Annotated in this window: 178 protein-coding genes, 2 tRNA genes and 2 pseudogenes (2 of these 182 cut by a window edge); 102 read left to right on the top strand and 80 right to left on the bottom strand. The window is 37.5% G+C overall.

The window, feature by feature from the left end; all coding sequences use genetic code 11:
- Nucleotides 1-1,027 carry the 3' portion of a polyribonucleotide nucleotidyltransferase gene (pnp, locus tag WCP78_RS01785; protein ID WP_336278799.1) on the top strand. It extends 1,175 nt beyond the left edge of the window, so only the last 1,027 of its 2,202 coding nucleotides appear in the window; the start codon falls outside the window, past its left edge; it ends in the stop codon at nt 1,025-1,027.
- 73 nt (nt 1,028-1,100) lie between these two features.
- Nucleotides 1,101-2,090, top strand: a complete 990-nt coding sequence (locus WCP78_RS01780) for a class I SAM-dependent methyltransferase (RefSeq protein WP_336279111.1) — start codon at nt 1,101-1,103, stop codon at nt 2,088-2,090.
- A 22-nt stretch (nt 2,091-2,112) separates the two neighbouring features.
- Here the strand turns inward: WCP78_RS01780 and hslU are convergent, their stop codons facing one another.
- Together hslU and hslV are read right to left on the bottom strand one after the other, a co-directional pair.
- Nucleotides 2,113-3,423 (bottom strand): ATP-dependent protease ATPase subunit HslU, encoded by a 1,311-nt coding sequence (gene hslU, locus WCP78_RS01775; RefSeq protein ID WP_336278798.1) that lies wholly within the window; start codon nt 3,421-3,423, stop codon nt 2,113-2,115.
- Nucleotides 3,424-4,005 (bottom strand): ATP-dependent protease subunit HslV, encoded by a 582-nt coding sequence (hslV, locus tag WCP78_RS01770; RefSeq protein WP_336278797.1) that lies wholly within the window; start codon nt 4,003-4,005, stop codon nt 3,424-3,426. It abuts the gene before it with no gap.
- Nucleotides 4,006-4,207: 202 nt separating this feature from the next.
- On the opposite strand from hslV, the gene WCP78_RS01765 reads away from it, so the two are divergent.
- From WCP78_RS01765 to WCP78_RS01745, 5 genes are all read left to right on the top strand, one after another.
- On the top strand, nt 4,208-5,197 hold the full coding sequence (locus WCP78_RS01765) for an asparaginase (protein WP_336278796.1): 990 nt from the start codon (nt 4,208-4,210) through the stop codon (nt 5,195-5,197).
- A 101-nt stretch (nt 5,198-5,298) separates the two neighbouring features.
- A complete protein-coding gene (coaA, locus tag WCP78_RS01760; protein WP_336278795.1) occupies nt 5,299-6,288 on the top strand; it encodes a type I pantothenate kinase in 990 nt (329 codons plus the stop codon).
- Nucleotides 6,289-6,301: 13 nt separating this feature from the next.
- Nucleotides 6,302-7,675 carry a leucyl aminopeptidase family protein gene (locus WCP78_RS01755; protein WP_336278794.1) on the top strand — a complete coding sequence of 458 codons (1,374 nt, stop codon included), beginning with the start codon at nt 6,302-6,304 and terminating at the stop codon, nt 7,673-7,675.
- A gap of 153 nt (nt 7,676-7,828) precedes the next feature.
- Complete coding sequence (locus WCP78_RS01750) at nt 7,829-8,692, top strand: C40 family peptidase (RefSeq protein ID WP_336278793.1); 864 nt, start codon at nt 7,829-7,831, stop codon at nt 8,690-8,692.
- A gap of 531 nt (nt 8,693-9,223) precedes the next feature.
- Nucleotides 9,224-9,784, top strand: coding sequence for an SH3 domain-containing protein (locus WCP78_RS01745; protein WP_336278792.1), 561 nt, complete (start codon nt 9,224-9,226; stop codon nt 9,782-9,784).
- A gap of 55 nt (nt 9,785-9,839) precedes the next feature.
- Here the strand turns inward: WCP78_RS01745 and irrA are convergent, their stop codons facing one another.
- Nucleotides 9,840-10,340, bottom strand: a complete 501-nt coding sequence (irrA, locus tag WCP78_RS01740) for an iron response transcriptional regulator IrrA (RefSeq protein WP_336278791.1) — start codon at nt 10,338-10,340, stop codon at nt 9,840-9,842.
- 233 nt (nt 10,341-10,573) lie between these two features.
- On the opposite strand from irrA, the gene fabA reads away from it, so the two are divergent.
- The 3 genes from fabA to fabI are packed head-to-tail and all read left to right on the top strand — an operon-like array spanning nt 10,574 to nt 13,230.
- The gene (gene fabA, locus WCP78_RS01735; protein ID WP_336278790.1) at nt 10,574-11,083 is read left to right on the top strand and encodes a 3-hydroxyacyl-[acyl-carrier-protein] dehydratase FabA; all 510 of its coding nucleotides are present in this window, start codon (nt 10,574-10,576) and stop codon (nt 11,081-11,083) included.
- Nucleotides 11,084-11,140: 57 nt separating this feature from the next.
- Entirely contained in the window at nt 11,141-12,361 is a 1,221-nt protein-coding gene (fabB, locus tag WCP78_RS01730; protein WP_336278789.1) for a beta-ketoacyl-ACP synthase I, read from the top strand.
- Nucleotides 12,362-12,411: 50 nt separating this feature from the next.
- Nucleotides 12,412-13,230: an enoyl-ACP reductase FabI gene (gene fabI, locus WCP78_RS01725; RefSeq protein ID WP_336278788.1), complete on the top strand. Its 819-nt coding sequence runs from the start codon at nt 12,412-12,414 to the stop codon at nt 13,228-13,230.
- A 293-nt stretch (nt 13,231-13,523) separates the two neighbouring features.
- Here fabI and gpsA read toward each other — a convergent pair whose 3' ends face one another.
- The 11 genes from gpsA to acnA all read right to left on the bottom strand — a co-directional run bounded on the left by gpsA (nt 13,524) and on the right by acnA (nt 28,097).
- The gene (gpsA, locus tag WCP78_RS01720; RefSeq protein WP_336278787.1) at nt 13,524-14,546 is read right to left on the bottom strand and encodes an NAD(P)H-dependent glycerol-3-phosphate dehydrogenase; all 1,023 of its coding nucleotides are present in this window, start codon (nt 14,544-14,546) and stop codon (nt 13,524-13,526) included.
- Between the two features lie 831 nt (nt 14,547-15,377).
- The gene (cyoD, locus tag WCP78_RS01715) at nt 15,378-15,809 is read right to left on the bottom strand and encodes a cytochrome o ubiquinol oxidase subunit IV (protein ID WP_336278786.1); all 432 of its coding nucleotides are present in this window, start codon (nt 15,807-15,809) and stop codon (nt 15,378-15,380) included.
- Nucleotides 15,809-16,474, bottom strand: a complete 666-nt coding sequence (locus WCP78_RS01710) for a cytochrome (ubi)quinol oxidase subunit III (protein ID WP_336278785.1) — start codon at nt 16,472-16,474, stop codon at nt 15,809-15,811. Before WCP78_RS01710 ends, cyoD begins: the two co-directional genes overlap by 1 nt.
- Entirely contained in the window at nt 16,471-18,489 is a 2,019-nt protein-coding gene (gene cyoB / locus WCP78_RS01705; protein ID WP_336278784.1) for a cytochrome o ubiquinol oxidase subunit I, read from the bottom strand. Before cyoB ends, WCP78_RS01710 begins: the two co-directional genes overlap by 4 nt.
- A 75-nt stretch (nt 18,490-18,564) precedes the next feature.
- Nucleotides 18,565-19,536 carry a ubiquinol oxidase subunit II gene (gene cyoA, locus WCP78_RS01700; protein WP_336278783.1) on the bottom strand — a complete coding sequence of 324 codons (972 nt, stop codon included), beginning with the start codon at nt 19,534-19,536 and terminating at the stop codon, nt 18,565-18,567.
- Between the two features lie 115 nt (nt 19,537-19,651).
- Nucleotides 19,652-20,110, bottom strand: a complete 459-nt coding sequence (gene aroQ / locus WCP78_RS01695) for a type II 3-dehydroquinate dehydratase (RefSeq protein WP_336278782.1) — start codon at nt 20,108-20,110, stop codon at nt 19,652-19,654.
- 51 nt (nt 20,111-20,161) lie between these two features.
- Nucleotides 20,162-21,295 (bottom strand): DNA replication/repair protein RecF, encoded by a 1,134-nt coding sequence (gene recF / locus WCP78_RS01690; protein ID WP_336278781.1) that lies wholly within the window; start codon nt 21,293-21,295, stop codon nt 20,162-20,164.
- Between the two features lie 20 nt (nt 21,296-21,315).
- Nucleotides 21,316-22,437, bottom strand: coding sequence for a DNA polymerase III subunit beta (gene dnaN, locus WCP78_RS01685; protein WP_336278780.1), 1,122 nt, complete (start codon nt 22,435-22,437; stop codon nt 21,316-21,318).
- Nucleotides 22,438-22,630: 193 nt separating this feature from the next.
- Nucleotides 22,631-24,220, bottom strand: coding sequence for a chromosomal replication initiator protein DnaA (dnaA, locus tag WCP78_RS01680; RefSeq protein WP_336278779.1), 1,590 nt, complete (start codon nt 24,218-24,220; stop codon nt 22,631-22,633).
- A gap of 703 nt (nt 24,221-24,923) precedes the next feature.
- On the bottom strand, nt 24,924-25,190 hold the full coding sequence (gene rpsT / locus WCP78_RS01675; protein ID WP_336278778.1) for a 30S ribosomal protein S20: 267 nt from the start codon (nt 25,188-25,190) through the stop codon (nt 24,924-24,926).
- Nucleotides 25,191-25,409: 219 nt separating this feature from the next.
- The gene (gene acnA, locus WCP78_RS01670) at nt 25,410-28,097 is read right to left on the bottom strand and encodes an aconitate hydratase AcnA (protein WP_336278777.1); all 2,688 of its coding nucleotides are present in this window, start codon (nt 28,095-28,097) and stop codon (nt 25,410-25,412) included.
- Nucleotides 28,098-28,398: 301 nt separating this feature from the next.
- On the opposite strand from acnA, the gene ccmA reads away from it, so the two are divergent.
- From ccmA to WCP78_RS01645, 5 genes are read left to right on the top strand one after another with little or no spacing between them, the layout of a single operon-like run.
- Complete coding sequence (ccmA, locus tag WCP78_RS01665) at nt 28,399-29,043, top strand: heme ABC exporter ATP-binding protein CcmA (protein WP_336278776.1); 645 nt, start codon at nt 28,399-28,401, stop codon at nt 29,041-29,043.
- Entirely contained in the window at nt 29,021-29,686 is a 666-nt protein-coding gene (gene ccmB, locus WCP78_RS01660) for a heme exporter protein CcmB (protein WP_336278775.1), read from the top strand. Before ccmA ends, ccmB begins: the two co-directional genes overlap by 23 nt.
- A 36-nt stretch (nt 29,687-29,722) precedes the next feature.
- Complete coding sequence (locus WCP78_RS01655; protein ID WP_336278774.1) at nt 29,723-30,478, top strand: heme ABC transporter permease; 756 nt, start codon at nt 29,723-29,725, stop codon at nt 30,476-30,478.
- A gap of 12 nt (nt 30,479-30,490) precedes the next feature.
- On the top strand, nt 30,491-30,742 hold the full coding sequence (locus tag WCP78_RS01650) for a hypothetical protein (protein ID WP_336278773.1): 252 nt from the start codon (nt 30,491-30,493) through the stop codon (nt 30,740-30,742).
- On the top strand, nt 30,717-31,331 hold the full coding sequence (locus WCP78_RS01645) for a DsbE family thiol:disulfide interchange protein (protein WP_336278772.1): 615 nt from the start codon (nt 30,717-30,719) through the stop codon (nt 31,329-31,331). The genes WCP78_RS01650 and WCP78_RS01645 overlap by 26 nt, the downstream gene beginning before the upstream one ends.
- A gap of 132 nt (nt 31,332-31,463) precedes the next feature.
- On the opposite strand, the gene WCP78_RS01640 is transcribed toward WCP78_RS01645, so the two are convergent.
- Complete coding sequence (locus WCP78_RS01640; protein WP_336278771.1) at nt 31,464-31,997, bottom strand: GcrA family cell cycle regulator; 534 nt, start codon at nt 31,995-31,997, stop codon at nt 31,464-31,466.
- A 450-nt stretch (nt 31,998-32,447) separates the two neighbouring features.
- On the opposite strand from WCP78_RS01640, the gene WCP78_RS01635 reads away from it, so the two are divergent.
- Complete coding sequence (locus tag WCP78_RS01635) at nt 32,448-33,656, top strand: aspartate aminotransferase family protein (RefSeq protein WP_336278770.1); 1,209 nt, start codon at nt 32,448-32,450, stop codon at nt 33,654-33,656.
- A 996-nt stretch (nt 33,657-34,652) separates the two neighbouring features.
- Nucleotides 34,653-35,660, top strand: coding sequence for an Hsp33 family molecular chaperone (locus WCP78_RS01630; protein WP_336278769.1), 1,008 nt, complete (start codon nt 34,653-34,655; stop codon nt 35,658-35,660).
- 427 nt (nt 35,661-36,087) lie between these two features.
- Here the strand turns inward: WCP78_RS01630 and WCP78_RS01625 are convergent, their stop codons facing one another.
- Together WCP78_RS01625 and WCP78_RS01620 are read right to left on the bottom strand one after the other, a co-directional pair.
- Entirely contained in the window at nt 36,088-36,678 is a 591-nt protein-coding gene (locus WCP78_RS01625; RefSeq protein WP_336278768.1) for a Smr/MutS family protein, read from the bottom strand.
- 49 nt (nt 36,679-36,727) lie between these two features.
- Nucleotides 36,728-37,420 (bottom strand): Tim44/TimA family putative adaptor protein, encoded by a 693-nt coding sequence (locus WCP78_RS01620; protein ID WP_336278767.1) that lies wholly within the window; start codon nt 37,418-37,420, stop codon nt 36,728-36,730.
- Between the two features lie 174 nt (nt 37,421-37,594).
- Here WCP78_RS01620 and WCP78_RS01615 point away from each other — a divergent pair, with 174 nt between their 5' ends.
- Both WCP78_RS01615 and secB read left to right on the top strand, forming a co-directional pair.
- Complete coding sequence (locus WCP78_RS01615) at nt 37,595-38,101, top strand: FxsA family protein (protein WP_336278766.1); 507 nt, start codon at nt 37,595-37,597, stop codon at nt 38,099-38,101.
- A 140-nt stretch (nt 38,102-38,241) separates the two neighbouring features.
- Nucleotides 38,242-38,718, top strand: coding sequence for a protein-export chaperone SecB (secB, locus tag WCP78_RS01610; protein ID WP_336278765.1), 477 nt, complete (start codon nt 38,242-38,244; stop codon nt 38,716-38,718).
- 35 nt (nt 38,719-38,753) lie between these two features.
- Here secB and WCP78_RS01605 read toward each other — a convergent pair whose 3' ends face one another.
- Nucleotides 38,754-41,054, bottom strand: coding sequence for an NADP-dependent malic enzyme (locus WCP78_RS01605; protein ID WP_336278764.1), 2,301 nt, complete (start codon nt 41,052-41,054; stop codon nt 38,754-38,756).
- Nucleotides 41,055-41,256: 202 nt separating this feature from the next.
- On the opposite strand from WCP78_RS01605, the gene mutS reads away from it, so the two are divergent.
- Nucleotides 41,257-44,001: a DNA mismatch repair protein MutS gene (mutS, locus tag WCP78_RS01600; protein ID WP_336278763.1), complete on the top strand. Its 2,745-nt coding sequence runs from the start codon at nt 41,257-41,259 to the stop codon at nt 43,999-44,001.
- A gap of 322 nt (nt 44,002-44,323) precedes the next feature.
- Here mutS and ilvD read toward each other — a convergent pair whose 3' ends face one another.
- From ilvD to WCP78_RS01585, 3 genes are all read right to left on the bottom strand, one after another.
- On the bottom strand, nt 44,324-46,165 hold the full coding sequence (gene ilvD / locus WCP78_RS01595) for a dihydroxy-acid dehydratase (protein WP_336278762.1): 1,842 nt from the start codon (nt 46,163-46,165) through the stop codon (nt 44,324-44,326).
- Between the two features lie 374 nt (nt 46,166-46,539).
- A tRNA-Ala gene (locus tag WCP78_RS01590) sits at nt 46,540-46,615 on the bottom strand.
- A 114-nt stretch (nt 46,616-46,729) separates the two neighbouring features.
- A complete protein-coding gene (locus WCP78_RS01585; RefSeq protein ID WP_336278761.1) occupies nt 46,730-47,107 on the bottom strand; it encodes a TIGR02300 family protein in 378 nt (125 codons plus the stop codon).
- 189 nt (nt 47,108-47,296) lie between these two features.
- On the opposite strand from WCP78_RS01585, the gene aroA reads away from it, so the two are divergent.
- From aroA to pncB, 5 genes are all read left to right on the top strand, one after another.
- Nucleotides 47,297-48,625 carry a 3-phosphoshikimate 1-carboxyvinyltransferase gene (gene aroA / locus WCP78_RS01580; RefSeq protein ID WP_336278760.1) on the top strand — a complete coding sequence of 443 codons (1,329 nt, stop codon included), beginning with the start codon at nt 47,297-47,299 and terminating at the stop codon, nt 48,623-48,625.
- Nucleotides 48,622-49,269 carry a (d)CMP kinase gene (gene cmk, locus WCP78_RS01575; RefSeq protein WP_336278759.1) on the top strand — a complete coding sequence of 216 codons (648 nt, stop codon included), beginning with the start codon at nt 48,622-48,624 and terminating at the stop codon, nt 49,267-49,269. Before aroA ends, cmk begins: the two co-directional genes overlap by 4 nt.
- 133 nt (nt 49,270-49,402) lie before the next feature.
- Nucleotides 49,403-51,103 (top strand): 30S ribosomal protein S1, encoded by a 1,701-nt coding sequence (rpsA, locus tag WCP78_RS01570; protein WP_336278758.1) that lies wholly within the window; start codon nt 49,403-49,405, stop codon nt 51,101-51,103.
- A 196-nt stretch (nt 51,104-51,299) separates the two neighbouring features.
- Nucleotides 51,300-59,894, top strand: a complete 8,595-nt coding sequence (locus WCP78_RS01565) for a glycoside hydrolase family 94 protein (protein WP_336278757.1) — start codon at nt 51,300-51,302, stop codon at nt 59,892-59,894.
- Between the two features lie 117 nt (nt 59,895-60,011).
- Nucleotides 60,012-61,316 (top strand): nicotinate phosphoribosyltransferase, encoded by a 1,305-nt coding sequence (gene pncB, locus WCP78_RS01560; protein ID WP_336278756.1) that lies wholly within the window; start codon nt 60,012-60,014, stop codon nt 61,314-61,316.
- A 957-nt stretch (nt 61,317-62,273) separates the two neighbouring features.
- Here pncB and WCP78_RS01555 read toward each other — a convergent pair.
- The 9 genes from WCP78_RS01555 to nth form a co-directional block, all read right to left on the bottom strand.
- A complete protein-coding gene (locus WCP78_RS01555; RefSeq protein ID WP_336278755.1) occupies nt 62,274-63,179 on the bottom strand; it encodes a metal ABC transporter permease in 906 nt (301 codons plus the stop codon).
- 5 nt (nt 63,180-63,184) lie between these two features.
- Nucleotides 63,185-64,039 (bottom strand): metal ABC transporter permease, encoded by an 855-nt coding sequence (locus WCP78_RS01550; RefSeq protein WP_336278754.1) that lies wholly within the window; start codon nt 64,037-64,039, stop codon nt 63,185-63,187.
- Nucleotides 64,036-64,866, bottom strand: coding sequence for a manganese/iron ABC transporter ATP-binding protein (locus tag WCP78_RS01545; RefSeq protein ID WP_336278753.1), 831 nt, complete (start codon nt 64,864-64,866; stop codon nt 64,036-64,038). The genes WCP78_RS01550 and WCP78_RS01545 overlap by 4 nt, the downstream gene beginning before the upstream one ends.
- Entirely contained in the window at nt 64,863-65,771 is a 909-nt protein-coding gene (locus tag WCP78_RS01540; protein ID WP_336278752.1) for a metal ABC transporter substrate-binding protein, read from the bottom strand. The genes WCP78_RS01545 and WCP78_RS01540 overlap by 4 nt, the downstream gene beginning before the upstream one ends.
- Nucleotides 65,772-66,041: 270 nt before the next feature.
- Nucleotides 66,042-68,456, bottom strand: a complete 2,415-nt coding sequence (gene pheT, locus WCP78_RS01535; RefSeq protein ID WP_336278751.1) for a phenylalanine--tRNA ligase subunit beta — start codon at nt 68,454-68,456, stop codon at nt 66,042-66,044.
- A gap of 31 nt (nt 68,457-68,487) precedes the next feature.
- Nucleotides 68,488-69,573 (bottom strand): phenylalanine--tRNA ligase subunit alpha, encoded by a 1,086-nt coding sequence (gene pheS, locus WCP78_RS01530; RefSeq protein ID WP_336278750.1) that lies wholly within the window; start codon nt 69,571-69,573, stop codon nt 68,488-68,490.
- Between the two features lie 91 nt (nt 69,574-69,664).
- Nucleotides 69,665-70,066: a 50S ribosomal protein L20 gene (gene rplT, locus WCP78_RS01525; RefSeq protein WP_336278749.1), complete on the bottom strand. Its 402-nt coding sequence runs from the start codon at nt 70,064-70,066 to the stop codon at nt 69,665-69,667.
- Nucleotides 70,067-70,100: 34 nt separating this feature from the next.
- Complete coding sequence (rpmI, locus tag WCP78_RS01520; RefSeq protein WP_336278748.1) at nt 70,101-70,304, bottom strand: 50S ribosomal protein L35; 204 nt, start codon at nt 70,302-70,304, stop codon at nt 70,101-70,103.
- 138 nt (nt 70,305-70,442) lie between these two features.
- Nucleotides 70,443-71,183 (bottom strand): endonuclease III, encoded by a 741-nt coding sequence (nth, locus tag WCP78_RS01515; RefSeq protein WP_336278747.1) that lies wholly within the window; start codon nt 71,181-71,183, stop codon nt 70,443-70,445.
- A gap of 114 nt (nt 71,184-71,297) precedes the next feature.
- Here nth and WCP78_RS01510 point away from each other — a divergent pair, with 114 nt between their 5' ends.
- Both WCP78_RS01510 and WCP78_RS01505 read left to right on the top strand, forming a co-directional pair.
- Nucleotides 71,298-71,723 carry an Hsp20 family protein gene (locus WCP78_RS01510; RefSeq protein WP_336278746.1) on the top strand — a complete coding sequence of 142 codons (426 nt, stop codon included), beginning with the start codon at nt 71,298-71,300 and terminating at the stop codon, nt 71,721-71,723.
- A 49-nt stretch (nt 71,724-71,772) separates the two neighbouring features.
- Nucleotides 71,773-72,027: a BQ00720 family protein gene (locus tag WCP78_RS01505; RefSeq protein WP_336278745.1), complete on the top strand. Its 255-nt coding sequence runs from the start codon at nt 71,773-71,775 to the stop codon at nt 72,025-72,027.
- Nucleotides 72,028-72,313: 286 nt separating this feature from the next.
- On the opposite strand, the gene WCP78_RS01500 is transcribed toward WCP78_RS01505, so the two are convergent.
- A complete protein-coding gene (locus WCP78_RS01500; RefSeq protein ID WP_336278744.1) occupies nt 72,314-72,901 on the bottom strand; it encodes a transglycosylase SLT domain-containing protein in 588 nt (195 codons plus the stop codon).
- Between the two features lie 107 nt (nt 72,902-73,008).
- The gene (locus WCP78_RS01495) at nt 73,009-74,187 is read right to left on the bottom strand and encodes a DNA recombination protein RmuC (RefSeq protein WP_336278743.1); all 1,179 of its coding nucleotides are present in this window, start codon (nt 74,185-74,187) and stop codon (nt 73,009-73,011) included.
- Nucleotides 74,188-74,277: 90 nt separating this feature from the next.
- Between WCP78_RS01495 and def the strand changes: the two genes are divergently transcribed.
- The 3 genes from def to truA are packed head-to-tail and all read left to right on the top strand — an operon-like array spanning nt 74,278 to nt 76,497.
- Nucleotides 74,278-74,823 (top strand): peptide deformylase, encoded by a 546-nt coding sequence (def, locus tag WCP78_RS01490; protein WP_336278742.1) that lies wholly within the window; start codon nt 74,278-74,280, stop codon nt 74,821-74,823.
- Nucleotides 74,823-75,752 carry a methionyl-tRNA formyltransferase gene (gene fmt, locus WCP78_RS01485; protein ID WP_336278741.1) on the top strand — a complete coding sequence of 310 codons (930 nt, stop codon included), beginning with the start codon at nt 74,823-74,825 and terminating at the stop codon, nt 75,750-75,752. The genes def and fmt overlap by 1 nt, the downstream gene beginning before the upstream one ends.
- A 1-nt stretch (nt 75,753) precedes the next feature.
- Nucleotides 75,754-76,497 carry a tRNA pseudouridine(38-40) synthase TruA gene (gene truA, locus WCP78_RS01480; protein WP_336278740.1) on the top strand — a complete coding sequence of 248 codons (744 nt, stop codon included), beginning with the start codon at nt 75,754-75,756 and terminating at the stop codon, nt 76,495-76,497.
- 28 nt (nt 76,498-76,525) lie between these two features.
- Here the strand turns inward: truA and WCP78_RS01475 are convergent, their stop codons facing one another.
- Complete coding sequence (locus WCP78_RS01475) at nt 76,526-77,305, bottom strand: LOG family protein (protein WP_336278739.1); 780 nt, start codon at nt 77,303-77,305, stop codon at nt 76,526-76,528.
- Between the two features lie 209 nt (nt 77,306-77,514).
- On the opposite strand from WCP78_RS01475, the gene dapD reads away from it, so the two are divergent.
- Complete coding sequence (gene dapD, locus WCP78_RS01470; protein ID WP_336278738.1) at nt 77,515-78,363, top strand: 2,3,4,5-tetrahydropyridine-2,6-dicarboxylate N-succinyltransferase; 849 nt, start codon at nt 77,515-77,517, stop codon at nt 78,361-78,363.
- An 84-nt stretch (nt 78,364-78,447) separates the two neighbouring features.
- Here the strand turns inward: dapD and lepA are convergent, their stop codons facing one another.
- From lepA to dnaK, 5 genes are all read right to left on the bottom strand, one after another.
- Nucleotides 78,448-80,253, bottom strand: a complete 1,806-nt coding sequence (gene lepA / locus WCP78_RS01465; RefSeq protein ID WP_336279110.1) for a translation elongation factor 4 — start codon at nt 80,251-80,253, stop codon at nt 78,448-78,450.
- 563 nt (nt 80,254-80,816) lie between these two features.
- Complete coding sequence (locus tag WCP78_RS01460) at nt 80,817-81,713, bottom strand: DMT family transporter (RefSeq protein WP_336278737.1); 897 nt, start codon at nt 81,711-81,713, stop codon at nt 80,817-80,819.
- Between the two features lie 56 nt (nt 81,714-81,769).
- A complete protein-coding gene (gene argB, locus WCP78_RS01455) occupies nt 81,770-82,675 on the bottom strand; it encodes an acetylglutamate kinase (RefSeq protein ID WP_336278736.1) in 906 nt (301 codons plus the stop codon).
- 542 nt (nt 82,676-83,217) lie between these two features.
- A complete protein-coding gene (dnaJ, locus tag WCP78_RS01450; RefSeq protein ID WP_336279109.1) occupies nt 83,218-84,360 on the bottom strand; it encodes a molecular chaperone DnaJ in 1,143 nt (380 codons plus the stop codon).
- 157 nt (nt 84,361-84,517) lie between these two features.
- Nucleotides 84,518-86,407, bottom strand: a complete 1,890-nt coding sequence (gene dnaK / locus WCP78_RS01445) for a molecular chaperone DnaK (RefSeq protein WP_336278735.1) — start codon at nt 86,405-86,407, stop codon at nt 84,518-84,520.
- Between the two features lie 810 nt (nt 86,408-87,217).
- Between dnaK and WCP78_RS01440 the strand changes: the two genes are divergently transcribed.
- The 7 genes and pseudogenes from WCP78_RS01440 (at nt 87,218) to thpR (ending at nt 93,391) form a co-directional block, all read left to right on the top strand.
- The gene (locus WCP78_RS01440; protein WP_336278734.1) at nt 87,218-87,772 is read left to right on the top strand and encodes a copper chaperone PCu(A)C; all 555 of its coding nucleotides are present in this window, start codon (nt 87,218-87,220) and stop codon (nt 87,770-87,772) included.
- A gap of 857 nt (nt 87,773-88,629) precedes the next feature.
- Nucleotides 88,630-89,352 carry a response regulator transcription factor gene (locus WCP78_RS01435; protein WP_336278733.1) on the top strand — a complete coding sequence of 241 codons (723 nt, stop codon included), beginning with the start codon at nt 88,630-88,632 and terminating at the stop codon, nt 89,350-89,352.
- Nucleotides 89,353-89,391: 39 nt separating this feature from the next.
- On the top strand, nt 89,392-91,182 hold the full coding sequence (locus WCP78_RS01430; protein ID WP_336278732.1) for a sensor histidine kinase: 1,791 nt from the start codon (nt 89,392-89,394) through the stop codon (nt 91,180-91,182).
- Between the two features lie 91 nt (nt 91,183-91,273).
- Nucleotides 91,274-91,630: pseudogene (locus WCP78_RS01425) on the top strand (hypothetical protein).
- A 156-nt stretch (nt 91,631-91,786) separates the two neighbouring features.
- Nucleotides 91,787-92,135 (top strand): annotated as a pseudogene (locus WCP78_RS01420) (PTS sugar transporter subunit IIA).
- A 10-nt stretch (nt 92,136-92,145) separates the two neighbouring features.
- Nucleotides 92,146-92,427, top strand: a complete 282-nt coding sequence (locus WCP78_RS01415; RefSeq protein WP_442895294.1) for an HPr family phosphocarrier protein — start codon at nt 92,146-92,148, stop codon at nt 92,425-92,427.
- A 424-nt stretch (nt 92,428-92,851) separates the two neighbouring features.
- A complete protein-coding gene (gene thpR, locus WCP78_RS01410) occupies nt 92,852-93,391 on the top strand; it encodes an RNA 2',3'-cyclic phosphodiesterase (RefSeq protein ID WP_336278731.1) in 540 nt (179 codons plus the stop codon).
- Between the two features lie 112 nt (nt 93,392-93,503).
- On the opposite strand, the gene grpE is transcribed toward thpR, so the two are convergent.
- On the bottom strand, nt 93,504-94,166 hold the full coding sequence (gene grpE / locus WCP78_RS01405) for a nucleotide exchange factor GrpE (protein WP_336278730.1): 663 nt from the start codon (nt 94,164-94,166) through the stop codon (nt 93,504-93,506).
- Between the two features lie 126 nt (nt 94,167-94,292).
- Complete coding sequence (gene hrcA / locus WCP78_RS01400; protein ID WP_336279108.1) at nt 94,293-95,363, bottom strand: heat-inducible transcriptional repressor HrcA; 1,071 nt, start codon at nt 95,361-95,363, stop codon at nt 94,293-94,295.
- 317 nt (nt 95,364-95,680) lie between these two features.
- Between hrcA and rdgB the strand changes: the two genes are divergently transcribed.
- Together rdgB and hemW are read left to right on the top strand one after the other, a co-directional pair.
- Nucleotides 95,681-96,325, top strand: coding sequence for an RdgB/HAM1 family non-canonical purine NTP pyrophosphatase (gene rdgB / locus WCP78_RS01395; protein WP_336278729.1), 645 nt, complete (start codon nt 95,681-95,683; stop codon nt 96,323-96,325).
- Nucleotides 96,325-97,524, top strand: coding sequence for a radical SAM family heme chaperone HemW (hemW, locus tag WCP78_RS01390; RefSeq protein WP_336278728.1), 1,200 nt, complete (start codon nt 96,325-96,327; stop codon nt 97,522-97,524). The genes rdgB and hemW overlap by 1 nt, the downstream gene beginning before the upstream one ends.
- Nucleotides 97,525-97,562: 38 nt before the next feature.
- On the opposite strand, the gene dapE is transcribed toward hemW, so the two are convergent.
- The 4 genes from dapE to WCP78_RS01370 all read right to left on the bottom strand — a co-directional run bounded on the left by dapE (nt 97,563) and on the right by WCP78_RS01370 (nt 101,911).
- Entirely contained in the window at nt 97,563-98,741 is a 1,179-nt protein-coding gene (gene dapE, locus WCP78_RS01385; protein ID WP_336278727.1) for a succinyl-diaminopimelate desuccinylase, read from the bottom strand.
- 214 nt (nt 98,742-98,955) lie between these two features.
- A complete protein-coding gene (locus WCP78_RS01380) occupies nt 98,956-99,702 on the bottom strand; it encodes a M48 family metallopeptidase (RefSeq protein WP_336278726.1) in 747 nt (248 codons plus the stop codon).
- A 34-nt stretch (nt 99,703-99,736) separates the two neighbouring features.
- Nucleotides 99,737-100,516, bottom strand: coding sequence for an alpha/beta hydrolase (locus WCP78_RS01375; protein WP_336278725.1), 780 nt, complete (start codon nt 100,514-100,516; stop codon nt 99,737-99,739).
- 606 nt (nt 100,517-101,122) lie between these two features.
- Entirely contained in the window at nt 101,123-101,911 is a 789-nt protein-coding gene (locus WCP78_RS01370; RefSeq protein WP_336278724.1) for an alpha/beta hydrolase, read from the bottom strand.
- A 170-nt stretch (nt 101,912-102,081) separates the two neighbouring features.
- Here WCP78_RS01370 and infC point away from each other — a divergent pair, with 170 nt between their 5' ends.
- Nucleotides 102,082-102,600, top strand: a complete 519-nt coding sequence (infC, locus tag WCP78_RS01365; protein WP_336278723.1) for a translation initiation factor IF-3 — start codon at nt 102,082-102,084, stop codon at nt 102,598-102,600.
- Nucleotides 102,601-102,837: 237 nt separating this feature from the next.
- Nucleotides 102,838-104,607: an ABC transporter ATP-binding protein gene (locus WCP78_RS01360; protein ID WP_336278722.1), complete on the top strand. Its 1,770-nt coding sequence runs from the start codon at nt 102,838-102,840 to the stop codon at nt 104,605-104,607.
- Between the two features lie 10 nt (nt 104,608-104,617).
- Here WCP78_RS01360 and WCP78_RS01355 read toward each other — a convergent pair whose 3' ends face one another.
- Both WCP78_RS01355 and WCP78_RS01350 read right to left on the bottom strand, forming a co-directional pair.
- Nucleotides 104,618-109,261, bottom strand: a complete 4,644-nt coding sequence (locus WCP78_RS01355; RefSeq protein WP_336278721.1) for a translocation/assembly module TamB domain-containing protein — start codon at nt 109,259-109,261, stop codon at nt 104,618-104,620.
- The gene (locus tag WCP78_RS01350; protein ID WP_336278720.1) at nt 109,261-111,219 is read right to left on the bottom strand and encodes an autotransporter assembly complex protein TamA; all 1,959 of its coding nucleotides are present in this window, start codon (nt 111,217-111,219) and stop codon (nt 109,261-109,263) included. The genes WCP78_RS01355 and WCP78_RS01350 overlap by 1 nt, the downstream gene beginning before the upstream one ends.
- A gap of 402 nt (nt 111,220-111,621) precedes the next feature.
- Between WCP78_RS01350 and WCP78_RS01345 the strand changes: the two genes are divergently transcribed.
- On the top strand, nt 111,622-113,154 hold the full coding sequence (locus tag WCP78_RS01345) for a YifB family Mg chelatase-like AAA ATPase (RefSeq protein WP_336278719.1): 1,533 nt from the start codon (nt 111,622-111,624) through the stop codon (nt 113,152-113,154).
- A gap of 9 nt (nt 113,155-113,163) precedes the next feature.
- Here WCP78_RS01345 and WCP78_RS01340 read toward each other — a convergent pair whose 3' ends face one another.
- Entirely contained in the window at nt 113,164-114,027 is an 864-nt protein-coding gene (locus WCP78_RS01340; RefSeq protein WP_336278718.1) for an ABC transporter substrate-binding protein, read from the bottom strand.
- A gap of 696 nt (nt 114,028-114,723) precedes the next feature.
- Here WCP78_RS01340 and gyrB point away from each other — a divergent pair.
- The 13 genes from gyrB (at nt 114,724) to trxA (ending at nt 137,979) form a co-directional block, all read left to right on the top strand.
- Nucleotides 114,724-117,156: a DNA topoisomerase (ATP-hydrolyzing) subunit B gene (gyrB, locus tag WCP78_RS01335; protein WP_336278717.1), complete on the top strand. Its 2,433-nt coding sequence runs from the start codon at nt 114,724-114,726 to the stop codon at nt 117,154-117,156.
- A 114-nt stretch (nt 117,157-117,270) separates the two neighbouring features.
- Nucleotides 117,271-118,053 carry a bifunctional demethylmenaquinone methyltransferase/2-methoxy-6-polyprenyl-1,4-benzoquinol methylase UbiE gene (ubiE, locus tag WCP78_RS01330; RefSeq protein WP_336278716.1) on the top strand — a complete coding sequence of 261 codons (783 nt, stop codon included), beginning with the start codon at nt 117,271-117,273 and terminating at the stop codon, nt 118,051-118,053.
- A gap of 2 nt (nt 118,054-118,055) precedes the next feature.
- Nucleotides 118,056-119,642 carry a 2-polyprenylphenol 6-hydroxylase gene (gene ubiB / locus WCP78_RS01325; protein ID WP_336278715.1) on the top strand — a complete coding sequence of 529 codons (1,587 nt, stop codon included), beginning with the start codon at nt 118,056-118,058 and terminating at the stop codon, nt 119,640-119,642.
- A 72-nt stretch (nt 119,643-119,714) separates the two neighbouring features.
- The gene (gene coaBC / locus WCP78_RS01320; protein ID WP_336278714.1) at nt 119,715-121,130 is read left to right on the top strand and encodes a bifunctional phosphopantothenoylcysteine decarboxylase/phosphopantothenate--cysteine ligase CoaBC; all 1,416 of its coding nucleotides are present in this window, start codon (nt 119,715-119,717) and stop codon (nt 121,128-121,130) included.
- 471 nt (nt 121,131-121,601) lie between these two features.
- Nucleotides 121,602-122,522: an acetyl-CoA carboxylase, carboxyltransferase subunit beta gene (gene accD, locus WCP78_RS01315; RefSeq protein ID WP_336278713.1), complete on the top strand. Its 921-nt coding sequence runs from the start codon at nt 121,602-121,604 to the stop codon at nt 122,520-122,522.
- Between the two features lie 3 nt (nt 122,523-122,525).
- Complete coding sequence (locus tag WCP78_RS01310; protein ID WP_336278712.1) at nt 122,526-123,845, top strand: bifunctional folylpolyglutamate synthase/dihydrofolate synthase; 1,320 nt, start codon at nt 122,526-122,528, stop codon at nt 123,843-123,845.
- 43 nt (nt 123,846-123,888) lie between these two features.
- Nucleotides 123,889-124,887 (top strand): complex I NDUFA9 subunit family protein, encoded by a 999-nt coding sequence (locus WCP78_RS01305; RefSeq protein WP_336278711.1) that lies wholly within the window; start codon nt 123,889-123,891, stop codon nt 124,885-124,887.
- 353 nt (nt 124,888-125,240) lie between these two features.
- Nucleotides 125,241-126,638 carry an adenosylhomocysteinase gene (gene ahcY, locus WCP78_RS01300; protein ID WP_336278710.1) on the top strand — a complete coding sequence of 466 codons (1,398 nt, stop codon included), beginning with the start codon at nt 125,241-125,243 and terminating at the stop codon, nt 126,636-126,638.
- A 34-nt stretch (nt 126,639-126,672) separates the two neighbouring features.
- Entirely contained in the window at nt 126,673-129,141 is a 2,469-nt protein-coding gene (locus WCP78_RS01295) for a sensor histidine kinase (RefSeq protein WP_336278709.1), read from the top strand.
- A gap of 48 nt (nt 129,142-129,189) precedes the next feature.
- Complete coding sequence (gene tsaE / locus WCP78_RS01290) at nt 129,190-130,680, top strand: tRNA (adenosine(37)-N6)-threonylcarbamoyltransferase complex ATPase subunit type 1 TsaE (protein ID WP_336278708.1); 1,491 nt, start codon at nt 129,190-129,192, stop codon at nt 130,678-130,680.
- A gap of 272 nt (nt 130,681-130,952) precedes the next feature.
- Nucleotides 130,953-134,069 (top strand): double-strand break repair protein AddB, encoded by a 3,117-nt coding sequence (gene addB / locus WCP78_RS01285; protein WP_336278707.1) that lies wholly within the window; start codon nt 130,953-130,955, stop codon nt 134,067-134,069.
- A 2-nt stretch (nt 134,070-134,071) separates the two neighbouring features.
- The gene (addA, locus tag WCP78_RS01280; protein WP_336278706.1) at nt 134,072-137,548 is read left to right on the top strand and encodes a double-strand break repair helicase AddA; all 3,477 of its coding nucleotides are present in this window, start codon (nt 134,072-134,074) and stop codon (nt 137,546-137,548) included.
- Nucleotides 137,549-137,655: 107 nt separating this feature from the next.
- A complete protein-coding gene (gene trxA, locus WCP78_RS01275; RefSeq protein WP_336278705.1) occupies nt 137,656-137,979 on the top strand; it encodes a thioredoxin in 324 nt (107 codons plus the stop codon).
- A gap of 87 nt (nt 137,980-138,066) precedes the next feature.
- Here trxA and WCP78_RS01270 read toward each other — a convergent pair whose 3' ends face one another.
- The 8 genes from WCP78_RS01270 to WCP78_RS01235 form a co-directional block, all read right to left on the bottom strand.
- The gene (locus tag WCP78_RS01270) at nt 138,067-139,644 is read right to left on the bottom strand and encodes a peptide chain release factor 3 (RefSeq protein WP_336278704.1); all 1,578 of its coding nucleotides are present in this window, start codon (nt 139,642-139,644) and stop codon (nt 138,067-138,069) included.
- Nucleotides 139,644-141,305, bottom strand: a complete 1,662-nt coding sequence (locus tag WCP78_RS01265; protein ID WP_336279107.1) for a lysine--tRNA ligase — start codon at nt 141,303-141,305, stop codon at nt 139,644-139,646. The genes WCP78_RS01270 and WCP78_RS01265 overlap by 1 nt, the downstream gene beginning before the upstream one ends.
- Nucleotides 141,306-142,321: 1,016 nt before the next feature.
- Nucleotides 142,322-143,551 (bottom strand): dual-specificity RNA methyltransferase RlmN, encoded by a 1,230-nt coding sequence (gene rlmN, locus WCP78_RS01260; RefSeq protein WP_336278703.1) that lies wholly within the window; start codon nt 143,549-143,551, stop codon nt 142,322-142,324.
- Nucleotides 143,552-143,595: 44 nt separating this feature from the next.
- Complete coding sequence (locus tag WCP78_RS01255; protein ID WP_336278702.1) at nt 143,596-144,099, bottom strand: invasion associated locus B family protein; 504 nt, start codon at nt 144,097-144,099, stop codon at nt 143,596-143,598.
- A 953-nt stretch (nt 144,100-145,052) separates the two neighbouring features.
- Nucleotides 145,053-145,517 carry a PTS IIA-like nitrogen regulatory protein PtsN gene (gene ptsN / locus WCP78_RS01250; RefSeq protein ID WP_336278701.1) on the bottom strand — a complete coding sequence of 155 codons (465 nt, stop codon included), beginning with the start codon at nt 145,515-145,517 and terminating at the stop codon, nt 145,053-145,055.
- A 1,053-nt stretch (nt 145,518-146,570) separates the two neighbouring features.
- A complete protein-coding gene (gene lptB, locus WCP78_RS01245; protein ID WP_336278700.1) occupies nt 146,571-147,365 on the bottom strand; it encodes an LPS export ABC transporter ATP-binding protein in 795 nt (264 codons plus the stop codon).
- A 6-nt stretch (nt 147,366-147,371) separates the two neighbouring features.
- On the bottom strand, nt 147,372-147,977 hold the full coding sequence (locus WCP78_RS01240; RefSeq protein ID WP_336278699.1) for an LptA/OstA family protein: 606 nt from the start codon (nt 147,975-147,977) through the stop codon (nt 147,372-147,374).
- Nucleotides 147,978-148,052: 75 nt separating this feature from the next.
- Nucleotides 148,053-148,697, bottom strand: coding sequence for an LPS export ABC transporter periplasmic protein LptC (locus tag WCP78_RS01235; RefSeq protein WP_336278698.1), 645 nt, complete (start codon nt 148,695-148,697; stop codon nt 148,053-148,055).
- A gap of 189 nt (nt 148,698-148,886) precedes the next feature.
- Between WCP78_RS01235 and ihfB the strand changes: the two genes are divergently transcribed.
- The 7 genes from ihfB (at nt 148,887) to WCP78_RS01200 (ending at nt 154,289) form a co-directional block, all read left to right on the top strand.
- Nucleotides 148,887-149,165, top strand: coding sequence for an integration host factor subunit beta (gene ihfB, locus WCP78_RS01230; RefSeq protein WP_336278697.1), 279 nt, complete (start codon nt 148,887-148,889; stop codon nt 149,163-149,165).
- Nucleotides 149,166-149,173: 8 nt separating this feature from the next.
- A complete protein-coding gene (locus WCP78_RS01225; protein WP_336278696.1) occupies nt 149,174-149,470 on the top strand; it encodes a LapA family protein in 297 nt (98 codons plus the stop codon).
- 164 nt (nt 149,471-149,634) lie between these two features.
- Entirely contained in the window at nt 149,635-150,567 is a 933-nt protein-coding gene (locus tag WCP78_RS01220) for a class I SAM-dependent methyltransferase (RefSeq protein WP_336278695.1), read from the top strand.
- 1 nt (nt 150,568) lies between these two features.
- On the top strand, nt 150,569-151,405 hold the full coding sequence (locus WCP78_RS01215; RefSeq protein WP_336279106.1) for a TrmH family RNA methyltransferase: 837 nt from the start codon (nt 150,569-150,571) through the stop codon (nt 151,403-151,405).
- Between the two features lie 9 nt (nt 151,406-151,414).
- Complete coding sequence (gene lspA / locus WCP78_RS01210) at nt 151,415-151,921, top strand: signal peptidase II (protein ID WP_336278694.1); 507 nt, start codon at nt 151,415-151,417, stop codon at nt 151,919-151,921.
- A 593-nt stretch (nt 151,922-152,514) separates the two neighbouring features.
- Nucleotides 152,515-153,288 carry a Bax inhibitor-1/YccA family protein gene (locus tag WCP78_RS01205; protein ID WP_336278693.1) on the top strand — a complete coding sequence of 258 codons (774 nt, stop codon included), beginning with the start codon at nt 152,515-152,517 and terminating at the stop codon, nt 153,286-153,288.
- 128 nt (nt 153,289-153,416) lie between these two features.
- Nucleotides 153,417-154,289: an endonuclease/exonuclease/phosphatase family protein gene (locus WCP78_RS01200; protein WP_336278692.1), complete on the top strand. Its 873-nt coding sequence runs from the start codon at nt 153,417-153,419 to the stop codon at nt 154,287-154,289.
- Here WCP78_RS01200 and polA read toward each other — a convergent pair.
- From polA to WCP78_RS01170, 6 genes are all read right to left on the bottom strand, one after another.
- On the bottom strand, nt 154,286-157,195 hold the full coding sequence (gene polA / locus WCP78_RS01195; RefSeq protein ID WP_336278691.1) for a DNA polymerase I: 2,910 nt from the start codon (nt 157,193-157,195) through the stop codon (nt 154,286-154,288). The genes WCP78_RS01200 and polA overlap by 4 nt on opposite strands.
- 306 nt (nt 157,196-157,501) lie before the next feature.
- Nucleotides 157,502-158,212, bottom strand: coding sequence for a DNA polymerase III subunit epsilon (gene dnaQ, locus WCP78_RS01190; RefSeq protein WP_336278690.1), 711 nt, complete (start codon nt 158,210-158,212; stop codon nt 157,502-157,504).
- A 3-nt stretch (nt 158,213-158,215) separates the two neighbouring features.
- On the bottom strand, nt 158,216-158,803 hold the full coding sequence (gene coaE, locus WCP78_RS01185) for a dephospho-CoA kinase (RefSeq protein ID WP_336278689.1): 588 nt from the start codon (nt 158,801-158,803) through the stop codon (nt 158,216-158,218).
- The gene (locus WCP78_RS01180) at nt 158,800-159,681 is read right to left on the bottom strand and encodes a shikimate dehydrogenase (RefSeq protein ID WP_336278688.1); all 882 of its coding nucleotides are present in this window, start codon (nt 159,679-159,681) and stop codon (nt 158,800-158,802) included. Before WCP78_RS01180 ends, coaE begins: the two co-directional genes overlap by 4 nt.
- The gene (locus tag WCP78_RS01175; protein ID WP_336279105.1) at nt 159,674-160,270 is read right to left on the bottom strand and encodes a Maf family nucleotide pyrophosphatase; all 597 of its coding nucleotides are present in this window, start codon (nt 160,268-160,270) and stop codon (nt 159,674-159,676) included. Before WCP78_RS01175 ends, WCP78_RS01180 begins: the two co-directional genes overlap by 8 nt.
- 14 nt (nt 160,271-160,284) lie before the next feature.
- Nucleotides 160,285-161,109 carry a pyruvate, water dikinase regulatory protein gene (locus WCP78_RS01170; protein WP_336278687.1) on the bottom strand — a complete coding sequence of 275 codons (825 nt, stop codon included), beginning with the start codon at nt 161,107-161,109 and terminating at the stop codon, nt 160,285-160,287.
- 486 nt (nt 161,110-161,595) lie between these two features.
- Here WCP78_RS01170 and rho point away from each other — a divergent pair, with 486 nt between their 5' ends.
- Genes rho through WCP78_RS01140 form a run of 6 tightly spaced genes read left to right on the top strand, consistent with a single transcriptional unit; the run spans nt 161,596 to nt 168,494 of the window.
- Entirely contained in the window at nt 161,596-162,861 is a 1,266-nt protein-coding gene (gene rho, locus WCP78_RS01165; protein ID WP_336278686.1) for a transcription termination factor Rho, read from the top strand.
- 31 nt (nt 162,862-162,892) lie between these two features.
- Entirely contained in the window at nt 162,893-164,197 is a 1,305-nt protein-coding gene (gene mnmE, locus WCP78_RS01160; RefSeq protein WP_336278685.1) for a tRNA uridine-5-carboxymethylaminomethyl(34) synthesis GTPase MnmE, read from the top strand.
- A 41-nt stretch (nt 164,198-164,238) separates the two neighbouring features.
- On the top strand, nt 164,239-166,107 hold the full coding sequence (gene mnmG, locus WCP78_RS01155; RefSeq protein ID WP_336278684.1) for a tRNA uridine-5-carboxymethylaminomethyl(34) synthesis enzyme MnmG: 1,869 nt from the start codon (nt 164,239-164,241) through the stop codon (nt 166,105-166,107).
- Nucleotides 166,107-166,754: a 16S rRNA (guanine(527)-N(7))-methyltransferase RsmG gene (rsmG, locus tag WCP78_RS01150; RefSeq protein WP_336278683.1), complete on the top strand. Its 648-nt coding sequence runs from the start codon at nt 166,107-166,109 to the stop codon at nt 166,752-166,754. The genes mnmG and rsmG overlap by 1 nt, the downstream gene beginning before the upstream one ends.
- 6 nt (nt 166,755-166,760) lie before the next feature.
- Nucleotides 166,761-167,558 (top strand): ParA family protein, encoded by a 798-nt coding sequence (locus tag WCP78_RS01145; protein WP_336278682.1) that lies wholly within the window; start codon nt 166,761-166,763, stop codon nt 167,556-167,558.
- Between the two features lie 30 nt (nt 167,559-167,588).
- Nucleotides 167,589-168,494 (top strand): ParB/RepB/Spo0J family partition protein, encoded by a 906-nt coding sequence (locus tag WCP78_RS01140; RefSeq protein WP_336278681.1) that lies wholly within the window; start codon nt 167,589-167,591, stop codon nt 168,492-168,494.
- A gap of 356 nt (nt 168,495-168,850) precedes the next feature.
- Here the strand turns inward: WCP78_RS01140 and gloB are convergent, their stop codons facing one another.
- The 5 genes from gloB to dapF all read right to left on the bottom strand — a co-directional run bounded on the left by gloB (nt 168,851) and on the right by dapF (nt 173,744).
- On the bottom strand, nt 168,851-169,612 hold the full coding sequence (gloB, locus tag WCP78_RS01135; protein ID WP_336278680.1) for a hydroxyacylglutathione hydrolase: 762 nt from the start codon (nt 169,610-169,612) through the stop codon (nt 168,851-168,853).
- A 67-nt stretch (nt 169,613-169,679) separates the two neighbouring features.
- A complete protein-coding gene (locus WCP78_RS01130) occupies nt 169,680-170,369 on the bottom strand; it encodes a septation protein A (RefSeq protein ID WP_336278679.1) in 690 nt (229 codons plus the stop codon).
- Nucleotides 170,366-171,595 (bottom strand): signal recognition particle-docking protein FtsY, encoded by a 1,230-nt coding sequence (ftsY, locus tag WCP78_RS01125; protein WP_336278678.1) that lies wholly within the window; start codon nt 171,593-171,595, stop codon nt 170,366-170,368. The genes WCP78_RS01130 and ftsY overlap by 4 nt, the downstream gene beginning before the upstream one ends.
- 14 nt (nt 171,596-171,609) lie before the next feature.
- Complete coding sequence (gene mtaB / locus WCP78_RS01120) at nt 171,610-172,893, bottom strand: tRNA (N(6)-L-threonylcarbamoyladenosine(37)-C(2))-methylthiotransferase MtaB (protein WP_336278677.1); 1,284 nt, start codon at nt 172,891-172,893, stop codon at nt 171,610-171,612.
- A complete protein-coding gene (gene dapF, locus WCP78_RS01115; RefSeq protein WP_336278676.1) occupies nt 172,893-173,744 on the bottom strand; it encodes a diaminopimelate epimerase in 852 nt (283 codons plus the stop codon). Before dapF ends, mtaB begins: the two co-directional genes overlap by 1 nt.
- 228 nt (nt 173,745-173,972) lie before the next feature.
- On the opposite strand from dapF, the gene WCP78_RS01110 reads away from it, so the two are divergent.
- The 8 genes from WCP78_RS01110 to lpdA all read left to right on the top strand — a co-directional run bounded on the left by WCP78_RS01110 (nt 173,973) and on the right by lpdA (nt 185,129).
- A complete protein-coding gene (locus tag WCP78_RS01110; protein WP_336278675.1) occupies nt 173,973-174,518 on the top strand; it encodes an AprI/Inh family metalloprotease inhibitor in 546 nt (181 codons plus the stop codon).
- 90 nt (nt 174,519-174,608) lie between these two features.
- Complete coding sequence (zapE, locus tag WCP78_RS01105) at nt 174,609-175,781, top strand: cell division protein ZapE (protein WP_336278674.1); 1,173 nt, start codon at nt 174,609-174,611, stop codon at nt 175,779-175,781.
- Between the two features lie 324 nt (nt 175,782-176,105).
- The gene (mdh, locus tag WCP78_RS01100) at nt 176,106-177,068 is read left to right on the top strand and encodes a malate dehydrogenase (RefSeq protein ID WP_336278673.1); all 963 of its coding nucleotides are present in this window, start codon (nt 176,106-176,108) and stop codon (nt 177,066-177,068) included.
- Nucleotides 177,069-177,163: 95 nt separating this feature from the next.
- Complete coding sequence (sucC, locus tag WCP78_RS01095) at nt 177,164-178,360, top strand: ADP-forming succinate--CoA ligase subunit beta (protein ID WP_336278672.1); 1,197 nt, start codon at nt 177,164-177,166, stop codon at nt 178,358-178,360.
- 3 nt (nt 178,361-178,363) lie between these two features.
- Nucleotides 178,364-179,266, top strand: a complete 903-nt coding sequence (gene sucD / locus WCP78_RS01090; RefSeq protein ID WP_336278671.1) for a succinate--CoA ligase subunit alpha — start codon at nt 178,364-178,366, stop codon at nt 179,264-179,266.
- A gap of 159 nt (nt 179,267-179,425) precedes the next feature.
- Nucleotides 179,426-182,425 (top strand): 2-oxoglutarate dehydrogenase E1 component, encoded by a 3,000-nt coding sequence (locus WCP78_RS01085; protein ID WP_336278670.1) that lies wholly within the window; start codon nt 179,426-179,428, stop codon nt 182,423-182,425.
- A 32-nt stretch (nt 182,426-182,457) separates the two neighbouring features.
- Entirely contained in the window at nt 182,458-183,690 is a 1,233-nt protein-coding gene (odhB, locus tag WCP78_RS01080) for a 2-oxoglutarate dehydrogenase complex dihydrolipoyllysine-residue succinyltransferase (RefSeq protein WP_336278669.1), read from the top strand.
- 32 nt (nt 183,691-183,722) lie between these two features.
- Nucleotides 183,723-185,129, top strand: a complete 1,407-nt coding sequence (gene lpdA, locus WCP78_RS01075; protein WP_336278668.1) for a dihydrolipoyl dehydrogenase — start codon at nt 183,723-183,725, stop codon at nt 185,127-185,129.
- A gap of 133 nt (nt 185,130-185,262) precedes the next feature.
- On the opposite strand, the gene WCP78_RS01070 is transcribed toward lpdA, so the two are convergent.
- Nucleotides 185,263-186,501 (bottom strand): saccharopine dehydrogenase family protein, encoded by a 1,239-nt coding sequence (locus WCP78_RS01070; RefSeq protein ID WP_336278667.1) that lies wholly within the window; start codon nt 186,499-186,501, stop codon nt 185,263-185,265.
- 59 nt (nt 186,502-186,560) lie between these two features.
- Nucleotides 186,561-187,658 (bottom strand): carboxynorspermidine decarboxylase, encoded by a 1,098-nt coding sequence (locus WCP78_RS01065; RefSeq protein ID WP_336278666.1) that lies wholly within the window; start codon nt 187,656-187,658, stop codon nt 186,561-186,563.
- 169 nt (nt 187,659-187,827) lie between these two features.
- Between WCP78_RS01065 and WCP78_RS01060 the strand changes: the two genes are divergently transcribed.
- From WCP78_RS01060 to mnhG, 7 genes are all read left to right on the top strand, one after another.
- Entirely contained in the window at nt 187,828-188,322 is a 495-nt protein-coding gene (locus tag WCP78_RS01060) for a BA14K family protein (RefSeq protein ID WP_336278665.1), read from the top strand.
- A gap of 196 nt (nt 188,323-188,518) precedes the next feature.
- Entirely contained in the window at nt 188,519-191,440 is a 2,922-nt protein-coding gene (locus tag WCP78_RS01055) for a monovalent cation/H+ antiporter subunit A (RefSeq protein ID WP_336278664.1), read from the top strand.
- On the top strand, nt 191,440-191,781 hold the full coding sequence (locus tag WCP78_RS01050) for a Na+/H+ antiporter subunit C (RefSeq protein WP_336278663.1): 342 nt from the start codon (nt 191,440-191,442) through the stop codon (nt 191,779-191,781). The genes WCP78_RS01055 and WCP78_RS01050 overlap by 1 nt, the downstream gene beginning before the upstream one ends.
- Nucleotides 191,781-193,397, top strand: coding sequence for a monovalent cation/H+ antiporter subunit D (locus WCP78_RS01045; protein WP_336278662.1), 1,617 nt, complete (start codon nt 191,781-191,783; stop codon nt 193,395-193,397). The genes WCP78_RS01050 and WCP78_RS01045 overlap by 1 nt, the downstream gene beginning before the upstream one ends.
- On the top strand, nt 193,397-193,879 hold the full coding sequence (locus WCP78_RS01040) for a Na+/H+ antiporter subunit E (RefSeq protein ID WP_336279104.1): 483 nt from the start codon (nt 193,397-193,399) through the stop codon (nt 193,877-193,879). Before WCP78_RS01045 ends, WCP78_RS01040 begins: the two co-directional genes overlap by 1 nt.
- Nucleotides 193,879-194,160 carry a K+/H+ antiporter subunit F gene (locus WCP78_RS01035; RefSeq protein WP_336278661.1) on the top strand — a complete coding sequence of 94 codons (282 nt, stop codon included), beginning with the start codon at nt 193,879-193,881 and terminating at the stop codon, nt 194,158-194,160. The genes WCP78_RS01040 and WCP78_RS01035 overlap by 1 nt, the downstream gene beginning before the upstream one ends.
- On the top strand, nt 194,157-194,567 hold the full coding sequence (gene mnhG / locus WCP78_RS01030; RefSeq protein ID WP_336278660.1) for a monovalent cation/H(+) antiporter subunit G: 411 nt from the start codon (nt 194,157-194,159) through the stop codon (nt 194,565-194,567). Before WCP78_RS01035 ends, mnhG begins: the two co-directional genes overlap by 4 nt.
- A 13-nt stretch (nt 194,568-194,580) precedes the next feature.
- On the opposite strand, the gene WCP78_RS01025 is transcribed toward mnhG, so the two are convergent.
- From WCP78_RS01025 to WCP78_RS01010, 4 genes are all read right to left on the bottom strand, one after another.
- On the bottom strand, nt 194,581-194,979 hold the full coding sequence (locus WCP78_RS01025; RefSeq protein ID WP_336278659.1) for an MliC family protein: 399 nt from the start codon (nt 194,977-194,979) through the stop codon (nt 194,581-194,583).
- 16 nt (nt 194,980-194,995) lie between these two features.
- A complete protein-coding gene (locus WCP78_RS01020; RefSeq protein ID WP_336278658.1) occupies nt 194,996-195,391 on the bottom strand; it encodes an MliC family protein in 396 nt (131 codons plus the stop codon).
- 406 nt (nt 195,392-195,797) lie between these two features.
- A complete protein-coding gene (gene aroB, locus WCP78_RS01015) occupies nt 195,798-196,931 on the bottom strand; it encodes a 3-dehydroquinate synthase (RefSeq protein ID WP_336278657.1) in 1,134 nt (377 codons plus the stop codon).
- Complete coding sequence (locus tag WCP78_RS01010) at nt 196,921-197,541, bottom strand: shikimate kinase (RefSeq protein ID WP_336278656.1); 621 nt, start codon at nt 197,539-197,541, stop codon at nt 196,921-196,923. The genes aroB and WCP78_RS01010 overlap by 11 nt, the downstream gene beginning before the upstream one ends.
- Before the next feature lie 255 nt (nt 197,542-197,796).
- Between WCP78_RS01010 and WCP78_RS01005 the strand changes: the two genes are divergently transcribed.
- The 3 genes from WCP78_RS01005 to WCP78_RS00995 all read left to right on the top strand — a co-directional run bounded on the left by WCP78_RS01005 (nt 197,797) and on the right by WCP78_RS00995 (nt 200,552).
- Nucleotides 197,797-198,735, top strand: a complete 939-nt coding sequence (locus WCP78_RS01005) for a site-specific tyrosine recombinase XerD (RefSeq protein ID WP_336278655.1) — start codon at nt 197,797-197,799, stop codon at nt 198,733-198,735.
- A gap of 73 nt (nt 198,736-198,808) precedes the next feature.
- Nucleotides 198,809-199,765: an acetyl-CoA carboxylase carboxyltransferase subunit alpha gene (locus WCP78_RS01000; protein ID WP_336278654.1), complete on the top strand. Its 957-nt coding sequence runs from the start codon at nt 198,809-198,811 to the stop codon at nt 199,763-199,765.
- A 37-nt stretch (nt 199,766-199,802) separates the two neighbouring features.
- Nucleotides 199,803-200,552 (top strand): L,D-transpeptidase family protein, encoded by a 750-nt coding sequence (locus WCP78_RS00995; protein ID WP_336278653.1) that lies wholly within the window; start codon nt 199,803-199,805, stop codon nt 200,550-200,552.
- Nucleotides 200,553-201,781: 1,229 nt separating this feature from the next.
- On the opposite strand, the gene WCP78_RS00990 is transcribed toward WCP78_RS00995, so the two are convergent.
- A complete protein-coding gene (locus tag WCP78_RS00990; protein WP_336278652.1) occupies nt 201,782-202,843 on the bottom strand; it encodes a D-alanyl-D-alanine carboxypeptidase family protein in 1,062 nt (353 codons plus the stop codon).
- A 105-nt stretch (nt 202,844-202,948) separates the two neighbouring features.
- Nucleotides 202,949-203,749, bottom strand: coding sequence for a lysophospholipid acyltransferase family protein (locus WCP78_RS00985; RefSeq protein ID WP_336278651.1), 801 nt, complete (start codon nt 203,747-203,749; stop codon nt 202,949-202,951).
- Between the two features lie 104 nt (nt 203,750-203,853).
- On the opposite strand from WCP78_RS00985, the gene thiD reads away from it, so the two are divergent.
- Both thiD and WCP78_RS00975 read left to right on the top strand, forming a co-directional pair.
- On the top strand, nt 203,854-204,717 hold the full coding sequence (gene thiD, locus WCP78_RS00980; RefSeq protein WP_336278650.1) for a bifunctional hydroxymethylpyrimidine kinase/phosphomethylpyrimidine kinase: 864 nt from the start codon (nt 203,854-203,856) through the stop codon (nt 204,715-204,717).
- 558 nt (nt 204,718-205,275) lie between these two features.
- Nucleotides 205,276-205,452 (top strand): hypothetical protein, encoded by a 177-nt coding sequence (locus WCP78_RS00975; protein ID WP_336278649.1) that lies wholly within the window; start codon nt 205,276-205,278, stop codon nt 205,450-205,452.
- A gap of 1,261 nt (nt 205,453-206,713) precedes the next feature.
- Here WCP78_RS00975 and WCP78_RS00970 read toward each other — a convergent pair.
- Nucleotides 206,714-206,788: transfer RNA gene (locus WCP78_RS00970), tRNA-Gly, on the bottom strand.
- Between the two features lie 780 nt (nt 206,789-207,568).
- Here WCP78_RS00970 and holA point away from each other — a divergent pair.
- From holA to WCP78_RS00950, 4 genes are all read left to right on the top strand, one after another.
- The gene (gene holA / locus WCP78_RS00965; protein ID WP_336278648.1) at nt 207,569-208,612 is read left to right on the top strand and encodes a DNA polymerase III subunit delta; all 1,044 of its coding nucleotides are present in this window, start codon (nt 207,569-207,571) and stop codon (nt 208,610-208,612) included.
- Nucleotides 208,613-209,181: 569 nt separating this feature from the next.
- On the top strand, nt 209,182-210,114 hold the full coding sequence (locus WCP78_RS00960) for a prephenate/arogenate dehydrogenase family protein (RefSeq protein WP_336278647.1): 933 nt from the start codon (nt 209,182-209,184) through the stop codon (nt 210,112-210,114).
- Between the two features lie 354 nt (nt 210,115-210,468).
- On the top strand, nt 210,469-211,323 hold the full coding sequence (locus WCP78_RS00955) for a YihY/virulence factor BrkB family protein (RefSeq protein ID WP_336278646.1): 855 nt from the start codon (nt 210,469-210,471) through the stop codon (nt 211,321-211,323).
- Between the two features lie 170 nt (nt 211,324-211,493).
- On the top strand, nt 211,494-211,721 hold the full coding sequence (locus WCP78_RS00950) for a hypothetical protein (protein ID WP_336278645.1): 228 nt from the start codon (nt 211,494-211,496) through the stop codon (nt 211,719-211,721).
- A gap of 84 nt (nt 211,722-211,805) precedes the next feature.
- Here WCP78_RS00950 and WCP78_RS00945 read toward each other — a convergent pair whose 3' ends face one another.
- Nucleotides 211,806-212,507, bottom strand: a complete 702-nt coding sequence (locus tag WCP78_RS00945; RefSeq protein WP_336279103.1) for a TlpA disulfide reductase family protein — start codon at nt 212,505-212,507, stop codon at nt 211,806-211,808.
- Between the two features lie 332 nt (nt 212,508-212,839).
- Between WCP78_RS00945 and lptM the strand changes: the two genes are divergently transcribed.
- The 4 genes from lptM to WCP78_RS00925 all read left to right on the top strand — a co-directional run bounded on the left by lptM (nt 212,840) and on the right by WCP78_RS00925 (nt 217,810).
- Nucleotides 212,840-213,019 carry an LPS translocon maturation chaperone LptM gene (gene lptM / locus WCP78_RS00940; RefSeq protein WP_336278644.1) on the top strand — a complete coding sequence of 60 codons (180 nt, stop codon included), beginning with the start codon at nt 212,840-212,842 and terminating at the stop codon, nt 213,017-213,019.
- An 8-nt stretch (nt 213,020-213,027) separates the two neighbouring features.
- On the top strand, nt 213,028-214,302 hold the full coding sequence (lysA, locus tag WCP78_RS00935) for a diaminopimelate decarboxylase (protein ID WP_336278643.1): 1,275 nt from the start codon (nt 213,028-213,030) through the stop codon (nt 214,300-214,302).
- Nucleotides 214,303-214,418: 116 nt separating this feature from the next.
- Nucleotides 214,419-216,833 carry a TIGR02302 family protein gene (locus WCP78_RS00930; protein ID WP_336278642.1) on the top strand — a complete coding sequence of 805 codons (2,415 nt, stop codon included), beginning with the start codon at nt 214,419-214,421 and terminating at the stop codon, nt 216,831-216,833.
- A gap of 260 nt (nt 216,834-217,093) precedes the next feature.
- Nucleotides 217,094-217,810, top strand: a complete 717-nt coding sequence (locus tag WCP78_RS00925; RefSeq protein WP_336278641.1) for a class I SAM-dependent methyltransferase — start codon at nt 217,094-217,096, stop codon at nt 217,808-217,810.
- Nucleotides 217,811-217,878: 68 nt separating this feature from the next.
- On the opposite strand, the gene WCP78_RS00920 is transcribed toward WCP78_RS00925, so the two are convergent.
- Nucleotides 217,879-218,562 (bottom strand): response regulator transcription factor, encoded by a 684-nt coding sequence (locus WCP78_RS00920; protein ID WP_336278640.1) that lies wholly within the window; start codon nt 218,560-218,562, stop codon nt 217,879-217,881.
- A 72-nt stretch (nt 218,563-218,634) separates the two neighbouring features.
- Between WCP78_RS00920 and WCP78_RS00915 the strand changes: the two genes are divergently transcribed.
- Nucleotides 218,635-219,198 carry a L,D-transpeptidase family protein gene (locus WCP78_RS00915; protein WP_336278639.1) on the top strand — a complete coding sequence of 188 codons (564 nt, stop codon included), beginning with the start codon at nt 218,635-218,637 and terminating at the stop codon, nt 219,196-219,198.
- On the opposite strand, the gene WCP78_RS00910 is transcribed toward WCP78_RS00915, so the two are convergent.
- Together WCP78_RS00910 and tsaD are read right to left on the bottom strand one after the other, a co-directional pair.
- Entirely contained in the window at nt 219,190-219,624 is a 435-nt protein-coding gene (locus WCP78_RS00910; protein ID WP_336278638.1) for an EVE domain-containing protein, read from the bottom strand. The two genes, WCP78_RS00915 and WCP78_RS00910, sit on opposite strands and share 9 nt — an antisense overlap.
- A 464-nt stretch (nt 219,625-220,088) precedes the next feature.
- Nucleotides 220,089-221,183, bottom strand: a complete 1,095-nt coding sequence (gene tsaD, locus WCP78_RS00905) for a tRNA (adenosine(37)-N6)-threonylcarbamoyltransferase complex transferase subunit TsaD (protein ID WP_336278637.1) — start codon at nt 221,181-221,183, stop codon at nt 220,089-220,091.
- A gap of 373 nt (nt 221,184-221,556) precedes the next feature.
- Here tsaD and WCP78_RS00900 point away from each other — a divergent pair, with 373 nt between their 5' ends.
- From WCP78_RS00900 to WCP78_RS00885, 4 genes are all read left to right on the top strand, one after another.
- Nucleotides 221,557-222,747: a COG4223 family protein gene (locus WCP78_RS00900; protein ID WP_336278636.1), complete on the top strand. Its 1,191-nt coding sequence runs from the start codon at nt 221,557-221,559 to the stop codon at nt 222,745-222,747.
- A 13-nt stretch (nt 222,748-222,760) separates the two neighbouring features.
- Nucleotides 222,761-224,320, top strand: coding sequence for a heme biosynthesis protein HemY (locus WCP78_RS00895; RefSeq protein WP_336278635.1), 1,560 nt, complete (start codon nt 222,761-222,763; stop codon nt 224,318-224,320).
- 96 nt (nt 224,321-224,416) lie between these two features.
- Nucleotides 224,417-225,160 carry a glutamine amidotransferase gene (locus WCP78_RS00890; RefSeq protein ID WP_336278634.1) on the top strand — a complete coding sequence of 248 codons (744 nt, stop codon included), beginning with the start codon at nt 224,417-224,419 and terminating at the stop codon, nt 225,158-225,160.
- Between the two features lie 217 nt (nt 225,161-225,377).
- Nucleotides 225,378-226,373, top strand: coding sequence for a DUF2125 domain-containing protein (locus tag WCP78_RS00885; protein ID WP_336278633.1), 996 nt, complete (start codon nt 225,378-225,380; stop codon nt 226,371-226,373).
- On the opposite strand, the gene WCP78_RS00880 is transcribed toward WCP78_RS00885, so the two are convergent.
- Nucleotides 226,370-230,686 carry the 3' portion of an NAD-glutamate dehydrogenase gene (locus WCP78_RS00880; protein WP_336278632.1) on the bottom strand. The gene runs 393 nt beyond the window's last position, so 4,317 of the gene's 4,710 nt are visible here — the last part of the coding sequence; the start codon falls outside the window, past its right edge; the stop codon is at nt 226,370-226,372. The genes WCP78_RS00885 and WCP78_RS00880 overlap by 4 nt on opposite strands.

The raw sequence follows: 230,686 nt of genomic DNA, 5'->3' as shown, positions 1-230,686 counted from the left end.
AGGACGGATTGGTTCCCCCGGCCGTCGCGAAATTGGGCATGGAAAACTAGCGTGGCGTGCTATTCATCCCATGTTACCAACTAAGGAATCTTTTCCTTATACCATTCGTGCTGTTTCAGAAATCACTGAATCAAACGGATCATCTTCAATGGCAACGGTTTGTGGAACTTCACTTGCACTAATGGATGCTGGTGTTCCCTTAATGCGTCCCGTTGCAGGTATTGCCATGGGTTTGATTAAAGAAGGCGAGCGCTTTGCTATTTTGTCTGATATTTTAGGTGATGAAGATCACCTTGGGGATATGGATTTTAAAGTAGCAGGTACTGAAAATGGTATTACTGCTTTACAAATGGATATAAAAATTGATGGTATTACCAAAGAGATTATGAAAATCGCACTTGAGCAAGCCAGAGAAGGTCGGATTCATATCCTTAATGAAATGGCCAAAGCTTTAACCAGTGCACGTAATGAACTTAGCGAGTTTTCTCCACGAATCGAAATTATGAACATTTCTGTTGATAAAATCCGAGATGTTATTGGCTCTGGTGGAAAGGTGATCCGAGAAATTGTGGAACAAACTGGCGCTAAGATTAATGTCGAAGATAATGGAACAATTAAAATAGCTTCTACTGATGCTAAAACTATCAAGGCTGCAAAACAGTGGATCCACTCAATTGTTGATGAACCTGAGGTTGGTACAATTTATCAAGGAACCGTTGTCAAAACGGCAGAATTTGGTGCCTTTGTAAACTTTTTTGGATCACGTGATGGACTCGTTCATATTTCTCAGCTTGCATCAGAACGCGTTGCTAAAACAACTGATATCGTTAAAGAAGGCGATAAGGTTTGGGTTAAATTAATGGACTTTGATGAACGTGGTAAAATACGATTATCAATGAAAATGGTTAATCAGCAAACTGGTGAAGAAATTATTGATGATGATTCTATAAAGGCAGAAAAAGAAAGTAGTACTGATGAGAAAAATAAATCTGAAAATAAACGCCGTCGCAAGAAAAAAGAAGAGTAATTTTTCTCGCTTATCATGAAATAAAATGCCATCCCAATACTCGGAATGGCATTTTTATTTGAAAGATCTCTATGTGTTATTGTTTTTACCTTTTAAAAATCATGACATTCCCATTCCAAGTCAAAGCCAATGTTGGCTAGGTGTTGGTTTAACAGAACTACCTACCTCAGAATGGATTGAAAATTTAAAAATTATAACACCTTGGCGGCCAGACTTTCTAAAATTTACCAATGCTAAATTTTGCTGTTCCCCTCGAATAAACAAAACTGTCTATGACGGTGCGTTTTTAAACTTAAGCAAATATCGTGGTTTCAATCAAAATTATTTTCTTGATTTATTAGAATGCGTTAAACCTGGTGGATGGATTATTGTTGGTGGACATAAAACTTCTGGCGCTGCCTCAATGATGAAATGGGTCAAAACAATTGTTTCCGTGACCGGTAAATTATCCAAAAATCATGGCTTAACATTCTGGCTCCAAGTTCCACAACAAATACCAAGTATTACACATTTACGCTCACCACCACTTTATTTTGAAAATAAATTTCAAACTACTTCTGGTATGTTTTCACACGGTCGTATTGATCCAGGATCTGCTGCGCTTGCTGTATATATGCCCAAAATTATTTCTGGAAAAACTGCTGATTTTGGTGCCGGCTGGGGTTTTCTTTCTCACACAGCTCTTGAAAAAAGTGAAAAACTAACAACTCTTGATCTCTATGAAGCTGACTATAACTCTCTAGAAGCAGCAAAACAGCACCTGAAACAGATAAAAACTTCCCTTCCGATTCATTTTTATTGGCATGATATTGAGCGTGAGCCCATCACAGATATATATGATACGATCATTTCAAACCCACCTTTTCACACACCACAAACTGAAGATATTTCATTAGGCCAACATTTTATTATAAATGCTGCAAAGTCTTTAAAGATAGGTGGTAGTTTGCTTCTTGTTGCTAACCGCCACCTACCCTATGAGACATTATTAAAGAGCATTTTCTCTACAGTATTGATACATCAAGATACCCCTGGCTTCAAAATTATTGAAGCACGCCGATAATAAACAAAAATAAGCAATGCCTCTAAAGAATGAAACGTGAAAGATCTACATCAGCAGCGAGATCACCTATAGATTGTCTGACATAAGCTGCATCAACTTTAAATGAAGTCCCGGCTTTATCAGGGGCAGTAAAAGAAATTTCATCCAAAACGCGCTCCATCACCGTTTGCAAACGACGTGCCCCTATATTTTCAATCCTTGCATTTAAATCTACAGCAATATCTGCTAAAGCATCAATTGCATCATCCGTAATCTCTAAATGAACCTCTTCTGTTGCCATTAAAGCAATATATTGCTTAATCAGACTGGCTTCAGGTTCGGTCAAAATGCGACGTAAATCTTCTCTTGTTAATGCATTTAGCTCTACACGGATGGGCAAACGACCTTGCAACTCTGGTAATAAATCAGATGGCTTAGAGACATGAAATGCACCTGAAGCAATAAAAAGAATGTGATCGGTCTTGATTTGTCCATATTTTGTAGCAATCGTTGTTCCTTCAACCAAAGGCAAAAGATCTCGTTGAACTCCCTCACGCGACACAGCAGCACCTGAACCACCATCACGGGTTGCAATTTTATCAATTTCATCAATAAAAACAATTCCATCATTTTCAGCAACACGCAGTGCTTCTTGAATAATTTGATCCTGGTCAAGTAGCTTTTCAGATTCATCATCAATGAGTGGCTTAAAAGCATCTTTTACTGTCGTTTTGCGAATCTTCGTACGGTTACTCATTTTGCAAAAAATATCTGATAAATTCATAATTCCCATTTGTGCACCGGGCATACCGGGAATATCAAAAGTTGAAGCGCTATTGCTGCTATTATCAGCCACTTCAATTTCAATCTCTTTATCATCCAATTCACCTTCGCGTAATTTTTTGCGAAAATTATCACGGGTAGCGGGACTCGCTGTCTTACCTACAAGAGCATCTAAAACACGTTCTTCAGCATTAATATGAGCCTTTGCTTTTACTTCGTCCCGTTTTTTTTCACGTACAAGAGAAATTGCGATTTCAACAAGATCACGAATAATTTGCTCAACATCACGTCCTACGTAACCAACTTCAGTAAATTTAGTAGCTTCTACTTTAACAAAAGGTGCTCCAGCAAGTTTTGCTAATCGACGTGCTATGCCCGTTTTACCAACACCTGTTGGCCCTATCATCAAAATATTTTTTGGCATAACCTCTTCACGCATAGGAGCATCAAGTTGCTGCCTACGCCACCGATTACGCAATGCAATAGCAACAGAACGTTTAGCATCGTTTTGACCAATAATAAAACGATCGAGTTCAGAAACAGTTTCGCGAGGGGAAAATACAACACACATTCAAATAGCTTTCTCTAAAGAAGGTAACTCTGCATCCAATGTTTCAATCGTTAAATGATCATTGGTATAAACACAAATTTTGGCGGCAATATCCATAGCTTTACGGGCAATAACTTCTGCATCCAGATCCATATCCATGAGTACCCGTGCAGCTGAAAGGGCAAAATTACCTCCAGAACCAATTGCCATAATGCCATCTTCTGGTTCTAATACGTCTCCAAGACCCGTTAAAGCCAAAGTTACTTTCTTATCGGCTACGAGCATCATTGCCTCAAGACGACGTAAATAGCGGTCTGTTCGCCAGTCTTTTGCAAGTTCTACACATGCACGCATAAGCTGATCAGGGTATTGTTCAAGCTTTGTTTCCAATCTTTCCAACAGTGTGAAAGCATCTGCTGTAGCACCTGCAAAACCAGCTATAACCATCCCGCTCTTCCCAAGACGACGCACTTTACGTGCATTGCCTTTCATAATTGTTTGTCCAAGTGAGACCTGACCATCACCAGCCATCACTACCTTGCAGCCCTTTCGTACAGTAATAATAGTCGTACCATACATTATGTCAGGCTTATGTTCTGCCATAAGAAAACTCCTTAATATTGATTTCTCTTTATCAAACATAAAATCCAATCATCATTGCCTTTATTTAAGAACATATACAACAAAACACAACGATTAAGCGTAACTCAATTTGTGGGAATAAAAAAAAATGATATCATTGTTGTCAATGTAAATTATTGCTAAATAACTTTTGTAAACAATTTGCGTCTTTAAAGGAAAAATTATGAAAAGAATAGCAATAGGAACGCTAGGAGGCACAATTGCAATGGCTGCTGATAGTTTTAGCCAAATGCAACCAACTTTAACATCAGATATACTTGTAAACAATGTTCCTGGCTTAAATAATGTTGCTGATATTCATGCACAAACATTAACACAATTACCAAGTGGATCTTTATCTTTTAAAATTCTTTTCGAAATAATACATTGGGCAACAGAACAAATAAAAGCTGGCGCAGAAGGTATTGTTTTAACCCAAGGTACTGACACACTCGAAGAAACAGCTTTCTTTCTTTCCCTTTACTGGGATAAAGCTGAACCTCTTGTTATAACTGGCGCTATGCGTTTACCCCATGAAGCAGGTGCTGATGGATCTGCTAATATTTTGGCAGCAACCCGCGTCGCTGCTGATCCACAAAGTCGAAACAAGGGTGTTTTAGCTGTAATAAATGATACGATTCACTCGCCTTATTGGATCAAAAAAAGCCATACAACTAAAATTGAAACATTTCAGTCAGAATCGGTGGGCACTTTAGGGGCAATTTTAGAGGGGAAACCGATTTATTTTAATAACCAAAACTTTTTTCCTACAACTTTCGAACTCCCCAAAAACGATCATCACCAAGTCGCTCTTCTATATTCCTCTTTATCCTCTGATACACGATTATTGCAATTTTGCCTTGAAAGTGGATATTATGCAGGTCTTGTTATTGCTGGTTTTGGTGCAGGACACTGCAGTTTTCAGTCAGCAGACATAGTGAGACAATACGCGCAAAAAATACCGATCGTTATAGCTACCCGTTGCCATAATGGCTCAACAACTCGTAGAACCTATGGTTATAAAGGCTCAGAAACCGATATGCTTGCTTCTGGTGCCCTTATGTCTGGTTATTTATCAGCCATAAAAGCACGTTTGCTTCTATGGGCTTTTTTGGCACAAGAACTATCATTGTCACAGATCAGTACACGCTGGAATGAATGGACAATGAGCTAGCCTCAGATTATTTTACCTCAAATAAAATAAAATTCATTTAAATAAGTAAACAAGCTGCCTTTTATCCTATTCCTAAAAAATCTAACCAACGAATAATTGATATGACTATATCAAAAATTGATCAAGAAAATAATCTGGTAAAATCCACTTCTGATCGGTATTCACCCTATACTGTCTTTACCGCACAGGAATGGTATCAGTTTCGAGCAGATACACCACTCACTTTAACTTTTGATGAAATTAAACGCTTACGTTCAATTAATGATCCGATTGATCTTGATGAAGTACAGCGCATTTACCTTTCCTTATCACGCTTATTGTCATGCCATGTTGAAGCAGAACAGGAGCTTTTTCAAAAACGTCAGCAATTTTTACATCAAGAAGGTACGAAAAAAACTCCATTTATCATTGGAATTGCCGGCTCTGTCGCAGTAGGGAAATCAACCACAGCTCGTATTCTTCAAGAACTCTTGAAACGTTGGAAACCCAACCTTAAAGTGGATCTGATTACAACTGATGGTTTTCTCTATCCTAACTCTGTCTTAAAGCAAAAAAATCGTATGGATCGTAAAGGATTTCCTGATTCTTATGATATTAAACGATTATTGCGCTTTCTTTCTGCTATCAAAGCTGGTATTGGAAATATAAGGGCTCCGCTTTATTCGCATACAATTTATGATGTTTTGGAAAATCAAAGTATTATTATTGACCGTCCTGATATTTTAATTGTTGAAGGTATTAATGTGCTACAAGTTAGTGATCTTCCTAAAGATGGAAAGATTATCCCCTTTGTTTCAGATTTTTTTGATTTCTCAATCTATGTAGATGCTGAGACAGAAGTCATTCGTTGCTGGTACTTGGAGCGTTTCAGGCGTTTGCGTAAAACAGCTTTTCAAAATCCTGAGTCCTATTTCCATCGTTATGCTCTACTTAATGAAAAAGATGCTTTAAAAATTGCTGATAACCTTTGGAAAACGATTAATTTAAAAAATTTACAAGAAAATATATTACCAACCCGACCACGATCTAATCTCATTCTACGAAAGGGAAAAAATCATTTGGTTGAATATGTCGCTCTTAGACGATTATAAGGATTCTTTAAATATGCATTCACATCACATTAATTTCACTTCAACACGTGCCGATAATAGTTGTCCCATCTTCTTAGTAAGTCCAACAAGTCTTGCTGATTTACCACTTGATGTATCAACAAAAACTTGGATAAAAGTTAATGACTTTACTGGAAAAGCTGGACAAATATTGTTTGTTCCAAACGGAACAGGTCATTTAGAGAAAGTTTTATTCGGACTCGGTAATGGTGATGAATCCTTTATCACAGGACTTCTGGCTAAAAGTCTTCCTGCTGGAAATTGGCATTTAGAAGGAATTGCTTCCCATGAAATAAATACTTACCTCGGATTAGCATTCGGAAGCTATCAATTTAATCGTTACCATCAAAACCCTTCTGTAAAATCATTATCGATTCATGTTAACGATACAATTGACTTTAATGAACTTCGACGAATTTATGAATCTGTCTTTTTCGTCCGTGACCTTATCAATACACCTGCAAATGATATGAGCCCCGATGTTATCGAAAAAACAGCACGCCAAATTGGAGAATCTTACAGTGCTCAAGTTAGCAGCATTTGTGGAGATGAATTGTTAACACATAACTTCCCAATGATTCATGCCGTAGGACGAGCTAGCAGCACTGCTCCACGACTGATTGATTTACAATGGGGACAAGAAAGTCATCCTAAAATAACGCTAGTCGGGAAAGGGGTAACCTTCGATACTGGAGGGCTGGATATTAAATCAGCCAATAATATGTTGTTAATGAAAAAGGACATGGGAGGTAGTGCACATGTTTTAGGATTAGCCAAACTTATTATGGATGCTAAATTACCCTTCCGTTTGCGCGTTTTGATTCCCGCAGTTGAAAATGCAGTTTCTGGTAACGCTTACCGACCAGGCGATATTCTTAAGAGTCGTAAAGGTTTAAATGTTGAAATTGGCAATACAGATGCTGAAGGAAGACTCATTCTTGCTGATGCTCTTACCTATGGTGATGAAGAAAGCCCACAATTCATGCTGTGCATGGCTACTTTAACAGGGGCAGCTTACGTAGCTTTAGGTCCAGATCTTCCAGCATTTTATTGTAATAATACAACATGGGCACAGCAAATTTTTCAATCTGCCCATTCAGTTTCTGATCCTGTCTGGCAAATGCCACTTTGGAAACCATATCAAAAAACATTATCTTCATCAATCGCGGATATTAACAATACGACAGAGAGTAACTTTGCTGGTTCTATAGCTGCCGCCTTATTCCTTAACTCTTTTGTTGAGAAATCTGAACACTTTGCCCACTTTGATCTTTATGGGTGGGTTAAAAAAGAAAAACCAGGCTATCCTGTTGGTGGATCTGCACAAGCTATTCGTGCTCTTTACAATCTTTTTAAAAATCAATCTTGACACAAAATATCCATAAAGATTGACAATTTTAGGGATTCACAAGACAGCTGTTGAGTATATTATTTTAGTTCAATCCTTTATCCGAGGGTAAAGGATTTTACTAAAGTGGTTTTATGAGCTTTTAAATATGCAGAACCCTAAAAGAGATCATAAATGGTTTATAAAGATTCAAGATTGCATGCATTTAGAAATAATCTAGCGGATATACGTCTTGCAACGGAAATTATGATTCCGCACTCTGTCCAAGGTGAAAAAAAACGTGTTAATATACCTGTCGCTGGACTGTTTAAAGAAGACAGCAAAGAAAGCGAAAGACAAACGGAATGCTTATTGGGAGAAGAGCTCCTAATTTTTGAGCAAGGAAACATTATGTCATGGGGGCAGTCGCTTAAAGATGGTTATGTAGGTTATATTGATACAGAAGCTCTTTGTACACAAACCATAAAACAAACACACATCGTTTCAGTGCCACGCACTTTTCAATATTTAAAAGCCGATTTGCGCGGACCCATGGAATATCCTTTATCCATGGGAAGTAAAATAACTGTTGTTGATGAAATAAAAACCCGAGATACAATGTATTCTATACTTGAAAACGGAAAAGCTGTTCTCACTCGCCATCTCATCCCTATTGGATGCATGTATAAGGATTACGTCACCGTTGCAGAAACTTTTATCCATACACCTTATCTCTGGGGTGGTGTTAGCGGTTTTGGAATTGACTGCTCAGGATTAGTTCAACTTTCCATGATGATGACTGGTCAAATGGTTTTACGTGATACCGACATGCAAGAACAATCTATAGGAAAACTACTCACAGACAGTGATAAACTTCAACGAGGTGATTTGATTTTCTGGAAAGGTCACGTTGCTATTATGGTTGACCATGAAAAAATCATCCACGCAAACGGTTTTTCTATGGATGTTATGATAGAGCCACTGGAAAAAGCAATTACGCGTATTGCTAAAAAACATGGCTACCCCATAGCAAAACGCAGACCAATTCAAGAAGCATGATACCGCTTATACACAATACATTTAAATACCATTTTTATAGCAGAGGGTATATAAAAATAAGCGCATTTTTATGAAATTATTTCGAAAGATAAATAACAAAAATTACTACGAGCATCTATATTCTTCCATTGATTTGTTTTAAATGGTTAAAAATAATGTGGACTGTAACTGTTGCAAATTTCATATGGAATAAAGAAGCGGATTCTTCTTTATAAATATTTATATCGCATAAAGTTAACTATTTTGTCTTTTCCTTAAAATATTCTTATCAAACTTGAACTTATTTATATTTGTGAAAACTAATCAACCAACCATTAAAATATCGCGATACAGATACACTCTGTAAATCAAACAATTACGAACGAGAATTTTAAATTTTTATCTTATTTAATCTCATTATCTTTGTAATAATTTCGTCATTGTTTAGATCTCTTTAACTAGCTATATGCCATAGTTTTACTCAGTTTTCGATCCTGTCCTCCAAATCTTAGGTTGCCAATATATAGAAACGAAGAAGCAAGGGATTTAAGTGTGCAATACTCTAGATGGTTTCGATTTTTAGTGTCTACATCATGTATTTTAATGGTGGGTGTACTTTTATTTGATTTTCCTAATTTTTTGCATGCACAAACACTTAATCATGATTTAGGATCAAGTGGTTTACCTCTTCCACGATTTGCATCGATTAAACCTACCCGTGTTAATGTACGTGTTGGGCCAGGAAGTAATTATTCTATCGTTTTTACCTACCAAAAGAAGGGTTTACCTATTGAAATCATCCAAGAATATGGTCAATGGCGCAAAATTCGCGATTCTGAGGGTGATGAAGGATGGGTTTATCAATCATTGTTATCAGGCAAGCGGACTGCTATAACTGTACCATGGCAAAAAGATAAAACAAAAAGACTGATGCTGCGCGAAAATCCCGCAGACAATGCAACACTTGTAGCAGAAGTAGAACCTAATGTTATCGGTCATATCCGCCAATGTGACGGACATTGGTGCGAGCTAAATATCCATAATACCCGTGGATGGCTTCATCAAGCACAACTGTGGGGAATCTACCCTGATGAAAAAATCAAAAACTGGTAGACTTTCAAAACCACTATTTAATTTTATCCCCCGTGAACTCATCTGATTCTTATGATCAAGCTTGATTCTTTGTTTTTAATCGAACTATTAAATCAACGTGCGAAATTTCCATACCTTCCGGTGGTTGAGGTAGGTTTGTAATAATAGGAGATTTTTCCAAATCGCAAGGAATATCAAGAATACGATTCTCACCCTCGATATAAAAATGATAATGATCAGAAGTATTGGTATCAAACCAAGTTTTCGAACCTTCTACGGCAATAATTCGTAGTAATCCTGCTTCCGTAAATTGATGAAGTGTATTATAAACAGTTGCTAAAGAAACAGGGACGCCTAATTGTACTGCTTCTTCATACAGCTCTTCAGCAGCAATATGACGGTTACCTTGAGAAAAAATCATATTCGCAAGTTCTAATCGCTGACGTGTCGGTCGTAAACCATTCTGACGTAAACGTTTTTCTAATACAGATACAGAGTGATAACTCACAACCTCTCTACAATCTTCCACAGATCGTTCCTCTTCATTCAATTCTAAATCGTCTACGTTCACTGACATGTTACAAATTACACCACATTTTTTCAAATGAGATTTAAATTACATAAAACAAAAATGGTATACGTTATAATCTTTTTACTCTATTTTAAATAATCGTCTACGTAGAATACATAAAAAAGGGGGTTTGTCATTAAAAATGATATAAAATCATTTCCATCTCCTTAAAATTTGCTCTAAAAGTAAGTTTGGGAAAAGCGCAGAAGTGAAAACATATGCAAATAAATGGAGTAACAATGGCTGAACAAAAGTCTCGCTACACTTATGAAGAGCTTTTAAGCTGCGCTCGCGGCGAAATGTTTGGTAAAGGTAATGCGCAATTGCCTGCACCGCCGATGTTAATGATTCATCGAATCACCCAAATTAGTGAAACTGGCGGTGAATACAATAAAGGAATGGTTCGTGCTGAATTTGATATTATTCCAGACCTATGGTTCTTCGATTGTCACTTTATAAGCGATCCCGTCATGCCAGGATGCCTTGGTTTGGATGGCATGTGGCAATTAACAGGTTTTTTTCTCGGTTGGTTAGGCGAACAAGGCAAAGGAAGAGCTATATCAACAGGTGAAGTAAAATTGTCAGGTATGGTAACACCGCAAACTAAACTTCTTGAATATGGGATAGATTTTAAGCGTATTCGACGTGGAAATTTAGTCTTGGGAATAGCAGATGGATGGGTCAAAGCAGATGGAGAAACCATCTATAAAGCTAATGATTTACGCGTTGCTTTATTCAAAGAAGACTGAATATTATTTCCATCAGAAGAAATATTTTGTTATTCTGTATGAAACAAGGAGGTATGAATGCGTCGAGTTGTTATAACAGGAATGGGAATTGTTTCCGCGATTGGAAATAACCCTCAAGCCGTTTTAACCAGCTTACGTGAGGCAAAATCTGGTATTTCTTACGCATCACAATATGCTGAGTTAGGTTTTCGCAGTAAAGTTTATGGCAAACCTGATATTAACATAGAGGAATTGATTGATCGACGCGCTTTACGTTTTCATGGACGTGGAACAGCTTGGAATCATATCGCTATGGATCAGGCAATTACTGATGCAGGGTTAGAACCTCATGAAATATCGAATGAGCACACAGGTATTATTATGGGATCTGGAGGAGCTTCAACTCAATCAATCGTTGAAGCTGCTAATATTACGCGCCAAAAAGGCCCAAAGCGTATCGGCCCTTTTGTTGTACCTAAAGCGATGAGTTCTACAGCATCTGCAACACTCGCAACTTTCTTTAAAATTAAGGGAGTGAACTATTCAATCTCTTCTGCCTGCGCCACATCCAATCATTGTATCGGAAATGCTTATGAGACAATACAATATGGCAAACAAGATCGTATCTTCGCTGGTGGTTGCGAAGATTTAGACTGGACGTTATCTGCTTTATTCGATGCTATGGGCGCTATGTCGAGCAAATATAATGACGTACCAGAAAAAGCTTCACGTGCCTACGATATTAATCGTGATGGGTTTGTTATTGCTGGTGGAGCCGGTGTTTTGGTTCTTGAAGAGTTAGAGCTTGCTAAAGCACGTGGCGCAAAAATTTATGGAGAAATTATCGGTTATGGTGCTACATCCGATGGATATGACATGGTTGCTCCATCTGGTGAAGGAGCCGAGCGATGCATGCGTATGGCACTTAAAAATGTGAATAATAAAATCGATTATATCAACCCTCATGCAACTGCAACACCTGTTGGTGATCCCCCTGAAATAGAAGCAATCCGTCGTATCTTTGGAGCTGGTGATAAATGCCCTCCTATTTCCGCTACTAAATCTTTAACAGGACATTCTTTAGGTGCCGCAGGTGTTCAAGAAGCAATTTATACGTTACTAATGATGAATCATAACTTCATTTGCGAAAGTGCTCATATAGAAAAGCTTGATCCAGCCTTTGCTGATATGCCAATTGTTCGTGAACGTTATGATAATAAAGAACTTCATACTGTATTATCAAATACATTTGGGTTTGGCGGGACGAATGCAACGCTCGTTTTCCAACGCTATACATAAGTGGGAATTCTTAGCTGACTTTTAAATAGTATGGTCTTACGGAGAATAATATGAAAAGTTTGATGGAGGGCAAACGTGGTCTTATTATGGGAGTCGCAAACGACCATTCGATTGCGTGGGGTATTGCATGTCAACTTGCAGAAGCAGGAGCTGAGTTAGCGTTGACTTACCAAGGAGATGCTTTCGGAAAACGTGTACAACCACTAGCAAAAAAGATTGGTTGCAAATTATTATTTGAATGTGATGTTGAAAAAACTGAAGATGTCGATCGTGTTTTTGAACACCTTGAAAAAGAATGGAAAACTGTTGATTTTATTGTACATGCCATTGGTTTTTCAGATAAAGCACAACTCAAAGGACGTTACGTCGATGTCACAACACGAGAAAATTTTAATCGTACAATGGTCATTTCAGCCTACTCCTTCACTGAAATTGCTCAACGAGCTAGTAAGCTCATGCCTCATGGTGGTGCACTTTTAACATTAACTTATGGAGCTTCACAGAAAGTTGTTCCTAATTACAATGTTATGGGTGTTGCTAAAGCTGCTTTAGAAGCTATGGTACGCTATTTAGCTGCAGATTTTGGTATACAAAATATTCGTGTTAATGCAATTTCAGCCGGTCCTGTTCGAACCTTAGCTGGCAATGGTATCTCAGCTGCACGAATTATCTTTTCTCATCAACGCCGCAATGCACCATTGCGCCGAACTGTGAGCATTAATGAAATTGGAAAAGCCGCTCTTTATTTGCTCTCTGATTTATCGTCAGGTGTTACTGGTGAAATTCATTATGTTGATTCAGGTTATAATGTTATGGCTATGCCAATACTCGAAGATTTAAAGAAAATTGAAGACGCTCAAGAAGAATGATATCAATAATCATTTTTAATAGCCAAAATTATCATTTGTTTATCGCTTTATAGATAGATTTTTAATGCTTAAAATTCTAACGTAGATGATATATCTCATGGAAAGGGATTTATTGGTAAAATATGTATCTTTAAAATAACTACGATTTTTCTAAGTCATACTGTATCAAAAGTTCATATGAATTTACAAAATTTCTAAAGGTAGTATGGTTGTTTTGATTAAAATAATAGCCGCAATTTTTTATATAAGACTTCTGTGATAATATAGTTCTTTCTTTCATACATTTAGGTAACTTAAAGTCCTACTGTATCATGCATTTCATCTTTTAATGTACGGCTCAGTAGTGTATTAGCTGCTTCAAATACACTTTTACTACAATATAGGATTTGATAAATTTGCTCTGTAATTGGCATTTCTACTCCAAGACGCTGTGCCAATCTATATACTTCACTGGTACTGAAGCAGCCTTCAACAACCTGACCAATCTGCTTTTGTGCTTCTTCTATCTTCATTCCTTGACCAAGCAATATTCCAAAACGACGATTACGAGATTGATTATCAGTACATGTCAAAACCAAATCACCTAATCCTGCCATTCCCATAAATGTGAAAGGCTCGGCACCCATGGTAACGCCTAAACGACTAATTTCAGCTAACCCTCGTGTAATTAAAGCTATTCGAGTATTTGCTCCAAAGCCCATGCCATCTGATATTCCCACGCCAATAGCAATGACATTTTTAACTGCTCCACCTAATTGAACACCAATCATATCCGAATTTTTATAAACTCTAAAATTTTTGTCACAATGGAAAAGTTTCTGTAGCTCTTCGCTAAATTCAGCATCAGAAGCTGCTACCGTAATTACAGTAGGAAAACCCATTGCCAATTCTTTAGCAAAAGTTGGTCCAGAAAAGACAGCTAAAGGAATTTTATCTCCTAAAATTTCACGAGCAACGTCTTGTAATAAGCGTCCTGTACCAGGTTCCAAACCTTTCGTTGCCCAAATAATGCGTGAATGTTGATTTAAGTAAGGTTGAATATTACACAACACCTGACGAAATGCATGGCTTGGAACAGCAATTAATATATTGCGACTCTCTGTTATTGCAGTCTCAAGAGACGCTTCAGGTGAGACATTGTCAGGAAATTTAATATCTGGTAAAAATGTCTGATTACAGCGATGTTTCTGCAATTCTTTTATATGTTCAGGATTATATCCCCAAAGCAAAACACGGTGGTTATTACGTGCAAGCGCGATAGCCAATGCTGTCCCATAAGAACCAGCACCAATAACTGTCATCAAAGCAGAATTCATTAAGTTTCCTGATCACTTGTTGGAATTTTTAATTTTAGTTTGGTATATTATTGTGGCAAATACCTAAAAATTAAATACTCTCATAAATCACTGAAGCTGAAATACTATCTTCTTCATGATATTTGTGTTGATCTGTAAAAGCATGATTGCTTCTAGATCTATAAGTAACTATTGGCTTTGAATCAAAATTACAACTTCATTTAATATCTCTCAAACCCATAACTTTTTTTCTTTTAAACCATACTTGCTAAATAGTTCAGAAAATTTGGATGTCTTGCTCCCATTTGTTGAAAAATAACTTCAAACTTCTCTTTGCCTTCTCAGTTTTTCTATATTAAGGTTCTTCTTGATCAAAAATATGAGACTCATTGCACGATAAAACATCAATTAACAGTAATTTTCCTTCTCCACCAAATGAGTTATGCTTACTTGTATGATATTTTAAGCACAGAAATTAAGCTGCGAAAAGCAATAACTACTGATTAAAAAAATCCGCGCAAAATTTATATATTGAGTATTAGATCATCGATGTGTATCCTTCTACACTTGATGGAATGGTGCCCTAAGCGTGAATCCTAGATATATCTCAATGCACATTTGATTTCCATTTCAGAGCTGCAGGATAAGCAGAAATCTAAACACTAAATAAGTTTAATCACTTTATTTTCTTGTTGTAATAATTTCTAACATTCAATCCGTTTATCTAACCAAACTAACCAAAAACCCCTCTACAAAATCTAATCCATGTTCCTTTCCACAATACAAAACTGATCATTCCTGATCTTGATAGAATAACATTGATTGTATATTGCCGTTTTAATATTCTGCACTTCATTGCTGTTCATAAAAAGATGAAGAATGTTCTGGCTTCTCTTTATTTGTCACAGTTTCTTCCAGTGACGTCATATTGGTATCTGGCTCAATAACACGTCCTGAGCCACCCATCATATTATAATTTAAGTGAGAAATAGCCCACCAAGTTCCACCTATAATAATGAAAACGCACATTACCGTAAACCATAAAGTTGCCAAATTCCACTTGGCATCTGGACCAGAATTCAAATGCAAAAAGAAAACAATCTGTACAGTAATCTGAATAAGCGCCATTCCAATAAGGTAAATGACTTTCGTACTAACTGCCCAACTATCCAGCAACCCATACATTACAGGAATAAAGGAGCCTAAAGTAAATAAAACAGCCAAAACAAAACCTACAAAATAGGAACCAACACTTGGGGGATGTGTCTCATCATGCGAACTCATTATAATGCTCCTAATAGGTAAACCATAGTAAAAACACCAATCCAAACGATATCAAGCAAATGCCAAAAAATTGAAAGACACGTTAATCGTGTCTTGTTATCTTGATCCAAACCACAACGACGCAAATGAAAAAACATGACAATCATCCAGAGTAGACCAACACTCACATGAAGGCCATGGGTGCCAACTAAAGCAAAAAATGCTGACCAATAAGCAGATAAAACCTCTCTCCCAAAAAATTTCACACCTGTTACAGGGTCGAGACCAGCATAAGCACTAGGCTCGAAATAAAAGACTTCATTCAAAAGTTCATGAAATTCATAAATTTCCATTCCAACAAAGCATAATCCAAGCACAAAAGTAACTGCCATCCATAAACGAACACCAGCGAGGTTATTCTTATGAGCTTGTATCATCACAAATCCATAAGTAATTGATGAAAGTAACAAAATAGCCGTTTCAACTAAAACAAAGTTTAAATTGATAAATTCATTGCCAGTTTTCCCACCACCATAAGAAGCAGAAAACACAGCAAAACTTGAAAAAAGCGTCGAGAACAGGATCAAATCTGAAAGAATATAGACCCAAAACCCAAATATCATGACCGAACTATTATCATGATGATGCTCATCTATATCAGCGCTATTTGTTGCAACCACATTCATGATTTTGCTCCTTGTTCTTTAAGAACAGCTGTAAAGATATCTTCCGTCTTCTGCACCTCTTCAGATGAAATGTAGTACCCATGATGATCACCCGTTAACGAATGACAGATGATCGTCGCAATAAAACCAACTAATCCAACCGCAACAAGCCACCAAATATGCCAAACAAGAGCAAAACCAACAATTAATGAAAAGAAACCTGCAATAACTCCAGCGGAAGTATTTGACGGCATATGAATTTTTTCGAATCCACTAATCGGACGTTCATAGCCATTTTTTTTCATTTCCCAATAAGCATCCTCAGTCTTCACTTGCGGAATAACAGCAAAATTATATGAGGGAGGAGGTGAAGAGATAGACCATTCGAGTGTACGTGCATCACCCCAAGAATCATTCAACGTTACCGGCAAACGCCCTTTGTGTTTAATGCCATACCAAACAGCCAAAACAACTTGCAAGACAAAGCAAAGAATACCAAGCAGAATAATACAAGCACCTATTGCAGCAACAATAAACATAGGCTGCCAACTAGGCTCAATATAATGTTGAAGCCGGCGCGTTGCACCCATTAAGCCAAGCGTATAAACTGGGAAAAAAGCAAGGTAAAAACCAACAAACCAGCACCAGAAGGACGCAATTCCTAATATGCGATTTGGTTTTAAGCCGAAGGCCTTTGGAAACCAAAACGCCAATCCAGCCAAATAAGCAAAAATAACACCTCCAATAATTGTATGATGGAAGTGAGCAATTAAAAACAAAGAATTATGAAACTGCCAATCAGCAGGAACAATCGCCATCAAAACGCCTGTCAATCCTCCACCAACGAACGTGAATACCATTCCCATGCACCAAAGCATTGGAGGTTCAAAGCGAATTCGACCTTTGTACATGGTCAACAGCCAGTTAAAGACTTTAACACCTGTCGGAACTGCAATAATCATTGTTGCAATACCAAAGAAGGTATTCACAGCTTCTCCACCACCCATTGTGAAAAAATGGTGTCCCCAAACAAGAAGTGAAAGAATCAAAATAACTAAAATTGCCCATATCATTGAAGAATAACCAAAGAGTCTTTTTGAAGAAAAGGTTGGTACGATCTCAGAAACAATCCCAAAAGCAGGAACGACCAAAACATAAACCTCAGGATGACCAAAAATCCAAACATAGTTAATCCATACCATTGGATTACCACCAGCAGAGTTAGTAAAAAAATTCATGCCTAAATAACGGTCACCTGCTAATAATGCAAATGCAACTGCTAAAACAGGATAAATGATTAGGATAAGAACATTACTGACAAAAGCAGACCAACAGAAAACGGGCATTTTCATCATCGTCATTCCAGGAGCGCGCATTTTAATGATTGTCGCAATAAAATTAATTGCTCCCATTGTTGTCGCAATACCAGAAAGCTGTAGTGACCATAGATAATAATCCACCCCTGTATCTGGACTATTTTGTAATTCTGAGAAAGGTGGATACATCAACCAGCCACCACGACCAAAATTCCCAATACCAAGCGATACATTAATTAATATCGCAGCAGCAGCAGTAATCCAAAACCCTAGATTATTCGCAAATGGAAATGCAACATCACGAGCTCCAATCTGAAGCGGTACGAGATAATTGAAAAGACCAAACAAAATCGGTGTAGCCATAAAGAAAATCATAATAACACCATGAGCCGAAAAAATTTGATCGAAATGCTCAGGTGGTAAATAACCCGCTGTCTCGCTCCCCAATGCCAAAGCCTGGTGTGTTCGCATCATAATCGCATCAGCAAAGCCACGAAAAAGCATGATAAGTCCAAGAATAATATACATAATGCCGATACGTTTATGATCAACCGTCGTAATCCAATTGCGCCAAAGGCTCCCCCACCAGCCCAATACGGTTAAAGCAATGGCAGTAACTAAACCGCCTACAACAATTGTAATACATGTATAAAGAACGATCGGCTCGTGTGTCAGTGCATGAAAAGCGCCGGCCGCAGGATCTGTAAGTCTTCCAAACATTTCTCACCCTATATCAAATGAACTTCAGTTTAAAAGAAACCTTCTAAAAAGAGGTTGTTTCTAGATTGACAATTTCTAAATAACACCTGGATCAAAAACAGAACAAAGCGCACCCCAAAGTGTCTGAGCAGCAGCACGCTTCATCAAGTTCTCATTGCATACCGTATTATCATCAACACATCGATTAACAACCCGATAATAAAGCCGCTCCTCAACAGGCGCAAAATAACGCACTTTAGCATCTTTCTCTTTTGCAGCAATATCACCCATAATAGGAGAAATGGCAAGCTGACGATAAGATAAACGATCAAGTTTTTTGCCATTTTTTCGAACCTTAGCAACCCAATCATCAAAATCCTTTAAAGATACAGAATGCCATTGGAAACGCATGTGCGCAAAGCCATCACCACTATAATTTGCTGAGCTTCCATTAAATATTCCCTGCTCATCAGCTACTAAATGCAACTTAGCATTCATCTGCGGCATAGCATAAAGAACTGTCCCAAGTTTTGGTACCCAAAATGCATTAACAGAACTCTCTGATGTTACCTGTAACAACACTTGACGACCCTTTGGTGCATAAATTTCATTAATCGATGCAATACCATACTCAGGATAAATAAATAGCCACTTCCAGTCTAAAGCAATAGCATCTACTTGTAATGGCTTCTTCTCACCCACAACACTCACTGGCAAAGAATTGGAAGGTTCAAGCTGATAAGTATAGTAGGCTGTCAATAAACCTAAAACCGTCACGATAATAATCGGGATACCCCACATAAAAGCTTCAATTTTATTTGAGTGCCCCCAATCAGGTAAATAATCTTCTGTCGTATTCGATGCACGATATTTGATAGCTAGAACGACCACTGCAACCATAACTGGAATTACGACGCACAACATAACAACAACACACGTAACAATGAGAATGAGCTGTTGACGTGCAACATAACCCGATGGTTGAAGAACATCAATTTTACACCCAGATAAAAGCAACGCAATTCCCAAAATCACGAGCATATTTACCCATTTAACAAAGTCTCTCATTCTACATGCCCCATCACATTGTAAGCCGCTATAGGAAACGACAACACCTTCTAGGTATGCTTACCCATTTTAAAAGAATTATCAAGTAAATTCAAATTTCCTCACTGATATTAGATTATTTCTGTTTTCCTACATCAAAATTAAGTCGTTCAGCAATATATTCAAGCGCAAACCAATATCCATCACGACCACACCCAACAATAACCGCATCTACACCCGCAGAAATATAGGATTGATGACGAAAATTTTCACGCTGATAAATATTGGATAAATGAACTTCTACTACAGGTCCTGTAAATATTTTTAACGCATCAAGAATTGCTACAGATGTATGGCTATATGCAGCTGGATTGATAACCAATCCATTACTCACCCCGACAGCTTCTTGTATCCACTCGACAAGTTGTCCCTCATAATTACTTTGACGAAAATGCACTAGCATACCAAGTTTTTCTGCGCGCTTTCTGCAAAACTGTTCAATATCTTCCAAAGTGTTAGTGCCATAAACTTCTGGTTCACGTCTGCCAAGAAAATTTAAATTAGGGCCATTTAAAACCGTTATAATCGTAGACATAGTAAACCTCTTCTTCTCGATTATTGTCTTCTAAAAAACTTCTAGCAGGTTTTACTGTAATAAAGCACCAGATTTAATCTCAAAAAACTCTGCTCGTCCTTTTAAGGCATCAAATAAAAGTCGATCTGTTCCTGTCATAAATGTTTGTCCACCTAAATCATCCAGAATATCAAATAAAGCAGCACGCCGATGAGAATCAAAGTGGGCAGCTATCTCATCAAGAAGAAGAATGGGAGCTCTATCCGACATCATGCCTGCTAAACGCGCATGACACAAAACCAAACCGGTCAGCAAAGCTTTCTGTTCACCTGTTGAACAAGATATTGCAGCCATATTTTTATCTGCATAAAAAACTTGTAAATCTGTGCGATGTGGTCCTTCTAATGTTCGACCTGCAGCTCGATCTATTGCGCGGTTACGCCGCAACCGATCATAAAATTGCTCTTCAACTTCAACCGCTGACACTGTACTGAGAGCTGTTTCCAAAAAACCATCAGTTTGCAAAAAAGCTCGTGGGAAAGGTGAATGAACTAATGTTTGTGCGAACATATCATTCAAAAGTCTAATAACATCAATACGTGCTGCAGCAATAGCTGTTGCCAATTCTGCCATCTGCATTTCTAGAGCATCAAACCAAGCGCGATCTTCGTTTCCATCCGAAAATAGACGATTACGTGCACGCATAGCTCTATCATAATCGGCTATACGACGACCATGTGAAGGATCAATAGCTAAAACCATACGATCTAAAAAACGGCGGCGCTCGAGTGCAGAACCCGTAAAAAGCCCATCCATAGAAGGAGTCAGTATACTAATATGACAATAATCCGCTAAGCAGTCCCCTGTCTCATTTATACCATTAATATGTATTTTTCGACTATTATCGCCAATCTCTAAAGCTGTACCAATATTTACTTCACCATAAAGATCACATTGAAGACGAGCAAACACAACAAACCCTGCACCTCCACCATCCGCAAAGCTGATATCAGAATAAGCTGCACGCCGTAAACCACGACCAGGAGAAAGAAAAGACAACGCCTCTAAAAGATTAGTTTTACCAGCACCGTTATGACCCGTAAACACTACATGCTGACCAGAAAAATGAATATTAAAGGAAGAATAATTGCGATAACGTACTAACCTTAGCTGCCTCACTGCCACTTTGTGCACACGACCCGCCATGCACTGCAAAACAACCGCCCCTAAACACGAATGGGCATCAGCACATAAAGCGCATCAGCATTATCATTATCACGAATCAGAGCTGGTGCCCCAGCCTCAGCAAGCATAAATACTATCTCATCGCTTGAAAATTGTCCAGCAATATCCAAAAGATAACGTGAGTTAAACCCTATCTCAAGTGAATCAGACATGTAAGTCACCGCCAATTGATCTTCTGCACTCCCCGAATCAGGATTATTAACAACAAGCCTCAACTGCCCCTGCTCAATTATTAGCTTTACTGCTTTCCCACGATCACTTGAAATTGTTGAAACACGATCAACCGCAGAAGAAAAGTCCTGTCTGTTAACGACTAATTTTTTATCGTTATCGAGAGGAATAACACGCTGATATTCTGGAAATGTTCCGTCAATTAATTTTGATGTAAAAACCAAAGGCCCCAAAGAAAAACGAACTTTCGTTTCTGAAAGCTCTATGTGCACATCACTCCCAATCTCTTCGGACAGAAGCTTTTGTAATTCTCCTACAGCTTTACGAGGAATAATAACACCTGGCATACCATCAACCCCCGGAGGAGCTTCCACATCAGCTTGTGCTAAACGATGCCCATCGGTAGCAACTAAACGTAATTTCAAAACGTCGTCATCAATAACATGAAAATAAATACCATTCAGATAATAACGCGTTTCTTCCGTAGAAATGGCAAATTGTGTACAATCCAACAAACGCTTCAAACTCGATGCTGATAAAGAAAAACTGTAACCAAATTGACCTGGCAGTGACTCTGGAAAATCTATTTTTGGAAGACATTGAAGCTGGAAATTAGAACGACCAGAAACAACGGACATTGTACGAGCCTGATCCTCATCAACAGACAACATAATCTCACTGTTATCAGGAAGTTTACGAACTATTTCATAAAGCAAATGTGCTGGAACAGTTATTGCTCCAGCTTGTTCAACATTAGCCATAAAAGATTCTGTAACCTCTAAATCAAGATCTGTCGCCTTCAACTGTACAGCACCACTATCTGCGTTAATCAGTACATTCGACAAAATAGGAACAGTGTTACGACGCTCAACCACACGGTGAACACGACCTAGAGACTTAAGAAACTGACTGCGATCAACTGTAATACGCATAAAATCCCCATTAACAATTTACAAAGAACTATAGGAATTCTCTAAATTAAAAACAACTAACCCATTTGAAAAAATCACTTCTTACAATTTACTTAACCTCTCTTCCAAAACAGTAAGCGATTATTAGATAAATCCAAGCAGCTGGCTTTATTAAGCCCTCTACTATACCTCCAAAAAATAAAGACTACCAAAACTATACAGCCTGCTCTCCAATTAACCGCTTAAGTAATTCAAGCTCCTTAGCGAGTGTTTGATCATCACAAACCAAATCCTCAATTTTTCGTACAGCATGTAAAACCGTTGTGTGATCACGTCCTCCGAAACGACGCCCAATCTCTGGTAATGAACGAGGTGTCAATATTTTTGCTAAATACATAGCAACCTGTCGCGGTTTGACAACTGTACGCGTTCGACGATTAGATAACAAATCCTGCTTAGAAATATTATAATGACGAGCAACCGCACGCTGAATTTCTTCAATCCGAATACGCTTTGGCTCTCCTGAACGTGTTAAATGACCTAATAACTCATCAATCCGTTCTAAAGATAAATCGGACTCGAAAGACTGACGGAACAATAACTGATTAAATGCCCCTTCAATATCACGCCCTGATCCCAAAACTGTTTTAGCAATATACTCGAGAATATCATCAGAAATTGCAATCATATTATCATCTTGTTGCGCGATCTTTAATCGTTGGCGCAACATTTTTAGACGCATCTCATAATCTGGCGGTTCAATTTCAAGAGCGACCCCCCCTTGAAGACGAGAGCGAACTCGAAGATCGAGCGATTCTAATTCTGCTGGCGGACGATCCGCAGCAACAACAACTTGCTTTGCACTATCAAGTAACATGTTGAGTAAGTGACAAAACTCATGCTGAATCGACTTTCCCTGTAAAAATTGCATATCATCAATAATTAAAAGGTCAATATCACGAAGCTGTTCTTTAAAAGAAAGAGCATCATTATCACGAATAGCCGTTGCAAAGCGCCACATAAAATACTCAGCGGTTAAATAAATAACCCGTGCAGGCGTCAAACGACTCAGAGCTGTAGCCGCAATAGCTTGAAGCAAATGTGTTTTCCCTAAACCAACCGAAGCATGTATAAAAAGGGGATTAAATCGCAAAGCACTTTTATGCCCCTCCGCGATCGAACGCGCGGCTGCCAAAGCAACACGGTTGGAAGAACCCTCAACAAAACTTTCAAAAGTATAGCGAGAATCAAGGGGAGAACCACAAACTCCTGTTTGAACACCCTTTCCTGAATGATCTGTATAACTTTCAACGAAAGACGAAGCAGTCTGCTCTTCAGGAACAACCACTGAATTCGCAACAGAATCTGCACTCGTTCCACATGCCGCGCTCTTCGAAACACGCTTCATACCACGAACAATAACTTCAACACGAAGAATCGCTGAATTTTCCTGTTTCCATAAACTAGTCAAAAGAGAACCATAATGGTTATTGATCCATGAACGCAAAAACGCTGTAGGAACAGAAAGCTTCACAAGATTGCGACTATATTCTGCAAGCTTCAGACGGCCAAACCAACTTGTATAAGCCTCAATACCAACCTGCGCCTTTAATTGCGCCATCACACGAGCAAAAGCTGCCGTGCCTTCCTCCTCTGAGATAATGGGATGCTCAGTAGAAGCGCTTGCGCCAACTGCCTGAGTTACACCCATTATATCATCATTATTTATTATTCTCTCTGTCGACAGGATATTCACCGAAACCCTTTGAAAGGAACTAGCTTTAGAGTTCAATTTATCCACCATCTTTCATCCTGATAAAAATTAAAATTTTGTCCCGCCAAATAGCGAAAATTAACTTAGCGAAAACAAAGGTGCTCTACTCCAAAATTAAGATTATTCATCCTCCCCTAGGATAACCTCATTACAACCCAACTAACAAAGATGACTAATAAGATTTACTTGTACCAATGGCATGATACGTTTTTCAATATAGAAAACACATCACCCAAGAAAACCAAAAAACCTATACAACATGCGAATTCATCCAGCCTACAAAAAGCATTCTACCTTCAACACTAGAGTAGTTAACTGATATGAACCTTGTATGTTTTTAGTCTCCAAGAAAGACCATACAAAACAGCAGAAGTAAAATGCAAGGGGTCAAACTTAAATCAAAAAAACATAAAAACCGCTGTAGATTTGCTAACATAAATGAAAAATGAGAAAAATTATTGATTCAATTCACTTTTTTTTCTTTAAATTTACCAATAATTAAAGAATCTATTCAGATTAAAAAAAAATAAAAAAAAACTTGACAAAAAAGACTCTGTAAAAACTCACAAAGCTTGTGGATAACCATAAAAATTTTACTGATCTGTCCTATTTATTAGTGAAAAAAATATTCAAATATTTTTATTCCTGCTTTAAAAGGTAATATTTTTATAAACAAATAAAAAAGCCAGCATTCAAATAAATGCTGGCTTGATTCTTTAAAGATAGAAAAAGCTTAAGCGTTAAAAGCTTTCAAACGCTTTGCTAAACGTGACACTTTTCGCGCAGCAGCATTTTTATGAAAAACCCCTTTGGAAACAGCACGCATAATTTCAGGCTCAAAATCCTTGAATGCTTTTTCCGCAGATGCCTTATCGCCGCCAGCTAAAGCATCATAAAATCTACGCATAAATGTACGAACGCGCGAACGGCGGGCTCTATTAACCTGCGTGCGCACGGCAACCTTACGCACAGCTTTTTGAGCCGAAGGTGTATTCGCCATAAATATATCTCTCTTTCAACTCATTGATAGGATATCCTCAAGGATACCTCTACCAATACAAAAACCCAAGTAAAGCTATAAAGCCGCTGATAATTAGGAAATCTATAACGCAATCCTAGAATTAACGTCAATCAAATTTTCAAAGATGAAGATAAAAAACTGCCACACAACCTTTTAACACTCATCTAAAAATTGACGTCTTAAACAAATCAATACGGTTTAGACCGCTAAATTTCTTAGAACATATTGCAAAATACCACCGTGATGTAAATAATCCAATTCATCTTCAGTATCAATACGACACAATAATGGAATGTGTTTTACTGTTCCATCAACAAAAGTGATTGTTGCTACAGTCTTTTGGCGAGGCTTCAAGTCATTAATCCCTTCAATCGTTACCTTTTCATCTCCCTTTAAACCAAACGATTGCCAACTCGCACCTTCTTCAAACACAAAGGGAACAATTCCCATACCGACCAAATTAGAGCGATGAATTCGCTCAAAAGACTGAGCAATAACTGCTTTTATACCAAGAAGATTGGTTCCCTTAGCCGCCCAATCACGCGATGATCCATTTCCATATTCTATACCAGCAAAAATAACGAGAGGAACCCCTTCTTGTTTATATGCCATTGCTGCATCATAAATTGCCTGCTCCTTCCCCGACGGATAATGAATTGTATAGCCTCCTTCACGACCGTTTTCTCCTAACATAAAGTTCCGAATACGAATATTAGCAAAAGTTCCACGCATCATAACTTCATGATTTCCACGACGGGTTCCATATTGATTAAAGTCAGCTACTTTAACACCATGATCAATCAAATATTTTCCAGCAGGGGAATCAACCTTAATGGATCCAGCAGGAGAAATATGATCTGTCGTAATTTTATCACCAAACAAACCTAAAATCCTTGCATCCTTAATATCTGATAATACGTCAGGAATTTTCTTCATATTATCAAAATAAGGTGGATTACGCACATATGTTGATTGCTCATCCCAAGAATAAGTAACACCCGTAGGAACCTGTACTTTTTGCCAATTTTCATCTCCCTGAAATACATCAGCATATTTTTCGGCAAAGATCTTACGCGTAACATTCTTTTCGATAAATTCCTCTATTTCTTTAGAAGTAGGCCAAATGTCTCTTAAATAAACTGGCTGACCATCTAAACCTTCACCAAGAGGCTCTTTAGTTAAATCTTTACGTACCGTTCCTGCCAAAGCATGTGCAACAACTAATGGCGGCGAAGCTAAATAATTTGCTTGCACATCAGGCGATACTCGCCCCTCGAAGTTACGATTTCCAGAAAGAACGGCTGCTGCAATTAAACCATTATCATTAATCGTTTTAGAAATCGTTGGAAATAAAGGCCCAGAATTTCCAATGCATGTTGTACATCCAAAACCTACCAAATTAAATCCTAATGCATCCAAATCTTTTTGAAGTCCTGAATTAAGAAGGTAAGCTTCAACGACTTGAGAACCAGGCGCAAGAGAAGTCTTAACCCATGGCTTGCTCTTAAGACCTTTCGCCACAGCATTGCGCGCCAAAAGACCTGCAGCAATAAGAACACTTGGGTTTGATGTATTTGTGCATGAAGTAATCGCGGCAATCACCACATCTCCATGACCAAGCTCGTATTCTTCACCTTCAACCCGATAACGATCATCTTTCACAACAGTCTTCTTATAATCATTGACCAGTGCCGTCTCAAAGCCTTGACCAACATTTTCCAATGCAAGACGCCCTTCAGGCCGTTTAGGACCAGCCATAGAAGGTACAACACTCCCCATATCTAATTCAATTATATCACTAAAAATGGGATCGGATACAGTTTCGTCATGCCACATCCCTTGCGCTTTAGAATAAGCTTCCACTAAAGCAATCCGGCTTTCATCTCGTCCTGTCATATGAAGATAATGAACTGTTTCTTTATCGATTGGGAAAAAGCCACATGTTGCCCCATATTCAGGAGCCATATTCCCAATCGTTGCGCGATCAGCAAGCGTCATATGCTCCAAACCAGAACCAAAAAACTCAATAAACTTACCGACAACACCCTTCTTTCGTAAAATTTGTGTCACTGCTAGCACTAAATCAGTAGCCGTCACACCTTCTTTAAGCCTACCTGTTAAACGAAAACCAATAACTTCAGGTAATAGCATAGAAACCGGCTGTCCCAGCATTGCAGCTTCTGCTTCAATACCACCAACACCCCATCCCAATACACCTAAACCATTCACCATAGTCGTATGCGAATCAGTTCCCACACACGTATCAGGATAAACCATTTGATAATTTTCTTCATCTTTCGTCCACACACATTGTGCTAAATATTCCAGATTAACCTGGTGACAAATCCCCGTTCCTGGAGGAACAACGCGAAAATTTTGAAAAGCTTGCTGCCCCCATTTAAGGAAACGGTAACGTTCACTATTGCGTTCATATTCATGCTCAACATTATCCTTAAAAGCTGTGGAATTCCCAAAATTATCAACGATAATAGAATGATCAATAACAAGATCGACAGGAATAAGTGGATTGATTTTTTTAGCATCACCCCCAAGTGTGACCATAGCGTCACGCATTGCAGAAAGGTCAACAACTGCTGGAACACCTGTAAAATCTTGCATGAGGACGCGTGCAGGACGATAAGCAATTTCAGCACCTGCTCTGCCTTTATCATTTAACCACTTAACAACGTTTAATATGTCCTCTTTCTTGACCGTTCGACCATCTTCAAATCGTAATAAATTTTCTAGAATAACCTTCATCGAAAACGGCAAACGAGAAATACCTTGAAGCCCGTTCTTTTCTGCTTCCATTAAGCTGTAATAACTATATTCTTTGCCACCCACATTTAAAGTTTTACGACAATTAAAGCTATCAATTTGAGACATAACCATCCACCCTCGTACTTAAAACTACCCAATTTCCCGGAATAAACAACACAAACTACGAGTCAAGGTCACAGCTTGAGTACAGACGCAGTCACCTCCGCACTTTATTTTCTCCTCCGCCTTATTTATAAGCAAATTCGGAAATCGGTGCTAAAGACTGCTCTACACCGCGGGGGCTTGCGCAACATATGGGTTATAGAACTATTTCTAGAACTATTCTAGTACAATTACATAAAATAACGTGTTTTTTATTTCATAATGCAATAAAGATTACAGAAATAACAGCAAATAGGCAATTTATATGCTATTATTGGGCAAAGATATAACAGCACAAAGAAATGAAGAAGTTCTGTTTCAGGGTCTTTCTTTTTGTTTATTGCCCCAACAGCTTATGACAATCACGGGCTGCAATGGCATCGGAAAATCTACATTACTGCGAATCATTGCTGGTCTTCTTGAAGCGACCGAAGGTCACGTTACACTAAAAGATCACGAACAAACATACCCTGTGGCAACAGCATGTCATTATCTAGGGTTCCAAAATGCTATGAAATCCTCCTTATCCGTCATAGATAATCTAAGGTTTTGGTCAGATTTTTACGGACAACATATGCGCAACCCACACGAAGCGCTTACAGATATTGGTCTTTCTAATCTTGGACACTTACCTTTCAGTGTTTTGTCAACCGGACAAAAAAGACGTGTAGCTCTTGCCCGGTTTTTGCTATCTTACCGTCCTATTTGGATTTTAGATGAGCCAATAGCTGGACTTGACAGCCATGCTCAGATTACCCTAGCAAACCTTTTTCAACATCATCTAAACCAAGGTGGTATGATCATAATGACAACTCATATACCACTCGCTATTCCAGAAGATCATAGAATCGTACTAGAAAAATTTTTACCTACTTGGAGGAAAAAGGATGAAAGCACTGTTCTGGCGTGATCTCAGATTAACCCTAGCGCCACAAGCTTCTTCATTAACAGGACTTTTGTTTTTTATCGCAGTTATTGTAATAACCCCCTTCACAATAGGACCAAATCCCAAAATTCTCGCACAAATAGGCCCAGGTATATTATGGTTTGGAGCTCTTCTCGCAGGACTTCTAAATTTGAATAAACTTTTCCAAACTGATCGCGATGACGGAAGCCTTGATCAATTCATACTTTTTGGACAAAGACAAAGCTTAATGCTGATTGTATTTATTAAATGCCTAGCTCATTGGGCAGGAAATATACTTCCCCTTATTTTCGCAACCCCTATTTTGGCAGTCATGCTTCATTTAGATACAACAACAACTTTTACGACAATACTCGCCCTTTTATGTGGAACACCAGCAATTATTTTTATTGGTGCTGTCGGAGCTGCGTTAGCGACATCATTGCTACACAGCACTCTTCTCATTTTCATCATAATTTTACCATGGGTTATTCCAATCCTGATTTTTGGCATTGCGGTTGCTATAGCTCCAACAAATCCAAATATCTCCTTCCTCTCTGCCTTAGCTCTTCTCGTCGCTTTTTCGCTTCTTTTAAGTCTTTTTAGTTCTTTCATTACAGCTATAACGCTTAGATATTTATCAGAATAGATTGCTGTATAGCTAAAATCTGCCTATTATAGGTTCATGAACGAAACATCTCGCACATACAAAATGGAATTGCCCTTCGCAAGTCTAGCTCGTTTTATGAAAATAAGCAGTACAATTTTACCTTGGATAACAGCCATAACATTGTGTTTTCTTATCTTAGGGATGATTTTGATTGTACATTCTCCTGATGATTATCAACAAGGAATAACCGTTAAGATTATGTACATTCATGTACCCTTCGCGTGGTTATCTATGTTCTGTTATACGATAATGAGTGCTGCTGCATTAGGAAGCCTCATTTGGAAGTACCGTCTTGCTGATGTAGCACTCAAATGTGGAGCGCCTATTGGTGCAACGTTTACAGCCTTAGCCTTAATGACAGGAGCTCTTTGGGGGCGCCCTACATGGGGAACATGGTGGGTGTGGGATGCCCGACTAACATCCGTCTTGATCTTGTTTTTTATTTATCTTGCCATTATCATGCTTGCCCATGCTTTTGATAATAAAACAAAAGCTGCACGCGCTACAGCAATTTTAACATTAGTTGGATTTGTCAATATTCCCATTATTAAATTTTCTGTTAATTGGTGGAACACACTTCACCAATCAGCGTCTCTTTTGCGTTCAGGGGGAACAACAATTGACCGCTCTATGTTATGGCCCCTCATAACAATGATATTTTGTTTTACCTTTATGTTTGTTTTATTATATTTAATGGCTATGCGAAATGAAATCGACAATCGTTACATCCAAACACTTCAGATAAAAAAAGCTCATAGTACACGAAATTAAGGAACCTTTATCATGCTTAACATAAACAGCATAGAAAGTGTGCTTTTAGGAAATCTATCTCAGAATATTGATTTCTTCCTTGGAACTCTTCACCGCGAACAAATTGTTGTATTAAGCTATATTCTTTCCGCCATTTCTCTTCTTTGTCTTATTGGACACATTCTCCGTAAAGGTATACATCAGAAAAAAATACTGTGGAAACTTAAAGAAAAAGAATTGTTTCACAAAGAAAAGTATAATGAAAACCACCCATCACAAACCTAAAAAAGATATATCTTTTCCTATCTTATTTGGTCTTTTGATACCATTTTTGCTTTTTATTATGCTTTTCCTTAGCTTTATGGATAGCAAGTATCCAAACAGTAACTCTCCTGTTCCAAATGCATTGGCTGGAAAACCTGCTCCAAAAATCAATCTTCCTTTATTTAATAATGAAAATTATTTAAATTCGAAACAGTTTAAAGGACGCGTAACATTGATCAATTTTTGGGGATCCTGGTGCTTACCTTGTCGCAAAGAGCATCCTTTTCTTATGCAGATTGCACAAGATCAACGTTTTGATCTTATTGGAATTAATTTTAAGGATAATAAAGAGAATGCCCAACGCTTTCTGACAAACTTTGGCAATCCTTTTAAATTTATTGGCTTTGATATTTCAGGATATACAGCTATTAATTGGGGAGTATATGGACCACCAGAAACTTTTCTTTTAGACAAAGATAGCATTGTCATCACCAAACATGTTGGCCCTTTAACATGGCAAATTTATAAAGAAAAATTCCTGCCACACATCGAAAAAGCTATAGCGACAGAGACAGTACATCCAAAGCACATCACCATACAACAACACTGAAACCTTAAATAAGAAACGCCCCGTAAAAAAATTCCTTTTAACAGCGAAAGAGCGAATCTTGTTGACTAATATATATTCAAACTAACACTCAATAATAGGATACAAAAAATCAATACGAGAACACCATGAATATCATACTCTAATCCGTCGTTTCTCAGATATTGGCTGAAATGCTATCTTAGCATGAAAGGCACAATAAGGACTACTTTCACCAGAATCAGCACCACAAAAATAAAAATCTGACGACAAAGGATCTCCAACTGGCCACCTACATGTGTTTTCACTCAGCTGTAAAAGATTAAGGTGGCGTGATATAGGCACAACCACATTTGATTTTTCAGATATTTCAATTTCAGTTACATCATCAGAGACAAAATCTACATCTAAAGCTGCCGTTCCAACATTGCAAGATGAAGAACTTGTTGGCAATATTGTTGATGTAGAGCGCCGCATCCGCTGTGCTGATGGACTAGTAGTAGCGAGCGTCTTTTGCGCACGCGATACTGCCTGTGCTGTCTTCCCACGTCCTGGTAATTTCAATCGATGCACCTTACCGATCACTGCATTTCTGCTGACTCCACCTAACTGAGCCGCAATCTGACTTGCACTTAAACCTTCACTCCACAACTTCTTAAGAAGTTCAACGCGTTCACATGTCCAACCCATATCAGCACTCCATTTCGATCATCTCATTGAGATGCGCCCCGTTGCACCTTCAAATGTCCCAATCATGTTTTTAATAGCTAAACAAAAAATTTTCATACTCTACCAGAGCACAAAAACCTCACTCAATCTGTGGAATTTACAAATCGAAGCACAACTTTGCTTGCCAATTTAAACTACAATACGCATTAACTCAATGACAAGAGTCTTTCTCTTTTGAAAAGACTATTTACACTGTTTTCCCCAACTTGCGAATCAATCATAGATAAAATTGCCATTTTTTCTCAAAACTTTTTCATACAGATGAATCTTTCCAAAACCTTCATTGACTTTTTCTCATCAATGCAATCATCTATCATGTAATCTCGTAATGAAACACTAAAATTATATCAGGTAACAGATACAGCATTGTTTTCTGTTGTATTGTAGAGCTCAAATATAAAGGAAATAATAATGAATACCACTATTATACAGCCACTTTATACGTGCTTTACTCGACGTAATTTGTGTTTTAAACGAGGTGATGGTGTATGGCTTATGTCTGATAAAGGGAAATCTTATCTTGATTGCACGTCTGGTATTGCTGTTAATGCGCTAGGGTATGCGCATCCAAAGTTAGTTGATGCGCTTAAAACACAAGCTGAAAAACTATGGCATGTTTCCAATCTTTTCCAATCACCTGAACAAGAAGCTTTTGCTGCACGGCTTTGTAGGAATAGTTTTGCTGATAAGGTCTTTTTCTGCAATTCTGGTGCTGAAGCATTAGAATGCGCATTCAAAACTGCGCGTCACTATCATTATGCATCTGGTCATCCAGAACGCGTTGAAATCATTACTTTCGAAGGAGCATTTCACGGACGCACACTTGCAACACTTGCTGCAACCGGACAAGAAAAATATCTTGAGGGCTTTGGACCCAAAGCTGGCGGATTTCTTCAAATTCCATTCTTTGATGAAATTGCCTTGCGTAGCGCAATCAATAAAAATACAGCTGCCATTCTTATTGAACCTATTCAAGGAGAAGGAGGAATACGAGAAGTATCTCATGAAAATTTAAAGCTTTTACGCAAAATATGCGATGATAATCATATATTGCTCATTTTAGATGAAGTCCAAACTGGTATTGGAAGGACAGGAAAATTATTTGCTTATGAATGGAGTAATATCATACCTGATATTCTTACTCTTGCAAAAGGACTGGGTGGTGGGTTTCCGTTGGGAGCTTGTCTCGCAACAGATAAAGCCGCAAAAAGTATGACACCAGGAACTCATGGATCAACTTTTGGAGGAAACCTTCTTGGTCTAGCCGTTGGCAATAGTGTTCTTGATGTTATATTAGAACCTGGCTTCCTCCATCATGTTCAATGCATGGGGCATAAATTAAAAAATGGGCTTTTGACTATTTGCAACGCTTATCCTGATATTATATGCGCAATTCACGGCATGGGTCTTATGGTAGGCATTCAATGCATTATCCCCTCGCATATTGTAATCAACGCGTTAGAAAATGAATATATTTTGAGTGTTGGTGCCAATAACAACATGGTGCGCCTATTACCTCCTCTTATTATAACTGAAGAAGAAGTAAATGAGGTTTTACATCGCATTGAAAAAGTAATTTCTCATCTTTCGCAAACAAATAAAAACGAAAAACGTTCATAAAATAGCTTATCATCCTTTTATTGCTTTGCTTTGTTTATTTCATTCTCGCAAAAAGCGCATTTTTTATCGATGATGAAATGTTCCTTAAAGCAAAAAATTCAACATCTTTTTTGCTAAAACACTGGCTATGATTTTTATTAATTAAATAATCTATACGCAGGCTTTTTATTTGATATTGCTTAATGGAAACACTATCAATGATTTAGAAGAGCAGCTCGGACACAGTAAACATTTATGAATATAGCGCACATACTATTATTCACTTCCAAATACCATTATACCACTGCTGCAGGCTACAGAACATATTGTGAAATGCTCTAATTGGTATATAAATCGGTATTCCTGTAAAATTATTGCCAATATACTTTACTACGATATAGATTTTTGCCAAATTTATATCAAACATCCTTATCTATAAGAACACCGTAGATTAATTGCTCCAAAATATTCACTAAACGGAGATAACAATGTTAACCCATTCCTTCATCAATACACAAACTTTCTTTCTCATAGGCAATCTTACTATGTTAAAAGATAATAAACTGCACGATAATAATGTGTTAATCTTATAAAGAGCATATGAAATAAAAGTCATTTTTACCATCCCCCTCTCCTCCCAAAATTGCTCAAAATTTTAATTACAGCAACATGGGTATGTAAAAATTCTTTGAAATAGAAATTTCTTGTTCGTAAGCACTCATGTATCTCAACCACACAATCAATACCAATATTACATAAATACACTGCCACCACGCATGCGTATCTATGATATTAGAAATGCACCACGATCATAATCACGAATATTAGAACTTGTATTGTCTACCCATTCATTATGACGAAGAAATCATGGATTTTGTATTTGATAAACCATATTTTATTTTTGATGAAGCTGAAAACCATTTTAGCCCCTCAAAAAGTAATTCACGATGTTTACAAGATACGCTTTTCTCTTCACAATAACCTCGCCAAAACAAATCATACAAAAAGGCCAAGAATATGAGCGAAGAGCACGAACAAGCCCAAAATGAAACCTCTTTCAGTAACATCTACTTGAGTGAAGATGATACCGTGACTCCCTTTCAAGTTAAAGAGCTTGATATTCGTGGTCGTGTCGTACAGCTTGGAAAAGCTGTAAATTCTATCCTCACACAACATCAATATCCTGAACCTGTTTCTTATCTTTTAGCGGAAGCTTTAGTTCTGACTGTTTTGCTTGGCACTTCCCTAAAACTCAAGGGAAAGTTTATTTTACAAACTCATTCCGATGGACCAGTCAATATGCTGGTGTGCGATTTTTCTCCTCCTTCGGGTCTACGCGGCTATGCTCGTTTTGATGAAAAAAATCTAAAACAAGCTATAGCCAATGGCCAGATATCCTCAAAAGAACTGCTTGGCAAAGGAACTTTAGCTCTCACTATCGATCAAGGCGCCTATACGCAACGCTATCAAGGAATTGTTGCATTAGATGGATCAAATTTACAAGAAGTTGCCCGTACCTATTTTGATCAATCCGAGCAAATACCCACCGATATCCATCTGGCAGTCGCTATCTTAATTAAACGCAACCAGCAAGGAAAATCACAAAAAATCTGGCGAGCTGGAGGAATTTTGACACAACTCTTGCCCCAAACATTCCCTTATAACAAAATATCTGAATCAGATAAACAACCAGAAGAAATAAAAACCCGTATCCACCTTGAAGATCAATGGCAAGAAACAAAAATACTTACTGCAACCATTAATGATACAGAGCTCACAGATCCACAAGTTGGTAGCAAACAACTGTTGTTCCGTCTTTTTCATGAACAAGGTGTTAGAGTTTTTAAACCCCTTCCTATTATAAATCAGTGTTCATGTTCACGCCCAAAAATTAAAGAAATATTGGAAGGGTTTCCCACTGATGAACGCGTAAAAATGATTCAAAACAAGTATATTTCAGTCACATGTGAATTTTGCTCAACGACTCATCGTTTTAAGCCACAAGAACTTTCTGAAAAAACGTGAAAAACATTCTCCATCATAAAGAAAATGCTGATTGCATCAAAAACTAATTTACTTACTTACAGAATCCTAGAAATATCGTGCTCCAATTCAAGAACGCTTTTTGTCTCTTCTTAAAATAAATACTCTCTCATTGCTCACATGATTATACTTTTATAAAATATCAGCTATACACCTTGTACGCTTTTATTAAAAAACAATGCCGCAAATAGGAACTTAGCTGCTAAAAAATAAAGTTTATTAAAACCTATACAATATTTTAGATCTTAACCACATAATTCATTGCTTCATAACTTTTGTTTAGCAATGCGAGAACTTGTTTATAAAATGCCATAATGGGAGAGATTACTGGTAAAAATTGCAATTTTTTGCTCTCATATGGCTTAATAAGATAACATATTTAAGAAAATCTAAAACATTAAAAAGATCATCACATCCTTTCATCCAGCGCAAAACGACGCAACCGAATATAAAGCGCACCACACCCCCCATGTTGATGAGCAGCTTGCTCAAATTCATGAACATAATATCGAAAAGCTGGTGTTAACAACCAATGAGGAACAAACTGAAATAGAATTCCATCACTTCCAGGCGATCGACCTTTCCCTGTGATTACAAGGACATAACGCAATCCATTTTTCTGAGATGATTGTAGAAATTTTTTCAAGAAAAAGTATGCTTCATCCTGTGTAAGACCATGAAGATCAAGGCGAGCTTCAATGGGATAATGGCCTTTAGAAATTTTACGATGTGTAATATGATCTAAGAAGCGAACTTTATGTGCTTGCGCAATTGAATTTTTTTCTCCTTTAACCATCATTTTTCTCTGCTGTTTTTTATGAGAAAATTGATGAATTTGTGTCACACTTTGTTTCTTATTTTTGATATTCTCAGCATCTTCTGGGAGAGAAGAATGCAACTTATCATGCAGCGGTATCGTGGTACGACAAACCATCTCCCATAAAAGACGATCCTGTAGAGCTAATGGATCTCTTTTTTTTCTCCTTTCACCCGCAGCCATTTCAATTCCTAATAAATCTTATTCATACGATTTATGAGCAAAAAACGTCTTAATTTTCATCTTCTGTTGCACAAAGCTTCCAATTTGGATCCGAAGAGAGGCTATTACGAACAAAAGTCCAAACATCCCTAATTTCTACAATAGTATTGGGATCACTATCGATACATTCTCCCTGCGCATTGTAAGTAACAGAAATTATTTCACTAACAATACGCACGGTCAAAAACTGTTCCTTTTCTTGCATTTTTGCCGCGACAAACTCGATCTTATTAATTCCAACAAAAGTAAACTCAACTCTTTCATTATTCTCTTCGCGCCTATCAATAGCTGCACAAAAACTCTCAAAAACATCATGAGAAAGCAACATCTTAAGTTGATCGCGATCCCCTTTAGCAAAAGCTGTCACAATCATTTCATAAGCAATCTGAGCACCCTTTATGAAAGATTGAGGAGAAAAGTTAGGATCACCCTGGCGTATTGCTCTCAAACCATTATTTAATGCACTGCCTTCAGGTGAAATTGCATCAATGTCACTAAAATCACTTTTTTGCGAATTGACTTGATGAGGGAACGAAATAACATTGTCATCTGTTTCTGCATCAATCTGTTTTTTAGAACGACTAGAATAAGGATCAAAGGGAGGTTTTTCAAAACCAATCCGTTTTCCTAACACATTACGCAGTTGCACAAAAACAACAACCATAATAACAAGAGCTATGACAAGTATGACGTCAAATTCCATGGGAACACAAACCTAAGATGATTTATAATAAATATTGCAGTCAATATCATTTATCAATAAACATGTAAAATAGGGAATTTATCATTCAAATATTTTTATAATTTCTTATTTAAGTTAAAAAAGATAGCTTTGAATATAATTTTCCACCCTAAGTTTTAAAAAGGAAACTTTCATGTGATCAAGCCTTATTATATAAACCCTCGCTTTTTTGTTACCATCACCCTCAGCGCTCTCTTGATAGAAATCGCTGGTTTTATCTTTGTTGGCAAAAAAATTGGAATTTTAGCAACTTTGAGTTTGGTTGTCTTAACAACAATGGCTGGAAGCATTTTATTGCGAATTAAAGGTATTAGCCTTTTTAAAAATATACAGCGTGAATTTATAGAAAGACGTACATTTAAAAATTATATAATCGATGATACTTTCATTATCATTAGCGCAATTTTACTCATTCTTCCTGGGTTTGTAAGCGATACTTTGGGGATACTGCTCCTTATTAAACCGGTTCGCACTATTGTCTGGTATTTATTTTTGTCATTTAACAACAAAACCAATAGCTATAATAAAAATAATGCTAACACAAAAAATGAATCTGAAAAAATAATTGAGCTTCAACCAGAAGATTATCAAATTTATAATAGTAAAGAATCGCCATGGTATAAAAACGATGATAATCATTGAAATGTCCCAAAAATCTGCGAGAGATATAAAAATAATTAAAGAAAAGAAGTGCGTTCCTTGCAACCTTTTACAAGGCATGATAACCAACTTTTTCTTTATATCTGAAACAGAAGTACATACTTATATGAGAGGTTCGTAATATGGCTGAAGGTGAGATTAACAACAACGGTGAAGAGCCAGTTTTTGCTGTATTAACCCAGTATTTGAAAGATTTTTCATTTGAAAACCCAAGTGCTCCTCGTTCATTACATCCACGTGAAAAAGCACCAAAAATTGATATAGACATTAATGTTAACGCTAATCCAATTGGTGATGACAATTATGATGTCGTTTTGTCTCTTTCAGTCAAAGCAAATGATGATACTGAGGTATTATTTCATGTAGAGTTAATTTACGGTGGTGTTTTCCACCTTAAAAATATTCCTCAAGAACATATTATGCCGCTTGTTTTTATTGAATGTCCACGTCTTTTATTCCCATTTGCTCGGCAAATTGTGTCCGATGCCACACAAAATGGTGGTTTCCCACCTTTGTGGATTGATCCGATTGATTTCGCAGCCTTATTTCAAAAGCGTATAGCTGAAGAACAAAAAGACAATCAGACACAACAATCTTAAAAATTTATTTTTTATTATAAAAAGGCTCTGGAGTGTCAGATGCCTTTTTTCGCGTGATAAGCAGCAAGTGTTGCTATATTAACGACATCCGTATCATTTCCACTAAATGGTACAATTTGAACAGATTTTTCTAATCCAATCAAAATAGGACCAATAATTGTTGCTTCACCAAGCTCCTGCAACATTCTAATAGCAATGGAAGATGTATGGTATCCAGGCATTACCAAAATATTAGCAGGTTCTTTTAAGCCCATAAAAGGATACTGTTGCATTAATTTCAAATTTAGTGCCACATCAGCACTCATCTCTCCATCAAATTCAAAATCAACCTTACGCTTATGCAAAATATTAACGGCATCCTGAATATTCTGTGTAACCTGTCCTCTCTTATACCCAAAAGTAGAAAATGCTAAAAATGCTACCCGCGGCTGATACCCCAGCCCACCGACAAAAGAAGCCGTCTGTTCTGCTATATCAGCAAGTTCCTCAGCATTAGGATTCTCATAAACAGCTGTATCTGCAATGAATACAGTTCGTCCACGGCAAATGGCCATTGAAATACCAATTAATCGTTCTTTTGGTTTCTTATCAATGACCCTACAGATATCGATCAATGCTGTTTCATAATTGCGTGTTACCCCTGTCACCATCGCATCAGCATCCCCTAATGCCACCATACAAGCAGCAAAATAGTTGCGATCGTTATTGATACGACGATAACAATCACGCAACAACCAACCTTGGCGTTGCATTTTTTTATAGAGATAATTAGCATAATTGTCAGTACGACAAGAAAGCTTGGCATTCATAATGGAAAGGCCTTCGTGCTTAAGATCAATTCCAGCGCTAGCAGCAGTTTCCTTAATTCTCTCTTCAAAGCCAATTAAAATTGCTCCCCCTAATTTTTGATGAATATAAGAAACAGCTGCACGTATTACCTGCTCTTCTTCTCCTTCTGCAAAAACAATTTGTTTTGGTTCTTGATGAACATGATTATAAACACCGCGCATCATTGAAGAAATGGGATCACGTCTTGCGTTCAAATCACGCTCATAAGCCTCTAAGTCATCAATGCGCTTTCGCGCAACTCCACTTTCCATTGCCGCTTTTGCCACTGCAATTGAGACAACAGTAAACAAACGAGGATCAAAAGGGACAGGAATAATATAATTTGAACCAAATTTTAACCGCTTTCCGTGATAAGCTTCCGCAACGCTGTCTGGTACATCCTCGTGAGCTAAATTTGCAAGAGCTCTTGCTGCAGCAATTTTCATATCTTCATTGATAACCGTCGCCCGCACATCAAGTGCACCACGAAATATATAGGGAAAACAAAGAACATTATTAATTTGATTAGGATAATCAGAACGACCTGTCGCGATGATAGCATCATTCCGCACTTGCATAACCTCTTCTGGCGTAATTTCTGGATCAGGATTGGCCATAGCAAAAATAATTGGATTTGGTGCCATTGATTTTACCATTTCAGGAGTAATTGCGCCTTTAGCAGAAACCCCAAAAAACATATCAGCGCCTTCCATCGCCTCAGCGAGAGTGCGTTTCTCAGTTTGGATAGCATGAGCAGATTTCCACTGATTCATCCCCTCTTTACGACCTTCATAAACAACACCCTTAGTATCGCATAATATAATGTTTTCAGGTCGAAATCCCATTGCCTTAATAAGTTCAATACAAGCAATTCCTGCAGAACCAGCGCCATTACAAACTAACCGTGTATTTTCCATATCGCGCCCAGTTAAATGCAAAGCATTGAGTACACCAGCAGCTACAATGATTGCTGTGCCATGTTGATCATCATGAAAAACAGGAATATTCATTATTTCACGTAAGCGACTTTCAATTATAAAACACTCAGGTGCTTTAATATCTTCAAGATTAATGCCACCAAAAGAAGGTTCTAAATGACGTACCAGATTAATAAAATTTTCCGTATCATTTATATCAATTTCCAAATCAATTGCGTCAATATCCGCAAAGCATTTAAAAAGTACTGCTTTACCTTCCATAACTGGCTTAGATGCAAGTGCACCCAAATTACCTAAACCCAAAATAGCAGTCCCATTTGATATAACAGCTACAAGATTGCTTTTTGCTGTATAGTCATAAGCCAACTCTGAATTTTGAGAAATTGCTTTAACTGGAATAGCAACACCTGGCGAATAAGCAAGAGATAAATCATGCTGTGTTGCCATAGGCTTTGTCGCAACAATTTCAAGCTTTCCAGGCCGACCACGGCTATGAAAATCAAGTGCTTCTTGCTCGCTTGCAGTATAAACCGTTTGACACATTTTTTGATCATTCTCACTATTCTTCATCTCGCTTAACTTCTCCCAAAATAGTGTAAACTTTATTCAATAATGCCTTACCCGATTTTCAATTTGATTCATATGTCATAAATCGTTATGCTTACTTTCCACAGGTCTGATTATGCGTTTCAGTTCAGAGATAATAGAGATAAATATTGCAGTAAATAAAAACAGGTATCAAAACCTTTAGACAATGAAATGACCGCATAAAATGGATGATAAGACTGACCGCAAAGATAGTTTAACCCCACAGGCTGCATCTGGATCTGCTTCTTATAAAGAACGCCCCACACCTATGATGGAGCAATATATAGAAATTAAAGCAGTTAATAGCGATTCCCTTCTCTTTTACCGTATGGGAGATTTCTATGAACTCTTTTTTAATGATGCAATTGAAGCTGCTCAGGCCTTAGGAATCACACTCACGACACGTGGAAAACATCTTGGTGAAGACATTCCCATGTGTGGTGTTCCAGTTCATTCTGCGGATGATTATTTACAAAAATTGATCGCCTGTGGTTATCGCGTTGCAGTTTGTGAGCAAACAGAAGACCCAGCAGAAGCTAAAAAACGTGGATCAAAATCAGTCGTTCGACGCGATGTTGTTCGTCTTGTTACGCCTGGAACCATAACTGAAGAAAAGCTTCTTGACCCAACCCGTGCAAATTATCTGATGACACTTGCCCGCATTAAAACCAATAACGGAGAAGAATTTGCCCTTTCCTGGATTGACATCTCAACAGGTATATTTCGTGTAATAGAAAGCCGCCATGAAAGACTGTTGGCAGACATTATGCGCGTGGATCCACAAGAAATTATTGTAGCTGATTCCTTTTTTCATGATCAGGCTCACAAATCGCTTTTTAATGTCCTCACTAGAATTACTTCACCTCAACCTGCTAGTCTCTTTGATACAATTACTGCTGAACGTGATATTTGTGGTTACTTTAAGCTCTCAACCCTTGAAGGTATTGCAGATTATTCGCGACCAGAGCTCTCTGCAATCGTTGCTGCTATTCGTTATATAGAAAAAACACAAATTTCTCATCGCCCTCCTCTTATGCGTCCTGAACGGCAAAATGAAAGTTCTACCCTTTTTATTGATGCAGCAACTAGATTAAGTCTTGAGCTTGTTAAAACCACATCAGGTCAACGTGATGGAAGCTTGCTAAAAGCAATTGATCGTACTGTAACAGGAGGAGGGTCACGCCTTCTTCTTGATCGTTTAATTTCTCCTTTAACCACGCCTTCGACTATTGATCAGCGCTTAGATTCAATTTCCTTTTTTTTACACAACACATCTCTTGCAGAAGCAATACAGCTCATTCTAAAAGGGGCATCAGATATGCCCCGCGCCGTTTCTCGTTTGGCTCTTGGACGAGGAGGGCCAAGAGATATAGCTGCAATAAAGCGTGGTTTTGAAATTATTCATAAACTTAATCAACTTCTTAATAATGAATTACTCCCTCAAGAAATAAGTGATGTACAACATACTTTTTCACAGTTACCGACTGCTTTACACTTTCGTTTAACACAAGCATTAGCAGATGATCTTCCATTGCTTAAACGTGATGGTGGTTTTATTCGCCCTCATTATAATGAAGAACTAGATGAAATGCGTGCTCTGCGTGATGAATCGCGTCGTGTTATCGCTGAACTTCAAGCGGAATATTCCAAAGAAACAGATATTAAAACACTCAAAATAAAGCATAACAACATCTTAGGTTATTTCATCGAAGTAACCAATTCACAGGCATCTGCTCTCACCAATACTCCGCAAGCAAAAGTGCGTTTTATTCATCGGCAAACAATGGCAAATGCTATGCGCTTCACCACTACAGAACTTGCCGAACTTGAAAGCCGTATCGCACACGCAGCTAACCACGCTATGACTCTTGAACTAGAAATTTTTGACACTCTTGCTAGTGAAATTACCGAACAGGTAGATTTTATTCGCAAAGCTGCTGAAGCACTTGCTATTTTAGATGTCTCTGTTGCTTTAGCTTACTTAGCTGAAGAACAAGGATATTGTCGCCCTACAATCGATCAGTCGCTTACTTTTCATATCACCGCTGGCCGCCATCCTGTCGTAGAACAAGCACTACGAAAGCAAGCAGCTGAACCATTTATTGCCAATAACTGTGATCTCTCTGCAAAAAAAAATCAACAATATGCAGCAATTTGGCTGCTGACAGGTCCTAATATGGGAGGAAAATCAACCTTTTTGCGGCAAAATGCTCTTATTGCTATTATGGCGCAAATGGGTTCTTTTGTTCCAGCTACTTCAGCCCATATAGGTGTTGTTGATCGCTTATTTAGTCGCGTTGGTGCTTCTGATGACCTTGCACGAGGACGCTCAACATTTATGATGGAAATGGTCGAAACAGCAACGATTCTTAATCATGCTAGTAGCCATTCTCTTGTTATTCTTGATGAAATCGGGCGAGGAACATCAACCTTTGATGGACTTTCAATTGCGTGGGCAACAGTTGAATATCTCCATGAAGTTAACCGCTGCCGTGCTATTCTTGCTACGCATTTTCATGAAATGACAGCACTAACAGAAAAACTTGATCGCCTTCATAATGTAACAATGAAAGCTAATAATTGGGATGGTGATATAGTTTTTCTTCATGAAGTCATACCAGGAGCTGCTGACAGATCCTACGGAGTACAAGTTGCAAAGCTTGCTGGACTTCCCGCAGCAGTTATTACACGTGCCACAGATGTTCTCCACCAATTAGAAACAGGAGAAATGGCTGGGAAAAGACATAAATTAATCGATGATTTACCGCTATTTTCCCTCAAAGAAATATCTCCTATAAATAAAAAAACAACCGAGAACTGTGTACTTCATGAGGCTTTACAAAATATTCATCCTGATGAACTCTCTCCTAAAGATGCTTTAGAAGCGCTATATCGGCTCAAACAACTTGAGAAAAATGGCTCCTTATAAAAAACTAAGAAAGAGTTTTATCTTGATTATTTTTAGTTTGCACTGACCATTTTTCGTATTACTATTTCTCTTTGTTATATGTATTTTAAAGCGTAATGTATATGAAGAAACCGCTTATGCAGAGCACGTAGAGTAAGCTTATTATGTAAGATTTTTTATACCAAAAAGGACAAAACGCGTAGCAGCCTTAAAGTCATACAAAAACCGTAGCTCCAAACATTTTCTCTATACCGATAAAACAAACTTATTTAAATATTACCACACGGAACATGTAAAAATATTTGTAAAGAAACGAGCTTATTTTTTATAGATAAATTCTATCTTATAAAACATTACGAACCGCACCCTTTGCAGCAGAAGTCGTCATAGCTGCATACACCTTAAGAGCCTTTGAAATTTTACGCTTACGCTTCTCAACTGGTTGCCAAGCTGTTTTCCCCTTTTTTTCCATTTCAGCTCGACGCCGCATAAGTTCAACATTATCAACTAACATATGAATGGTACGGTTAGGGATATCAATTTCTATTATATCCCCTTCTTCTACCAAAGCGATTTCTCCTCTTTCAGCAGCCTCTGGTGAAACATGTCCAATAGAAAGCCCTGAAGTTCCCCCTGAAAAACGACCATCTGTTACAAATGCACACACCTTTTCTAATCCTTTGGACTTCAAATAACTTGTTGGGTAGAGCATTTCTTGCATTCCAGGACCACCGCGTGGACCTTCATAACGAATTAAAATGATATCACCCGATTTAATTTTATCAGTCAAAATCGCGGAAACAGCTGATTCTTGGCTTTCAAAAATTCTTGTTGGACCTTTAAATGTTAAAATTGACTGATCAACACCTGCTGTTTTTACAATACAGCCATCTTCTGCAAGATTTCCATATAGAACCGCTAATCCTCCATCTTGCGAATAAGCATGTTGAACATCACGAATCACACCTTTTTCGCGATCAAGATCAAGGGTATCATAGCGACGAAATTGGCTAAAAGCAGTCTGTGTCGGAATACCACCTGGTGCTGCACGATAAAATTCATGAATTCTTGGTTCATTAGTGTGTTTTATATCCCAACAGCTAAGAGCTTCTTTCATCGTTTTTGCATGAACCGTATAAGCAGAAGTATCAATAAGTCCAGCCGCATCTAATTCCCCTAAAAGTCCCATAATACCACCAGCGCGGTGAACATCTTCCATGTGCACATTAGCAACAGAAGGCGCAACCTTGCACAAAACAGGAACGCGACGCGAAAGACGATCAATATCATCCATGGTGAAATCTACCTCACCTTCCTGCGCTGCTGCTAAAAGATGCAATACAGTATTGGTTGACCCTCCCATAGAAATATCAACAGTCATTGCATTTTCAAAAGCCTTGCGAGACGCAATAGAACGTGGCAAAATTGTCTCATCACCTTCTTCATAATAACGCTTGGTTAATGCAACGATCCGTCGTCCAGCCTCCACAAAAAGCATCCGACGATCCGCATGTGTTGCCAACATTGATCCGTTTCCTGGAAGAGAAAGCCCTAATGCCTCAGTAAGACAGTTCATAGAATTAGCGGTAAACATTCCTGAACAAGAGCCACATGTAGGGCAAGCAGCATGTTCTATTTCAGCAACCTCTTCTTCTGAATTATGCTCTGAAGCCGCAGCAATCATTGCATCAACTAAATCAACAGTAAGCTCTTGATTTTTCCATTTAACTTTACCTGCTTCCATAGGACCGCCTGAAACAAAAATTGTTGGAATATTCAAGCGTAGAGCAGCCATTAACATTCCAGGCGTAATTTTATCACAATTGGAAATGCACACTAACGCATCAGCACAATGAGCATTGACCATATATTCGACAGAATCAGCAATAACTTCACGCGAAGGTAAAGAATACAACATTCCATCATGCCCCATAGCAATTCCATCATCTACAGCAATTGTATTAAATTCTTTCGCAATACCGCCAGAAACAGCTACCTCTTGAGCAACCAGTTGCCCAAGATCTTTTAAATGAACATGTCCTGGCACAAATTGTGTGAAAGAATTTGCGATTGCAATGATAGGTTTACCAAAGTCAGCGTCTTTCATCCCTGTTGCACGCCAAAGGGCACGAGCTCCTGCCATATTGCGTCCATGAGTTGATAGTCTTGAACGGTAAGAAGACATTATTTTCTCCCCTAAAATAATTCCATGTTTCCTGTTGTACTACAACTCAATCATAAACAATAAGAGCTACACCACGGTATTAGGAATAAAAACACTCAAATCACGATAATCCAATCCCTGTACAAGCCCTCATATAATACCATATCTTAAGGCTCCTAGGAAAAGTCTTGGATGCTTCTTATAATATATGCGATAAGCAACTCACTTTTTCTCTTTTATTACAAACCACAAAGATGCCGCTAATCTTCTTTTCAACTTTTATAAGAATCAAATCCTCGCGAACATCAAAAATCAGCAGAAGATATACCAAATAAACACGCTGTTATGAAATTATTATAATATTATGATACCCTGCTAAAAACATCTGTCCTTGTTGGTGGAGCTAAGCGGGATCGAACCGCTGACCTCTTGCATGCCATGCAAGCGCTCTCCCAGCTGAGCTATAGCCCCACAAAAAACAAACTTTTTCCTTCAAAAAGAAATAACCTAGAAATTTTTCTAAAGTGAGAAAAGCCGAATATCAAGAAGAATTTATTTTAATGAAAAGAACACATTCTCACTTTTCTAATCATCATCGCTAGAAACACCACCTCCGAGAATACCGCTAACGTCATTATCCTCGTCATCTTCATCATGAGATAAAAATGTATCATCGTCATCACCAAGATCCACGTCACTATCTCCTAAATCAGGAAGGTCATCATCTTTAGAATCATCCACATCTTCTTCAAGAAGCATAAAAGCAGACTTTTCAAGTGCTGTATCAAGCTCTTCAGCATCAACTTCTTCGTCGCTGCTTGCCTCAGCTGCTGCAACCTCAAAATAAGAACGAGGATAAGAAATTCCTGTATAAGGCGACACAATGGGGTCGCGGTTAAGATCATAAAACTTCTTTCCTGTTTCTGGATCAACACGTTTAGTTCCAAGTTCTTGTTTTGCCATGAACCGTGCCTCTTTATGTTAACTATAATTCCACTAAAATATGAATTTTATGGTGCTTAATCGAAAGACAATAGCTTTGTCAAAGATAAATACATCATTTCACATGGATTTCCTCATGACGTCTTTCAAAGCATATGCTAAAAGGGACTTACTTCAATAAAATTTTAGATGAAATTAAATAGAATTTCTATGAAAAAAGCAATACCTATAACTGCCTATCAATCCGCCAATCTTTCTGGAAAAATTAAAATACCTGGAGATAAATCCATGTCTCATCGATCTCTGATATTGGGAGGGGTGGCAAATGGTGAAACATATATTCATGGATTACTTGAAAGCGATGACGTTCTAAATACCGCTGCTGCTATGCAAGCTATGGGTGCTTCTATTCATAAAAACAATGATCTCTGGATCATACGTGGAACCGGTAATGGCTGCCTCTTAGAGGCGCAAGAGCCTTTAAATTTTGGTAATGCTGGAACAGGTGCACGACTGGTTATGGGTATGGTTGGCCCTTATCATATGAAAACAACCTTTATTGGTGATTCCTCTCTCTCTAAACGGCCAATGGGGCGTATTCTTGACCCACTGCGTTTAATGGGTGTTGAAATTGATGCCAAACATGGCAACCATCTCCCTTTAACACTTTATGGCCCTAAAATGGCTAACCCTATTTGCTACCGTATTCCAATGGCTTCTGCCCAAGTTAAATCAGCCGTCCTTCTTGCTGGACTCAATATTGCCGGCACCACAACTGTTATTGAACCGATTCTTACTCGAGACCATACGGAAAAAATGCTAAAAACATTTGGTGCTGAACTCGAAATAGAAGTGGATGCAAAAGGTACACGTTTTATTTATCTCAACGGCCAGCCACATCTCACTGGACAAACTATTGATATTCCTGGTGATCCTTCTTCTGCAGCTTTTCCACTTATTGCAGCTCTGCTTGTAGAAGGTTCTGATATAACCATCGAAAATGTACTCATAAACGACTCTCGCATAGGTTTTATAGAAATATTGTGGGAAATGGGAGCTGATATTGAACTTGTGAATCAACGCAAAACAGGTGGAGAAGATGTTGCCGATCTTCGGGTAAAATCATCAGAGTTAAAAGGCGTAACTGTACCCAAAGAACGAGCTCCGTCTATGATTGATGAATATCCCGCTTTAGCCGTAGCAGCAGCCTTTGCTGAGGGTAAGACAGTTATGTTAGGAATCGAAGAGTTGCGTGTTAAAGAATCAGACCGACTCTCTGCTATTGCCCAAGGACTCACAGTTAACCACGTAGATTGTAAAGAAGGTAAAGACTTTCTCATCGTTCATGGGAAAAGCTCTGCTAAAGGATTGGGTGGAGGACATGTCATAACACATCTCGATCATCGCATTGCTATGTGTTTTCTTGTCTTTGGTCTAGCATCAGAAAAACCAGTCACTATTGATGATAAAAGAATGATTGCTACCAGCTTTCCAAAATTTATTCCTTTCATGCAACAGCTCGGGGGAAACATCAATTGAAACCTTTTATTATTGCAATTGACGGACCAGCAGCCTCAGGAAAAGGAACATTAGCGCGTAAAATTGCTGCTCATTATCGTCTTCACTATTTAGATACTGGACTTACTTATCGCGGTGTTGCCTATGCCCTTTTGCAACAAAAATTGGCGCTCGATGATGAAGAAAGTGCTATTCTTTATGCTAAAGAACTTGATTTTAATACTCTAAATCCAGCAATTCTTTCTTCTCATGAGCTTGGTGAAGCAGCTTCACAAATAGCACTTATACCAGCTGCACGTGAAATTCTTGTTGCTAAACAACGTAACTTTGCACAAATTTTACCCGGTAGTGTACTTGATGGTCGAGATATCGGTACTATCGTTTGCCCTGATGCAAACATTAAGCTTTATGTTTTAGCTAATGTTGAAGAACGTGCAAAACGCCGTCATCAGGAAATTTTAAAAAAAGGATTCCAAGCCGACTATAATGAAATTCTTACCGATCTTAAACAACGTGATAACCGCGATATAACCCGCAAACAAAGCCCCCTAAAACCAGCACAAAACGCCCACTTGCTTGATACATCAGAATTGAGTATAGAAGCAACATTCATAGCTGCATGTACTTTTATTGATCCAATTATAAAAGCCCATGGAGTTAGGTAGAGTCATAAAGTAATTTCTAGCCTAGCGCTAATTTTTCTTCCTGGATTAAGAAATAAGGCAGTAAATTACTTAGTATTAACACTAACCTAGCGCTTATACCTTTTGCAATAAAGGTAGTGTATCAGGAGTTCTTATGTCACAATATAATCCCACAACAGCGGAATTTGAAACCCTTTTAATGGAATCTTTCCAAACCAATGATCTCAATGAAGGATCCGTTGTTAAAGGTCGTGTCATTGCGATCGAAAAAGACATGGCTATTATTGATGCTGGTCTTAAAGTCGAAGGGCGTATCCCACTCAAGGAGTTTAGCACTAAAGGAAAAGATGGTTCCTTGCAAGTTGGTGATGAAGTTGAAGTTTACATTGAACGCATTGAAAATGCGATGGGTGAGGCTGTTTTATCCCGTGAAAAAGCACGAAGAGAAGAAAGCTGGATTCGTTTGGAAGAAAAATTCAATGCTGGTGCGCGCGTCGATGGGATAATCTTTAGCCAAGTAAAAGGAGGGTTTACAGTCGACCTCGATGGTGCTGTTGCCTTTTTACCTCGTAGCCAAGTTGATATTCGTCCCATTCGCGATGTTTCACCATTAATGCACAATTCTCAATCCTTTGAAATTTTGAAAATGGATCGTCGTCGTGGAAATATTGTTGTATCACGTCGTAGTGTCTTAGAAGAAAGCCGTGCTGAACAGCGTTCAGAAATCGTTCAAAATCTCGAAGAAAGCCAAATCGTTGAAGGTGTAGTTAAAAATATCACTGATTATGGTGCCTTTGTTGATCTTGGTGGAATTGATGGTCTCTTACACGTCACAGATATGGCGTGGCGGCGCGTGAATCACCCATCTGAAATCTTGACAATTGGTCAAACTATTAAAGTTCAAATTATTCGTATCAATCAAGATACGCACCGCATCTCTCTTGGGATGAAACAGCTTGAAAGTGACCCTTGGGAAAGCATCAGCGCTAGATATCCTATTGGTAAAAAAATTACTGGTGCTGTTACCAATATTACTGATTACGGTGGTTTTGTTGAAATCGAACCAGGAATTGAAGGATTGATCCACGTTTCAGAAATGAGTTGGACAAAGAAAAATATCCACCCTGGAAAACTTCTATCTACATCACAAGAAGTAGAAGTAGTTGTTCTGGAAATTGATCCTTCTAAACGCCGTATTTCTCTTAGTTTAAAGCAAACATTTGAAAACCCATGGGTGGCTTTTGCCAATAAGTTCCCTGTAAACTCACAAATTGAAGGAGAAGTCAAAAACAAAACAGAGTTTGGCCTCTTCATTGGGTTAGAAGGTGATGTTGATGGTATGGTTCATCTTTCTGATCTTGACTGGAACCGTCCTGGTGAACAAGTCATTGATACTTATACTAAAGGTGATGTCGTTAAAGCTGTGGTTCTTGATGTTGACATTGAAAAAGAGCGTATTTCTCTTGGAATCAAGCAATTGTCTAATGATAAAGTTGGGGAAGCTGCTGCTGCTGGCGAACTCCGAAAAGGCGCTGTCGTAACATGTGAAGTTACTGGAATCAATGACAATGACATTAATGTAAAATTGATTGACCACAATCTTGAAACAGTGATTCGCCGCACTGACTTAGCGCGTGACCGTGATGAGCAACGTCCTGAACGTTTCTCTATTGGCCAAAAAGTTGATGCTCGCATTACTGCATTCGATAAAAAGACACGTAAACTTTCAGTGTCCATCAAAGCTTTAGAAATTGCAGAAGAAAAAGAAGCTGTTGCCCAATATGGTTCTACAGATTCAGGCGCTTCTCTTGGCGATATTCTTGGGGCAGCATTGAAGAAACAAGAACAAGATTAATAATGAAACAGATTAAACTTAGGTCACTAATTCACTTAGTGGCCTTTTTTATTGTTTAATGAAACTACATTCTTAATTTTTCAATCGTTTTGTTAAAAAACCATAAATACCTTAAAATACAAACCCTATTACAAGGTAGAAATGCCAACAGACTATTAAGTAAAAAGTCATTGTAATTGAATGATAATAAAACATTATGGCGCCTAAAGTATTTTTCATGAAGTGTTTTTTTTCTAAACCCCAAAGAATCCATTGTCTTACTGAAACTAACCTTCCTATTCGCTCACCTTATAAATCACAGGATGATCTCTATAAATTAGGTCGCGCTATAGCCTCTGGTGAGGAAATTTTACTTCCTGAATATAAAAGAGTACAAAATTTCCACAAGCGATTGAGCGAAAATGCCAAACTTATTCTTCATACCTTTCACACTAGCGATATTTCTGCACGGAACAATGAAACCATTGCGCCATCTGCTCAATGGCTCATTGATAACCATTATACTCTTGACAAAACTATCCAACAACTACGCCGCAGCTTATCCAAATCTTTCATTAAACAGCTTCCTCTATATAAACAAAAAAAAGAAATACCACGCATCTTTGCTTTAGCTTGGCTTTACATTGCTCATACGGATAGCGGATTTTCACAAGAAACACTCACAGCTATGATCCGTGGATTTCAAGATGTGTGTGCCCTCACTATTGGTGAATTATGGGCATTACCTTCTATTATACAAATGTTACTAATTGAAAATGCACGTCGCCTTTCATTATGTATTGAAAAAGAACGGTATATGCGCCATCTTGCTTACCAAGTAGCTGATCAAATTTCTCTTGAAAAAAATAAAATAAAACTACAAACTCTTCTTTCTTTGCATGACACATGGGTTTCTGACTCAACTTTTTCAGCTCATTTGTTTTATTGCCTGCGGAGTACACCTTTTAATTCAACAACAGCATTAACTTGGCTTGAAGAGCAATTGCATAGCCAAAACACCAACCTAGAAATTGTAACAGCCGATGAGCATAGTCGACAAGCTGCGGACGGTGTAACCATGAGCAATATTGTTCGTGCTCTTAAAGCTATTGATGACGTTGACTGGACAATATGGTTTGAAACAGTTAGCGTTGTAGATTCTATTTTGCGTGAAAATAGTGATTTTTCCGAAATTGATTCTCACTCACGTAATATCTATCGACAAGCGGTAGAAAAAATTGCACGCATTTCGCCTCTTAGTGAGCTGGAAGTTGCACGCAAAGTTATAGATATGACACATTCTTCCCCCGAAATTACTTCTCACCATAACAGTTTTTCTATTGGGTGGTATCTCGTCGATGATGGGCGTTGTGTGTTTGAAAAAGCTTGTGGATGCAATCAATTTTCTCTCGTGAAATGGATACAAGCTTACTGTTATTCAAAGATCAGGACATTTGTAATTCCTGTCTCTTTTTTAACATTCGTTCTTTTACTTTCAGTATACATTCTATTACGAACATCTGAAATCACACCATGGATGCTCCTCCTTTTCACCGCGTTAGCACTTTTTCCTGCTATGGATGCTGCTTTTGCCTTCTTTAATACCATTATTTCATGGGTTATCCCACCGAGAGAACTTATTGGTTATGAATATAAAGACGGTATCCCTCAACATGCACGCACAATGGTTGCAGTACCTACTTTAATCACATCACGCGATTATATTGATGAACAAGTGCGCAATCTTGAAGTACACTATCTTTCCAACTCCAAAGGCGCCATTCATTTCGCACTTATCACAGACTGGATAGACGCTTCATTAGAAGAAACGCAAGAAGATCTTGATCTTTTGCACTATGCGCAAAAAAGTATAGATAAACTTAATAACCGTTATTATCGTGATGATATTCCTCTATTTTTTCTTTTACATCGTCGACGCCTTTATAATACTAGCGAAAACTGCTGGATGGGATGGGAACGCAAACGGGGCAAGCTCCATGAGCTTAATCTGTTATTAAGAGGCAATAAAAACACAAGCTTTTATTCCCCAAGTCCGCATCTCCCCATGGATTGCCGATTTGTGATGACGTTAGATTCAGATACCCGTCTAACCCCCGAAAGCATCAAAAAACTTGTTGGAAAACTCAATCATCCACTCAATCACCCTGTTTTTGACCCACAAAGTGGAAATATTATAAAAGGCTACAGTATCTTACAACCTCGTATTACACCTTCTCTTACGACAGGAAAAGAAACATCAATTTTACAACGTGTTTTCTCCACTAACCGTGGTATTGATCCTTATGTTTTTTCTGTTTCTGATACTTATCAAGACCTTTTAGGAGAAGGAACATTTATTGGCAAAGGTCTTTACAACATTGATACGTTTGAAAAAGCACTTGATGGAAAAATTAAAGAAAATACAGTTCTTAGTCATGATCTTTTGGAAGGAGGTTATGCACATACTGCATTTGTTAGTAATGTAGAAATAATCGAGGACTATCCAACAGCCTATAATATTGATGTTATCCGTTATCACCGCTGGATTCGTGGTGATTGGCAGCTATTACCTTACCTCTTTTCTCGCCGTAAAATCAGTTCTATTACACGTTGGAAAATGCAGGATAACCTGCGCCGTTCTCTTACACCTCTCATGTGGTTAATAGCAGCAACCGCAGGGTGGTCTTTTTTACCATTAAAGATAGCAATTATCTGGCAAATATTCTTGCTGTTTAGTCTCTTTATTTCACCAATTTTAGGTGTATTACAGACTCTTATTCCATCCAATGTTGATCAATCTTGTTTCTGCCAACTCCAGTCAATTTTAAATAAAGCTACCCTTACATTAGCAGACATATTTCTTAAAGTTACATTTCTTGCTCATTCAGCTTATTTTATGACTGATGCGATTATCCGAACACTTTATCGCATGAACATTTCAAAAAAACATCTCCTTGAATGGAAATCTTCAGCTACAACAAAATCGCTTCCTAACAGTTTGCGATTCTATGTCCTGATGATGTGGCCGGCATCACTTATTGGTGTTATCACCGTATCTCCACCCATATTTTCTCACACTCTCACAAGCTTCATCGCTTTACCTTTCGGGCTATTGTGGTTTTTTTCACCTTTGATTGCATGGATTGTCAGCCAACCCTCAACGTTTCAAGATACCCTTAAGCTATCCCCAGAGGATAGAAAAACATTACGATGTATTGCCCGACGAACGTGGCTTTATTATACAACCTTTGTCAATGCACAAAATAATCACTTACCACCTGATAATTTCCAAGAAGATCCTGAAGCTCTTGTTGCTCAGCGTACATCCCCTACTAATATTGGGGTTTATCTTCTTTCCATTATTGCTGCTCGTGATTTTGGCTGGATTAGTTTGGAAGAAACTATTAAGCGTGTTGAATCCACATTAAACTCTCTTGAAAAAATGGAAAAGTTTCGTGGCCATCTCTATAATTGGTATGCAACGGACACACTTAAACCTCTCTTACCAACTTATGTATCAACTGTTGATTCAGGAAACCTTGCTGGCCATTTAGTAACACTCTCTTCAGGCTTACATAAATGGTCTGAAACACCTTATATTTTTTTGCAAAGTGATCAGGAAGGCTTATGCGATGTAAATACTATTCTTGAGGAAACTGTCAAAGAAATTCCAGATAATCAATATATTCCGCGTTCCTTACGCCAACAAATAGAAGAGCAAATTGCTTATTTTCATTGTACTGCCAATGTTCTTCTTACAAAAAAGTCAGATTCTATCGCTGCCTGCATTCTTAACCTTTCTCATATTGCCAATAATGTCCTACATTTAATAGGTGAACTTGATCAAAAAATCCAAACGGTAGAATCTGCTCGTGCACTATCCTGGGCAAAATGCCTTGTAGAAACCTGTGAAGCTCATCACCATGATATCATCAATAACTACAATACCAAAAAACTAAGCAAAAAATTGAACAATTTAGCTGTAAAGGCACGGCAGATAGCATTTGATATGGAATTTGACTTTTTAAAGCAGCCTAAACGGCATCTTTTGTCCATTGGCTATCGTGTTCAAGAAAATAAGCTCGATGATAGTTGTTATGATCTTCTAGCTTCAGAAGCACGTCTTTCAAGCCTTTTCGCAATCGCAAAAGGAGATCTAAAACTTAAACATTGGTTTCATCTTGGACGATTACTCATCCCAATCGGTTGGAAAGGCGCTCTTTTATCATGGTCTGGATCCATGTTCGAATATCTAATGCCGTCTCTCATTACACATGAACCTTTAGGATCTATATTAGATCAGACCAATCGATTGATTATTCGTCATCAAATACAATATGCTCATAAGCGAGGGTTACCATGGGGTATTTCAGAAGCTGCATTTAATGCGCGCGACCATTTAATGAATTATCAATACGCTAATTTTGGTGACCCAAACCTCGGACTCCAACGTGGTCTCTCACGCAATGCTGTTATTGCGCCCTATGCTAGTCTTTTAGCTGCACAATACATGCCTGCTCATGCTGTAACAAATTTAAAGCGACTTCGTAACCTTGGAGCCTTAGGAGTATATGGTTATTACGATTCCGTTGATTTCACCCCTTCACGTGTACAAACAGGCAAAAAATACGCTATTGTACGTAATTATTATGCACACCATCATGGCATGTCCATTCTTGCTGTTAATAATGTCATTTTTCAAGGACGTATGCGTGATCGGTTTCACTGTGATCCTGTCATTGAAGCTGTACAATTTTTATTACAAGAAAGAGCTCCGCATCACATTCCTATCATTCAGACCAAAACTGTTAATAATATGCGCAAAAATGCTCAAGAACTTGACGAAGCTCCTTTGCGTATTATTACGAACCCATTGCTTAAACCACGCTCAACTTTGCTCTTATCCAATGGTTTTTACTCTATTATGTTAACGGCTAATGGTTCTGGTTACAGTCGTTGGCACGATTATACGATTACACGCTTTATTCCTGATATGACAGAAGACCAACAAGGTACTTTATTCTTTCTACGTGATACGCATAGTGGGCATTGGTGGTCTGTTACCAGTGAACCAACACGTATTGTTGAAGAAGAAGGGATCAGCATTTTTACAGATGAAAAAGCTGAATATACAAAAATAGTTAATGGCATAAAATCAACACTTGAATGTCTTGTTACTTCTGAAGGCAATGGCGAAGGCAGACGTATCCAACTTATGAATACAACAAACAAAGATCGCTTTATTGAAGTTACATCTTACGGTGAACTAGCACTAGCAACAATGGATACGGATTGCGCTCATCCTATTTTTTCGCGCATGTTTATAGAAACAGAAATTGCTGAAGAAGGAAGAACAATTTTTGCCAAAAGACGTAAACGCTCACCCCATGATCCTGAGATCTATATTGCTCATTTTGTCACCTGTACAACTGATATTATCCAAGAAACAGAAGCTGAGACTGATCGTGCGCTGTTTATTGGCCGAGGTCGATCCCTTCATAGACCCGCAGCATTCGATCAAAATGCACGATTCAGCAACAGTCAAGGTTGTGTTCTTGATCCGATCGTCTCTATTCGATGCTATATAAAAATTCCAGCATATGAAAAAGCAGAACTTATTTTTTGGACTTTTGCAGCCAATAAAAAAGAAACATTGCTCAATCATATCAGACACTATCGACAACCCGACATATTCCCGCAAGAACTTTCAATGGCTTGGACACGCTCACAAGTATCATTATACCAAAAAGGCATCCACCTTAAAGATGCTATTACTTACCAAAAATATGCAACACCACTTATTTACCCCAACCGAACATGGCGTCTTCCTTCTGCAATATTAGCAAAGACTCTTGGAAAAAAGTCTGATCTTTGGCCAATGTCCATTTCAGGCGATTATCCTATCTGTCTTCTCAGATTAAATAATGAAGGAGACATAACTGTATTACGTGAGCTACTTAAAGCACATGAATATTGGCGTACGCGCAAACTAACTGTTGATCTTGTCATCCTAAACGAACAAGCATTTTCTTATACACAAAATACGCAATGCGCTATTGAATGGATATGTGAACCTTACCGTCAACATATTAACAAAATTGATGAACACCAACATATTTTTACACTTCGACGCGATCAGTTGAGCGAGCAAAGCTTTCAGACACTCCTTGCATCGGCTCGCATTATCCTTCAGGCTAAAAATGGATCTTTGTCTGAACAGCTTAAACATCATATTGATGATAGTAATTTTGATCTGGCAACCCATAATAGTCAAGAATTGCATTATGAATTACACTACAAAAAATGTAACAAAAGAAAACAGATAATAGCACAAACAGAGCAAAGCTCTTTTGCTTCCATTGGTCTTATCAGTGAACAAAAATCACCCTTTTCTCCTGCTTATGGAGAAGATCTAAAATATTGGAATGGTTATGGTGGTTTTAATGAGCATAATTATTATATAACACGTCTTAACGGATCCAATACCACACCACACCCGTGGATTAACATCATTGCTAACCACAATTTTGGCTTTCACGTGTCTGCTGAAGGCGCACTTTTTACTTGGGCTCAAAATAGTCGTGATTATCAATTAACCCCTTGGGCTAATGATCCCATTTCTAACCGCCCAGGAGAAGCTCTTTATATTGTAGATCGTTCTTCTTTAACCCGTTTTTCTCCTGTTTCTGCTGTAGAATGTAATGAAAATGTTGAATATGAAGCGTGTCACGGTTTTGGATTCTCAACTTTTAAATCCACACATTCAGAGATCGCATTAGAACTCACTCATACTCTCAATCAAGAAAAACCTGTTCGCCTTTCTCGTCTTATACTCAAAAATGAAGGAACAAAACCACGTAGCTTACGTCTTTATAATTATGTTGAATGGGTTTTGGGAAATGTCCGCACAAAATATGCCCCCTTTATTATTCCTTCTTATGATTCCAAATGCGGTACACATTTCATTCAAAATCCCTATCATATCGAAAAGTCACAACGAGTGGCATTTTTATCAGCATCCGAAATGCCAACCAGCACCACCACTAATCGCACTGAATTTATTGGCTCAACAGGAACAGTTACACATCCGCATGCTATCCGCAAAGCTGGTGCTCTATCAAATACGATTGAAGCAGGATGTGATCCTTGTTCGGCATTCACCTATGATATTGACCTGTTACCAGGACAAAAAAAAGAGATAATATTCTATCTTGGCAGTACTGAAAATATGCAAGAAGCTGAAAAATTGCTAGATCAAGTGCGCACAAGTGATTTTGAAATTTTATTAGAGAAACAAAAGCAACAATGGAGTAATTTCGTTTCTCCTCTCCAAGTAAAAACACCAGATCCCTCTTTTGATATTATGGTCAATAATTGGCTTCCTTATCAAATCCGCTCATGCCGTATGATGGCACGTGCAGCTTTTTATCAAGCCAGTGGTGCATTTGGCTTCCGAGATCAGTTGCAAGATAGCTTGTCTTTATTATTGCTGGAGCCACAAATCGCACGAGAACAATTGTTACATGCTGCAGCGCACCAATTTCCAGAAGGTGATGTTCAGCATTGGTGGCTTCCTGATACTAACTCTGGCGTCCGCACACTGATTTCTGATGATATCGTTTGGCTCGTATATGGAACAGCGCTTTATGTCAACACCACTGGTGACTATGCATTTCTTGATACCCAAATTGCTTTCATTGAAGGAAACCCTCTCAGTACAGGTCAGCATGATGCTTATTTTCAACCCACACAATCTCCAAAAACTGCAACACTTTATGAACACTGTGTTTTAGCTTTAAATCTTGCGATCAAACGCTGTGGGCCACATGGACTTCCACTTATTTTAGGCGGTGATTGGAATGATGGCATGAATTTAGTAGGCATTGAAGGAAGAGGAGAAAGCATTTGGTTAGGATGGTTTCTGGGCATCACATTAAAAATATTCATTGATCTAGCCAAAACACGTGGTGATAAGGCTCATGTAAAAGTATGGAGTACATATCTTAAACGTTTAACAAAAGCTCTAGAAAAAAACGGTTGGGATGGAGCTTGGTATAAACGTGGTTATTTTGATGATGGAACTCCCCTTGGCTCTAAAATCAATGATGAATGCCAGATTGATACAATTGCTCAATCTTGGGCTGTCATTTCTCAAATGGCCTCGCCTGAACGCCAAAAACGAGCTATGGACTCAATGCTTAAGCGGCTTTACGATGAAAAAGGCAAACTTATACGTCTTTTTTGGCCGCCTTTTGATAAAAGCACCCTCGAACCTGGCTATATAAAAGGTTATCCGCCAGGAGTTAGAGAAAATGGTGGTCAATATACTCATGGCGCTATTTGGAGTATTTTAGCACTTGCTGAAATGGGTGAAAAAGACAAAGCTTATGCTTTGTTTTCGATGATCAACCCAATTACCCATGGGAACAATCCAGATATTTATCGTGTTGAACCCTACGTAATAGCTGCAGACATCTACGCAACTGAACCACGCCGTGGGCAAGGTGGTTGGACATGGTATACAGGTTCAGCCGGTTGGTTTTATCACGCTGCAATACAAGCTATTCTTGGAATTCACCGTCAAGATAATCTGTTATTTTTACACCCTAATTTGCCTTCTTCCTGGCCAGAATATGAAGCAAAAATGCAATTTGATAGCGCTGTTTATAAAATTAAAGTCAAATGGGGAAACCAAAATACACTCAGTGTTAATGGTCAAAAACATGCCGAAGTTTGTGGAGGGATAAAATTAGAAAAAACCGGCAGACATAAAATTATACGTACTCTTAAAGCTCAACAACCGAAAAAATAACAAGCTTTTTCTCCCTTGCCCAAAACCACAAAGCTGCTATAATTATTTACACTTTCCTATGATGATTACATTTGTGCATCATAATCTTCAATGTTCCCAGCTTAAAGAAAAAAGGTCATGGATAATACGGATATTGCGAGACGTGTTTACAATCATACTTGGAAACTGGATCCAATTATTCGTTCACTTCTTGATACAGATTTTTATAAGCTTCTTATGGTACAGATGATCTGGGGACTTTATCCAAATGTAAATGTTACTTTCTCCCTTATAAATCGTAGCAAAAAGATACGTCTTGCCGATGATATCGATGAAGGTGAATTGCGTGCTCAACTTGATCACGCTCTTAGTTTACGCTTTACTAAAAAGGAAATGATTTGGCTCGCTGGCAACACATTTTACGGACATAAACGAATTTTTGAACCAGATTTTCTTCACTGGCTCGAAGATTTTCAATTGCCAGAATATGAACTCACCCGCAAAGATGGCCAGTATATTCTGCATTTTTATGGTTCGTGGGCTCATAGTTCCATGTGGGAAATTCCTGCTCTTGCCATTATCAGTGAATTACGGTCACGTTCTGCTATGAAAAATTTGGGTCGTTTTGCACTCGATGTACTTTATGCGCGTGCTAAAGCAAAAGTATGGAGTAAAGTTGAACATCTGAAAAAATTGCCTGATATTAAAATATCTGACTTTGGCACAAGACGTCGTCATTCTTTTTTATGGCAACGCTGGTGTGTCGAAGCATTAAAAGAAGGGATTGGAGATTCTTTTATGGGAACTTCTAATATCCTTCTCGCCATGGATACAGATTTAGAAGCTCTTGGTACAAACGCGCATGAACTGCCCATGGTCATCGCTGCTCTTACAAATAATGATAAAGAATTAAGCAAAAGCCCTTATCAAGTCTTGCAAAGTTGGAACCGTTATTATGGGGGCAATCTTTTAATTGTTCTGCCTGATACATTTGGTACAGAAGCATTTTTACGCAATGCACCAGATTGGGTAGCGGATTGGACAGGTTTCCGACCTGATAGTGCCCCCCCCATTGAGGGAGGAGAACGCATTATTCAATGGTGGAAAGAAAAAGGAAAAGATCCACGCGAAAAATTATTAATCTTTTCTGATGCACTTGATATCAATACCATTGAAAAAACTTATCATCATTTCCATGGTAGAGTGCGTATAAGTTTTGGATGGGGAACAGATCTTACTAATGACTTTGCAGGCTGCGCTCCCCAAGAGATTACAGCCTTTGATGCTCTTTCTCTTGTGTGTAAAGCCACCCATGCCAATGGTCGGCCAACTGTAAAACTTTCAGACAATCCTGAAAAAGCTATTGGTGACCCACAAGAAATACAACGTTATCTCAATTTTTTTGGTAATGAAAAACGTATTGCTAGACCTATAAAGGCTTAATCACTACAACTAATTTGTATAAAAAACAGTCCTGAATCAGTAATTTATCAATACCAATTGATAATATTTCTTTGTTTGCTATTAATTTTCACAAAAGCAATATTTTTACGTCAATGTGATCTATTATTTTGTTAGTCAAAAAAATATTTTTTAGATATTTGGTTAAGGTATTTGCGCATAATACCTTCCGCTTATTAATAAATACTCTATCAGAATATCATCGTAACCAAGTGCATATGTGCCTTAATTTAAAAATAGTAATGTAAGAAACAGAATAGAAGAACTAAAAAGTAGAGATATACCATCACAAAAAATGATAGCAGCTACCAACACACTGAATACTAAAAAACTTAAAAATATTGAGATAAACTCTTTCTATTCCTACCGCTTAATAAATAAACTGAAAATACGATGATTATCCAGCTAATAATAAAAATGTTAATGATGAACGAAAAAGTACTATGAAAAAACTGATAAAATACCTCGGCAATAATACGTGTTACAACGTATTCCATCATAACTACCGCTTCGTGATATTAGAATAGAAAATACGTAAAAATCAGGTGTCTTAAAATTTTTTTGTTCTCTAGCATTACTTCCATCTTCTATGAAAGATAATTATAATCTCTCCCTGTTTTCTAAGCTTTGGCAGCATCTCTATGTCCAATAACGTTTTTACTAATTGATATAGCCTCTTAAAAAAATATAGAGCTTTGTACTTTGAGAATTATTTCTAATTTTTAAACAGCCAAAATAAATTTTCAGAAAAAAACAAAAAGGCTGCAGAATAAATCAATGCAGCCTCTTAATCAGGAATGCAGTGCTAAGGGGGGGAGAAAATAACTGCATCCATATGGCTAGACATTAGGAGGAAAAAATCTAGCACTTCCTTTGTCTAGTTAAAAGAAATATCATAGACAATGCATAAAAATGCATAACTGATATGCATTATAATATTTAAATTTCATGCACCGTACTTCGACGAAAAAAAATCGATATAAAAATAACGATAAAGATTAGTGTTAAAATTAACACAATTGTAGAAGCAGAATCAGAACCAATAAATAAGCTTAGATAAATTCCTAAAAAACCAGAAAAAGCTGCAACAAGCACAGCAATCATCAACATAAAAGAAAACTTCTTAGTGACAAGATAAGCAATCGCTCCTGGTGCTATTAACAAAGAAATAACCAAAACAATACCAACAGCTTTTAAAGCTGCAACAATAGTAAGAGAAATCATCATTAAAAGAGTATAGTGGAGCAAAGATATTCGTAACCCCACTGCACGACCTTGAACTGAATCAAAAACATACAGCATAAAATCACGCCATTTTGCTCCTAAAATAAAAACAACAACAGCCGCAATTATTGCAGTTTGCATAATATCCAGCCAATTAACACCCAAAAGATTACCAAATAAAATATGATTTAAATCTAAGCTACTATAAATAGCTGTTGCCAAAACAAGCCCTAAACCAAACATAGATGAAAAAACAACACCCATCACTGTATCCTGTTTGAGGCGGCTATTACTTCCTAAAAAACCTGTTGTGATAGAACAAATCATACCCGCAATAAAAGCGCCACAAGCGATCAAAGTCATGGTAACATTCGCTGGACGCATATGTTGAAACCAAGCAAATGGTAAAGAGGTCAAAAACGCTATTGCCCATGGTGTTGCCATATAACCAACAACGACCCCAGGAAAAACCGCATGGGAAATTGCATCGCCTAAAAGTGCCCATCCTTTCAAAATAAGAAAACACGAAAGCATCGCCATTGGAACAGAAAGGATAACAACAATAACCATACCTTTAAGCATAAAAGAAAACTGAAAAGGTAATAATAGATAATCTATCATGATATTCACATACTTTTTGCTGCTTTTATACGTAAGCGTGCAGCAATAAAACCGTGTTTAGGCGCAAATACAAAGGCCAGAATAAACAGAAATGCTTGAAAGAGAACAACAACACCACCTGTCTGTGCATTCAAAAAATAACTCACGTAAACACCTAATACGCTTGTAAAAGTTCCAATCACAACAGCAATAATCAAAATATTCGCAAAACGATCACTTAAAAGATAAGCTGTTGCCCCTGGCGTTACGACAAGACAAATAACCAAAAAAGCTCCCACTGTCTGCATAGCAGCAACAGTACAAGCAGCAAGAAGTGCAAAGAAAAGCATTTTTAGGAATATTACATTTAATCCAATAGCACGTGCATGCGTCTCATCAAATAAAGAAACGAGTAAATCTTTCCATTTCAAAAGCAATATAAGCAAAGAAAAAAAGCTAATAAAAGCCAACTGTAAAATATCTGATGAACTAACTGCCAAAATATTTCCCAAAACAATTACATCAATATTAACGGCCATCGGTTTTAATGATTTTAGAAATAACCCAAAAGCAAAAAAGGAAGAAAAAATCAAACCAATGATAGTATCTTCCTTCAGTTTTGTTCGATTATTAAAAAAGAGCATCGCTGCCGCAGCAAGTCCACCAGAAAAGAAAGCTCCAAGCGAAAAAGGCAATCCTAAAAGATATGCTCCTGCTACTCCAGGTACAATTGAATGGGATAGCGCATCGCCAATCAATGACCAACCTTTCAACATCAAAAAAGCAGAAAGAAAAGCGCAAACACACCCAACTAACCCTGAAACCCACATTGCATTAACCATATATTGATAGCTCAGCGGTTCAAGTAACCAAGACATCATGCAACGTGCTCCATTCTTTGAATATGCTCAAGAACTAAAGGCTGTTCATCTCTCATGAAAACATCATTTTTTTTTATGCCTTGAAAATCAAAAATATTGGAATGCAAAGCACCGCCAAAAGTTTTTTCAAGATTTTTCTCTGTAAAGACTTTTTCTGTTAACCCAGAAGCTAAAACTGTTCCTTTTATTAAAACCGTGTGATCACAAAATTCACGAACAGAGCCCAAATTGTGAGTAGATACCAATATCACTGCGCCTTCTTTACGCATATCTTGCAACAAAGAAATAATTTTATCTTCTGTTGTAACATCAACCCCTGTAAATGGCTCATCTAATAAAATGGCTTTTGCTTTCTGTGCAAGAGCACGCGCTAAAAAAACACGCTTTTTCTGCCCACCAGAAAGTTCACCAATTTGACGCTTAGCAAATGCCAACATATCAACGCGTTCTAATGCAACCCGAACAGCTTCATAATCCTGTTTTCGTGCATAGCGAAAAAAATTCATGTGACCATATCGTCCCATTAAAACAACATCTTCAACGAGAACAGGAAAATTCCAATCAACATCCTCACTTTGAGGAACATAAGCAATAAGGTTTTTTTTCAAAGCCACTTCAATAGGCAAATCCAAAATACAAATTTTTCCCTTTGAAGGTTGTACAAACCCCATAATAGATTTAAATAACGTTGATTTTCCCGATCCATTGACACCAATCAATGCTGTAATAGAACCTCTTGGGCTTTCAAAACTTACTTCGCGCAAAGCTGTGTATCCATTACGATAAGTAACTGTTACGCCCTGAGCCAATATTCCAGTTTCAGTCATTTTCCCTTTACCCCATCCAATAAAACATTGACAATTCGTGTGCTCGTAACACGTAACAAATCAATATAAGTTGGCACTTCACCATCTTTCTCACTTAGTGAATCGACATAAAGAACACCACCGTATTTAGCACCTGTTTCTCTTGCAACTTGCTTAGCAGGTGCTGGAGAGATGGTACTCTCGGAAAAAACTGCATGGATATTGTATTTCCGAACCATGTCAATAACATACTTAACTTGCTGTGGTGTTCCCTGCTGATCAGCATTAATTGGCCATAGATAAAGCTCTTTCAAATCAAAATCACGAGCCAGATAACTAAACGCGCCTTCACTGGTTACAAGCCAACGTTTATCTTTTGGCAATAACCCTAATTCAGCTTTAATGGGATCAATCATTGCACGAATCTTCTGCTTATAAATTTCAGCATTTTCCTTATAGATGGAAGCATTATCAGGATCGTACTTTATAAAAGCATCACGGATATTATTAACATAAATCAAAGCTGAGTCCGGTGACATCCACGCATGAGGATTTGGCTTCCCACTGAAAGGCCCTTCACCAATTTTAATCGGTACAATACCTTTTGACACGACAACACTTGGAACATCTTTGATGTTTTGAAAAAATTTTTCAAACCAAAGCTCTAACTCTAACCCATTCCACAATATAAGATTTGCTCCTTGTGCCCGCATAAGATCGCGAGGTGTAGGTTGGTATTCGTGAATTTCAGCACCTGGTTTAGTAATTGACTCAACATCAGCTGCATCACCCGCCACATTCCTCGCCATATCAGCAATTATAGTGAAAGTCGTAACAGCTTTAAATTTGTTAGCACACAATGCAAAATTGGGTGCAAAAAAAATAACACTCCCCACAATTATGAAAAAAAATGTTCTTACGTTCATTGATTCTCTCTTTATTGCTAATGATTTGCATTAGTATTTAGCATTAGCAGTTATTCTCTATATTGGCAATGAAGGATTTTTATATAAAGAGTGGTTTTAAAAATATTCTTTCTTACCGCAAAAAAAACAGATATTTACTTTAAAGAGAGTGCGGTTAGTATGACAAGACTTACTTCATAAAGCTCATAAGTCTTAATTTTTTTAAAAAATAAGGATGCACTTAAACGTGCTTCCACTTCATAAAAATAATCTGAAAAAAGAGGATAAGACTCAACAGCGTAAATATGCACCTGTCTTCTTGGTAACATTTTCCACCACCTTCAAAGAAAGTTCTTCTAGATCTTTATCAGTCAAGGTTCGTTCAGTAGGTTGGATAGAAATTTCAATCGCAATCGATTTTTTATCTTCACCAAGCACTGAATCTTCAAAAATATCAAAAATTTGCACTGAATGAATAAGCTTTTTATCCACTTCACTCGCAGCACGAACAATGAGAGAAGAAGCTATAGTTTTATCAACTACAAATGAAAAATCACGCCGAACTATTTGAAAAGGTAATAGTTTTAAAGAAGAACGACGTTTTGTTACCTTTCTTCTTGGCTTTGGAATCTCATCAAGAAAAACTTCAAAACCACATAAAGAGCCACTGACATCTACTTTCTCCAATGTAGCAGGGTGCAAAACACCAAAAAAACCAAGAACCACTTTTGATCCAAGCTTTATTATTCCTGAACGACCAGGATGATACCAATCAGGGGCTCCAGCTTCAATTTGAGTCTTACCAATATCTATACCGCATGCTTCTAAAACAGCCAATGCGTCTGCTTTAGCATCAAACACATCAACTGGAAGCATATTACCATTCCAAAAGCGCCCTATTCCTTCAAATCGTTCAGTCCCACGACGAATGCCACCAGCAACATATCGTTGTTTATCAGGTGTATCACCTTCATAAATGTTAGAAACTTCAAACAAAGCAAGATCTGAAAAACCACGATCAGCATTTCTCTGAGCAGCCATAAGCAAACCAGGTAAAAGAGAAGGACGCATGACTGACATATCAGAAGCAATAGGATTAACTAACTTAAGCTTCTCTTGAACACCTCCAAAAGCAAGCGCCTGACTTTCAGAAATAAAAGACCATGTTATCGCTTCCTTCATACCACGATGCACTAAAGCCAAACGAGCAACACGTGAACAAATCTGCAAGCTCGTTAGAATTTGATCTTTTCCTTCTGCTAAATCTTCCAGTGGAATTGGTTTAATTTTATCTAATCCATAAATCCTTATCACCTCTTCCACTAAATCAGCTTTACCACAAATATCAAGGCGCCATGTTGGCACTTTAACTGTAACAATATCTCCTTCTCCTTCTACGCAAAACCCAAGCTGCATTAAAATACTAATGACTTTCTCACGTTCTATTTCTAAATATGTCAAACGCTTAATTTCAGAAAAAGGAAAGGTAATCTGCTTTATTTCTGGCTGTTTATAACCAACAGTTCTAGCCTTGGATACTTCACCACCACAAATACGTAAGGTTAATTCTGTTGCGACCTCAAGTCCTGTTTCCATAAAAGCTGGATCAACACCGCGTTCAAACCGATAACGCGCATCACTGATAAGTCCTAAAGCACGCCCAGTCTGTGCAATATTCTGTGCATCCCAAAGCGCCGATTCAATAATAACACGGCGTGTCGTTTCATCACAGCCTGTTCTCTCTCCACCCATGATACCTGCAATTGAAACGACCCCCTCTTCATCTGCAATAACACAATCCTTAACACTTAAATTATAAACTTTGCCATTAAGCGCCTGAATCTGTTCACCTTCGCGCCCACGACGCACAATCAAATTTCCCTTAATCTTATCTGCATCAAAAACATGAATTGGACGTCCAAGATCAAAACTTATATAATTGGTCATATCAACTAATGCATTAATTGGTCTTAGACCAATCGCACTTAAACGTCTCTGCATCCATTGTGGCGATACACCGTTTTTAACATTGCGCACTTCACGCCAAGAAAACCCTGAACATAATGATGCATCTTGTGGAAAATCTAAAGAAACGTGTAGTGGCACTTCAAAGGAAGAGATAAATTGTGAAAGGGATAATTTTTTTAACCGTCCAATTCCAGTGGCAGCAAGATCGCGTGCAATACCACGAACACCTGTGCAATCAGAACGATTAGGTGTCAAACCAACATCAATGATCGGATCGTCTAAACCTGCATAAGCCGAAAAAGAAGCTCCTATAGGAGCATCTTCTGGAAGCTCAATAATTCCTTCATGCTCATTCGACAATTCAAGCTCTGCTTGTGAACACATCATCCCAAAGCTTTCAACACCACGGATTTTCCCTACAGATAAAATCGCATCAAGCCCGGGGACATAAGTATTAGGTAACGCAAGAACACCAACAAGCCCAGCGCGTGCATTTGGTGCCCCACAGACAATTTGCAAAGGAGTACCAGATCCCGTATCAACCGATAAAATCTGTAACTTATCTGCATTAGGGTGCTTAACTGATGTTAAAACCCTTGCAATTAAAAAGCCCTTTAAAGAAGAACGATCATCAACATGATCAACCTCAAGCCCAATCTCTGTTAATTTATCGCAAACTTTATCTAAAGGCGCATCTGTTTCTAAGTGATCTTTCAACCAAGATAATGTAAATTTCATTTTAAAACCTCATATGAAAGCTATGAAAAGATCACATATTTTTTAAATTAGAAAAAAAGGTAGATACATCAAAGAAACGAAAACCATAATGGTCTAACCAACGTAGATCAGCATCAAAAAAAGCCCGCAAATCAGGCATTCCGTATTTCAACATAGCAATGCGATCAATACCCATTCCCCATGCAAAACCCTGATACTCATCGGGATCTAGACCAACACTTCTCAGTACATGAGGGTGCACCATTCCACACCCTAATATCTCCAGCCAATCTTTACCTTCCCCGAACTTTACTTCTGAACCAGAGCGATCACACTGAATATCCACTTCCATAGATGGCTCGGTAAAAGGAAAAAAGGATGGACGAAAACGCATCTTCACAGAAGAAACTTCAAAAAAAGCTCTACAAAAAGTCTCATGACACCACATCATGTGTGCAATGGTAGATGCTTTATCAATTACAAGACCCTCTACCTGATGAAACATTGGCGAATGAGTCGCATCCGAATCCATACGATAAGTTTTACCAGGAATAATGATTCGTATTGGAGGCGACTGTTTTTCCATCGTACGAATTTGCACAGGTGAAGTATGTGTGCGCAATAATTTTCTCTTTTCCGTTTTTTCAGCACTCAAAAAGAAAGTATCATGCATTTCGCGAGCTGGATGACCTTCAGGAAAGTTTAATGCAGTAAAATTATAATAATCTGTCTCAATATCTGGTCCCTCTGCAATTGAAAAACCCATATTCATATAAATAGCTATAATTTCTTCAATCACCTGCGAAATAGGATGAATACGCCCTCGTTCAACAGGCGAAGAACGAACAGGTAAGGTTATATCAATTGTTTCGCTAGAAAGACGTGCATCCATTGCTTGTCGTTTAAGAACATCACGCCTTTGCTCCCATAATTTTAAGATACGATTTTTTAATCCATTAAGAACCGGCCCCAATTTATGGCGTTCTTCGGCATTCATTTTCCCCAATGCCTTTAATTGTTCAGAGATGCTTCCTTTTTTTCCTAATGCCGCAACTCGCACTGCTTCAAGTGCCTGTTCATCATTCGCAGCCTCTAAAGCTAAACAAATTTCTTGTTCCAGACGCTCAATATCATTCATCTTTTTGCCTATTTTCTGAATAACAAAACCCCGCACTAGTAACAACCAGTACGGGATCTTAAAATAAATGCTTTAAGAGGACATAACTGGCTTATTTAACAGCGCCTTCAAAAGCATTAGGCGTTGTGTCCTTCAAGTATTCCAAAGCCTTCTTTGCAGAAACCACCAAAGCTGAGAATGCTGCTGCTTCATGAACTGCTATATCAGAAAGAACCTTGCGATCGACCTCAATACCAGCTTTTGATAAACCATCAATCAAACGTCCATAAGTCAATCCTTCTGCACGAGCAGCTGCATTGATTCTTTGAATCCACAAAGCGCGGAAAGTGCGCTTTCTATTTTTACGATCACGATAAGCATACTGCTTGGAACGATCAACTGCTGCTTTAGCCGCACGAATAGTATTTTTACGCCGACCGTAAAAACCTTCAGCCTGTTTAAGAACTTTCTTATGCTTAGCGTGAGCTGTAACACCTCTTTTTACACGTGCCATAATGATACTCTCCTAAAAATCAAAAGCGCAAAGCTTAAAGGCCATTCGGCAAATAATATTGAATGATTTTTTTAGCATCTGGTTCAGTAAGAACCATTGTTCCACGTGCATCACGAATAAACTTATTAGAACGTTTAATCATACCATGACGTTTACCTGCAGCTGTTGCTTTAACATTACCTGATGCAGTAATTTTGAATCGCTTTTTAGCGGATGACTTGGTCTTCATTTTGGGCATTTTGCTACTCCACAATCTTTTAAAATCGATCAAGCTGACCAAAGCTTGAACAAGCACCTAAACAGCCACGGCATGCCCTGCCGGGCGGTTCCAAATATTACTTCCATAAGTCACTATACATAAAATAGCAAGGCCGTATCAAAAAAAAATCGGAGCTCCATTTCCTTGAACTTCAACCAAAGGTGCTGGAACTGCATTTGTTTTAGTTGCTGCTTTACATAAATCAGCAATGATACATTGGCTACACTGTGCTTTACGTGCTTGACAAATATAACGACCATGCAAAATAAGCCAATGATGCGCATGACGAAGATAACGAACCGGTATAATTTTTAGCAACTTTTTTTCTACAGCCTCTGGTGTTTTGCCGGGAGCTAAACCAATACGATTTCCAAGACGGAAAATATGGGTGTCTACTGCCATAGTAGGCTGTCCGAAAGCAACATTCAAAACAACATTAGCAGTTTTACGTCCCACTCCAGGAAGTGCCATAAGCGCTTCACGATTATCAGGTACTTGACCACCATAATGGTTAATTAAAACACCACAAAGCGCACAAATATTACGTGCCTTTGCACGCCACAAACCAATTGTACGAATATGGCGTGCAATTTCTTTTTCTCCTAATGCCATCATTTTTTCTGGCTGATCAGCAAGACGAAATAATTCTTTTGTTGCCTTATTAACACTAACATCTGTCGCTTGAGCTGAAAGAATAACTGCAACCAAGAGAGTAAAAACATTGGTATAGATAAGATCACTCTTTGGAGTAGGACGTTGAACAGAAAAACGACGAAATATTTCCGCAATTTCACTTTCTCTGTACAATATTCCAGTCACTTTTTCCATCTTTGACAATTTTATTGTTTTCTTAATCATTGAACTCTCTCATCTTTTCTCTTGAAGTTACCACTCACGCTCGCCATATGAGAAGAATGCAGCAGACACTTTTTAGAGTTTAATCAAATAGCCGCTTTGAAGAGGAGACTCACAATGGCACATGTGACGCCTTTCTCCAATCCCTTCCTTTTAGGATTTGAAACTGTGGAGAAAACATTGCGACGTATTGGTAAAACTGATGAGGCCTACCCAGCCTATAACATTGAACGTTTGCACAAAAATGATGGTGTAAATCATATACGCATAACTTTAGCTGTTGCTGGATTTAAAGTCGATAATCTCAATATTTTGCTAGACGACAATCAACTCATTGTTCATGGTAAGCAAACAAACAATCAAAACCACCAATATTTATATCGCGGTATAGCTGCACGTCAATTCCAGCGTATTTTTGTTCTCGCTGAAGGAATGCAAGTTACAAATGCTGAATTGAAAAATGGTCTTTTATCGATTAACCTGTACCAACCAAAGCCAAAAAAACAAATAAAGCAGATTCCAATTGAAGCAGATTTCGATTAAAATTAGTAGTAGTGAGTAATACAAAGTCAAGGCGTAAAGGAACAGTGAAATGGGAGAACATAAACAAAACTTGTCGTTGCAAGAAGACACAACCCATTCTGATGCGAGGCAGATTGCTTATTTAAAAAAGGTTTGTACAGATGATCTAGCAAAAAGCTTTCCAGACCTGCCACCAATGACTCCAGGCATTACAATATGGGCTCTTTTTGGTGAAACAGGTTATCCTATCATTTTATCTGATGAGCGTTCCGTCGCTCTTGCAGGAGCAAGTGAGCATGAATTGCAAATTGTAACTCTACACTAGATGCTTCATAACAATAACTAGACATTTTTATAAGTTCTCTACTTAAATGGAGTAGGAGCTTTTTTTATGAATAAACCAAAAGAAAGCGATTCTAATTGCAGAGAATTATCCTTAATCTCCCATTATTCCCGCTATTAAATATCGTTACTTTTCTGGAGCAATAGATTTATCTCTTTCTCCTTTAACAAAGCGAAATTTTCACTGATCAATACTGTAATTGAACCTTTTTAAGATCGAATCAATTTCAAAACCAACTTTACCCCTTATTTATTTTTCACAATCTTTCTTAGCGCTGGCCACATGCCCTTAACTGCTGTTCATAATGGTTAGAAATTCTTGCCATACGCTGCGCCGCTTTTGAAAGTGCTGCGGGTACATAACCCCTACTGCGAGCATAAGCGCTATGTCCCATATGATAATTTAAATAAAGGTTATACGCATCATCAAACCGAACACCATTGCGTCGAACACTTTGGCTATGATACCAAGCAATAAAATCAGCTGCATCCGCAAAATTGGAACGCCTTGCAAAAGACTTTCCTGTAGAACGGCGATACATTGCCCATGTACCATTAAGTGCTTGAGGATAACCATAAGCCGTTGATCGACGCTTCCATGGAATAAAACCAAGCAGTTTTGTGCGCGGTGGACGTGCATTATGGCGAAAGCCCGATTCCATATTAATAGTCGCAAGAATGATAGGCATAGGAATTCCATAGCGCATTTCTGCTTTTTTAGTATCCTTCCTCCAATTGTTAAAAAAACTACTCTTTTGAGCTAAAATAGCACACGCATTGTTTGTATGTAGAGGAGGTTTTGTTGCACACCCTCCTAATAAAAGCGCAAATATTCCTAAAGAAACAAGATGCCTCATTTTTGTTTATCCCTCCTAAGTTCTATTGAAGATAAAATATAGGTATTTAAAGAATCTTCCAACCGATAAAGATAGAATCACATTTTGTTATAGAAACAGGCTTGGCTTTACTCTTCATCAATCAAACGCAATGTTTGCGACTGAACAGAAGCTGACATTTGCGTTGGAACAGCATTATTCTCTTTCAACTCAAAAGCTTCAATGCGATTAGCCCGTTTCATAATTTTAGAGGATGATGTTAAAATTGCCCCAATATCTTCGTCCACTTTGTAAAAGTGTTTCTGTAAAGCACGAACACGCGTGTCCATTCGTTGAAAATCTTCCATCAATTTTGCTACTTCCGACTGGATTAAATGCGCTTGTTCACGCATACGTGCATCTTTCATAATGGTCTGTACAACCTGAACAGATAACATTAACAAAGATGGCGATACAATAATCACATGAGCACGATTAGCTTTTTGTACCAACAACTCAAAATCTTCATGGATTGTTGCAAAAATTGATTCCGATGGCACAAAAAGAAAAGCAGTATCATGCGTTTCTCCAGGAATTAAATATTTTTGAGAAATATCTCGGATATGCACTTCCATATCAGTACGAAATTTACGCTCTTCTTCTTGACGTTCTTGAGATGATGATGCCTTACGCATTGCATTCCAAGCCTCTAAAGGAAATTTAGCATCAATCACAAGAGAAGGCGTTTTATTAGGCATATAAATAAGGCAATCTGGTCGCTTTCCATTTGAAAGAGTTGCTTGAAAAACATAAGAATTAGCTGGTAAGGCATCAGCAATAATTGCTTCCATACGCCCCTGACCAAAAGTACCACGTGTTTGTTTATTGTTTAAAATTTCCTGTAGCTGAACAACTTTTCCTGTAAGCGATTGAATATTATTTTGTGCAGCATCAATCACTGCTAACCGTTCTTGCAAACGCGTTAAATTGTCATGGGTAGATTTTGTCTGCACCTGAAGAGTCTGACCCAAATTGGTCGTCATTACATTGAGCTGCTCACGAATAGACTGATTTAGCTCAGACTGTCTTTTACTAAAAATTTCAGCCATTGCTTGCATACGCCCTTGCATCTCAGCCTGTGTTTTTAGCAGTGCCGCCATTTGCATTTGCGATTCATAAGCGCGTTCAGCTATTTCACTTTCCAAGTGTGCCTTTTTTTGATAATAGCGTATCAGTATAAAAAATACTAAACATGCTAATAAAAGCACGCCTACCAGTTCTAAGAAATGCCCACCAAAGAACATAAAAGAAAAAAACGAATCAGCCATAAAAAGTGATATAGCAGCTCTATCATAAAAAAGCGCAAAAATCTATTATTCAATATTGACCCATAACAAACCAGTGATTAATTTGTATTTATGTCAATTAGATCTTTAATTACCTTACCTGATCCAGTTTTACGGACAATATCTAAACCGGTTGAGCATGTTGACTTAACTCTCCAGAAGCTCGCTGATGATATGCTAGACACTATGTACGATGCCAAAGGGATTGGCCTTGCTGCCATTCAGATTGGAATACCACTACGTATGTTAGTTATAGATATATCTCATGTTTCTGAAATTGATAATAACGCTCCCAAGACTCCTCTTGTTATCATTAACCCAGAAATTTTATGGCTTTCAGATGAAAGAAATGTATATAAAGAGGGCTGCCTTTCCATTCCTGAGTATTATGCAGAAGTCGAACGCCCCAAACGTCTCTGTGTTCGCTACAGAGATCGCCAAGGAAAACAGATAGAAATTGAAGCAAATAACCTTTTGGCTACCTGCTTACAGCACGAGATTGATCATCTAAATGGTCGCCTTTTTGTTGATCATATTTCGAAAATAAAACGTGATATGGCAATACGAAAATTAAAAAAACGAGCAAAAGAAAACAAAGCACAGGAAGCGATCTTGTAATGGCATTACGATTAAGTTTTATGGGAACACCAAGTTTTTCTGTTCCCATTTTACATGCTTTATTGGATGCAGGTCATGATATTGTTGCTGTTTATAGCCAACCTCCTCGCCCGGCAGGACGCCGCGGTCTTAAACTAGTTCCCTCACCTGTTCAAGAGGTAGCACAAGAAAAATCCATCCCTGTATTCACTCCTCAAACGTTTAAAACAGCTGAAGAGCAAGATAAATTTGCAGCACTTTCCATTGATGCTGCTGTTGTTGTGGCTTATGGATTACTCTTACCAAAAGTCGTTCTTGAAACACCGCGTTTTGGTTGTTTTAATGCTCATGCTTCATTACTACCACGTTGGCGTGGTGCTGCACCTATTCAGCGTGCAATTATGGCTGGAGATAAGGAAACAGGCATGGTGATCATGAAAATGGATGAAGGGCTAGATACAGGACCTACTGCTTTATCTCGCTCTATCTCCATCACTGAGAACACTACCACCCCTGAACTTTCAGATAAGCTTTCACGTATAGGAGCAGAGCTTATTGTGGAAGTTTTGTCAACTCTTGAAAAAGGTCAACTTAAATTAACTCCGCAACCATTGGACGGGATAACTTATGCTTCCAAAATCAAAAAAGAAGAAACACAAATTGATTGGACAAAATCTGCAGAAATCATTCATAAGCATATCTGTGCTCTCTCTCCTTTCCCTGGTTGCTGGTGCGAAATGATCATAGGGGGAAAACGACAACGTGTAAAAATTCTTGGAAGTCGTTTAGTAACAGGCGACTCCCTTAAAATTGGCCGGATAGAACCAAATCACTTGATTATCCACTGTGGGCAAGGGCGTCTTGAAATAACCCATCTTCAAAGATCAGGCGGTAAAATTCTCGATAGCTCAACGTTTTTGCACGGATCTAATATTTCTGCAGTTTTTTGACATGCCACGTTTTAAACTTACCCTTGAATATGATGGTTCAAATTATGCAGGCTGGCAACGTCAAGAAGGACTTCAAACCATACAAGGAGTTCTTGAGCAAGCTATTTTTCGCTTTAGTGGCCAAAAGCTAACCGTCACGACAGCTGGTAGAACAGATGCAGGTGTACACGCAACAGGGCAGGTTGCTCATATTGATTTTGAAAAAAACTGGAACCCGTATACTGTGTGTAATGCTCTCAATGCTTATTTGCAACAACAAGGGGAAAATATTTCGATTTTAAATGTCAAAAATGTTCCCGATAGCTTTCATGCACGATTTTGCGCAACTAAACGCCATTATCTCTTTAAAATTCTTAATCGCCGTTCACCACCAGCTCTAAATGCCAAACGCGTGTGGTGGCTGCCCAAACCCCTGAATGCTGATGCTATGCATGAAGCAGCTCAAAGACTTGTAGGACGGCATGATTTTACCACTTTCCGATCAGCCCACTGCCAAGCTCAAAGTCCTATTCGCACCCTTGAATGTCTGAATGTTGTAAGAGAAGGAGAAGAAATTTTCCTGTATGCACAAGCTCGTTCTTTTCTTCATCATCAGATCCGTTCGTTTGCAGGAAGCCTCATGGAAGTTGGTATCGGACGTTGGACAGCTCAAGATCTTGAAGAAGCTCTTCATGCCAAAAATCGTGCGCGCTGTGGCATGGTTGCTCCTCCTTCAGGTCTTTATTTAACAAAAGTAGACTATTAACTGTGTACAATATCTTTTCAAAAAACTGTCAAGAAAGTTTATAAAAAGAACGAATAGCTTCAAAAGCTTCTGTTGCTGTATCGACAAATTTCACAAAATCTACATCGGAATCAGAAATGACACCTTGTGTACATAAATAATCAAGATTGATAATGTTTTTCCAAAACTCTTTGCCAAACATTAAAATTGGAACCTGTTTAGTACGCCCTGTTTGCATTAAAGTTAAAGTTTCAAACAACTCGTCCAAAGTGCCAAATCCCCCAGGAAAAATTGCAAATGCCTTTGCTCTCATCAAAAAATGCATTTTGCGCATCCCTAAATAGTGAAAATTAAAACATAACTGCGGAGTTATATAATTATTGGGTACTTGCTCATGAGGTAAAACAATATTCAAACCAACAGTTAGCGCCCCTACATCAGCGGCACCACGATTTCCTGCTTCCATTATTCCAGGACCTCCTCCTGTGACAACCACAAATTCGCGATATTTTGTAGTAGCAGAATAGCATGAACACAACCGTGCAAATTCTCTTGCTGCATCATAATAATGTGACATGGCTTGCAAATTCTTCTTTTGTATTTCATTTTTTGCTGCCCATGCTTCTTGTCCAGGTTCAGGAATACGTGCCCCACCAAACAGTACAACAGTTGATCGAATACCATATTTCTGGAGAGCCATTTCTACTTTTAAAAGCTCAAGACCAATACGCTGTGAACGCAACTCAGCATGTGTTATAAATTCTTCATCCACATAAGCTAAATGATCATTTAATGAATGCGTTTTTGATGTATCGGATATTTTACTCATTTTTAACTCTCCTATTCACATGAAGATGTAGCACCTCGATATCATTTTTGCTTCTCTCATTTTTTAAAAATTTTGCTTCTCTCATTTTTTAAAAATCTTTTTTCATGAATATATTCTTTCTTATCCTTTTATTGACTACATGTATGTCTTCAAATAGATTATAAGTGGTCATATCTTGATACTTTTACCCTGTTTAATGGAACTTTAAAATGGCTAATTGCGTGCAACTTGAAACGATTATTGAAGAAGCATTTAACAATCGTGATTCTATTAACACTACAACAAGAGGAGAAATCCGTGACAGTGTTGAGCATGCATTAAATCTTTTAGATAGAGGAGAAATTCGTATAGCTGAACGTCAAGAAGATGGACAATGGCATGTGCGCCAATGGTTAAAAAAAGCCGTTCTTTTGTCCTTTCGACTTAACCCTATGCGTATCATTTCTGGTGGAGCGAATGAATCACATTGGTGGGATAAAGTACCTTCGAAATTTTTTGGTTGGCAAGAAGATGATTTTAAAAAAGCTAATTTTCGTTCAGTTCCTGGAGCCATTGTACGTCATTCCGCTTATATTGCACCCAACGTTATATTAATGCCATCCTTTGTTAATCTTGGTGCCTATATCGGTGAAGGAACAATGATTGACACATGGGCTACCGTTGGTTCCTGTGCGCAAATCGGTAAGTATGTTCATCTTTCTGGTGGCGCCGGTATCGGAGGGGTTTTAGAGCCATTGCAAGCAAACCCAACAATTATTGAAGACCATTGTTTTATCGGTGCACGTTCCGAAGTTGTTGAAGGCTGTATTATCCGTGAGGGTGCTGTTTTAAGTATGGGGGTCTTCATTGGAAAATCCACAAAAATTATTGATCGGACAACAGGAGAAATTTTTATAGGTGAAGTTCCTGCTTATTCAGTTGTTGTTCCAGGATCTTTGCCTGGAAAACAACTACCAAACGGAGAAGCAGGTCCTAATCTTTATTGTGCTGTCATTGTAAAACGAGTTGACAAAAAAACACGGGAAACAACGTCAATTAACGATCTCTTACGCGACTAAAAAAGAGTTTTTAAAAATTTTGTTTCATAAATAATCGTGCGAAAGCTTAATTAATTTTTAAAAATAAAAATTCATCTTTTTTCATTACTTACCCATTTTAAGAGCTTGAATAAAGGCTGACTGTGGAATTTCTACTTTTCCAAACTGGCGCATTCGTTTTTTGCCCTCTTTTTGTTTTTCCAGAAGTTTACGTTTACGAGTAATGTCACCGCCATAACATTTAGCCGTCACATCTTTACGCAATGCACGAATTGTTTCTCGAGCAATAATTTTACTGCCAACAGCCGCCTGGATTGGAATTTGAAACATATGCTGCGGAATAAGATCTTTAAGTTTCTCACACATAGAACGTCCACGCTTTTCTGCTATGCTGCGGTGGACAAGCATCGATAATGCATCTATAGGTTCTCCATTGACCAAAATAGACATTTTAACTAAATCACCTTCAGAATATTCGGTCATCTGATAATCGAAAGAAGCGTATCCCTTTGAAATTGATTTTAAACGATCATAGAAATCGAACACAACTTCATTCAAGGGTAAATCATATATCACCATAGCACGTGTTCCAACGTAGGATAAACCAGCCTGTATTCCACGCCGCTCTTGGCAAAGTTCTAAAATTGATCCAAGATAATCATCAGGCGTCATAATTGTTGCCCGAATCCATGGTTCTTCAATAGAAACAATCTTAACAAGATCAGGCATATCAGCTGGATTATGCAACTCCTTAACAGAACCATCATTCATATTCATGCGATAAACAACAGAAGGCGCTGTTGCGATTAAATCTAAATTAAATTCACGTTCTAAACGCTCTTGAATAATTTCAAGATGAAGAAGCCCTAAAAAACCACACCGAAAACCAAAACCTAAAGCAGCTGATGTTTCCATTTCAAAGGAAAAACTGGCGTCATTTAGGCGCAACTTACCTATAGCTGCACGGAAATCTTCAAAGTCGGCTGCATCAACTGGAAAAAGACCACAGAAGACAACTGGTTGAGCAGGTCTAAAACCAGGCAAAGCATCTTCACAAGGATGGCGTTCTTCAGTGATGGTATCTCCAACCCTTGTATCAGCAACTTCTTTAATAGAAGCAGTTATAAAGCCAATCTCCCCCGGCCCTAACTCATCAACCTGCACCATTTTAGGAGTAAACACTCCAACTCGTTCAACTGGATATTTTGCTCCTGTATCCATCATACGAATGGTTTGGCCTTTTTTTAACACGCCATCAATCACCCGCACTAAAACGATAACACCAAGATAAGTATCATACCAGCTATCAACCAGCATTGCCTTTAAGGGCTTAACAACATCACCAATGCGAGGAGGAGGCAATTGCATCACAATTGCTTCTAAAACATCAAGAATACCTAAACCTGTTTTTGCCGATATTTCCACTGCCTTAGATGTATCAATACCGATCACATCTTCAATTTGTTCTTTAACACGCTCAGGCTCTGCTGCTGGCAGATCAACTTTATTAAGAACAACGACCAACTCATGGGAATTATCAATGGCTTGGTAAACATTTGCCAATGTTTGTGCCTCTACTCCTTGGCTTGCATCTACTACCAATAAAGAGCCTTCACAAGCCGCTAATGAACGCGAAACCTCATAAGCAAAATCAACATGGCCAGGTGTATCGATAAGATTGAGAACATATGTTTTACCATTCTTTGCTTTATAGTGCAAACGTACCGTTTGAGCCTTAATGGTAATTCCACGCTCGCGCTCAATATCCATGGAATCGAGGACTTGCTCCTTCATTTCTCGTGTTTCAAGGCCACCTGTCATTTGAATTAAACGATCAGCTAAAGTCGATTTCCCATGATCAATGTGCGCTACAATAGAGAAATTACGTATATAATTGAGATCTATAGTCATACAGGGCGATTTAGCAAAGAATAACACAAAACGCAAAGACCATTTGTACACTCTTGAACATCTTTTAAAAATAAAGAGAAAAAGTGCTTTTTAAAAACAAATTATCTTAATTTTAAAACTATTAAGCTTTAATTTGTCTTGTCTTTATAAAGAATCTCCTCAAATACCTCAATATTTTTTATTTTTTTCATACTGGTCTAAGTATTATCAACACTTTTTGTATAATTATAATGTATACCATTTTATCTATTGATAAATATCTGGTTTCAGTGCTTTTTCACATTTATGTATTATAATTTGTTTTTTAAACTTAGTAAAAATCTCGAAAACAAAACCAAATCATCTGTCAAAATATCGGAGGAGAGCTTTGCTTTTTTAAAAAAGCAGAAAAATATACAATCAAGCAAACTTTCCCTCAAAATCATAACACTGAAAAGCTGTTTTGGTTTTAAAATCTTTACTATGTATAACTTAAAAAACTTAAACAGATATCTTCTATTGAAGAAGAAAAATCATTTAAATTGCTGTTTTAAAAGAAAGAAGAAACTAATTGATTTTTTCAGTCACTTTATCTTTTTTCGCCATTGTGAAGGTTGTAATTCTGCCACCACAATCCCAATCAAAATCAGTGCACCGCCTAACAAATCTAAAGAAGATAAATGTTCACCGGCCAAACGTCCAACAATACCAGCCCATACAGGTTCACCAGCATAAATAAGTGTTGCACGAGTGGGAGAAACAGACTTTTGTGCCCAATTCATAGCTAATTGAATCACCGCACTCATTAAGGCTAATCCAGTTCCAACACTTAACCATACCCATGAAAATACAGGAATGCTTTCTCCTATCAAAGGCATACAAGAAAATGAAAAAAAGCTAGCAAAAAATAACTGTACAATTGTAACGCGATAGCTATTAACTTTACTAGCAAAAAAACCAATAAGAATAACTTCTCCAGCAATCGCACAAGCGCCTAATAAAGTAAGAACTTCACCTTTTGAAAAATCAATTCCCTTTATCCCTTGCCCTGAAACAAACATAAGTCCAACAAAAGCAAAAATAATACCAATCCAACTGGCTAAATGAGGAGGTTTTTTTAAAATCATCCATTGCAATACTGGAACCATCGGGACATAAAGTGCCGTAATAAAAGCCGCTTGACTACTCATAATTGTTTGAAGTCCAGAAGCTTGCAACGCATAGCCAAGAAACATTACAAAACCAATAGCCATACCAGCAAAAACTTCATAAATAGTCAAACCTTTCATAGAGTGCCCAAAAAATGCTCCACACATAAATGATGCAACGATAAAACGAAATCCTACAAAAAAGAGCGGACCACTATAACGTAACGCAACCTGCGTAACTAAAAATGTAATCCCCCAAAGTATTGTTGCAGAAAACAGTGCTATCTCCTGCTGACTGAATGAAAGACATTTCAACCGTTTTATTACAGCCATAAAAATTCCATCCTCCTACTTTTTATATATTTTTATTTTAGGAAACGATAAGCACTTTAAGAAACAATAAGCGTTCCAACCCCTTGTTCAGTAAATAATTCAAGTAAAACGGAGTGAGGAGTTTTTCCATTTAAAATAACCACACCCTCTACACCGTTTCGCAAAGCACTAATACAAGTTTCAACTTTTGGAATCATACCCCCTGAAATTGTTCCATCCTTGATAAATTTTTCAGCTTCATCAATGGTCAACTCTTTTAAAACTTTACCCTTCTCATCCAATACCCCAGGAACATCTGTCAGAAATAAAAGGCGCTTAGCTTCCAAGGCGCCAGCAATAGCTCCAGCAAAAACATCAGCATTAATATTATATGTTTTGCCATCACGTCCTGGAGCCACAGGAGCAAGAACTGGAATCATCTCAGAACAAGCCAAGAGATCCAACAGTGTTCGATCAATCTCAACAGGTTCACCAACAAACCCTAAATCTAAAACACGTTCAATATTTGAATCAGGATCAATGACAGTCTTATAAGCTTTCTCAGCAAACACCATATTACCGTCCTTGCCGCACAGCCCGATTGCCCATTCACCTTCAGCATTAATAAGAGCGACAATTTCCTTATTGATCGAGCCTGCCAAAACCATTTCAACTACTTCAACGATTCTTTCATCGGTTACGCGTAAACCCTTCTCAAACCGCGACTCAATCCCCATTTTCATTAAAATCTCAGCAATCTGAGGACCACCACCATGAACCACAACGGGATTAATGCCTGATTGCTTCAACAAAGCAATGTCACATGCGAATGCTCGCCCTAAATCAGGATCGCCCATAGCATGACCGCCATATTTTACCACAACCGTTTCATTTTCATATTTTTGCATATAAGGTAAAGCAGATGACAAAAACGCCGCTTGTTTTTCAAAAATATCCACAGTAGCTTTCCCAACATCATCCATCAAAAGACTCTCCTCATCACTTTTCACCATCTCTTAATGAAGTTTAGGAAAAATGAAAACAAATTTTACAACAAGTTTTACCCATTCCATTGAACACCGTCAAATTATCTTAAGATTACGACAAAAATAAAAGTGTTTATATGCCAATAGATTTCCATATCAACCAATCAGGAAATAGCTACAATAGATTATTGACGACTGATCTATAAGATTGCTTTAAATAATATTAAAAACTCAAAATCAGAAGATTTTATCAAAAGAAGCGCAAAAATATTGAATGTGTAAAGAGTGATTATATATATAAGAAGTAGATAGGTTATAAACCTGTTGCGTAGAGGCACTTTGGTTCCAAAATGGAGATATGAGACGAGATTTTCTCATAATAAATGAAACCCATGATCTAGCGCAACAGGATCTAGTTGAAGAGAGCTAAATTGTGATTAAGCTCAAGCGAATGAATGAGATCTCTATTTTTAAGTAGAGAGTATTATCCAACAGCTTTGATGAAAATATCTGTTAAACATATTTTTCACATTCATTGGCTAATTTTGACCGGAAATATTTTCAAAAAACTCTTTCATACGCGAAAAAAAGCCATGCGATTGCGGCAAATTTTCGTGGTTTGAAAGTTTTTCAAATTCTTGCAACAATTCACGCTGCTCTTTCGTTAACTTTTGCGGTGTTTCAATAGTGATATGGATATAAAGATCACCCTTTGCTTGTTGACGCAACATGGGCATTCCTTTTCCCTTTAGGCGGAATTGACGACCATTTTGTGTACCTTCTGGAACTTTAACACGTGCTTTGACACCACTAAGATCGGAGACTTCAAATTCACCTCCTAAAGCAGCTGTAATCATTGAAATAGGAACGCGACAATGGAGATCTGCGCCCTCTCTCTGAAAAAATTCATGTGATTTAATGGATAGAAAAATATAGAGATCACCATTGGGACCACCACGGATACCAGCGTCACCCTCACCGGAAAGACGAATACGCGTACCATCTTCAATACCAGCTGGAATATTCACGCTTAATGAACGGTTCTTTTCTACCCGTCTTGTTCCACGACATTTTGAACATGGATCCGTAATGATTTCACCACGCCCATGACATACAGGACATGTTTGCTCAATAGAAAAAAAGCCCTGTGCAGTGCGCACACGACCTGATCCATGGCAAGTCCCACAAATTTGTGGCTTAGAACCCTTTTTAGCACCTGATCCCTCACAAGCATCACAAGTAACAGAAATGGGAATATTAATTTGCGCAGTTTTTCCTGAAAATGCCTCTTCCAAGGTCACCTCCATATTAAAACTTAGATCTGCACCACGCTCACGACTATCACTGCGCTTACGGTGTCCACCCCCCATAATTTCGCCAAAAAAATCTTCAAAAATGTCGGTGAATCCGCCGCCAGAAGCAAAACCACCAAAGGGATTTGCCCCATTTCTACCATTATTTTCGAAAGCCGCATGACCGAAACGATCGTAAGCAGCTCGCTTTTGGGGATCCTTGAGAACTTCGTAGGCTTCACCAATTTCTTTGAATTTTCGCTCTGCTTCTTTATCACCTGCATTACGATCAGGGTGATATTGCATCGCCAACTTACGAAAAGCAGATTTTAGCTTTTTATCGTCACATTCGCGGGTCACACCAAGAACTTCATAATAATCAACCTTCATCATGTATTCCTGATAAATTTTTTGTTATCCATCTTAGGATAATATTTATTTCCAATTTATTCTCTTAGCAATAGAGTTGCAACCAATCTTAAACAATAAAGCCCTGCCTTATATTTCAAAGGCGGGGTTTATCGATTAATCAACGCATTTGCTTATACTATTTTTTCTTATCATTAATTTCTTCGAAATCAGCATCAACAACATCATCATTTTTTGTATCTGTTTCAGCGTTATCTGCTGCTTGTGAAGCTTCGTACATAGCCTGCCCAAGTTTCATACTGACTTCTGCTAACTTCTGCATCTTTGCTGTTACCTCTTCAGTATCTGTGCCCTCAAGTGCAGACTTTAAATCAGATATTGCTGTTTCAATCTGACCTTTATCTTCAGCTGACACCTTATCGCCATATTCAGCTAGCGATTTTTCAGTTGAATGGATAAGTGCTTCCGCCTGATTTCGAGCCTCAACACCTTCACGACGCTTTTTGTCCTCAGCCGCATGTTCTTCTGCGTCTTTAACCATTTTTTCGATATCAGTGTCACTTAGACCACCCGATGCCTGGATACGTATCTGATGCTCTTTACCGGTTCCTTTATCCTTAGCTGAAACATTAACGATACCATTTGCATCAATATCAAAAGTAACCTCAATTTGAGGCACACCACGCGGTGCAGGTGGAATACCAACAAGATCAAATTGACCTAATAACTTGTTATCATTAGCCATTTCGCGTTCACCTTGGAAAACGCGGATAGTCACAGCACTCTGATTATCATCAGCCGTCGAAAAAACTTGTGATTTTTTAGTTGGAATAGTGGTATTGCGCTCAATTAAACGCGTAAAAACACCGCCCAGTGTTTCAATACCCAAAGACAGAGGTGTTACATCTAAGAGCAGTACATCTTTCACATCACCCTGCAATACCCCACCTTGAATGGCAGCGCCCATAGCCACAACTTCATCAGGATTAACACCTTTATGTGGATCTTTGCCAAAGAAGCTTTGTACCATTTCTTGAATCTTGGGCATACGAGTCATACCGCCCACTAAAACAACTTCATCAATCTCACCAGCGCTCAGGCCTGCATCTTTTAATGCTGCTTTACAAGGCTCGATAGTGCGCTGTACTAAATCATCAACTAACGACTCAAACTTTGCCCGAGTTAATTTCATTGTTAGATGCTTAGGACCGGATTGATCCGCTGTGATAAATGGCAAATTGATTTCCGTTTGTTGTGAAGAAGAAAGTTCGATCTTGGCTTTTTCCGCCGCTTCTTTTAAGCGCTGCAATGCAAGTTTATCATTTTTCAGATCAATCCCTTGCTCTTTCTTAAATTCATCCGCAAAGTAACCAACCAAGCGCATATCAAAATCTTCACCACCTAAAAAGGTATCCCCATTGGTTGACTTAACTTCAAAAACACCATCTCCAATTTCAAGCACAGAGATATCAAATGTACCACCACCAAGATCATAAACAGCAATAGTTTTTCCGTCTTTTTTATCCAAACCATAAGCTAAAGCAGCAGCTGTCGGCTCATTTATAATACGTAAAACCTCAAGACCAGCAATTTTACCGGCATCTTTAGTAGCCTGACGTTGCGCATCATTAAAGTAGGCAGGAACAGTGATAACCGCTTGCTCAACCTTTTCACCGAGATAAGATTCTGCAGTTTCTTTCATTTTTTGCAAAATCATAGCTGAAATTTGTGATGGAGAATATTTTTTACCAGCTTCTTCAACCCATGCATCACCATTGTCACCTTTAACAATCTTGTAAGGAACAAGCGCTTTGTCTTTTTCAACCGTAGGATCATCAAATCGGCGTCCAATTAAGCGTTTAACTGCAAAAACCGTTCCTTCAGGATTTGTCACTGCTTGTCGTTTAGCAGGCTGCCCAACAAGTCTCTCACCTCCATCAGTAAAGGCAACAACAGAAGGCGTTGTCCGCGCTCCCTCTGAATTTTCGATGACCTTTGCATTCTTGCCATCCATAACAGCGACACAAGAGTTCGTTGTCCCCAAATCAATACCAATTACTTTTGCCATATCATAATCTCCATTCAGCAAGCTGTCTCAACCTTTATAAAGCATCTTTCTAAAACAGCTCCTTATAACACTCAAAGCCTGCATCTAATTTGAAATTACACAAATAATAAACTAAAAATTATAACAAGCCTCGTTGCTTGGTATATAAGAACAACCTTTTATCCCTACAAGAGAATAATCAAGAAACATTTCCAAAATAAAATTTTTCTTTATACTTAAGCACAAACTTCCTTCAATCTTCATAATATAAAAATCTCTAATAATTAAAAAAATAAACATAATTACCGAACATCTTCTTTATCTCCTTATAATCCATAATAACAGAAGAATTAGTATTACCAACTTAATAGACACTTACATAAAAGCCTCATGAATATATCGTTTAAGCAAGACAAATTTATATCATGAATATTACAATTACTTTTTAGTTAAATATCAACTGATTATAATACATCCACGTGATCAATAGATGCATCGCTCTCTGTATAAAATGATAATGTTAAATCTAATCTTGCAAAATGATTATTGATATTTAGAATCTTTATAAACATATTTGAAATAATCTTATCAATCCCTGTATAAATTTTATTGCAAATATACAAAAATAGCTCTTTTATAAAACTTAAATGTATCGTTATTCTAAACCTCACTTAATCCTCACACCCTTTTTCCAAAATCAATAGATCCGCACATCATTATCCTCACATTATGTTGCAACAAATTCTCTCTTTTATTTCGAACAAAAATTTTGCTAAAATAGATAATAGATAAAAGACATTTAAAAGTGAATCTAACGCAGGAGGGTAAACAATGATAACACTTATCGCTAGAAATATAAAAAATCTCATGCTGAAAGATGCTAATTGTGCACCATACTCACTCAAAAAGATTACTATAAATCTTGTGTGGGCTTTTATCTTTTCTTGTATAGCCATACCCGCAACTGCTCAACAATATCATCTTGGCGATATAGAAATTATTAATCCTTGGACACGAGCAACACCAAAAGGTATAAAAGTTGGTAGCGGTTATCTCTACATCATTAATCATGGTAACACCCCAGATCGTTTAATTTCTGTTTCAGCAAACAAAGTACAAACAGCAGAAATCCATTCTATGACAGTTGTTAACGATATTATGAAAATGGAAAAAATGCATAACGGCGTCGAAATCCCTGGTAATGGTGAAGTTACACTGAAACCTGGTGGTAATCACATAATGTTCATGGGGCTTTCACAGCCATTCAAACCAGGTGATAAAATCAGTGCAAAATTGACTTTTGAGAAAGCTGGTACAATTGACATTGATTTTTATGTAAATGCTCCGGGAGCAACATCACCTTCAAAATTGCTTCCCTCCCAATAAACTTTTTCATCTTACTTGCAATCAACATGTTAATGAAAAGGAGAAGCGTGGAAAAGTTTTCATGCTTCTCATTTTTAAGCGCTACAAAAATACAATAGCTCTTTATTCTCTAAGCTCTATCAATTTCAAAAGTGCTGAAAACTTGTCCAAGATAAATTTATGGAACAACGTCAATATTAGCAGATTAATTTAAAGTGGGTGTTTTTTCATTAGTTTACTACTTTTATAATTTTTTCAGAAATTTTAAAGATTTCATTCAATTATAACTCATAAAAGCAAAAAGCTTTCAGAGACATATATTGCCAATTATTGCCAATCTTGCATTAGTTAACATTAACAGGAAAGATATTTTATGAATTACTAATAACCAAAATTACTTTACTATTTTTAATTAGAATACTCGCTTTCATTTTGTGCTAAACTGCAAATCATCCTGACAAAATTTAAAACCTTATTATAACCCCATTTTGTACAATAAAGACACATTAATATATTAAAATATCACCACTTGTATCCTTACATCACAACACTATTTTTTTGCTCTTAAGGTAATAAAATAAATGATGTTCATGCTCAAACTTCAACGATAAAGAATGAATCCGTTCATTTCTTAGGCATAAACAGCAGAAAACCTTGATAAAAAGTACTTTAATTAAAGTTCCATTTGAAGCGAAGGGATCTTAATGCAAGCAAAAGCGTTATAAGATTGTAAAGAAGAAAAAGCTTTTACCATGAAGATAAAAGGTTTCTCACTCTGCTACAATTTGTAACATATTTGTTTTGCAAAAAAAATGCGAACTCCCATATAAATAGCGTGGGCGATTTACTGCCACGGCAATAGAAAGGTCTAAGAAGCTATGAAGGATACTCCAACAATCATCCAAACGATTGTACTTGTTGATGATGACCGCAATATTTTAACATCTTTATCTTTTGCTCTTGAGACAGAAGGCTATCGAGTTGAAAGCTATACGGATGGAGCATCTGCACTCAAAGGCTTAACATTACATCCTCCACATTTAGCTATTTTTGACATTAAAATGCCCAGAATGGATGGTATGGAATTGTTACGTCGTCTCCGTCAAAAATCCGATATTCCGGTTATTTTCCTGACCTCTAAAGATGATGAAATTGATGAGTTGTTTGGCCTTAAAATGGGAGCTGACGATTTTATAACAAAACCTTTCTCTCAACGTCTTCTCATTGAAAGAGTGAAAGCTATTTTGCGCCGCTCAAACGCTCGTAATCAACCGCTTGCAACAGGAACCTCACCCGCCTCTTCTCTCAAACGTGGGGATCTTGTGATGGATCAGGAGCGCCACACCTGTACATGGAAAGATAAACCTGTTATTCTGACCGTAACGGAATTTTTGATTCTTCAAACTTTAGCGCAACGGCCAGGAGTTGTGAAAAGTCGTGATGCTTTGATGGATGCTGCTTATAGTGATCAAGTATATGTAGATGATCGCACCATTGATAGTCACATTAAACGTCTGCGTAAAAAGTTTAAACAAGTGGATGATGATTTCGCAATGATTGAAACACTTTACGGTGTAGGTTACCGTTTTCACGAGGTCTGAAACTGTTTTGTCGCAAAAATTTGAACGGCAATCAAATCAATGACAAAAAATACTCTATTGGAAACTCTTTGCTCAAAAGCACAAAACAACATCGTTTCAACAAAATTTTACATGCTTGCGCATTTGTATTTTCAAGCACAACGTCTATTTAGACAATTATTTTTTTCTAGTCTCACACGTCGAATTGTAATTTTAAATCTTGCTGCCCTTGGCATTTTGGTAACAGGCATTTTATATCTTAATCAATTTCGCGCTGGCTTAATTGATGCAAAAATTGAAAGTTTGTGTATCCAAGGAAAAATTATAGCTGGAGCTATTGCTGCCTCTGCAACGATAGATACAAACTCTATTCTTATTGACCCTCAAAAGCTTTTAGAGTTACAAGTTGGAGAAAGTGTCACACCAATACCTCAGTCAACCGATTCTTGGGATTTTCCTATTAACCCTGAACAAGTTGCTCCACTTTTACGGCGTCTTATTACACCCAAAATAACAAGAGCACGAATCTATGACCGTGACGCCACCTTGCTTCTTGATTCACGCGTTCTTTATTCCAGTGGCGAAGTTTTTAGCTATGATTTGCCCTCCATCAAAACTGAAAAAAATCTGTGGAAACGCTTCTATTCATGGCTTTCAAAGATACTCTATAGCAATGGCATTCCTCTTGACAGAAAACAAGTAAAAAGTGGTGATATTGCTTATCCAGAAGTTTATCGAGCACTAAATGGATCTATCTCCACCTCCAAACGACGAAACAGACAAGGTCAATTAATAGTCTCTGTTGCTGTACCTGTCCAACGCTATCGTGCAGTGGTGGGAGCTCTTCTTCTCTCAACCACTGGTTCAGACATTGATAACATTGTAAAGAATGAGAGACTGTCCATTGTTAAAGTCTTTGCAGTTGTCAGTATTGTGCTTTTAGTACTCTCCCTATTTTTAGCTCACACAATTGCTCACCCATTGAGCAAATTGTCTGCAGCCGCTAACCGTGTACGCCATGGAAACAACAAGCGCGTGGAAATCCCTGATTTTTCTGTACGTGAGGATGAAATTGGTCATCTTTCAGCGTCTATTCGTGACATGACAAATGCTCTTTATATGCGCATTGAGGCCATTGAACGCTTTGCTGCTGATGTAAGCCATGAATTAAAAAATCCTCTCACTTCACTTCGCAGTGCTGTTGAAACGCTCCCACTAACTAAAAATGAGAAAGCACAAACACAACTATTTGAAATTATCCAACATGATATACAGCGTCTTAACCGTTTAATTACTGATATTTCTGATGCATCGCGACTAGATGCAGAACTCGCTCGTGAGGCCGCTCAAATTGTGGATATGACACAACTTTTAGAAAATCTTGTCCATGCCATGAATGAAGTATACCGCAGTAAGCAAACCATTGATATTAGCCTTAATATTGTTCCACGTCCTTATGGAAAAGCCTATTTTGTGTTTGGACATGAGCTTCGTTTAGGTCAGGTTATTTCCAATCTTATTGAAAATGCACGTTCTTTTATCCCCAATGATAGTGGTAAAATTTTTATAACTATGCGTAGTGATACTTCAAATCTTATCTTAACTGTTGAAGATAATGGCCCTGGCATTCGTTCAGAAAATATTGAGTGTATTTTTGAACGCTTCTATACCGATCGACCAAAAGAAAATGCATTTGGACAAAATTCAGGGCTTGGCCTTTCTATTAGTCGGCAAATTATCGAAGCTCATAATGGAACAATCAAAGCTGAAAATATTGTTGACCCTGTGATTGAAAATAGCAAAACTGGTGCGCGATTTATTATCATACTTCCTTTAGCAAATAATCATTAATCCAAAGCATAGACATAAAAACCAAAAATGAACGATGATACGCTACTTGCCTCTAAAATGATAAAGATCGTCGGAATCAGAAAAATCAACTCTGACTCTTGCTCTTCTTGACCGTGTTGAATGATAAAAACATGACGCAAAACTCATCAGTGTTGATTATACAATGCTTCGTGTAGAAAACAGAAAACTCTACGAAAATACTCCAGAAGGTTTGCAAAAGGTAGTATTGAGATCTGTGATGCTAACCTCTATATAGCGAAATTCGAAAAACAAACAATTAGAGATTGCGTCTTATAATCTTGATTCTGAATATGAACGACTTTCTAAAAATCAAGCTTTTCAATTTGTAGATCTATGTATTCCTCTTTTAAAACTCTCTAGTCTTCATGAAATAAATTGTATCGCTATCTGTCAAGCTATTGAAGTAATCCTTTTTAATAAAATATGACGTAAATCTGTTTAAAATTTTTTCTTGGCAGCATAGCAAAGCTTTACAGAATAATAACCCTTTCTATATGGTCAGATCTTCGTTAATAGGGTTTTTAAAATGATTGAACTCGTGCTTATAATGCACGGTGGATTGGCTGTCGAACTTTGATATGCTATAGAGCATGTTGTTGGAGTGCAAAAGCAATTTGCAACAATATGCATATATCTCGATGATTACCTAGACTCAAAGTCAAAGTGATATTATAGACGCTGTTTCCTCTACAAATACAAACCATGGTGTGATTATATCAGTCGATGTATTCGGTGGAACCCCATAAAATATGGCTATTTCTGTCATTAAAAAGGGATATATTGAAATGATCACTGATGTTAATCTGCCTATGCTCGTTAAATCAATTTCTATTTGCAGATGCTCCTAATATTTCATTCTCAGAAGCCTATTAAGAATAGCGCAAGAAGCAGGACTTAAATATACTGATATAAAGCCTTATTTTAACGGATAATTAAGCACTAATGTTCCTCTTACTAATCCGTCATCTCATTACTTGTAATCAAAGCAGATTATATGCCCGTTCTTCTACAAAATTTGTACAAATTATTGACAATTTTAATATTATCGTTGAGAATGGAAACGCTATTTTTAGATCATCAATTATGGAACTTATGATGTTAGCATCTCTACCTGTCTGTAGTATCACTATTCGCGTTTCAGAATCAGAAGTAACGGATGCTCTCGACACCTTTGAACAACTCATCAAAATAAATTTGGAGAGGAGAAATAGAACCTACCATTGAAAAAAATATAAAAATTTCACAATTATCTTATTCAGATTCTTTGTCTTTCTCATAATATATAAGCGCTAGTATTCATTACGAATATCACAGGTTTATATCCCTGTGGAGGTAGTTTTGTGCAATGTTGGTATGATTTCATTCTGCCCTAGAAACTTTATTTGTTCATCATTATGTTGCTTCACTTGGCATTCATAAGTAAGCCTTTATCGAAGGAGAATAGATTGCTTTTAATAAATCTAAAATATTTTTTATGCTTTTGGCAAAGAGAATGACCGTATCATAATTGATATCGGGGGGAGTTTCTTTTTTCTTAGATAAATCAATTTTACATTATAATTACAAGAGTCATGAGTATTGCTTCTTTTTCAGCTATACGGTGCAATATTTTCTGCTTACGTTAGATCTTTAATTATAAGGAAACATCATGTTACGTCTATTTAGTGCTCTTCAAATTCCCGAAGAAACAACAAAATCCCTCATATCGTTGCAGAGTGGCTTACTACAAGCCCAGTGGATTAATCCAAAAAACTTTCATATCACTTTATCTTTTTTTGGAGAAGTTGATAGCTCTATAAAAAATGAACTTATCTGTGCTTTTGACACAATAAAGCTTCCTCCTTTTGAGCTACGTACAAACGGTTTTAAAGTGTTTGTTAAAGAAAATATCCCTCATTCGCTTGTTGTTCGTATTAATTCTTGTGAAACTCTCGACCTTTTACACAAACAAATGCAATGCATAAGAGATCGCTTGAAATTACCTCCTGATGAAAGGTTATTTACTCCGCACATCACCATTGCACGGCTGCTTAATGTTAAATCTGAAGATCTTTCTTCTTATCTATCTGCTCGAGGAGATTTCTCTATTTCTCCTTTTGAGGTTGACCATTTTGTTTTATTATTATCTGCATCTCCTATGAGTGACGATCCTTATATTGTACAAGGGTGTTGGAAACTTCAAGCATAAAAGGGTGTTTCAACACCCTTTAAAACTTTCTTTGATGAAATGCTTCAAAAATACGAGATGAGGAATATCATAATTTCACGCTAGGGCAGGAAAGGATTTGTTATTTGTTAATCTATACCGGATCGGATTCGACAGAAGCTTCTTTTGCTCCCCCTTTAGCTACACCAACTATCGCTGGACGTAAGACGCGTTCACCAATGGTATAGCCTGCCTGAACAACTTGCTGAACAGTATTATCCGGAACATCGGCGTTAGGAATTTCAAACATTGCTTGGTGAAAGTGAGGATCAAACTTTTGCCCCTCTGGGTGGATTTTTTTTACCCCATGGCGCTCCAATGCTGATATCATTGCACGCTCAGTCATTTCAACGCCTTCAGCCAATGTTTTCAAACCTGCATCATTCTCTCGCGCTCCTTCTGGAATAGCTTCTAAAGCACGATTAAGATTATCAGAAACAGATAACATATCACGTGCAAAATTAGCAATAGAATAAGCCTTTGCATCAGCTACATCGCGCGCAGTACGCCGCCGAAGGTTCTCCATATCTGCAGCCAAACGCAAAAGCTGATCTTTCAATTCTCTATTTTCATCTTGCAAAGCAACCGAGGGATCGGTAGACTCGCTTTCTCCTTCCTCTGCGCCTGCGCCAGATTCTGCTTCGTGCATTTTTAAAAGTTCATCAGCAGCCTGTTTAAGTGCATCGTGATCAGCTGAATCTTTTAAATCGCTACTTTCAAATGAAGCGTTAGTAAATTTGTTTTTTTCATCAGACATAAAAATTCCATTCCTTCATAAGATTTGTTATTCTCGATATTGAAATTTTATAGACAAAAATCAAGGGATATTTAGGTATCTTAACACAATGAGTATTATAATAAAAATATCTGTCTACTGATTGTGTTAACGCAACAACTGTGACACAAGCTGAGCTGTATAATCAACCATAGGAACGATTCTTGCATAATTAAGCCGTGTTGGTCCAATAACTCCCAAAGCACCAATGACTCTCTGTTGTGAATCACAATAGGGTGCAACAACTAAGGAAGAACCAGAAAGCGAAAACAATTTATTCTCTGACCCAATAAAGATACGAACCCCCGAACCTTCATCTGTTAGATCGAGAAGCTGTGCCATACTCTCACGTGTTTCAAGGTCATCAAATAGATGTCGTAACCGCTCTAAATCTTCTTTTGCTTTTACATCTTCAAGCAAATTACTCCGTCCACGAACAATAAGATGTATTTTATGATCAGCATCTTCTCCTCCCCAGAGAGCTAACCCTGTTTCCACAAGATGATGAGATAAATGATCGAGTGCAGCTCGTGTTTCTGAACATAAACGTGCAATTTCTCCTTTAGCTTCACTCAATGTGCGCCCTTGAATATGCGCATTGAGAAAATTTGTTGCCTCTGTTAATTGTGCATGAGTAACACCTTCAGGTAAATGAACAATACGGTTTTCAACCTCACCTCGTTGAGTTACTAAAACGGCAAGAGCATGCTCCCCATCAAGGCGTACAAATTCAATATGCTTCAATGTTCCTTCATGTTTTGTTGCTAAAACTAGTCCCGCCCCACGTGAAAGATCTGAAAGAACCTGACTGGCTTGGATAAGAAAATGCTCAACTGACTGTGTATGGCCAGCCTCTTTAACTTGAGTTTCAATATTTTCGCGTTCTTCGGTTGGCAAATCACCTGTTTCCATAAATGTATCAACAAAAAATCGTAAACCTGATTGTGTTGGCATTCGTCCTGCAGATACATGAGGTGCATAAATTAAACCAAGATGTTCGAGATCGCTCATCACATTACGAATTGTTTCAGGCGATAATGTCTGCTGCAAAAGTCGCGAAAGATTTCGTGACCCTACTGGTTCTCCATCATTAAGGTAGGCTTCAACAATGTGGCGAAAAATATCACGCGAACGCTTATCAAGATATTTTAGTTCATCATCAACGGGTTTGTGCTTCATCACAATTATTTCACTACTTTAAAAATACTTTTTTCTTATATAAGTTTTGCTAAAGTCTGGTCAAATAGTCTAAAGCTGTACAAAAACATATAGCATATTTATTACAAAAAATGCCACTGTCAAAAAGAAAGGTATTTCATGTGTCTTTCTGCTTATTATTCTCATAAAATGTGAGCAATCTTATTTAAACTTAATATTGGCAAACGCACAGCAAGGTTTTATCTTGTAAAATTTGGAAAGACCCATATCATGAAGACAGTCTAAGCTAGCTTTATTAAAGCAGATAGCTACTTCTTTTTGTTTCCGGAGAAATATATATGAGAAGCATAACAACCAAGAAACTTGTCATTGCCACACATAATGCTGGCAAATTACATGAAATCACTACGTTAATCGCACCCTTTGGTTTAACAACACAATCTGCACAGGAACTCGATTTGCCTGAACCGGAAGAAACGGGAATAACATTTGAAGAAAATGCCTATATAAAAGCCTTTTCAGCTGCAAAAAATACAGGACTTCCTGCCTTATCTGATGATTCTGGAATGGAAGTGGATGCATTAAACGGTGCACCCGGTGTCTATACAGCTGATTGGACTCTTGAACCTAACGGCACACGTAATTTTTTAAAAGCTATGCAGAAGATAGAAGATGAACTCCAAAAAGTTAAAGCTCATTCAAAAAATCAACGGAAATGTCGATTTATATCGGTCATTTGCATTGCATGGCCTGATGGTTATGCAGATTATTTCCGTGGCAGTGTTGATGGTACATTTATTTGGCCTCCACGTGGAGATAAAGGTTTCGGTTTTGATCCTGTTTTTTTACCAGATGGATATGAAAATACCTTTGGAGAAATGTCAACGGAACAAAAACACGGTTGGAAGCTCAATGACAAAACACCACTCTCACATCGTGCACGTGCTTTCAAACTTCTAGCAGAAAATCTTTTAACATTGTAATGAACAAATCTTTTGGCATTTATATTCATTGGCCCTTCTGTACAGCTAAATGTCCTTATTGTGACTTTAATTCACATGTTCGAGTCAATGGAGTTGATCAACCGCGTTTCGTAAAAGCTTTTGAGCGCGAAATAGAAACCCAATACCACAAAATAGGTTCACGTCAGATCACAAGTATTTTTATTGGTGGAGGTACCCCCTCCCTTATGACACCTCAGACTGTTCATGCTCTGTTGCAAGCTATCGTAAAAAAGTGGACAATCTGTGATAAAGCTGAGATCACATTGGAAGCAAACCCATCAAGTGTAGAAGCAGAGCGCTTTCACGGATACCGCACAGCAGGAATTAATCGCTTATCCTTAGGGGTACAAGCACTTAATGACAAAGCACTGCGAAAACTTGGTCGCCTTCACGATGTACAACAAGCTCTTTATGCTATTACTTTAGCACGAAAAATTTTTCCACGTTTATCCTTTGATTTAATTTATGCCCGCCCTGAACAAACACTTGAACAATGGAAATGTGAACTTTTTCAAGCTATTGATTTGGCAGCAGACCATCTTTCTCTTTATCAACTAACGATAGAGGAAGGAACCGCCTTTAAACGACTTCATGCAGCAGGAAGGCTTACCCTTCCCACATCAGATCTCGCAGCAGACTTATATCATCTTACCCAAGAAATAACCACTATGCATGGACTTCCAGCCTATGAAATTTCAAATCATGCAATTCCTGGTGCTGAATCAGCGCACAATCTTCTTTATTGGCGTTATCACGAATATGCAGGTTTTGGCCCAGGAGCACATGGACGCTTTATCAAATGCCCGCCACACAATTCTTATACCTCTTTAAAAACATCTTCATCTAAAATTGAAAACTATGAGCGTTATGTAACAATAAACGAAAAATATCCTGAACGTTGGCTTGAATTAGTAGAAACTACAGGACATGGCTGTGTCGAAACAGAAAAACTGACTAAGGAACAACAGGCAAATGAAATGCTTATCATGGGCTTACGTCTTTCTGAAGGGTTAGATCTCGTGCGCTATGAAAACTTAAATTCCAATAGCCTACCAATGGAAAAACTTATAACTTTACAACAACAAGGACTGGTAGAAATAGTAGGAAACCAGCATTTAAAAGCCACAAAAACAGGGCGCATCCTTCTTAACCACATCATCAGTCAATTGGCAAACTGAAACCTCGCAGTTTTAATCACCTATCATATCGAAAGCAATCACTTCCCTACAAAAAAATCAACAATGAAGCGTTCATAAACAGAAGTAAGGTTTTCTATTTCCTCAAGAGATACACACTCATCTACCATGTGCATAGTTTGCCCTGGTAAACCAAATTCAACAACTGGGCAATAATCCTTAATAAACCGCGCATCAGAAGTGCCCCCCGAAGTTGAGTATTCTGGGGTATTTCCTGTCACACTTTTAATAGCATTTGACAAAGTCTTAACGAGTTTATCATTCTGAGTCAAAAAGACACTCCCCAAACTTTGCACCCACTCAAGCTTATAATAAGGCAACTGATCACAATTATTGTTTTCTTGTACTGAAGCAAGGCGACTTTCTATTTCCCTGACAAGCGTATCTTTTGTCCAAAGATCGTTGTAACGTATGTTAAAGCGAACTATTGTCTGCATTGGAATAACATTTACTGCAAGATTACCTGTATCAATTGTTGTTAATTCCAAATTGCTGGGTTGAAAATTCTTTGTCCCTTGATCCAAAGCACTTTGTGTCAATGCCTGGATAAGCTTACTTGCTAAAGGTAATGGATTGGCTGCCCGCTCAGGAAAAGCAACATGACCTTGACGACCTTTCACTGTAATGATACCAGAAATTGATCCACGGCGACCAATTTTGATCACATCGCCAACAGTTTTAACACTCGTTGGTTCTCCTACAAGAGCTGCAGTCCATTTTTCGCCTTTTTGTTCTGCCCATTTTAGAAGCTTTACCGTACCATTAATAGCAGGACCTTCTTCATCACCAGTAATCAAAAGGCTTACCGTTCCTTTAATGAATCGTTTTTCAAGAACCCGAGCTAACGCCGCAATAAAACATGCGATCGCGCCCTTCATATCAACAGCACCACGCCCATATAATTTCCCTTGATCTATTACACCTTCAAAAGGAGGGTATGTCCAACTTTCTAGCTCACCCGGCGGCACAACATCAGTATGACCGGCAAACATAAGATGAGGTTCCTCTTTGCCAATTTTTGCATAAAGATTTTCAACATCTTGCGTATTGGTATCTGAAAAAACAGGACGATCAACGCTAAACCCTATCTTTTTTAAAATTTGTTCCAAAGTTGACAAGGAACCCGCCTCATGAGGCGTAACAGAAGGGCAACGAATAAGTGCCTTTAATATCTGAATAGGATCTGTAAGGGCAAGCATAAACGCTCTTCCAATCTAAAGTTGAGAGTTATAAAAAATTATTAAGCTGAATTACAAAAAAGATAAAGTACAAATATGGAAAACACTCAACAAATTAAAAAAGAAGAACACAGCTGTTCTCAAGTTAATATGCCTACCTTACTATAATACAAAATACACAAACGAAATACTAAACAAAAAATTCTATTGAAATTATCTCCATTTCAATACCGCTTCATATCTCTAACTTGTGTGAATCAAAATTGATAGCATGCAGTATATGGCCATTTTCTTTCAACCAAGCACGATACTTTTTACTGTTGGGAAAAAGTTTTTCGCAAAGATCCCAAAATTTTGGTCCGTGATTCATCTCAATAAGATGAGCTACCTCATGGGCAACAACATATTCCAAAACTTCTCTTGGCGCCATGACAAGACGCCAAGAAAATGAAATTCGTCCATCTTTTGAACAAGATCCCCAACGGCTCTTTGTATCTTTGTAACAAATTGATCTAACTTTACGCCCTACTTTATGTGCATAATAGGCTACCAATGGCGTTATAATGAGTGCAGCTTGTTTTTTCAAAATACTCGCAACACGTCTTGGCAAATATTCTAATGAACCATAAACGATAATTTTTGGCTCTTGTCTCGCGTCATCTGCAATGATTTCGGTCACTCCGCGCCCTTCCTTATGCATTACAGTATGCTCAACACCCAATAAAGGAATTATTGTGCCCTCTTTAACGTAAAAGTTTTCGTGACAAATTTTTATGCGAGTAAAGCGCTCCTCAATCCAAGATCGGTGCTTTTCAATAAAACCTTGAACTGAACAAAAACTTGCCGATGGTGGTGTTGTTACACAAATTCTCTGACGAATTGCATCAATGCGCAACACAAAATTACGAGCACGCTTGTGCTTCCTTATCCGCAAAGGAATAACATAATTAGAGCAAATAAACTGCTGTTCATAAGTGAGCATACATCATACGCCTTTATTATCAATGAACTTTTTCTTATCCTGCATTAATTTGATCAATCAATGATCTCAACACTGTTTCGAGACAATCTAAATCTTGTGGACGCGAAAACCGATGATCTGCATCCCGAACAAGCGTTAGTGTTACATCATGTGAAGGCAAATGATCAAGCAAACTTAATGTATGCTGATAGGGTATCTTGTCATCTTCCATTCCTTGTAGAATATGGACTGGACATCCAACATCAAGACACCCCTTCATAACACTGTTATCTCGTCCATCTTCAATCAATACTTTTGTAAAAGGCATTGGCTCTTCATCACCAACCGCAGGCCGTTCAATATATCCTTTTTCTTCCAAAACTTTCCACTCCTCTGGACCTAACGCTGGTTCCACTAATGTTTGCGTAAAATCAGGAGCCGGCGCAACCAGCACCATGCCAGCAAGAGTTTTGTTTTTCTGTGCTAATATCGCAGCAAGCTTTAGAGCAATCCATCCTCCCATAGATGAACCAATTAAAATTTGAGAACCTTCACAATAGGTTTCAAAAATCGCTAAACTTTCTCTAACCCAACGAGAAATCGTTCCTTGAAAAAAGTCGCCCTCAGACTCTCCATGACCAGAATAATCAAAACGTAAACAGGATAAATTATTCTTTTTAGCAAAACCATCAACCACCGCCGCTTTACTACCCAGCATATCGGATTGATAACCAGAAAGCCAAACCAAACCAGGAGCACAATGACCTTTACGATGACGTACTGCGAGAGCAGTACCTTCAAACGAAAAAAATTGACAAGGAATATTTTGATCCATCACTTTTCCTCCATTCGGTAATATGAGCCGCCTTATATGCAAATAATATATTCTATCTCTTCCAATGTCATAAAAGAGAGGTATCCATTCCATTGAACAAAATCTTCTATAACATTCAATATTTTTACAACAAATTGACTGAACTTTATGTGCCTATTTTACATACGCAACGCCTTATTATCAGAGTTATAGGGGATGAAACGTATTTATTATCAAAAATGTATTTTAAAAATATCTTATGATTTGCCATAAACAACAGTTCTAGATCTGGCCTCTGCGCAACCAAAAACAATTTAAATCACTCTGTACTTCTATACCTCATAATACAACATTCCATAAAAGAAATCATCATGCCATATATTTAAGGTAAGGTTTTGTAAAAATCTTATATTATAAGCGAGTGTAATGCCTCTTAATTTAGAACAGGTATTTAAAATCAAACCCTAACACTAGAGAATTTTCAGCAACACCATTACACAACCCTTAATAACGTGATGAGCTGCTATGAACACATAATACGAAACGACATTTTACTTGCAGCTATACACGTCAGCACATATGAATAATTTACACATATATTCTTATCATTGATGAACTTTCTTCCCCCTACTCTACATTAATTTGATCAATTAACGACTTCAATGCTGCTTCTAGACAAACTAAATCTTGTGGGCGTGAAAGCGAGTGATCTGCATCACGAATAAGTGTCAAAGTCACATCGTGAAGAGGCAAATGATCGAGCAAACTTAATGTATGTTTATAGGGGATCTGTTCATCTTCCATCCCGTGCAAAATGTGAACTGGACATCCAACATCAATGCACCCTTTCATAACATAATTATTTCGTCCATCTTGAATAAAAACTTTTGAAACAGGTCTCGGTTTTACAGAACCAATTGCCCCGATTGCAGGAACTCCAATGTACCCTTTTTCTTCCAAAACCTCCCACTCTAAAGGACCCAACAACGGATCCACAACAGTTCTCGTAAAATCAGGAGCCGGTGCAACCAATATCATGCCAGCAAGCATTTTACTTTTTTTCGCCAGAGTCGTAGCAAGCTTTAAAGCAATCCATCCCCCCATAGAGTTTCCAATTAAAATCTGCGGACCCTCACAATAAGCTTCAATCACTGCTAAACTTTCTTCAACCCAACGAGAAATCGTTCCTTGAAAAAAGTCGCCCTCGGATTCTCCGTGGCCAGAATAATCAAAACGTAAACAGGATAAATTATTCTTTTGAGCCAACATATCAATCATCATCGCTTTGCTACTCAGCATATCAGATTGGTAGCCATGAAGCCAAACCAAACCAGGAGAACAGCTGCCTTTACGATAACGTACGGCAAGATTAGTGTTCTCAAAAGAAAAAAATTGGCAAGGAATATTTTGATCCATTGTATTTTCCTCCATAACAATATTTTTCTTATAGAAGAAAAATTTTATTTTCAAAATCTAATCAAATAAAGCGTGAATTCTAGTTGTTTTTCTGTGCATAATTGTATATTAGAATACGTTGTAGATGAATCAAAATTTAGGGAGCATAAACCATTCGCAGACCGTTTAAGATGACACCTACCCAAAAAGATGGGCCACGTTCAAATCAAGATATTCGGGTTCCCTGTATTCAGCTTATCAATGACGAAGGACAACATCAGGGCATCGTTTCAACACAAGAAGCACTTGCTATGGCTGCAGATGTTGGGCTGGATTTGGTTGAAATTGTACCGAATGCAGAGCCACCTGTGTGCAAGATTATTGATTTGGGTAAATTGAAATATCAGACCCAAAAGAGAGCTGCTGAAGCACGGAAAAAACAGAAAGTCATCGAAGTCAAAGAGATTAAGATGCGTCCGAATGTTGATGTTCATGATTATGAAGTTAAGCTAAAAGCTATTCATCGCTTTATTGATAATGGTGATAAAGTGAAGATTACCTTGCGTTTTCGTGGTCGAGAAATGGCGCACCAGGATCTTGGATTAAAGCTGCTTCAACGCGTTAAGGAAGATACAGGTGGTATTGCCAAAATTGAATCTGAGCCAAAACTTGAAGGCCGCCAAATGATGATGGTGATAGCACCTAAATGATTGGACTAAAGCAATCGACAGCGCACATTTTATCACTATGAGCGTATTATCACTATGAGCGTATGATGTGGATTTAGAAGCACTGCACGTAGTTATGTAATGTTGTAGTGCTTTTAAAAAAGTAGTCGGTGCGCAGAATTCTCTATAAAAACCTTTTTTACCACAAAGGGCTAAATGTCTTTGCATGAAGAAAACTTAATATTGCATAAAGCAACGATAGAATGATAGAAGTTCTTTATGGGTAAGAAACAAATTTCCTCTTTTGATAAATATCTTATTATTCGTCTTCTACGAGAAAATTTTCATAAACATGCACTTTGGTACTGTGCAGCCATTTTTTCAATGATCATCATTTCCTGCACAACTGCAATGAGCGCATGGATTATGCGTGATGTTGTCAATTATATTATTGATGCTCAAAATTTTAATATGATTGTGTTGATTTCTAGTGCCATTGCGTTTATTTTTATTCTAAAAGGAATTGCAACTTTTTTCCAAACTTACTTTCTAAGCAAAGCAGGAAATAGCATCGTTGCTGAGCAACAACGTAAAATTTATACACGCCTTATGCAACAAGGTGTCTCTTTTTACCAAAATAATACATCAGCTGATCTTCTTGTCCGTGTAACCCACAATGCTACAGCCGCTCGTCATGTTATCGATACCATTATTACAACTTTTGTACGTGATTTGCTTTCACTGAGTGGTTTGTTGATTGTCATGCTCATTCAAAATTTTACGTTAATCGCCATTACTTTATCAGTAGGACCACTAGCTTTTTTAGGAATTAGAATGGCTTTAAAACGTGTTCGTAACCTTATGGAAAAAGAACTTCTTTCACTTAGTGAAATTATAAAAATTGTGCAAGAAAGTACCATTGGTATTAGAGTTATTAAAGCTTTTTCACTAGAAGGATTAATGCAAAAACATATGGACAAAGCTATTTGTGATGTTGAAAAACAAGCAAATAGTATCGCAACACTTGAAGCCATTATAAATCCAATAATGGAAACACTCACTGGCATCGCCATCGCCGGTATTATCTGCTTTTCTGGCTACCTTGCAAGCCAACGTGCAGGCGCTCAAGGTGAATTAATGTCCTTTATTGTTGCTTTACTTCTAGCTTATGAACCTGCAAAAAGACTAGCAAATTTACGTGTAAAAATTGAATCTGGCTTAGTTAATATCCGTACAATGTACGAAATACTAGATCATCCCCTTGCAGTTATAGAATATGCAGAAGCTAAAGATCTGGATAAAGTTCAACAAAATCCTATTCGTTTTGAGCACGTTTCTTTCGCATATGCAGATGGTCAAATGGTATTGAAAGATATCAATTTAGAAATAGAACCTGGAAAAATGACGGCACTAGTAGGACCATCAGGTTCAGGAAAATCAACTTTTATCAATCTTATTATGCGTCTTTATGACCCTACACAAGGGCGTATATTGATCAACAATCAAGATATCCGCTATATTACATTTCGCTCTCTTAGAAGCCTTATGTCCTATGTAGGACAAGATACTTTTCTCTTTCAAGGAACTATTAGATATAATATCGGGCTTGGGAAAGAGGGCGCCAGCGATGAAGATATTATCAAAGCAGCAAAAGCAGCGAACGCCCACAACTTTATTATGGGTTTACCAGACGGTTATGATACGCAAATAGGAGATAATGGTAATAATCTATCGGGTGGACAAAAACAACGACTCGCTATCGCCAGAGCAATGCTTCATGATAGCGAAATCTTAATTCTTGATGAAGCAACAAGTGCATTGGACTCACACACCGAAGCACAAATTAATAAGGCTCTTTACCACCTCACCAAAGGACGCACAACCATTGTAATTGCCCACCGTCTTTCAACAATTGCTCGCGCTCATAAAATCATTGTCATGAAAGATGGACAACTAATTGAACAAGGGACGCCAAAAGAATTGCTAACAAAAGAAAATGGTTTTTACAAAAAACTTCACAGCATACAATATAAAACGCAAGAATTCTAGGCAATCAATCTTAGTAATCTTTTTCATAAAATAAGCCAACACTAGAGTTTTTTTCATTCCCTATAGCACCCTTGGCTTTGAGATTACGTGAAATATCCAGATTAATTGTCCCCTTCGTTGTCCCATCTGACTCTGCTTCAAATCCTAAATAAATGTTATTGTGTATATAGCGTCCAATACGTAAGCCCGTATTCCCCTTTTCATCAACAACAACATCAAGATCATCAAGACCAATTTTAGCTCGTAAAGCGTTCCACAAAGATGTATTAGAAGCACCCACAAGATTAGCAGCAGCAGCAGCAAGTTGAGCAATCTGAAATGGAGATAACTCACTAAGCGAGCGATTAAAAATTAAACGAGCTAAAATTTCATCCTGAGGCAAATTAGGTTGCGAAGAAAAATTAATATCAAGATCATCAATAGTTCCACTTACAATTACAGTGACGCGAATATTATCGCTGTTATTATTGGTCACAAAATAAACTGTAGGATTAAGATTACCACTGAAGCTCGCATGCCCCTGATCAAAATTGAGACGCTTTGAAAGAATATCAAAACGTCCACGAATCATCTGAAACTCCCCAACTGGATGTACATCATTCAATGGCCCAGTCAGATTAATACGCCCCCCCAATTCAGTATCTAAACCTCTTCCACGTACAAAAAATTGATTACGTGACATAATATTCATATTTAACCGTACAACAGATGAAGATTCCTGAGGGATATTACGGCTTTTATAACTTTTCACATCAGCACGTTCGAGAGTTTTTCGAATTGGTTTAGTTAAATTCTTATTTTTAACATCAAGAAATCTTGTGTTTAAAAAATGATCGGGAACAACAACTTCAGCTTTTTCAACGTTGATATCACCACCAATAACAAGATCACCAAGAAAATAACCTGCTATTTTTACCTTACCTGACAACGTTGCAACAACCGTGGAACCATCATTATAATTGGCATGATCAAGATAAATAAGCAAATCTGTTTGCAAATCATTAGTGATATGACCAGACACAGAAACCGCTCCCCCGCTAAACGAAGAAGCAGAAGCTTTTTCTATAAGAATACGGTCACCATTTAGTTTTCCTTCAAGCGTTATATTATTCAATCCAAAATTTGTTTGTGAATCAAAAAAACCTCCATCGACTATGGAAAAATGTCCTATTAGCTGTGGTTTAAATAATGAACCGTTTATAGTGGTATCAATTTTTGCCATGCCCGTTACATTCGTACCACGCTTCGCTAACAATAGATCAAAAAAAGCAAGAGGTAATTTCCCCTTAACGTTCAATTTAGCCTCTGAACCACTTAGAGCAACAGCCCCATTCATGGAAAGATCTAGTCCTTTATCTCCTGTTGCTATCATATTATCGATATGCAATGTGGACTTTTTGTAGAAACCATGTGCATTCATATTTATCGATATAAGCCCTTTATGGGTTATAACATTCATACTGTGGCTAGAAAGTTCAAAATGCGCAGATGGATCCTTCACGGTTCCACTAATATCGACTTTTCCTACTACCATTCCTCCAAGTGCTTTTCCTTCAATAAAGCCATTGGCTAAATGCGTAGATAAATTTTGCAAATTAATATGTAAATCAAGACTGTTTTGACCTTCTAAAGATAAACTACCCTGCGCTTGTGCTTGAATTCCTTCTCCTGTTAAATCTGAATTTAAAGTGAGAAGTTGATTTACCGTTTTACCTGTAGCAGAAAATGTAAAAGGCATTATTTTTTTATCTTGAAAAGCAGCCGTTGTAATGCCTTCACCTTTTATATCATAGCTCACATTAGGTTTCTTCAAATTACCACGGATCATAACTTGCCCTGTTAAAGTACCAGAAGCTCCAAGGCTAGGCTTCCAAAGATTAACCAAAGAGACAGGAAAAGCATCCATTGTAAGATGCAGATTGAGAGTATCATAAAAGCTACCCGCAAGCATGATCTTACCTCCATTAACCGAAAATCCTAAATCGCTTATCATCATCCCATTTTTATCAAAAATAATCGTAGCCGGTTTCGGTAATGCTGCATGAAGATTATGCTGCTTCACACCCATAGTTTTAATCTGCACTTCTCGTTTTATACCTTCTGGAAGACTCATTGTAATTACATGGCCAGAAAGCTGTACATTTGTATTATCATGCAAGAGTGTTTGAATAGTAAAAGCCGTTTGCTGCTCATCATTGTGATCAGCAAAAACATTTAAACGATTAACCGTTACCAAAGGTGTTTGAATCTGTTCTCCTTTGACAAAACCCTCAAACTGCGCCGTGCCAAAAGGATCAAATATATGTGCTTCTGCTGCCAATTTTTTAATTTTATTCTTTGCAAAACTTAAATGATCAACATCAACCTTTAAATTGGCTTTTTGTCTATCATGGTATTCATTAAAGATAAAATCTCCTTTTATTTTTCCACTGCCTTCCTGTAAAAACAGAGCAGCAAGTGCTGAAATATCATCAGCATCAATATGCACAAACCCTTTCAGAAAGCCTTCACGTGGTTGAGAAAGATTGCCAGTTATCTCCGCGTTTCCTCCTCTAATGCTTATATTCTGAAGATACCGAATCTGATTGGAATCTTTAAAAGAAGCAGATAAACGAAGCGGTTTCTCAGCAAAAGTTCCTTGACCTTTTAAAGATCCTGTTAGATAGGAAGTAATTGGCGATGTATTATCAATAAGTACGTTAAGATTAAATGTTGTGTTTTGAAGTTTTTTTTCCACTAAAAACGCTTCAACAATCTGAGCACGTGTTTTAAGCTTTATAAGACTATTGGATCCCTTAGCTCTACTTTGAATCGTAAGAGCACCTCTCATCCTTGGATCTAACATAGCAAGATCAGATATTTGAGCAGTCAAATCCATCTTCGCATTTTCTCTCGAAAAATATCCATTGGCCTTTATGCTTGTATACTGATTTTTCAAATATAAATGATGCAAAACTAAACCCATTGTATTCCAAGCAGCCCCTCCCGAAAGAGTAAGGTTTCCTTTGAATAAACGATCAAAAGGCTCCATACCTATTTTTAGGTTATTGGTCATTCCTGATAACTCAAGATCAAAAGCACCACTCATTAAACCAATATTCCCTTTCGCTTTAATATCTGCACCACCAGAAAATGTTCGTTCACTCAACAAACCCAAATGAGCTAATGTCCGTGCTTTCAAACCGAGGTTACCTGTAAAAACAAAATGGTTCATTTTTCCTTTTAACCAAGCAGAAAAACCTTGAGCCGTAACACTGAAATCATGAATCAAAACTGATTTTTTAGAAACAATATCGGTGTCTAGATGCACATGAACCGTTTGGCTCAAATCTGTTTCAGAGGCTTCTTTAGTATTTTTAATCGCTTCAAGTGTTCCGTTAATCTGAATACCGACATGACGAGAAGCTATATCATCAAGATTTTCGCTCACCCCTCCCATGTCAAAAACCGCATCACGAACATGAATATTTTTACTGCCCAAATTATGTATAGTAAGCCGTCCTTTCCAAGACTGTTGACCTTCACGACCATAATCAATGGTTAAAGCCAGATTATCCACATACGCTGATGTCCCTAACACTGGTGTAGAGCTACTTTCCTTATCAAGAGCTATCTTTCCATCAATAAAAAGCTGCCGTAAAAATCCATCTGCTGTCACTTTAGCATTAGCTATAATATTCACAGCTTGCCCCTGAATGACCATATTATCTAGGTGGGTCACACCCTCTTTTGTCATCCTCCCCTCTGCTGTTAATGTAATATCAGACTCAAATAGGCTACGATATTGTGTGGGCATAAAAAGGCCAAGTTTACCCACTAATTTTGTAGAAAGACTGTGCCCTTCTGAAATACTTGCAAGAACCACATCACCATCTAAAATAGGATGATGATCTGCCTCTAAATGAAGCTTGACAACCAAATCATCAAAAGTACCATCACCTTTAACAGTAAGATTTAATGCAGGGTGTTTTTCAATGTTAAGAATGTTGGCCACAATACCATTTTGCGGTTCATCAGCTGAAATATCAATCTTGGCTATACGATTGCTATTAGATATCTTCGTCATAATAGAAAAAGAACCTGGCTTGTCCAAACGATGAGCCTTTATATCAGCATCAAGATCGCCATTAGCCAAAGTTAAATGCCCTTGTAAAGACAGATCAGCAAAAAAACCAAAGAGGTTCTGTTCAAGCGCCACATGCTTAGCTACAAATGTATTAACAAAAATGGAAACAGGCAATTTTGGTAGAGAAAATTTACCCTCCTCAACAGAAGAAACTAAAGAAGAGCCTTGTGATTTACGTAAAAACGTAATCTGTTCTATAGAAAGATGGTTAATCTCAACATTTCCCCTTAGCAACGCTAAGCGATTCCAATCTATTTTAGCATTATCAATTTTAAGCCAAACACCTTTTTTATCGCTAACAGTAATGGCACCAATTGACAATTGAGAAGACAATGCTCCACGTATATCATACAAATGAATCTGGCGATTGGGTGCTGAAAGTTTACGTTCAATAAAAGAAGCAAGCCATGAGTTATCATCCTCTGTCATTTCATTAAAAAATGAAGTGCCTCTCTGCACAAGAACAAAAATGCCCATAAAAAGAACAAAAACAAATAAGAAAATCCAAAAACGTCCTATTTTTTTCATCAAAATGCTTGCCCTATACCCACATAAAAACCAATACGAGGATCGCCTTTTTCCCGTTTTAGAGGAAAGGCTAAGTCAACACGTAAAGGACCAATCCCTGTCATATAGCGACCTCCAATACCGATACCCCATTTCATTTTTTGAGAAAAATTAAAAGACGCTTTTTCCCCTACGACACCTCCATCAATAAAACCCACGAGTCCTATCTTATCACTGAAAGAAAGACGTAATTCTGCTGAACCCTCAACAAGCATACGTCCACCAACGACTGCATCATTTTCCGTTTTGACACCAATATTACGATAAGCATAACCGCGTACAGAGCCACCACCACCAGCAAAAAAAAGTGTATCTGAAGGAACTTGTCTTGTATCACTCCCAATAATTGTACCAATTTTCGCACGTGTTGCAAAAACAAACCGATCCTTTTCCCCTAGACCCCAATAAGAACGGCCTTCTACTGTCATTTTTGCTACAAAATTATTAAAGAACATTTCATAAAAAGGCTCAAAAATTACTTCACCATACAAGCCTTTTGTTGCGTCGAGCTTATGATCACGATCATCATAAATCAAACCGCTCAGGAACCCAACTGTTCTGAAATTACGATTTCCAAAATAGATATCACGTGAAGAACTATTAGAAACTTCTACAGAAGCTTGCCCTGATAAATTATCATTGAAAATGTGCGTAACACCTAACTTTCCTTTGATGCCTCTGGTTGTGTAATTATCTAAAACATCCTGTTGCACTTTTAATTCTGCTCTAAAGTCCGTATCAGGAGTGAATATACCAGGCTTTATAAACGTGCCTCCAAAAATATAGTCAAAATTCTTAGGGTCATATGGTTGCTCTTTGTCGCTGCCAATACCGCTTACTTTAGTCTCTATTTTCAGACGTTCCGCATGACCAAAAAGGTTGTTATGAATCCAATAGGCTTCAAAACCTGCACCATCTAATGTTGAATAGCTACCACCAACACCAAAACGTCTTGGTTTACGTTCTTCTAAAATAAGTGTCATCGGTAAACTACCATCAGAATTAATTGCATCAGCCTCGCGCAAATTCACAGAGTGAAAAACATCAAGTCTTGCAAGTCGTTGATTAACTTTGGCTAATGCATCAGAATCGTATTTCTGACCTGGCTTCAATCTTGTCATCCATGTAATATAAGCTGAGTCTACCCGTGGTTTCTTACTTACATTACGTACAGTTAAATGACCATAATGAGCTTCTTGTCCAGGATCAACTGTTATCCGCGCATCAACGGAATGCATAGAGTGATCAGCAACCACTTCACGATCAATAACTTTAGCTTTAGCATAACCTTGTTGACGCCACCTTTTAATCGCCCATATTTCTGCTTTAAGAATGGTTTCAGATTTAGCCACAGCTCCAACCTTATAACCCAGATCTTCAACAGAGGGCATTTGATTAGTTTTTTTTGCGAATGGAGCAGCTTTATTGATACGTGCAACATTAAAAATATACTGTGGACCAGCATCAACTGTAATAACAATTTTGGAGTGCTTTGGTAATTGAGCTACAGGACTCAGATCCGCAACTTCTAAACCGTTAATCTGAATATTAATAATACTACCATAGCGCCCATCTGCATAAAGAGCAGACAGAATCGCCCGATAATCTGAACGAGCTTTTGCCAATAAACCTGAAGAACTAGATAAAGCTTTATTCTGATCAGCGACAAGAGAAGACGCAGCTTTAACTATTGCAACACCCTCTGGTGAAGCACCTGATGGCGCAATGACTTCAACTGTATAAAATTTCTCTGTACCGCTAACTTTAAAAGAAGAATTTGACTCCTTTTTACCAAAAAGAGGAATGCCAAAAAGCTCAAATGCTGCAAGCGGCTTTGTGGATATAAAAGTTAAAAATAGACTTGTAAATACATTCCTTATGGTCACTGATTTTAACAAAATTCTTACCCGATATATCATCAAATCAGATACCCTTAAACACTACAAATAACATTAAACAAGAACGATCAATACACTTAACTTTGGATATTTTATACATTTGACCGTATAAAATGACACCTTTTGCTTGAAATGCATAACGCCAGACTCCCTTCATACCCATCAGAATTTTGAGCGGCTGTGCAATACAAACAACCCCGTTTTTTTCTTTAGCATATTCATTCAGCTTACTATAAATACTTTATTTAACTGAGTGTCAGCATAGTTAAATTCATGCAAACCATAATCTATGATTCTATCACAAAAGCTTACACACCTATATAGATCCCTTTACCCCAAAAGCCATATAGACACTTCTTGATTTTTATATGCAGATATGATTGTTTCTTTGCAGTGTAAACAAGGGGGGATAGGAACAAAATAATGATCGCGCGCGTCACAACTGTTGCTTTTCGCGGTCTAGAAGCAGTGCCTGTTGATGTACAAGTTATGGTTTCCTCTGGTAAAATAGGGATGGCCATTGTTGGATTAGCAGATAAGGCAATCGCAGAAAGTCGTGAACGTGTGCAAGCAGCTCTTCATGCTTGTGGACTTTCCATGCCTAATAAACGAGTTACCGTTAATCTTGCGCCAGCTGATTTACCTAAAGAGGGATCGCATTATGATTTGCCAATAGCAGTAGGTTTAATGCTCGCTATGGGACTTCTTCCTTCAGAAGTAGCACAAGATTACATTATTTTAGGCGAATTATCACTTGATGGATCTATTACAGCGGTTAATGGTGTTTTACCAGCCGCAATGACAGCTTTATCTTTCGATAAAGGACTCATTTGTCCTTATAAATGTGGATCTGAAGCAGCATGGGCAAATGGAGAGATGAATATTCTCGCTCCTGAGACTCTCCTCACTATGGTTAATCATTTTAAAGGAACTCAAATTCAAAAACGTCCACAACCACACCAATATATAATTGAAACTGATCTTCCAGATCTTTCAGAAATCAAAGGACAAAAAATTGCTAAACGTGCATTAGAAGTTTGTGCAGCTGGACGACATAATCTTTTATTTGTAGGCCCTCCTGGTGCAGGAAAATCTATGTTGGCTCAGCGCTTGCCTTCCATTTTACCACCCCTTGATAGCTCTGAACTGTTAGATGTTTCTCTGATTGCTTCTATTGCAGGAAAGACAATACATAATACAATTTCACTCCACTGTCCTTTTCGTGCTCCACATCATTCTGCTTCCATGGCAGCAATGATAGGTGGTGGTATTAAAGGACGACCAGGAGAAGTTTCTCTTGCACATAATGGTGTTTTATTTCTTGACGAATTTCCTGAATTTTCTCCACAAGTTCTTGATTCTCTTCGTCAACCTTTAGAGAGTGGAGAATGTGTTATCGCGCGTGCTAACAACCATATCAGTTATCCTGCACGCATCCAGCTTATTGCCGCTATGAATCCTTGTCGATGTGGTATGGCAGGAGAAAAAAATCATGTTTGCGCTAAAGGAATACGCTGCCAAATCGATTATCAGTCTCGCATTTCTGGTCCTCTACTCGACCGAATTGATTTACGGATTGATGTTCCTGCTTTAACTGCTATGGATCTTATGGAGCCAGAAGAATCAGAGAAAAGCTGTGATGTTGCAAAACGCGTCGCACGATGTCGTGCCATTCAAACTAAACGTTTTAAGACATTAGGCCTTGACCATATTCGCACCAATGGTGATTGCCCTGCCAAAATCATTGAGCAAATTGCTATTCCTGATGAAAATGCAACAACACTATTACGCGATGTGAGTGAAAAGATGCATCTTTCTGCACGCGCTTATCACCGTATTCTCAAAGTTGCACGTACCATTGCTGATCTTGATGAAGCAGATAACCTTTCACGACATCATCTTGCAGAAGCTATTTCTTATCGACTAGGGAATGAAAAGCTAACAGCTCTTACCTAAAAACATCCGTCAATAAAAACTAACTGGAAAATAACGCAAATAAAGTTCTGCAAGCTTACCATCATCTTCTAGAGCTTTTAAAGCATAATTGAGCATATTAACTAATTTTGCGTTCTCTGCTGAAACAGCAATTTGCATTCCCTCTCCCAATAACTGTGGAGCTATATATGCACCTCCCACAAAATAGCAACAATCAGCTGACTTTGGATCATTTAACCATAAAGATAAGGCAAACCCATCATCAAAAATAAGATCAATTTTATGATCCTGTAGCGCTTTATAGAGCTCTTCTCTACTCTTAAACCCCTGCCATTTAGCATCAGGAAAATAGCTATGAAATAATTCTTCGTGAGCGCTCCTCAACAAAAACCCGCTATTTAAATGGGCAAGCCTATTGCTTATTGGCTCATCGAGATTCACAGGTAGAGAAGCAACAAATCGAGCAGGAAAACGCAAATAAGTTTGGGTAAAAACAAGATCTTTCTGCGTTTTTACTGTTTCTCTTAAACCAGCGATAATCGCTTCTGCACCACCACTTTTGACGCGATCCACAAGTTCTTCCCAAGGAACAACTTCTACCTCACAAAGTTTTTCAAGTCTTAATTTTAAGCAAATAGCGCGCAACAAATCGATATTATAACCTGCAAGGTGTCCTGTTTTGTCAAGAAAATTAAAAGGAGGAAAATCAAAAGTTGTTACAAAACGTAGACGACTTACACCTGTTATATTAGGTTGTTCCAAATATTCATGCGAATTAAAAAAAAGGGGTAATCTTCCAGTCGTTTCAGCTCCAGCTGAGGATGAAACGAAAAATCCCCATGCTATAAATAATGCACAGATAAAAGTATTTAGCATATTCATAAGTTTATTCATTTAAAACTTTTTCTCCCAGATTTTTCAAAACTAAAAAATATAACTTTTCTCAGTCACACTATTTAATTCACTCAGCTGAAATATATGGGACTTCAATCAATTAAAATACTTAGTATTCTCTTAAATTGTCAAAAAATATAATAATTTCTTGTATTTATCAAAGAACACTTAAATTTGCTGAGTGCACAAACCTACAAGACGGAAATATGGCATCATTAAATAACCTCACAAACATTCATCCAACCTTTTACATATAATGAAAAGTAATGCAGAAATAAAAAAACGAATGGCAATATTTTATCAAGTCAATTACTATAAATCGGGCGCAAGGAACGCTTATAAATTGTACAAATTGATGTTAGTCGATTTGACATATATTTCTGTTATCATCACACATAGACTATAACACCTCTCACTCTTCGTGTAATTTACAGCATTCGAATAGCGATCGTTTCCCGCCCCTTTACAACCATTAACACTTCATGGAGATAAAGCTTCATAAAAACAAATATAACAAAATAATATAACATTATTTACGTGCCAAAAATCATTCTATCTTATTCTGACAGATGTTGAATATAAATCTGATATACGGTAAATGTTCAATGTGGTTATTCCATAAATAACTGACCAGAACATTAGGCTCAAAAAATGCTGATGAAATGTCGCAAATTAAATACAGAAATGGATTAACTTATGAGTGATGAAACAATCTCACCAGTAGAAGGTGATGGCTATGATGCCGCTTCCATCAAAGTTCTCAAAGGTCTTGATGCTGTGCGCAAACGTCCTGGTATGTATATCGGCGATACAGATGATGGCTCAGGCTTGCACCATATGGTTTATGAAGTTGTAGACAATGCGATTGATGAAGCCTTGGCTGGTCATGCAACTCTTGTAAATGTTACCCTCCACGCTGATGGCTCCTGTTCCGTTCGTGATAATGGACGTGGTATTCCTACCGATATTCATCCAACAGAAGGCGTTTCAGCAGCCGAAGTTATCATGACACAACTTCATGCTGGTGGAAAGTTTGACCAAAACTCTTACAAAGTTTCGGGAGGACTACATGGCGTTGGAGTTTCTGTTGTTAACGCACTGTCTGTTTGGTTACAACTTCGAATCAGGCGCAATGGCAAAATTCACGAAATGTCATTTACCCATGGAGTTGCTGATTCTCCACTGAAAATTGTCGGTGATTGCGACATAGAAAGCGGCACAGAGATCAGATTTTTACCAAGTCCTAAAACTTTTACCATGGTCAAATTTGATTTTGAAACCTTAGAACGTCGTTTACGGGAATTGGCATTTTTAAATTCTGGTGTGCATATCCTCCTTGTTGATCAACGCCACGCTGACGTTCAATCAGTTGAATTACATTATGAGGGTGGATTAACTGAATTTGTCAAGTATATTGACCAATCAAAAAAAGTGCTTCTTGATGCTCCTATTTACATTGTAAATGAAAAAGATGGGATGAGTGTTGATGTTGCTCTATGGTGGAATGATTCTTATCATGAAAAGGTATTATGCTTTACCAATAATATCCCTCAACGTGATGGTGGAACCCATTTGGTAGGCTTCCGTAGTGCTCTAACCCGCCAAATTAATGGCTATGCTGAATCTTCAGGTATTACAAAAAAGGAAAAAGTGAATCTAACTGGTGATGATTGTCGTGAGGGTTTAACGGCTATTCTTTCAGTCAAAGTTCCCGATCCAAAATTTTCTTCGCAAACAAAAGATAAATTAGTTTCCTCTGAAGTACGACCTATTGTTGAAAATTTAGTGAACGAAGGCCTCTCTGCATGGTTGGAAGAACATCCTAATGAAGCAAAAGTTATCACAAATAAAGTGGTAGAAGCTGCTGCAGCTCGTGAAGCAGCACGCAAAGCACGTGAGCTCACACGACGAAAAGGGGCACTCGATATTACATCTCTACCTGGGAAACTTTCTGATTGTCAGGAACGCGATCCAGCAAAATCGGAAATATTTATCGTTGAGGGAGATTCGGCTGGTGGCTCAGCAAAAAGTGGGCGTTCGCGTCAAAATCAAGCAATTTTGCCCCTGCGCGGTAAAATTCTCAATGTTGAACGAGCACGCTTTGACCGCATGCTTTCATCTGATATGATTGGAACTCTTATCACTGCTCTTGGAACATCCATTGGTAAAGATGAATTTTCTCTAGATAAGCTGCGCTATCACAAAATCATCATTATGACTGATGCAGATGTTGATGGTGCACATATTCGTACTTTACTTCTTACATTCTTTTTTAGACAAATGCCCGAATTAATTGAGCGCGGACACCTCTATATTGCTCAACCACCTCTTTACAAAGTGACACGCGGAAAGTCTTTTCAGTATATTAAAAACGAAGTAGCATTCGAAGAATTTTTAATTGATGCTGGTCTAGAAGAAACGACGTTAAAATTATCGATGGGAGAAGTTCGTGCAGGTGCTGATTTACGTCAAATCGTCGAAGAGGCTCGTGTCTTACGTCAACTTTTAAACGGTTTGCACACCCGCTACAATCGCAATATTGTTGAGCAAGCAGCGATTGTTGGAGCTTTTAATCCTGAAGCTTTTATCACTCCAGAAAAAGCTCAAAAAACAGTCGATAATATAGCACGTCGTCTTGATTTAATCGCAGATGATATGGAGTGTGGTTGGCATGGCCAATATGCATCGAATGGTAATTTGTGTTTTGAACGCGTTTTACGTGGAGTTAAAGATATTATTACCATCGATGCAGGCCTTATTAATTCAGCTGATGCGCGCCAAATTGATCGCATTTCTCAAAATTTCATGGAAATATATAACTCTCCCCCTTTCCTTCATCGCAAGGATAAGTCAGAACGTATCTTGGGTCCTATTAGCCTGTTAGAAAGTATTTTTAAAAATGGTAAAAAAGGCATCATTTTACAACGTTATAAAGGCCTTGGAGAAATGAATGCCGAGCAGCTTTGGGAAACGACTCTTAATCCTGATGCACGTGCTCTTTTACAAGTTAAAATCAATGATGCAACCGACGCGGATTCACTTTTTTCTCGCTTAATGGGTGATGAAGTTGAGCCTCGACGAGCTTTTATTCAAGATAATGCTTTGAGCGTTGCCAATCTTGATATCTAAAGTTATTTTTTTATTTCTGGTTGTATGAACATCGCGGGTTTTATACGTTGCCTTTTCGTATTTGAACGTTCCTTTTATACTTCATTTACGATCAAAATAAGAAAGGTCATACACATGACAACTGAAACGGAACGTGTAGGAACCAAAGGTGGCATGGAGTACTCCTTTGGCTTTAAAAGAGTTGATGAAGCACAAAAACAATCTATGGTTGATAATGTATTCCATTCGGTTGCTGAAAATTATGACAAGATGAATGATGTTTTGTCACTTGGTCTACACCGTGTATGGAAAAACGCTATGATTACATGGCTCTCGCCACCAGCTCTTTTCAATTGGAAAGTTCTTGATGTAGCTGGAGGGACTGGTGATATTGCCTTTCGTATTCTTAACGCTTCACGACAACAAGCCCGTGTTACAGTGCTTGATATTAATGGCTCAATGCTCAACGTTGGCAAAAAACGCGCACAAAAAAACGGACTAGCTTCTCTGATTAATTTTGTGGAAGCGAATGCAGAGAACCTACCTTTTGAAGATAAAAGTTTTGATGCTTATACAATCGCTTTTGGAATCCGCAATGTACCTCACATTGATCAAGCCCTTAGAGAGGCTTTTCGTGTTTTAAAACCAGGTGGACGTTTTTTATGTCTAGAGTTTTCAAATGTTGAAATGCCTCTACTTGACAAAATTTACGATCTTTGGTCTTTTCACGTCATTCCCAAACTTGGACAATTTATTGCAAATGATGGCGATGCATATCGTTACCTGATCGAATCTATTCGTAAATTCCCCAAACAAGATGATTTTGCCCATGTGATAAATAATGCAGGTTTTTCGCGAGTATCCTACCGCAATCTCACGGGTGCAATCGCAACATTGCATTCAGGCTGGAAGATTTAAAAATGGTGCAAATTTCCACTTATTTTCAACTAATACGCACAGGATGGGTTTTAGCACGTGAAGGTGTTTTAAGTGCTCTTCCCCATGATAATCTGCAAGGATTTCCAGCGTTTTGCCACCATTTAGCAGGTATACTAGCACGACGCAAAACGAAAAAAAAGCGACGATCTGAAAATATTTCATATGCCATCAATAGGCTCGGTCCCTCTTACATAAAACTCGGTCAATTTCTTGCGACAAGACCTGATGTTGTTGGGCGTAACCTTGCAGAAGATTTGGTTCAATTACAAGATCGTGTTCAAACATTTTCCTGCACCGCTGCCATTACCCAAATTGAGAGTTCGCTTGGCCGTTCTATCGATGATTTATTCATAAATTTTTACCCGCCTATTGCTGCCGCTTCTATTGCCCAGGTTCATCCAGCTGAATGTTATGATGAAGTAGGTCATAAAAAAAAATGTGCTGTTAAAGTCATTCGTCCCAATATCAGAACACGTTTTGCCAAAGATCTTAGAAGCTTTTACCTCATTGCTCATTTACAAGAACGTTATATCCCTGCTTCTAGACGCCTTCGTCCTATTTGTGTCGTTGATACTTTGGCACAAAGCACACGTATTGAAATGGATTTACGGTTAGAAGCAGCTGCCATATCAGAAATGGCTGAAAATATTCAACATGATAAAGGCTTTCGGGTACCACAAATTGATTGGGAGCGAACAGGACGCAATGTTTTAACAATGGAATGGATTGATGGTATAAGAATATCTGATATTCCTGCACTCAAAGAAGCTGGCTTTGATTTGCAAATGCTTGCAATTACACTTATTCAATCCTTCCTCCGACACACATTGCGTGACGGTTTCTTTCATGCTGATATGCATCCTGGTAACTTATTTGTTGATCAAAAAGGATGCATCGTTGCTGTTGATTTAGGAATTACAGGTAGGCTTGGCAAAAAGGAAAAACATTTCCTTGCTGAAATTCTTTATGGTTTTATTACCCGTGATTATCATAGAGTGGCACGCGCTCATTTTGAAGCAGGATATGTACCTGCACACCATAATATTGAAAGCTTTGCTCAAGCTAATCGAGCCATTGGAGAACCGATTCACGGACAATCAGCGCAAAGCATTTCCATGGCTAAGTTACTCACACTATTGTTTGAAGTCACTGAGTTATTTGATATGCAAACGCGACCTGAACTTTTACTCCTACAAAAAACTATGGTTGTCGTCGAAGGTGTTGCCCGCACATTAGATCCAACGTTTAATATGTGGAAAGCCTCTGAACCAGTTGTTAAAGAATGGATGGAAAAAAATTTAGGGCCTATAGGACTTGCAAAAGACTTTAGTGAAGGGGCGCAAACTCTTCTTTCTCTAGCACGTAAGACACCAGAATTTGTACAAAACTTTCAACGTATGGAAGAAGACCTCAAACAAATAGTAGAAACAGGATTTCGCCTTTCTCCCATCACCCTCAAGCAACTTGCTATCGAACAAAATCGCGCCAACCGTTATAGTCGCTATAGCTTGCTCATCATTGCATTTTGTTGCGGTTGTCTCACTTTTTTACTTTTTCATTTTTTTTAAAATGTTCAATATGTTAGAAAACAGCCATGATAAAATTATTGCAGTCACTTAATTTTTTTTAGGGTAAGCTTTATGGCTAATATTACCATCCGTAATCTTTCACCTGAAGCCAAGGAATCTTTGCGCATACGTGCTGAGAAAAATGGCATTTCAGTGGAAGAGGAAGCCCGTCGCCTTTTAAGTATTCCCACAACTCCAGGCACATTATTACTTCAAGAAAATACTATAGAAGTGCAATCATTACAATCAAAATCCATCCTTCTTATTATTGGTGGCAGTATCGCAGCTTATAAAACACTTGATTTAATTCGTCGTTTGCAAGAACGTGGAGCATGCTTAAGTATTATTATGACACAAGCAGCTCAAAAATTTATCACCCCTTTAGCAGCTGAGGCTTTAAGTGGCAGTATTGTATATAGCGATTTATTTTCACGTGAAGAAGAACATGATATTGGCCATATCCGTCTAGCACGTAATGCTGACTTAATTATTTTAGCACCAGCTACAGCAAATCGTATTGCAAAAATAGCCACTGGCATAGGAGATGATCTGGCCAGTTGTGTACTTTTAGCAGCACGCTGTCCAATTTTGATTGCTCCTGCTATGAATCCAGCTATGTGGGCACATCCAACAACTGTTCGCAATATTAAACAACTGCGTGCAGATGGAGTTTATACAGTAGGACCAGAAATTGGTAAAATGGCTGAGCGCGATGAAGCAGGCTGCGGACGTATGAGTGAACCCCTAACGATTGTTGCCTCAGTGGAAGCTCTTTTAAGTACAGAAGAAAAAACACTTTCTGATCGCCATTTCGTTGTTACCGCCGGCCCCACCCATGAGCCAATTGACCCTGTACGGTATCTTGCCAATCGCTCTTCGGGAAAACAAGGATACGCCATTGCAAGAGCTCTCGCGCATTTAGGTGCTAAAGTAACACTGATTTGTGGACCAGTTCATATCGATGACCCACAAGAACAGGAAATAAAAACTATTCATGTTGAAACAGCATGTCAAATGTTACAAGCTGTTCAGGCTGCATTGCCTGCCGATGGAGCTATTTTTGTTGCAGCCGTTTGTGATTGGCGCAGCCAAACGAAATTTTCACACAAGATAAAAAAAAGTATTAATAAAGAGCCTCCATCTTTTTACATGGTTGAGAATCCCGACATTTTAGCAACGATTGGGCATGCTCCAAACCGCCCTCCCCTTGTGGTTGGTTTTGCTGCTGAAACGTGTGATCTCATTGTTAATGCACAAAAAAAATGTATCGAAAAAGGAGCTAATTTTATTCTTGCTAATGATGTTTCTCTTGGTGTTGATGGCACAAGTGTTATGGGTGCTGATACAAACCAAATTTGCTTAGTCAGTAAAGAAAATATTGAACAATGGCCACATATGAGCAAACAACAAATAGCTCAAAAATTAGCAAGTGTTATCGTCTCATTTTTTAGTTCGCATACTAATAAGAAAATTGATTCTACAAAATAGAGGCAGATAATGCATCCGTAGATCAATCAACCCAATGCTACAACTTGCACAAAATACTTCCCTCAAAGACTATTAACAAATGTGTTATCTAATATAATGGCTACTCACTCTTTAAAATAAACTCACACTCATGAATAAAAGAAGAGCAGAATAAGTTTGTTTCTTTTAAAAAATTATTTTTCCTTTTATCTTATCGCAAAGGAAGACCTTAAAAAAAATCTTGCTCTGGTATGAGCGTTTCGCTAACATGATATCATCGTATCTATTTTATAAACTGTACGATCTTATCGAGGCTTACAATTATGAGGCTTTCTGAATAATTTAATAAGTGTTAGTTTTTCATCAGAAAATGAAAAATGTTCAGCTATTAAATGGATCTCTTTATTTAACTAGTGAAGTGGGTGTGGCTATTTTGTTCTGTGTTCCTTTGAAATGCGCAAAGTTAATACTACTTAGAGAAAGGCTGCGAAAATGAACTGGATTACAAATTATGTTCGCCCGAAAATTAATTCCATATTGGGGCGCCGTGAAATCCCAGATAATCTTTGGATCAAAGATCCCACCAGCGGTGAAATGGTATTTCATAAAGATTTAGAAGTTAATCAATATGTGATCCCCACGTCTGGCTATCACATGCGTATCAGTGCTAAAAACCGTCTTAAGCATTTTTTTGATGATGGTATCTATACTCCCCTTGAAAATCCAAAAGTTGTAACAGATCCCTTAAAATTTCGTGATGAAAAGCGTTATATTGATCGATTAAAAGATTACCGTTCAAAACTTGGCGTTGATGACAATATTTTAAATGCACGAGGTACCATTGAGGGATTACCGATTATTGCAACTGTTCAAGACTTTGCTTTTATGGGCGGCTCGCTCGGTATGGCTTCAGGGGAAGCTATCATCAAAGCTTTTCATACTGCCGTTGCAGATAAATGCCCTTTGGTTCTTTTTGCCGCTTCAGGGGGAGCGCGCATGCAAGAAGGAACATTATCATTAATGCAAATGCCTCGTACCACAGTAGCAATTGAAATGCTGAAAGAAGAAAAACTGCCCTATATTGTAGTGCTTACCAATCCAACTACTGGTGGTGTTACTGCTTCTTATGCTATGCTCGGTGATGTCCACATTGCTGAACCTGGCGCTATGATTGGTTTTGCAGGGCCACGTGTAATCCAACAAACTATACGTGAGACCTTACCAGAGGGTTTTCAAAGTAGTGAATACTTACTTAAACATGGCATGATTGATATGGTTGTATCACGTTTAGAAATGAAAGCAACCATTGCACGGCTTTTACGCTTAATGATGAAATATCCTGCAGTTATTAATCCTTCCAATCCATCCACAACAAGCTCCCAAGAGTCTCCTTCTAAAATAAAAGCTGCTTGAATTATGGAAAAAAAACAAGCGCAGCGAATAGTAAATGATTTACTGCAAAACTATCCAAAGAAAATTGATCCTTCTTTAAGGCGTATTTTTCACCTTTTAGAGCGTCTTGGTAACCCGCATTTAAAGATTCCACCTGTTATTCACATTGCTGGCACAAATGGCAAAGGATCTGCTTCAGCCATCTGTCGCGCTCTTTTGGAAAGTGCGGGCTACCGCGTTCATGTATACAGTTCGCCTCATTTGATAAACTGGAATGAACGCTATCGATTAGGTCAAGCAGGATGTAGTCAATTTGTCACAGAAAATCAATTAGTTGAAGTAATTGATCAAGTTATAAAAGTGAATCGTCAAAAACCAACTACTGTTTTTGAAATTTTAACAGCAGCTGCCTTCATGCTATTTAGCGCACATCCAGCCGATGTCGTAATTTTAGAAGTTGGATTAGGTGGATGTTTTGATGCTACAAATGTAATTAATAAACCAGCTACATCGCTTATTATGCCTATTGATTATGATCACGAAACCTTCCTTGGAAATACAATTGCTCAAATTGCTTATCAAAAAGGGGGAATTATAAAACCAACAGTCCCTATAGTCATTGGCAAGCAAGATCATGATGAAACTATTTCTATTTTAACAGCTCTTGCTGATAAAAATAAAGCTCCTTCTTCATTGTTTGGCCAAGATTATCAAAGCTACACAGAGCATGGATGTATGATATTTCAAAACAGTCAAGGTTTAATGAATTTTCCACTTCCTAATCTTATCGGAGCTCACCAAATCGCTAATGCCGGAGCTGCAATTGAAGCAGTTTATCAAGCAGGCTTTCGACTTTCAGAACAATCCATAAGTCATGCTCTACAAAATATTTACTGGCCAGCGCGAATGCAACATCTTACCCACGGACATTTGGTTGATCAATTAGCTCCTGGTATTGATTTATGGCTAGATGGTGGTCATAATCCTGCTGCTGGAAAAGTTATTGCAGCAGAACTTAGTCAATGGAAAAAAAAATCAAATCGTCCTATCATTATGATTGCTGGCATGCTTAACACCAAGGATACTGTTGGTTATTTTCGTCCTCTAGCAAATCTTTTAGATAAAGTATATACGATCTCTTTAACCAACAATAATTCTGGTATTTGTCCAAAAATTTTAGCTGAATCCGCTAGAAAAGTAGGGCTTTTTGCTAATCCACAAGCTAGTATACAAGAAGCCTTACGTCAAATTAACTCAGAATATAAAGAAGCTATTGTCCTTATTGGTGGTTCTATTTATCTTGCGGGTGATATTTTACGTGACAATAAAACACCACCATGCTAGGAACTAATTATTCATAGAGCTTTAAAAGATAGACTTTTTAATCATGCAATTTGATTGTACACTTTATCAGCATCCTAAACTTATTACTGTTTTCGGCGGCTCTGGTTTTGTGGGGCGATATGTTGTTGAAACTTTAACCAAGCGAGGTTATCGTGTTCGCGTTGCCGTCCGTTCTCCACAAAAAGCATATTACATGCTGCAAATAGGAGAAGTAGGACAAGTCCAAATGCTCAAAACCGATGTAAAACATCGCGCTTCTGTTGCACGTGCGTTGCTTGGAGCTAATGGTGCAGTGTTTCTTCCTGGTAGCTTAGCGCAAGCAAGTCAATCGAACTTTCAAAGTACGCAAATTGATGGTGCCCAAAATGTTTCTGAATTAGCAGAAGAAGCGGGGATTCCACTTATCTATATGTCAGCGCTTGTAGCTAATCAAAACGCTTCTTTCCTTTATGCACGCGTTAAATCTATGAGTGAGAAAATTGTTCATAATAGACACCCTAAAGCAGTTATTATGCGTCCATCGATTATCTTTGGATCAGAGGATTGCTTCTTTAACACCTTAGCTCACTTGTCGTGTTTTTTACCAATTATGCCCCTTTTTGGAAACGGACAAAGCAAATTGCAACCTGTTTATGTTGGTGACATTGCTGAGTTTGTTGTACGTGCCTTAGAAGGGCATGTTACTCTCGGAAAAAGTTATGATCTTGGCGGTCCCCAAATTATCACATTTTCACATGCACTTGAGAATGTACTCAAAATCATTCACCGCAAAAAAACGATTCTACCAATGCCACTTTTTACAGGACTCTTTATTGGAGGTCTTTTGGGAATTATTGGTAAACTGCCTCTCATACCAACACTCCTAACAGCTGATCAGGTACGTTTCCTGCAAGTTGATAACACTGTTTCTGAAGAAGCTATAAAAAATGGGTATACTTTAGAAGGAGCAAATATTACACCCAAGGCGATGACTGCTATTTTGCAAAGCTATCTATGGAGATTCCGTCCACAAGGTCAATTTTCAAAAAATTTATCAGTTTAGTGTATATTTCTTTGTAATCTAATTTATTTCTACTTTGTAAAAATAACGATTGTACGGACAAAGTTTATACTTTTAGCTCTCTTTACAGAAAGCGCCACTTCGTAAAAATCTCCTTATCAATTCGCCTATTTTCACAACCAACATAGCAATCAACATCAACAAATTTTGTTTATTTAATAGAATTTTATATCCTCTTTACAACCCTATTATTCAGTACTTAAAGAATATCTATCACCTACATAAATACATAAAAGCTTAAAAGAATTTTTCATATAAAGAAGTCTTTCTATTCACTTGCATTTTTTTTTAATTTCTCCTACCGTTCTAGAAAAATGATTTTTAAGGAATAGAGAATGGCAGCTCAAGATTATGTTGTTAAAGATATTGCACTTGCTGCCTATGGCCGTAAAGAGCTTGATATCGCAGAAACAGAAATGCCTGGTTTGATGGCTTGTCGTGCAGAATTTTCTTCTAGTCAACCTTTACGTGGAGCACGTATTTCTGGATCATTGCATATGACAATTCAGACAGCTGTTTTGATTGAAACCCTAAGAGCAATTGGCGCTGATGTCCGGTGGAGCTCTAGTAATATTTTTTCTACACAAGACCATGCTGCAGCAGCAATTGCGGCCAGTGGTACCGCTGTCTTTGCAGTTAAAGGACAAACACTTGAGGAATATTGGGCTTATATAGATGCAATTTTCCAATGGCCTGATGGTAAGCCTTCCAATCTTATACTAGATGATGGAGCTGATGCCACAAGTTATATTTTAATGGGATACCGTGCAGAAACAAACAAAGACATCCTTTCTCATCCTATGACAGAGGAAGAAGGATTTTTTTTCAAACAAATCCAAAAGCGTATGGATGCTACGCCAGGATTCTTCACACGCCAGTGTGCAGCACTTAAAGGCATAAGTGAAGAAACTACAACGGGTGTGAATCGTCTTTATCAATTACAGAGGGAAGGGCTTTTGCCTTTTCCTGCCATTAATGTTAATGACAGCGTTACTAAATCAAAATTTGATAATAAATACGGATGTAGAGAATCATTAGTAGACGGTATTCGACGCGGAACAGACGTAATGATAGCTGGAAAAACAGCCATTGTTTGTGGTTATGGTGACGTAGGAAAAGGTTCAGCAGCATCTCTTTCAGGCGCTGGAGCTCGTGTAAAGGTAACAGAAATTGATCCGATTTGTGCCCTTCAAGCAGCTATGGATGGCTATGAAGTTGTTACGCTAGAGGATGCAGCTGCTAGCGCTGATATTATCATAACCACAACTGGCAACAAAGATGTTGTTCTTTTAGATCATATGCGGCAAGTGAAAGATATGTGTATTCTCGGGAACATTGGTCATTTTGATAATGAAATTCAAGTGTCAGCTCTTAGAAATTTTCCATGGACGAATATTAAACCGCAAGTAGATATGGTTACTTTTCCTGATGGAAAACGTATAATTTTGTTATCTGAAGGGCGATTACTAAACCTCGGTAATGCTACAGGTCATCCTTCCTTTGTTATGTCAGCCTCTTTTACCAATCAAGTTTTAGCGCAAATTGAGCTTTTTACCAATGCAGAAAATTACAAAAATGAAATAGTTGTTTTGCCCAAGCACCTTGATGAAAAAGTTGCACGTCTCCATCTTGATAAGCTAGGAATAAAATTAAGCGTTTTATCAGAAGAACAGGCGGCATATATTGGAGTTACACCGCAAGGGCCTTATAAACCAAATTATTACCGTTATTAACGTTTTCTTGGACTTTTAAAAAGGAAAACGCATCGTGCTCAGCTTTGGTGATAGTACACCCAAAGAAAAAGCTCAAAAGATAATTCGAGTCTATACCGATATTTTTTGCCTTTTTTGCCTTTTTTCTCCAACATGTGCTAGTGCGCAATCATTAACAATGTTTGTTCCATCTCATTTCACTTTCCCAGACGGACCATGGCTTATTTTAGCACTTTGCGGAGGAATTTCTTGCGCCTTACTTCTCACATGTATAGCAGTTGTTATGCGGGTAAAAAGAAATTCATGGAAGCTATTAAAGACGATTCAAGCAGATTGTTCTGAAAAACTTAAGCAGTATGAATGGCTTCTGGAAGAAACTGGACAATGCCTTCTGATTTGGAAAGATCCAACAGCCTCACCGGATTTTGTTGGCAATATTCCTGCATTACAAAAAGAGGGAATTAACCAACAAAATTTTCAGAATTTTGGATCCTGGCTTGAAGAATCTTCTTTTCAGGAACTTGATTACACATTGACTCAATTACGGAGTCAATGTCATCCTTTTGAACTTTCTATAATCACCAAAAACAATATGCCGTTACAAGTTACAGGTGTAATTGCAGGAACAGCGGCCATTGCACGTTTTCAAGACATTTCAATACAACAGAGCGAAAATGCTCGTTTACAGAAGGATATCACTCGAATCCTTATGGAATTAAGAATGCAACGCAATCTCCTTAATCACATTCAAGAACCAGTATGGATACGAGATTGTGAAAGAAAAGTTTGTTTTATCAACCGATCCTTTAGAGAAATGACGGGTTTTCAAGAAGGTAGTAAAGCAGAAATAGACGATCTTTTTAATGAAATAACACAGCGCAAAACAGATGAGGTAGAAACAGTTTTTCAAGAACATGTTCATACAGTAATTGATGGAGAACGGCGCCATTTTCATCTCACACGTATTACAACTGCAGAGGGAATGGCAGCTTTTGCTCGTGATGACAGTGCATATGAAAATCTTGTCAATGAAATGGGACGTGTCCTTCAAGGCCATTGTGAAACACTTGATCAAATATCAACGGCTGTAGCTATTTTTGATACAAACCAGAAATTAAAATTCTGCAATCATGCTTTTAAAATTTTATGGCCATTGGAGAGCTCTTTTTTAGAAAGTGAGCCAAGCCATACATTACTTCTTGAACGTCTACGTGAAAAAGGAATCATTGCTGAACATCCTGATTGGCGTGCATGGAAAGAAGAACTTTTACAAGCTTATCAGCAAACAGAATCCAATCAACAAATTTGGAATCTTCCAGATGGACGTACTGTACGTGTTATTTTTAGTCCTCACCCACAAGGAGGCGTCACTTGGCTTTATGAAAATCTCACAGAAAGAGTTGATCTTGAACAACGCTATAATACACTAATTAAAATACAAGGAGAAACACTTGATAAGCTTTCAGAAGGAGTAGTAGTTTTCGGCACCGATGGACGCCTTCGTTTATCAAATCCAGCTTTATCAAAATTGTGGTCACTCCCCTATAATTTACTAGTAGAAGGGACTCATATAACACAATTACAAAATCATTGTTTAACCCAAACCGTTGGGAAAGAATGGGATCAGTTTACCAAGTTTATTACGGGTTTTGCTGAAAAACGTGACACATACTCAGGTCGTATGGATCTCAAAAATGGTATGATCATTGATTATACATTAGTACCACTTCCCGGTGGACAGACGATGCTCACTTTCGTTAATGTGACTGATACTGTCCACGTCGCTCGCGCTCTTCAAGAAAAAAACGAAGCTTTAGAAAGTGCTGACCGCTTGCGCAATGAATTTGTTCAACATGTTTCTTATGAATTGCGTACACCTCTCACCAACATTATGGGATTTTCTGATATTTTACGCGATCAAATTTTTGGCTCTATCAATGAACGCCAATATGAATATCTTGGGCATATTCAATCAGAAGCAGGTACTCTTTTGAATATTGTTAATGACATTCTTGATCTCGCAACTCTTGATGCGGGTATCATGGAACTAGACATAAGACCAGTTAATATTGCTGATGCTATGATGCAAGCGGTAGCACGTGTGGAAGAGCGCCTTAATAGTCGTCACATTACGCTTTTGCAGCAAATTTCTCCTTCTTTAACTTTTATCTCCGCTGATGAAACACGTTTACATCAAATCTTTGTTAATGTTCTTAGTAATGCCATTAATTTCGCAACACAAGCAAGCACGATAGAATTTTGCGCTGACAAACAAAATGATAATATTGTCTTCAGCGTTCACAATGAAGGGTCTGATATTCCAGAAGATATTCTTGATCGCATTTTCAAACGTTTTTCTTCCCATGCACATCATGGCGGACGCGCAGGAGCAGGTCTTGGTCTTTCTTTAGTCAAAAGCTTTGTTGAACTCCATGGTGGACAAGTTGAAATTATAACTGGCTTGGGACAAGGAACAACAGTGAAGTGTTTTTTTCCAGTTTCCAAAGAAGATAAAATCTTTTAATCTTGTTACTATTACAAAATTTTTTTCATCAATTGCGCGGAAATCTTAATGAACTTTAGTTTTTTTCTTAAAAATGAGGAAGCGACCACACTTTTTGCGCAAGATTTAGCTCTTGCTTTAAAACCAGGCGATCTTGTGACACTTCAAGGAGATCTTGGAACAGGAAAATCAACCATCGCACGAGAAATTATTCGTACACTTGCCAATAATGATACTATGGATGTTCCAAGCCCTACTTTCACTCTTGCTCAAAACTATCAACTTCCACAATTTGAAATTATTCATGCAGATCTTTATCGTCTCTCTGTGGTAGAAGAAATTTATGAATTAGGACTTTATGAAGCACGTGAGCAAAACATTTTATTGATTGAATGGCCAGAAAGAAGTGAAGGACTTTTAGAACCAGTTACCTTTGCCATCAACTTACAATATGAAGGTTGCGGACGTCATATCACTCTTACATCAGAAGAAAATTCTATTAAACGTCTGCAGCGATCTTTTACTATTCGCACATTTTTAACAACTCATGGTCGCAGTCACGTTCATCGTCGTTTTTTGGCTGGTGATGCTTCAGCACGCACCTATGAAATTCTTAATAATGGTCATCATCAGGAAGTCCTTATGAATGCACCAACTATGCAAATGGAACAAAACTCAGATATTTCTTATGTAACAATGACACATCTCGCAAAAGATATCCGTCAATTTATAGGAATTAATCAGCTCATTTTAGATAATGGATTTTCTGCCCCCCAAATCTTTGCTGAAGATTTTGAAAAAGGTCTTTTGATTTTAGAAGACCTAGGGCGTGAAGGACTTACAGATCAAATCGGCAATCCTATAGAAGAACGTTACATAGCTTGCGCTGAATTGTTAGCTTCTTTTCATCAAAAATCGTGGCCTTCTGAAAAACAATTTTCAACATTTTTTCTTCAAATTCCTTTCTATGATTGCAAAGCTATGCAATCAGAACTTTCCTTACTTCTGGATTGGTATCTTCCTTTTCAAACACAAAAAAACTTGTCCAAACAACAACGTAAAGATTTTTTCACCTGTTGGCAGCCTTATCTTGATAGTCTGATTCAAGGAGAAAGCACATTTGTCATGCGTGACTATCACTCACCCAATATTCTTTGGCGTACAAATAAAAAAGGAGCTGCTCGCATTGGTCTGATTGACTTTCAAGATGGTTTAAAAGGCCCAACGGCCTATGACCTCGTTTCTTTAGCACAAGATGCACGCCTTTTTATTCCACAAGCACTCGAAGCAAAAATCCTTGATGCCTATTGTACTGCACGTCATAAATCGCCACGGCCTTTTGATGAAAATCAATTACGCGAGCTTTACGCTTTTGCAGGCGCTCAACGAGTTTCAAAAATCTTAGGGATTTTTGTACGCCTCCATCAAAGAGATGGAAAACCATCTTATCTTAAATATTTACCTCATATGCAGGATTATCTTGAACGTAATCTTTCACATCCAGCTCTTATTCCTTTACAGAGTTTTTATAAAGAAATAGGTCTTCTTTCAAAAGCATAATAAATACCCTATCACTCATTTCTTCTAAGACGATCCACACAGCAATCGGTTGTTACTGTAGCGTTTGAAAACGTACATATGTTCACTTGTCTTTCTTTTTCCAGACCTTTGATTACAAGTTAGCGGATACTATCTGCTACACTGAGCAGCTTAACTCAAGTCAAAAATTACTGTATAAATGCAGCTTTTCAGTTTTTTCCTACATAAAAATTGTATACAATATAGATAATATAAGCATAATCAATAAGATAACATATTTCCGACAAAATTATATGACCCATAAACCGCGTGTTTTTTCTATTTCTTCAGGAACCCCCTTTTTATCGCATTTCGTTGAAGCTCTACTCTCGGGTACTTTAATTGAGAACTTCGCACAAAATGGAGACACCCAAGAAGCTCTAGCTGATACTATCATTTATGTTCCAACACGTCGTGCTGCCCGCGCTTTACGTATAGCCTTTGTTGAAAGGAGCGATACACGATCAACTTTCTTACCTACCATTCGCCCCTTAGGAAATTTAGATGAAGATAGTTTTCTTTTTGTTAACAATTATATAAAAGCCTTAAACCCTCCTATTGGGGAAAGTGAACGTCTCTTGCTCTTAGCTCGCCTCATTCGTCCTTGGCGTGAAAGTCTGCCTGATCATCTGCGTGCTATGTTTGGTACAGAAGATGTGCTTATTCCTGCTCATACTGCCGATGCAATTTGGCTCGCTCAAGATTTAGCACACTTAATGGATGAAATCGAAACGGAATCAGCAGATTGGTCAAAGCTTAAAGAAATAGCACCCGATATGGTTGCTGAATGGTGGCAAATAACGCTTAATTTTCTTACTATTGTCACCCAAAGTTGGCCACAAATTTTACAAGAAAGACAACGAAGTGACCCAGCTGTATGGCGTAACCAAATACTCAGAATGCACGCAGAGACTTTACAAAACACACAATCCAATAAACCTATTATTGCTGCTGGTGCAACAGGTTCTATTCCCGCAGTTGCACATCTTTTAAAAGTAATTTCCTGCCTACCTAAAGGAGCTGTTGTTCTTCCCGGCCTTGATTTCCATATGGATGAAGATCAATGGAATGCATTAAGCATAATCGACAAAGAAAAAGAAACTTGCAGCTCTTTTGATCAGACATCTAATGCTTTCAGCCATCCTCAATATCATTTAAAAAAACTTCTATCTCTTATGAAATGCGATCGTACTCATGTGCAAGAAATTGGCCAACAAAGTGCAACAAAGAAAAAACGTGCAGCTCTTTTATCAGAAGCATTCAGACCAGCTTCTACAACAGAGTTATGGGCAAAAATTGTACGCGATGATTATGAAACCCTTTGTAAAGATTGGTTATTAATTGAAGCCGTGAATGAGCGCGAAGAGGCTCTCGCCATTTCCATTGCTTTACGCTCTGCTATTGAAGAACCTCAAAAAACTGCAGCTCTTATTACGAATGATCGTACTCTAGCACGCCGTGTCGCAGTTGAATTACAGCGATTTGGAATTGAAGCAAATGATTCAGGAGGAGTTCCGCTTGCACAAACATTACCTTCAACCTTATTACGGCTTATTTTAGAAAACATATTTCAACCCAATGACTCAATCGCTTTTCTTTCTCTTCTCAAACATCCACTCACAACACTTAAACAAAACCGCCATCGCTTCCGCGAAATGGTAGAGAACTTTGAACTCATGGCTCTTCGGGGAAGCATTGGTCGTATTAATCTTTGTGAATGTGACCAATTTTTTGAAAAATGGATGAAAACACATCCCCACAGCCTTTCTGATACCGATACCTTTGATCAACAAAGAATAAAAGAAGCTCGCTTTCTTTGTAATCTTTTGGTTAAAGCTATCGAACCTTTAACATCTCTCATGAAACAGCAGAAAGAATGCACCATCAATGCAGCAGCAATAGCAACTGTTGAAGTTTTTGAAAATTTTGGGTGTGATGAAAATAACTCTCTTGTAAATCTTTATCAAAATGAAGCTGGCCAAGCCTTATCCACTTTTTTGCGTGAATTGGTAAGTGATCAATCAGGATTAAAATTCCATCTTTGTGAATGGCCAGCCATATTTTCAGCCCTGATTGCGCCCCGTTCTGTAATACCTCCCCCTGGAGGACATCCACGTTTATTTATATGGGGTGCTTTGGAATCGCGCCTGCAAACGGTTGATACAGTCATCATCGGTGGTCTTAATGAAGGATCGTGGCCTATAACAACCCGCAATGATGCTTTTTTATCACGACCAATGAAAATGATGTTAACTCTTGAACCACCAGAACAGCATATTGGCCTCTCTGCACATGATTTTCAATGGGTTATGGGAATGAATAAAGTGGTTATGAGCCGAGCAAAGCGGGTTAATCACGCTCCTTCTATTCCTTCACGCTGGTTACAGCGTTTAGAAACAGTCATAGGAAAACAAATTTGGAAGCAAATTTGTACACGAGGAGAAATACTGCTTCACTGGGCTAGAACACTCGATAAGACAAATACTATTGCTTCTGCAAAACGTCCTTGCCCTGCACCACCCCTTGATATGCGTCCACGCCATTTTTCAGTTACTGAAATAGCCACGTTGCGATATGATCCTTATGCCATTTATGCAAAAAAAATCTTGCGACTCAAACCACTTAAAGCTCTCATTCATGACCCTTCTGCTGCTGAACGTGGAACGCTCTATCACGCTATTCTTGCTGCTTTTTGCACACAAATAAAAAATCCAAATGCAGCAAATGCAATTGATATGCTCTTAGCTATTGGTCGTAGAGAGTTTAATAAATTAAATTTGCCTACTGACATCAAAACGATCTGGTGGATCATTTTTAAAAATTTTGCTCCATTTTTTATTCAATGGGAAAGAAGTCTTGAGCCTCGAGAACGATACGCCGAAGTAGCATCTCAAAAAATCCCCATAGGGACAACAGGTGTCACTCTTTCAGGACGTGCTGACCGTATTGATGTTTTACCAAACAAAATTATCGAGATCCTTGATTTTAAAACCAATACTCCCCCCTCATCAAAAAAAGTTCGCGACTTATTATTTCCACAGTTAGCATTGGAAACAGCTTTGTTAATGCAAGGCGGCTTTATAGATTTTCAAGATTTTACCCCATCAAATCTATTTTACATACCACTCCATAAAAAAGGTGAAATCGAACCCCAATCAATTTTTTCAAGCAAAGATGCAAAAAATCAAAAAAACGCAATTAATCTTGGTGAAAAAGCATGGGAGCACCTTATCGCATTAATAGACTATTACCAAAATCCACAACAAGGCTACCTTTCACACGCAGTACCCTTAAACAAAACATATGAGGGTGACTATGATCATTTGGCTCGATTATGGGAATGGTCAAGCGGTTCTCACAAGGCAGATTAATCATGACTCTTTTTTCTATTCCTGAAGCAGCTCTTGATGCACAAGCAATAGCAACGCATCCCAAAACAAATGTATGGGTTTCTGCAAATGCAGGATCTGGAAAAACGCATATTTTAAGTGAGCGCGTTATTCGTTTACTTTTAAATGGTACACCTCCTTCACGTATTTTATGCCTTACTTATACAAATGCAGCTGCCTCTGTTATGCAGTCGCGGATTTTTCGTACACTTTCCAGCTGGAATGAACTTGATGATGTACAGCTCAAACTCGTCCTATCACAACTTGAAAATAAGCCTACAAACGCGCAAACAATAACATCTGCACGTCAACTCTTTGCTCGTGCTCTCGAAACACCTGGCGGTTTAAAAATACAGACTATTCATGCATTTTGCGAATCTTTATTGCATCAATTTATGTTAGAAGCCAATATTGCTGGGCACTTTGAACTACTTGATGATATTAATCAAAAAAAAATATTACAAGAAGCTCGCCGACAACTTTTAATGCATCAAAACGCGCAACCAGCTTTAAAACAACTGTTTAAGGCCATCAGCGAAAAGGCTTTTGACCAATTACTGGATGAAGCAACAAAAAAGCAACATAAATTGCCTCAGTTTTTGGATTTTATTCTATCTGAAAATGGAAAAGAACAGCTCCGTATACTTTTTAATTTAACGCCAAATGAAACAAACAAGCTGCTCTTAAAAAAAATTAAACAAACTGCTTTTCTATCTTCTCATGCCATACAACATTGTCAAACTTATGGTAACAAAAATGCTAAGGATATGATCACGCAGTTTTCTCAATTAACAGAGACTTCTGATGAAACAAAAATTATTAATATTATTTCAAATATTTATTTTAAAAACTCTGGCATACCCCGTAGTTTCTCACGTTTATCTTCTAAAAAATCGGATGAAATTTGGCCTTTTATTAAAAAAGAACTTGAAGATAAACAAAACCAACTTTCTGCTCTTTTAGATAAATATCAATGCGAAAAAGTTATAACACTCAATATGGCTGCTTTTCAGCTTTGTGCCATTTATCTTAAAATTTATGCAACTTTAAAAAAAGCCAATGGACTACTAGATTTTGATGATCTTATTGAACGTACACTCCATTTGTTACAGCGTAAAGGTGCAAGCCAGTGGGTGCAATATAAACTTGATCGTGGTCTTGATCATATTCTGCTTGATGAAGCACAAGATACTAACCCTGAACAATGGCAGATTATTCAACTCTTAGCTGAAGAATTTTTTTCAGGTCATAGTCAACGAACAAATATACGCACTCTTTTTGCTGTTGGAGATGAAAAGCAATCCATCTATTCTTTTCAAGGTGCTGTACCAGAAAATTTTGCTGCAAATGGGAAAATAATTCAAAAAAAAGCGAAACAAGCAAAACAAAAATTTGAAAAAATACAACTAAATTATTCTTTTCGCTCTACAGCCGATATTCTAAAAAGTGTTGATCTTGTCTTTAAAACACCAGAAAATTACAAAGGGCTTTCAGCGGAAAATATAAACACAGTACATGAAGCTATCCGTGTTAATAGCCCTGGCGATGTCATCGTATGGGATGCTATTTCTAAAGAAAAAAATGAATTTCCTGACGATTGGCATTTAACTGTTGATCACTTAGACACACCTGAAGTACGTTTAGCAGAAACAATCGCAGAAACAATCGCAAACTGGTTGCACAAAGGAGAAATACTTCCAGCAAAAGGACGGCTATTGCGTGCCAATGATATTATGGTCTTGGTTCGTAAGCGTGATCAATTTGTTTCTGCTCTTTCTCGTGCACTTAAACTACGCAATATTCCTGTTGCTGGAGCTGATCGTTTACAATTAACCAGCCATATTAGTGTACGAGATTTAATGGCACTTGCTCGTTTTGTCTTGCAACCACAAGATGATCTTTCTCTTGCATGTGTTTTAAAAAGCCCGCTTTTTGCTCTCACAGAAGATGAACTTTATCAACTTGCAGCTCAGCGTACAAAATCTCTTTGGCAAAGCCTTTGTATACACGCTTCATCAAACATATCTTTTCAATACGCCTTCGATAATTTAAGCAATTATCGCTCTTTAGTAGATAAAATACCAGTTTTTGAATTTTATAGCCATATTCTTAATAACGACAAAGGACGACAAAAAATTCTGGCTCGATTAGGATCTGAAGCAAACGATGTGCTTGATGCATTCATGGATTATACACTCACTATACAAAAAACGGGCTTACCAGGATTACAAGCTTTTTTAGAAGCATTAAGTACAAGTGAACCAGAAATTAAACGTGAACTCGATCAAAACCATGATGAAGTCCGGATTATGACTGTTCATGCGGCCAAAGGTCTAGAAGCCGCCGTTGTTTTTCTAATTGATTCCGGTAGTGCAATATGGCATTCTCAGCATGCACCTCACTTGCTTAAAGTTCCCTTTTGTAATACGCAGTTGAGAGATCAGCAAGGTTTCATTTGGTGCCCTAGCGCAGAATTCAAAACAAAAATTTCTGAAGAAGCTCTTTTGCGTTTAAAAGAGAACGCAGAAGAAGAGTATAAGCGTCTTCTTTATGTAGGTATGACGCGTGCTGAAGACCGATTGTTTATTTGCGGGTATAGTGGTGCAAGATCTCCCTATAATACATGGCTACAACTGGTAAAGAAAGCTCTTAAACCACATGCGATTTCTATAAAAAGTCCTGTAAAAGATATTGTGGCTTGGCGTTATTGCATTACCCCTTCATCCTTTACCCCACTAGACAAGGAGGTACTCCGTACAGATAGTCAAACACTTCCACCTTTGCCAGATTTTTTCCGCAATAAAGTACCGATAGAACCAGCTTTACCAAAACCGATAAAGCCCTCAGTTGCTAGTCTCTCTATTGAATCTGATACTGAGCTTTTTTCTAATCCAAAACAGTTAAATATTTCACCTGTTTTAGGCGAAAAAAATACCAATAAAGCTTTTTCCATTGAGTATGGTAATCTTGTTCACCGATTACTGCAATATCTGCCTGATTGTGCCCCTCAAAAACGTTTAGATTATGCTCGATATTATCTCAACACTAAAGCTTCCCATTGGAATGAAACTCAGAGAGAAGATGCTCTGCATCATATTTGGACAATCTTAGATAATTCATACCTTAAATCTCTCTTCTCTGATTTCTCACGTGCTGAAGTTTCTTTGATGGGTGTTATAAAAATTCGTGGAAAACAGCAAGTAATTTCTGGCCAAATTGATCGTCTATGTATCACAAAAAATAGTGTTGTCTTTGCTGACTTTAAAACAGGAACTCCACCTGAGGATGAAAATTCTATCACACCATGCTATTTGCTACAAATGGCTCTTTATCGAAAATTACTGCAAACTATTCATCCTGACAAAAACATTCAAGCTGTTCTTATTTACACCAAAGAAGCGAAAATTTTTAAACTCATTCCTGAAAAACTCGATACGCTTCTTGATAAAATTGCCTTATAATGCAAGAAAACCCTTTCCTCAGAGGCTGTAAATTTTTTCCATAACATAACTTGATATGAATTGTCACCGTACCAACGTATAGAAGTATAAATATAAAGGATAAATCAATGACATGTATAAAAATTGATAATAGCAATTTTGAACAAGAAGTTCTCACCTCTTCCATCCCTGTTGTAGTTGACTTTTGGGCGGAATGGTGTGGTCCTTGCAAAATGATAGCTCCGATCTTGGATGAAATTTCAACAGAAATGCAAAACCAAGTCAAAATTGCTAAAGTAAATATTGATGAAAATCCGGAACTAGCTACAAAATATGGAATTCGTTCAATTCCTACCTTACTGATGTTTAAAGATGGGAATATCTCATCTAACATGGTTGGTTCTGCTTCTAAAGGACGTGTCTGTGAATGGATTAAAGACGGCCTTCGATAAATAAGTCATAATGATTTTTGTATAAGAGAGAGATCGTATCTCTCTCTTTTTTGTGACCTTGTTTAAGAATAGTTTTTTAAAGGTATCTTACTGAGAGCGTACTTGATAATCTTTGAAGGCTGAAAATTTTATTTTTGGTGCTCGTTCTGCTTCATAATTCAGCGAAAAATGATTTTCTGCTAAAAAAACCGGATCGCCTTCTAGATCGTACGCAATGGCAAATCGATGATTGGTGAGAAATTTTTGCAGCTCATTTTTACTTTCTGCGGAAATCCAACGGCATATACTGAAACGCCCTGATTCAAAGCTTACTGGCAAACAATACTCTATCTTAAGTCGTTCCCTTAAAACATCAATTTGTAAGGCACCAATAACACCAATGAGAGCTGGTGATCCATCATCGGGAATGAACAATTGTACAACCCCTTCTTCAGCCATTTGTTGTAAAGCTTCTTTAAGTTTTTTTGCTTTCATGGGATCACCTAAGCAAACACGACGCAAAATTTCCGGTGCAAAATTGGGCATACCTTTAAAAAAAATATCTTCTCCTTCCGTCAATACATCACCAATACGTAAAGTTCCATGATTGGGGATACCAACTATATCACCGGCATAGGCCTGATCAGCAATTTGACGTGAACGAGCAAAGAAAAATTGTGGTGTTGAAAGTGTTATCGATTTATCTGTTCTTACCAATTTCGTCTTCATGCCACGTTCAAGTGTTCCTGAACACACCCGAAAGAATGCAATACGATCACGATGATTGGGATCCATATTGGCTTGAATTTTAAAAACAAATCCTGTCATTTTAGGTTCAGTAGCTGTGACATTGCGTTTATCGGCTACCTGATCACGAGGACTTGGACCAAAATCAACTAATGCATTAATCAAATCACGAACACCAAAATTTCGTAAAGCTGAACCAAAATAAACCGGTGTCATATGCCCTTCGCGGAAAGCTTGGAGATCAAAATTTCTGCAAGCAGTGCGGGCAAGATTAACTCCTTCAATAAAAGATTCTCGCTGATTTTCAGGCAACAAATTTGCAACTTCATCAGGCTCAGATACAGTCTGTTGTGTTACCTCACTATCTGTCTGACGAAAACAGTCATTATGAATGTTAAAAGTCCCAATAAAATTCTTTCCCGAACCAATAGGCCATGTAATTGGAGCAGCATCGAGCGCGAGCTTTTCTTCAATTTCATCTAAAATTTCTAAAGGATCACATGCCTCACGATCCATTTTATTTACAAAAGTAACAATAGGAATATCTCGCATACGACATACTTCAAACAGTTTGAGTGTTCTAGGCTCAATTCCGCGTGCACCATCTAATACCATGATAGCACTATCAACAGCTGTAAGAGTACGATACGTATCGTCTGCAAAGTCTTCGTGGCCTGGAGTATCTAATAGATTAAAGATATGATTTTCATATTCAAATGTCATCACTGATGTTACAACTGAAATACCGCGGTCACGTTCAATATTCATCCAATCAGAACGGGTTTGAATACGGTCTTTTTTTGCCTTCACTTCACCAGCAAGCTGAATAGCGCCACCAAACAATAAAAGTTTTTCTGTTAGCGTTGTTTTCCCTGCATCAGGATGAGCGATAATAGCGAATGTGCGACGGCGTTTTACCTCTTGCGCTCTCTTATCCATTATTCCCCCACAGGACGCGTAAGCGCTTCAGCAATGAGTGCACGCATTTCGTTAATTCCATAAAGCGCAATAAATGATCCCAGTCGTGGTCCTCGTTCTTGCCCTAAAAGGACTTCATATAACATTTGAAAAAAGACATTTGAAACACCTGGACCGCCTTCAGGACTTTTTTTGTTATGATCTTGATAGCGTTCGGTTAAACGTGCAACATCAAGAAGTGCATTTTGAAGAGTGTTTCCATCAGCAGTTTCAGGCAAACTGGCTAATTTGACATCAATATCAGCTAGCGTTAAGCGCTCACTCTCATCAGGAATTCGAAATTTTTTGTTTGGTTTGACAAAAACGTCAAAATATCTAATTGCGAATTGCACCAACTGATCAAGTTCTGGACAAGTTTGTGCATTTACCCCCTCAGCATAGCGAGAAATAAATCCCCAAAGAACTTGCTTATTTTCCGCATTTGAAGCGCTTACCAAATTCAACAGCATAGCGAAAGATACAGGCAAATCAACTTGCGGAGGATGACCATTATGGATGTGCCATACAGGATTATTGAGCCGTTCTGGCCATTCTTGACGACCATAGGCAGAAAGATGAGCATAATATTCATCAACAGCTTTTGGAATAACGTCAAAATAAAGCCGTTTTGCTGTTTTGGGCTTTGCAAACATATAAAGTCCTAAACTCTCTGTTGGCGCATAAGTTAACCATTCATCAATGGTTAAGCCATTTCCCTTAGACTTGGAAATTTTCTGTCCCTTATCATCTAAAAAGAGCTCATAATTAAATCCTTCTGGTGGATTCCCACCAAGCATTTTACAAATTTTAGAAGAAAGATTTGTGGAATCGATAAGATCTTTTCCCGCCATTTCATAATCAACCCCAAGTGCCTTCCAGCGCATTGCCCAATCCACTTTCCACTGGCATTTGACTTTTCCCCCTGTAACCTCTGTTTCAATGGTCTCTCCTGTTTCAGGTTCAACGTAAGTTATGGTTCCTTTTTTAGCATTATAGGAAATCATTGGTACCTGTAGTACCTTCCCAGAAAATGGGGAAATGGGTAAAAATGGTGAATAGGTAGCACGCCGTTCTTCACCTAACGTTGGCAACACTATTGCCATGATCTCATCATAACAGGCAAGAATTTTTATAAGCGCTTCATCAAAATGACCGGACTTGTAATAATCTGTAGAGCTTGCAAATTCATAATCGAAACCAAAACGATCAAGAAAAGAACGCAAGCGTGCATTATTGGCTGCTCCAAAAGAAGGGTAAGTATCCCCAAAAGGATCTGGTACACAAGTGAGTGGTTGCCCAAGATAGCTTTCCATTTTTTCGCGATCAGGTACATTATCAGGAACTTTACGCAAACCATCCACATCATCAGAAAAACAAAGAAGCTTTGTTTGTACTTTATTCTCTGTTAAAATATGAAATGCATGACGCACCATAGTTGTACGAGCAACTTCTCCAAAAGTTCCAATATGCGGCAAACCAGAAGGCCCATAACCTGTTTCAAAGACTATAATTTCTGGATAATCTGTTTTTTCATATCGTTTGATGATCTTACGTGCCTCTTCAAATGGCCAAGCTTTTGATTGCACAGCAGCATTTCTTAATTCAAGTGTAAGACTAGGAGTATTATATTGATCACGTATCATCATCTTTATCCTAAAAAACTAAACTCTTTATGAGATGGTCTATGGTTATTGAATTTATTCGTCAATAATAATAAGAGAAAAGCTCAAAAATCTAATTATAATCTTGCTGATTATACAGTATCTATCTATCATAATTCATTTGTGTTTTTTCTATTTTATGTAAACAGCGCATATATGCATATTTTTAGGAGCAGAAACAGACGAATTTTTAAAAACTTTACTCTCTAAACACATGCAATAAAACTCATTTATCGAACAAAGCGTTTTATTTTATCTATTTTTCTTAAAATCTGATGTTCATACGCAAATTCAATCAAATTTGTTTGAATTTTAAAGGTAAAAGCACGCTATAGAGTGGTATAATGTTGGTATCATATTTTAAATACATACAAAAAGCTTAAAACCTTTGATCATACCTTTTGCTGTTTCTCATTAAAAAATCGCATCTTTTCTTCCTATAAAATTTAATGAGGAATATTTAAACAAGCAGACGAGCAAATGAGTACCTTTCCTTCCCCAATAACTAAAACTTCACAGACTATTATTGACTCGAAAAATTGAAAGTACGAAATCACGCACAAATTTTTTGCATCACCTTATATGTAGGTTTCTTTAGCATATCAATATCTTATAGCGTGCAAACTCCAACCCTTTTCCTTACAAAATCAGTCATAAATCAGAATCTTATTTACAATCCACTTTACAACCATTTGGAAATGATTAAGTGTCAAATATTTTATAGAAAACTAAAATGACTTTCTTAATATTTTTCTATTTTAGAGCTCTTTGTCATTTGCTTTTTTCTCGTGCTCAAAAATCATAAACCGCATGGAAATAATAGAACACGAAAACGACGCAGAAAATGAAAAGATGTGAAGGAAGCTTCTTTGTAAAAGTCGAAATTATGCACACTTTTTGAAGTAGGATAGTTTTTTCCATTTAAGTGACTATTGTGATGTTTAGTTTGTTGATACCGATTTTATAAACTTTTCTTTATGTCTTCTGATAACCCAAGATCAATCAGCACCAATCGTATATCCGAACTGCAAACGTTCAGACCTTCGTAAACGCTCTGAAGCAGATTTAAGCTGGCCACATGCAGCTAAAATATCGCGTCCGCGCGGCATACGAATAGGTGAAGCATAACCAGCTTGATTAACCACATCAGCAAAACGCTCGATTTGTTCCCAATCAGAACATTGGTAATTACTTCCTGGCCATGAATTAAAAGGGATTAAGTTGATCTTAGCAGGAATACCTTTAAGTAACTGAACTAACCGCTTTGCATCATCCAAGCTATCATTTACATCTTTCAGCATCACATATTCAAATGTAATTCGCCTGGCATTGGAAAGACCAGGATAGTTACGACAAGCATCCATTAACATAGCAAGCGGATATTTTTTATTGATTGGAACAAGCATATCTCGTAACGTATCTCGCACAGCATGGAGGGAAATCGCTAACATCACCCCAATTTCTTCCCCTGTTCGTATAATTCCAGGAATCACCCCACTGGTTGAAAGAGTAATTCGACGTTTTGACAAAGAAAGCCCTTCTCCATCAGAAGCGATTAATAAAGCTTTTTTGACTGCTTCAAAATTATAAAGTGGTTCCCCCATGCCCATCATAACAATATTGGTAATTTTGCGCCCATAAACTGGAACAATTGCCCCATCAGGGATATTTTTATCAGGAAAATCACCCAAACAATCACGTGCCACCAATAATTGTACCAAAATCTCTTCTGCTGTTAAATTGCGAACAAGTACCTGCGTTCCTGTATGACAAAAAGAACAGGTTAGCGTGCACCCTACCTGAGATGAAATACATAAAGTACCACGCCCTTCTTCAGGAATGTAGACTGTTTCAATTTCAACAGGCCGCCCAGCTCCACGTGCAGGAAAACGTAAGAGCCATTTACGTGTACCATCCTTTGATATTTGTTCTCCAACAATTTCCGGACGTGCAATAGAAAAATGCTTTTTAAGCATTTCTTGCATTGGTTTAGAAATATTCAGCATTTCATCAAAATTTGAAACGCCTCGCACATAAAGCCAATGCCAAAGCTGACGTACGCGCATACGCCGTTGACGCTCTGGCACACCAATTTCTTTTAAAGCCTCTACCATTTCATCATGCAATAAACCAATCAAAGGTAGTTTAGATCTACCCTTCACTTCAACATTATCTGATTTTGACGTTGGACATGCACCAACTGGTTTGAGATCATATGAAACGGCCATTGCTTTTCGACTTATATCACTATTTTTTTAAAACTACATATCTCTTAATGACACTTACGCGCCACATTTAACGCAGCGGTCACTCCTTTTAAAGAATAAGTATAGGTGGTATGAGTTCCTCGTTTTGAGATAGCTTTGACTGTCATTTTGTTCCCAGCACGCATAGCAGAGACAAGTTGCGTTTCTAGCTCTGATGACGCTAACCAAGCTGATGAATCCTTAGTGAAGAAATCAAAATCCTTATCTCCAACGGTCACGATAACTCTTGACCCCTCCTTAAGAGTATAACCGGCCATAAATTGTGGTTCAAATGAAATAGGTGAATTAGAACGCTTAGTAACCAAAAAGAAATTATCGCCGTGATTAACTGTTGTTGGAAGAGATTCCAATGGCATAGACAATACGTAGCAGATTTTATCTTCTGTTGATCTATAAGAATAGGCTGCCCAAGCATAAAACTGATCTAGACGTCTTGGTGCCTGTGACCATGCAGTTCCAGCAGTAGTCAAAACCATTATAAATGCTGCAATAAAAGTCTTTTTAAACATTTTTATTTAGCTCACTTTTTTACTCTTTAATAAGATTTTTATTGGCAAAGCCTAACAAAAATCGGTCGATGCTTAGTGTATTTGTCCTTATTTTCTCAACAAGAAAAATATATTGCACAAATTAGAACAAATCGTTACATTCAATTGTGGCCTTTAAGTTATTACCAAAAAATGAATAATATAAATTTTTTATCAGTAACCAGACTTTAAAAAAAATAACATCTGAACCTTATTTAACAAAAAAGTATGAATGCATTTAACGAATTCAATTCATTGTTCTCTAACAAAAATTGCGCAATACCCCTCCCTTGATCAAAGGTTACTTTTCGTTATTTCAAAACTATTTTGAAAAAATTACTAAGCATTATCAGCATTGATTTCTATTTTAGCTACCGCATATAATTTACTCGCTTTAACTATCATTAACTCTTATTCTATGTTCACTGCCTAAAATTGCCAATTCTCTCAGCTATCGTAACAAAAATCAGTGTAAATACCATCCACCGTTTTACTCTCTTCTTAAAAATTTTTAAGAGATTCATCATTATCAAAGGTTACCGTTTCGTTTTAGAGTATTACAAAAAAATATTAAATTTTTTGCTCTCCATGAAAGTGCTTACCATCTTTGCTCAATTTTAAATTCACTTTCATTTTTTTTAATATTCAAACTTTTTCAAAACTCCTATAGAAATTCTTTTAAAATTAATGCTCTTTCTTTCTTGTTTTTGAAGCTTGAGCATAAATATTATAAAAACTAATAACTATTCTCATTGAAAAAAGGTAAACCTAGTCATAAAGAATGTAAGTAAATAAATTAAAGCATATAATCAAAAATGACTAAAAGAGCACTGCCCATCCTTCTTCTGTTCTTTGAAGAAGATATTCCTTATTTATAAATATATCATTTTTCATTCTGCTATAAACTCAACGCAATATGTATGTCACACTATCTTTCAAGCTGCATTTGATTCTGAATTTTGAATCAATAAAGTGTAAAGCGCATTGGCATCATGTGTGTTGCGTAATTTTTGAACAACATCAGAATGACGCAAGACACGTGCAATCTGAGACAATGCTTTTAAGTGATCTGCACCCGCATTCTCAGGCGCCAAAAGTAAAAAAACAAGATCTATCGGTTCATCATCGAGAGCTTCAAAATCAACTGGGCTTTCAAGGCGAGCAAATACACCAATGATTCGTTTAATATCAGGCAATTTTCCATGAGGAATAGCAATACCACAACCTAGACCCGTTGATCCTAATTTTTCACGCTGCAAGACAGTATCAAAAATTACATGCTCGTTAAGACCCGTTAGCTCAGCTGCTTTTTCAGCTAAAATTTGCAGAATTTGCTTCTTCGAATTAGCCCTAAGAGCCGGAATAATTGCTTCCGGTGCAATTAATTCACTCAAATTCATATTTAATTTCCTTTTACATGCTCAGATGCCCACTTATCAACGAGTAAAGAATACCGGAATCTAACATTTTATTGTCTACTAAATTCACAATAATAGGTGATGATTCACTTCATCTCATAATCACTATCAACTCAATGATAAATAGTATTTAGCTCTTAATTAACAGCATGAAAAAAAGAAATGGAGTTATCCATAAATTAACTCCACAACGATACCCTTAACAAACACCATGCACGGTTCTCATTCATCATATAGGTATAAAATTCTCGTCAGATATGCTTCTTCCTTGTTATTAGAATTGGTGCCTATAAGATAACAATATGCAATATTTCTGGCGATTACCGCATACCCCAAACACCCCAATTACAACAACTTAGACAGGCTCACTACATTCAACAGATATCTCAAATGACTCGCAATTCTAATCTGACATCTCCTAATAATATACCCCTTTTAAAATGTGCAACGCAGAAAATAAAACTCTACTCATATTTACACTTATAAAAAAAGCTCTCTATTATCATCAAAATACACGAAACTTACGTCATCGTTCTATTATCGAAAAAATACTACAAATATTAAATACCTCCCCGAAATATTATTATTTACTACCACTCTGCTTTTCATTCACCGTAAAGCTTATCTCGTGACATCTTTTCCATAACGTGTTCAAAACCACACTCCACTGATAAAATTCCACTGATAAAATAATGAGACCCTTCTTTCTCATTACACAGTATTTCTCTTATCAGTCAGCAAATTAATAATATAAAAGAAGTTCTGGCAAAAATAAGGAATCTCTCAGAAATAACGTAATGAAATCAATTACCATAGAGAACTTTATTGTTTAACTAAACTTTGAAATACCTATTTTTTAGGCCTTACCCAAAGTCATTGCATTTTTTAAAACCTCCCTAATAGGAGCATAATAATTTCAACCTCATACCAATGATTATTATTGATCACATAACCGCATCGATAATATCTGTTTAAAAATTTGCCTGAATACAATAGTTCTGTTTAAACTTAAAAATGAAGAATCTTAAAATAAAATCATAGAGAAAACTGATTCCCTAAATAAATTTTTCGTACATCAGCGTTATTTATAATATCTTTAGGGCAACCGTGAACTAACACTTTCCCTGCATGAATAATATAAGCGCGGTCGACAAGATCCAATGTTTCACGAACATTATGATCAGTTATCAAAACACCTATTCCCCGTTGAGTTAAATGACGAATAAGCTGTTGAATATCAAAAATAGCAATAGGATCAATCCCTGCGAATGGTTCATCAAGTAACATAAAACTGGGGCGAGAAGCTAATGCGCGCGCAATCTCAAGCCGCCGACGTTCTCCTCCTGATAAAGAAATTGCAGGCATTTTTCGTAAATGGTTAATTTTAAATTCATGTAAAAGCGCGTCTAATTCTTCACGTTGTTTGATACGATCTTTTTCAATGACCTCCAAAACAGCTTTAATATTATTTTCTACTGAAAGACCACGAAAAATAGATGCTTCTTGCGGAAGATATCCAATACCTAAACGAGCACGACGATACATAGGAAGGTGAGTAATATCAAATCCATCAATTTCAATTGACCCTCCATCAGATTTAATTAGGCCGGTCACCATATAAAAACAGGTTGTTTTACCAGCTCCATTTGGACCTAAAATACCAACAGATTCTCCCGTGCGAATGCCGAAAGAAACACCACTCACAGCCTGCCTTCCTCGATAAACTTTCATTAAATGACTTGCAATTAAGGTCTTTTCAAAAGGCTTTTTTAGAGATTCACTTTCAACCGCACATCTAACCATCTGTTTTTTTCTCTTGATTCCAAACATGAAATCTTAATGGTTATCCTTTTGACTTTGTTTTAAAATGATTGAAACGCGGCTCTTTTTCTCAGATGTATCACAACCTTCTAGAACAGCTTTCCCAGTTTTCATATTGGCTGTCAATTTACATCCTGTTGCCACATTATCGCCATCGATTAATACAACATTACTCCCTGTTAAAACCATCATATTTGACTTTCCATCAAAAACGCCTTTATCACCGGTAGCAATTTGCGTCGCTATTTTTATATAAACTTTTCCTGAAGCTTCCATTTTTCTAACGCTCGTTGAACCAAGTCCTGTAAGTAATGCCCTTTTCGTATTTACCTGATTATGAACTGCTTTATTCACCTTATCATAGTAAACAGCCAATTTTGATGTTCGCAAAAGACGTTTCCCCTGAACAACTGAAACATTGCCATCAAAGAATGCTATTCCTTCTTTATCACGTATTTCTAAAGAATCTGCATAAAGTTCAACAGGCTCTTTGTCATTCGATAGATTAATTCCCAAATGAGCTATTTCAGCGTATCCACATCCGATTCCAAATCTTAATATTCCTATAATTAAAGCAAAATACACACCTACCCATTTTATGTATGATGCTTTCTTTTTCATTTCACCTCTCTCAGTTTTTACATACACATACTTCATTTTTCACAAGATCGCCTAAGACTTCGTATTGATATTATCTTATTGATTGTCAAGCACCAAATGCACCCCACCTTGAAAGTGTATGATTTGTCTTTCTTCTCTAATTTGCAAAGCATTTGCAGCAAGATAGAAACCTTCTCTTTGAATATTAACACTTTTATTTGTGCTTAATTTTCCCCCAGATAAATCAATATCTGCCTCCATAAATCGTGCAACTAATCCATCATTTGTTGTAATCGTGAATGGCTTATCCAACTGTAAAAAACCATTTATATTGTCATAAACTCCCCCTTGCGCATCGAGAAAAATCCGCCCCTGTTTTCCTAAAAACATTTCAGCTGTAATGTTTTGTAGCCCAATCACTCCAGAGCGTGTATAATCTTGATATGCTTTTTCTGCTTTGAGCCAATAGGGTTCGTATGTGCTCGTATAACCTTCTAGTTTTGGATTCAACATCATCGCTTTCATCATTCCGCCCTCTTCATTATTCAAGATCACAGGATCTGAAGTTGCAGGAACAAAAAAAAATGTAAACCAGCAAAAAAAGAACGCTGCAACCAACGCAGAGAGAGGTAAAAAAATTTTTAATATGCGGATACGACGTGAATGACGATACGCTTTTTTAAAGATGTCACTAAAAGATGGTTTTGTTAAAAAGACTTCATAACGATTGCGTACGGGCATATTTTCCTGGTCTCTCAAATATTCCGTTTTTTTATCTCTATAGCTTCTATAAGAAGTATTTTCAAATTTTGTTTATTGCAATTTGTTTTTTCTTGGTTTTATTTTGATTTTACTCGTTTATTATGTAACGTGCATGCATGAAGTGCACAATTGTTAAAGAATCTTTTTTTGTATGAAAGAGAGGTTATTTTGGTTAAATCAGAACTTGTGCAAATTATAGCTCGTCATAACCCGCATCTTTTTCAACGTGATGTGGAAAATATTGTAAATGCTATTCTTGAAGAAATTGCAACTGCACTTGCCAACGGTAATCGCGTTGAACTTCGTGGCTTTGGAGCTTTTTCTGTCAAAAGCCGCTCAGCTCGCAACGGCCGTAACCCACGAACAGGTGAATCTGTTGTGGTAGAGGAAAAATGGATTCCTTTTTTCAAAACTGGCAAAGATTTGCGTGACCGACTTAATCAATGAGTAAATTTATGACAACAAAACGCACCCTTTTAGCAATCATTTTTGTTCCTTTTACAATCCTCTTGATTGCTTTTATAATAGCTAACCGTCAAATGGTTGTATTAACTGTAGATCCTTTTCGAACAGGTTCTGAAAGTTTAACTTATCAAGCTCCTTTATTTATATGGCTCTTTATTTTTTTCGGTTTGGGTATTTTACTAAGTGGCATAATTCACTGGTTTACATGTCATAAATGCAGAAAAAACCTCAAAGAAAGTAAAGCTGAACTGGAAAAACTAAAAAAGTCAATCTCTAATATAATATGATAGATAACACTTTAATGAAACTTTTCCTTGTGTTATGTTTAGCACTGCATGAAAGGTGTTTTTTCTTTATACATGCTTAATCAACTTTAGATCTTTGCGCTATTACGTAATTACGGAAATTCAATAATCTTTTAACGTAAATTTTTTAGAGTACCTGTATCGTAATGTCTGCACAATCTTTTCAATCATATCACGGCCATATGCGTCTACGAGAAAAGTTACCTCTTATTTTGGAAACAGGTATCAGTGCAGATTATGCTTTGATTGATTCTGGTAATGGGAAAAAATTGGAGCGCTATGGAGCTTACCGCATTATTCGTCCAGAAGGTCAAGCGCTATGGAAACCAGCTTTGTCACAAAAATGTTGGGCTAATGTTGATGCTATTTTCACTGGAAACCGTGATGAAGAAGGTGTTGGTCGTTGGTACTTTCCCAAAAAACCGCTTAGCGAAACATGGCCTCTCTCTTGGAATGGACTATCTTTTTTAGGCCGTTTTACTTCCTTTCGTCATGTAGGTGTTTTTCCTGAACAAGATGCCCATTGGCGATCAATGGAAGAACAAATTTTAAAAGCTGCACGTCCAGTAAAACTGTTAAATCTTTTTGGCTACACAGGCATTGCTTCTCTGATTGGAGCGCGCGCGGGTGCAAATGTTACGCATGTTGATGCTTCTAAAAAAGCAATAGCTTGGGCAAAAGCTAATCAAGAAAAGGCAGGATTATCCAATCACCCTATTCGCTGGATTTGTGATGATGCTACAAAATTCGTTGAACGCGAACTACGTCGTAAAAAAACTTATGATATGATCCTCCTCGACCCTCCTGCATATGGACGTGGGCCTCATGGTGAGGTTTGGCAATTATTCGATCATCTTCCAGCAATGATCATGAATTGTCGCAAACTTTTATCTAACAAACCTCTTTCCGTTGTGCTTACAGCTTATTCTATTCGTGCCTCTTTCTATACTCTTCACGCTCTGATGCGTGATGAATTTATAAATCTTGGTGGTACTGTCGAATCAGGAGAACTTATTTTGCGTGAAGAAGCCGCTCGACATGCCCTTTCCACTTCTCTCTTTAGCCGATGGACTGCCTAAAATGTGTATACCCAAAACTGGTAAAGTTAAAGAAATTACCTCTCTTAGTAATTCCATCATTAAAGATCTTAAAGCACTCAGCCAAAAGAAAAACCGTAATCGCGAAAATCTTTTTATGGCAGAAGGACTTAAATTGGTAATTGATGCTTTAAACCTCGGTTGGACAATACAAACACTTATTTTTTCAAAAAGCAAAATTGGCCATGGTACTATCGAAAACATCGCTGCACGCACTGTAGCCAATGGTGGTTTTGTCATTAAAGCTTCACAAAAGGTTATGGAATCTATCACTCGTCGCGATAATCCACAAACAGTTATCGGCATTTTCAAACAACAATGGCAACCTACTGAAATGATAAAAGGACAAACAAAGGATGTTTATGTCGCACTTGATCAGGTACGTGATCCTGGAAATCTCGGAACGATCATCCGTACAGCTGATGCAGTGGGAGCTAAAGGAGTTATTTTGATCGGCGAAACAACGGATCCTTTTTCACCTGAAACAGTCCGTGCAACAATGGGATCAATTTTTTCCGTACCTCTTTACCGTTTTGATGAAAACGCTTTTTTAAAGTGGTCTGCATCTTTTAAAGGAATGATTGTTGGTACCCATCTCAAAGGATCTACCGATTATCGTACAATTGATTTCAAAAACGGCCCTATTATACTTTTAATGGGAAGCGAAAAACAAGGTTTACCAGATATTCTTGCGAATCGCTGCAACAAACTCGCACGTATTCCACAAAGTGGACGTGCTGACTCACTTAATTTAGCGATAGCAACAGCTATCATGCTTTATGAAATCCGCCGCCCTCATTTAATACTAGAACCCGTATGAGCCTAGAATATGATGCGAAAATCATTATTTTTTTTTCTTTTTAGTTTGGTTATTGTGATAGGGCTTGATCAAGCAGTTAAATATTGGGTTATGCACAATATACCCTTAGGAACAGCAATACCGATTCTTCCTTTTCTTTCTCTTTATCATGTTCACAACTCTGGTATTGCGTTTTCATTCTTTTCTTCTTTTTCCCATTGGGGACTCATTATTCTCACACTCATCATTATTGTTGCTCTTTTATGGATACGGAAAAATACCGAATGTAATAAATCTTTATCACGCTTCGGCCTAACCATCATCATTGGAGGAGCAATTGGCAACTTCATTGACCGTATACGTTTTCATTATGTCATTGATTATATATTATTTTATATTGATGATATCTTTTATTTTGCTGTTTTCAACCTTGCAGATAGTTTTATCACAATCGGTGCTATTGCCATTATTATTGAAGAATTGCTTATATGGGTATGGGCAAAAAAAGAACATCACTCCAGCACACTTTCTGGATAAAGAACCAGTATTATCACAAATATTAGTATTTTTATCGACAATTTACTAAGCGTATGCATCTTTATATATTTGTTTTAAAATATTTTTTTGTTTTTTATAATGATTTTTAAATTCTGTTTTTTTCACATATATCTCTTTAGAATATCAAGAAAACTCTATTTATTTGATAAACAACATTTTTCACTGTCTCATTTTTAATACGATCTTTTTATATTTCTAGTTGCTATGATATAATTTTACCTGAAGCCTTTTTTTGATTCATGTCTACTTTTCTGTGCATATTTTTGTCTTCCCATTAAAGGTAGAGAAAATTTCCCATTTCGGCTGTTCATCTCGCAAAAAAGTTGCTAAAGTAGCTTAACGTTTTTGGCAAAATTAAGCCTTTTATTGATAATTTGTAAGCTTCTTTCCAAACAAAAGTCTCTTGTAATTTTAAAATAAATCTCCATAATAAAGGGAGGTATGCTGGAATTACGTCGGCTGTATCTGAAATGCTTGTATTCTCCAAATTAGGAGCGTATGCAGCATTGTTATTGTGAGGATACGATCGTGATTCCGTGCCTGATGGAACATATGCTAAAGGACCTTATATCATGGCTGATTTTAAAAATTTACGTTCGGCGTCTGTTTCTCATGCCGATGCATCAATCGATCAAGGACTGCGCAGTTATATGCTGGGTGTCTATAATACAATGGCCATCGGTTTGCTTATTACAGCCGCTGCTGCTTATGCAATTGCATCATTGGCAACAACAACGGATATGAGCCAAGCAGCTGCTCAAATCAATAGAAGTGTTTACTTAACCTCGTTTGGAGTAACATTTTACACATCACCGTTCTCATACATTGTTATGTTTGCACCGCTTGTGGCAGTATTCTTTCTTAGCTTCAAAATCAATACGCTAAGTACGAATGCAGCTCGTAACCTCTTTTTTGGTTATGCTACCCTTGTTGGACTATCATTGTCCTCGGTCATTTTACGTTACACAGCAGAAAGTATTGTGCAGACATTTGTTATTACTGCTGCTACTTTTGGTGCTCTTTCACTTTATGGTTACACAACAAAACGTGATCTTACAGCAATGGGATCATTCCTTTTTATAGGTTTGATTGGCTTAATGCTTTCCATGATTGTTAATATCTTTCTTGGATCAAGTGCTTTACAATTTGCTATATCAATAATCGGCGTTTTTGTATTTGCTGGTTTAACAGCTTACAATACACAGAATATAAAATTAATGTACTATGAAGGGGATAGAGATGACACCCGAGGTCGGAAGATTATTATGGGTGCTTTGAATCTTTACCTTGATTTTATTAATATGTTTGTCTTTTTGCTGCAGTTTCTTGGCTCAAATCGTGATTGATTGCAGTGATTGTCATTTAAGAAAACCAGTCAATAAACCCTTGTTTTCAAGAAACAAGGGTTTATTATTTTAGTGCGAACACTTACCTTTTACTTATATTCAGTATTTAGCACACTCTACCCATAGAAATGATAAAAAAATCTCATAAGCAGAAACATCCTTGGTTTACTGCATTGACTCATAAAAGACTTCAAATCCCTCTTTTTAATACCATCAACAGATTCCCTAGCTATCAGAATACAATTAACCTGAACGATAATCACGATCTTACTATTGCTTCTTATAATGTTCATAAGTGTGTAGGTGTTGATAAAATTTTTAACCCTGCTCGTATTGTACGTGTTATTGCTGAACTGCAAGTTGATATTCTTGCTCTTCAAGAAGCAGACAAGCGTTTTGGTGAGCGAAGTGGCTTGATTGATCTCAAACTTTTAAAAGCTGAAACAGGTTTGATACCAATACCTCTAAAAACCATGTCTCCTACTGGTCATGGCTGGCACGGTAATGCTCTCTTTGCACGAAAGGGTTTTGTATATGACACTTTACAAATTGATCTACCTGGTTTTGAACCACGTGGAGCTGTGATTGTAGAGTTTAAAATGGAAACAGGTCTCATTCGTGTTATTGCTGCTCATTTTGGCTTGCTACGCCATTCTCGCAATAAGCAAACGAAAATGCTTCTTACACTTCTACAAAAACGTCCTTCTATCCCTACCATACTCATTGGAGACTTTAATGAATGGCGGTTAGGAAAAAGATCATCTTTAAATCATTTCTTTCCCTATTTTGATAACACACTTGGAACTGTTCCGAGTTTTCCTTCTCGCTTTCCTTTTCTCGCTCTTGATAGAATTTTTGCTTTTCCTCACCAATTAGTGACCAAAATCGAAAGTCATCATTCACCACTTGCACGCATTGCCTCAGACCATTTACCTATCAAAGCTTATCTTGACCTTGACAAGGCAACCACAATTCTTAAAAAAATGAGTGAAAAGAACTAATGTGCATCGCCCCAATTTTGAGCAGCCGTTACTTTTACTTCAAGAGGTACCGACAAAGATAGTACAGGCATTGTAGCATTTTCCATAACTTTTTTAACGAGCTCTATGGTTTTTTCTCTCTCATCTTCAGGGACTTCAAAAATCAGTTCATCGTGCACTTGCAGCAACATTTTAGCTGACAGTTTTTCTTTTTCCAAGGCATCTTCCATCTGAATCATGGCACGACGAATGATATCTGCTGCAGATCCTTGAATCGGGGCATTAATAGCAGCTCGTTCATTAAAGGCACGAACCTGAAAATTAGCTGCTTTTATTTCCGGATAATGTATTCTACGTCCGAAAATAGTCTCTACATAACCGTTTTGACGTGCAAATACCTTAGTTGTTTCCATATAGTCTTTAATTCCCGGAAACCTTTTAAAATAAAGTTGAATATAATCGCCTGCTTCTTTCCGCGAAAGACCCAATTGATTAGCCAATCCAAAAGCTGAAATACCGTAAATAATACCAAAATTAATTGCTTTTGCACGTCGTCGTATATCTGAATGCATCCCCTCTATAGCAACCCCAAACATTTGCGATGCAATGATCGCATGAATATCCTGATTTTGTGCAAAAGCTTCTTTTAATGCTGTTATATCAGCAATATGAGCAAGAATGCGTAATTCAATCTGGCTATAATCAGCTGATAACAATATATGCCCTTTAGGAGCAACAAAAGCTGTTCGGATTTTTCGTCCTTCTGCGGTTCGTACTGGAATATTTTGCAAATTTGGCTCTGACGATGATAATCGTCCTGTTGATGTTGTCGCCAAAGAATAACTCGTATGAACACGCCCCGTTTTGGGCAAAATATAAGAGGGTAAAGCATCTGCATAGGTAGATTTTAATTTCGCAATCTGACGCCAATCAATAATTTTGCGCGGCAAAACATAACCATCAGCAGCTAAATCCTCCAAGATTCGCGCAGAAGTTGACCATTGTCCTTCCTTGGTCTTAGCACTTCCAGGTAATCCCATTTTGCCAAAGAGGATATCACATAATTGTTTTGGCGAAGAAAGATTAAATTTCTCACCAGCTAGCTGATAAATTTCCTCTTCCAAAATCAAAGCAGCCTGTTCTAATTCTTCTGAAAGACTCAATAAAATCTGCCTATCAACGAGAATTCCGCGCTCTTCCATTCTTGCGAGTACTTCTATAAGGGGTCGATCAAGACGCTCATAAATTTTTGTCATTCCCTGAGAAACAAGCTGCTGTTTCAAAACTTGCCATAAACGCAGCGTTATATCAGCATCCTCTGCAGCATAAAGAGTCGCCTGTTTTAAATCCACTTGTGCAAAAGAAGTAATCTTTTTTCCATTATGCTTTAAATCCTTGTAGGCAATCGTTTTATGACCAAGCCAACGTTCAGATAGAGCATCCATATTATGAGTTAAAGTTCCAGCATCTAAAACATAGGATAAAAGCATTGTGTCATCAAAAGGGCGAATCACGATATCATATTGTTTCATCACCAAAAAATCATATTTTATATTCTGGCCAATCTTTAACACCGCCTGGTTTTCTAATATAGGCTTTAAAAGTGCTAAAGCTGTTTGTTTATTAATTTGCCCGATAATACGCCTTTCCCCCAAAAGGTCATCGTCTCCTTCTTCAAAATGCTCAAGTGGTACATAGGCTGCTTTTTCTGGCTGCAATGCCAATGAAAAACCGACAAGCTTTGCTTGCATAGGATTAAGTGAAGTCGTTTCAGTATCAAAAGCGAAAAATCCTTGTTCTTCTGCTTCTAATAGCCACTCTTTCAAAAGTTTTTCATCAAGAATAGTTACATAAGAATCCCTTTTAACTTGTTGTGTTAAAGCTTGCTCTTTAAGTTTTTTTGCCAACAATTGTGGGGAATTTTCAGATAAATCATGAGAGGAATCTTCATCAGCTTTTTTCATGTTGGGATCATATCCATATATAGACTTATCCCATTCAACCTTTATATCAAGAGCATCAATGGCCGCTGCGTTACATTCCGTTTTCTCTGCCACACGACGTGTCAGTGATGTAAATTCCATGGCTTTAAGAAAAGCGATTAAACGTGAACCATCTTGTGGCTCTAAAATAAAATCATCTAAATCATTATCTATAGGCACATCTATTTTTAGCCGAACCAATTCACGAGAAATTTTTGCTTGCTCACTATAAGCTTGAATATTTTCACGTCGTTTTGTCTGCTTAACTTCTGCAACACGCTGCAACAAAATATCGAGAGAACCAAATTGATCTAATAATTGAGCTGCTATTTTAGGGCCAATGCCTGGGATACCTGGAACATTATCTGTTGGATCTCCAATCAAAGCTTGCAAATCAACCATTTTTTCAGGTTCTACACCCCATTTTTCTATAACTTCAGAAACACCTATATGCTTGTTTTTCATTCCATCATATAAGGATACATGCGCATTCACCAGTTGCATAAGATCTTTATCAGAAGAAATAATAGTTGTTTTTGCTCCAACTTTTGTTGCTAATTGTGCATAGGTAGCAATTAAATCGTCAGCTTCAAAACCATCTTTTTCGATACAAGGCAAATTAAAAGCCTTTGTTGCTTGGCGTATCAAAGAAAATTGAGGAATAAGATCTTCAGGAGGAGCCGCTCGATTAGCTTTATACTGAGGATAAATTTGCTTGCGAAATGTATCAGATGAGTAATCAAAAATAACGGCAAAATGTGTTGGAACAACACCAGAATCTGTATTGCGAGCGTCACAGAGCAATTTCCATAGCATATTACAAAAGCCAGCCACCGCTCCTACAGGAAGCCCGTCTTTTTTGCGCTTTAAAGGTGGTAAAGCATAGTAAGCACGAAAAACATAACCCGATCCATCAACTAAAAAAAGATGATCTTTTGCTTTCATGATAGTTTCACTTCTCCATTTTAGCCAAGAGCAATTCACTCTCATTATATTATATATATTTTTTGTATCTTATTTTAAAATTTATAAAAATGCCTCTAAAAAGCCATTTTTTTGGTTTTATAAAGCATAATGTCGTTACGGCTTATATCAAGTACCTAGAGCTTTTCTTTGCTGTTACAGGATATAATAGCTTTCATTTTGCTCCTCCTATGATAGCTGAGGTACGAGTAACGATAGGGTCGTTGTGGTGTTCCCCTCCCCACAACGACCATTTTTAAATCTTATCATTTTTCAGAAAAATGTTCTCTATTGAGGAACTTTGAAGTGATTCCATAGAGCTTTTTCACCAATTTTTTTTATAAAATCGGTATGCATAGCTATTTCTTGTGAACTCAATCTTTGAGGTAGAACCTGTGGACGAGATTTAACTATATAGAAAGAATTCTTGCCATTCTTAGTAGCACCATCAATGCTGGTAGCCTTTTCATCAAAACTCAATACACCCTGCTTTCCACCAATTAGCTCAATATAAACATCAGCAAGAATCTCTGCATCAAGCAAAGCACCATGAAAAACACGATGACTATTATCAATTCCAAAACGTTTGCATAAAACATCAAGAGAATTAGGACCCATGGGAAATTTACGCCGTGCCATAGCTAATGTGTCAAGAACATTATCAACACTAATGAGTGGCTTATTCACCCGTTTTAATTCTGCATTAAGAAAACCGATATCAAAACTCGCATTATGTGCAATCATGGTTGCACCATTGATAAATTCCAAAAAACTATCAGCAATTTCGCTAAAGCTTTTTTCATCCTTCAAACGCTCATTGGTCAATCCGTGAATTGCCACAACCTCGTCAGAAATGATAACTCCTTGAGGGTTTAAATAGACATGGAATATCTCTCCTGTAAGATAACGATCAACCATTTCAACACAACCGATCTCGATTATGCGATCTTTATCTTTATCCAAACCTGTTGTTTCTGTATCAAAAATAATTTCACGCATTATTTAATTACTTGTTAAGCATTTTATCACATGCAAGACTTGTCGATATGTGTTTTCTAGGCCTTTTGCTGTATCAATAACAAAATCAGCACGTTCTCTTTTTTTTTCATCGGACATTTGCTTTTCATTAATAAATTCAAATTTCTTTTCACTCATATTCGGGCGAATCATTGCACGCTCTTTTTGTATTGCTAGTGGAGCAGATACAACGATCACACTGTCCACATAATCTTCACCATTTGTTTCAAAAAGAAGTGGAATTTCAAGAACAACTAACTTTTTTCCCTGTTGACGTGCGGCATCAATAAATTCTTTTTCTTTTTTCCGAACCAAAGGATGAATTATCTTTTCTAATATTTCTAATTTTTCATCTTCATTGATCAAAATTTTAGAAAGTTTTAGACGATTAACTTTACCATTTTCAATAACACCAGAAAAATTATGTTCTATGAGCGATAAAACTGATTCATTATCATAAAGTTTATGAACAACCTCATCAGCGCTAAAAACAGGAATATTTTCTTGCTTAAAAAAACAAGCAACTGTTGATTTTCCCATAGCAATAGATCCGGTAAGCCCTATGATTTTCATCCTTTATTTTCACCCATATCCTCTAAAATTGCTGCTCGTAAAGCTTTTGTTACCTGAGGTCTAACCCCAAACCATCGTTCAAAACCAGGGACAGCTTGATGTAAAAGCATTCCAAGTCCATCAACTGTTTTTAAACCGCAAGCTTTTGCTTGTTGTAAAAAGGGAGTTATTAATGGAGTATAAACAATATCTGTCACCAAAGCTGTTGTCTTCACTTTATAAAAATCCACAAAGAAAAAATCACTATTTTTTTCATGTAGATTTTTCATACCTACAGAAGTTGTATTAACAATTAAATCAGCTTGGTCAATTATTTCATAAGTCTTGTGCCAATCGTGGGATTCAACAGGTTTCCCAAAATAATTAGCCAAATTATCCGCTCTCTGTTTTGTACGGTTAAGTAAAAAAATACGTTCAAATCCACGTTTCTTTAAGCCGTATAAAATAGCACGCGCAGCACCCCCTGCACCAAAAACAAGAGCTGTTTCTCCAACCCAACCAGGAGAAAAATCATCAAGATTAGCACAAAAACCATAGGCATCACTATTTGTGGCGCAAAGTTTATCCCCTTCATACCACAATGTATTAACAGCGCCAATAATTGTTGCTACCTTATCTTTATAATCAGCTAAATCAAAAACTGTCTGCTTATAAGGTAAAGTAACATTACCTCCCCAAAAACCTCTTTTTTGTATAGACTCAATGAAGCCTTTAAATTCGTTAGATGTTACTTCCTGTGCTAAATATTCACCTTGTAAATTATACTGTTTAAGCCAAAAATTATGTATTTTTGGCGATTTTGAATGGTGAATAGGATAACCGACAACAAAAGCACGTGGAGAGATTGTTTTTTTGCAATCTATTGCCAAATCAACCATCAATATATCCCAAATGACGCAACTTAACTAATAAAGGTAATAAAGGTAAACCAATAATGGTAAAAAAGTCTCCGTCAAATTTTTCAAAAAGTTGGATTCCTTCTCCTTCAATTTGGTATACTCCAACGCTATTTAAGACATCTGTTCCTACACGCTCTAAATAACGTTCAATAAACTCTGATGAAAGAGGTCGTACCGACATATGAGCACTAAAAGCTTCAACCCAGATTTCTTGACCATTTTTAAATAAAGCGACTGCACTATGAAGAAAATGAGTTTTTCCTGATAAAAGACATAAACGTTGATATGCATCCTCATTATTTGCAACTTTATGAAGAACTTTCCCTTCCAAATCAAGTACTTGATCACAGCCAATTACCAAAGAATTAGGAAAGCGATCAGAAACATTTTTTGCTTTTTCCCTTGCAAGAAAGCAGCTAAGGTCTTTAGGATTTATTGGGCTTGTGTTTTTCGCTATTTCCCTTTCATCAAAAGAAGCTCCTTCAATGAGAAAACTTAAACCTGCTTTTTTCAACAATTGTGCACGATAAGAGCTAAGTGATGCTAATATTAATGTATCTTCTTCCATGGGAATTTTTTCTTTCATTTTCCTTCACGAAATCGTGACAAAAATTCATATATAGCTGCAGCAGTTTCTTCAATAGAGCGTCTTGTGACGTCAATAATAGGCCAGTTAAAACGTTCGCAAATGCGTTTTGTATAAATCAACTCTTCAGCTATGCTGGTACGATCAGTATAACTTCCAAAAGAAAAACCCTCTCCTAAATTTCTATTTTGGCGAATATGCGAAATTCTCTCAGCTGAAGCAATTAAACCAATAATCAAAGTATTTTTTTCTTCCAAAAGAGCTTCTGGTAAATCAATCCCTGGAATGAGAGGTATATTAGCAGTCTTAATCCCACGATTTGCTAAATAGATACTGGTTGGTGTTTTTGAAGTTCTTGAAATTCCTAAAAGAATCACATCTGCATCAGATAAACTACCAAGAGATTGCCCATCATCGTGCTCTATCGTAAAATCTAACGCTTCAATACGACGAAAATAATCTGCATTAAGATCATGCTGAGCACTAACACGTAAATTTGTTGGAATTCCAAGGTACGATTGAAAAGCGTTTAAAACAGGATACAGTATATCAACGCATGGAATCCCTATTTTTTTACATCTTTTTTTTAGAGATAATTTAATTTTTTCATCAATGATTGTATAGAGAACGATACCTGGATATTGCTCTATCTCACCAAGAGCTCTTTGCAACTGTGTTTCATTTCGAATCATCGGGTAAATATGCTCTATCGCCTGACTCATCGTGTATTGTGATGCGACAGCTCTCCCTACAGAGATTAATGTTTCTCCCGTTGCATCAGAAAGCATATGCATATGGAAGGATTTTTTCTCTCTTGCCACAAAAATTTTAACTCCTTGTTAATAGTTGTGTATATATTCTTTTCGTTTTTTATAAAACTAAAGTTTAGGGAAAACTCTACGTTATTGTACACAAATTTAATAATTTTGATAAATAAACTATTTTTTATCTTTAAATGGGGATGATACTCTAAAGTACAGCTGTACCTCATTTTTTTTCTTTCCTCTTTGTGGATAAATTGAGGATAAGTAAAGTATAAATAATAATCCACATTAAACACAGGCTTAAATAAGAAAAATCTTATCTTTTCAAATTTGTTAATACATTTTTTTTTGGAAAAAAATAATTCTATTTAATAAATCGTTTTTTTCACATGATTATTAAATTATATATAAAGATAAATAGTATGAATGCTACTTGCAGTTTAGGAAAGTTAAGTGTACAATGTGCCTGTCTTATAGGGATATTTCACTCTTCTTTCCATAATATCGAGAATAATTTTTTACTTAAATTAAAGAACATTTTTTATGCAAGAAATGAAACTACAAGAACTTAAAAGTAAAAATCCAGTTGAGCTTGTTTCTTTTGCTGAAACATTAGAAGTCGAAAATGCTTCCTTAATGCGTAAGCAAGAATTAATGTTTGCTATTTTAAAAAAGCTTGCTTTACAAGATGTAGAAATTATTGGAGAGGGAGTTGTTGAAGTTTTGCAAGATGGCTTTGGTTTTTTGCGATCTGCTGATGCTAATTATCTTCCAGGACCTGATGACATTTATCTTTCTCCTTCACAGATTCAATCTTTTTCTTTAAAGACAGGGGACACTGTTGAGGGTCCAATACGTAGTCCAAAAGAAGGAGAACGTTATTTTGCTCTTCTAAAAATTAATACAATAAATTACGAAGATCCTGAAAAAATTCGTTATAAGATTCATTTTGATAATCTTACTCCCCTTTATTCTAATGAACGTTTTCAAATGGAAATACAAAACCCTACAGACAAAGATATGTCATCACGGGTTATTGACTTGATATCTCCATTAGGAAAAGGACAAAGAGGATTAATTGTAGCTCCTCCTAGAACAGGAAAAACGGTTTTATTACAAAATATTGCCCATTCTATCACAACTAATCATCCTGAATGTTATCTTATTGTCCTTTTAATTGATGAGCGTCCAGAAGAAGTTACTGATATGCAGCGTTCTGTGAAAGGAGAGGTGGTTTCTTCTACTTTTGATGAACCAGCGATACGTCATGTGCAAGTAGCTGAAATGGTTATTGAAAAAGCTAAACGTTTAGTTGAATATGGGCGTGATGTTGTTATTCTCTTAGATTCTATTACACGTCTTGGACGTGCATATAATACGGTTGTTCCTTCATCAGGTAAAGTTTTGACAGGTGGTGTGGATACAAATGCTTTACAGCGTCCAAAACGTTTTTTCGGTGCAGCTCGTAATATTGAAGAAGGTGGATCTTTAACCATTATTGCAACCGCTTTAATTGATACAGGTAGCCGTATGGATGAAGTCATTTTCGAAGAATTTAAAGGAACAGGTAATTCAGAAATTGTTCTTGATCGTAAAGTTGCTGATAAACGTACTTTCCCAGCTATGGATATTTTGAAATCAGGAACACGTAAAGAAGAGCTTTTGGTAGCACGACAAGACTTGCATAAAATTTTTGTACTTCGTCGTATTTTAGCTCCTATGAATGTAACAGATGCAATTGAATTTTTGATTGATAAATTAAAACAAACAAAAAACAATAGCGAATTTTTTGATTCGATGAATACTTAAAAACGTTAAGTATTTGATTAGGATTAATCCTGTGGATACAATCTTTGCTGTTTCGAGTGGGTTGTTGCCTTCAGGGGTTGCAATCATTCGACTCTCCGGTCCTCATGTTATTAATGTTGTTAAAACGCTTTGTGGTTGTTTGCCTAAAGCGCGGTTTATGCATTATGGAAATCTTACTGCTCGTGATGGTAGTTTTTTGGATTCTGCTTTAACTGTTTTTTTTCCTGGTCCTCATAGCTTTACAGGAGAGGATTGTGCTGAATTTCATTTGCACGGGGGAAAAGCAGTTGTTAATCGTTTTCTTGATGAATTATCTACATTTTCTGGATGCCGTATTGCAGAGGCAGGGGAATTTTCGCGTCGTGCATTTATAGAAGGAAAATTAGATCTTGTTCAAGCAGAAGGACTTGCTGATTTAATAGAGGCAGAAACAGAAAGCCAGAGACGTTTAGCTGTTATGGGAACAAGTGGACGTTTAACAGAACTTTATCGTGATTGGCGTCAAAAACTTATAAAAATACGTGCTTTTATTGAAGCAGAACTTGATTTTTCTGATGAAGATGATGTTTTTAATGTATCTGATAAAATTTGGAAAGAAGTGGAAGAACTCTGCCATTCTCTTCAGGAACATATTGCTGAAGGAGAGCGTGCAAGTATCTTACGTGATGGGTTAAAGATTGTTATTGCTGGTGCTCCAAATTCTGGAAAATCAAGTATTATGAATCGTTTGGCTGGAAGACCTGTTGCTATTGTAACAGAAGAAGAAGGAACGACTCGTGATGCTTTGGAAGTTAAGTTAGTTCTTAAAGGTTTACCGGTTTTTATAACGGATACTGCTGGTTTTAGAGAAACAGAAAATAAAATAGAACAATTAGGTATAGAAACCGCAAGACAGCATATTATGGATGCTGATTTGGTTATTTTGGTTTATGATATGGTAAATCCTAAAAAGATTGATTTACCGGAAACATCAGCTAAAATATGGCATGTGGGCAATAAACTAGATCTTTATAAAGAGAATGGAACTCGTTGGTTTATACAATTTTCTGCATTAACCGGTTTTAATTTTGATTATTTTATCAAGGAGCTTGAAACATTTTGTCTTCATCGTATTTCTGAAATTGGAAATCTTGTTCCAGCACGTAAAAGGCAGCTTCAGTTATTAAAAGAAGCTGTTAGAGAAATTGAAGATTCCATAAATTATAGTTCTCTTGATTTAAGTTTACGTGCAGAACATCTTCGTCGGGCGAGTGATTTTCTTGGAAAAATTACAGGAGATATAGATGTTGAAGATTTACTTGATATTATTTTTTCAGAATTTTGCATTGGTAAATGATTCACGTGAAACATTAGAAAATTTTATATGGAATTAATCAAATGCAATTATATGACGTTGTTATTATTGGAGGCGGGCATGCTGGTTGTGAAGCTGCTTCAGCTTCTGCACGTGCTGGAGCACGGACAGCACTTATTACACATAAAATATCAGCAATAGGGACAATGTCATGCAATCCTGCTATTGGTGGGCTTGGAAAAGGACATTTGGTTCGCGAAATAGATGCTTTGGATGGGCTAATGGGGAGGGCAGCAGATTCTGCTGGAATTCAGTTTAGACTTCTCAATAGACGAAAAGGGCCAGCAGTAAGAGGACCACGCGCACAAGCAGATAGACAATTATATAAAAAGGCAATTCAAAAACTTTTGCAAGAACAGGATAATCTTGTTCTTATTGAAGATGAAGCAATTGATATTATTGTTAAAGATAATTGTGCTTCGGGTGTTCTTTTGAAAAAACAGGGAGCTATTCTTTCTGGTGCTGTTATTTTGACAACAGGTACGTTTTTAAATGGTTTTATTCATATTGGTGATAAAAAATGGTCTGCTGGGCGTATGGGAGATAATTCAAGTGTAAAACTTGCTGATTGTTTGAAAAAATATGGTATAAATTTTGGTCGATTAAAAACAGGAACCCCTCCTCGTCTCAGTAAAAAAACAATTCATTGGGATAGACTTCAAAAACAACAAGCTGACGTAGATCCAGTTCCTTTTTCCTTCCTAACAGAAGAAATTAAACAACCTCAAATTGAATGTGCAATAACACGCACAAATACACAAACACACAAAATTATTTATGAAAATATTCATCGTTCTGCTTTATATTCTGGAGCTATTGAAGGATTAGGGCCACGTTATTGCCCTTCAGTTGAAGATAAAATTATTAAATTTAAAGAACGTGATGGACATCAGATTTTCTTAGAACCAGAAGGTTTAAATGATGATACTGTTTATCCAAATGGTCTGTCTACTTCTCTTCCTGAAAATGTGCAAATTTCTTTATTAAAAACTATTGAAGGATTAGAAAATGCCACAATTTTACAACCTGGTTATGCTATTGAATATGATTTTGTTAACCCACAACAATTAACTAAAACCTTAGAGTTACGCTCTTTACCAGGATTATTTTTAGCGGGTCAAATTAATGGTACAACAGGATATGAGGAAGCTGCGGCTCAAGGTCTTTTAGCTGGATTGAATGCTGCACATAAAGTAGGTGGATTAGATGAAATTATTATAAGTCGTTCTAAGGCCTATATTGGTGTTATGGTAGACGATTTAATTTCACGTGGGGTGTGTGAACCTTACCGAATGTTTACATCACGTGCAGAATTTCGTTTATCTTTACGATATGATAATGCTGATGCTCGTTTAACACCTTTGGCTCAACAATGGGGTATTATTAGTAATATACGTTGGATCTGTTATCAGGAGAAAAAGAAACGTCTTGATCAAGCACGATTAATGTGTCAGGAACTTTTTCTTACTCCTAATGAAGCATCTGCTCATGGATTACAAGTTAATCATGATGGGATTCGACGCTCAGCTTATGATCTTCTTGCTTATCCTAAAATGAGTTTAGAGCGTCTTTCACATTTCTGGCCGCAATTAAAATCTATAGATTCTAAAACAGTTGAATCTTTAGAAATTGAAGCACAATACGCTGTTTATTTAGAAAAACAAGCACAAGATATTGCCGCTCTTCAGAGAGATGAGTGTTTAGAAATTCCACCTTCTCTTGATATTCAGGCAATTTCTGGTCTTTCTAATGAGTTAAAAACAAAAATAACACAAACATTGCCACGTTCAATTGCTGATGCACAAAAAATTGATGGTATGACGCCAGCAGCATTATCGCTAATTATAACTTATATTCAACGTCAACGTCGGGAAAAGGCTCAATCAGTTTAATGGATGTTTTAACAAAACAAAAATATCAAGCGCTTTTGAATGTAGTTCCTTCTGTTTCACGTGAAACTATGGAAAATTTAATACAATTTGAGACTTTAATAATTCAATGGAATAAACATATTAATTTGATATCTTCTGCAACCGTACCAAGTTTATGGACACGCCATATTTTAGATTCAGCACAAATTTATCCTTTACATAGTAATTTTTTAAACTGGTGTGATCTTGGATCAGGAGGAGGATTTCCTGCAATTGTTATTGCTATTTTTATGAAAGATAAAAAAAAAGGGCATATTGATTTGGTCGAAAGTAATGGAAAAAAAATAGCTTTTTTACGAACAGTCATTGCTCAACTTGATCTTCCAGCAACAGTTCATCACTGTAGAATTGAAGATGCGTATAAAAAAATAAGAATACCAGATGTTATAACAGCACGGGGATTAGCTTCACTAAACGATCTCTTAAAGCTTATTTTTCCATTATTAACACCAAAAACAATAGCTCTTTTACAAAAAGGCCGGGATTACTCTACAGAAATAACAATTGCCTCTGCCAATTGGCATTTTAATCTGCTAAAATATAAGAGTAAGATTGATGAAAATTCTGTTATTTTAGAAGTTTCTCATGTTCGATCATGTAAAGGGTAAAGCAAAATGAGCGAAACACGTATTATCGCTATTGCAAACCAAAAAGGTGGAGTTGGTAAAACAACTACAGCAATTAATCTTGCAACAGCTTTAGCAGCTATTGGCGAAAATGTTCTTATTATGGATGTTGATCCACAAGGGAATGCAAGTACAGGATTGGGAATTGATCGTAATAGTCGTCCCTTATCATCTTATGATGTTTTTGTTTCAGGGATTTCAATTACAAAAGCGGCTTTAAAAACAGCTGTGCCCAACCTACATATTGTACCTTCTACACTTGATCTTTTAGGTGTAGAAATGGAGATTGCTTCATCACAAGATCGCATAAAACGATTACGTAAAGCGCTTTGTGATGATTTAGAGGTGATAAAAAAATTCAGCTATATTTTAATTGACTGTCCCCCATCACTTAATCTTTTAACACTAAATGCTATGGGTGCTGCAGATTCTGTTTTGGTTCCTATGCAATGTGAATTTTTAGCACTTGAAGGTTTAAGCCAATTACTTGAAACAGTAAAACAAGTACAATCTGTTCTTAATCCATCTTTAGAAATTCAAGGTATTGTCTTAACTATGTATGATGGACGTAATAATCTTTCAAATCAAGTGGTTGAAGATGTACGCTCTTTCATGGGAGACAAAGTTTATCGTACAGTTATTCCGCGAAATGTGCGCGTATCTGAAGCTCCATCTTTCGGAAAACCAGTATTGCTTTATGATCTTAAATGTGCTGGTAGCCAAGCCTATTTGCGTTTAGCATCGGAAGTCATACAAAGAGAAAAACAAGCACAAGTTGCCGCTTAAAAGTTTAGAAAAAAATCAAAGAGCAAAATTATGAATGATGATCAATCAAAAAAAAGGCTGGGGCGTGGGTTGGCAGCATTAATTGGGGATATTAATTTAAACAACGATTTTACACGCACATCAAATGCTGATAAACTGACAGAATTCAATACAGTTTCTCCTGTATCTGAAAAATTTGTACCTATTGAATCTATTTTATGTAATCCTAATAATCCGAGGCGTTATTTTACTGATTCAGAACTTGATAATTTAGCTCAATCAATTCGTCAGCATGGTGTTGTTCAACCTGTTATTGTAAGGCCTTTGCGTGATAATCATAATCAGTTTGAATTAATTGCTGGTGAACGGCGATGGCGTGCTGCACAGCGAGCTAATTTAAGCAAGTTGCCAGTTATTATTCGTGATGTAGATGATAAGACTGCTTTGGAATTGGCAATTATTGAAAATGTTCAGCGTACAGATCTTAATCCTATAGAAGAAGGAAAAGGATATGAAATTTTGCAAGATGAGCATGGATATACTCAAACCGATTTAGCTCAAGTAATTGGAAAAAGCCGAAGTCATGTCGCAAATACACTTCGTTTGTTAAAACTTCCGCAAAAAGTACAAAATTTTTTAATTGATGGACAACTTTCAGCTGGTCATGCACGTTGTCTTGTAACTGTTGATAATCCACAAATTTTAGCTGAAAGAATTATTCGTGAAGGACTTTCTGTACGTCAAACGGAAATGCTCGTTCATGAACAGTCAAATCCAAAAGTAAAAAAACGAGCTTCTGTGGAGAAAAATGAAGAAACAAAATCTTTAGAAAAATTACTTACAGATGTAATTGGGATGAAAGTGATCATTCAGCATGGTAAAAAAGGCGGTGATTTAAAAATACATTATTCTTCATTAGAACAATTAGATGATATTTGTAGGCGTTTACAAAGTTAAGTAATTGCTTAAAATAATTAAATAGCACAAATTTTATTGATGTACTTTTGATTAGAATTTAAATTTCTTGAAGATAGTGTATTAAAGAAATCACTTATTTAAAAGGATTATTATTATAATTAATGTTCCTTAAAGTGTCATAGGATCAATGATATAATCTTTGGTCATTGTATTTTAGAAACTATTAATTGATATATAACTAAAAAATCTAGTCGATATTATCTTTATTTGTTATTTTTAGAGTCTTCTATTAGGAGATAAGTTTCAACGATATTTATAGAACAAAAGATCATCGATCTTCTTTCATTGTATTTCAATATGTTTTATACATAAAAGAAGTATAAGTTAGAAAATAATTAAAAATTATCTTTTTTTCTTCGGATTTCAGCAAATACTTCTTCATCAGATTTTTCTTCCATCATCAGATTTTTTCGCAAAATATTATCATCCCATCGAAGAAAAGGATTTGTAGCTTTTTCTTGTTCTAAAGTTACCGGTAAAGTCATGGCATTTTTTGCGCGTAATAAAAAAACATCTTCTACTCTTTTATGGAGTTTTTTATTATGTGGATCAATAGTTAATGCAAAAAGAGCGTTAGTTTTTGTATACTCATGACCACAATAAAGGAGTGTTTCATTAGGAAGTTGACGAATTTTTTTTAAAGAGTTCAACATTTGTGTTGGTGTTCCTTCAAAAAGACGTCCACAACCAAGTGAAAAAAGTGTATCTCCAGCAAAAAGTAATTTTTCTTGCGGAAAGTAATAAGATAATGCTCCTAGCGTATGACCAGGTGTTGAAAGAGCTAAGAGCATAGAGTTTCCAAAAAAAACTTTTTCATCAGGTTTTAATGTTTTATCAAGATAACAAATCTTTTCTTTTTCTTCTTCTGATCCAATAATTATGGCATTATAAGTTTGCTTTAATTCTTCCAATGCTTCTACATGATCATGATGATGATGCGTTACAAAAATAGTTTGCAATGTCCAATTACGGCGCTTTAAAGCGCTATGGATAGCTTTACTTTCAGGGGCATCAATTGCAGCTGTGTACCCACTTTTTTCATCATGAATTAATACACCAAAATTATCTTTTCGACAGATAAACTGCTCAATTAACATATCTTTCCTCCCTATGTATTGTGCAGTTATATTTAAAAATAATCTGTAATACTAAATACATTATAGTTTAAGAGTCAGAATTTTTTTCTTCTTTTAAAAAGTCTTTTGAATGTTTTATAATTATGGGCATTTGCAATAACATAAATAAAACTGTTATAGGCATAACACCAAACACTTTAAAACTAGTCCAAAAATTATCGCTAAAATTACGCCAAACTATTTCATTTAAAAATGCAAGAAAAATGAAGAAAAATGCCCAGCGATAGGTAAGTTTTTTCCACCCTAAATCGTCAAGTTTTAAAGTAGAATCAAAAGCATAACGCAAAAGCGGTTTTTCAAAAAATATGCCACCAAAAAGAATAAGAGAAAATATGCAATTAATGATTGTTGGCTTCATTTTTATAAAAGTGTCATTATTAAGCCAAAGAGTTAAAAATCCAAAGATAAGAACAAATATTCCTGATATAAGAGGCATTACAGGAATTTTTCGTGCAAGAATCCACGATAAACTCAGAGCAATAACGATAGCTACCATAAAAAGAGCTGTTGCAGGAAAAATAGGTTTATTAAAGTTTTTAAAAAGTTCAATATTATTAATCAGCCATTCTCCTTTATAATTGGCAATAAAAAAAACGACTAATGGCCCCATTTCTAAAAAAAATTTAAATGTTGGTGAAAGCGAATTTTTTTTATTTGTATCGGTATTCTTTGAATCAGGATTATTGTACGGATTAGATTCAGAAAAAGGTTGTGTCATGAGTGTTTTCCCACAATAGTTTCGGAAAAATCAGAAGCAGAAAAAGGTTGAAGATCTTCAATATTCTCTCCTACACCGATAAAGTGAACCGGTAATTTATATTTTGCTGCAATAGCAACAAGAATTCCTCCTCGTGCAGTACCATCGAGCTTTGTCATGATTAAACCGTTCACACCAGCAATATCGCGAAAGATGCCTACTTGGTTAAGTGCATTTTGTCCAGTGGTTGCGTCAAGTGTTTGAAGTATTGTATGTGGTGCTTGGGAGTTGTGTTTGCCTAAAACACGAATAATTTTTGCTAATTCATTCATCAATTCAGCTTTATTTTGCAAGCGTCCAGCTGTATCAATTATTAATACATCGTAGTTTTTCTTTTTGGCTTTTTCATAAGCATCAAATGCTAAGCTCGCGGCATCTGCACCTAATTTAGTTGAAATAACAGGAGTTCCTGTATATTCACCCCAAATATGCAATTGTTCAATAGCTGCAGCACGAAATGTATCACCAGCAGCAAGCATAACTTTTAATCCTCCTGCTGTTAGCTTAGCTGCAAGTTTTCCAATAGTTGTTGTTTTTCCAGTACCATTTACACCTAATAGCAAAATAACGTGAGGTTTATGGTTAAGATCTAGTTCTAGTGGGAGCGCAACGGGTTCTAACACCTTTTTAATTTCATCAGCTACGATTGTGCGAATGTCATCTAGAGATAAATTTTTTTCATAACGACTTGAAGCTAATACTTCTGTAATACGTGTAGCCGTTTCTACACCAAGGTCAGCCTGGATAAGAATATCTTCCAGTTCTTGCAATGTATCTTCATCAAGTTTTTCTTTAACAAAGAGGTCACTAATCGACTCGTTCAAGCGTTGTGAAGAAAGTGCTAACCCTTTTTTAAAGCGCGAAAACCACGCTGTTTTTCTTTGCTCATCGGGGGTGGATACAGGTAAAAGCTTTTCAACTTTTGCTTCACTGACTGTATTCGCAACGATTACCTTACCAGAATGTAATTCAAAAGGCTGAATTTTTTCAGAATATTTTGGAGGTTCTGTGTTTTTTACCTCTATTTGCTCTTCTTTTTCTGAATCAATAAAGAGCCGATCATTTTTTATGGTTTCACATTCATTGTCTTCAACTGTATTCGTATTATAAGAGGTGGAAAATCGTTGCGTTTTCTGCTCTTTAGATTTGCCAGAAGAAAGGATTTTTTTTATAAAGGATCTCGTCATAAGGATTTCTCTGTTCAGGCTGCGTTTAATTGGGGAATGATAGCAATCAATTTATCGCTATCGTGGTCAACAATAAGAGCTTGAACAATTGTTCCAGCTTTAGCACCTTTGACTTTTACAAGGGTGTAATCTTCCGTTCGTCCGATTTCATTTTTTTCAATGAGGATTGTTTGCTGACTATTTTTTAAACGAGCAAGATGCTTTTGATAAGCTTTTTCACCTGCTTTACGCAATTTTTCTGCACGCATTTTTACCACTCTACGATTAATTTGTGGCATACGTGCAGCAGGTGTTCCTTCTCTTGGGCTAAAAGGAAAAACATGGAGATGTGTTAGATTACAGTCATTGATCAAAGCAAGACTATTTTGGAACATCTCTTCTGTTTCAGTAGGAAAGCCAGCGATTAAGTCTGCGCCATAAACCATAGTAGGACGTTTGGCTTGCAAATCTTGGCAAAACTGGATTGCATGTTCGCGCAGATGCCTCCTTTTCATTCGTTTTAGAATTATATTATCACCTGCTTGTAAAGATAAATGTAAATGTGGCATTATTCTCTTTTCATAGGCAAGAAGATTTATGAGTTCTTCATCTGCTTCAATAGAATCAATTGATGAAAGACGTAACCGAGGCAGGTTAGGAATATGGCGCAAAATGGCTGAAGTTAATTTTCCTAAAGTTGTTTTTCCAGGGAGGTCATGGCCGTAACTTGTGAGATCTACACCTGTTAGAACTACTTCTTGTATACCATTATCTGTTATTCTTTTAATTTGTTCAATGACAGAGCCCATAGGGACTGAACGTGATGATCCGCGACCATAAGGAATAATGCAAAATGTGCAGCGATGATTACATCCGTTTTGAACTTGTACAAAGGCTCTTGTACGTTCTTCCATTGCGCTAACCATATGCGGGGCAATTTTTTGCACCTCCATGATGTCATTAACACGTAATTTTTCATCATGGTTTACACCGAAATCAGGAAGTTGACGATAAGAATGAGCATGAAGTTTTTCTTCGTTTCCTAAAATAAGATCAACCTCTGTCATATTAGCAAAATTTTTGGCTTCTGTTTGTGCAGCACATCCTGTGACAATAATGCGTGCATGAGGATTTTCTCGTCTTTTTTTTCTGATGGCCTGTTTTGCTTGTCGCACGGCTTCGGCAGTAACTGCACAGGTATTAAAGATAATAGCACCATCTTTGAGCTGATTTAGTCCAGAAGAAGCGCTTTCTTTACGTATTATTTCCGATTCGTAGCTGTTAAGCCGACAGCCAAAAGTTATGATTTCTATAGCCATCAAAAGTGATCCTTTTTGTAGATTCCTGTCAAAGGATTTAAAAAACCACTAAATTCATATTTTATTGGACCCGTCATGACAATATGATCATTTTCTTGGTAAAAAATATTGAGTTTTCCCCCGGGTAAATTTACGTCGATATTGCGTTGCGTTAGTCCACGTCTGTAGGCAGCTACTGCACTGGCACAAGCGGCACTGCCGCATGCTTTTGTTAATCCAGCACCTCGCTCCCATGTTCGTAAATCTAGGCTTTTCTTTGATGTTACATAAGCAATGGAAATATTGCACCGTTCTGGAAAAAGAGGATCATATTCAAGTTTTGGTCCGTATTTTTCCAACGGAAGATATTGAATATTATTTTCAACAAAGAAAATAGCGTGAAGATTTCCTACAGATACAAGACAAGCATCTTTTAAAGGGCCAGCAGTAATTTTTACATGATTCGTATCAGCTATTTCACGTGAAACGGGCATATATTTCGCATCTAGATGTGGACGCCCCATATCAACCGAAATAAGAGCATCGGCTTGGCGTTTACCTTCAATAATCCCAGCAGGTGTCTCCAATCGAAAACTTTCACCCAAATTTTGGTCTGTAAGCCATGCGATCACGCAACGGGTTCCGTTACCGCAAGCTTTAGCCATTGAACCATCTGCATTCCATATTTCTATACGGAAATCAGCTTCTTTTTGAGTTGGTAAATGGATAGCCATAATTTGATCAAAACAGGTTTGAGGATCTGCTACTAAGGTAGAAATTGCTTGGGGTGTAATAGCATGTGTGCTCTCTCGCAGATCAGTAACAATAATTTTATTTCCAAGACCGCTCATTTTGCTGAATGGTACTTTCATACAATTTCTCTATTTCTTATGATGATCCATAAAAGGTATATGGCTGAAAATCTTGTGAATTTCCAGTATTTAATGAATATAAAACTGATAGCAAAAATTATTATTGTTGGAAATTGGTAATTTTCATTCTGTTTTTTTTATTTGTTAATTTATCTTTGTAATATGTCATAAATAAATATTCGCTATTTTTTGAGTGGATTTATTTATTTTGTGGGAGAGAGTATAGATATGACATTTTCAAAAAATTCGTTTTTCGTTGCAATATCAGCTATAACTATTTTAGGTGGCTGTTTACCATCGCAATTTAAAAATAATGATAAAGGCGATGCAGTGGAAGTCTTTTACCCTACTCAGCAAACGTTGACATCTGATTTGATGTCTTATCCAGAAACATCTCATTCGTCAGAAACTGAGAAAAAAAATACTTCTTATGAGGAAGAATATTCTGGTGGTAATGAAAGGATGGCTAATCTTGAATTGCCAAGCAATGCCGTTGAATTATTTCCTGCAAGTATTGCAGGGGTATGGAATCTTTCTGTGGGTGGTAAGCATTGCCGAATTGCAACGCCACAAACAAAATTTGGGCGAGGGTACCGCGCAGCTCCTTTACGCTGTCCAGGAATTGTTTCTCGGGTAAATTCTTGGGCTATTAAAGGAAAAAAATTGTATTTTTATGATAATTCAGGTCGTATCGTTGTTTCTCTTTATTCTTCTAATATTAATCGTTTTGAGGGACATACACTTGATTATTATCAAGTTATTTTAAGCCGTTAGATTATTTTAGACGTTTATGAGAAAATAGATGCTCAGGTCTGAGAAGAAAAATTGATTTTCATTAAGAATGGTTTTTAAAAAGGTTTTTTGATGATTTTAGTATCAACCCGTTATAAAGAACTGGTTTCTAGGGGAGAAATCGATTTTGATCCGGATCAATTGATTTTAGCAGAGCATTTTGATGTTTTATTACAAAACATTACAGAACAAAGCATGACCCGTCGTTGGGCTTTTTGGCCTTTTTTAAAGAAAAAAAAACAAACTCGTGTTCATTTTTCAAAACAGTATGGTGATGGTCTTTTTCAGGGGTTGTATATTTATGGCAAAGTAGGAAGGGGAAAAACCATGTTGATGGATTTATTCTTTTCTTGTTTGTCACAAAGCCGCAAAAAGCGAGCTCATTTTAATGATTTTATGGCCGATGTACACGAGCGTATTAATATTTATCGCCAAACATCAAAACATACAAAATCCAGACAAGATAATCCCATTCTGGAAGTTGTAAAAGATCTTGCACAAGAAGCACAAGTACTTTGTTTTGATGAGTTTAGTGTAACCGATATTGCTGATGCTATGGTGCTAGGACGTCTTATATCTGCCTTATTTGATCAGGGAACTATCTTCGTTGCTACTTCAAATGTTGCTCCAGATAATCTTTACTATAATGGGTTAAATAGAGAACTATTTTTACCTTTTATTCAAGTTTTGCAAAAACATGTTCGTATTATTAATCTTGATGCAAAAACAGATTATCGCCTTGAAAAATCAAATCTGCAACATGTGTATATAACTCCGTTGGGGTTGGAAGCAGATGAACGTATGGATCAAGCATGGATGTTGGTACTACAAGGTCAAGAGGAAGTCTCCGATGAAATCTTTATAAGAGGACGCTTTATTCAAATTCCTCGCTCTGGAGCAGATTGCGCGCGCTTTGATTATAAAGATTTGTGCGCAAAGCCTTTGGCAGCCGCTGATTATTTAGCTTTAGGAGAGCGTTACAATACGATTTTTATTGATAATGTTCCCGTGATGGATGATTTGTCTCGCAATGAAATGAAAAGGTTTATTTTACTTATTGATGTCCTTCATGAACGTCATATAAGATTGTTTATGTCGGCGGCTGCAGAATTTAAGGATTTATATAAGGGACAGGTAAAAACGACAGAGACATTTGAGTTTCAAAGGACACAATCGCGTCTTTTTGAGATGCAGAGTCAGGATTATTTGAATATTTGGGCAGAGAAGTTTTTGAATAAAAGGTGATTGCTTCCTTACCTTTACGTAAACTGTAAAAACAATAACTCTTTGAATTTAAATACAGTGTAATAATTATGTTGTATTTTTTTTTGATTCATTTTATCCCTACACTACAGCGGGTTTCTCTTATGAGTTTCTGATAGTTTTTGCGGGGAAGGCTTTTATTTAGATTAAGAAGAAATTTCATGGCTTTCATGCCCTCCTCTTTTTTTGATGACATTGTTAAAGATTTGATGACGTTGTTAAATATAGGACTAAGATCAAAGAAAGTGTTCAGTATACGAATGCTGACAATTGCGCGCTGAATTATCTAACGTTAGGAAAAATAAAATGGCACGAAAAAAAATAACTCTTATTGGTTCGGGTATGATTGGTGGCACGTTAGCGCATATGATCGGACTAAAAGAACTTGGTGACGTAGTCTTATTTGATATTGCAGAGGGAATGCCGCAGGGTAAAGCTCTTGATATTGCTGAATCTTTACCAATTGTTGGTTGTGATATCAGTTTGACAGGTGCTAACTCTTATGAAGAAATTGAAGGTTCTGATGTTATCATTGTAACGGCAGGGGTTGCTAGAAAACCTGGTATGAGCCGTGATGATCTTTTGGGAATTAATCTAAAAGTGATGGAACAAGTTGGTGCTGGGATAAAAAAATATGCGCCTTCGGCATTCGTTATTTGTATTACTAATCCCCTTGATGCAATGGTGTGGGCATTACAAAAATTTTCAGAGCTTCCGACACATAAAGTAGTTGGTATGGCTGGAGTTCTTGATTCGGCTCGTTTTCGTTATTTTTTATCTGAAGAGTTTAAGGTCTCTGTTAAAGATGTGACTGCATTTGTTTTAGGGGGGCATGGCGATTCAATGGTGCCATTGGTGCGCTATTCGACTGTTGGCGGTATTTCTTTACCTGATCTTGTAAAAATGGGCTGGACGACACAGGACAAGATTGATCAAATTATTCAGCGTACTCGTAATGGTGGTGCAGAAATTGTTAGTTTGTTAAAAACAGGTTCTGCTTTTTACGCACCAGCAGCTTCTGCTGTTTCTATGGCTGAAGCTTATTTGAAGGATACTAAGCGTGTTGTTCCTGTCGCAGCTTATCTTTCAGGTGAATATGGATTCAAGGATACATATGTTGGTGTTCCCGTTGTTATTGGTGCGAACGGCGTTGAACGGGTAATTGAAATTGATCTTGATAAAGATGAAAAAGATGCTTTCGAAAAATCTGTAAATGCGGTGCAAAAGCTTTGTGAAGCTTGCGTCGCTATTGTACCTAGTCTTAAATAAATTGAGCAAGGTTCTGTTCATTAAAACAGAGTATCTAAAATATTATGGTGATTTGAGGATCAATTAAACGATCCATAGAAGAAAAGGACAAATAAATGAATATCCATGAATATCAGGCCAAACGTCTGCTTCATGAATATGGAGCACCAATTGCGAATGGTGTTGCTGTTTATTCTGTAGAGCAAGCTGAAGAATGGGCAAAAAAATTGCCTGGGCCACTCTATGTGGTTAAAAGTCAGATTCACGCTGGTGGTCGTGGTAAAGGAAAGTTTAAAGAACTTTCTCCTGATTCAAAAGGTGGTGTTCGGCTTGCAAAGTCAGTTGAAGAAGTTGTTGCTAATGTGAAAGAAATGCTTGGCAAGCATTTGGTAACTAAACAAACTGGTGCAGAGGGTAAACAAGTCAATCGCCTGTATATTGAGGATGGTGCCGATATCGAGAAGGAGCTTTATCTTTCACTTTTGGTTGATCGTACGATTGGTCAGGTCGCTTTCGTTGTTTCAACAGAAGGGGGGATGGATATTGAAACAGTTGCTGAAAAGACTCCAGAGAAAATACTAACTCTTCCTATTAATGCTGCACAGGGTATCACTTCTGAAGACTGTACAAAGCTTTGTGATGCATTGGATTTACACGATAGTGCGCGTGAAGATGGTCAGAAACTTTTTCCAATTCTTTATAAGGCTTTTTGTGAAAAAGATATGAGCCTACTTGAAATAAATCCGCTTATTGTGATGAAGAATGGTCGTTTACGTGTTCTTGATGCAAAAGTTTCTTTTGACAATAATGCTTTATTTCGTCATCCAGACATTTTAAAATTGCGTGATATTTCAGAAGAAGATCCAAAAGAGATTGAAGCATCAAAGCATGATCTTGCTTATGTTGCCCTTGAGGGTACAATTGGTTGCATGGTAAATGGTGCAGGTCTTGCTATGGCAACAATGGATATTATCAAACTTTACGGAGCTGAACCTGCAAATTTTCTTGATGTTGGTGGTGGTGCTTCAAGAGAAAAAGTAACTGCTGCTTTTAAGATTATTACTGCTGATCCGAATGTTAAAGGTATTTTGGTTAATATTTTTGGCGGTATTATGCGTTGTGATATCATTGCGGAAGGTGTTGTTGCTGCTGTTAAGGAGGTTGGTTTAAAAGTTCCTTTAGTTGTGCGTCTTGAGGGTACAAATGTTGAGCAGGGTAAAGCTATTATCCGTGAAAGTGGACTGAATGTTATTTCTGCTGATGATTTAGATGATGCTGCTCAAAAAATTATTGCAGCTGTGAAAGGAGCTTAAGCCATGTCGATTCTTATTCATCAGAATACAAAAATTCTGGTTCAAGGACTTACAGGAAAGACAGGAACCTTTCACACAGAACAAGCATTGGCTTACCATGGTACGAAAATGGTTGGTGGTATTAATCCTAAAAAAGGGGGTGAAATATGGAAGGGGTCAAAGGGTGAAACTCTTCCTATTTTTGCTACTGTTGCGGAGGCTAAAGAAAAAACAGGAGCTGAGGCTTCTGTTATTTATGTCCCCCCTGCAGGAGCTGCAGAAGCCATCATAGAAGCTATTGAAGCGGAGATCGGTTTAATCGTCTGTATTACAGAAGGGATACCGGTTATGGATATGATTAAGGTAAAGGTTAAATTAGAACAATCGAAGTCTCGGTTAATTGGTCCTAATTGTCCTGGTATTCTAACGCCTTATGAATGTAAAATTGGTATTATGCCTGGTTCTATTTTTAGAAAAGGATCTGTTGGGGTTGTTTCACGGTCAGGTACCTTAACTTATGAAGCAGTTTTTCAGACTAGTCAGGAAGGTTTAGGGCAGACAACCGCTATTGGTATTGGTGGTGATCCTGTTAAAGGTACTGAATTTATTGATGTATTGGAAATGTTTTTGGCTGATGATGATACCGAGTCTATAGTGATGATTGGTGAAATTGGCGGATCTGCTGAAGAAGACGCGGCACAGTTTCTCAAAGATGAAGCAAAAAAAGGTCGTAAAAAGCCAGTGGTCGGTTTTATCGCTGGTCGTACCGCTCCTGCAGGACGTACAATGGGTCATGCTGGTGCTGTTATTTCTGGAGGAAAAGGTGGGGCAGAAGATAAAATCGCTGCAATGGAATCAGCAGGGATTTATGTTTCTCCTTCACCATCGAAAATAGGTAAAACCTTAATGTCGGTTTTAAAGGGGTAAGAAAAATTTATCTGGATAAGGATATATGCTTATCCAGATAAAATATTGAGTATAAAATAGTAAAACTTTTTTCAGTTTTCCGACCCTCATTTGCCTTGCAAGCACTTAAAGGTCGAGAGGAATATAAAAGGAGACGGAATCAATATTCCGGAGAAGTATATGGCAAGGCAGGATGATATAAATAGTCTTTTTGCACAAACGTCATTTTTGTATGGTGGAAATGCTGATTATATAGATCAACTTTACGCAGAGTATGAAAAAAACCCTACGAATGTAGATTCACAGTGGCGTGCTTTTTTTGAAACCCTTGATGATGATAAAGAAGATGTTCTCAAAAATGCTGAAGGGGCGACATGGCAACGTGATCATTGGCCGCTGAAGGCACATGGAGAGTTGGTTTCTGCTCTTGATGGTGATTGGTCTGCTCTTGAAAAACATTTTCATGATAAATTAAAGAAAAAAACAGCCGCTTTTGTTGATCAAAAGGGAAATAATTCTAGTGAACAAGGTATTATTCAAGCGACGCGTGATTCTATTCATGCATTCATGATGATTCGTGCTTTTAGAACACGTGGACATCTTCGTGCACAGCTTGATCCCCTTCAATTAGCAGAAAAGCGGGAAGATTACAAAGAATTATCTCCAGAAGCTTATGGCTTTACTCCTGCTGATTATGAGCGTCCAATTTTTGTTGATAATGTTTTAGGGTTGGAATATGCAACCGTTCCACAACTCCTTGATATTCTTAACCGTACCTATTGTTCAACAATCGGCATGGAATATATGCATATTTCCGACCCTGCTCAAAAAGTATGGCTTCAAGAACGTATTGAAAGAGACAATAGGCATGCTGCCATTACACAAAAAGACAAAAAAGCTATTCTGGGAAAGCTCATTGAAGCTGAAGGGTTTGAACAATTTTTAGATACAAAATATAAAGGAACAAAGCGTTTTGGTCTTGATGGTGGCGAAGCACTGATTCCTGCTCTTGAACAGATTATTAAATGCGGTAGTGCTTTGGGTGTTCAGGAAGTTGTTTTAGGAATGGCTCATCGTGGTCGTTTGAATGTTCTTTCGCAAGTTCTTGCTAAGCCTCACCGAGCCATTTTTCATGAATTTAAAGGTGGGTCTTATAAACCTGATGATGTTGAGGGATCTGGTGATGTAAAATATCATTTGGGAACTTCATCTGATCTTGAGTTTGATGGTAGAAAGGTTCATTTGTCTCTCTTAGCTAATCCTTCTCATCTTGAGATTGTTGATCCGGTTGTTATTGGAAAAACGCGTGCTAAACAAGATCAACTTGTAGGTCCTATACGAACTGATACTATTCCGTTAAGTGAGCGCTCAAAGATTTTGCCATTGCTCATTCATGGTGATGCTGCTTTTGCAGGACAAGGTGTTATTCAAGAAACTTTCGGTCTTTCAGATCTAAAGGGTTATCGTGTTGCGGGTTCTATTCATGTTATTATCAATAATCAGATTGGGTTTACAACTGATCCGCGTTTTTCACGCTCTTCACCTTATCCATCTGATGTGGCAAAAATGATTGATGCGCCAATTTTCCATGTCAATGGTGATAATCCAGAAGATGTTATTTTTGTTTCAAAAATAGCAACAGAATTTCGTCAAATTTTCCACAAACCTGTGGTGATTGATATGTTCTGTTATCGCCGTTATGGACATAATGAAGGTGATGAGCCCTCCTTTACACAGCCGCTTATGTATAAAGCAATCCGTAGTCATAAAACGACTCTTCAGATATATGGGGATCAGTTAATAGCAGAGGGAGCAGTTTCTGCAGAAGAAATTGAACAGCAAAAAAAGCTATGGCGTGATAAGCTTGAAGCTGAGTTTGAGGCGAGTGCTTCTTATAAGCCCAATAAGGCTGATTGGCTTGATGGAAGCTGGGCGGGTCTTAAAGCTTCTAGTAATGTTGACGATCAATACTCTGGAACGACAGGTGTTGCTTTAAAAACTTTAAAGGAAATTGGTCAAAAACTTGTCGAGATCCCAAAAAATTTTCATGTGCATAAAACCATTCAGCGTTTTTTGAATAACCGTGCCAAAATTTTTGAAACTGGTGAAGGAGTCGATTGGGCAACAGCTGAAGCTTTAGCTTTTGGTTCGCTTTGCTTGGAGGGAGCGCCAGTTCGTCTTTCTGGTGAAGATGTTGAACGTGGTACTTTTTCACAACGCCATTCAGTGCTTTATGATCAAGAAAATGAAGCACGTTACATCCCTTTAAATAATTTACAAAAGGGGCAAGCAATTTACGAAGTTGTCAATTCTATGCTTTCTGAGGAAGCTGTTCTTGGTTTTGAATATGGGTATTCGCTTGCTGAGCCGCGTGGTTTGACGATTTGGGAAGCTCAATTTGGTGATTTTGCCAATGGTGCACAGGTTATTTTTGATCAGTTTATTTCATCTGCAGAGCGTAAATGGCTTCGCATGTCAGGTCTCGTATGCTTGCTGCCTCACGGTTTTGAAGGTCAAGGCCCTGAACATTCTTCTGCGCGTTTAGAACGTTATCTTCAACTATGTGCGGAAGATAATATGCAGGTTGCTAATTGCACGACTCCCGCAAATTATTTTCATATTCTGCGTCGGCAAATTAAACGAGATTTTCGTAAACCACTAATTTTAATGACGCCAAAATCACTTTTGCGTCATAAGCGTGCTGTTTCCTCTTTAAATGAAATGGGGTCAGAAACCAATTTCCATCGTCTGTTGCTTGATGATGCTGAGTGTCTAAAAAGTTCTGTCATTAAATTACAGAAAGATAATAGAATTCGCCGTGTTGTTCTTTGTACGGGTAAGGTTTATTATGATCTTTATGAAGAACGTGAAAAAAGAGGAATTAATGATATTTATTTGCTGCGTGTTGAGCAGCTTTACCCTTTTCCAGCAAAATTTTTGGTGAATGTGTTGTCGCGTTTTTTACAAGCAGAAGTTGTTTGGTGCCAGGAAGAACCCAAAAATATGGGGGCTTGGTCATTTATTGAGCCTTATTTGGAATGGGTTCTGGCACATATTAATTCGCAATATTCGAGGGCACGCTATGCAGGTAGACCTGCCAGTGCGTCACCGGCTACTGGGTTGATGGTACAACATCTTGAACAACTTGCCGCGTTTCTCGAAGACGCGTTAGGTTCTTAATTTATTATTACTCTGACGTATGGAAAAATATTATGACTACTGAAATCCGTGTTCCTACTTTGGGTGAATCGGTCACTGAAGCAACAGTTGGCAAGTGGTTTAAAAAGCTTGGAGAAACTGTGGCTATAGATGAGCCCTTGGTTGAATTAGAAACTGATAAGGTAACAGTTGAGGTTCCTTCACCTATCGCGGGAAAATTATCTAAAGTCATTGCAAAGGAAGGCGATACGGTTGAAGTGAATGCTCTTTTAGGGATGGTTGAAGCTGGAGCTGCTGGCGCTTCTCAATCATTTTCATCTTCTTCCACACCTATTTCAGAAGATGCAACTGTTTCAGTGGCTGCATCTGGATTGGAGAAATCCTCTTCGGGCAGTATGATGCCTCCTGCTCCTTCAGCTGCAAAATTGATGGCTGAAAATAATGTTGCAAAAAATGATATTTCAGGCTCTGGAAAGCGTGGGCAAATTCTCAAAGAAGATGTTCTTAATTATCTAGAACAAGGAGTAAAAGCGTCTTCTCTTGCCCCTACCTCTACCCTTGCACCTGCCCCTACCCCTACTAACGCAGGGCATGAGGAACGGGTTCGTATGACAAAGTTGCGTCAAACAATTGCTCGCAGGCTTAAAGATGCACAGAACACAGCAGCAATGTTAACCACGTTTAATGAAGTTGATATGTCTGCAGTGATGGATTTACGCAAGCGTTACAAGGATCTTTTTGAAAAAAAACATAGCGTTAAGCTTGGTTTTATGGGCTTTTTTACAAAAGCTGTTTGTCATGCGTTAAAAGAACTTCCTGCTGTTAATGCAGAAATTGACGGAACAGATATTGTTTACAAAAATTATGTCAATGCTGGGATTGCTGTTGGAACCGATAAGGGGCTTGTTGTTCCTGTAGTTCGTAATGCTGATCAGATGTCATTGGCAGAAATTGAAAAGGAAATTGGTCGTTTAGGTCGTCTTGCGCGTGATGGAAAATTAACGGTTTCTGATATGCAAGGTGGGACTTTCACCATTACCAATGGGGGAGTTTATGGGTCATTAATGTCAACGCCTATTTTAAATGCACCGCAGTCTGGTATTCTAGGAATGCATGCGATTAAAGAACGAGCGATGGTTGTTGGGGGTCAGATTGTGATACGTCCCATGATGTATCTAGCTCTTTCTTACGATCATCGTATTGTAGATGGGCAAGAGGCTGTGACTTTTCTTGTACGTGTTAAAGAAAGTTTAGAAGATCCAGAACGCCTTGTTCTTGACTTGTAAAAATACAGTTTTCAGGATGAAAGGAAAAATGGATGTCTTATGATGTGGTTGTGGTTGGTGCAGGTCCAGGTGGTTATGTAACGGCAATAAAAGCGGCACAATTGGGGCTGAAAACAGCGATTATTGAAAAGCGTATGACTTTAGGTGGTACGTGTCTCAATGTTGGTTGCATTCCTTCTAAAGCATTATTGCATGCATCAGAAGTGTTTGCTGAAGCACAACATGGGTTTGAAACGATAGGTGTTTCTATTTCAAAACCCAAGCTTAACCTTGAGCAAATGATGGTGCATAAAAAAGCTGTTGTAACAGCCAATACGAGTGGCGTTTCTTTTTTAATGAAAAAGAATAAAGTTGATATTATTTTTGGTACAGCCAAAATCTTAGGTACAGGTAAAATTGAAGTCATTGCTAGGGATGGTCATCAACAAGTGATTGCAACAAAAAGTATTGTTGTTGCAACGGGTTCGGAGAGTTCTGGTATTCCAGGTGTAAATGTTGAAATTGATGAAAAGATTGTTGTATCTTCTACAGGAGCGCTTGCACTTGAAAAAGTACCAACGCATATGATTGTGGTTGGTGCTGGTGTTATTGGTTCAGAGCTTGGCTCAGTTTGGAGTCGTTTGGGTGCTAAAGTTACCATTGTTGAATATCTTAATAAAGTTTTAGGAACAATGGATGGTGAAGTTTCTCGGCAATTTCAGAAATTAATGGAAAAGCAGGGAATTGAATATAAGCTTGGTACGAAGGTAACTGCTATTACTCGATCTGATTCAACTGCTCAGGTGACGTTTGAATCTGTTAAAGGTGGTTCATCTGAAACTTTAGAGGCTGATGTTGTGTTAGTTGCTACCGGACGTTATCCATATACCGAGGGTCTTGGTTTGGCAGAGGCTGGTGTTCAGGTGGACGAGCGTGGTTTTATCGCAATCGATGCAAATTGGCAGACCAATGTTCCAGGAATTTATGCTATTGGTGATGTTGTTAAGGGACCAATGTTGGCGCATAAAGCTGAGGAAGAGGGTGTCGCTGTGGCTGAAATTTTGGCAGGTCAAAGAGGACATGTTAATTTTGATGTCATTCCTAGCGTTGTTTATACCCAGCCGGAAATTGCTAGTGTGGGCAAAACAGAAGAAGAGCTTAAAGCTGCTGGAATTGACTATAATGTTGGAAAATTTCCTTTTATGGCAAATGGTCGGGCACGTGCAATGCAAAAAAGTGATGGGTTTGTTAAAATCCTTGCTGATAAAAAGACAGATCGGGTTTTAGGTGGACATATTCTTGGGTTTGGCGCTGGTGAAATGATTCATGAGATTGCAGTTCTAATGGAATTTGGGGGTTCATCAGAAGATTTAGGACGGTGCTGTCATGCACATCCTACTTTATCGGAAGCCGTGAGGGAAGCTGCTTTGGCGACATTTGCTAGACCGCTTCATATTTAAAAAGAGGATTTTAAAAAAGAAATATAGGGGACTGACTTTTTTATTTTTAAGGTTTTATAGAAACTGTAGATTTAAAAAAAACCGCCTTTTTAGAGCGGTTTTTTTTTGTATCTCTTCTTACATATGGAGTAATTTAAAATTCTAATTTTTTATCTTCTTGTTGTTCTCTTATACAGGTGGTAAGTCCCATATGATCGAGATATTTTAGGAATGGACGTGGTGGCAGTTCTTCTACATTAACCATTGTCTTAACGTCCCATTGATCAGTGGCAATGAGAATTGCTGCAGCGGCAGCAGGTACGCCAGCTGTATAAGAAATGCCTTGAGCTCCAGTTTCATTAAAGGCTTCCTTGTGATCGGCTATATTATAGATAAAAATTTCTCTTGGTTCTCCGTTTTTTTCACCTTTAATAAGATCTCCAATACAGGTCTTTCCTGTATAGTCAGGTGCTAAAGAAGTTGGATCAGGTAATACAGCTTTTACAACTTTTAAAGGAACGACTTCTTGTCCTTCTGCTGTTCTGATAGGCTGTTCTGATAAAAGTCCAAGATTTTTTAAAACGGTAAAAACAGTGATATAGCGTTCACCAAATCCCATCCAGAAGCGAATATTCTGAACGTCAAAATTTTTAGACAATGAATGTATTTCATCATGTCCTGTCATATAAGCTTTTTGCTTTCCAACAACTGGTAAGTCCCATTCATGGCTGACTTCGAACATTTGATTGGAAGTCCATTTTTTATTTTGCCAAGACCATACCTGCCCTGTAAACTCTCTAAAATTAATTTCTGGATCAAAATTGGTGGCAAACCAGCGTCCGTGGTTTCCAGCATTAATATCAATAATATCAATATCAGTTATTGTATCGAAATAATCATTGCGTGCTAACGCGGCATAGGCATTAACAACGCCAGGATCAAAGCCTGCTCCTAAAATAGCGGTTATACCAGCCTTTTCACATTCTTGACGTCTGAGCCATTCATAATTGTTATACCAAGGAGGGGTTTCACAAATTTTTAAAGGATCTTCATGAATTGCAGTATCGATATAGGCACATTTGGTTTCTATACAGGCTGAGAGAACAGACATATTAAGAAAAGAAGAGCCAACATTGATAACAATTTCGCATTTATTTTTTTTGATGAGTTGTACAGTTTCTGCAACATTCATTGCATTGAGTTCATGGCCTTTAAGAATACCTTCCACTTTCATTGCTTTTTTCTCTTTAATTGATGCAATGATTGCTTCACATTTTTTGAGTGTTCGTGAAGCGATATGAATGTCACCGAGAATATTGTTGTTTTGGGCACATTTATGCGCAACAACTTGTGCAACACCTCCAGCACCAATGATGAGAACATTTTTCTTCATTTTGGGGTCATCTCCTTATTATTATTGTAGCATGATAGTTTTTTTGCACGTCATTTTGGTTATGAAAGGCTATTTTTGTAATCGTTATAGCTAAATTGACGCTGAACTGTTAAAGCTCCATTATTTTCTTTAATGACAATGGCTGGCATTGAAACGCCGTTAAACCAGTTTTTCTTGACCATTGTGTAACCTGCGGCGTCTTGAAAAGATAGCCTGTCGCCTATTTTAAGGGGTTCAGTAAATAAAAATGTTCCAAAAATATCGCCAGCAAGACAAGATTTTCCACAAACCATAATTTCATGGGAGCCTTTATTGGGTTCTAATTTAGCATTTTCACGATAAATTAAAAGGTCAAGCATATGAGCTTCTATTGAGCTATCAACGATGGCCAGTTTTTTTTCGTTATATAATGTATCAAGAACGCTCACTTCTAGAGTAGTGCTTTTAGTGATAGCGGCTTCCCCTGGTTCTAGAAAAATGGTGACACCATAGGTTTTTGAAAAATCTTTTAGGCGTTTTGCAAAAGCTTCTAGAGGATAATTTTCAGCCGTAAAATGAATTCCACCCCCAAGGCTTATCCAATCAACTGCGGCAAAAAGTTTTGCAAATTTTTTTTCCATGTGATTAAGCATTTGGTTGAAAAGGCTAAAATCAGCATTTTCACAGTTATTGTGAATCATTAATCCGTTTATTAGGGGCAAAACTTCTTTAATAGCGTTTTGATTGGTTTCTCCTAAGCGGCTAAAAGGACGAGATGGATTTGCAAGATCGAAATTTGATGCACTTATCCCTGGATTTAATCTTAAACCTCGTTGAATATTTTTGGTTGCACTAGCAAAACGTTGAAGCTGTTGGATTGAATTGAAAATAATTTTATCTGCATAACCGCAAGCTTCATCAATTTCATCATCTGCCCAAGCTACGGAATAGGCGTGGGTTTCTTTGCCAAACTTTTCTTTTCCCAAGCGCAGTTCATAGAGAGATGATGATGTGGTTCCATCCATATATTCGGACATCAAATCAAAGAGACTCCATGTAGCAAAGCACTTTAAAGCTAATAAAATTTTTGCTTCTGATATTTCTCGTAAGCGAGCGATAGTTTCCATATTTCTTATAAGTTTAGATTTATCAATAAGATAATAGGGAGTCCTAATCATTGTTTATCCATTTTTTTGAAGGATCTTATTCTTGAAATTCACGTTTAGTATATGGAGTAACAGAATGTCTCAAGCAAATAAAGAGTTGTAAACGAGAATCTATTTTTGTTTAGCGGTGGAGAGACCTTCTACAATTCAAATTTTATTCATTTCTTGTGAGATTCGTATTATGCTTATACTAAAGAGGTTGTGTTATGCTTTCGTTATTGTGCTTGTCGGGAGTGTTTTCATAATAATAACCAATATCACTAGCTCTGCGGAAAAAAGTGACGCTGAGAGTAAAGGATTCTATCAATCTTCAGCCCAAGAAAAGAAGGGTTCTTTGGTTGTTACAGGGCGGAGAGAACTTAATGGTTTTAAAGGTTATCGTACTTATCGGCTTGGTTATCTTAGATACAGCGATAATTGGTGGTATCCCGAAGCAGCATTTATTAAACCTTCATATCTAGATGATTCAGATGCAAAGTCTGTGGCATTAAAAACAGTAGAATCTCCCAAAGGAAGACTTGAAGCTGCTTCTTTAGATAAAAAAGAATCGTTGATGCTTAAACAACATATTAATTTTTGCGTACTGCATTATCGTTCATACAATAAGAGTGATAATAGCTATCAGCCTTTTCATGGCTCACGTAAGCAGTGCTTTTCTCACTTTTTAAAAGGATAAAAGATTAAAGATAAAAATCTTTTAGTTACTTTTTGTGTTATACAGTTTTCTTTCACACAATGGTTGTGGTATTAGAGTTTTATACTTTTAAGTTTTATTAAATCTTATTGTAGTAAATGTGTAGTGGGAAATGATAGTATAAGATTTTTATTTTGTTTATAACAAAATGCTAAGAAAAGAGGGTGGAGTTTAAAGAATGGCAACATGGGAAGCAATGTTAATATTGCTTGTTTTGCTTCCCTTTGGTGGAAGTGTTGTTGTTGGCTTTTTTCGTTCAACAGGGGAAAATCACGAAGCGTGGTTTTCTGGGGTTATCGCGCTTGTCTGTCTTATTTTTACAATAATGCTTTATCCAGCAGTTCGTGGAAATCATCTGGTACGCTTAGATATTTTGTGGCTTCCAGAGTGGGGAAGTAATTTAATTCTTCGTATGGATGGTTTGTCATGGCTTTTTTGTCTTTTAATCACAGGGATTGGGCTACTTGTTGTCGTCTATGCGCGTTATTATATGGATTCCGCAGATTCTGTTCCGCGGTTTTTTTCCTTTTTTCTGGCCTTTATGGGGTCAATGACAGGGATAGTCTTATCAGGCAATCTTGTCTTTTTAGTTATCTTCTGGGAACTAACCAGTATTTTTTCTTTTTTATTGATTGGTTATTGGTATCATAATGCGAGTGCGCGCGAGGGGGCGCGTATGGCTTTAACAATTACAGGTTTTGGTGGTTTCTCCCTCTTTATAGGGGTTTTATTGATTGGCCACATCGTTGGCAGTTTTGATTTGGATAAGGTGCTTCAGTCTGGGGATCTGATCCGGTCAAGTCCTCTTTATAGCCCTATGCTTATTTGTATTTTATTGGGAGGATTAACAAAAAGCGCGCAGTTTCCATTTCACTTTTGGTTACCTAATGCAATGGCGGCTCCAACACCCGTATCATCTTATTTACATTCAGCAACAATGGTGAAAGCAGGATTGTTTTTGCTGGTTCGTTTATGGCCAGTTTTATCTGGAACAGAATCTTGGTTCTGGTTGGTTGGTTTTTCAGGGCTTGCAACGCTACTTCTTGGTGCTTATTTTTCTATGTTTCAGCAAGATTTGAAAGGACTGCTTGCTTATTCAACTATTAGCCATCTTGGATTAGTGACTACGCTTTTGAGTCTTGCTAGTCCACTTGCTTGTGTTGCAGCAATTTTTCATATGGCTAATCATGCTACTTTTAAAGCGTCTTTGTTTATGGCAGCTGGTATTATTGATCACGAAACAGGGACGCGTGATATGCGTAAGCTGTCAGGACTTTTTCGCTTTATGCCTATTACAGGGACTCTGGCTTTAGTTGCGAGTGCAGCGATGGCTGGTGTGCCTTTGTTGAATGGCTTTTTGTCGAAAGAGATGTTTTTTGCTGAAGCTGTTGAAAAGCATATGGAATCTTGGTTAGATTGGATTGCTCCTTATGTGGCAACACTGGCTAGTTTGTTTAGTGTGACTTATTCTGTGCGTTTTATTCATGGTGTTTTTTTAGGGCGAGAGTCTATTGATTTGCCAAAAACTCCACATGAACCGCCGCATTTTATGCGTTTCCCAATTGAACTTTTAGTGTTTATTTGTTTAGCGGTTGGTATTTTCCCAAATTTAACAATAGGCCCCATTTTGGATAATGCAGTCGTATCTGTTTTAGGATCAAAAACTCCTTCTTATAGTTTAGCTGTTTGGCATGGGTTTAATACGCCATTAATGATGAGTTTTATTGCTTTATCAGGAGGTGTGTCACTTTATGTTATCGCGCATCGTTATTTTTTATCCTGTGATGATGGAGCTCCCTTTTTCCGCCACTTGAAAGGACATCGTATTTTTGAACAAATTCTTGTGATTATTTCTTGGAAATGGGCGCGTGCTGTGGAATCTTTTTTGTCAACACGTCGTTTACAACCACAATTACACTGGCTTTTAGTGGTATGTTTTGCATTTGTTGGCATTTTACTTTGGTATGATGGTTTAATTTCAGCTGGTTTGTTACCGCTTTTTCCTCTTGATATTTCTTTTCTTGCTGTGTGGCTGGTCGGTGGATTATGTGCGCTTTTAGTTTCTTGGCAAGCAAAGTTCCACCGTTTTGCATCATTGATGTTCTTGGGAGGAGCTGGTTTGATGGCTTGTACAACCTTTTTATGGCTTTCTGCTCCTGATTTAGCAATAACACAATTGGTCGTTGAAGTGGTGACAGCAGTCTTATTATTGCTTGGTTTGCGATGGTTGCCTAAGCGTTTGCATGATTCTCATTCAGTGTCTGTTAGTTTTTTAGTGCGTTTGCGTCGTGTTCGTGATTTTATTATAGCGGTTTTAGGAGGAGCGGGCATAGCATGGCTATCCTTTGCAGTAATGACACGTCCGCAAGGTACAACAATTTCTGATTTTTTTCTGACACATGCTTATTCTGATGCTGGTGGTCGCAATGTTGTAAATGTTCTTTTGGTTGATTTTCGCGGTTTTGATACACTAGGAGAAATTGTGGTTTTGGGGGTTGTTTCATTGACTGTTTTTGCTCTTTTAAGGCGTTTTCGTCCTGCACCTGAGAGTATTAATGCACCTTCTAAACAACGTATTCAGAAAATTTCTAATATCACACAATCTGAGCGAAGCGTGGGGGATACGGTTTTGGATTATTTAGTTGTTCCTTCTGTTATTATGTGTTGGCTCTTTCCAGTTATTATAGCTTTTTCTGTTTACTTATTCATCCGGGGACATGATTTGCCAGGAGGTGGGTTTGCTGGTGGTGTGACTTTAGCAATAGGGTTTATTTTGCAATATCTTGCGCGCGATATTCGGTGGGTGGAAAGCCACTTGAAAATTTTGCCTTTGCGTTGGATAGGTTGTGGATTGTTGTTATCGTTAATAACAGGGGCGAGTTCTTGGTTTTGGGGGTATCCTTTTTTGACATCTTTTTTTCAATATAATCATTTTCCGTTGATTGGAAATATTCCTATGGCCTCTGCCTTTTTATTTGATTTGGGCGTATTTTCTTTGGTTTTAGGAGCAACTATTCTTATTTTAATTGCACTTGCACATCAATCAATTCGTAGTTATCGAATTGGTAAAAAACCTAATGCAAAAGAGAAGGAAAATTAATGGAAATTATCCTTTCTTTGGCTATAGGTGTTCTTGTTGGATCCGGAATTTGGCTTCTTTTACGTCCACGAACTTTTCAAGTTATTCTTGGGTTGTCTTTGATTTCTTATGGTGTCAATCTATTCATGCTGTCAATGGGTAGACCGCGTAGCAATACTGCACCGATTATTGATCCTTCTACAGTAATTAATCCTGCTAATTATGTCGATCCTCTCCCTCAAGCTTTAGTTTTAACAGCGATCGTGATTAATTTTGCAACGACAGCTTTGTTTTTGGTCATTTTGTTGGTTTCGCGTGGTTTAACGGGCTCGGATCATGTTGATGGGCGTGAGGTGCAGTGATGGAAGCAGGGGCGTATCATCTCCTTATTTTGCCTATTCTTTTGCCACTAGCCACCGGAACGATTCTTCTTTTTTGTGATGAACGGCGTTCGAAACTTAAATCATTGATTAGTATTGCTTCTGCTGGACTGTCTGTTGTTATTGCTGCTTTATTGATTATGCATGTCCTTAAAATAGCACCGGCTTCAGATGTTTACAGGCTTGGAAATTGGCCTTCTCCTTTTGGGATTGTTTTGGTTCTTGATCGTTTAAGCGCTATGATGCTTTTACTTTCTAGTTTGTTGATTACTGCTACGCTGGTTTTTTCTCAGGCTCATTGGTGTAAAGCTGGTTCTCATTTTCAGTCATTGATGCAATTTTTTATGGTTGGAATAAATGGTGCTTTTTTAACGGGTGATTTATTCAACTTATTTGTATTTTTCGAAATTATGTTAACAGCTTCTTATGGTCTTGCTTTACACGGTTCTGGTCAATTACGTGTACGCGCAGGGTTGCATTATGTCGTCGTTAATCTTGTTGCATCATTGCTTTTTCTAATTGGTACAGCACTTATTTATGGCGTCGTTGGTACTCTTAATATGGCTGATTTGGCTGTCAAAATAAAAAATATTGCTTCTCAGGATATTGTTTTATTCGAAATAGGTGCTGCGCTTTTGGGTATTGTTTTTTTACTCAAAGCAGGTATGTGGCCGCTTAACTTTTGGTTGATGCCAACTTACAGTGCAGCGGCAGCACCTGTTGGAGCTTCTTTTGCTCTCTTGAGTAAGGTGGGTATTTATATTATTTTACGTTTAACGCTGTTATGGTTTGGTTCTGAAAGTGGACATTTCAGCCATTTTGGTCATACGATTTTATTTTATGGTGGGCTTATCACTGTAGTTTTTGGTTTTGTTGGTGTATTGGCTAGCCAAATTTTGGTGCGTTTAGTTGCCTATAGTGTTCTTGTATCTTCTGGTACATTATTGGCAGCAATTGGTATAAGCAATGCAGCACTGACAGCAGGTGCACTCTTTTATATTGTCTCTTCTACTTTCGCACTTGGAGCTTTTTTTCTTTTAGCGGAGTTAGTCGAACGCAGTCAAGATGTGGGTGCAAATGTTTTGGCTGTTACAATGGAGGTGTATGGTGATGATGAAGAGGAGGAGGAAGACGAAGTTGGTATCTATTTACCGGTAACCTTGGCAATTTTAGGGGCGTGTTTTGGTATGTGTGCTATTTTAATTATTGGTCTCCCTCCGTTTTCTGGTTTTGTTGCTAAATTTATGATGTTTATGGCAGTTTTAAACTACAATGAAGAAGATATTTTTTCTTCACTGGTTTTACATGACTGGCTTTTTATTATTCTTGTTACCATGTCTGGTTTTGCAGCTTTAATTGCTATGACTCGAGCTGGTATTAGAACTTTTTGGGTTTCTCTTGAAGGTAAGGTTCCACGTGTGCAAGTAATAGAATTTGCGCCTATTGCTGTTCTCCTTGCTTTGTGCTTGCTCATAACAATTATAGCTGCTCCTGTTGGTCATTATATGTCTGAAACTGCTAAAACTTTACATGATCCTCAAAACTATATTGGAAGCGTTTTAACAGATTTTTCTCTCAGAGATAGGGGGGTGAATTGATAAGTTATTTTTGTCCCTCACCTTTTTTCAGTAGTGCTATTGTTTTTATGTGGCTGATATTAAATGGTTTTAATTTAGGACAATTGTTTTTGGGGATTGTGGTTGCTTTATGTTGCGGTTGGATGATGCGATCTCTTGAGCCAGAAAAGATTATTATTAAAAACTGGGGTGCAGTTTTTCGTCTAGTTTTTCGAGTGCTTATAGATTCTATAATTTCAAATATTTCAGTGGCTTGGTTTATTTTAACAAAAAGATCTCGAAGGCAGCGGTCTGGTTTTATTATTGTACCTCTTTTACTTGAAAGTCGCAGTGCTTTGGCTATTTTAGCGTGCATCCTTGCGGCAACTCCAGGAACTGTTTGGGTCGCCTATAATAGCAAAAATGGAGAACTTTTGTTGCATGTATTAAATTTAGAAAATGGATTTGATTACCAACAGTTGATCAAAAAACGGTATGAGCAATTGCTTTTGGAGATTTTCTAATGAGTATGGTGATCCTTTATTGGGGGCTTTTTTTATCACAGAGTTTTTTAAGTTTAGCGATGATGCTTGCATTGTTTAGGTTGATTCGTGGTCCGCGAGCACAAGATCGGGTTGTTGGTCTGGATGCTCTTTATATAATAACTATTCTTTTGTTTCTTACATTTGATATCCGTTCAGGAACAACTATTTATTTTGTCGCGGCTCTTATCATTGGGCTTTTGGGTTCTGTATCGAGTATCGCTTTGTCGAAATTTTTAATTCGTGGGGAAATTATTGAATGAATGATGATATATCGCTTGTCGCTGCTATTGTTATCACTGCTTTTTTAATATTAGGGTCTGGCCTTACACTGATTGGAGCAATAGGCTTAGTACGTTTTTCGAATTTTTATGAACGTTTACATGCGCCTTCAGTCGGCATGACTTGGGGGGCAGGCAGTATTCTCATTTCTTCATTTCTTTATTCAATGCTCATAGATCATCGATTTATTTTTCATGAAATATTGCTAATGATTTTCATGCTTGTGACAGCTCCAGTAACTTCCATGTTGCTATCACAAGCAGCAGCTTATCGGCACTACGTAGAGGATCACTTAAAAAAGCCATTAGCTCTTTTATCGCATCAGGCGGAAGACAAACTATCCTTACCAGAACAAACATCATGCGATGAGAGCCAGTGCGGTCTTTAATAGGCAATATGATCTACTTTACTGTGCTATCTTTTTCTTCTACACAGAGAATAGGCTTTTCTTCATTTGGGTCATTAATGAGATCATAAAATGTGGCTTCGCCTTTACTCGTCCACCAAATATATGCACCTCCTGCATATTTGTCTCCAGAAGCGGAAAGTACATTGGAACCGACGATGCGCTTACCTTTCCATGTAAAATCAACTAATGAAATAGTACCAGCGTTGAGATAAGTTACTTCAAGGTTTTCTTTACTTTTTCCAAGATCGCACTGATAGGTAAATGTCTCTGTTGTTGGTTCTGGATCATCTGGTACTTCAATAACTAAAGAACCGGCGAAAGCACTAACTGAGCTAAATAATGACAAACTTAAAGCAACAAAAATTTGTAAAATAAAAAAAGTTTTTTTCATAATGTTTCCTCAATATTTAAAATAATAATGTCGATTCTTCCTTACAGAGGATAGGTTTTTTTTCTTCTGGATCATGAACAAGGTTATAAAGTATGATTTCGTTGTTGATTCTCCACAAGGTATAATGAGCTCCTGCGTATTTTGTTCCCATGGGGGTAATTACATTTGCAGCGAGGACGCGGTCGTTTTTCCATGTAAAGTCAACTAACGAAACATTGTGAGCATCAAGATAGGTTGCCTCAATACGCTCTTTTTCTGTTCCAGTATTGCACTGATAAGCAACAGTTTCAGTTTTTGGTTCTGGATTATCTGGTACCTCGAGGATTAAAGAAGCTGCAAAGGCATTGGTGAGGTTGAAGAGTGATAGATTTAAAGCGGCGAAAAATCCTAGAATGAGTGAAGTTTTTTTCATGGTGCTTCCTTATTATGCAGAAGAATAGCTAGTTAATGTGATGGTGTCTACGGCAGGATTCGAACCTGCGACCCCAGGATTCATACCACTTCGACTTTCATCGCCAGCTTTACAGGCTGTTTGTGGTCTGGACTGTCTCTTCACCTTGAAGTTTGCACTTTTTAGGCGCCGCCCGTACAGTCTCTACACCTTCCTCTCACTTAATTAAGGGAGGCTTGGCTCGGGATTGGCATATAGTTATCCTATGAAGCTTTCCCCGAATTTGAGCAGATTCACTTTGAGAATTTCTCCTTAAGGTGCCCAATTTTTAGGAATCCTGTGCTCTATCCTACTGAGCTACGCAGACATAAACACATCTATCATTTAGCTGAAGTATAAAAACGAAATCAATTATATTCAATATGAATTAACTGATTTTCTCTAGTTTTTGCTTTAAAAAAGTTAAAACTGCGTCTGGTGGAATATTTTTTGCAATAAATGATTGACCAAGGCCACGTGTTAATATGAAGGTTAGACTGTTTTGCGAAACTTTTTTATCTTGGGCAATAAAAGTCATAAGCGTTTCAGCATTCGGTAATTTTCCTGGAATATCCTTTAGCTGCGTTGGTAATCCAACGGTTTTTAGGTGTGCTTCTATACGTTGTATGAGTGTGGGGTTTATTAAATTTAGATGAGCTGAGAATTGGTGAGCGAGAATCATGCCAATAGCTACAGCTTCACCATGAATTAAACGGTTTGGGTTATAAGAAACTGCTGTTTCAAGCATGTGTCCGAATGTATGCCCAAGATTCAATAATGCGCGTTCTCCTGTTTCAAATTCGTCTCGCGTGACAATGTCAGCTTTAAATTGACATGAGTGAACAATGGTCTTTGTTCGTGTTGAGCCATTAGAAAAAATTTGTTGCCCATTTTTTTCAAGCCATTCAAAAAAATCAGGCTGATTAATGAGCCCGTATTTAACTATTTCGGCATAACCAGCGCGAAATTCACGCAATGGTAATGTATCAAGAATACAAGTGTCGGCAATAACGCATTTTGGTTGATAAAAGGAACCAATAAGATTTTTACCATATTGGCTATTGATCCCAGTTTTTCCACCCACGGACGAGTCAATTTGTGCGAGAAGCGTTGTGGGCATTTGGATGAAGTTCATGCCTCGACGTACGATGCTTGCGGCAAATCCTCCCAAATCACCAATGACACCACCACCAAAAGCAATGATGCAGTCGCCTCTTTCTAAACGTGCAGCAAGAATTTTATTAATTATAGTTTGCAGAGTTGAAAATGATTTTGATTGCTCCCCTGGTTCCACGACGATTGGAACAATGCTGATTTGATTTTTTGTTAATTCTTCTTGCAATTTATCCAAATGCAAAGAAGCGACATTTGTATCTGTAATAATGGCAAAACGTTTTTGATGAATATCTTTGTGGTTAAGAGAACGTTTAATCTGTAAAGCTGCTTGTACAATTAAATCTGAGCCAATGATGATATCATAATGGTGCTTGTCCAGTTTAACAGTGACTGTTTCAGCTTGCATGTTCGTTATTCCTATCGTCTATTTCTTTATATAAGTAATGCTGTACAGATCGTATGACATTTTTAGCTACGGTGTGACTATTTCTTTGATGACTGTTAATTGTTAAGTTTGCCTTTGCATAGATAGGATAGCGTTGTTCCATGAGTTTTTGCATGGTTTCTTTAGGATTTTCTGTTTGAAGTAATGGCCGTGTTTGGCGCCCCTTCAAAATACGTTGTATAAGTATATTAAGATCTGCTTTAAGCCATATAGATATACCATTTTCATGAATGGTATTTCTGATGTTTTCGTTTATATAGGCACCACCGCCTGTTGCTAAAACAAGAGGCTTCTTTTTTATGAGGTTTAGAATAATACGCTGTTCAAGAGAGCGAAATTCTAGTTCACCATAAACTTTAAAGAGTTCAGGAATGGTCATTTGTGCAGCTTTTTCAATTTCTTGGTCAGAATCGTAAAAAGGCAGATCGAGTATGGTGGAAACGCGCCTTCCGATCACTGATTTTCCTGCTCCCATAAGACCTACAAATACAAGTGCTCGTTTATCAAGAAACGATAGAAGTTGATTTTTTATTTGTGTTATCGGAGGATGTTTTGATCGGCGACTTTTCATAATGCTATTTCGACATTTATCTTTTGGAAAGTCAATTCCTGTTAATCTTTATAGAGCATAATAGAAGGCAGAGTATTTTTAGGTTGTTTATCGTCTTATGCCAACATTGACTAGGTTTTTGATTATTTTTTTCATTTTGCTTGTGGTTCTTTTCAGTGTAATGGTATCTCTCGTGGTTTTGGTAGAGCCGGTGATAGTAGATATGTATATTGATGTTCCTCTAGATTCGTTGAATTTTTCTTCGAAAGTAAATCAATGAAAAGTGATGTTATTATAGATCGTTTTCTTGAGATGATGAGTGCTGAACGAGGAGCTTCTGATCACACACTCTCAGCTTATCAGCATGATTTGCAATGGGTACAGGATAAATTGTCTTCACGCTCTATTTCACTTTTTTCAGCGCAAAAAGAAGATTTAATTGGTCTTTTATCGCTCATGCACACTGCTGGTTTTTCAGCGTCTTCGCAAGCGCGTCGTTTATCGACATTACGCCAGTTTTATCAATTTCTTTATGCTGAAGGGCTGAGAGGAGATGATCCTTCAAATGATATTGATGCACTTCGTAAAGGGCGTTCTTTGCCAAAAATAATAAGTGAGAATGTGGTGACAAAGTTGCTTGATTTGGCTCAGTTGGAAGTAAGTCAAGTAAATTATGGATCTAAAGCTCATTTCCATGCATTGCGTCGTCATGTATTGATTGAAATGCTTTATGCAACAGGGTTGCGCATTAGTGAGTTAGTGAGTCTTCCTGTGCAAGTGGCTCGGGGAGAAGAGTATTGTATCTTGGTGCGTGGTAAGGGACAAAAAGAACGAATGGTGCTCTTATCAAAAAAAGCACGCCAAGTTCTTTCGGAATGGTTAATATTGCGTGATCAGAGAAAGGATGCAGCAAGCTTTTATCTTTTTCCTGCTCGATCAAAGACGGGGTATATTGCTCGCCAAATTGTTGCGCAGGAGTTGAAAAACCTTGCTAAAAGAGCTGGAATAAAAGGTGATGGCGTTTCTCCTCATATATTGCGCCATGCTTTTGCTAGTCATCTTTTACAAAATGGTGCTGATTTGCGCACAGTTCAGCATTTGTTAGGTCATTCTGATATTTCTACTACTCAAATTTATACACATGTATTGGAAGAAGGGCTTTATCGTTTGGTTAATGAGTATCATCCACTTGCCGATGAGAAGAAGGCTAGTTAGAAAGGTAATATTTTGAAAATACTTTATAAAGAAATACTAAATGTATATGTCACATTAAAGTAAGTTAGGTACAATGTATAATTATCTTGATTTTGAAAAATCGGTTGCTGATCTTGATGGCCAGATTCTTGAATTAAAAAAGATTGATCAGGAAGAAAATAGTCTAGATATGAGTGATGAGATTGCGCGTCTTGAAAAACGTTCCCAAACTGCCTTGCGTGATATTTACAAAAAATTATCACCATGGCAAAAAACACAAGTAGCTCGCCATCCTGATCGTCCCCATTTTATGGATTATTCTGCACAATTATTGAGTGACGTTACACCTTTGGCAGGTGATCGCAAGTTTGCTGAAGATGAAGCTATTCAAGCGGGTTTTGCACGCTTTAAAGGGGAGGCTGTCGCGTATATAGGTCAAGAAAAAGGCCATGATACGCAAACGCGTTTACGTTATAACTTTGGCTCTGCACGTCCGGAAGGATATCGCAAAGCTGTACGTATTATGGAAATGGCTGACCGTTTTGGCTTGCCATTATTGACTTTTGTAGACACTGCTGGTGCTTATCCTGGTGTAAGCGCTGAAGAACGAGGGCAAGCAGAAGCTATTGCTCAATCAACAGCAGCAACTTTGCGCTTAAAAGTTCCTGTGGTTTCAATCATTATTGGAGAAGGAGGCTCTGGAGGAGCAATAGCAATTGCTGCAGCCAACAAAGTTTATATGTTAGAGCATTCGATTTATTCTGTTATTTCACCAGAAGGGGCAGCCTCTATTTTATGGCGTGACTCAACGCGAGCGAAAGATGCTGCAATGAATATGCACATTACCGCTCAAGATCTGTATAAATTAAAAATTATTGATGGCATTATTCCAGAGCCTGTAGGAGGAGCGCATCGAGGAAAAGATGCTGTTATTGATGCAGCTGGAAACGTTATTTCAGCTGCTTTAAAGGCTATGGTTGGAAAAAGTGGTGAGGTTCTTAAGCGAGAGCGTTGGGACAAATATCTTCAAATTGGTAGGTCTTTAGCATAATTCATTTTTGCGGGAGGTGGTAGATTGGAGTTTATTGATGATATTGAACAGATTCTTTGTAGCATGTACGTTGTTAGCAATTGGAGCATTGACAGCGTGTGGAATAAGATTGCCTGCTTCTATTAAGGCTAAAGCTGAACAACCATTGCCACAAGAAATCCAAAATAGAATGGTTTTGTACGATATTGATCAATATGCACCGATTGTAATGCGGTTTTTTAAAGAAGAAAATATTGCAGAAATTTGGAAGAAAAACCGTACAGGAGCTTTTGTACTTTTAGCTCGTTATGGAATTTGCAAGTGGTCAGGTCACCTTGGACCTAAATATAAAGAGGGGGATTTTCAAACACCAGAAGGTTTTTACACCATTAGTGCAAGCCAAATGAATCCTTATTCAAAATATTATCTTTCCTTTAATATAGGCTTTCCTAATATTTATGATCAGGCGAATGGTCGTACGGGAAGTTATCTTATGGTTCACGGTTCTTGCTTTTCTGCAGGGTGTTATTCCATGAGTGATAAAAATATGGCGCAGATTTACGCTTTTGCACGGGATGCTTTTAGAGGTGGGCAAAGAGAATTTCAGTTGCAGTCTTTTCCTTTCCGTATGACCTCTGCCAATATGGCGCGTCATCGTGCTAATCCACACTATAAATTCTGGATGATGCTTAAAGAAGGCTATGATTTTTTTGAAAAAAATCGCCAACCTCCGAAAGTTGAAGTTTATGAAAAACATTATGTTTTTAGTCGCGATACTGTTCAAATGTCAACTGCCATAATACCGTGAGTATAGTTACATTATGAAATGTGAACCTCGCCACTTAGTTTAATGAGATTCATTATATTTATGGTGGGACAGCATAAAATGTGTTGAGGGTTACATCATACGGTGTTCATCAAAAATTTTGATTCATTGAAGGTTGGAGCAGAAATTAAAGTTTCATCCCTGGAATGATTAGGGGATTACCAGATATGGTGGTTTTGCTGTATCTATTTCTGGTTTGTTTAAAAAAATATTGAAAAGTTTTTTATCTTTTTTTTAATCCTGTCAGAAATGATGATGAGGTGGGTTGGCATGTTTCCTTCTGTCCATGTTAAAAGTTTATATTGGTGGATGAAAAAATGTTTGTATACCGTGTTGTAGTGGGTGATATGGATCATCACATAGGGCAATAATTGTCTTGATCCGTAATAATTTCACGCCATAGCCATAAGTGTCTTTTAGGAGATTTAAAAAGTCCTAAATCAGCATGATCAATTGTCTCATCACGGCTTAGTGAAAAGGCGCGTATATTTTATAATGACCGTGTGGGGTAAGAGCTAAACATTGTTTAAATCCTGTATTTTCTCTTTTTTTCATTCCATCAATTTTAATGTACTTAAACAGAAATTATCAGAGTGGGTATCAATAGTTTGTGTCTAGAATTGATCGCTTTAAGTGTGTTTAGAGTGTTTTGTGGTCTGCAAAATTTGTTTTTGTGAGTATAATTTATCAGTGAATACTAGCTGCTTTTGTATTTCAGAGTAGAGTTCCAGTGTGGAAAGAGTGTTTGATATATCAAATGTTGTAATAACAGAGTCGATAGATAATGATTGAATTCAGATAAGGTGATTCAGAATGGTCTGTAAAATAGGGATGGGATCGGTTAAATTTTTTGTTGCAATACAGCGCGATTTAGTTTTTTGATATACCCTGTGTGAACACGATCAATTAATTACATCAGTTAATATATCGATAAGATTGCTGCGCAAATTGCAGCAAAGGCAGATGTTGGCAAATTCTATTATTTCCTCTGTAGTTCTTTAACGAGAAGGTGATCAATACTCATTTCATCGAATTCATTAATGATAACAGTACTTATCCGGTTAAAAGAGGATCTCGTAGCACTCAGTTGAGCAAAGCTGTTTTGTCAAAGCCTCAGAATTTACTAATGAGAATTATAAGAATGCGCGTTATTTTATACTCATTATCATTATTGGTGATAATTTTCTGATTTCATTATTGAATGGGTCTTGTTATTTATGCGGAATGTAAGGTTTCTTTAGCGGCTTTACTTTTATTCTATGCGTTGGTGGTGCGCTCACAAGTCCGACTGATAAAGGAAGAATAATAGAAGGTGAAGCGTTGATTAACGGTGATTTAATGATAACATATCCTTTTTTGTCATAATAATCCACGTGCATTCTTGTGGATTCGGGCGTGCATGTTTGGTGTCTTATATCGGTTGCTTGTGCCATTTTTGTGCCATAAGGTTCTAGTGTGGCTAGCGTTAATTGTATTGATCCTTGATTTGAAAAACCTGCTTCTAGGAGTTGAGCAGCTTTTTTTTCTCTTTTACTTATATTTGTAGCTCCTAAAACAACAGCGATGATTGTGCGTTTATTCCGAGTTGCTGAGGCAACAAGATTAAAGCCAGAAGCACAAATAAAACCCGTTTTCATGCCATCTATTCCATCAAAACGGCCAATGAGATTGTTTGAATTAGGTTGGATCTTTTGTCCATGACCAAAATCAATGGCTGGAATCGAAAAATAATGGGCATATTGAGGAAACTCCCGACGAATCTGAACTGCTAACAGAGCAATATCACGTGCTGTGGAATAATTGCGTGAGTTTTCTAATCCACTTGCATTAGCAAAGTGAGTTCCCAACATACCTAGGCGTTGAGCTTCGGCATTCATTTTTTTTACAAAAGCTTCTTGTGAACCAGCAACTGCTTCACTCATGGCAATAGCTAAATCATTGGTTGATTTAACCATAGTGATACTTAAAGCTGTATCAAGTGTAAGAATAGAACCAGCTTTGTAGCCTGAACGGTAAGCGGGAGCTTTTGCTGCATGGTCGCTGATGATAACATGCTTATTGGGTGAAACTTCTCCTGTGCTCATGGCGCGAAAAATGACGTAAGCAGTCATTAATTTTGTTAAGGAGGCAGGATACCAACGATCAAAAGCTTGATTGTGCTCTAAAATGCGCCCAGTTTCAACATCAACAGAGATAAAGGGATGAGCTAGAGCGAGGGTACATATCAAATTCACAATGAAAGATAAAAACAGATTATAGAATAGCTTCCGCATTAAGAGAATCCAGTTACTTCTTATCAATTATTTAGAATTAGTTTAATGTAACACACAACGACGTTTAGTCCATATAGATACAAAACATGTGATTAATGTGGTTAATTATGTACTTATTTCTTCTTTACGATGATTGAGTGCTTGTAACCTTTTAATTGCAGAAGGAGGCATAGGAGGAGGGGTAGAATCTTGAGCTGCGCGTAAAAGCAATTCATCACAGGATTTCTCCGTTTCTTGTATGAGTTTGTCTAGAAATTCACGTTTGTTTAAGCCTGCTTCTATGGGGGGAAGAATACGAACACGAATGGTTCCTGGATAGCGGCGAAAATTATTGCGCGGCCAATATAAACCAGCATTGTGGGCGATGGGAACAACGGGTAGTTTTAGTTCATGGTAGAGAGCAATAATTCCTGGTTTATAGTCTGCTTCCTGACCAGGAAGTCGACGTGTTCCTTCAGGAAAGATTAAAATCTGGCGTCCTTGTTTTACTTTTTGCTTTGCTTTTTTTATTATAGTTTTTAGAGCTTTAATGGGGGTTGTGCGGTTAATTGGAATAATTTGTGTTTTTGCCATGTACCAGCCAAAAAGAGGAATCCACATTAATTCGCGCTTTAGAATGAGAACAGGATCATCAAGATAGGGTACGAGGCTAAATGTTTCCCATGCAGATTGATGTTTGGGAGCAATGATATAGGCTCCATGTGGTAAATTTTCTATACCTTCAATTTCATACTTTGTACCAGCTATATATTTCTGCAAAAACAATGTAACACGTGCCCATGTTTTAGGTACGATCCATGCCTTTTTGCGCGGCATTAAAAAATAAAAGGGTGCATAAAGAATCATTTGCACAAAAGTTGTTATATAAAAAGCGAATGTAAAGAGAAGAGAACGAAGAACCAGCACTGTATTTTTCCGTTTCGTATCTGTAAAAAAGTTTTTGTATAATGCAATATGCGTGAAAGATATACTTTATTTATATATTTCAAAATCATTAAGAGATAGGATTGATGATATCACAGGTTGGTAGCGACAAGCCTTTTATTCCACGGATTTTATCTATTGCTGGGACTGATCCTTCTGGGGGAGCCGGAATACAAGCAGATGTGAAAGTTTTTTCCGCAATGAAAACCTATGGCATGAGTGTGATTACGGCTGTCGTTGCACAAAACACCCAAGGGGTATGTGCTTTTCACGCATTGGATGCATCTTTTGTTGCTGAACAGATTGATTCGGTTTTTGAAGATATTTACGTTGATGCAGTTAAAATTGGTATGGTAGCAAATGCCCAAATTGCTCAAATTATTGCAGAGCGCTTAGTTTATCACAAAGCTCGATTTATTGTTTTTGATCCGGTTATGATCGCAAAAAGTGGTGATGTTCTTTTAAAACCTGATGCGATTGAAGTTATTCGTGATGTTCTTATCCCTATGTCAACTCTGATTACACCAAATTTACCTGAAGCAGCGATGTTGTTGGGATGTGAAGTGCAGTGGTCGTTAAATGCTATGTACCAATATAGTCCACAACTTTTAGAATTTGGTTGCGGTGCGGTTTTACTGAAGGGTGGGCATTTGAATATCTTTTCTCGTATGAATAAAATTAAGCATGATTATCTTAGCCCAGATATTTATTGTGATTCTAAAGGTGTTGTGGTGCTTGAAGCTCCTCGCTTGGTTACCACCAACGATCATGGTACAGGTTGTACCATCGCAGCAGCAATTACAGCACTTTTACCAACATACCCTTTACTTTGCGCGGTAAGAAAAGCAAAAGACTATCTCAATAAGACTTTAGCGGCGTCAAATGTTTTACAAGTAGGGAAAGGACGTGGTCCAGTTCATCATTTTTGTGAATTATGGAATGAGAGATAGGAAGGAACAGTATCCTTTCAGAAGAAGTGCTTTTCCTAAACGTAACGATGCATTTTAAGAAAGATGCAGTTTGGTATGAGGGTTTGCGCTGTACTAAATGCGGGAAAAAGGTGGGGTTATGGAAGAATAATCGAATAATTCATTGTTTCTATGAATAATTTTTTCATTAAATGAGCGTTTTGTCAAATTGGATTTTTATACAAAAAATCACAAAAATGATAATTTGATATTTCTTTGCCGGATTTTAGGGCTTTTATGTTGAATAGTGAAGTATTTTTACTTTGGGATGAGATGGTGAGTAAAGATAGTTTATAAGGTAATGAAGCTCAATTAGCAGAGATTGCTCGCTTATTGCTCAAAAAGTAATTGTGTGTTTTGGTTCCAATAATTTACATCATAATTTACGGGTTTATATCCTAAAAAACCATTTAATTTGGTTGTATCTTGTCTTTTTCAGATGTTTATTTTTACGATCTGCAGGTGGTGTATTTAAATGGGTATTGAATAAGGGTTATGGTAAAGCTTCTAAAGCAAAGAAGTAGCAGTTGGCTGCTAAGCTTGGCTCAAAATCAGCTGGCAAATGTTTATCATCAGATGGAAAAACAGGATAAAGATTTAAAAGTTGCTCATAAAAAGCTCAAAATTACTCTATTGGTTCAAAGCGGTGTAGGTGATTTAGCATTTAAGGCTAAGAATGCAGTTTTAAATTTGGTTATCATTTGCACTAAGCTTTAAGGATCGGCCGGCTCTCATTGCAAGGTGAGGTGCAATGAAATAATTAGGTTTCATCGATGATAGGAAGAAAGAAGGGAAAGAGATTTAGAATGGCTGGTGTATAGTGTACGGTTGAAGAGCCATTAAGAAAGTAAATAAAAAGGGATAAGTTTGCAGTCTTACCCTTTCACTATCTTAAATCAATAGAAGGGTTATTAGATAAAGTACGTGATAAATTTAACATTTGAAAAAACATTTTGGATGCAACCAAAAAATCAGCCTGATGAATCGGCAAAAAAACTTTAATAGTAACGATTTTGCTTTATGGAATGAATTTGTTTGATACAGTAAAATCATAGGTGCTTGATTGGTAAAAGTAAAAGTCGCGTGGCGTATTGAGACGCCCAAAGGGATTTGTTCACAATGATAGTTGGACAGTTATGTTGGGCAATTGGTCAAACAAATTGCGAGGGTTTTACAATAGGGATAAGCTTTAGGAGACAATGGTTCAAAACAACAGCTCTGTTTTTGCATATGTGTGTAAGAGAACAACTTCGTTGATAGAATCAGCAGAGGGAGCTTTTGAGTGATTTTTAAAAAAGAAGAGCATAAGTATACTCTTTAAAAGATTTTTAGAGGCTTCTTTGAACTGTTACAAAAATTGGTGAAGCAATAATCAAAAACATATAAGTAAACAAAAAGGTCATTTTGATTCTCCTTCTAAGTTCAAATGCTTTATCCGGTTTTACGCTAGAGAATGAGCCTTAATGTCGTTTTTATAGAGCATTGACCATAGAGTGTAAGGCACGATATTCGTGATTACACGATGGCGCTATTTGGAAACATCATGCGAACTAAAGATGAAATTTTTCAATCTGCGACTCTTGTTGTCGCTTGTGAAAGGTTTATGGTGCTAAGAGTGAAACGGATGAACTCCTTCATAGAATTAATGGTTTTTTTGATCTGTTGTTATTGATTGCATTAAAATTGAACAAAGGCGTATATCTGTTCTTACTGATAGCCTCCTATTGAAGTTAGCTGTGCATGAGGAAGATAAAAAACTGTGAAAAAATGCTTGAAGGGGGGCACGAACGAAGTCTTACATATCACTTTGCGAATTTGGCTGCTACATCTTTGCAGAAAACAGAGCAAATAAATTAAAGTTTCAAGGATCTATCAAAGTTTTTAAAAAATCTCTTTAGGGGAAGACTGTATTGGTACAAAACCTAGCAGTAATATACAGCAACATACTATACCACATACGCTAAAGCTAGTTATACAATGGAGCGGGCGATGGGATTCGAACCCACGACCCCAACCTTGGCAAGGTTGTGCTCTACCCCTGAGCTACACCCGCTCATACATTTAAAACATATCTACTTCAAACACTGCTTGTATGGCGTAGGCTTATTCAAATTGCAACAAAAAAATAATGTTTAGTGTGAATTTATTTTTTCAATATTAAAAAAGTGAAATAAAGTTTGTTTAATAAATCTTCCTCTGTAGTTATTATAATGTAAGCAAAGTCGCAAAGTTTAAAAATCCATTGTTGCACTATTATTATTGCAGTTTTGCAGTGGGAAGTTTTGTAAAAGCAGTAAAAAAGCTTAAAGTAAGAAATTACACAAATGATAAATTATGTTGCATTTTAGCTGAAAGTTTAGGGCGTAAGGGGGATAAAAATGTGTTGACAGACAGTGGTTGTAGATATGATACAATTTTTAAGTGCATTTTTATTACAAGAGTAATCAGTATTTTTACAGTAATGCAGGTTGCACGTTAATTTTTTTGGGTAATAAGCTGGTGAATATCTCTATTAGCGTGCTTTTAGGACAAACCCTGTTTCAGAAGTAAAATAGCTTCTATTGAAGTGCAAAGAATATTTTTATTTACACAATTTAGCCGCGTTAATTATTTGATATGATTGACCTCGAAAAACATTAAAGATAAGAAGCGAATCGCTATGGTGGTGATACTTTTTAATTATTAGGATGAATGCGTGTTGATGTTGCAGGGGAGAAGTGATTATGAGGTTGTATCAAGAAGCGTTAAAGGGTTTGAATGGTTTTAGAGGTGTGTTTTAAAAGATTTGTTGGTGAAGTTTTTGATAATGGTTAATTCTTAATGGACGAATGTTTTGGCTCAGAAAAAAGCGCATGAGGTTGATCATTTTTTAACACGCTTTTCGCGTTCTTTTCCTGTTGTTCTTATTTATGGACCTGATCGGGGTCTTGTTTGTGAGCGTGTACAGCGTTTTATTAAGCTTATGCAGATTGCAACACACGATCCTTTTTCGACTGTTCGTTTGGATGCGGCTGAGATTGATAAAGATCCTGCGCGGTTGGATAATGAGGCACGTACTTTATCGCTTTTTGGTGGTGATCGTTTAATATGGATCTCTAACGGCGCAAATCAGAAAAACTTCCTTACTGCACTTAAATCTTTAATCAAAGAACCAGTAGATACAAGTATTATTTTAATTGAAGCAGGAGATTTGAAAAAAGGAACAGGGCTGCGTAATGTTGTTGAAAAAGCACCAATAGCGATGGCTTTACCTTGTTTTGCCGATGATATTCGTTCTCTTGATACGTTAATTAATGAAACCTTGAGTGATTTTAATATTACTATTTCTTCTGATGCGCGCAAGTGGTTGCTCCATAATTTGGGAGGGGATCATCTTGTTTCGCGTCGTGAATTGGAAAAACTTTGCCTTTATGTTTTGGGAAAAACACATATTTCTCTTGAGGATGTAAAGACTGTCGTTAGCGATGTTAGTGCGCTTTCTCAAGATGAAGTAATTGATGCTATTTTACTAGGAGATGTAGCAAGTTTTGAAGCGCATTTCAGCCGACATGCAGAGATGCAAAGTTCACATTTTTTTATTCTGAATACTGCACAAAGGCATTTTCAGCAATTACAGCTTTTGCGCTATCAAGTAGATGTGGAAGGTAAAAGCGCTTTTACAGTTGTTTCTCAAGCACAGCCGCCTATCTTTTTTCAGCGAAAAAAAATAGTTGAGCGTGCCTTGGGATATTGGGGGGTAGAACAAATTTCTTATGCAATGGAACGAATTCAACGTGCTGTTTTGGATAGTCGTAAAAATCCGCTTTTAGGTGAAGCTATTATTCGTCAAGCTTTGTTAGGACTGGCAATTGTTGCACGGCGTAGAATGGGTGCTTAAAATTTTCATTGTATTGATCATCTATCGTTTTGGATCAGAATATTGAAAATTCCATTTTATTGGTTCGCATGGTTGAGAGGAGAAAAACGATTTTACGATTACCAGCATATCTTTATACAGGCTGTTCCGCTCAATCTTCAATATGAGGACAGTTTACGCTCATGATTGTCAATACTTAGTGTTAAGGAAAGGTTAGGTAAAGCCATTTCATTTTTTCACAAACGCCAGTGATAAAAGAGCTAATTAAATTGTAGAAGTTTGTTTATGATGAAATCGATGGCTTTTGGCGTAGATCTTATTTTTGAAAAAATTTATAGCAGAGATAGATTTTTATCATGACGATGGTAATAGCTTTAAGCAACGAATATTACATTCTCTGCTTTCAATTTTTTGATATATTTTCTAGATGAAAATGATCTGTGAGCGATTTGTACAGGTATTTTTGTTGGCTGTGTGGCTCTATTTTAGGTCACGGTTTTTAAGATGCTTAATACATAACTATGGTCGATTATCAGATCAGGTATCAATAATGATCTTGTTGTCGTTTTAAAGAGTTATGAAGGTGAAAAATGCATTCTATTCGGTTTGAGAAAATAGCACTGATTGGAATCGGTTTGATTGGTTCTTCTTTAGCAAGAATTATTAAGAAAGAGGGTCTTGCAGATCGAGTTAATATCGCTACTCGGAGCCAGAAGACGTTGAAAAGAGCTCGCGAATTAGAGCTTGGGGATTTTTATACAACCGATAGTGCAAAAGCTGTCGAAAAAGCAGATTTGGTTATTATTGCTGTTCCTGTTGGAGCCAGCGCACAGGTGGCAAAGGATATTCGTGATCATTTAAAGCTGGGAGCAATTGTGAGTGATGTTGGCTCAACAAAAGCATTAGTGATTGCAGAAGTGGCACCTTTATTGCCAAAATCGGTTCATTTTATTCCAGGTCATCCAATTGCTGGAACTGAATATTCTGGGCCAGATGCTGGGTTCCTTGATTTATTTAGGAAGCGCTGGTGTATTTTAACTCCTTTTGCCGACAGTGATGTGGTTGCTGTAGAAAAGTTAACTGCTTTTTGGGAAGCTTGTGGTGCACGTGTTGAAAAAATGGATCCTAAGCATCATGATCTTGTTTTGGCTGTTGTCTCGCATTTACCACATTTGATTGCGTACAATATTGTTGGAACAGCAAGTGATTTAGAAAAGGTAACCAATTCGGAAGTAATTGCTTATTCAGCTTCTGGTTTTCGTGACTTTACCCGTTTGGCATCTTCCGATCCTGTTATGTGGAGGGACATTTGTTTGCATAATAAGGATGCTATCTTGGAGATGCTGGGTTGCTTTAATGAAGGTCTTGCCTATTTAGAGCGAGCAATCCATCGGGGAGATGGGGATGTCTTGTTTAATTTTTTTACACGTACACGGGAAGTGCGGCGCAGCATTATTGCTGCTGGCCAAGAAATTGATGTACCTGATTTTGGGCGTCAGGCAGCTCTTAAAGAAAGCATGTAAAGTGAAGATGCTATAATGAGATTTGTTTGCAATAAGTTGGTGTGCTTTTTGTTTAAACAAATCTTTGGAAAAGAAAGAGTGAAATCAAGATAAAGATAGCATGCTTTTTCTTGCAATGAAGGAGGTCTGTTATTTATTTTGCTACTAAGTGATGATGTAATTTAAGAATTTAAATGGTTGTATGTACAATATGATGAGATGATTATGTTATATGTTTTCTTTTATGTAGTTGACTAGGTTTGTTAATTTAGCTTTTGTAACTTGACGATATTTATTCTTATTTTTAAAATATTTATGTTTTTTATAGAGGAAATCATTTTTTTATAAAAAAATGTCGTTAGAAAGTGCTAAACTTTGATAAGAAATATATTTAGGTATGGTTATCGTATTCTTGTCAATGCTGTGAGTCATTATTTGCGTGATAACGGAAATGCTTTTGCAAGCCATGTTGCACTTTCAGGGCTTTTGTCATTTTTTCCTTTTTTTATTTTTGTTACTTCTTTTGCTAGTTTTCTTGGAGCTTTTACTTATACGCCTCAAAAAGTTAAAGCACTTATACAGTTATTGCCAGATGCGATTGCAGAGCCTTTATCTCAGGAAGTTGTTAATGTTTTGACGACACATCGAGGAGATTTACTGACGATTTCCGCCATTGTAGCAGCATATTTTAGTTCTAATGGGGTAGAGGCTTTACGTACGGCCTTGAATAAGGCTTATCGCGTTATTGATCATCGTAATTTATTTTTTTGCCGTTTGCAAAGTTTGTTTTTCGTGGTCATTGGAGCAATTGGCCTTGTAATGCTTAGCATTTCATTAATTATGGTGCCTTTGCTGATTAAAATTATGCGAAATCATTCTCTTTTTATGAGTGAATATATTGGTATTATTCGCTTATGGCGTTATCCTATTGTTTTTGTTGTTCTTTTTATAAGCCTTTTCATTGTTCATAAATGGTTGCCAGCTGGGCGAAGAAAATTTATAGATATTTTGCCGGGAATTTTAGTGACAATATTTCTCTGGTTTGTTGCTTCCATTGCCTTTACTCAATATGTCGCGATGTTTGGTTATAGTTCCACCTATGCAGGGTTAGCGTCTATCATGGCTGCTATTATTCTTCTTTATATGCTGAGTGCGATTTTTATTTTTGGAGGAGAAATAAACGCAGCAATTATATTTTATCGCAATCATTTGCAAAATTCAGATGAATGAAAAAGCTTTTTATCAAACTATGCAAACACATAGAAAAGTTTGTTCTGCTGCTATTTGTGATTAGTATTTGAATTTGTAAGCTCTGAAATTTTTTCTGTTATAATCATTATAAGCTCAAAGCATTATAGTGATGGTGTTTTGAGTTCCTCTCTGGATGAGGTATTCTTTTGATGGTTATTGTTACACGAAAGTTTAATTTCGTAATTAGATTTATAGAGCACTGTGTAAATGAGGCTAATGCCATTATTACATTCCGAGGGATGTTTTTAGCAGCACTTGTGTTTGGCGGGGTTAGCGTTTGTTTTTTGCCTACAGAATATATTTTTGTAAATTTAATTGGCCAAGCTTTAGTGGTGATATCAAATCTTATGCAAAATCTGCAAGAACAGAGCGCGTGATACATATGGTATTCTATTGTTTATCGCAAAGACTGTTTTTCTGTATTGGATTTCTTCTATACACAATGCTTTAAAAGACCTCAGTTATTGTATTTCTTGAATGACAGATTTAATGAATGCTTTAGCATCGTCATTTCCCCATGGAGCTGCACCATTGAATGAAGCAATGAGGTGACTATTTTTATCGACGAGAAATGTAATGGGTAATCCTAAAGCTAAAAGTTGTCTTCTAACATTTTTAAAAATATTCATTGTTGTATCGCGATAGTAGACTAAATCATCTGCATGAGTATCATGTAAAAAATTCTGAATCTTTGTAAAAGATCCAGTGTTATCAACATTAATGGCTATAACATCAAAATTTTCCCCACCCATTTCACGTTTTAATTGTGCTAATTCTGGCATTTCTGTACGGCATGGTAGACACCAAATGGCCCACAGATTGACGAGAATCGGTTTTCCACTAAACTCAGCGAGCTTATGGTCTTTTCCTTGAATATCCTTAAAAGAAAGTTGACCCATATCATAGGGAGTGTCAGCAAATCGCATGTTGGCAAAAAAGCCTTTGGCTGCTTTTTTTATTGCAAGTATTTTTTCTTCTTGTGTTTTGCTAGTATTTTTTTCTTTTGCTATAGCTGATGAAATGAAATTGGGAATAAAATATGCCATCTTGTCGGCTTGGTCGTTTATTGCCGCATAAAAACCCAAGGAGATGATTAAAAATGTAGTGAAGAATTGTATTTTTCTCACCTTTTTTTTGGAGCGGGTAAAAATTTGAGAGATCATCATTCTGTCCTTTTAATGGATATTTTAAAAATGTGAGGGATAAGAAATCAAATGTAAAATTGGCCTAATGTGCTAGAACTGTTATTGTAAAAAATGAATACTTTAAGTTAATTTTGAAACAATTTTATCTATAAGATAGTCCAACAAGTGTTGATGAGTATACATTTATTTTTCAAAAAACTCTAAATGTTTAATGAATATTGGGGTATTGTTAAATAAAGTGATTGATTTTGTAGCAGAGTGTTTGCCTATAGTGTATTTAAAGTCTTGTTATCACTTGAGTAATGTTTTTTTACGCAAAAAATAGAGATTGATATAAGTGAAGAGGGCATATGGGAATTATTTTAAAAAGTTTGATGATTTTCCTTTTTTGTAGTGTTATTTGTGCGGGATGTGGGCGGAAAGGTGCATTAGAATTGCCTTCTTCAGATGCGATAAAGACTCCTAAAGGAGCGTTTGCTTCTAAAAGTACAGTAGATAAATCTTTTATTCTCGACCGACTGATACAATAGGGGTTTTAATGCATTTTTTTTCTTATCATCAGGGTGAACTCTACGCTGAAGGTCTTCCGCTTGCTGTCTTGGCACAAGATGTGGGAACACCTTTTTATTGTTATTCGGCCAGTGCAGTGGTTGCACATCTTAAAGATTATCAGAATGCGTTTCGAGATGTGCCTAGTTTGATTGCTTATGCAGTTAAGGCTAATTCCAATCAGGCAATTTTACGGCTTTTAGCGGTGAATGGATCTGGAGCTGATGTAGTCTCAGAAGGTGAGTTGCGGCGTGCACTTGCTGCTGGTATTCCTGCTGATCGAATTGTTTATTCTGGTGTTGGTAAAACAGTGAAAGAGATAGACTTTGCTCTTTCAAATGATATTTGTTGTTTTAATGTTGAATCAGAATCTGAGCTTGAAAGACTTTCGGTACGTGCTGTTGCGCTTTCAAAAACAGCACGCATTTCGTTGCGCATTAATCCGGATATAGATGCAAAGACTCATAAAAAAATTACAACGGGTAAATCTGAAAATAAATTCGGTATTCCTCTGTTGTCAGCGTTGGATGTATATAAAAAAGCAGCGCAATTGCCAGGTCTTGATGTATGTGGTTTGGATATTCATATTGGTAGTCAGATTTGTGACTTAAAGCCTTTTGAAGATGCTTTTCTTATGGTGGCGGATTTCGTGCATCAATTATGGAGTCATGGGTATAGGATTACTCATGTCGATATTGGCGGAGGGCTTGGTATTTCATATGGCAATGAACAAAATTCAGTGCCATCTCTTGCGGATTATGCAGCTCTTGTAAAAAAGCATATTGCACCTTTGGGGATTAATATTATCATGGAACCTGGACGCAGTATTGTTGGTGATGCGGGTGTACTGGTAACGTCTGTTGTATATTTAAAAAAAGGGGAAGGACGGAATTTTGTTATTGTTGATGCGGCAATGAATGATCTCATGCGCCCAACGCTTTATGATGCTTGGCAAAATGTGGTACTTGTAAAACAAGCGCCGATAGGTGCAGGATTTATTAGAGCAGATATTGTTGGTGCAGTTTGTGAAACCGGTGATTATTTAGGGTTAGATCGCTGTATACCAGTTTTAGAAGAAGGTGATCTCTTAGCGATTACTGAGGTTGGTGCTTATGGTGCAGTGATGGCAAGTACCTATAATAGTCGGCTTTTGGTGCCAGAAGTTCTCGTTCAGGATATGCGTTATGCAGTTATTCGTCCGCGCCTTGATTATACGCAATTGATAAGTTGCGATCATATTCCAGATTGGATTGAACATTGTTAAATATTTTGGGTCTTATTTTTATTAAACTTTAATGAAATAATCCATTTTGGGGAGTTTGCCTTATATGGGATTTATGAGTTCAATTTGCCACTATGAAAAAGGACAGATGTTTGTCTATGAAAAGTGAAAACATCAAAAGTTTTGCGATAATCAGGCTTTTGTGTGTGCGCATTGTAGTGTGGTGTATCCTATTTTTTGAGCGGATATGGCCGCGGTTATTGCCGTTTTTTTTGATTGTGAGTTTCTTTTGTTCGCTTAGTTGGTTTGGGATTTTTGGTTTTTTGGGTTATTGGCCACACGTACTGTTACTTTGGCTTATGTTTTTTTCTGCTTTGGGGAGTTTATTTTTTCTTTTTGGCGTTCAGTTTCCAACAACTAAAGATGTTAATCGCCGTGTTGAACAAGTAAATAGCCTGAAAAACCAGCCTTTAAGTGTTCAAGAAGATCATTTATACATAGAAAATGATGAAGATTTTCATGCGATTATTTGGCGTGAACATCAACGCCGTATGGCAAAGCAGTTATACCATTTAAAAACTGGGTTTATCTACCCTAATAGTGCGTCTTACGATCCTTTGGCTCTAAGGGCTTTATGTGTTCTACTTTTTGTGTGTGCTTTTAGTTTTTCTTTTGGCTCTTTCGGGGGGCGTTTAGCGGATGCCTTTGATTTGCGTCCTGTAGTCAGTGAGCAGTCAATGCGGATTGACGCGTGGGTAACACCGCCTGTGTATACAGGTGTTGCACCTATTTATTTAACAAAAAGTGAAACGACAAAACTTGTTGTTCCTGAAGGCAGTAAAGTGGTTGTGCGCGTTGTCAATGCTGCTGGGGTTACAGTAAAAGCGACCTCTGAAGAGAGTTCACACAAAGTTTTATTTTCTAAAAAAAGCGAAAAAACAGCCTCTAATGATCCAATTGTTAGTTTTGAGACACACTTAAATCATTCGATAAATTTGCTGGTATCATCACGTCATAAGCAACAGCAATGGTATTTGCATGTAATTAAAGATCATCCACCAAAAATCCGTTGGGCAGAAAAACCAGGGAGGGTTTTGACTGGTTCGCTAGAGCTGCAGTATGAAATGGATGACGATTATGGAGTTACAAAGGCTTTTGTCGACATAGAGCCTTTTCTTGATCAGAAAAATAATGATGCCTCTCTTTATCAAGCACCTGAAATAAAGCTTCTTTTGGCTCGTGGTGGAAAGGGCAAAATGCGAATGATACAAGATGTATCAAGCCATCCATGGGCTGGTTCAGAAGTCAAAATTACTCTGGTGGCAGAAGATGGTATTGGGCAGCAAGGTCGCAGTAAAACTTTTGTCATGACGTTACCGCAGCGTATTTTTTCAAATCCTATCGCTCGGGCAGTAAGTGAGTTGCGTCGTTTATTGGCACTTAATATTTCTGCAAAAGAACGTGTACTTGATATGCTTGCAGCTTTGCTTGTACGTCCAGAAGATGGGCTTCAAAATACAACATATTTTCTTGCCCTACAGAGTGCATGGACAAGGCTTTCTATAGCAGAAACAAAGGATCAATTGCGCGATGTAGTCGATTATTTATGGCAGATTGCTTTGGGTATTGAAGGCAATAAACATGAATCCGTTCAGAAAAATTTGAAACAAGCTCAGGCTGCTTTGCGTGATGCGCTTCGCTATGGTGCTCCAGCGACAGAAATTGAACGTCTTATGGGAAATTTACGTCAAGCTATGGATGAGTATATTCGCGCTTTGTCTGAAAATGCAAAGGATAATAGCGGTTCTAGCAAGCCTAATCTTTCAGAGGATACGCTACAAAAAAAGCTGAATTTAATTGAAGAAATGGCTAAGATGGGCTCTTCTTTTGCAGCTGAGCAGTTATTGGCCGAAGTTGAACAGATTCTAGATAATTTAAAGGTTCGAAAAAGCAGTCAAGATGAGGAAAATAGGAATCGCCAAACATCTCAGATGAAAGAAAAGATTGATCAACTAGGTGATTTGATGCGTCGTCAGCAGGAAATTCTTAACGAAACACATCAGCAAAAAATGGGAAAACAACGCGGGGAAAATGTACCAGAAAAACAGAACGAATCTTTGAAAAAACGTCAGGCTGAGTTGCAGCTTGAATTGTCAACGTTGGAAAAAGAATTATCGGCGCAAGGGTTTGGTCAGAGTGAGGCGTTGAAAAAAGCAGAAGAAAAAATGAATTCTGCAGAATCTGCTCTTGATAACGGAAACCACGAAACATCCATACAAAATCAGTTGGATGTTTTAGAATCCCTCAGGAAAGGCGCACAAAATATTTTGAAAAAAATGCGTGAAGTGCTTAAAAAAGATGGCAGCCATCAAAATGCTGTTCACGGTTCTGAAGATCCATTAGGGCGTCCACTTTCTTCAATTGATCAAGGGAAAGAAAGTGGAGATGTGTCATCGGAAAGTGATCAGATGCGTGCACGACAGATTCTAGAGGAAATTCGCAAACGTCTTAGCAGTGACAATATGTCAGAAGCAGAAAAAAACTATCTTGAAAGGTTATTGCATTTTAATTAATCGTGTAACTTATTTTTTAAAGATGTCTGAAAAAGTTTGCTGAAAACATTGAGGGAGCACAAAATTTAAAAATAAAATACGATTAAGGGTTTTGTCGTGAAGAGATTAGAAAAATATTTTTTGCGGCTTTGAAGATGTCGTGGGGGGGTGGGATATGAAATATTAGGTTTTTACCATTGCAGAGAAAAGGTAAAAGTTCATATAAGTGGGGTATATGAGACCTGTTGGTGTTTAGAATTTTTTCTACGCGGTATATTGAGTTGGATATAGTCACACTGAGAGATTTTTATGATTCTGCACTTGGTATGCGCGTGAAAGAGACGCTGTGTAACCAATTAAATTTGTGTTGGCCAGATCTTATTGGCAAGCGGATTATGGGTTTTGGTTATGCTGTGCCTTATCTTTCTGTATTGCGTACACGTGCACAACAATGTTTTGCTTTTATGCCTGCTGCTCAAGGTGCTTCTCCTTGGCCTTGTGCTGATAATGTTGCTACAGCTCTTGTTTTTGAAGAAGATTTGCCACTTCCTGACGCTTCAATTGATTGTATTTTATTAGTACATGCACTTGAGTATACAGAAAATTCATCTGAAACGCTTAATGAAATATGGCGGGTTTTAGCTCCTAATGGCCATTTAATCGTTATTGTTCCGAATCGCTCCGGATTTTGGGCGCGCAACGGTTGCACACCCTTTGGTTATGGTGAGCCTTATAGTCGGCAACAAATCGCTCGCTTATTTGAAAAAACAAATTTTATTTCTGGACCAGTACAGGAAATTGTACATTATACACCTTCTTCTGGTTATGTTTCGCGGTTATTCTCAATTTGTTATGAGCCATTTGCACGCTATCTTTTACCTTATTTTGGTGGACTCTTAATATGTCAGGCTCAAAAACGCGTTTATCAGGGTTTGCCTGTGCAGCGCCGTCAGTCTCGGCGTGTTTTTATTCCTGCATTATCACCTACAAGCGTGTAAAAGTTTTTCTCATCTGATAAAAAATAGGAATATTACTATCGCTTTTTAATAATAATATGGGAGATCTTTTAAAGGTTAAGGCGATACCCGTTGTGATCGGTAATAAGAATTTGTGCATTAGAGGGATCTTTTTCGATTTTTTGTCGCAAACGGTAGATATGGGTCTCTAATGTATGAGTGACAATATTTTCATTGTAACCCCAAATTTGTTCTAAAAGTGTTTCGCGGGTTACAATTTTGTCACTGGTACAATAGAGGTATTTAAGAATTGCTGTTTCCTTCTCTGTGAGACGAATTATATTATTTTGTTGATCAATGAGGAGCTTTTGTCCCGGCTTAAAGCTATAGGGGCCAATGTCAAAAACCGCATCTTCATTGTGCTCATATTGGCGCAATTGGGCACGGATTCGTGCCAAAAGCACCGCAAAGCGAAAGGGCTTTGTTACATAATCATTGGCGCCTGTCTCAAGATCTAAAATAGTATCACAATCTGTATCATTATTCGCGATCATGATAATAGGAGCACGAAATCCTTGAATGCGCAATTTTTCAACGGCTTTGCGGCCATCAATATCTGGAAGCTCAATATCTAAAATTACCAAATCAATATTTTCTTCTTTAGTTATTGTGATTCCTGTTTTAGCTGTTTTGGCTTGGAAAACTTTAAATTCTTTATGAATTTGCAATTGTTCTACCAAAATAGAGAGCAGATCATTATCGTTTTCAACGATTAAGAGAGTATAGCAATTCATTTTTTTCCTTATCAGGTATGGTATGTTGATGCTATAATTGGCGGGGGATAGTTTCATGAAAAGTAAAATTTTATGCAAGGAAAATTAAAAAGAAAACCCTATAAAAAACAAACTTTTGTTTTTTCTATGACCATTCGTCGACAAACAGGTAAACATACGCGTGGTATTTTGTGCGTTGGTCAGAATCGTTTTTTTTGTGCTCTAGGACGGAGTGGTATTTCTGCTTTGAAGCGTGAAGGCGATGGTGCAACGCCTTTGGCACGTATGCGTTGTTTAAAAGGATTTCGTAGCAATTCTTATCACTCCTTTTTACGTTCCACTTTGTCTTTCCGTCGTATTCGAATACAGGATGGTTGGTGTGATGCAAGCGGTGATGCGAATTATAATCGCTTGGTACGCCTTCCTTATGATAATGGTGCTGAAAAGATGCATCGTGACGATGGCCTTTATTCAATTGTTGTCGTTCTGGATTGGAATTATACAGAACGAAAAATGGGAAAGGGAAGTGCTATTTTTATGCATTTAGCTCGAGAAGATTATACGCCAACAGAGGGATGCATAGCACTTTCTCGTCGCGATATGGAGCGTCTCTTACCACATATTAGCCGACGAACAAAAATTATTGTTTTAGGCTGAAAGTATTTCCATCTTAAGGTTTCCCATCAAGCAGACTTCCTTCCATTCATCTTTTGTTACAGGTTGTACGGATAAGCGGCTGGCGTTGACCAGTGTCATATTTTCTAGTTTAGGATTGGCTTTGATTTGTTTGAGTGAAACAGGAGTTGGCATATCACAGATAGCACGGATATCTACACATTCCCAGCGTGGGTCAGAGGTTGTAGAATCAGGGTGTGCTTCAGCACATACTTCGACAATACCTACAATTTCTAACCCTTTATTTGAGTGATAAAAAAAGCCTTTATCTCCATATTTCATGGCGCGCATATTGTTCCGAGCTTGATAATTGCGTACACCATCCCATTGTTCGCCATCAGCACCTTTTTTCTTTTGCATGTCCCATGACCATTTATCGGGTTCAGATTTAAAAAGCCAATAAGCCATAAGTTTTCCTTTTCATAAATTATGCTGCATTTTATGAGTCATGGACTATGTTTATAAGTGTCTATAGAGTCCTATCAAGCATGATTTTGGATTTAAAATAATTAAAGAATAACCATTATTAATTTTTTCGAAATAATAAATGGCAGAAAAAGAATAAGCTATGCTTATGATGTATTCATATATGACTGGGAAGTTAATTTGGCATAATCTGCTGTCAGTAAAACAGATGTGTAAAAATGCATGGAAAAGCAAGTTTAAAGTAAATCATTAAGTATCGAAGAAAATTCAGTCATTTTTCGATTTTTTTCTGGAAAGCTTATTCAATATGATACTTTAAAAAAATAGGGCAAGAAAATCTATTTCCAACAGATTTTAATACTGTAATGATGGTGAAAACAGACTAAGATGCCACAAATAACAGCGATTTATTCCGATGCTTTGAATAATAAAGGCATTAATCTATGTTATGCTTTTGTTCCGCGGCGCCCCATTCCGATTAAAGGAGTAGCGTTTTCATCCAATGGCCAGCGTGAACGAGGGGCAATATCAAGAGGGCTTGTTTCTCCTCGTGCGAGCCGTTCTGCACCAGCAAAAGCAATCATTGCGGCATTATCTGTGCATAAGGAAAGAGGAGGAGCTATAAATTCAAAACCGTGTTGATGAGCAAGTTCTTGCAATGTAGAGCGAATAGCTTGGTTGGCAGCCACTCCGCCCGCGACAACTAAAGCAGGTGGACGACATCCTTGATAGTGTGAGGGAGGATATTGATGGGTGAAGTGTTGCAAAGCTAAACGAACGCGATCATACACCGTGTCAGTAACTGCTGCTTGAAAGCTTGCGGCAATGTCAGCAACATCGCTTTCTGTAAGGGGAGCCATAGCCGTTGCTGCTTGTCGAACAGCGGTTTTTAATCCAGAAAAAGAAAAATCTAATCGTTTTTCACCTTTTAACGGTCGTGGAAGAGGAATACGATTTTTATCACCTAATACAGCAACTTTTTCCAGTGCTGGACCACCAGGGTAGGGAAGTCCTAAAAGTTTTGCAGTTTTATCAAAAGCTTCTCCCAATGCATCATCGATAGTGGTTCCTAAGCGCTGGTAGTTGCCCATTGCATGAACAAGAATTATTTGCGTGTGGCCTCCTGAAACCAACAGCAATAAATAGGGAAAGTTGACTTTATGGGTTAGGACAGCTGTTAAAGCATGTCCTTCCAGATGATTTACAGCAATAAAAGGTTTTCCAGTGGCAAGAGATAGTGCTTTTGCGCTCATAACTCCGACTAAAAGCCCTCCTATTAAGCCAGGGCCACTTGTGGCAGCAATGGCATCAATATCTTGCAATTTTGTGTTCGCTTCTGTCAGAGCTTTCAAAATTAAACTATCGAGAATTTCAACATGAGCACGGGCAGCAATTTCAGGAACAACACCACCATAAGGTGCATGGTCAGCAATTTGACTCCAAACAATATTAGAAAGAATTTGATGATTTCCTTCACTACTATGTTCAATAACAGCAGCGGCAGTTTCATCGCAACTCGTTTCTATTCCAAGCAGGCGCATTTCGGACAAAACCTTATGTTAAAAAATTTTCTTAATGTCGGTATCATGAACAAGCGAGGATATGCAAAGAACTTCTCTAAAAATTATCATCTGTATGCAAAACTTAATTTTTTCTTTGAGATGATTGCTTTATTGATTAAAAGTTGAGGTGTGGTCTTCAGGATAATATAAACTGATGTAATTATAAAAGCTTGTTTATACAAGTATATAATTGTAAATGTATTCAGTAATAATAATGCAGTGTTAAAAATTTTGGCAAGTATATATTTTCAAAAGCGTGTAAGGAGTGGGAGATTGTTTGAGACATGCTTAATTTTAAAGATTTTTTCATTTTGTTATTTTATCGTTAAAAAAATGCGAGAAAGTGACTAAAATGGAAGATCCTTCAAAATCAAAAGCTAAATCACATTATACTGGTGTTCGGCGCAAAAAGCCTATAATTGAACAAAAAGCTGTAAGCCATGATTTAGAGCAAAAAACAAAAGATTCTGTAGAGTCGGTTACACCAGAGAAACAGAGCAAACAAGGCACACAGAGTCAAAGTACATCTGGTGTGGCGTGGTTTTTTTTGCCAATTTCAGCATTTTTGGGTGGTCTGATCGCTTTGGGTCTTTGGATAGGGATGCAATGGGCGGGTTTTTTACCATTTTCTTTAGTGGATAATCATGCTGGAGAAGAGAAAGCTTTGCAGATTGCTGAAACAGTAAAAAGTCAAGTAGAAGAAAAAATGGGGCAGTTGGATCATGTGCTTCAAGAAATCGATGCGTTAAAAAAAGAGTTTTCTTCTTTCTCATCACAAAACGTTGACGCTATCCAAGGTGATGGAGCCCAGAAAGAAGATGACAAAAAAGCTTTTGCGGCTTTAGAGGAGAGAGTAAAGAGTCTTGATGAGCATGTGCAAACAGTATTTGGAATATTATCAAAAGATATGAAAACAGCTTTGTCCAACGGGCAAAACAATACGAATGATCTCGCTTCTTTAAGAAAACAGTTAAATACTGTGAAGGAAGAGATTGCAGCCAAAGGGGATGGAAAAGAAGAAATAAATACTGCGGTGTTTATTGCAATCAATGCGTTACAAAATGCTATAGAGCGTGGGGGATCTTATGCTAACGAATTGAAAATATTGCAGCAATTATCGCCTTCAATTGATGGACTTGAGGTGTTACAAAAAACAGCTGCTATAGGGTTGCCGAATCCAGCTCAACTTTCAGCTGATTTTGCTAATGTTGCGGATGCAATCGTTAGTACGCAAAATATCGTTGCAGCAGATGCTCGTTTTTTTGAACGGGCTTGGGCTTGGATAAAAGGTCTGGTTGTTTCGCGACCTATTGGAAATGTAGAAGGTATGACGCTGGGAGCGATTGCAGCACGAATGGAGGTTGCCATTCAGAAAGGCGATTATGATAAGGCTTTAGCCGAGTGGCAAACATTGCCCCACAGTGCAAAAGAGGTTTCTGTAGATTTTATTCGCCAACTTGAAAGGCATATTGCTGTTCATAATATTCTCCAAAAGTTGCTGGTGTTGGCGCAACAAGGGTCTTTTAAGGCGACAAAGATGTAAATAGGCTTAAGAGATGATACGTGTTTTTATTTATAGTTTTGTTGTATGTGTGCTTGGCTTAGCTTTTGGATGGATTGCTAATCACAACAGTTCTTTTGTTATAACATTTTTACATTTTCGCTTCTCTGTTTCATTATTAACAGTTTTAAGTGTAGGTATTTTATTTTTGGGGGTTCTGGCACTTTTATTTTGGGTTTTGCGTACTATTCTCTTTGCACCCAGTATTATACTCAATTATTTTTATAGACGCCATCAAAAGCAAGGTTATGAAGCTCTTGTACAGGGGATTCTTGCAGCCTTCGCTGGCGATGGTGTTTTGGCGCAAAAAATGGAAGTTCGTGCTGCAAAATATCTTGCAGGCAATCATACATTAGTGAAGCTTTTACAAGCACAAGCTGCGTCTTTGCAAAATAATTCTGCTCGTGCTGTTAGTCTTTATGAGGAGATGAGAAAAGAAACATCAACAAAATTGGCTGGGCTTTATGGTTTATTTCGTGAGGCCATGAGTATCAAAGCTTACGAAGTGGCACAGCAATATGCAGAAGAAGCACTGGCTTTATCACCAACACTTTCATGGGCTGGTCAAGCTGTGCTTGAGCGATTGAGTATTGAAGGGAAGTGGGATAAAGCACTCGATGTTTTTGAACGGGAGCAAAAAGTTTTACCGCGCTCTGTTCGTTCAACTAAAGAGCGTTGCCATACACAGGCTCTATTATTAAGTGGGCAGGCACTTCATTTGTTTGAGACGCATCTCGCAGAAGCGCGTACAGCTATTTTAAAAGCACATAAATTAGTCCCTGATTTTGTGCCGATAACAATCATTACAGCTGATATTCTTTACAAATCAAATGAAAAACGTAAAGCTGATAAAATGATTATTACAGCATGGCAAAAAAGCCCTCATCCTGATTTAGGAGCTCTTTATCTTGAAAGTGAAGAAGGAGCTGTTGGACGGTTAAAAAAGGCTCAAACACTTGCTTCCTATAATAAGGATACATTCGAATCAACTTTCTTAATTGCTAAAGCTGCTTTGGATGCTGGTGAAATAATATTAGCAAGAGAATATGCACAAAAAGCACTTCAGTATCATAAGCGGGAAAGTGTTTACTTATTATTGGCAGATATTGAAGAAGTGCAGGGAAATAATCAAGGAGCTGTACGTCAATGGCTCTCTTTGGCACTGCGTGCTGAGCGTGATCCAGTATGGATGTGTGATGGTACTATTTTTTCTTCTTGGTTAGCGGTTTCTCCTATAAGTGGTCGTTTAGGCTGTTTCGAGTGGAAGGTACCTCCCTACAGGCCTCTTCTAACATTAGAGTCTGACAGCATTGTCCTAAAAAAAGAAGATGACGAGAACAAAAAAGAAGACACCAGGGGCAAAAATGCTGTTATTGAAGGTAAGTTGCTTGAAGAAACCTTATCTTCAAAGGATGATCTTGTCTATGATACTCAAATAAAAAAGCAAGATAAAGACGCGCAAGTGTTTAGTCAAACTCACTTAAACGTTGATGATCCAGGAATTCAAACAGAAGAAGATACATCTTCAACGACAGAAAAATTTCGATTGTTTTGAAAAAAGGGATTATAGTAAAATTTATTTACTGAAATTACTTTCTTGTGCTTAAAAAATTATAAACATAACTTGGTTGAAAAAGCGATTAATTAGAAAATGTTCTTGATACAAAATTGTTGTAGTACGCAAAAAAGCACTAAACAAAGAATTGCTGTAGTTGTTCATCGAAAATCTACATATACTGGTCGCTTGGAAGAGTTTTTGCAAAAAAGTGGTTTTGTGCTTGATATTTATCGTCCTATTTTGGGACAAAAACTTCCAGATACATTGCAGAATTATGCAGGAGCTGTTATTTTGGGAGGGCAAATGAGCGTAAATGATCAGGATTCTTATATTAGTAAGGAAATTGATTGGATTTCTCTGTTGCTTAAAGAGGAAAAACCTTTCTTGGGCATTTGTCTTGGAGCGCAAATGTTGGCGCGCAATTTAGGGGCGCGCGTTGGTACAAGAAGTGACGGAATCGTTGAGATCGGTTGGTATCCATTGGAAGCTACTCTAAAAGGTAAGGAGCTTATGGAGTGGCCTGAAATGGTTTACCATTTTCATCATGAAGGCATTTATGATTTACCTAAAGAGGCAGTGCTTTTAGCAACAGGGCATACATATCCTACACAAGCTTTTCGTTATGGAAAAAACGCATGGGGCTTACAATTTCATGCTGAATTTACACTTCCTATGATACGGCGTTTAGTGATAAACTCGGTACAAGACTTTACCGAAAAAGGTGCTCAGCCTGCTTCTGCGCATTTAAAAGGTCGTTTAATATATGATAAGGCTTTGAGCCAGTGGTTTGAAAGTATATTGCAATACATTTTTGGTGTATCTACTGCACTCGCATAAATTTTAAGAGCTTGACCATTATCTTTAAGAAAGGTGCGTTTAATTTGTCTACGTTCTTTCAGTTAATATCACTACGGAAAAGCTTTTCTTTAAGCTATTTGCTTTGTGGGTTGTTCTGTTTTGTTTTGATATTTATTTATAGTTCTGTCTGGTTTTTTTTTCACGTAAAATAGAGGAGCGTGCTTCCGATATAATTGCAAGCGCATCTTCCCATGGTATGACGGTTGTATGCGAAAATATACGCAAGAATGGTTATCCATTACGGATTGGTATTATTTGTGATAAATTTCGGTTCGCTTGGCCTTCGTATGGTTTTGCCTCATTTACTAGGCGTTTAACAGTTGATGCACCAGTTTATACACCTCATTTGTTAGAGATTAATGTTCATTCTCCTGCGTCAATTGTTTTAACCGGAAGAACCCCTTTAGTATTACACTGGCGCAATTTGGTTATTAAAACAGAGCCTTATTGTAAAGTAGATAAGGAATTGAAGCTTATCGCTGAGGGGATTGAATTTTCTACTATTTCATCACCGTTTTTTGAGGATCAAATATTTCAGGAAGAATTAAGATCACAGATAACAGATAATAAAAAGGCGGCAAAACAAATTGAGCACGATCAGTCATCTCTGGGAGATGTTAATGACACGGCTATTTCGTTAGATAAAAGAAGTGAGATAAAGACAGCAAAAGCAGAGTTTGTGCGACTTAATCTTAAGCATGAGAAAAATGATTTATTAGGGCATATTGCTTTTGATAGTTTTTTTTCCTCAGACATTATGGCACCTTATTTTGTTGATTTTCCAAAAATTGATGGCAATTTGAACTGGGTTCTTAGTGATGTGCCTCACTTATTCGATACAAATGATAGTGGAGAAAGTTTTAAGCAGCGTTTATATGGGAAAAGTGGTATTTTAAAACGCGGTGAATTGATTTTTCATACAGGCGGTGTATTGCATATAAGTGGACCTTTTTCTTTTGATGATGAAGGATACTTAACAGCAAAATTTGAACTTACCTTTTCTCAGCAGGCAGATCTTCTCTCTACCATGCAGCGTTTGTTTCCAACGCAAGCTAATAATCTTCAAACTTTATTTTTGATGTGGAGTTTTATGCCTAAAAATGCAGATGGCCAACCTTTTCTCCCTTTGCAGATTACCCATGGATGGATAAAATTGGGTTTTTTAAAGATTGGCCGTCTTTCACCGCTTTAAGTTTTAAAAGTTGTATTTTGAAGTTGAGAAATCATGCCCGCTATAAAAGTAAAACGAGAAATGTTAAGATCGTTATCAATAAGAGCACCAATACGGCTTGTTACATGATGAATATGATTTTCTTCTGCTTTGCTCCAAACTGCAAACGGGTTCTCCTTTTCTCCGTAATTTTTTAGGATTTTCGTAACAATTTTCCGTAAACTTTCAGCAATATTTTCTTTGGCTTGGCTTAAAGCCATATTATCATAATAATCAAGCACAGGGATTACTTGACATGCTTCATTAATGCGGTTGGCACGAATAATTTGCGCAAGTGAAAAATAAATTTCTGCAGTTTTTATAAGATCACTGTTGTTTTGTTTTGCAATTAAAGAAATATCACAAGTTATCGGGGCAGTTTCTAAGAGAGCCAATTTCTCTGCTAAATCTTTTGGAGCTCCTTCTTCATGATAATGGATCGCTTTCTCTCTAATTTTTTGACTAATGTCATTATCATCGGAGTGTATGAGTTTTTCTTCAATAATAGTACGTGCTTGTTTCAGTGTTTTAACAAGATCTTCTAATGAAGCAGAAATATCCATATTGTGCAAACCCCAACTGGTTGCTTCAAAAAGCATTGAGGTGATTATTGCGTAAAACTTATTTTGTACAAGACCCGGTATCTTATTATCAAGGTTATCAATTTGGTTAGATAATTGAGGAACTTCAAAGCTATCACGCAGTGCAATGAAAACGCGAATAATATTTTCTGTCTTTTGTTCTGTTGCATCTTGTAGGCGACTAACAAAAGTAGCTCCACCGCGATTCACAATATCATTGGCAATGAGGGTTGCAATAATATTACGACGTAATTGATGATGAATGATTTCTTTCTCGAAGTTTTGCTGAATCTGTGTTGGAAAGTAGTTCAACAAAGTTGTGTTGAAATAACTATCATCAACAATGGATTTGTGAGCGATGTCTTCTTTCAAGGTTAATTTAGCGTAAGCCAAAATAACAGCCAGTTCTGGACGCATAAGACCTTGGCCTTGGGTTATTCTTTGGTGTAAAACTCGTTCATCAGGGAGCATTTCTACTCTACGATCTAGAAGCTTTTTTTGTTCTAAATCGTGCATAAAGCGTATTTGGTAGGGTAAGTCGACAACACTTTGGCTTTCAGCCAAGGAAAGAGCCAGTGGTTGCAAATAATTATTGCGTAGAACTAATTTCTCAACCTGTGGAGTCATTTCTCTCAAGAGTTCATCGCGTGCTTTGCGAGTAAGCGTTTTTGCGTGAAGTGCTGATGCAAGAACAATTTTGATATTAACTTCAACATCAGAACAATTAACTCCTGCAGAATTATCGATGGCATCAGTATTGCATCGCCCACCATTTAAGACATATTCAATTCGACCACGTTGCGTAAGGCCAAGATTTGCTCCTTCACCAATAACCTTTGCACGTACTTGCTCACCAGTAATGCGTAGTGTGTCATTAGCACGATCGCCGACTTGGGCATCGGTTTCTGTTGTTGCACGTATGTAAGTACCAATTCCACCAAACCATAAAAGATCGACAGGTGCTTGGAGAATGGCAGAAATAATTTCAAAGGGCGTGCCTGTTCTTTTTTCAAATCCAATGGCTTGTGCTGCTTCAGGTGAAAGAGTAATGATTTTGGCTGTGCGTGAGAAAATGCCACCACCCTTTGATAATTTTGTGTGGTCATAGTCCTGCCAGCTTGAGCGAGGGAGTTTAAATAAGCGCAGACGTTCTGCATAGCTTTCATCTATATTTGGATCTGGGTCGATAAAGATATCACGATGATCAAAGGCAGCAACAAGCTTTGTTTGTGTGGAAAGTAACATTCCATTTCCAAAAACATCACCTGACATATCGCCAACCCCAACGCAGGTAAAGGGAGTTTTTTGGATGTCGTGATTAAATAGTTCTCTAAAATGTCTTTTAACTGCTTCCCACGCACCCTTGGCTGTAATTCCGATCGCTTTATGGTCATAGCCTGCTGATCCTCCAGAAGCAAAAGCATCATCAAGCCAAAAGTGATCTGCTTGGCTAATAGCGTTAGCAGTATCAGAAAATGTCGCAGTACCTTTATCTGCAGCAACAACAAAATACGGGTCATTCCCATCATGGCATATAACATTGTTGGGTGAACTTACTTTGCCATTAACAAGATTATCTGTAATGGAAAGTAAAGCGGTGATAAAATCAATATAGGCTTGTCGGGCAGCTTCTACCACAATGGCACGATCATTGGTTTGAGGCAGACAGTGAGGATAGAATCCACCCTTTGCGCCAACAGGAACGATAACTGCATTTTTTACTTGTTGGGCTTTGACTAGGTCGAGTACTTCAGTGCGGTAATCCAATGCACGGTCAGACCAACGAATTCCACCGCGGGCAATAGGACCAAAGCGTAAATGAACTCCTTCAACTTCTGGCCCGTAAACAAAAATTTCTCGATAAGGACGTGGTTCAGGCAAACCTTCAATTTGGCGTGGATCCAATTTGGTTGCTAAAATACGCCGTGGACTGCCATCTTGAAGAGGAGCAAAAGCATTGGTTCGCAGAGTTGCTTCAATGAGATTGTGATAACGGCGTAAGATGAGGTCATCATCTAAACCGAGGACTTTCTGCAATTTTTCTTCAATACGTTGTTGAATAATTTTTTGATTCTGCTTTCGATCTTGTTCAGTATAGCTTTGATGAAATTTTAAATGAAATAAAGCATAAAGATCTTGAGTAATATCAGGATAATCATTTAAAGTTTGAGCAACTCGCTTTTGGGAATAAGGAATTCCCGCTTGTTGGAGATAACGTCCGTAATGGCGCAAAATAACAATTTCACGCCAATTAAACTGAGCGGTTTGGGTTAAGGCATTAAAGGTATCATTATCAGCATTTTTTGCCCAAATAGCTTCAAATGTTTCGGCATATTTTTGACCAGTTTTTTCAAGGTCAATACCAAGTTGGAAGGCGCTTTCCAGTTGCATATCATGAAGATAGACAGAATTTCCACTACCATCTGGTAATTGAAGTGTTTGCTCAGCAATAACCCGAAATCCCATATTTTCAAGAAGTGGTACACGTTTGGAAAGAGCAAGCGCTTCATAGCGGTGAAAGAGTTTAAGAAAAATTGTGCGTTTTTCTTTGTTGTGCGCGTGATAAAAAGTAACAAAAATTGGCTTTTTATCATTGAGATTTAAAATATGTTCTGCATCTTCAATTGCGTCTTCAGCTGAAAATAAATCACGATAGCTGTTGGGAAATTGACTGGCCAAGTGCGTTTGTTGATCTGTTGTTTTGCGTGTAAGTGCAATTGCTTGAATACTATCTTCCCAGCTTCGTGCTATGGAACGCACATTTTGTTCAAGTACAGTGCGCTCGATAATAGGAGCACTTTCGCTTCCCTTACGACGGATAATATAATGGACGCGTATGAGTGTGCTTTCCAAAAATAGAGGATAAGATTCAAAAAAATCACCTTTATAAAGCTTAACAAAATATTCGCCAACTTTTTCACGAAGATTACTGCTATATTGATCACGGGGTACATAGACAAGTATAGAAACAAAACGCCCGAACGAATCAGTATGAGCGAGTACCCGTAAACGAGGGCGTTCATCTAGTTGCAGGATAAGTTTCGCATTTTCTGTTAATGTATCAACATCAGAGCGAAATATTTCATCTCTTGGATAAGTTTCTAAAACACTGATGAGTGCTTTTCCAGAATAGTCAGAACTATCGTATCCAAGACGTTGAATAATGGCTTTGGCTTTCTCTTTTAAGAAAGGGATTTGCAGAATAGAACGCGTATAAGCTGAGGAAGTAAATAAACCTACAATACGCAATTCTCCACATAAACGGTTTTCTTTATCAAAGATTTTAAGACCAATATAATCGAGCCAAACAGGACGATGAATTTTTGAGCGACTATTAGCTTTTGTCACAATGAGTAGGTTATCACTTTCCATAAAGGATAAGATTTCTTGGGGAGGTTCTTCTACACGCGAATCTCCAATAATACGAATAGAAGCGTCAGTGAGAATACCCAGTTCAATATCACTGGCTGTAAAGGCTTTTGTAGGCTCTTTGTCTTTTATAAAGTTATAAGTGCGCATGCCAAGGAAGATGAAATTATTGTCCATCAGCCAGTTGAGAAATTCAATGGCTTTTTCACCTTCTTGTTTGTAGTGTGATGGAAGATGTGTTTGGTAGGCATGGATATGCTTTTCAACCTCTTTAAGCATAGGTTTCCAGTCTTGTACAGCAGCATTAACTTGTTCAAGAACCAAAGCAAGTTCATCTCTTAGCTT

Origin of the sequence: Bartonella occidentalis, from assembly GCF_037070875.1 — a bacterium.
Classification (GTDB): Bacteria; Pseudomonadota; Alphaproteobacteria; order Rhizobiales; family Rhizobiaceae; genus Bartonella.
Note: the sequence above shows the minus strand (reverse complement) of the source record. Positions and strands in the feature narration are given on the sequence as shown.

Coding starts and splice junctions, on each gene's coding strand:
- WCP78_RS01070 (WP_336278667.1), bottom strand. CDS start 186,501: ATGAAGAAAAATGTTCTCATCATTGGTGCTGGAGGTGTTGCACAAGTT.
- WCP78_RS01225 (WP_336278696.1), top strand. CDS start 149,174: ATGACAACAAAACGCACCCTTTTAGCAATCATTTTTGTTCCTTTTACA.
- WCP78_RS00885 (WP_336278633.1), top strand. CDS start 225,378: ATGACGGTTGTATGCGAAAATATACGCAAGAATGGTTATCCATTACGG.
- hslV (WP_336278797.1), bottom strand. CDS start 4,005: ATGGCAGAACATAAGCCTGACATAATGTATGGTACGACTATTATTACT.
- rpmI (WP_336278748.1), bottom strand. CDS start 70,304: ATGCCCAAAATGAAGACCAAGTCATCCGCTAAAAAGCGATTCAAAATT.
- WCP78_RS01650 (WP_336278773.1), top strand. CDS start 30,491: ATGCTTAACATAAACAGCATAGAAAGTGTGCTTTTAGGAAATCTATCT.
- WCP78_RS01370 (WP_336278724.1), bottom strand. CDS start 101,911: ATGGATCAAAATATTCCTTGCCAATTTTTTTCTTTTGAGAACACTAAT.
- sucC (WP_336278672.1), top strand. CDS start 177,164: ATGAATATCCATGAATATCAGGCCAAACGTCTGCTTCATGAATATGGA.
- WCP78_RS01655 (WP_336278774.1), top strand. CDS start 29,723: ATGAACGAAACATCTCGCACATACAAAATGGAATTGCCCTTCGCAAGT.
- WCP78_RS01205 (WP_336278693.1), top strand. CDS start 152,515: ATGGCTGATTTTAAAAATTTACGTTCGGCGTCTGTTTCTCATGCCGAT.
- WCP78_RS00995 (WP_336278653.1), top strand. CDS start 199,803: ATGATATTGAACAGATTCTTTGTAGCATGTACGTTGTTAGCAATTGGA.
- aroA (WP_336278760.1), top strand. CDS start 47,297: ATGAAAAAAGCAATACCTATAACTGCCTATCAATCCGCCAATCTTTCT.
- WCP78_RS01550 (WP_336278754.1), bottom strand. CDS start 64,039: ATGATGTCTTGGTTACTTGAACCGCTGAGCTATCAATATATGGTTAAT.
- WCP78_RS01010 (WP_336278656.1), bottom strand. CDS start 197,541: ATGAAAAGTCGCCGATCAAAACATCCTCCGATAACACAAATAAAAAAT.
- WCP78_RS01265 (WP_336279107.1), bottom strand. CDS start 141,305: ATGATACGTGATCAATATAATACTCCTAGTCTTACACTTGAATTAAGA.
- fabI (WP_336278788.1), top strand. CDS start 12,412: ATGAAAAGTTTGATGGAGGGCAAACGTGGTCTTATTATGGGAGTCGCA.
- WCP78_RS01585 (WP_336278761.1), bottom strand. CDS start 47,107: ATGGCAAAACAAGAACTTGGAACTAAACGTGTTGATCCAGAAACAGGA.
- WCP78_RS01640 (WP_336278771.1), bottom strand. CDS start 31,997: ATGGGTTGGACATGTGAACGCGTTGAACTTCTTAAGAAGTTGTGGAGT.
- def (WP_336278742.1), top strand. CDS start 74,278: ATGTCAATTAGATCTTTAATTACCTTACCTGATCCAGTTTTACGGACA.
- WCP78_RS01215 (WP_336279106.1), top strand. CDS start 150,569: ATGTGTATACCCAAAACTGGTAAAGTTAAAGAAATTACCTCTCTTAGT.
- WCP78_RS01180 (WP_336278688.1), bottom strand. CDS start 159,681: ATGGTTGATTTGGCAATAGATTGCAAAAAAACAATCTCTCCACGTGCT.
- WCP78_RS01350 (WP_336278720.1), bottom strand. CDS start 111,219: ATGATATATCGGGTAAGAATTTTGTTAAAATCAGTGACCATAAGGAAT.
- WCP78_RS01755 (WP_336278794.1), top strand. CDS start 6,302: ATGCATTCACATCACATTAATTTCACTTCAACACGTGCCGATAATAGT.
- WCP78_RS01360 (WP_336278722.1), top strand. CDS start 102,838: ATGGGTAAGAAACAAATTTCCTCTTTTGATAAATATCTTATTATTCGT.
- trxA (WP_336278705.1), top strand. CDS start 137,656: ATGACATGTATAAAAATTGATAATAGCAATTTTGAACAAGAAGTTCTC.
- rlmN (WP_336278703.1), bottom strand. CDS start 143,551: ATGGCCGTTTCATATGATCTCAAACCAGTTGGTGCATGTCCAACGTCA.
- WCP78_RS00910 (WP_336278638.1), bottom strand. CDS start 219,624: ATGGCTTATTGGCTTTTTAAATCTGAACCCGATAAATGGTCATGGGAC.
- lepA (WP_336279110.1), bottom strand. CDS start 80,253: ATGACTATAGATCTCAATTATATACGTAATTTCTCTATTGTAGCGCAC.
- WCP78_RS01510 (WP_336278746.1), top strand. CDS start 71,298: ATGGCACATGTGACGCCTTTCTCCAATCCCTTCCTTTTAGGATTTGAA.
- WCP78_RS01555 (WP_336278755.1), bottom strand. CDS start 63,179: ATGATAGATTATCTATTATTACCTTTTCAGTTTTCTTTTATGCTTAAA.
- ptsN (WP_336278701.1), bottom strand. CDS start 145,517: ATGAATTTGAGTGAATTAATTGCACCGGAAGCAATTATTCCGGCTCTT.
- gloB (WP_336278680.1), bottom strand. CDS start 169,612: ATGTTAATTGAGCAGTTTATCTGTCGAAAAGATAATTTTGGTGTATTA.
- WCP78_RS01175 (WP_336279105.1), bottom strand. CDS start 160,270: ATGGAAGAAGATACATTAATATTAGCATCACTTAGCTCTTATCGTGCA.
- WCP78_RS01440 (WP_336278734.1), top strand. CDS start 87,218: ATGATAACACTTATCGCTAGAAATATAAAAAATCTCATGCTGAAAGAT.
- mnhG (WP_336278660.1), top strand. CDS start 194,157: ATGAATGATGATATATCGCTTGTCGCTGCTATTGTTATCACTGCTTTT.
- WCP78_RS00960 (WP_336278647.1), top strand. CDS start 209,182: ATGCATTCTATTCGGTTTGAGAAAATAGCACTGATTGGAATCGGTTTG.
- dapF (WP_336278676.1), bottom strand. CDS start 173,744: ATGAAAGTACCATTCAGCAAAATGAGCGGTCTTGGAAATAAAATTATT.
- dnaQ (WP_336278690.1), bottom strand. CDS start 158,212: ATGCGTGAAATTATTTTTGATACAGAAACAACAGGTTTGGATAAAGAT.
- cyoD (WP_336278786.1), bottom strand. CDS start 15,809: ATGAGTTCGCATGATGAGACACATCCCCCAAGTGTTGGTTCCTATTTT.
- cyoA (WP_336278783.1), bottom strand. CDS start 19,536: ATGAGAGACTTTGTTAAATGGGTAAATATGCTCGTGATTTTGGGAATT.
- WCP78_RS01220 (WP_336278695.1), top strand. CDS start 149,635: ATGTCTGCACAATCTTTTCAATCATATCACGGCCATATGCGTCTACGA.
- WCP78_RS01750 (WP_336278793.1), top strand. CDS start 7,829: ATGGTTTATAAAGATTCAAGATTGCATGCATTTAGAAATAATCTAGCG.
- WCP78_RS01000 (WP_336278654.1), top strand. CDS start 198,809: ATGTATAATTATCTTGATTTTGAAAAATCGGTTGCTGATCTTGATGGC.
- rsmG (WP_336278683.1), top strand. CDS start 166,107: ATGGATGTTTTAACAAAACAAAAATATCAAGCGCTTTTGAATGTAGTT.
- lpdA (WP_336278668.1), top strand. CDS start 183,723: ATGTCTTATGATGTGGTTGTGGTTGGTGCAGGTCCAGGTGGTTATGTA.
- WCP78_RS01005 (WP_336278655.1), top strand. CDS start 197,797: ATGAAAAGTGATGTTATTATAGATCGTTTTCTTGAGATGATGAGTGCT.
- WCP78_RS01045 (WP_336278662.1), top strand. CDS start 191,781: ATGGAAGCAGGGGCGTATCATCTCCTTATTTTGCCTATTCTTTTGCCA.
- lptB (WP_336278700.1), bottom strand. CDS start 147,365: ATGTTTGGAATCAAGAGAAAAAAACAGATGGTTAGATGTGCGGTTGAA.
- zapE (WP_336278674.1), top strand. CDS start 174,609: ATGATTTTAGTATCAACCCGTTATAAAGAACTGGTTTCTAGGGGAGAA.
- lptM (WP_336278644.1), top strand. CDS start 212,840: ATGGGAATTATTTTAAAAAGTTTGATGATTTTCCTTTTTTGTAGTGTT.
- coaA (WP_336278795.1), top strand. CDS start 5,299: ATGACTATATCAAAAATTGATCAAGAAAATAATCTGGTAAAATCCACT.
- ccmB (WP_336278775.1), top strand. CDS start 29,021: ATGAAAGCACTGTTCTGGCGTGATCTCAGATTAACCCTAGCGCCACAA.
- tsaD (WP_336278637.1), bottom strand. CDS start 221,183: ATGCGCCTGCTTGGAATAGAAACGAGTTGCGATGAAACTGCCGCTGCT.
- WCP78_RS01345 (WP_336278719.1), top strand. CDS start 111,622: ATGATCGCGCGCGTCACAACTGTTGCTTTTCGCGGTCTAGAAGCAGTG.
- WCP78_RS01240 (WP_336278699.1), bottom strand. CDS start 147,977: ATGAAAAAGAAAGCATCATACATAAAATGGGTAGGTGTGTATTTTGCT.
- dnaN (WP_336278780.1), bottom strand. CDS start 22,437: ATGCGTATTACAGTTGATCGCAGTCAGTTTCTTAAGTCTCTAGGTCGT.
- sucD (WP_336278671.1), top strand. CDS start 178,364: ATGTCGATTCTTATTCATCAGAATACAAAAATTCTGGTTCAAGGACTT.
- WCP78_RS01050 (WP_336278663.1), top strand. CDS start 191,440: ATGGAAATTATCCTTTCTTTGGCTATAGGTGTTCTTGTTGGATCCGGA.
- WCP78_RS01635 (WP_336278770.1), top strand. CDS start 32,448: ATGAATACCACTATTATACAGCCACTTTATACGTGCTTTACTCGACGT.
- grpE (WP_336278730.1), bottom strand. CDS start 94,166: ATGTCTGATGAAAAAAACAAATTTACTAACGCTTCATTTGAAAGTAGC.
- rpsA (WP_336278758.1), top strand. CDS start 49,403: ATGTCACAATATAATCCCACAACAGCGGAATTTGAAACCCTTTTAATG.
- WCP78_RS01765 (WP_336278796.1), top strand. CDS start 4,208: ATGAAAAGAATAGCAATAGGAACGCTAGGAGGCACAATTGCAATGGCT.
- truA (WP_336278740.1), top strand. CDS start 75,754: ATGCCACGTTTTAAACTTACCCTTGAATATGATGGTTCAAATTATGCA.
- WCP78_RS01435 (WP_336278733.1), top strand. CDS start 88,630: ATGAAGGATACTCCAACAATCATCCAAACGATTGTACTTGTTGATGAT.
- WCP78_RS00945 (WP_336279103.1), bottom strand. CDS start 212,507: ATGATCTCTCAAATTTTTACCCGCTCCAAAAAAAAGGTGAGAAAAATA.
- ilvD (WP_336278762.1), bottom strand. CDS start 46,165: ATGTCTTCTTACCGTTCAAGACTATCAACTCATGGACGCAATATGGCA.
- pheS (WP_336278750.1), bottom strand. CDS start 69,573: ATGAATGATATTGAGCGTCTGGAACAAGAAATTTGTTTAGCTTTAGAG.
- WCP78_RS01140 (WP_336278681.1), top strand. CDS start 167,589: ATGAATGATGATCAATCAAAAAAAAGGCTGGGGCGTGGGTTGGCAGCA.
- WCP78_RS00930 (WP_336278642.1), top strand. CDS start 214,419: ATGAAAAGTGAAAACATCAAAAGTTTTGCGATAATCAGGCTTTTGTGT.
- WCP78_RS01110 (WP_336278675.1), top strand. CDS start 173,973: ATGACATTTTCAAAAAATTCGTTTTTCGTTGCAATATCAGCTATAACT.
- coaE (WP_336278689.1), bottom strand. CDS start 158,803: ATGAAAATCATAGGGCTTACCGGATCTATTGCTATGGGAAAATCAACA.
- rho (WP_336278686.1), top strand. CDS start 161,596: ATGCAAGAAATGAAACTACAAGAACTTAAAAGTAAAAATCCAGTTGAG.
- WCP78_RS01235 (WP_336278698.1), bottom strand. CDS start 148,697: ATGCCCGTACGCAATCGTTATGAAGTCTTTTTAACAAAACCATCTTTT.
- WCP78_RS01505 (WP_336278745.1), top strand. CDS start 71,773: ATGGGAGAACATAAACAAAACTTGTCGTTGCAAGAAGACACAACCCAT.
- WCP78_RS01495 (WP_336278743.1), bottom strand. CDS start 74,187: ATGGCTGATTCGTTTTTTTCTTTTATGTTCTTTGGTGGGCATTTCTTA.
- lysA (WP_336278643.1), top strand. CDS start 213,028: ATGCATTTTTTTTCTTATCATCAGGGTGAACTCTACGCTGAAGGTCTT.
- rplT (WP_336278749.1), bottom strand. CDS start 70,066: ATGGCACGTGTAAAAAGAGGTGTTACAGCTCACGCTAAGCATAAGAAA.
- WCP78_RS01035 (WP_336278661.1), top strand. CDS start 193,879: ATGAGTATGGTGATCCTTTATTGGGGGCTTTTTTTATCACAGAGTTTT.
- ubiB (WP_336278715.1), top strand. CDS start 118,056: ATGGTGCAAATTTCCACTTATTTTCAACTAATACGCACAGGATGGGTT.
- WCP78_RS00915 (WP_336278639.1), top strand. CDS start 218,635: ATGCAAGGAAAATTAAAAAGAAAACCCTATAAAAAACAAACTTTTGTT.
- WCP78_RS01430 (WP_336278732.1), top strand. CDS start 89,392: ATGACAAAAAATACTCTATTGGAAACTCTTTGCTCAAAAGCACAAAAC.
- lspA (WP_336278694.1), top strand. CDS start 151,415: ATGATGCGAAAATCATTATTTTTTTTTCTTTTTAGTTTGGTTATTGTG.
- WCP78_RS01500 (WP_336278744.1), bottom strand. CDS start 72,901: ATGAGGCATCTTGTTTCTTTAGGAATATTTGCGCTTTTATTAGGAGGG.
- aroQ (WP_336278782.1), bottom strand. CDS start 20,110: ATGTCTACGATTATAACGGTTTTAAATGGCCCTAATTTAAATTTTCTT.
- WCP78_RS01025 (WP_336278659.1), bottom strand. CDS start 194,979: ATGAAAAAAACTTTTTTTATTTTACAAATTTTTGTTGCTTTAAGTTTG.
- WCP78_RS01545 (WP_336278753.1), bottom strand. CDS start 64,866: ATGACTGAAACTGGAATATTGGCTCAGGGCGTAACAGTTACTTATCGT.
- tsaE (WP_336278708.1), top strand. CDS start 129,190: ATGAACTTTAGTTTTTTTCTTAAAAATGAGGAAGCGACCACACTTTTT.
- dapE (WP_336278727.1), bottom strand. CDS start 98,741: ATGCTTGCCCTTACAGATCCTATTCAGATATTAAAGGCACTTATTCGT.
- secB (WP_336278765.1), top strand. CDS start 38,242: ATGGCTGAAGGTGAGATTAACAACAACGGTGAAGAGCCAGTTTTTGCT.
- WCP78_RS01145 (WP_336278682.1), top strand. CDS start 166,761: ATGAGCGAAACACGTATTATCGCTATTGCAAACCAAAAAGGTGGAGTT.
- WCP78_RS01415 (WP_442895294.1), top strand. CDS start 92,146: ATGTTCCTCTTACTAATCCGTCATCTCATTACTTGTAATCAAAGCAGA.
- WCP78_RS01085 (WP_336278670.1), top strand. CDS start 179,426: ATGGCAAGGCAGGATGATATAAATAGTCTTTTTGCACAAACGTCATTT.
- WCP78_RS00890 (WP_336278634.1), top strand. CDS start 224,417: ATGTTCTTGATACAAAATTGTTGTAGTACGCAAAAAAGCACTAAACAA.
- WCP78_RS00990 (WP_336278652.1), bottom strand. CDS start 202,843: ATGCGGAAGCTATTCTATAATCTGTTTTTATCTTTCATTGTGAATTTG.
- pheT (WP_336278751.1), bottom strand. CDS start 68,456: ATGAAATTTACATTATCTTGGTTGAAAGATCACTTAGAAACAGATGCG.
- thiD (WP_336278650.1), top strand. CDS start 203,854: ATGATATCACAGGTTGGTAGCGACAAGCCTTTTATTCCACGGATTTTA.
- WCP78_RS01255 (WP_336278702.1), bottom strand. CDS start 144,099: ATGTTTAAAAAGACTTTTATTGCAGCATTTATAATGGTTTTGACTACT.
- dnaJ (WP_336279109.1), bottom strand. CDS start 84,360: ATGAAGGTTGATTATTATGAAGTTCTTGGTGTGACCCGCGAATGTGAC.
- recF (WP_336278781.1), bottom strand. CDS start 21,295: ATGGCGGGTCGTGTGCACAAAGTGGCAGTGAGGCAGCTAAGGTTAGTA.
- thpR (WP_336278731.1), top strand. CDS start 92,852: ATGTTACGTCTATTTAGTGCTCTTCAAATTCCCGAAGAAACAACAAAA.
- rpsT (WP_336278778.1), bottom strand. CDS start 25,190: ATGGCGAATACACCTTCGGCTCAAAAAGCTGTGCGTAAGGTTGCCGTG.
- WCP78_RS00900 (WP_336278636.1), top strand. CDS start 221,557: ATGGAAGATCCTTCAAAATCAAAAGCTAAATCACATTATACTGGTGTT.
- addA (WP_336278706.1), top strand. CDS start 134,072: ATGACTCTTTTTTCTATTCCTGAAGCAGCTCTTGATGCACAAGCAATA.
- fmt (WP_336278741.1), top strand. CDS start 74,823: ATGGCATTACGATTAAGTTTTATGGGAACACCAAGTTTTTCTGTTCCC.
- nth (WP_336278747.1), bottom strand. CDS start 71,183: ATGATTAAGAAAACAATAAAATTGTCAAAGATGGAAAAAGTGACTGGA.
- WCP78_RS01630 (WP_336278769.1), top strand. CDS start 34,653: ATGAGCGAAGAGCACGAACAAGCCCAAAATGAAACCTCTTTCAGTAAC.
- mtaB (WP_336278677.1), bottom strand. CDS start 172,893: ATGGCTATAGAAATCATAACTTTTGGCTGTCGGCTTAACAGCTACGAA.
- WCP78_RS01270 (WP_336278704.1), bottom strand. CDS start 139,644: ATGGATAAGAGAGCGCAAGAGGTAAAACGCCGTCGCACATTCGCTATT.
- WCP78_RS01355 (WP_336278721.1), bottom strand. CDS start 109,261: ATGAAAAAAATAGGACGTTTTTGGATTTTCTTATTTGTTTTTGTTCTT.
- fabB (WP_336278789.1), top strand. CDS start 11,141: ATGCGTCGAGTTGTTATAACAGGAATGGGAATTGTTTCCGCGATTGGA.
- WCP78_RS01620 (WP_336278767.1), bottom strand. CDS start 37,420: ATGGAATTTGACGTCATACTTGTCATAGCTCTTGTTATTATGGTTGTT.
- coaBC (WP_336278714.1), top strand. CDS start 119,715: ATGGCTAATATTACCATCCGTAATCTTTCACCTGAAGCCAAGGAATCT.
- WCP78_RS00895 (WP_336278635.1), top strand. CDS start 222,761: ATGATACGTGTTTTTATTTATAGTTTTGTTGTATGTGTGCTTGGCTTA.
- hemW (WP_336278728.1), top strand. CDS start 96,325: ATGAACAAATCTTTTGGCATTTATATTCATTGGCCCTTCTGTACAGCT.
- mnmG (WP_336278684.1), top strand. CDS start 164,239: ATGCAATTATATGACGTTGTTATTATTGGAGGCGGGCATGCTGGTTGT.
- WCP78_RS01475 (WP_336278739.1), bottom strand. CDS start 77,305: ATGAGTAAAATATCCGATACATCAAAAACGCATTCATTAAATGATCAT.
- gpsA (WP_336278787.1), bottom strand. CDS start 14,546: ATGAATTCTGCTTTGATGACAGTTATTGGTGCTGGTTCTTATGGGACA.
- gyrB (WP_336278717.1), top strand. CDS start 114,724: ATGAGTGATGAAACAATCTCACCAGTAGAAGGTGATGGCTATGATGCC.
- WCP78_RS01645 (WP_336278772.1), top strand. CDS start 30,717: ATGAAAACCACCCATCACAAACCTAAAAAAGATATATCTTTTCCTATC.
- ftsY (WP_336278678.1), bottom strand. CDS start 171,595: ATGACGAGATCCTTTATAAAAAAAATCCTTTCTTCTGGCAAATCTAAA.
- WCP78_RS01460 (WP_336278737.1), bottom strand. CDS start 81,713: ATGGCTGTAATAAAACGGTTGAAATGTCTTTCATTCAGTCAGCAGGAG.
- cyoB (WP_336278784.1), bottom strand. CDS start 18,489: ATGTTTGGAAGACTTACAGATCCTGCGGCCGGCGCTTTTCATGCACTG.
- aroB (WP_336278657.1), bottom strand. CDS start 196,931: ATGCAAGCTGAAACAGTCACTGTTAAACTGGACAAGCACCATTATGAT.
- WCP78_RS01605 (WP_336278764.1), bottom strand. CDS start 41,054: ATGAAGAATAGTGAGAATGATCAAAAAATGTGTCAAACGGTTTATACT.
- WCP78_RS01060 (WP_336278665.1), top strand. CDS start 187,828: ATGCTTATACTAAAGAGGTTGTGTTATGCTTTCGTTATTGTGCTTGTC.
- ccmA (WP_336278776.1), top strand. CDS start 28,399: ATGCTATTATTGGGCAAAGATATAACAGCACAAAGAAATGAAGAAGTT.
- WCP78_RS01380 (WP_336278726.1), bottom strand. CDS start 99,702: ATGCTCACTTATGAACAGCAGTTTATTTGCTCTAATTATGTTATTCCT.
- WCP78_RS01540 (WP_336278752.1), bottom strand. CDS start 65,771: ATGAACGTAAGAACATTTTTTTTCATAATTGTGGGGAGTGTTATTTTT.
- accD (WP_336278713.1), top strand. CDS start 121,602: ATGAACTGGATTACAAATTATGTTCGCCCGAAAATTAATTCCATATTG.
- ubiE (WP_336278716.1), top strand. CDS start 117,271: ATGACAACTGAAACGGAACGTGTAGGAACCAAAGGTGGCATGGAGTAC.
- WCP78_RS01020 (WP_336278658.1), bottom strand. CDS start 195,391: ATGAAAAAAACTTCACTCATTCTAGGATTTTTCGCCGCTTTAAATCTA.
- dnaA (WP_336278779.1), bottom strand. CDS start 24,220: ATGGTGGATAAATTGAACTCTAAAGCTAGTTCCTTTCAAAGGGTTTCG.
- WCP78_RS01305 (WP_336278711.1), top strand. CDS start 123,889: ATGCAATTTGATTGTACACTTTATCAGCATCCTAAACTTATTACTGTT.
- irrA (WP_336278791.1), bottom strand. CDS start 10,340: ATGTCAGTGAACGTAGACGATTTAGAATTGAATGAAGAGGAACGATCT.
- hslU (WP_336278798.1), bottom strand. CDS start 3,423: ATGTGTGTTGTATTTTCCCCTCGCGAAACTGTTTCTGAACTCGATCGT.
- WCP78_RS01310 (WP_336278712.1), top strand. CDS start 122,526: ATGGAAAAAAAACAAGCGCAGCGAATAGTAAATGATTTACTGCAAAAC.
- fabA (WP_336278790.1), top strand. CDS start 10,574: ATGGCTGAACAAAAGTCTCGCTACACTTATGAAGAGCTTTTAAGCTGC.
- WCP78_RS01625 (WP_336278768.1), bottom strand. CDS start 36,678: ATGGCTGCGGGTGAAAGGAGAAAAAAAAGAGATCCATTAGCTCTACAG.
- WCP78_RS01200 (WP_336278692.1), top strand. CDS start 153,417: ATGATAAAAAAATCTCATAAGCAGAAACATCCTTGGTTTACTGCATTG.
- dnaK (WP_336278735.1), bottom strand. CDS start 86,407: ATGGCAAAAGTAATTGGTATTGATTTGGGGACAACGAACTCTTGTGTC.
- hrcA (WP_336279108.1), bottom strand. CDS start 95,363: ATGAAGCACAAACCCGTTGATGATGAACTAAAATATCTTGATAAGCGT.
- WCP78_RS01710 (WP_336278785.1), bottom strand. CDS start 16,474: ATGAATGTGGTTGCAACAAATAGCGCTGATATAGATGAGCATCATCAT.
- WCP78_RS00950 (WP_336278645.1), top strand. CDS start 211,494: ATGGTTATTGTTACACGAAAGTTTAATTTCGTAATTAGATTTATAGAG.
- argB (WP_336278736.1), bottom strand. CDS start 82,675: ATGGATGATGTTGGGAAAGCTACTGTGGATATTTTTGAAAAACAAGCG.
- mdh (WP_336278673.1), top strand. CDS start 176,106: ATGGCACGAAAAAAAATAACTCTTATTGGTTCGGGTATGATTGGTGGC.
- dapD (WP_336278738.1), top strand. CDS start 77,515: ATGGCTAATTGCGTGCAACTTGAAACGATTATTGAAGAAGCATTTAAC.
- WCP78_RS01375 (WP_336278725.1), bottom strand. CDS start 100,516: ATGGATCAAAATATTCCTTGTCAATTTTTTTCGTTTGAAGGTACTGCT.
- ahcY (WP_336278710.1), top strand. CDS start 125,241: ATGGCAGCTCAAGATTATGTTGTTAAAGATATTGCACTTGCTGCCTAT.
- WCP78_RS01130 (WP_336278679.1), bottom strand. CDS start 170,369: ATGACACAACCTTTTTCTGAATCTAATCCGTACAATAATCCTGATTCA.
- WCP78_RS01055 (WP_336278664.1), top strand. CDS start 188,519: ATGGCAACATGGGAAGCAATGTTAATATTGCTTGTTTTGCTTCCCTTT.
- odhB (WP_336278669.1), top strand. CDS start 182,458: ATGACTACTGAAATCCGTGTTCCTACTTTGGGTGAATCGGTCACTGAA.
- WCP78_RS00920 (WP_336278640.1), bottom strand. CDS start 218,562: ATGAATTGCTATACTCTCTTAATCGTTGAAAACGATAATGATCTGCTC.
- pncB (WP_336278756.1), top strand. CDS start 60,012: ATGGATAATACGGATATTGCGAGACGTGTTTACAATCATACTTGGAAA.
- infC (WP_336278723.1), top strand. CDS start 102,082: ATGACACCTACCCAAAAAGATGGGCCACGTTCAAATCAAGATATTCGG.
- polA (WP_336278691.1), bottom strand. CDS start 157,195: ATGAAAGCAAAAGATCATCTTTTTTTAGTTGATGGATCGGGTTATGTT.
- WCP78_RS01565 (WP_336278757.1), top strand. CDS start 51,300: ATGGCGCCTAAAGTATTTTTCATGAAGTGTTTTTTTTCTAAACCCCAA.
- acnA (WP_336278777.1), bottom strand. CDS start 28,097: ATGTCTCAAATTGATAGCTTTAATTGTCGTAAAACTTTAAATGTGGGT.
- WCP78_RS01065 (WP_336278666.1), bottom strand. CDS start 187,658: ATGATTAGGACTCCCTATTATCTTATTGATAAATCTAAACTTATAAGA.
- rdgB (WP_336278729.1), top strand. CDS start 95,681: ATGAGAAGCATAACAACCAAGAAACTTGTCATTGCCACACATAATGCT.
- WCP78_RS01340 (WP_336278718.1), bottom strand. CDS start 114,027: ATGAATAAACTTATGAATATGCTAAATACTTTTATCTGTGCATTATTT.
- mutS (WP_336278763.1), top strand. CDS start 41,257: ATGGATGATAAGACTGACCGCAAAGATAGTTTAACCCCACAGGCTGCA.
- addB (WP_336278707.1), top strand. CDS start 130,953: ATGACCCATAAACCGCGTGTTTTTTCTATTTCTTCAGGAACCCCCTTT.